The organism is Bradyrhizobium sp. LLZ17, assembly GCF_041200145.1.
Classification (GTDB): domain Bacteria; phylum Pseudomonadota; class Alphaproteobacteria; order Rhizobiales; family Xanthobacteraceae; genus Bradyrhizobium.
In genome coordinates, this window is sequence record NZ_CP165734.1 from 1584381 (window position 1) to 1807605 (window position 223225).

Consider the following 223225-nt stretch of genomic DNA (forward strand, 5'->3'; position numbering starts at 1 on the left):
GGCGCGGGAAGACAGCAAATGGGTGATCCACACCATCGAGGTGGAAAATCAGGTGAATGCCCTGCTTCTGCAGGTTCGCCGCGCCGAGAGCAGCGCGCGCGGCTATCTTCTGACCCTCGGCCCCGAATTCCTCAGCGATCATGATGCGGCGGTGGCGGCCATCCCGCAGGCGCTCGACAAGCTCACCCGACAGATCGGCGACAACCCGGCACAACGTGCGAGCATCGCCAAGCTCCGCGAAGCTGTCGAAGCCCGGCTTGAGCAATTTTCGCGCGAAATGGATCTGGTCAAGCGGGGCGAACCGGACAGTGCCGCCGCGCTGCTCCGCCAGGCCGCCGCGTCCAATTCGACCAATGCCATCCAGGAGGTGGCAACATCGATGATTGCGGAGGAAGAGCGGCTGTTCTCGCTCCGCTCGGCGAATGCCGATCGCAGCCAGACGCTGGCGGCCTCGCTGACCGGGATCGGCTCCGGCCTCGTGGTCGTGCTCGCCCTGCTCTCGATCTGGCTGGTGCGGCGCTCGGCGGGCGCGCGCGACCAGGCCGAAACGCGCCTGCGCGATGCCAACGTGAACCTGGAGGCGACCGTCGACGAGCGCACGGCAGACCTGCGCGAAGCCAACGACGAGATCCAGCGCTTTGCCTATATCGTCAGCCATGACCTGCGCTCGCCGCTGGTCAACATCATGGGCTTCACCAGCGAGCTCGAGGAATTGGGCAAGGACATCTTCGGCCGCATCGGCAGCCTCACCCGCGTTCCGGCCGATGGGCCGCCGTTAGCACCCGATACTCCCGGCGGGATCGCACTCGAAGCTCAGGACGTCCAGCTTTCGCAGGATTTTTCCGAGGCGCTCGGCTTCATCAAATCGTCGATCGCCAAGATGGACCGCCTGATCTCGGCGATCCTCAATCTGACCCGCGAGGGCCGGCGCGAATTCCAGCCCGTCAAGATCGACACGCGTGAGCTGATCGAGACCGTCGTGTCGACGCTGGCGCATCAGGCGGCCGAAGCGCACGCCGAAATTCATGTCGAACCGCTGCCCAACATCGTCAGCGACCGCCTTGCGCTGGAGCAGATTTTTTCCAATCTGATCGACAACGCGATCAAATATCTCAAGAGCGGAGTTCCCGGCGAAATCAGAATCCGCGGGCGGACCAAGCTCGGTTACGCTATCTTCGAGATCAGCGACAACGGTCGGGGCATCGATCCGAAGGACCATCAACGGATATTCGAGCTGTTCCGCCGCGCGGGAACCCAAGACAGGCCGGGCCAGGGCATAGGCCTCGCCCACGTGCGTGCACTTGTGCGTCGTCTTGGGGGCACCATGTCGGTATCGTCGGAACTGAACACAGGCAGTACATTCACGATCACGCTGCCTATCGCCTGGAACACCGGCAATCGGAACAGAGATCGATGACCCAGCCTGTCACCATCATCATGATCGAGGACGACGAGGGACACGCGCGGCTGATCGAGCGCAACATCCGCCGCTCCGGGGTCAACAACGAGATCGTGTCGTTCCCCAATGGCACCGACGCGATGAAGCACCTGTTCGGTGCCGACCGCAGCGGGCTTGTCCAGAAAGGCAAGGCGCTTCTGATCCTGCTCGACCTCAACCTGCCCGACATGAGCGGGATCGATATCCTGAAGCAGATCAAGGAGAACAACTATCTCAAGGCCTCGCCGGTGGTGGTGCTTACCACGACCGATGATTCCCAGGAGATCAAGCGTTGCTACGAGCTCGGCTGCAACGTCTACATCACCAAGCCCGTCAATTACGAGAATTTCGCCAACGCCATCCGGCAACTCGGCCTGTTCTTCTCAGTCATTCAGGTCCCCCCGCCGCCTCATGAATCAGCGAATGCCAACACTCCTCTATATCGACGACGACGACGCGCTGGCGCGCCTGGTCGATCGCGGCCTGACGCGGCGCGGCTACAAGGTCGTCCATGCCGCAAGCGGCGAGCAAGGCCTGGAGCGCATTCGCCGTGCGGAGAGCGAGGGCCGCATCGACGTCGTCGCGCTTGACCAGTACATGCCGGGCCTCGACGGGCTCGAGACGCTCGAGCAGATCATGGCGATTCCTGATGCACCGCCGGTGGTGTTCGTCACCGCTTCGCAGGATTCCAGCATCGCCGTCACCGCCCTCAAGGCGGGCGCGGCCGACTATCTGGTCAAGGATGTCAGGGGCGACTTCATCCCGCTGCTGCATGTCGCAGCCGAAGGCGCGCTGCGCCAGGCCGAGGTGCAGCGGGCGCGCGAGGAAGCCGAGGCCGAGGTCCATGCTTCGCGCGACCGCTACGCGGCGCTCGCCGCCGAGCGCGAGCTGTTGCTGCGCGAGGTCAACCACCGCGTCGGCAATTCGCTCCAGATCATCGCCTCGCTCCTGCACTTGCAGGCGAACTCCGCCGCGCAGGACGAGGTCAAGGCGGCGCTGACCAATGCGATGGGCCGTGTCGCTGCCGTTGCCCAGGTGCACCGCCGGCTCTACACCTCGCAGGATCTCAAGAGCGTGGTGCTGAACCAGTATCTGGACTCGCTGCTCGAGGATCTGCGCCGCTCGGCCGAAGGCAACCGGATGTCGCGCCTGACGTTGAAAGCCGAGCCGATCGAGATTGATCCGGACCGTGCGGTCGCCGTCGGCATCATCGTCAACGAGCTGGTGATGAACGCGGTGAAATATGCTTATCCGGACGGCGCCGGCCCCATTCATGTCGAGTTGACCTCGCGGGGCGATGATCTCCTGCTCTCGATCACCGACGACGGCGTCGGCGACAAGGCGAAGGCCGATCCGCGCTCCACGGGCATGGGCCAGCGCATCGTCGCAGCCATGGCCTCCAAGCTGGACGCCACGGTGGAGCGCGATCCCACGCATGCCGGAACCCGCATCATCCTGAGATTCCGTCGCGTGCCCGCTGCGCCCGGCGCTGTGAACAGCGCGGCAGCAAGTTGATCCAGCTCGGGGGATCGTCCCCATCGCACGCGCACCGCGATCCTGCTAATATCGGGCCATGACTTCGCGCGACTCCGCCTCGTCTGAAATCACGCCGGCCGTGCTGCTGCGCGCCTATGCCTGCGGCATCTTTCCGATGGCCGAGAGCGCCGATGATCCGACCCTGTTCTGGGTCGAGCCGGAACTGCGCGGCGTGATTCCGCTCGACGGTTTTCGCGTTACGTCACGGCTGGCCCGCACGGTGCGCTCCGATGCGTTTCGCGTCACCGTCAACACCGCGTTCAAGGCGACGATCGCCGGCTGCGCCGCGCCGCAGGCCGGACGCGAGGACACCTGGATCAACAAGCGCATCCGCGACCTCTATGGCGGGCTGCACGAGCTCGGCCACTGCCACAGCGTCGAAGCCTGGCAGGGCGACGATCTCGTCGGCGGCCTCTACGGCGTGAGCCTGGGGCGCGCCTTCTTCGGCGAGAGCATGTTCCACACCGCGCGCGATGCGTCCAAGGTCGCGCTGGTGCATCTGGTGGCGCGGCTGATCCATGGCGGCTTCGAGCTGCTCGACACGCAATATGTCACCGAGCATCTGAAGAGCTTTGGTGCGGCGGAGATTTCGCGGCGGCGCTACACCGGCCTGCTCGACAAGGCGCTCGCCGGCGAGCCCGGCGATTTCCTCAAGCTGCCTGTAGATCAGCCGATCCCGGGTGCACGCGCGCTCGAGATCATCGCCTCGCGGCAATAGAGCCTGATCTGAAAGAACCTACCGGCCGAAACCCGGGAAACCAAACAGGCCCGGCCGCTGCTCCGGCGGCGGAGGTGGCGGCGGGGCCGCCTGCGGCTGCTGCGGTGGCGGCAGAGGCTGCGGCGGACGCTGCTGCACGGCCTGCCTGGGCGCGGCCTTCTTCTGCGCCGGCGGCGGCGGCGGTGGGGTCGCAGGCTTGGACGCCGGATCCGGTGCCGCGGTCGCAATGGTCTGCTGCGGCTCTTTGCAGTCGGTCAGCCAGATGTCGTAGATCGGGTGCTCGACGCCGTGCAGGCCGGGGCTCGCGGCATACATCCAGCCCGAGAAGATCCGCTTCACTTCGCCCTGCAAGGTGATCTCGTCGACCTCGACAAAGGCGTCGGTGTTGGTGGCTTCAGTCGCCGGGCGCGTGTAGCAGGCGTCGGTTTTGACGCGCAGCGCGCCGAACTGCACGGTCTCGCCGATATCCTCATCGAAATTGATGATGCGTCCGGTGATCTTGTCGAGGCCGGAGAAGGTCGCCTTCTTGTTCACGATCTTCTGCGCCGGCGGCTCGGTGACGACCTCATCGCCCGGCTGGAGGCTGGCCGGCGCCTGCGGCACGGCGCCCTGCTGGGTCCCGCCCTTTTGCTGGGGCTGGCGCTGGCCGGGCGCTCCGGGAGTTGTGCCCGGCGCACCTTGCGGATTGGGCGGTGCGACCGCCACGGCCGGCGGCTGGTTCGGCGGGGCAACGCTTGAGCCCGGCGGCGGCGCCAGCGGCTGGGTCTCGACCGGACCGGGCATCACATTGCCTTGCCGGCTCGGCGGCGGCATCGGGCGCGACGGCAGCACGCGGCCCTGCGGCGGCAGCTCCGGCACCTCTTCATCGTCGTCGGGAGTGGGCTGCGGCAAGGGCTGTCCGCCGCGCGGGATGCTGCCTGGCGGCCGCAGTGGCGGCGGATCGGAGAAAATCGTGCCGATCTGCGCCTGCGCCGGCGTCGCCACCGTCAAAGCGGTGGCGGCCAGAAGCGCCGCAAGACCTGTCAGGCTAATGGTTCGGAACATTATCTCGCGCGGCTTCAACAGCGAATCGGGCTTGTCGGACATTCTACAGGGGATACCGCCGCTCGCAGGCCATCCGGTTAACACGGCGAATACGGCGGGGAAAGGGCGGCATCCCTGCCCTGCCCGCCGCCGGCTGGCCAGGCCGGCGCCCGGATGGGATAATCCGAGCGCTCCTCCCGGGGCCGAGGCGGGTGTCGCCGTCCGGAAACGACGTCACCATCACTGGAACCGCAGGACCTTACCATGCCCGTCGTGCTCGATGCCGATGCCGCCGCCGTCTACAAGGCGTTCCAAGAGGCCGGCCGGCCCGCCTACGAGACGCTGACGGCAGCCGAGGCGCGGGCCTATTACGCTCAGGCCCGCTTTGCGACCAATCCCGAGCCGCCCGAGCTTGCGCGCGTCGCGCCGCTGTCGATCCCGGCGCCGCATGGCGTGATCCCGGCGCGCCTCTACGTGCCGAGGGAGGCGCGCCAGCAGGACGGGTTGGCGCCGGCGCTGGTGTTCTTCCATGGCGGCGGCTGGGTGATCGGCGATCTCGAGTCCCACGATGTCGTCTGCCGGCAGCTGGCCGACGCCGGCGCGCTGATCGTGATCGCGATCGATTATCGCCTCGCGCCCGAGCACAAATTTCCCGCCGCTGTCGAGGATGCGATCACCGCGACCAAATGGATCGCCGCGCATGCGCGCGAGCTTGGCATTGACGCCGCGCGCCTCTCGATCGGCGGCGACAGCGCCGGCGGAAACTTGGCGGCGGTCACGGCGCTGGCCGCGCGCGACGGCGCCGGTCCCGCGATCGCAGGCCAGCTGCTGATCTATCCGGCCACCGATTTCGCCATGACGCACGGCTCGCACAGCGAGCCCGAAACCAGCGTGCTGCTGACGCACTCTGTGATCCGCTGGTTTCGCGACCACTATCTCAATGGTAGCGCCGACATCCACGACTGGCGCGCCTCGCCGGCGCGCGCCACGATGCTGGCCGGCCTGCCGCCGGCTTATGTGCTGACCGCCGGCGCCGATCCCCTGCGCGACGAAGGCGACGAATATGCCGCGCGCCTGAAGCAGGCGGGCGTGAGCGTCACCACCCGGCACGTCCCCGGCCAATTCCACGGCTTCTTCACCATGGGCAAGCTGCTGCAACAGGCCAATGTTGCCGTCAGCGAGATCGGCGCGTGGCTGAAGGGGTTGGGCTGACGACGCAAACCCGATGGCCGCCGTTGTTCGAACCATCTTCGCCCTTCCCCTGCGCGCCCTGAGCTGGCTCGGGAGCCAGGGCACCCGCGCGGTGGCGACAATCGTGTTCATCGCGGTCGCGGTGCCGCCGCTCGGCGCGCTGCTGCGCCCCTATCTCACCGCGGCGATCCTCGCCCTGCTCTGCATCTCCTTCATGCGGGTCGATCTGACGGCGCTCTACAGCCATCTGCGTCGGCCGGCGCTGGTGGCGACCGCCACAGCCTGGACCACGATCGGCGTGCCGCTGATCGTCGGGCTGATCGCGCATGCGACCGGGCTCGACAGCCATGCGCCCGGCCTGTTCCTCGCCATGATGCTGCAGGGCATGGCCTCGCCGATGATGGCAGCACCCGCGCTCGCAGCCCTGATGGGCCTCGATGCCACGCTGGTGCTGGTCGCGCTGGTGACGGCGACCGCCGTGGTGCCCTTCACGGCATCGCTGTTCGCCGGCCTGTTCCTCGGCGGCGTGCTCAGCATCTCGCCGCTCGCGCTCGGCGCAAAGCTGCTCGGCATCCTCGCGATATCGCTGTTCGCCGCGACGATGATCCGCTGGATCTTCGGTGCTGAGGCGATCCAGCGCCACAAGCAGCCGATCGACGGCTTCAACATCGTCATCCTCTTCATCTTCGCATCCGCGATCATGGGCGATGTGGCGCATGACTTTGTCGGCGACCCCCTGTTCACGATCGGCATCGCGGCGCTCGCCTTTGCGGTCTATTTCACGCTGCTCGCCGTCACCACGCTGCTGTTCCGCCGCATCGGCTACGAGCGCGCGCTGGCGCTTGGCCTGATGGTGTCACAGCGCAATCTCGGCCTGATGCTGGCGGCAACCGCCGGCGCGCTGCCGCCCACGACCTGGCTCTATTTCGCGCTGACGCAGTTTCCGATTCACCTTGCGCCCTACCTGCTGACGCCAATCGCGCGGCGGCTGACGGCGCGCATCGATACGGCCAAAGCGGCGGCCCCAGGCAGCGCAAATTGAGATCCGGGGGGTCGACCGCGCTGGACGTCGTCCGCACGGCCCGCAGGCGTCATGGATGGCGCGCTCTCTTTTTCTTGCACTCTGCCAATATCCAGTCGCGGAACGCTTTCATCGCTGGCGACAGCTTTTTTGATTTCAGGGATGAGAGCCAATACGATCCGAGGTAGACTTGACTGTCATAGGGACAGACCAGTCGCTGGCGCGAGAGATCGTCCGAAAACAAGACGATCGGCAACAGCGCTACCCCGGCGCCTTGAGCTGCCGCGTGCGCCAAGGAGACGGATGAATCGAAGGTCGGGCCGGTCATTCGAGGTTGCCTGCATTCCACCACATCGAACCATTGCGCCCACTCGCCCACCCGATACGACCGCAACAGCACCTCCTTATGTAGGTCGACCGGGTTCCTGAGTCGCTTTGCCACATTTGGCGCACACATCGGCGTGAAATGGGCATCGACCAGCCGCTCGGCGTTCGTCCCGTGCCAGGCGCCGTCGCCAAATCGAATGGCGTAGTCCAGTCCTTCGCCGCCAAGGTCGACACGATTATTATTCGCAAAGATCCTGATATCGATGTGCGGATGGCTCGAGGTAAAGCTCTTGAGGCGCGGAAGGAGCCAGCCGGACGCGAAGGTTCCGACCACGCCAACCGTCAGCATTTCGCGCATTCGACCGTTTTCGAACCGGTCCAGGACCTGGTTGATCCGGCTGAATGCGTCCGAGATCGCCGGCAGCAGCGCCTCGCCTTCTTCCGTAAGAGCCAGCCCGCGAGTCAAGCGCCTGAAAAGCTTTACGCGCAGACTCTCTTCCAGAATCCGGACCTGCTGGCTCACGGCAGCCTGAGACACCCGAAGTTCGAGACCGGCCTTGGTGAGGCTGAGATGCCGCGCGGCGGCTTCGAAGGAGCGCAGCGCGTTCAGGGGCAGACTGGAAATGTTGGCAGGGCGGCGGGCCACGTCTGATCCAAGTTTTGCTTATGGATGGCCTCACGAACCATCGTTTGTCAATTGCCGGAGCGCCAAGCAAAACCTTCCGCCATTCACGGGAGTTTTCCATGCTTACACGACGTCAGTTCGGCTCATCATCAATCGCGGTTGCGGGAAGTCTCTTCCTGTCGAATGTCTCGGGTGCTGCGCCAAGCGCAGCGGCATTGCTCGTCGAGGCGATCAAGCAGCTGGAACTCAAGAGCGGAGGCCGGCTCGGCGTCTCCGTGCTCGACACGAAGACGGGAGTTCCGATCCATCACAAGGGAGACGAACGCTTTCCGATGTGCAGCACATTCAAGGTCCTGGCCGCGGCGGCAATACTCAAAGACGCGGGCAGCAAGCTGGAACGCCTTGAACGGCGCGTTCGTATTGAGCAGACCGACATCGTCGAGAACTCGCCCGTGACTCGCGAGCATGTCGGCGGAGAAGGAATGTCGCTCGCTGAACTTTGCGATGCGGCCATCACCAGGAGTGACAACACAGCCGGAAACGCGCTCCTGAAAAATATCGGCGGACCCGCCGGGTTGACCGGCTTTGCGCGGGGCCTCGGCGACAAGGTGACGAGATTGGATCGGACTGAAACCGAACTGAACGAGGCTGCGCCGGGCGATCCGCGCGACACCACAACGCCGAATGCGATGGCCGCAAACTTCAAACGCTTGCTGCTCGGTAATGCCCTCGTCCCGGAGGGGCGCGATCAGCTCGTCAAATGGCTCATGGCAAACAAGACGGGGGACAGTCGCCTACGCGCGGGTCTGCCGCAAGGCTGGGGTGTGGGCGACAAGACTGGAGCAGGCGAGCATGGCACCACCAATGACGTCGCCATCGTATGGCCGCCCGAGCGTTCGCCGCTCATTGTCGCGGTCTACCTCACCGGCGCGGCGCTCGACCCGAATGGACGAAATGATGTGATCGCATCCGTCGGTCGAGAGGTCGGCAAGGCCTTTGGCTGACAACCGTGTGGCTCGCCCTACCCCAGCGCCGCGCGTCGCAGCACCTGCGGCGTCGATTTGCTCGCGTCATCCCGATGTCCGGTCCGGCCTCGACTGCCGACGTGCCGGACACGATGGCGATCTTCGCCTTCGCGGCCAGAAGCAGTCGCAGAGGATCCATGATAGATAGCCCCTCACGAGAGCGGTATCCGGCCCCGCCGCGGTTCGCTAAACCAAGAGCGTGGAGGAATGCCGAGCGATGGGAATAACGATGGATAGATTGCCTGGTGGCGGCTTTGCTCGGCTTGTACCCGAGTTTGACGTATTCGACCTGGAACGCAGCAAGAGTTTTTGGTGCGACATACTTGGCTTCCAGATTGCCTATCAAAGGCCTGAGAATCTCTTCATATACATCGAACTGCAGGGGGCACAGGTCATGCTGAATCAGAGAAATGGCAACTGGGAAACCGGGCCTCTGGAGCGGCCGTTGGGGCGCGGGATTAATTTTCAAATCTCCGTCGACTCTGTTGCTCCTCTTCTGGATGCACTGAAGCAGTACAAATGGGCTCTCTTCAGAGAGTGTCACGACGCATGGTATCGGATCGCCGGAGAGGAGCACGGCAACAGGCAATTCTTGGTCCAAGACCCCGATGGTTACCTCCTGCGGTTCGCTGAGGATTTGGGGAAGAGGTAACCACGCTTTCGAAAGAGAGCCGCGTCAAGTGGCCCGTCCGCTTGGGGTCATTCGCGTCGATTTGCCCGCGTCTTCCCGATGTCCGGTCTGGCCTCGACTGCCGACGTGCCGGACACGATGGCGATCGTCGCCTTCGGGCCAACAGCCGAGCTGCCGGGGGCGACGGGACATCATCCTTGCATGTATCGAACTGGGTTCTCTGGATCGGACGTGAAGATGCGCTCAATCTCCGCCACGAGCGATGATACCGCATCCTGTTTCAACTGATCAAATCTCTCGAAGCTGAAGTTGTTTGCGCCGACGCGCAGCTCCCCAAGCTGACCTGCGTAGCTGGGGACGATCGGCGCCCCCTGCCTGGTGACCGAGACATATACGCTAATGCAATTTTTCTGAAGAGCGACACCAATCACGGGCCATTCGGTGCTCTTCCCGGACTTGATCGCATAACGGAATTTCCCATAGCCGATCATCTTCATGCGCATACCCGCTTCCCCCGCGGGCGTCCCTGCATGGAAAAAGCGTTTGAGCGCTGGAGCGGCCCGGGCGATCAGCTTGTCCAGCTTAAGAAGATCAGGCTTCCGCACCGGATCAAATTCGAGATAGGCCTGCAATGTGCCAGCCGTCACTTGGAACACGTGCTTCCTCCTCCATCGCCGTAAGTATCTTCCAGGCGAAGCCTATCACCCGCGTCCAGCCGGCCGCTTGATCGAAATTGATCATCGCCGTTTGTTGACCAATCCGACCCGGATGCATCTTGGCTGATCGCTTCTGGCGTGTCAGTCCCTCTCATACGCAACGAGGCGCTCGGTCAGCCCTTCCGGATTCGACAACGCGACGAGATGGCCACCGGGAATTTCCTCCACCTCCTTTCCGAACCTTTCGCGGGCGACACGCCGTTGAAACTTGATCGGAAAAAAGCGGTCGTCTCTTCCCGCAAGAACATGAATGGGGATGTCGGGCCAGCGCGCGAAGCGGCAGGGCTCGCCGAAAACGGTCTCGGCTTCCTCGCGTGGTTCCGGGCCAGTGCGCAACACGTCCTGCGGCACGTCGTGCAGGAAGTAAGTTCCCACACCAAATTCCGTCGCATAGCCACGGGACGCTGCAGCTTGTTCCCGCGCTTCGACCGCTCCCGTTGCGCTCCACCATGCACCAGCCGTCTCGCCCGGCTTTGGGATCATCGCGTTGACGAACACAAGCATCCGCACGGGCGCACGCGCGCAAACGAGGGGTGCCGTGAAGCCCGCCAGGGACTGAGCGACGAGGATAATTTCGCTTCGTTCCGCGATCGCACGGATGACGATGTCCGCATACGCCGCGAGACCGGCGTGCCTGTCATCGCCCGGTAGATCGATGGCGATGGCCTGGTGACCCGCCGCGCGAATAAGCGGGACCGTGCGATGCCAATACCAGGCCACGCCGCCGGCCCCGGGGACAAGGACGAATGTTGCCATATGAGTTTTCCTCCGCTTCTGAGTTTTCCTCCGTTGCTGCCGGATTATTTACTGAAACGATCTTGGCTTGCTTGATCAGGATTGATCTTGAACGATCCAAAAGCGCCCTTTTTTGGCACTTGCTTGAGCGGTTCCGCTCTACCCTGACGATCGGACGAACTCGGGTCGGCGCCACTTCGTGGAAGGGCCAGAAGCTACCGGGGACTTACGGTACGCGCTTCGGTAGCTCCCGTTGCGCAACCACCCGCACGGGCGGGAAGAGGACGCAATCGACCACATCGAACGTTACTTCGATGCGCCGATCGAACGACTGCGCAAAGGCGATGGCGTCCTTGGTCTTTGGCTCGGCGATACCTGTGCCGAGCGTGCAATGTGGCACCCATGCGCCGGGCCGATAATGCGGCCGGCAATAGGCCGGGTCGATGGCGGCACTGATTGAAGCGTGCCACCTTCCAAGGGTCTCGTTCGCCTCGGGCTCAGCCCACAGCACAAGTGGCGGGCCCGCAAACCACCTGATTCGTTTGAAGGCGATAGGCATTTGCACCCCATTTGAACTCGCGGACTGCATCGCTCCCCACGCCGTCTTGGCTTCAATGTCGGGCGAGTCATAGATCGCGAATGTCAGATGTGGTCGGTACCCCAAGCTGCGCATCGACGGCTCATCTTCAAACTCGGCAACCTGGTCCCACAGCTGTTCGATCTGGTGAGCGGAAACGTGATCGGCTCGAAGATTGATTGCGAGTGCCATGATTGCGAGTCCCGCCTAGCCCGCCCGCGAGGCGCGTCGCAGCGCCTGCGGCGGCTGGCCGAAGGCGCGGATGAAGGCGCGCCGCATCCGCTCGGGGTCGCGGAAGCCGGTCGCCTCCGCAACGAGCTCGATCGCTTCGCGCGAGGACTGTACGCGTTCGCGCGCGACCTCGATCCGCAAGCGCTCGATCGCTTTCGACGGCGTCGTGCCGGTCTCGGCGGCAAACGCGCGGGCAAAATGTCGCGCGCTCATGCCGGCACGATCGGCGAGGTCCTCCACCGTCAGCGGCGCGTCGAGATTTTCGCGGGCCCAGGACAACAGCGCGCCGAACCGGCCGTTCGGCGTCTTCAACTCCAGCAGCGAGGAGAATTGCGACTGACCGCCACTGCGGCGATGGTAGAGCACGAGCTGACGCGCGGTCTGCTGCGCGATCTCTTCGCCATGGTCCTCGGTGACCATCGCCAGCGCGAGGTCGATGCCGGCGGTAATGCCGGCCGACGTCCACATTGCCGTCGCGGGTGAAAATCTGGTCCGGCTCGAACTTCACCTTGGGATAGCGCGCGACGAAATCGCGGGTGCGGCCCCAATGCGTGGTGGCGCGGCGGCCGTCGAGCAGGCCGGCTTCGGCCAGCACATAGGCACCCGAGCAGACGCTGGCGATCCGCACGCCGCGCTTCGCCAGCCGCTGCACGAAGGCAAGCGTGGCTTCACAGCGCGCGGCCTCCGTCACGCCCGCGCCGCCCGCCACGACCAGCGTCGTGATCGCATTCGCGGACTTGAAATCGCGCGCCATCATCTCGACGCCGGACGAGCTGCGCACGGCTCCGGCCTCCAGCGCCAGCACTCGTAGGGCAAGCGGCTTGCCGCTGGCCCGCGCCGCAATCTCGAATACCGAGATCGGGCCGGCCGCATCGAGCAACTGGAAATCCGGAAAGATCAGGATGCCGATCATGTTCTATGTCCGAAAGTGAGGGAATTATGCCATTTCGGACGAAAGAGCATCATGCCAGTTTGCTGGCGTCAAGCACTTCATTGGAGGTTCTCATGTCGGCACCGCTCCAGATCGGACTTCTGGTGTTTCCACGCGTCACCCAGCTCGATTTCACCGGGCCGTTGCAGGTGTTCTCGTCCCTGCCCGGCGCCACCGTGCACCTGATCTGGAAGACGCTGGATCCGGTGCCGAGCGATTCCGTGCTGATGCTGACACCGACGATGACGTTCGCCGACTGTCCGCAACTGGATGTGATCTGCGTTCCCGGCGGCTTCGGCACAGATGCACTGCTCAACGACGAGGAGACTCTCGACTTCGTGCGCAAGCAGGCCTCCGGCGCCAAATTTGTCACGTCTGTCTGCACGGGGTCACTGGTGTTGGGCGCGGCCGGGCTCTTGAAGGGCTATAATGCCGCCACCCATTGGAGTGCGATGGAGTTGCTGGCACTGTTCGGCGCGACGCCGACGAAGACACGCGTGTGCATCGATCGAAACCGCGTGACCGGCGGCGGTGTCACCGCAGGGATCGATTTCGCCTTGAAGCTGGTGTCGCTGCTGGTGGATCGCACCACCGCCGAGGCCATTCAGCTCCGCCTCGAATACAATCCCGCGCCGCCATTCAATGCCGGCTCGCCCGATACCGCTCCGGCCGAGGTGCTGGCGCTGATGAAGGAGCGGATCGCGCCATCGCAGGCGCGCCGCCTCGATGCCGCCAGGCGCGCAGCCGAGCGGGTTAACTAGTCCTCGCGGACGCAAAGGCCTGCCGGGGCACGAAACCGAAGTGTGGCGAAAGCTACGTCAAATCGTCGTTGCGAGCGAAGCGACGCAATCCAGAGTCTTTCCGGGGAGGGATTCTGGATTGCTTCGCTGCGCTCGCAATGACGGAATGTGGAGCTGCGGCATTCGCTCGTCTTATGTTCCGGAAGTGATGCAGCAGCCCCAACAGAGCAGCCGCGCCAAAGAAAAAGGCCGCTCGGTTTCCCGAGCGGCCTTTCCTGTCTTACGACGGCGCACATTCTCATCGGGCGATTTCAGACTTCCAGACCGGGGGCCTATCTCCCGATCGAGTCCTGGTCGGCGGCCGCTGCATTTCGGGACAGTCGCGAACTGTTGCCCGAACCGAACGCGATGGTCTCCCATCTCCGTAAGATGGGTTCATTGAGCCGTATCGCTCGCCTCGGTGCAACACCCGCGCACGCACCGTCCCCGCTGTTCCCGTTGTCCACAGCGGCGTGAGACGGATGCGGGTGCATCCAATCCAACGATGGAAGAGCGCGAACGATGGAAGATCGCGACGTTAGCCGGGGGTCCAGGGCTGGTAATCGCCGGTCGCCTTCGGCCGCTTGCCGCTCGCCAGCGTCGAGCCGGAGGGGCGGTAGGCCTGCGCCGTGCCGGTGAGATTCGGCAGGTGCGGCTTCTCCCACTCGCGCGGCTGGTAGTCGAGCTCGGTCGGCGGCACGTCGACCATGTGATGCATCCAGCCGTGCCAGGACGGCGGAATCCGGCTCGCTTCCGCATAGCCGTTATAGATCACCCAGCGCCGCTCGAAACCGAGCGCGGGATCGATCGCCCCGCCGCGGGTGCGATAATAGCGGTTGCCCTGCTCGTCCTGGCCGACCAGCTCTCCGTACCGGCGGGTCCAGAGTTGCGTGCCAAAGGTCTGGCCGTTCCACCAGGTGAAGAGCTTGAGGAAGAATTGTTTCATGCGGCTAGGGCCCTGCTTCGTAGGGGTCCTGATGCCATCCGGACGGCCAAATGTCCAGTTCGGCCGGCGCGCCCGTGCCCCAGCGAAATCGGACGACGCCGGCGCGCAGCCTGCCGCAAATCGGGCGCGATCCGTTCATGCCGGGTACAGAGACGGCGTGGAAAGCTGCGCGGCGCATGTAAACCAGCGTGATCCCAGGAACAACTGCGGTTTCAGGCGGTTTGCTCCCGGGAAAAGGAGTTTGAACATGACCAGTCTGAAAGTTTTAAGCGCAGCGGCAGCGCTCGCGTTGGTTCTTCCAATGGCGACCCCGAGCTTCGCACAGAGCCGAGCCAGCGTCGTCGGCGGCGGCGCTCACATTGGTGGCGGCGGCGGTGGAGCTCACTTCAGCGGCGGCGGCTTTAGCGGCGGGGCCCGAATGGGCGGCGGCGGCTTCAGCGGTGGCGGCGCAGCGTTCCGCGGTGGCGGCAGCAATTTCGCCGCCAGCGCAGCGATGCGTCCGAGCGGCGGGGCGACCTTCAACGGCGCCGGCAGCCGTAGCTTCGCGACCGCGGGCAACACGTGGCACGGTGGTGGCGGCAACTGGCACGGTGGCGGTGGCAACTGGCACGGCGGTGGCTGGCATCATCGCGGCGGATTCTGGCCTGGCTTCGCGGCGGGTGCTGCGATCGGCGGGCTCGGCTCCTACGCCTATTACGGCGGCGGGTATTACGACGATCCCTACTATTATGGCGACGACTACTATGGCGATGGTGCGACCGTGGCCGTCGTGCCGGACACCGGCGGCGATTCAGCGGCCTATTGCGCGCAGCGCTACCGGTCCTACGATCCGGCATCGGGCACCTATCTCGGCTTTGACGGCCTGCGCCATCCCTGCCCGTAAGCCGGTGTGAACGACGCGATCCATGGGCGGCGCCGGTGACCCTCGGCGCCGCCCATTCGTTTTGCCGTGTTCCGGCAATTCAGCGGTCCGACTATGCATTGCACCGTGCATATCCACGGGGGTCCAATCCAAAATTGACCCGGTGCACGATTCGCCTATATCACCGAAGGCGTGGGGACTTCGATCTGCTGGGACATGTGATGCCGCGTATCCTCGTGGTAGACGACGATCCGATGGTTGGTGCGACGATCGAGGTCCTCCTCCAACGTCAAGGCTTCGACGTCACGCTGACCGATGGCGGCGAAACCGGGCTTGCTGCGCTCGAAGCGCAGACGTTTGACCTGATGCTGGTCGACATCTTCATGCCGCATATGCGCGGCTTCGAATCCATCCGCATCTTCCACGAGCGGGCGCCGGCGATCCCGCTGATCGCCATGTCCGGCTACGCCTTCGCCTCATCCGCCTCGCCCTCCCCGGATTTCCTCCGCATGGCGCTGGAACTCGGCGCGACGCGCTGCCTGCGCAAGCCGTTCACGCCGGAGACACTGTTGACGACGATCCGGGAATGCATCGCCGGTCCCGGCGAGAACGCGCAGCCGAAGGATACGAAAGAAGCCCCTTGATCCCCTCGCAGCGCGTCATTCTCGGTGCTGGACTTGCCATCCTCCTGATCATCACCGCCGCCTCGATCGGCCTCGACCTCAAGTCGCGGTCGGATTCGGCCTGGGTCAACCACACCGTCGAGGTGCTCAACAAGATCTCAGACGTGCGCCTTCTCGCTCGCCATGCCGAGAGCGCGGCGCGGGGCTACGAGATCTATCACAGCGCCGCCTTCAGCGACGATTTCCAGGCCGCTCGAACCAAGATCGCGCCCGCGCTCGCCGATCTCAAGCGGGCCGTTCGCGACAACCACGATCAGGTCGCGCTCATGGAGGCCACCGAACCCCTGGTGCTGCGCCGGATCGAGGTTGCGGCCGAAGCGATGCGGCTGGTCGCCGAGAACGACCAAGCCGGCATTGCCGCGCTCAACGGCAAGGCCGAAGGCCGCGGCCTCATGCAGGCGCTCATGGCCAATCTCGATCGCCTGACCGCGGGGCAGGAAAAGCTGCTCGCCGCGCGCGCGTCGGACTCCCGCCGCACCGGCATCGTGCTGCTCGGCATCGACGTCGTCGGCGCGCTGGTGATCCTGCTGCTGGTCGCCATGCTGTTGCGCGAGAGCCAGCGCACCACCGGAGAGCTCAAGAGCTCGCTGCACGAAACGCAAGCCGCCAAAGAAGCGCTCGCGGCCGCCGTCGCCGAGCGCACCGAACATCTGGTCACCGCGCATGACGAGCTGCGCCTGTCGGTCACCGTGCTCCAGAGCACGTTCCGCAGCATGGCGGAGGCGGTGCTGGTGATCGACAAAGATGGCAACGTGCTGTTGTCCAATCCGGCCGCCGAACGCATGCTGCTGCACCGTGCCGGCATGAACCTGCGCAATCTGCGGGCGCTGTCCGACGTCTTTCACGGCGACGGCGTCACGCCGCTCAAGCCCGACGAGCTGCCGTCCGCGCGCGTGCTGCGCGGCGGCGCGTTCGAGCAGATGGAGATGATTGTCCGCCCGCACAGCGGCGATGACGCGCGCCACCTCATGATCAGCGGCCGGCCGATGCTCGATGCGCAGGGCGCAATCTCCGGCGCGGTGCTGGTCTATCACGACGCGACCGTTTCGCGCGAGACCGAGCGGCAACTGCACCAATCGCAAAAGCTCGACGCCATCGGCAAGCTGACCGGCGGCGTCGCCCACGACTTCAACAACATGCTGACGGTGATCTCCGGCAACACGGAGACGCTGGTGGCGAGCCTGCAACAGCAGCCCGAGCTACAGCGCATCGCGCGGCTGATCGACGATGCGGCCGAGCGCTGTGCCGAGCTGATCCAGCATCTGCTCTCCTTTGCCCGCAGGCAGCCGCTGCAGCCCCGCAATGTCGAGATCAACGCCGCGATCGCCGATATCGCAAAGCTGCTGCGCCCCACCCTCGGCGAGCAGATCCAGATCGAGACGGTTTTGGAACAGGGGCCGATGACGGCGCATATCGATCCGTCGCGGCTGACCAACGCCGTGGTCAACATGGCGATCAACGCCCGCGACGCGATGCCGAACGGCGGCAAGCTGCTGCTCGAGACCCACCGGGTCGTGCTCGACGAGGCCTACGCGCACGCCAACCCTGACGTGCGGCCCGGTCCCTATGTGATGCTCGCCGTCAGCGACACCGGCACCGGCATGCCGCCCGGCATCCAGGAGAAGGCGTTCGAACCGTTCTTCACCACCAAGGAGGTCGGCAAGGGAAGTGGCCTCGGCCTCTCCATGGTCTACGGCTTCGTCAAGCAGTCCGGCGGTCACATCAAGATCTACAGCGAGCAGGATCACGGCACCACGATCAAGCTCTATCTACCTCCGGGCGAGGGCACGGTCGAGCCAACGAGCCCCGCCGCACCGCAAGCCATTGGCGGGGCCGAGACCATCTTCATCGTCGAGGACGACGCGCTGGTGCGCAACTTCGTCATCGCGCAGCTCCAGAGCCTCGGCTACAAGACGGTCGCCGCCGCCGACAGCCGCGCCGCGCTGCAATTGATCGAGGCCGGCCAGGCCTTCGATCTCCTGTTCACCGACGTCGTGATTCCCGGCGGCATGAGCGGGCGCGAGCTCGCCGAGCAGGTGGCGAAAATCCGGCCCGGCGTGAAGGTGCTCTACACCTCCGGCTACACCGACAACGCCATCGTCCATCACGGCAAGCTCGACGACGGCGTGATGCTGCTGACGAAACCCTACCGCCGCAACCAGCTCGCCGAGATGATCAGGAAGGCGCTGGGCGGTGGGGCGGCAAGCTAACGCGTCGCCAGCACCACGCCCGCCAGCGTGAAGATCAGCGCGGCGATCTGGCCCGGGCCGAGCGGCTCGCCCAGCGCCAGAGCCGAGGCGACCACGCCGATCACCGGCACCGCCATGGTGCCGATCGCGGCCACTGACGCAGGCAGGCGCGACAGCGCGGCGAACCAGCTGACATAGGCGATGCAGAACTGCACGACGGTCGAATAGACCAGCAGCCCCCAGCCGAGCGGGGTCACCAGCTCCAGATGCGAGGTCTCGATCGCGAGGCCGACGATCGCCACCGGCAGACAGCCGAGCCCGATCTGCCAGGCCGCCGCGGTGATCGGCGGCAGCCGGATCGGGTATTTCTTCAGCAGCACCGTGCCGAGCGCAAAGCCGGCCGCGCCGACCAGCGCCATGATGATGCCGGGCAGTTTCGCTTCGCTCGCGGCAAAGCCGTTGCCGCCCATGATCGAGGCCAGCCCCGCGAACGCCATCACCAGCGCGATCGTGCGCAGCAGCGTCGGCCGCTCGCCGAGCACCGGCCAGGCGATCAGCGAGGCCCAGACCGGCATGGTGTAGGCGATCAGCGCCGCCTCGCTTGCCGGCAGCCAGAGCAGCGCGAGCCCCATCAGCACCATCCAGCCGGTGACGTTGAGGACGGCCGCGATCAGGAGTCGCGTGCAGATCGCAGCCGGGACCTTCAGGCGGTCGCCGCGGACCAAAGCGAGCGCCGCCAGCAGCGCCGCCCCGAGCACGCCGGTCACACCGCGCAGGGTCAGCGGCGGCAGCTCGGCCAGCAGGAGCTTGGTCACGGGCCAGTTGAAGCCCCAGCCGATCGAGGTGATGGCGAGGAACATCAGGCCGGCCGGGGCGATGCGCGGTCGCAGACCCGGCCTGGTCAGAATCAAGCATGTGGGTAGTCCGGCAAATTTCGCGGCCAGCTTGACGCGGATTCGCGCGGCTTTCCACCACCGCCACGGGCATGCCTGCCCTCACCTTCCGTACCACTACGTGAGTCCCGTTTGCGCAACCCCGGAGGCCAAAAAAATACCTGCCCTGTGAACAGCGGGATGAAGCATGTGCAGCATCGCAGAATGCAAATTTTTTCGGTTGGGAATCCCTGAGGACTCACTGATACTTGTCTCCACAACAGGCGCGGGCTTGCCCCTGTTTTCCCCCGATCTCCACCATATTTAGTATTTGATTCAGGAACTCGCACTAGTTCTTGACGGGCGCAACGGAGAGTCCTAGCTTTCGAACCGTTCGGCGCGAGTGTGTTTGTGTCCCGCCGGCACTCCCCAAAGGGTCCGCAAAACAGCACTCCGCCAAGCCAGACGAAGGCAGCGGGATGAGGGCTTGTCTGCCCTCGAAGGCGGATTTTTCGGGCGCCAGAACGGGCCGGAAACAGGCCCGGATGGCAATGGTTGACGTGGTGGCGTTGAACGCATGTCGCGCACATCCCCCTGGGGGCGGAGGCGCGTGGACGTGCCGGCGGATGTGACCCATCGCGCCGGGAGAAACTGGGCCGGATCCACCGGCTTGAACTGCGAAGCCTCGCAAGGCCGGCACGGCCGTTCGAGGACTCGCGAACTGAAATATCGACCCGGTCGCCCAGCGGAGGCGGTCCGGCTAAAAACAAGGACGGGGCAGACCATGCGGATTGAGCGGCGCCACACCACCCAGGGACAGTCACCTTACGCCGGGATCGAGTTCCGGCAGACCACGTCGGAGATCCGGAATCCCGACGGATCGGTCGTGTTCAAGCTCGACAATGTCGAGGTGCCGACCGAATGGTCGCAGGTCGCCTCCGACGTGCTCGCCCAGAAGTATTTCCGTAAAGCCGGCGTCGCCGCGCGCCTGAAGAAGGTCGAGGAGGAATCCGTCCCCTCCTTCCTGTGGCGCTCCGTGCCCGATACCGAGGCGCTCAGCGAGCTGCCTGAGAAAGAGCGCTATGTCAGCGAGCTCAGCGCAAAACAGGTGTTCGACCGCCTCGCCGGCTGCTGGACCTATTGGGGCTGGAAGGGCGGCTATTTCACCTCCGACGAGGACGCCCAGACCTTCTACGACGAGCTCCGCTACATGCTGACCAAGCAGATGGTCGCGCCGAACTCGCCGCAATGGTTCAACACCGGCCTGCACTGGGCCTATGGCATCGACGGTCCCGGCCAGGGCCATTATTACGTCGACCCCTTCACCGGCAAGCTGACCAAGTCGAAGTCGGCCTACGAGCATCCGCAGCCGCATGCCTGCTTCATCCAGGGCGTCAGTGACGACCTCGTCAACGAGGGCGGCATCATGGACCTCTGGGTCCGCGAGGCGCGCCTGTTCAAATACGGCTCCGGCACCGGCTCCAACTTCTCGCGCCTGCGCGGCGAAGGCGAACGCCTCTCCGGCGGCGGCCGCTCAAGCGGCCTGATGAGCTTCCTCAAGATCGGCGACCGCGCCGCCGGCGCCATCAAGTCGGGCGGCACCACCCGCCGCGCCGCCAAGATGGTCGTGGTCGACGCCGACCATCCCGATATCGAGACCTATATCGACTGGAAGGTGAAGGAGGAGCAGAAGGTCGCTGCCCTCGTCACCGGATCCAAGATCAACCAGAAGCACCTCAAGGCGGTGCTGAAGGCCTGCGTCAACTGCGAAGGTTCGGGCGACGACTGCTTCGACCCCGAGAAGAACCCGGCGCTGCGCCGCGAGATCAAGCTCGCGCGCCGCAGCCTCGTGCCGGACAATTACATCAAGCGAGTCATCCAGTTCGCCAAGCAGGGCTACAAGGACATCCAGTTCGACATCTACGACACCGACTGGGATTCGGAAGCCTATCTCACGGTCTCCGGCCAGAACTCCAACAACTCGGTCTCGCTGAAGGACGATTTCCTCCGTGCGGTCGAGACCGACGGCGACTGGAATCTCGTGGGCCGCACCACGAAGAAGATCACCAAGACGCTGAAGGCGCGCGACCTCTGGGAAAAAATCGGCTACGCCGCCTGGGCCTCGGCCGACCCGGGCCTGCACTTCAACACCACCATGAACGACTGGCACACCTGCAAGGCGTCCGGCGACATCCGTGCCTCCAATCCGTGCTCGGAATACATGTTCCTGGACGACACGGCGTGCAACCTCGCTTCCGCGAACCTGCTGACCTTCTACGACATCCCCTCCAAGCGTTTCGACGTCGAGGGTTACGAGCATCTCTGCCGCTTGTGGACGCTGGTGCTCGAGATCTCCGTGATGATGGCGCAGTTCCCATCGAAGGCAATCGCCGAGCTCTCCTACGAGTTCCGCACGCTCGGGCTCGGCTACGCCAATATCGGCGGCCTGCTGATGACCATGGGCCTGTCCTATGACAGCAAGGAAGGCCGTGCGCTCTGCGGCGCGCTGACCGCGATCATGACCGGCATCACCTACAAGACCTCGGCGGAGATCGCGTCCGAGCTCGGCACCTTCCCCGGCTACAAGAAGAACGCCGCGCACATGCTGCGCGTCATCCGCAACCATCGCCGCGCCGCCCATGGCCAGTCCAACGGCTACGAGGCGCTCTCGGTCAATCCCGTGCCGATGGACCTGGTCTCCTGCCCGCAAGCCGACCTGGTCGCGCATGCGCAGGCGGCCTGGGACGCGGCGCTCGAGCTCGGCGAGAAGCACGGCTATCGCAACGCCCAGACCACGGTGATCGCGCCCACGGGCACGATCGGCCTCGTGATGGATTGCGACACCACCGGCATCGAGCCGGACTTCGCGCTGGTGAAGTTCAAGAAGCTCGCCGGCGGCGGCTACTTCAAGATCATCAACCGCGCGGTCCCCGCGGCGCTGCGCGCGCTCGGCTATCGCGAGAGCGAGATCGCGGAGATCGAGGCCTACGCCGTCGGCCACGGCTCGCTCTCCAACGCGCCGGGCATCAACGTCTCGACGCTGAAGGCCAAGGGCTTCACTGATGAAGCCATCGCCAAGGTCGAGAAGGCGCTGCCGACCGCGTTCGACATCAAGTTCGCCTTCAACAAATGGACCTTTGGCGAGGACTTCATCCGCGACCAGCTCGGCATCGGTGCCGAAGCGATCGCGGCCCCCGGCTTCGACCTGCTCCAGGCCGTCGGTTTCACCAAGCGCGAGATCGAGGCGGCCAACGTCCACATCTGCGGCGCGATGACGGTGGAAGGTGCCCCGCACCTCAAGGCCGAGCACTATCCGGTGTTCGACTGCGCCAACCCTTGCGGCAAAGTCGGCAAGCGCTATCTCTCCGTCGAGAGCCACATCCGCATGATGTCGGCGGCGCAGCCCTTCATCTCGGGTGCGATCTCCAAGACCATCAACATGCCGAATGACGCCACGGTGGAGGACTGCAAGTCCGCCTACATGCTGTCGTGGAAGCTCGCGCTGAAGGCCAACGCGCTCTACCGCGACGGCTCGAAACTGTCGCAGCCGCTCAACTCTCAGCTCATCGCCGACGATGAGGACGAGGACGATGCGGTCGATCATCTCTACGACAAGCCGATGGCCGCGCGCACCGCGCAGGTCTCGGAAAAGATCGTCGAGAAGCTGGTCGAGCGCATCATCGTGATGCGCGAGCGCGAGAAGATGCCGGATCGCCGCAAGGGTTACACCCAGAAGGCCGTGGTCGGCGGGCATAAGGTGTACTTGCGCACCGGCGAGTATGACGACGGCCGCATCGGCGAGATCTTCATCGACATGCACAAGGAGGGCGCGGCGCTGCGCTCCTTCATCAACAACTTCGCCATCGCGGTGTCGCTGGGCCTCCAGTACGGCGTGCCGCTCGACGAATATGTCGACGCCTTCACCTTCACCCGCTTCGAGCCGGCGGGCCCCGTGCAGGGCAACGACTCGATCAAGTACGCGACCTCGATCCTCGACTACGTCTTCCGCGAGCTAGCGGTGAGCTACCTCAGCCGCTTCGACCTCGCCCATGTCGATCCCAGCGAGACCGGCTTCGACGCGCTCGGCAAGGGCGTCGAGGAAGGCAAGGAGCCCGGCGATCACAGCCACGGCGCCTCCAAGCTGGTGTCGCGCGGCCTCACCCGCTCCCGCACCGACAATTTGGTCGTCATGCGCGGCGGCTCGACCGCAGTCGCCCAAGGCAACGACAGCGCACCCTCCGGCGGCAGCAAGGTCACCTCGCTGTCCTCCCACGGTGGCGGTCGCGCCGGCGACGTCCTGGAAGGCGCGGTCGCGCTGAAGCAGGAAGTCAGCCACGACCTCTCGCCCACCGAGAAGCTGGAGGCCCTGCAGTGGAGCAAAGCCGGCAGCGCCGCCACCGCAGCGCCCAGCAAAGCCGAGCGCCGCGCGGAAGCGAAGGCGAAGGGCTACGAAGGCGAGATGTGCAGCGAGTGCGGCAACTTCACGCTGGTGCGGAATGGGACCTGCATGAAGTGCGATACTTGCGGAAGCACGACGGGGTGTAGCTGATCCCATTGGCGCAAGCCCCCGGAGGCAAAGATGCCAGTTGCATTGCGCCAGGGTGGCTTGCGCTACTACTTCTTCTCCAACGAAGGCCAGCCACCTGAGCCGCCGCACGTGCACGTCAAAGGCGGCGGCCGGGACGCCAAGATTTGGCTTGAGCCCGCCATATCAATAGCCGACAGTTATGGCTTCAATCCGCGGGAACTTTCGAATATCCTGCGCGTGGTAGAAGACAACCGCGATCTTCTTCTGAAGGCTTGGCATGACCATTTCGGCAACTAGCGTTCGCTTCGACGAACACACGATGTGGGTCGAATTGTCCGATGGAAGGACACTCGGGATCCCGCTCGCGTGGTTTCCGCGCCTGCTGCATGCAACGCCAGACGAACGCAACCAGGTCGAGCTCAGCCGCGTCGGCTTGCACTGGGAAGCGCTTGACGAAGACATTTCCATTGCTGGCCTGCTCGCCGGACGTGGAGACGTCACGCGAACAGCCGAACACGCGGCGTGACCCTGTCAGGCAACGGTAGCCGTAAGCGACTATCCATGAATGGCGGCCGAAACGCCGCCCTTTGTTGCGCTTGAATCCTGGTCTAGCTCGTAGGGATGGGTTTCGCTGCGCTCTACCCATCCTACGCGCTGATTAAGTGCACACCCAATCAGCCGAATTGCCTTTGCGGTCGAGCCCTTCCCCCCTAAACTCCAGACACCCCGGCATGGGTTCCGACGGGCCCCGGTAGAAGCGGAGTCAAGTTATGCCCAAACCGGAAAGCTTCCCGATCGAGAAGATTTTCGTTCCCACGAAAATGAAGAAGGCGCTCAAGCCCGAGGTCGTCGGGGAGATCGCGGAAAGCATTCTGGACATCGGACAACAGGCCCCTATTTCCGTTCGGATCGACGGAGACCGCCTCGTTCTGGTCGAGGGACTGCATCGGCTCGAAGCCTGCAAGGCGCTCGGCGAGACGACCATTCTCGGTGTCCTGGTCCCGGCCGAGCTTGCTCAACACAAACCGCAGCTGTCCGAACGGCCCGAAGTCGAGGCTGAGCGCATCAAGATGGCGCGATTGAAACAGTTGCGCCTCGAGAAGGAGGCCGCAGAGGCATCGACGGCCGCCTTGAAGAGCATCAACGCAACAGAATCGCCGCGAACCCCGTCGACGAAAGGCGTTCGCGACAATCCGAAGGCATCACCGGGACGGACTGCGAAATCGGCGCCGAAAACATTGTCGGACTGGATCACGCAGCAAAAGGGCACCGGCGGCCGCTATTGATGGCGGGCTCCAGAATTGCGGTGAGAGTGCACTAAACGCACCCTCGTCTTCTTGCGCCCCTACTCTCGCGCCCGACGAACCGCCTCCTCCAGTTTGATCCTCTGCTTGTCCCAGCGCGTGTCCTCCGCGCCGGCGCGTTCGTCCAGCGCGGCACCAGTCCCCACGGGCCCCCACAGCGCCGACTCAGCGAACCTGAACGCGCTCGTGCGCAGCGCAGCACGGTTCGGTCCCGTTTGCGTTGAGCGCTCGTGTTCCGAGCTCGAAAGCTGCTTCGAGTGAGCCCGCTCGGCTGACCAGCCCTCATGCCGCCCTCGGCAACTTCGGCAACCATTGCCTGTTTTTCCCGTTATCCGCCCAGGCAAGCGAAATGAAAGGAGTGGTACGATGAAGAAAATGGCAATGGTGGCGGCCATGGTCGGCGCTCTGGGCGTCAGCTCGGTTGCGACAACATCGCCCGCCGAAGCTCATTGGCGAGGTGGGTGGGGGCCGGCCTCGCCGGCGGCCTGCTCGCCGGTGCGGTGATCGGCGGGCTCGCCTCCTCGGCGTATGCCTGGGGGCCGGGCTATGGCTACTACGACGGTCCAGGGTACTACGGCGCCGGATACTATGGCGGCCCATACGCTTACGACTATGGATACGATGCGCCCTATCGCTGGGGTGGCGGCTACGCGACGACGACCTATTACACGGCGCCGGTTTCCTATGGCTATCGGTACCGTCGCGTCGTGAGGCCCGCGTATGCTTACTATGGGGGAGCCTATCCGGTCGTGCGTCACCGCTGGCATCGTCACTGGTGAGACGAAAGCAAATATTGAGCTCAGGCCGCGCTGCGGAACGCGCGGCCATCTCGCTTCGGCCATCTCGCTTGGACGAGGCGCAAATGGTTGAGGTCACTCCCGTCCCGGCAGAGAAGTCGCGCCGCTTGAACGCCAGTCGTCGGCCGGGACGCTCCTCGGAGTCCTAGTGTTCGCCTTCGCCACCGCGAGGCATTTCAAAGGTCTCTGGAGCAGTTCGGATCGCTAGAACCGCGCGCAATTCCGCCTTGTCGCCAGACGCAAGCGGACGCTCCGAAACAGCGGTTCCAGTTCGGTCCAACTTCGGGCCACCCTCGTCAGCGTCCATTAAGCACAATCCAAAAACTAGCTCATACGCGAAACTGCAACCTTTTGGTGTGATTCCGTTAAAGGGTGCCACGCTACCCATGCAATTGCAGATTGTTTGCATGGAATGCTGGAATGCCCGTCCCGGATCTCGCAAATGGGGTCTTCGATTTTGTCGCTTCGAACAAGGCCTCGCGCCGGGACAGAGACCTCGCGCCGGTTGGGTCAGGACGCAACGAGCGTGCGCTCTGGTTCATCATTGCCGCAGGCACGGCCGGTTTGCTGTTGGCGTGTCGCCTGTTCAACTTCAAAATCGCGCTCACAAGCGGTCTGCTGACGATCGTCACGAACGCCGTTTTGCTCGGTGTCGCACGCCTGAGCAAAAAGCAGGGCTGGATGAAAATCTCCGGCTGGCTCACGGCGAGTGTGCTGATGAGCTTCGTGACGATTGTTCTGACGGCTCTGAGCTACGTGCTTGCGAGCACCAACCTGCCCCTGTGCGATGCCACGCTGATCTCGCTCGACCGGGCGATCGGCGTGGACTGGCCAAGCCTCGTCAGATCGATCATGCACCAGCAAACATTGATGTTCGTGCTCAATGTTGCCTATGCAAGCCTGCACTATCAATGCCCGCTGCTGGTGCCGGTGCTGTTCTTCATGGGCCAGCAAGAAAAAAGGCATGCAGTTCGCTCTCGCCTGGTCGATTGCGCTGGCCGCGACGGTCCTCATCTCACCGTTCACGCCTGCTTTGGGCGGCTATCTTCACTATCAACTCGAGCCTAGGGATTTTCCCGAGGTCCGCGTGGTCGCAGCCTGGTTGTTCGCCGCGCCCTTCCATGCCGTTCGCGACGGCAGCTTGAATGTGATCGACCTCGCGACGCTCGACGGCATCATCACCTTTCCGAGCTTCCACGCCGCTGCGGCGGTTCTGATGGGGTGGCGCTGGCTTGCCGTACCATTGCTGCGTTGGCCCATGCTCGCGCTCAACGCCCTGATGCTGATATCGTCGGTCCCCGTCGGTGGCCACTACATTGTCGATGTGATCGCGGGCAGCCTGCTGGCGATCCTTTCGATCGCCGCTGTATTGTGGTGATGGTGCACTTGTCTGGCATATCGATTGGCCTAATGAGTTGGATTAAACCGTCACCGGATCTGGCTTTGCCTATCCCCGCGACTTGCAATACATAGGACCAACCATGACCTCAGTGCTCCGCATCGCCGCTTTCTCGGACGGCAACAAAGACGGCAATCCCGCCGGCGTCTGGATCGGCGAGGTCTTGCCGGATGCATCGCGGATGCAGGCGATCGCTGCGGATGTCGGGTTCGCCGAAACGGCCTTTGCCGCGCCGGAGGGCGAGGCGTGGCGCGTCCGCTACTTTTCGCCGTCGATGGAAGTGCCGTTCTGCGGGCATGCGACCATCGCATTGGGAGCGGCGCTGGCGCACCGCTACGGCGATCGAGGCTTCGAGCTGCATTTGAACGACGCCGCCATTTCCGTTTCGGGCCGCCGCGACGGCAACACCATTGCGGCGGCGCTGCAATCGCCGCCGACGCGCAGCGCGCCGGTCGATCCGTCGCTGCGTGACGCCCTGCTCGACCTGTTCGGCTACACCATCGCCGATCTCGACCCCAGAATCCCACCCGCCAGGATTCACGCCGGTGCCGATCATGTCGTGCTCGCGCTGACCTCGCGCCAGGCGCTCGCACGCATGAATTACGATTTCGAACGCGGCCGCGCCCTGATGACAAAAGCAGGTCTGGTCACCGTCGCGCTGGTGAGCACGGAAACGCCGCAGCTGTTCCACGTCCGCAATGCCTTTGCCGCCGGCGGTCTCGTCGAAGATCCCGCGACGGGTGCCGCCGCCGCCGCGTTCGCCGGATATCTGCGCGACCTCGGCTGGCCGCACGGCGGCGCCATCGATATCGTCCAGGGCGAAGACATGGGGTTCAAGTCGCTGATCCGCGCAGAGATCGGCGAGCCCGCCGGCAGCTCGATCCGCGTCTCGGGAACGGCACGCTTCATGGACGAAGCGTGACGTCGATTGGGAGATTGACGCGGACGCTCTAGGCATCGGAGGTGCCGTAGCCCGGATGGAGCGCAGCGAAATCCGGGGCCAGTGCGCCTCGCGGCAACATCCCGGATTGCGCTTCGCTCCATCCGGGCTACAGGTCCGTAGGATGGGTAGAGCGGAGCGAAGCCCATCGTGCTTTGCCTACGCGGAAACATGATGGGTTTCGCAAAGGCTCAACCCATCCTACGAGCTGTGCCCGTCAGTACTTTGGCGTTGTGCTCGTGCCCGTGGTTTGAGACTTTGTGCTCGTGCCGGTGGTTTGGCCAGGCGCGAAGTTGGACGCGCCGGCGCTGGTCTTTTTCGAAGCCGTCGCGTGGTGCGTCGCATGGTGCTTCTTGTGTCCAGGAGCGTAGCTGGAAGCGCCCGGCTCGCCCGTTTTAGAGCCCATTTGCTGCATCTCGTGGCCCGGCGTCTTGCCCGATACGCCCTGAGCAAACACGGCTGGTGCTGTTGCCATCAGAATAGCAGCAGAGAGCGCGATGATCTTCGATTTCATGTCGTCCTCCTCCCGATAAAGCCCCCTTAGAGCAACGAAATGAGCCCAGCCCCCGTTCCCTGAATGAATGTCCATAATGGACTGGCCGACGGATGGGGCGAAGCAGGATGCAAGCAGAAGTAAACCCCAAATCGCCTGACCTCCTCTTCGATCACCTGACGCCGATACACAAGAGCCATGCCCAGGAATAGCGAGAGTCTGCTTGCTCGCCTTCGCAGCGTCCGGCGGGGCGCCTGGCGGCTGCGAAAGAAATTCGCGCGAGCACCGCGGATGGTTCGGATCGCCGGCAGCGTGGCGATCTTGTTTGCGGCCCTCGCGCTTCTCAACATCGTCTATCAAATGATCCGCAAGCCGACCGAGTTGTTCGTCCTTGTCGGCAACGCCCTCGACAAGGATCCATCGGAGAACTGGCGGCAATACGGGCCGCTGTTCCGCAAGCGAGAGGCAGGATCTGGGCGCCTTCATCCATCTGTGCGGCGCCGGTCCCGCCACAGCCTACGCGCGCCGCCGCTTTCGCATGATGCGCGGTGAGCGCTGCGGCGATCACCTCGTTGCAAGCTATTTCGCCAAGGTCAAAAGCGATGAAGCGGCAGTTTCGGCGCCTTGCCGCGGATGACAGCAGTAGACGAGGGGTTTCGAAATCGTAGGATGGGTGGAGCGACTTGTCCGCCGTAGCTCGACGGAAGCGATATCCATCGATGCTGCGCGCGACGATCGCAAGAGCTCAACCCATCCTACGAGTTACGATCTACGTCCGCCTCACCGTATCTCGCTCATCGACACCTTGGCGGCGATCCCGCTCAGCTCGGGCTCTTTCGACGCAAACTCCTCTTCGGACGATGAGCCTATCGAGACTTCGACCATCCTGCGCTTGACCTGTTCGCACGTCTTGCGGACGTCTTCGGTGAACAGCGCGCATTCTTCGATGCGCTTGAAAATCTTCCGTCCCTCTTCACGATACCCCGCCGCCGTTTCTCGCATGAAGGCAATCGCATCATGGACCTGGACTGTCAGCGCCTCGCATTTTTGCGCGGCGTCGATCAACTCGGTGCCCATCGCCTCGATCTCTTTTGCGGCGGACTCATAGTCGCGAACGACCGCCTCTGCACTGAGTGCACCGACGCGCGTCACGCCCGCGGTGTGCTCGACATAATCAGGCAGAGCAATGGAAGTAATGGAGCTTCCCGACCGTACCGATGCAATATCAGCCTCGAGTTGGACCAAGTTCACTCCTTCCCGCCTGCGCAATTGTTCAACACTTGCCATGATTGATCCTCCCAATACGCACCCAGAACCCCAAACAGCATTGGGTTTATTACGGGGATAAGCTCGGTTCTACACTGATGTATCCTTGACAGCCCCAGCTTTGCCATTTTTTCCCGGTCTGCGATGACGCACGCAGCGATGGCCTTGCCGCCGTTCAACCTCTCCTGGTGGTGATTGGCGAAAATGGCAGGTTTCGCAAGAAACTCGACGAGCGCCTACCTGGGACGCCACTTTCAGATGCCGGCTGCGAGCGCTGCGGCGATCGTCTCGGCGCAAGGTATCTCGCCAGGGTCAACGCGATGAAGCGGCAGTTTCAGCGGCTTGCGCTGGACGACGGCGATGAGAGAGGGATGGGTTTGAGTTGAATCGATGCGAGCCCCGGAACTCGGATCACCTCTCCCGGCAGGAAAGGTGATCCGCGCCGGCCCATTGTGCTCAGGCCGCTGCGCCAAGATCGGCCCCAAGACGGGCTAGTAGCAGGGCGGGTAAGGCTCGTAGCCGCAACGGCGAGAGCCGTAGGCTCCGTAAGCGCCGTAGGCAGCAGCACCAACCGCGGCAGCTCCAACCCCCACCGCAACCCCGCGGCGCACGGCAGCACCACGATAGACGCCACCACGATAGACGCCGCCGTGATGAACACCCGCGCGACCAACCCCAACGCCTCTTCGATACGCGAAGGCGTCAGTCGAAACAGTCGCGATGCAGGCGATGGCAATGATGGCGGATGCGGTCAGTGAAACGATGGTTCGGCGCGGCATGTCCACTCTCCTTGCTGGATTGGAACGGTGCGTCAGCGTAATTCGCCGATGAGCGGGTTTGTTGATTTAGAACAATGCAGGCGCCTGCGATCTGGCCGCCGGGTTCATGGCGGGACAGTGAGACTGCCCCGCTTGCCCGCATGGACATCAGCGGAAGTCCCGTAGGATGGGTGGAGCGAAGCGATACCCATCACGTCCTTCTCAACACAGTGATGGGTTTCGCAAGGGCTCAACCCATCCTACGCGCTCCGCTCTGCCGATCATGCGCGCCTGATCAAGTCCGCGTTCGCCGCTGACCTCACCACCAATACGGCCAGCGCCACGCCTCATAGCGGACCCACGACGGCTCCAGCGGCGGGCCGTACGGATCGACCCGGTCGTCTTCGGGGCGATAACGATAGCGTGGAACGATGTTGTAATCCCACGGCGTGGGCCTGAGCACGGGCGCCGTGACGATGAGTCTCTCCTGCGGTTCACGAACCACGTACGCCCTGCGCGTCCGGGCTTCAGCGCCTGAGATCCCGAGCTGACACAGCACCACGGCCGTTCCGAGAGCACAGGCGATTGTTGTTTTCTGCATGCGTTGATCTCCTTCCCACCAAGAGTGCAAAAGGACGTCACGCAAGGCAAGCCCAAATTCGCACTCGGCTTGCTTGAATGACAGTCGGCGCCGGCAACTCTCTCCCCCGTCATTGCGAGGAGCCCGCGACAAAATGCGAAGCAATTTTGCGCGGATGCGACGAGGCAATCCAGACTGTCTCCGCGGAGGCATTCTGGATTGCTTCGCTTCGCTCGCAATGACGGGGACTGTGACGGCGCATCGCGCATTGCTTTGGCGCTTGTGCGCCGAAGTGATTGGGGCGCAAACACCGCAGCCGCTCCCAGCGCGAGCCCTACTCCCGCGCCCGGCGCACCGCCTCGGCGAGCTTGGCTCTCTGCTTGTCCCACCGGCTCTGCTCGGCCTCGGCGCGTTGATCGAGCGCGGCGCGCGCGGCTTCGATCTCCTCCGCCCGGGCCTCGTGCTCCCGCATCGCCTTGTCCAGCGCGGCTTGCGCAGTGGCGACGGCTTTCTCCCGATGCGCGCGCTCCCTGGCACGAGCGGTCTCTTGCTTGCGGCGCTCGGCTTCACGGCGCCGCTCTTCCTTCTCGAACGCCGCGGCGGCTTTGCGGGCTTGCTCGCGGTCGATCTCGCGGGGTTGCTCACGCGCGCTCTTGGCCGCGCGCTTGCCCGGTTTGGACCTGGACTTGGCCCTGGACTTGCGTTTGGGCTTCGCATCGTCGTCGGCGAGATCGGTCGGCAGCGCGGCGTGCTCGGTGAACGGGCCGTCCGATCCGACCGGGCGCCGGAGCACGACGCCCGGGCTTGCCATGGTCGCGGCGACGATGTCGGGATCGTCGGTCTCTTTCGCCGCGCCCTGATGGAACAAATTGGAGCTGGCGCCCCAGGCCTCCAGCGCCGCCTTCATCGAGGGCGCGGCGACCGCTTGGTCGTAGAAGCCGAGCGAGGTCTGGTAGGTCTTGAGCTTTCGCGTCGGTTTTCGTGTCGGTTTTTTCGGCATGTCGCCCCGCGGCCTGGCGACGCACAAGCCCTCAGCCGCCACGATGCCATCATGCCCCTGTTTTGCCCGACGAGTCAAATTCTATTCGGGATAGCCGAAGTCGGCCCGACACATGCGCAGCGGCCCCGCTCGACACTTTTTCGGTATCCCAGAAGCCAGAAATCATTGGATGTTTCTACTGTGCATGGGGTTGTTTTCGATGTTTTGCATCTGATGGCAGCGTTTCCCGGGTACGCACGCACCACAAGCGACACACGCGCGCATTTCGCTTGCTTTAGCCGGATGCGAACCTAGGGTGCGCCTCGCCAGCATGGGGGATCAGGCTTTTGACCGACGACACCACGAAATGTCCGAACTGCAATTCGGAGCACGCCTACCAGGATCGCGATCTCTGGATCTGCCCGGAATGCGCCCATGAATGGAGCGCTGCCGACGGTGCGGCAGCGGCTGCGCCGCAAGAGACCGGCGTGCGCGATGCCCACGGCAATGCACTCGCCGACGGCGACAGCGTCATCGTGATGAAGGACCTCAAGGTCAAGGGCTCGTCGTCCGTCGTGAAGGGCGGCACCAAGGTCCGCAACATCCGCCTGCAGGACGCCACCGACGGCCACAACATCGCCTGCAAGATCGACGGCATCGGCGCGATGAACCTGAAGTCGGAGTTCGTGAAGAAGGCGTAGCGGCAACGCCGCGTGTTCCTCCTGCGGAACACACAATCCCTCTTAACCAGCCGGGAAAACTGTGCAATCTCCCAAGTGCCGGGAAGGCGTTTGCAGCGCGTATCTATTTTTCTCAACCCGGGGCTGGCTTTTGACAAGACGTCTTTGATTGCATCACCGCATTCAGACTTGCAGGGCCGCCCGCTGGGCGGCCTTTCCGTTTTCGGGTGAAGTGTGTGTTGCCGCTTGGGCGTGGATCAGCCGCCGAGCACGTTGCCCCAGCCGTCGAAGACGTAGCCTTTCCAGGTGACGGCTCCATCCGCGCAGGGCCGGCTGGCGCGGCGATAGTCGTCGGCCTGGTCGGTGGTCCAGGTGATGATCTTGTCGGTGATGCGATCGTGCAGAATGGCGGGTTCAGCGGGATCGAAGGCGTCCATCGGACGAAGCGAGCTATGCGTCATGCCCGACCAAACGCGCCGTGGGCGGCAAGGTTGCGCTGCGTGATGCATCCCAGCTGCTGGAACCCGGATGGAACCGCCGTTGCCCCCAGGCCACAGTCGCCTGAAAAGCCCTTTTTCGCCGATTTGCGTCATTGCACCGCCACATCGCCGCCCGAACAATTGAGACACCGCGTGCTTGGCTGTGCAACACTGGTTCGACCGAACCTTTCGGAGGCGGGGATCATGAATGATCGGCGGTCTCTTATCGTAGCGGTCTCGTGCCCCTCGGCCGTGATGGTCGGCTGGCTGGCACTGTCCCTCTCCGCCTATGCGCCGGCCCTGATCGAGAACAGCGGCGCCGATGCGGCCGCCGTCTCACGCGCGAAAAATCTCACTCGCCTCGAGCTCGCCGATATCCCGCGCGCTGCGACCATCGAAGACGGCATCGCGCTGACCGCCGACATCGCGGCTGCGGTGGCCACGGTGCCTGGCCCGGCAACTGCCGAAGTAGCAACGACCGAGGCACCCGCCCCCGTCATCAAGCTCGCCTCCGCTGATCCGACCGAGACGCTGCCGGCGGTCTCGCCCGCGCCGATAGCGCCGCCTGAGCCCCAAGTCTCGCCCGAACCTCAGGTCTCACTCGAGCCGGCTCCCGCCGCCAGCGAAGCTGCGCCCGCGGAGCCCACGACCAAGCTCGCATCTGCCGATCCCGGCGACGTCGTGCCGACGGAGATGCTCTCGCCTGCAGCGATCGCGAGCGGGCCCGTTGCCGAAAGCAGGGCGTCGCCCTCGGCCGACAGCGTGGCCGTGCTCGACGAATGCTTCGCCATGGATGCCTGCATCGATCGCTTTCTCTGGGCGCTCTACCAGCGCACGCCGAAGGAAGACTCGATCAAGGTCGAGGACCGCCGCGCCGTCACCATCAAGCGCAGAGGCAAGACGGTCACGGTGATGCGCAGCTTCACCAAGCTCGTCGACGAGGATTTTGGCTGGAAGGATCCGAAAGCGGCCGTGCATGCCAACATGCCGCTGATGGACTACGTCATCGGCGGCATGGACAAGGGCTTCAAGCAAAAGCTGTTTCGCACGCTGCTGGCCGCCGAAGCGGCGGGTCTCTCGCCCGGCATCACCAGCGCGTTCCGCGACGACTATCGCCAATCGATTGCGAGCGGCCTGAAAGCGGCGTCCGACCGCTCCTATCACGGCGGTAGCTCGCGCGGCGGCTACGGCCACGGGCTCGCGGCCGATATCGTCAGCACCAAGGGCGACAACCGCGCGCAGCGCTGGGTCTCGACGGAAGCGCTGTGGAAATGGGTCGACGCGAACGGGAAGGCGCTCGGCATCGGCAGGCCCTATCTCGGCCGCGACCCGCCGCATGTCGGCCCGATCGACGGCCAGGAGTACGTCTCGCGTCGTGGCGTCGCCAGCGACCGCAAGGAAGCCAGCACCGCGAAGTCGAAGAAGCTGCGGACCGCGAGTGCAAAGTCGCAGAAGGCACAATCGGCACGCGAGCAGAAGAGCCCGGCAAAACCGCAGAAGTCGGCGCAGACCGCCGCGAAGCGGGCGACTTGATCTAGGTTTACGTCTTCGACGCCGGCAGCGGCACCAGACGCATCTCCGCAGATCCCGCCTCCTGCGTCCGGGTGAGCACGGCAAAAACCGTCTCGACCGCAAGCCGCACCGCCGCCTCGATCGCCGTGCCCTTGGCGAGATGCGCCGCGATCAGGCCGGTCAGGAGATCGCCGGTGCCATAGGGACGGATCGGCAGGCGCGGCGTCGCAAAGCGCGACAATTGCCCGTCGGCGCACAAGATCGTCTCCACCTGCCCTGCCGGCGTATCAATGAGCGTGCAGCCGGTGGCGACCACGTCGACCCGGCGCTGGCCTGCAATCGCAGCGGCTGCCGCGCGCAAGCCATCTTTATCCGCGACCGTGACGCCGGAGAGCAACTCGAGTTCGAACTGGTTCGGCGTGATCAGGTTGGCGGCCGGCAGCAGCCGGCGCCGCAGCACGTCCAGAATTCCGTCGGCGACATAGATGCGGCCGTCGTCTCCGATCACGGGATCGCAGAGATAGACAAGCCTTGGATTCCGCCTCAGCGCCCGTTCGACGAAATCGGCAATGACGGCGGCGTTGTCGGGCGAGCCGAGGTAGCCGGTGACCAGCAATGCGGCTTCGTCGACGAGGCCGCGCTCCTCGACGCCCCTAAGGAGATCGGCGACCAGCTCGGCCTCCAGCACGCGTCCGCGCAAGGTCGGGTAGCGCGGATGGTTCGACAACAGCGTCGTCGGCACCGCCGCGACGTTGACGCCCTCCGCCTGCATGGCAGGAGCGGCCGCGCTGTTGCCGACATGGCCGTGGACCACCTGGCTTTGAATGGAGATGACGAGCATGCAAAGGTCCGTAGGATCAATCACCCTGCAAGGCAAGCGCGGCGGCGAGGCAGACCCATCGGCGCATGTAAGCCGCCTGAGACGGCAAACATCATCACCCGGAGCTGTCGCTAATGATCCTGCACCGATCGGGGCGGACGCGGTGATGATCGGGCGGATTTTGCGGCCGGCTTCGCCGCGGTACGCGCTGGCGGCGTGTCGACCGATTCCAGGTAAGCGGCGAGCGCCTTCGCCATGTCGGGGCTGGTGGCGTAATGGTCTTTCAGGAACCAGGACAGCGGGAGACTGAAACGCCCCTTGGCAAGGCCCCGGGGGCTGCGATGGCAGGTCGCGCAACCGTCCGCGAAGAGCTTTTCGACCGATTTGCCGGCGTCGAGGTTTTGCGCGGAAGCGACCGTCGCCGTCAGCGCGGCGGCCACAACAACCATCAGAGGCGCGATGACTTCGCGCCCCGGCCAAAATAACGATCTCAATGTCGTCCCCTGGCCCCGTCCTGCGGTCACGCCGCGAGCAACTGATCGAACTCGGGCGGCGCGTAAGCCTTGCCGTCCTGATCGGTGATGACGACCCGCCAGCCCTCGCTCGCCCAAACCTTCGCCTTCGCCACGATGAGCAAGCGGCTCTCGCGGGCAAAACTGTACTTCTCATTGTCGCGTTCTGCGATCATTTTATAGGCCAATGCGCGTCCCCTTACGTTGCCCCGCACCCGCTCTCGTCGTGGCAGCGGGCTTTGGCGGCAATTCGCCGGGAGCGTGGCAATTTGGTGCCGTCCACGACAGCATTGCGCCATCATCCGGGCACGGTCCGCCGCAAGGATTGGACTGGGCGACGCGTGCGTTCCTAGTGAACGCGGATGACATGTGGACGGCCGAGGTTCATCAGCCCCTGTATCGCCGACAGGCGATCGTCGAGGGCAGCGATAGTGAGCAGCAGATTGTTGCGCCGCTCGTCGAGCAAACCCGTCTCGGCACCCGACAGCTTTGGATTCGCCCTCTCCTTGTGGATGCCGTCGAGCGATTTGCGCAAGCCGGCAATCAGGCCGCCCAGCTGCTTGGCCTCTCTTGTCATCGAACGCTTCGCGACATTCTGGCGACGCGTGTCCGTCTGGCTCTGTCTCATCGTCATCCTCCCGTGCCCCCGCTGCCCCGAGTGGATGCTTACAGCTTTGGGTAGAGATATTACGATCGATGAAATCTGCGTCCGAAGAACTGGTTCAAACTTTAGGCGAGTTGCGCGCTCCAAACGAAGTTGCGGCCCGCAAAAAAAGAGCCCGGCGCGGAGGCCGGGCTCTCTAGACTAGTGCTTCTGATGGCCGCCGGGGCCACCGGCCGGCGCGCCGCCGCCATGCGGGCCGGCACCCATATGCGGTGCACCGCCGCCCACCGGCCTGGCGGGAGGAGCTGCGCGCGGCGCTGCCATTTGGGCATGCGCATTCATCGGCGAACCATGGCTGACATTGGGCTGGGCCATGTGCTGCATCGCCGGCCGGGCAGCCGACATACGAGGCGCTTCATGTCCGTGCGCCATCGGTTGCACCCGGGCCACGGCGCGGTTGGCAGCATGGTCGTGCATCATGCGCGCCTGCGCATCGCGCACCCCGCGATTTTGAACCGTAGTCTGCTGGTGAGCAAACCGCTCGCTCCGTCCGGCACCGGAACGGTCATTCGCGACCGCGGCGTTACCCTTTACGACAGCGGCATCATGCCCTGCCCTCACGGCATCGCGCCCGGTGATCGCGGCGCCGCCCCTGGCGTTCTCACCGTTGCGGCCGAGCGCGATCGCGGCATCACGCGTCGCCGCGCGCCCGATCCGGACGGCGTGCGGATCGATCGTCATCCGCGTCGCGAAGCGCTCATGCGAAGTCCAGTAGTTATTCCAGTACGCGTGCCGCCGATACCAGGGCCGCCCCGCGTAGTAGCTCGACCAGTACGAGCTCAGCACGAAGGGAACGACAGGCACGTCGATCCGGTCGGCATAGTCGGGCAGATAGACGTAGTGATTGCGGTAGAGATATTCGAGATATTGCGACGACACCCAGCCGCGATCGTCGGAGAAGCTCACGTCGCACCAGGCATCGCCACGCAGGCAGCCATGGATGTTGACGCGGGCGCCCTCCGGGATGCGATCGACCATCGGAAAGCCCGCGCCCGGCCCGGCGCGCAAGCCGGTCGAGACGGTCACGATGCCCGGAGCGGCCAATGCGGCCGTTGGGGCTAGCAGCAATGCGGCAACCAAAATGGTTCTGAGTCTCATGGCGTGTTCCTCCTTCTGAAAGTCGGAACGCCCGAGCGGAGACAGCGTTCCGCACAGTGCCGTCGCATTCGTCAAAAGATCGAGACGCACGGCGTTGGCGGCTGTCTCGGGTTCGATATTCATCCGGCGTTCATCGCCGAGGCGAATGGGTCGTGGTCAGCTCGCCCGCAGCATGAACGCGTCGAAGTACGACGCAAGCTCCGCAAACCCATCGAGCGGCAGCACCTGCGCGACATACTGGTCCGGCCGCACCACGACCATACAGCCCGCCTTCCGATCAATGCCGCGCATGGCGAAGATGTCGGCGCCGCTCTTCAGGTCGGGACAGTACATCTTCTCATAGTCGACCAGGCCGTAGCGCCCCTTGCGCGGCAGAAGCTGCGCGGGCATCGCCTCCACGGCGAGCTCGTGATGGTGCTGCTGGAACACCGCCCGCAGGTCGATCACGCTGTCGATGTCGGCGCCATCAGGCGTATAGCGGCGCACCGGCGATTCCCCCGCCTCGCAGAGGAAGTTGCACAACGCGCGAATGGCCGAGCCCGCTGCTGCGGGATCTTCGGCGCGACCAAATGCGTAGATGCGGAAGCGACCGTCGGCACTCGCGGCGTGGCCGAGATGAACGGGCTTTGCGTCGGCGAGCCGGATCACGGGCGCGGAGTGAAAGCGCTTGCCGATGACAAGGCCTTCCGCGAGATGCTGATGCGACGTGCCGCCAGTGAGAATCGAGAAACGATAGTGCGTCGCCGTACCCGCGGTGTAGCGGCCGTGCCTCACAAAATAATCCTGCGTCTTGGCCGCACCGGCACCGCCGGCCTTGGCGGCGGAGGCCAGCATGCCCGCCCATTCGCGATCGAAGTCGATCAGTTCTTTCGCGACGGCCTGGCGTTCGGCCGAATAGGTATGAAGCAACCCGGGCGCACACTGCGTGCGAATGACAGAGGCAAGCTTCCAGCCGAGATTGAAGGCGTCCTGCATCGAGACATTCATACCCTGCCCGGCCTTCGGGCTGTGGGTATGGCAGGCATCGCCCGCGATGAAGATGCGCGGCAGCTGCGTCGCAATTTCGGCCTGCGGCACGTCGTCGAACTTGTCGGTGAGGCGCTGGCCGATCTCGTAGACCGACCACCAGGCGATCTCCTTCACCTCGAGCTTGTGCGGATTGAGGATCCGTCGCGCCTTTGCGATCACGTCGTCGGCGGTGATATTGCGGTTGGCGACGCGCTCCCCGACCTCGAGCTTGGCGAGTTCGACATAGAGGCGAACCATGTAGCCGCCCTCGCGCGGGATGATCAGAAGGCTGCCGTCTTGCGCCGACTGGATCAGGGCCTTGAAGCGGATGTCCGGAAAATCGGTCACGGCGAGCACGTCCATCACGCCCCAGGCATGGTTGGCGGAATCGCCGTGCAGCTCGCGGCCGATCGATTTGCGGACCACGCTGCGCGCACCATCGCAGCCGACCACGTAGCGCGCCTTGATGGTCTCGAATTTGCGCTCGTTCGCCGCATCGACGCGTTCGAGGCGCGCGGTCACCGCATGATCGGCGGGACCAGCCGTCCGATCGACCTGAAGGTCGAGCAAGCGCCGCCCATAATAGGGCTCGAGCTTGGCCGGCGACTTGCGCATGACGTCGAGAAACCCGTCATGGATACGCGCCTGGTTGAGGATGACGTGCGGGAATTCCGACAGCCCGTCCTCGACGTCCTGCACCCGGCCGCTGCGCACGATCGTCTCCGGCGCCCGTTCGTCCGGCTTCCAGAACGTCGTCTCGTTGACCCAATAGGCCTCCTTCAGGACACGCTCGCTGAAGCCGTAAGCGTGAAACATTTCCATGGTGCGGCAGGCGATGCCGTCAGCCTGGCCGATAGTTAGCCTCCCCGGCTTCTGCTCGACGATGCAGGTCTTGATGTCGGAGAATTGCGCAAGCTGAGCCGCTAGCGTCAGGCCGGCGGGGCCGCAGCCGACGATGAGGACATCGACCTCCCGAGGCAGCGGACCGACCGCACCTGAACACTGAACGCGCTCGGCAGGATCCGCGATTTCGGGGTCGCCGGGCTGGAATCCATTCAGATGGAATTGCATGCGCACCTCTCCTGCGGTGTTCAATTTGGATATTGCTCAGTATGCTGACTATCAGTATACTTGTCAAACTGTCCTTCCTGCTGCCGAGGAGATTCCGGTGAAAGACAACAACGACATGCCCGGGCACCTGGCGCGCCGGTTCCAGCAGATCGCGGTGGCAGTGTTTCTGGCCGAAGTCAGCGACGCCGGCTTCGACCTCACGCCGGTGCAGTACGCGGCGCTCGCCACCATCAAGTCCAACCCGGGGCTCGACCAGGTGACACTCGCCGGATTGATCGCCTATGACCGCACCACCATCACCGGCGTGATCGATCGGCTGGTGCAGAAGGGGCTCGCCGAGCGCCGCGCCTCCAGCCGGGACCGCCGCGCCCGCGAACTTGAGCTTACCGACGAAGGCAAGCGCGTCCTTCGCAGAATCACGCCGGCGGTGGAATCCGCGCAACGCGTCATGCTGCGCGGGCTCAGCGCGAAGGAAGGCGAGGAATTGATGCGGCTGTTGCGCAAGGCAATTGCCGCAGGCAACGAGCTCAGCCGAGCCCCGCTCCGCGAGGCACAGGCGTAGCCGGTCTCCGCGCAGTGCCAGCCCTGTCCGTAACTATCGCAGTGCGGTGAAACCTGGAACTAACCTTCGGCTGCTACCGTCGGCTACGCTAGGCGCTTAACGCGCGATTAACTTTGCCGTTTGGGGAGTTTCGGATGTTCAGGTTCGCTCTTGTTGCCGCAGCGGTCGCGCTCTCGACCGTTCCTGCGCTTGCTAACGGACATGGCGGCGATGCCCCTCCGCCACCGAAGCCCGATGCCACGAACTCCCCGGCGAAGGTGGTCCTGACCAAGCAAGGCCCCACGCTCGTCGACCCCAAGGGCATGACGCTGTATTATTACGAGCGCGACACCACCGGCAAGACGTCGAACTGCAACGGCAAGTGCGTCGAGAGCTGGCTGCCGCTACCCGCGCCGGCCGACGCCAAGGCCATCGGCGACTTCACCGTCATCAGCCGCAACGACGGCAGCAAAATGTGGGCCTACCGCTTTCGCCCGCTTTATACCTCACCGGCCGACAAGGCGCCGGGCGAAGCCAACGGCAACGCCACGACACTGCAATGGCGGATCGCACGGCCTGAGAATTAGGGCGACACCGGCGCCGGCGCGCTCGAGCGCGCCAAGCTGGACGGCACGGGCCTGAACGTCGGGACTTCTGCACTCGCCTGAAGCGGCCGGACCTCCATCACCACAAGCACGGGCCCGGTCATGAACCAGATCGCTGCCACGGCCGCAATCACTATTGCCGCGCCCATCGCCGCAAACACTTTCATAGTTCCGTCCTTGGCGATCAGTTGCTGAGAATGACGCCGTGCTGGTGTCGCGACGGATGATCGGCGCTGACCAGCGCGTTCGGATCGCTTGCAACCACGAGTTCAGGTAGCGGCAACGGTTCAAGCCCTGCGAAGCGGCGATAGAGCGCGCCCATCAGGGCCCCGCAAAATGCCGCCGGCACCAGGAGAGCAGAGAGGAGCGGCACAGCCAGCGCGAGCAGCAGCGCGCAGGCGAACGCCGCAACGCCTCCGATGGCCGCATATTCCCACGCGCGGCGGCGGCTCATGGCCCGCGCGACGTGGTGCACACAGAGCATGAAAATGCTCGAAGGAATGACCGAGATCACCATCATGATCATGAACGTCTGCGCCGGAATCACCGCGGCAAAGATGTGGGCGGTGCTCTTGTCCGCGAAGCCATGCATCAACAGCGGCAGCAACGTGTACGGCAGAAGTGTCGCGAGCACAGTCGGCATCAACGCGGCAATCGCAATCCCTGCTACCGACGTGCGGACCTGGACCGGTCCGTCGAATACAATTGCAGGCGGCGCTGCCGGTGCGTTGGCGTGGGGCGTCGTACCGGCTGCGCGCGCAACCGGCACGAGCCCGGCGAACTGGCCATAGAGGAAACCGCCGATCATTCCCGCGATCGTCGGCAACAGACCGATCGTTAGCACCGTACCGTCGCCAGGCGCCCCCAGCTGGATGTGGTTGCGCATCGCAATGCCATAGCTCGCCGCGGCCATGACGCCGCCCATCAGCCCATAGGCGAACCGGCTGGACATCTTGCACTGCCGCAGCACGGTATGGCCGGCGAACAGAAAGGCCGCATTCATCGCCATGCGTCCCGCATAGAACATCACGATCTGATCTGGGGCCGGCACACCTGCGGGATCGGTCACCTGCCCGCCCGCGATTGCGAAGACCAGCAGCACGGCCTCGACGATGGCCAGCGGAATCAGCGCAGCGAACAGCGCGCGCGGCGAATTCTTGACGAGATACATGCGAGCAACCCCTTGCTCGCTGCACGCTAGACGCGAAGCGTTACGGCCGGCGCAAGACAATGGATAAAATTGTCGACAAGCGACGCGCCGGGCGCTTGCGGCCTGGAGCGCTTCAACCGTGCCAGCTCGTCCCGGTCTCAACCTGCGCGCTTTGCCCGGGCGGCAGCACCACGACCGTCGCGTTGAGCTTCACCCGATCGAACAGATCGATCACGTCCTCGTTGCGCATCCGGATGCAGCCCGACGAGATCGCCTGCCCGATATATTCCGGCTGGTTGGTACCGTGGATGCGATAGAGCGTGTCCTTGTTGCCGGCATAGAGATAGATGCCGCGCGCGCCCAGCGGGTTGGCGGGGCCGCCGGGGACACGCGCCGGATAGGGTCCGAGCCGCGCCTGTATCTCTGGTGTCGGAATCCAGTCGGGCCATTCCGCCATACGCCCGACCCGGGCCACACCGGAAAAGGCCATCGCTTCTTCGCCCACCGCGACGCCGTAGCGGATCGCCTTGCCCTCCGGCAGCACGTAGTAGAGATAGCGCGCATCGGTATCGACCAGGATCGTGCCTGGCTGTTCCTTGCGCGGATAATCGACGACGTGGCGGAGATATTGCTCGGGCACGGTCGCCTGGGCGTAGGGCACATGCGCCAGCAATTGCCGGTCGCGCGGCGTCATGCTCGCGTCGCTCGATGGTGAAAGCGTTGCCTGCATGCATCCGCCGAGCGGAAGCAAGGCAATTGCGAAAACAGCGATTGAGAGTCTTGGCACCGCCGGCCCCCGATAGCGGATAGCAGCGCCCCCAGCCTTGCCAGTTGGTGCCCAAATCGTGCTGAAAACAAGGCAGAGCGGAACAACTGGGCGTGTTCGCAAAACCTGGTTCCATCACCATAAACGGCGGAAGACCGTCGCAGTCTCTCCACCGCCTCGCCTTGCTTTGGTCAAACCCGGCTGGACTCGTGCGTTCAGGGCTTGGGATGGGCTCAGACAATAGATCGGCTCGCGCCAATGCGGACGACCAACGCTTCAAAGGAGTTGCGATGCTCGCGACGCTGAACAGCAGGCAAATCGTCGATGAGATCGTGAAGGACACGATGAAGGACAACGATCCGCACGACGCCGTGCAGATTTCGCCGGACGTGGTGCTGGCCTCGCGCGCCAGCAGCGAGGCGCCAAATCTCGCGCCGGAAATCGCAGACCCCGCGAAACCGACGATCGATGTGGCTCCCGGGGTGCCGAGAATGGCGGCGCCGTCCGTCGACACAGCGATCCGCGTGGCCGCCAATGACGTGCCCGGCCGAGAAAAGCCATCAGCCGTCGGCAAGTGGTTTCGGGCCGCGTTCATCACCATGCTGTTTGCCGGGGGCAGCGCTGCGGCCACCGTCGCGTGGGAGAGACACGGCGATACCGCACGGCAAATGCTCGCCGAATGGACACCGTCCTTGTTGTCGCTGGTGCCTTCGACATCTCAGGCAACGCCGGCGACGACCGAACCGGCCGCTGCGCCAGTTGCGCAGGCCGCAGCGGAGCAGACCGACGATCAGTCCCAGGTTCAGCCCGCGACGCAAGCAGTTCAAGCCCCCGCCCCTGACGCGACCGGATCGCTGCAGTCGATGACGCGCGATGTCGCCGCGATGTCGCAGCAGATCGAGCAACTCAAGGCCAACATCGCGGAGTTGAAGGCCGCGCAAGAGCAGATGGCGCGCGAGATGGTGAAGCCGGCTGCGCCGAAGCCGGTTGCTGAGACCAGGCCGATCGATCCGCGCGCTCGGATGTCCGCGCTACCGCCGCGACCGGTTGCGCCTGTTCGCAAGCCGAAGCCGATCACCACGCCGGCATACACCCAGACATATGCGCCCACATCGATTGCGCCGCCACCGCTGCCGTCGCAGGCTGTCGCCGTGCCGCCGCCAGCAGCCGCCACGCAAGCCGTTGCCGATGACGACGGACCTGTCGTGCGTCCGCCGATGCCGGTGCACTAACGATCGTCGCAACAGCGCGATCACAATGGTGGCGCAACGCTGTCCGAGTCGGTGTGATGGGTTGAGTCCGTGCGACTACGGAGATGCGTGCCGTGAGCAAAGAGAAAAGGCCGTCGGGATCTATGCCGCCGGCCTTCTCTTGCAACTGCCGGTTCCGGAGTCCGGTTCTGTTGCGATTCCATGCCTCATGATCGCGCTGACGTATTTAATAAAATCTTAACGCCCGCACGTGCTGCACATGATTTCTGCGCCATAAGCACAGAGTTTGCGCGACCGCTTCATTCAGGAATAATCGACTCAGTGGTATCATCCGACATGTGTTGAGACTTGCACTCGCAACTTGCGTTGAAGACTTGGGTCATCACACCGGGGAATTCGGATGCCTTACTACTATTTCGATCTTGTGGTTGGTGAAGAGTTCAAGAACCAGGGCGGCATTATCCTCGAGGACATCGAGGTCGCCTCCGATCGCGCTCAGCAATTGGCGAACGAGCTGTCGCAGGTGAAGCCGGAGCTTCATGACAAGGGTTGCGCGGTGCGCGTCACCGATCGCGATCACAACGAGCTCTATCGCACGCCGCTCGATCCCGTGCCGGCCTGGCAACGATCAGGCTAGGCCGTCGATCGTTCCCATTGCGGAGCAGCGCGCCGGGCGCTAGCCTTCCCAAAAATTCGGGGAGGTCCAAGGAATGCGCTACGGTTTCCTGATTGCCGGACTGATGCTGATTGCCGCACCAGCCCGGGCCGACGACCATCCGCGCTCGACCTATGTGACCTTGGTCTTGCAGGCCTTCGCTGCCAAGGTCGAATGTCCGAACACGGACGTGGCCTATCAGGATCTGTTGCAAAAGGCGCAGCAGATGCAGCTGCCCGAGGGCACCACCGAGAAAGTGCGCAAGGCGATCGCCTTCATGCATACCGGCGGCAAGATGGGCGAGAAGCAGGACGACGACCTGATGGCCGAGGTCGCGGTGGCGACGCAGGCGACCGATCTCGATCAGCGCCGTCTCGGCATGAGCAATTGGTGCGAAAAGCAGAAGACCAGCCTCGCCGGTCTGATCCGCAGCAAGGGCGGCTAGTCCGTCTCCGCGGCGTTAAGCAGGTCGCAAACAGGCTACGACGGAACCCGCGGGACGGCCAGAATCGTCACATTCCTCGCCAGCATGCGGACGTTTTTCAAACCGGAGAACCCCATGCGGATCACTCACCTCGTTTTCGCTGGCGCGCTTGCGGCCAGCACCATGCAAGCTGCACCGGCGCTCGCCAAAAACTCCGACGCCCAGAGGGGCGAGGACAGGTCGGCCGCGTCATCCTGTAGCGCCTATCAGCAGGCCCCGGACGGCTCCTGGGAGCAGCTCCCCTGCAAGGAGACCGGCGAGCGCGAGCAGCCGCAAACGCAGCATCGGACCCCGACACGGGGAACCGATCACGAGGAGCGCTGAGCCTGCCCGTTCCGGCGATCAGCTCTGATGCGGGCCGCGCATGATCTTCATGGCGTCGGCAATGTGACGCCATTCCTTTGCCTCATCCGCCTCGCCGCGGCCCTCGCAGGCCTGCGCCTGTTCGGCCGCCTTCGCGATCGCGGCGAAACCATGCTGTTCCAGCATCTGCCGCGCGAGGGTATGGACCTGGACCTCGGACATCATGGGCGCTCTCCCGTTTGACGAGCCCGCGAGGCTGGCGTCCCGCGGGCTTCTCGACAACGATCGAGCCGCCCGTCCCGTTCCGGTTGCGCGCGCATACGGCAAGGCAGCCCGCCGATGCCCCGGCGGACTGCCTTTTCACCCACCCCAAAGTGGGGTCTTCGGTCGATCCCCTACCCGACCGCCGCGCGTTTGCGCTCGAAATCGTTGGGCACTTCGATATCGACCTCCAGGGTCGACACCTCGTCGCCGCGATCGAGCCGGACGATGACCTTGGTCGGGTCGAGCGTGACGTGCCTGGACACGACGGCGAGAATTTCCTCGCGCAGCACGCCGAGCAGATCGGGCTGGCCGCGCAGTCCGCGTTCATGGGCAAGCAGGATCTGCAACCGTTCGCGTGCGACCGGTGCGGAGGCCTTGTTGCCACGGAGAAGCCGGAGCAGACCCATGCTCATGCAGCCCTCCGTCGCAGCAGTCGATCCATGAACCCCTTGCGCTCGGCCGGCACCTGCATCGGCACGGTATCGCCGCACAGCCGCCGCGCCGCATCGATATAGGCCCGTGCGGGTGCGCCTTCGGCGTTCGACAGCGTCACCGGTGTGCCGACATTGGAGGCGCGCAGCACGTCCTGGCTTTCCGGGATAATGCCGAGCAAGGGCGTCGCGAGGATCTCGAGGATATCGTCGATGGACAGCATCTCGCCGCGCGCCGCGCGGGACGGATCGTAGCGGGTGATGAGGATGTGCTTCTCGACACGCTCGCCCTTTTCGGCTCGCACGGTCTTGGAATCGAGCATGCCGATGATGCGGTCGGAATCGCGCACCGACGAGACTTCCGGATTGGTCACGATCACCGCCTCATCCGCAAAGCGCATCGCCATGGAGGCGCCGCGCTCGATGCCGGCCGGGCTGTCGCAGATCACCCAGTCGAAGCGGCTGCGCAAATCCTCGATGACCTTGCCGACGCCCTCTTCGGTCAGCGCATCCTTGTCGCGGGTTTGCGAGGCCGGCAGCAGCCAGAGGTTCTCCAGGCGCTTGTCCTTGATCAGCGCCTGCGGCAGCTTGGCGACGCCCTGCACCACGTTGATGAGGTCGAACACGACGCGGCGCTCGGCACCCATCACGAGGTCAAGATTGCGCAGGCCGACGTCGAAGTCGACGACCACGACCTTGTCGCCGCGTTGCGCGAGCGCGGCTCCCAGCGCGGCGGTCGTCGTCGTCTTGCCGACCCCGCCCTTGCCTGATGTGACGACCAGAACCTTGGCCATTTGAAATTATCCTCCTTGACTGTCAGTTCAGCGCTGTAATTCGCATGGTGCTGCCCTGGAGCCAGGCTTGGGCAGGCCGGCCACGCAGGGCATCGTCGATATCGTCGGCAGTCTGGTAAAACCCATCGATTGCAAGCAGTTCGGCCTCGATCTTCTGACAATAGATCCGCGCGCTGGCATGACCGTTGACGCCCGCCATGGCCCGGCCGCGCAGCGCGCCGTAGACGTGGATGGAGCCGCCGGCGACGATTTCGGCACCGGAGCCGACCGAGCCGAGGATGGTAACGTCGCCTTCCGGGAAAATGATGGTCTGGCCCGAGCGCACCGGACTTTCGAGCAGCAGCGAAGTCGGCGGCTTGGTCTCGACCTTCTTCGGAGCGCTCGGCTCGATCACGCAGCTACGCCCGCCGGTGAGCAGCGGCGGCATCGACGGCGTCAGCCGTGCCTCCTCCACGCCCTCGATGCCGAGCACGCGGATGTTGCGGTCCTGAAGGCTTGCGAGCAGGTGATTGATGCCGGATTGGCTGAGATCGACCGAAGCGAGGTCGACCACCACCGGACGGCCGGCGAAGAAGCCCGGCGAGCGCACGATCGTGGCGTCGATCTCCTGCAGCCAGTCCAGGATCGGGACCGTCGGCACGAACACGAAGGCCACATAGGAGCGCCCGCGCAGGCGCACCATTTGGCGTTGAATTTTTGCTACAGCCTCCATAATGGCCGACTCGTTCCCCGTTATTGAATGGTTAACGATGCGGCCGACATGGTTAATGGGCGGTTAACTTCCCCGTGGGGTTACGTGGGATGGCGGCCATGCGGCTTGTGCGCGGAAGCCCGGTGGCCGCTCAGGCCTCGTCGAGGAAAATCGATAGCGCCCGCTGCAATTCCTTGTAGGCGCGCGGTCCAATCCTGGCCGCGAGGGATTTCTCGCTCTCCGCGATCGCCGGCCGCAAGCGCCCCAGGAGCGCGACTCCGGAATTCGTTAGGTGCAACACGTAGTAACGGCGGTTGATGGCGGAGGCAGACCGCTGCACCAGGCCGCGCCGCTCCAGATGGTCCACCAGCCGCCCGAGCCCCGCCCGTTCGATCGACAGGGATTGCGCGATGGCAAGCTGGTTGACGCCTGGATTGGCCTCGATCACCGACAGAACCGAGAACTGCGCCGGACTGATGTCGAACGCGGCGAGCCGCCGGCTGACGTCCTTGAAAACCCAAAGCTGGGCCCGGCGGATGCGATAGCCGAGCGAACGAGACAGGTCGGCCGAAGCAAGCAATTTTGCCCGGGCGGGCTTTGCGGCCGGTGCGGAGCGCGGCGTCGATCGCGACGGCTTGGCAACGGGCGCTCCGGGCGGCGGTACCTTGGCGGCTCCTTTGACTGATCGCCTCCTGACGCCTGACTTTCCTGGCTCCATCGACGACCGTCTTTCGCGGGTTGGCGCAGCAGCGCGCAACCCGCTTGTTTGAGATTCGATCGCCGAGCCTATCGCAGCGAACCCAGAATCGAGAAGCGAAGCAGTGTCGCGCCTTCCACCACAGCTTCCACGAAAGGTTGCACCGCGGACTCGCGCGTTGCGCCATGTTGACACAGCAACATCGCTCGCATATTCATCGTGAAAAGCCCGCTGTTCACGTGCGGACCAAGGGGATGACGCCCGTGCTTCCATCAGAGATGGACGCCGCTCTGCGCACTATGACGCGCTCGCGGCGGGATGGTTTTGCGCGCAGCCGATTGTGCGTTGCGCATCGCAATCGCGAGATCATTTCCCTCGGCAACAACTTCGCAAATGACTCTGATGACGCGACGCCTCGCGGGGCGGGCGTCGCGTCGGGGCGCTTTCGTTCAACCGTCAACGATGAAACCGGGAGGGACTGAGATGAAACGACTGCTTCTTGCATCGACCATCGTCGCGGGCTGGGCGTCTATCGGCGCGCAGGCCACCGCGCACGGACTGCCGCCGAGCGGCGTGGCTCCGCGCTCATCCTGCACCGGCCTCACAGGGCTGACATTGCCGAATACACAGATTCTGAGCGCGACGCAGAAGTCGGGCTATTGCAACGTGATCGGCATCATCAACAAGCGGGTCTCGACGCAGGATCCCGATCATTTCACCTACGGCATCGGATTCGCGCTGAACCTGCCCACCACCTGGCATGGCCGCTTCGAGATGATGGGCGGCGGCGGCACCGATGGCAGCCTGCAAAGCGATCCGCAGGGCGCGGCCGGCGTCGAGCTCGGCCAAGGCTGGGCGGTCGCCGTCGATGACGGCGGTCATGAGGACACCGCGCCCAACCCGCTCGGTGCATATCAGGACGATGACGCAAATGCCGGAGGGTCCGCGCATTTCGCGATCGACGCCCGCGCGCGCAGTGACTACGGTTACGACGGCATCGAGAAGACCGCGACGATCTCGAAAAAGATCATCGCCTATTATTATGGTCTCGAGACCGTCTATTCCTACATCATGGGATGTTCGAACGGCGGTCGCGATGCCATGGTCGCGTCGCAGCGATCGCCATGGCTGTTCGATGGCGTGATCTCGCAAAACCCTGGCTTCAACCTGCCGCAGGCGGCGCTCGCAGAAGCCTGGAACGAGCAGGTGCTCGGCCCGCTCGCCACCAGCAAGGATCTCAGCGGCCAGCCGTTCATTCCCGACACCTTTCCGCAACAGGACCTGCAGGTTGCCTCGGCGGCGATCCTGAGCGCCTGCGATGCACTCGATGGCCTCGTCGACGGGATCGTCGACAATTATCACGCCTGCACGGCCAGGAAAGTCTACCCGGCACTCGCCAGCTACACCTGCGGCACCGGCTCGCACGGTAGCACGGCGCATGGCGGCAGCTGCCTGACCAGCGCGCAGGTCGATGCGTTGAAGAAGATCTATGCGGGACCGGTCAACTCGAAAGGCCAGCGGCTCTATTCGAACTGGTTCTGGGATGCCGGAATCTGGACGCCGCCCACCGCACAGGGCGCGGGCTGGGGAGCCTGGAACGTGGTCACCGCGCTGGTGCCGAAGGTCAACACCGCAATCAACCTGACGCTTGGTGCGGGAGCGATCCCGATGATCTTCCAGACGCCCCCCGTGGTCACGCCGGTCGCCGGACCGAACGGCCAGGAAGCCTTCGTGTTCCACTTCAACTTCGACACCGACGCGCCGAAGATCTTCACGAAAACCCAGGCCTATCCGGAAAGTTCGATGGACTTCATGGCTGCGGTCGCGACCGACCTCCGTCCGTTCAGGGCGCACGGCGGCAAGCTGATCATCTCCTCCTCGGTCAATGACGGCATCTTCTCCGGCGCCGCGATTGCCCGCTGGTACCGCAAGATGAATCAGCGCATGGACAACCATGCGACTGACTTTGCGCGGCTGTTCATGGTTCCGAACATGGCCCATTGCGGCGGCGGCGCGGCCACCACGAGCTTCGCGGGCAATGAACTCAAGGCGATCACCGATTGGGTCGAAAGCGGCATTGCACCGGAGCGCATCGTCGCGGCTAACACCAATACCGCTTCGCCCTACCCGACCGGCGGCGTCTTCGATCCGCGAATCGCGCAGAACTTCCCGACCGGAGGCACGCGGCCGTTATGCGTGTATCCCAAGATACCCGCCTACAAGGGCAGCGGCTTGACCAGCGATGCGGCGAACTTCACGTGCGTTGACCCCGGCTTCAGGCCGGGCGGTGACCACGACTTCAATGATGAGGACGACGGGCGCGGAGACGACAGGCACTGAACGAGGCGTCGCGAACGACGCTGACAGGATGCTGCGCGCGGTTCTGCCGCGCGCAGCGCCGTCGAAGCGGTACGCGACTGCATCCACCTCGTCATTGCGAGCGCAGCGAAGCAATCCAGGCTGCCTCCGCGGAGAGATTCTGGATTGCTTCGCTGTGCTCGCTATGACTGGTCACACCGCACGAATTCGGCTGTACTTTCACGGACACAGGACAGGCGTGTCCCCTCGCCTCACGCTGCCTCCTTGTACAGTCCAGCGATGAAGTCGCCGAAGCCAGGCGCGAGCTCCAGCACATAGCCCCATTTGTCCGACATCGCCTCGGCAAGCGTCCAGGGCTTGTCGTATTCGGCGAGCTCGTGGTCGATGAACCAGATCTTGCCGAAATGCGCCTTGTCGATCGTCATGCAGATCGGGTTTCCGCCATGATCGCTCATGATCCACAAGAGCTCATCGACGGTCGGCCATTGCGGGGTCTGACGCGTTTGGATCAGCGAGCAGTCGCCGGCTTGCAATCCGAGCACCTCATTGACCGCACCGGCCCAATGCCCTTGGGGCCAGTTGAACTCGGCCGAGCCATTGAAATAGCCGCCGGCGCAGGCCAGCAGGAATTGGCGATATTCATCCGGCAAGCGGCAACCGATGGATTTTTCAAACTCCTCGAGCATTGCAAGCGTCGGTTGCTCGGTGCCGGCGCGATCGACGCCTGCAATGAATTCCGCGATATCCATGCGATCCCAATTCCCTCGGCGCGCCAATGCGCCATGCCTTTGTCGCAGCCGCCGCGAGGCGGGTTCGAGCAAGAACGGGATAGGCAACGCACGCCGCCGCTCAGAGCAGCTTCGCGCTCACGAACAACGCGCGCACAGCGTTGGTCGCCTGCACCACGAGCATCGCGTCGCCGGCCGCACCTTCGAGCGCGTGGACAGCGTCCTCATGCAGCGAGCGGAATTCCATCCACTCGACCGATTTGAAGTTGGTGAGGAATTGATAGGCCTGGCCGACGCTCGCAATCGCCAGCGTGTCACCGTTCAGCTTGATCTTGAACGTGGTGCGCAGCGGGGTCTGGGAGCTTGACGGATCAGTCATGGGCTGCTTCTGGACGACAACGGCTTAAGGAAGCGGAAACGGCAGCCCCGCCCGTGGCAGGCGAATATCAGGAGTCGGTGCTGGCGCGCTGCGAGGCGGTCGCCGATCCACGCAGGCTCGGCACGACGACCAGGCGGTTGAACTCGCCGTTGTCGTAGGCCTTGAGAAAACGATCATAGTCCTTGATCGAGACGCAGCCGTTGGAATCGCCGCGCGGTCCGAGCATATAGGTGTGGGTGAGAAGGCCGACACGGCCGAGCGCGCTGGTGCCGTCCGCGGGGGTCATGCGCAGCGCCCGAACACCGTGGAACAGCTTTTCGCGCGGCTTGAGATCGTAGGTCGCGGGCGGGGTCGCACCGACCATGCGCTGGTCGACATGCTCGGGGTCGTCCATCAGCGCGCCCATGCCGGAATGGGCTTCGATCGTGACGCCGTTCGGCAAATAGAGCGCCTTGGCCGAGATGTCATAGACCGCCGTGCGCGAATCGTAGCCGAGAGCGGCGAGATCGGGCGCCTTGCCGAACAGTCCGCTATCGGGAGTCAGCGAGGCCAGCTTGATCTTGTCGGTGAATTTTTCGAGGAAGTTGCGGTTGTCGATCCTGGGATTGGTGTCGGCATAGGCCTGGCTGGAGGCGATCTGGGAAGCGAGATCCGCCTGGATCGGCCGCGAGCGCGGCGTCGGCACGGCATCGGCCCGTTGCGAGGGCCTCCTCTCGTCGACCACGGACTTGTCGTCGTCAGTCAGGGTCGACCGCCAATCGTCGCCCTGGAGCTTTTGCGCCAGCATCGCCTTGGCATCCCGCAGCTTGAGCTGAACCGCATTCAGGGCGGAGCGCTCCAGCATGCGAAGGCCGCTGTCACGAGCGGGCTGGGCGCCCGACAGCGAGGCGAAACGGTCGTCAAATGAAGGGGCACTGGCTGGCGGCAGTGCGGCCGAGACCAGCGGGGTTGAATCGTTCACGTCGGCGAGCCAGGCGGCAGCGCCCATCGACAGCGCAATCGCGGCGAGAGACAGCAAAATTGTCTCGGCCCGCCCAACACGGCGGCGCGACAACAGCCTCTCGGCTCCTGCGGTGTCGGAAACCATCAGATCCCCAAAATCGACCCCTGGGGGAGCCCACCCCCACCCAGAGACTCTATACCAGCTACCACATTGGGAGCCAAAAGTTAGGCATAATCGCGGCGGGCGAGGTACCCCAGAGGTAGCTAATGACCGATCCTTTCGACCTAAATCGGTTCGTTCTGGCCCAAAACCCGGTCTATCGCCTCGTCCAGGGCGAGCTGTCGCGGGGCCGGAAGCAAAGCCATTGGATGTGGTTCATCTTCCCGCAGCTCGCCGGTCTCGGCTTCAGCGCCATGTCCCGGCGCTACGCCATCGCCTCGCGGGCGGAGGCCAGCGCCTACCTCGCCCACCCCGTCCTCGGTCGCCGCCTCCTCGAATGTACGGGCCTGGTCCTCGCGGTCGAAGGCCGGACCATCGATGCGATCCTGGGTGCACCGGACGACGCAAAATTCCGCTCGTCGATGACGCTGTTCGGCGCCGTTTCAGACAATCCCATTTTCGGCGAGGCGATCGCCCGATATTTCGCGGGCGAGCGCGACGGCGCGACCCTGGAGATCCTCGCCGCCCTCGATCGACAGGAGACGTGAGCGCCACTGCCGCTGCATTCAACGTAAACCCGGGATTAACACCGGCTGCCTATCGTCCGGGCAGAACTAATTTTCTGCCAGTGCCAGTTGCCGGACCAATCATGAAAATCGGTACGCTTCTCACCACCGCTATCGTCTCGCTCTCGACCGTCGGCGGCGGCCTCGCGGTCTACGTCGCGGTGACGAAATACCAGACGATGGGCAGGATTGGGGAAGCACAGGGCCGGTTGGCGATCGTCCGGGCCGTGAGCGACATCCCGCGCTATCTCAACCCCGAGCGCGGCTTCGCCACCAACATCCTGTACGGACCTGCGACCGTCGATCCCGCACAGCTCGCCGAGCATGACAAGCTGCGCAAGCAGACCGACGGCGCACGCGACAAGATGAATGCGCTGCGCAAGGACATGCCCGGCCCGTTCGATGACGGCAACACCATCGGCAGCAACATCGACAGCATCGACTCGAAGTTCACAGCGATACGCGCGGCCGTCGACAAGGCGATCGCGGGACCGGCGGATGCGCGCAAGGAGGCGGCCAGGAAGATCGTCGCCGACAACGCCGTGCTCAACAGCGCTGTAACCGGGCTGCTCAACGAGCAGGTCCGCCGCATGGCGATCCTGAATGGCGACGCCTACCGGCAGGCCAGCTACGCCAATATCGCCATGACACTGCGCGACATCGGCGGCCTCAACGCCAGCCTGCACAAGAACCTGGTCGGCTCGAAGAAGGTGGCGAGTGAGAGCGAGAAGGCCGACATCGCCCGCTCGCAAGGCCGCAACGACCAGATCGTGATGTCGCTCCAGGAGCTGCGCGGCAATCCGGCGACACCCGCCAATGTCGCCGCCGCGCTCGAGACGCTGGAGTCCGCCTATGTCGAGGGGTTCGGCCGTGAACTGAAGCTCGTCAAGGACGGCGCGGCCAGCGGCAAATACGAGCACGACCTCGATATTTATTACCCGGCGTCGCAGCGCGGCCTCGGCGCCATCATCGGCGTGCGCGACGCCTTCTACGACAATGCGGAGCAAATCCTGGCCGGCGCCTCGTCGGCCGCGCGCACGAGCTTCACGGTCGCACTCGCAGGCCTCATCGCCGTGCTGATCGCGAGCGTGGGTCTTGTGGTGACCGTGCGCCGCCGCGTCTGTGCGCCGATTGTCGGCCTGACGTCGCGGATGTCGCGGCTCGCCGAGGGCGAGGTTACCGAAGCTATCCCTGGCGCCGAGCGCTCCGACGAGATCGGGGCGATGGCCGCGGCCGTGCAGGTGTTCAAGGACAATATGATCCGGGCTGACCGGCTCGCAGCCGAGAAGCAGGCCGAGAACGATGGCAAGATGCGGCGTGCGCAGGCGCTCGACGAGCTCACCCGCGCGTTCGAGGCCAAGGTCACCGAGCTCGTCGGCGGCCTGTCACAGGCGTCCTCGACGATGGAGAGCACGGCGCAGTCGATGACCTCGACGGCGGCCCAGACCAATAACCAGGCTGCGGTGGTGGCGGCCGCTTCCGAGCAGACCTCGACCAACGTCCAGACGGTCGCGAGCGCGACCGAAGAGCTGACCTCCTCGATCGCCGAGATCGGCCGCCAGGTCGCACAAAGCACCGAGATCGCAGCCCGCGCGGTCGAGAATGCCCGCCGCACCGGGGACACTGCGCGTGCACTCGCGGAAGGCGCGCAGAAGATCGGCGACGTCGTGACGCTGATCCAGAGCATCGCCGAGCAGACCAATCTCCTGGCCTTGAACGCGACCATCGAGGCCGCGCGCGCCGGCGACGCCGGCCGCGGCTTTGCAGTCGTCGCCGCCGAAGTGAAGTCGCTGGCTGGCCAGACCGCCAAGGCCACCACCGAAATCTCCGAGCAGATTTCCGCGATCCAGAGCGCCAGCGACGAGACCGTGACCGCCATCCGCAACGTCGCCAACGTCATCGCCGAGATCGACCAGATCGGCACCGCGATTGCGGCTGCCATCGAGCAACAGGGCTCGGCGACGAAGGAGATTTCCCGCAGCGTGCAGGAAGCTGCGCGCGGCACCCAGGAGGTCAACACCAACATATCAGGCGTGCAGCGCGCTGCCGACGACACCGGCGGCGCCGCCTCGGACGTGCTGGGCGCCGCCGAACAGCTTTCGGTGCAGTCGCGCGACCTCGCTGGACAGTTCGACCGCTTCCTCAGCGAAGTCAGGGCGGCGTAGCGCGGCTCAGTAAGGCGGCGACTTGCGCGTCCGCTGCGACTTGGCCGCCTCGATCCACCAGAGCAGGTCATCGGCAAAGCGCGGGAACGACCGTTCCAGCGCCTTGCCGCCCTCGCCGATCGGCTCACCCGCCTCCGACAATGTCTGCGCGATCGGGCCGACGCCGATCGTGCTCGACACCACCACCATGCCCATCTCCGACAGCGTGCCGTGCCAAGCGGTCGAGGCGCGCGCGCCGGACAGGCGGCCGGCGGAATAGCTCACGATCGCGGCCGGGCGCCAGAACCATTCCTCCAGGAAATGGTCGGTGAGATTCTTCAATCCAGGCTGAATGCCCCAATTGTATTCGCCGGTGACGAACACAAATCCGTCAGCGCTGCGGATCTGCCCGGCCAGCTTCTCGAGCGCCTCGGGTGCCGTGCCCTTCGGATGTTCCTTGTACATGCGGTCCAGCATCGGCAGGCCGATCGCCTTGGCGTCGATGAACTCGACCTCCTCGCCGCGGGCGCGCAGGCGATCGATGACGAAATTGGCCAGCCGAATGCCCACGCGGTCGGAACGGTAGGAACCGTAGAGGACAAGGATGCGGTTGCTCATGGCTGCGAGGCTAGCACGGAGACCGCTCCGAATCCATTTGCGACACTATCGCCTGCGTCCACGCTCCAGCGTAGCGGAGGGCGTCTCGCCGAACTGGTCGCGATAGCTTCGAGAGAAATCGCTCAGATGCCAGAAGCCGAAGGCCAGCGCGACCGCCTTCACGCTCTCGGCGCCGGCCAGGAGCCGCTGGCGGACCAGCCACAACCGCCGCAGGCGCAAGTAACGGTGCAGGCTCATGCCGCGATAGCGGCGGACGACATCATGCAAGCTGCGGACGGAAAGGCCGAGCTTGCGCGCCAACTCCTCGCTGTAGATGGGCTGGGCGAGGTCATCGGCCAACAGCGCCCGGATGTCCCGAAAGATCTTGAACTGCCGCTCGTCGTTCGGCCGCAGCGTCCAGCGCGCGGGAGCGAGGTTGGCGAACGCCGCGTCGACCGCGCCGAACAGAGACTCCGTCATCGCTGCCGCTTTCAGCGGCACTTCGGCGGGATCGATCGGCTCGGATCCGGCGGCCACCACCTCCCAGACGACCTTCCGCAGCGCGTACAGCGCCAACGGACTGGTCTCCAATATCTTGAAGCTCAAGCGCGTCTCGGGCCAGCCGCGATTTTTCACCTCGGGCCGGAACACGATGGAGGCGACCTGCCGCTGCACCTCCTCAATGGTGTTATAGGCCGCCCCGCTGCTGCCGATGACGATGACCGCACGGTCGCGCTGCGCACCGTTGAAGCGGATCGGGACTTCAAGGTCATCCATCGCAAAACCGACCGCCGTGCAATCCGCGACGAGCTGCGCGTCCACCACGCGCGGAAACGCCCGCGTCACGTTCACGTCGCAAGCGGGCAAGCGCAGAATGATCTGCTCTGCAGAAATCCTTCGCACAAACGGCGTGAACTCAATGTTCAGGCCACGGATCGAACTGCGAAACTCATCGACGTCTGAAAAGCGAAATATCTTTGGCGCCAACGCAGGCGCATCATCAATGCTGGTCATGACAAATGAAAAGCAGCGTCGTGAGACGACGCGATCTGATTTCCCCCTTTCCGGTTGTCCCATGAGACCGGAAGAATCATCCTAACGTCTCTCGATCAGATGGCGAGAGTCGATCAAAGAACAACCCTCGGGGTAGCCTCTGCCAAATTTCGATACCGTTTCAGTGAAGTAGGCGGTGCGCAAATACCTGAAGGACCAAAATGTCAAGTTCAAATTAACAACTTTGAGGCGCAATGGAGCACGTTGAATAGTTGAAGTTATTTCGAATTCAGGCTCCGGCCATGCTGGCACATTCGCCTGCCGATATTCTTGTCGAGTTAGAGGAGGTGGTCGCAGCCGGGCCGCCCGAGCGCTGTGTCCGCATCCTGTCGGGCATCGTTCGTCTGCTCGCCGCGACCAGCGACCGCCAGCAGGAACTGCTCGTCAACGTCGTCGACGGCATCCTCCTTCGCCTCACGCGAGGTGTGGGTGCCAGCGCGTTGATTCACCTGAGCAATGCGCTTGCCGAACTCAGTCCGGCGCCGCGGGCTACCTTGCGACAGCTGGCTTCCCACGAAGATCCGGATGTGGCGTATCCGATTTTGCTCAAATCGCAAGCACTCTCAATGGACGACCTCGAGGCGGTTGCTGCGTCCTGCAGCGAACGCCATCAGCTTGCGATCGCGGGCCGAGACCGGATCGAAGCGGCTGTGGTTGAGGCGTTGGTGAAACGCGGCGGCCGGGCCGTCTGCCTTGCGCTGATCGCGAACCCCGGCGCCAGGTTCTCGAATACCGCTTATGCGCTGCTCGTCGTCAGCTGCGCCGCGGATGACGCGATCACGAAGGCAGTGGCGCTCCGGCCAGGCACGCCCGACGTTGTCGTGCGCAAGCTGCTCTCCGCTTCCCCGGCCAAGGCTCCAGCCAGATCCGATGCCTTCGCAGCGCCGCCTGCGCCGAGCCCGGAGCCCGCTCCCGCTCCACTGAAGCGGCCTTGCTCGGCCGACTATGCGAGCGCAAGGCCGGAGATCGTCGCGCTCAATCGCCTCGGCAAGCTCAACGACTCCTCGGTGAACCGCTTCGCGATCCGCGGCGAGACCGCCAATCTGTTCACCGCCTTGTCGGTGCTCTCGGGGGCGCCGATCGAGATCGTCGAGCATGTCATGACCGATGACGATTGCGAAGGCCTGGTGATGGCGTGCCGGGCTTCGCGCCTGAACTGGCAGACCACGCTGGCGATCCTGAGCAACCGCAGCGGTGCACGTCTTTCCTTCACACAGCGCGAACGCGCGCAGCACATCTTCGAGAGTGTTCTTCTGTCGACCAGCCAGTGGACGGTGCGCTGGGGAGAAATAGCTGCAGGCGCCAGCACAAGCGATCAGGCACAGCGCCGCAGGAAAACGGGGTCCAACCGATGAAGCTCGACGGTCGAAAGGCGTTTCGCGTACGGATGGATCACAAGCAGTCGGTCAATTTGATGGGGTCCGACGGCACGTGGCGGCGCAAGTGCGTCCTGCTCGACGTTTCGCAGAGCGGCGCCAAGATCGAGGTCGAAGGCACGCTCGACGTGCTGCAAGCCAAGGAATTCTTCTTGCTGCTGTCGTCGACAGGGCTGGCGTACCGCCGCTGCGAACTGGTCTGGATCGATGGAACCACCGCCGGCGTCCACTTCATCACCGCGGACGGCAAGAGGCGACCGGTGAGCGCACCGGCGGCCGCCGCGCAGACCTCCGTTCAAAGCAAATAGGCTCTCCGAATTCAGCAAGCCCTCCAACCGGTATAGGTACCCGTGCAGAACGCGCGAACCAGAGCCAGCCCCGTCAATGCCGATAGCGGTCCCCGAACCACGGTATCGGCACGACCATTCGTGCATGTGCTCGCCGATTCCTCCGACAAATTGGCGGGGATCTGCTCGGCCCTCGAACGGAAATTTACCGTTGCGGGCGAACGGCTCGATGCGGAGGCGAAGCTGTCGCAAGTGCCCTACGCCATCGTGATACGTGCGGAGTTGCGTGATTTCGACAACATCGCGGCGATCAAGAAGAGAAGCGGCAAGCTGGCGAAGGTCACGAAGCGCATCTTCCTCGTCGAGCACTCCTCTCATATCAGTATCTCGCAGGCCTATGCGCTCGGTGCAACGCTCGTCCTTGCCGGCCCGATCGACAAGGCCAAGCTGCTCGCGGCGCTGGCTGATCCTGCCGAGGCGACATCCGGTTCGGCAACCGGCGCGACGCAGCCGGACGATGCCGTCGAGACAGCCGCAACCGCCGTCGCGTCGATGTTCACCGCGGTGACACTCGGCGAGCCCCTCGACGTCGATGGCACCAAGGATGCCGGTCGCAAGATCGCAGAGCGCATCACCGAGCACGGCCTCTCCGAATGGCTCACGACCGTCCGGCGCCACCACGAGGGAACCTACCAGCACTGTCTGCTCGTGACCGGCGTGGCGATCGACTTCGGACTAAGCCTCGGCGTCGGCAGGACGGATCTCGAGCGCCTCTACTCGGCCGCGATGTTCCACGACATCGGCAAGGCGCAGATCCCGCTTGCGATCCTGGACAAGCCCGGCCGCCTCAGTGCCGACGAGCGCGCCATGATCGAGACGCATCCGGCCGCCGGCTATGACTTTCTGAAGGACCACGACAAGATCACGCCCGAGATTCTCGACGCAGTCAGGCATCACCACGAATATCTCGACGGCAGCGGGTACCCGGACGCGCTGTCCGGGGAGAGCATTAAAGACGTCGTGCGCATTCTCACGATCTCGGACATCTTCGCCGCGCTGATCGAGCACCGCCCCTACAAGCCGACGATGCCACGTACGGAGGCCTACAATATTCTCTGCGGGATGACCGGGAAGCTGGAGAAGGCGCTCGTCACGTCCTTCAAAGACATCGCACTCACCCGCTAAGCACCTGGCGCGGCATACCCGCGAGTCCTGGACTCAATGCGTGGCGCGGAATTTGATGCGGCGCGGGATGGAGCGGGAGGCGAGCCCCTCCGCGAGCAGCTTCATGTCCTCGCGTCTGCCGCTGCGGATCAACCTGCTGAACTCTTCAGGTGAGAACGGAAGACTTGGATCATCATCGATCGGACGCCGCATTCGCGGGCCGAACAACCGTCGAACCAGGCTAGCCAGCCGCCGCATGTCAATTCCCTCGCGCCAGCAACAAACCTTTCTGTCCGCATATTGTTCCTCCCGCGCGATGAAGATTGCAAGAGCCTGCAGGGAGCTCGCACCAAAAATTTGGTGCGGGAATCATCTCCTCCCCGCAGCGTCAGTCAGCAAAGCCGACGTACCGGACGAACTCCTCGTTGCCCTCCCGATCCGAGCGAACCGCGTTCGCCGCGAAGCTATCGTCGGGATAGCCCAGCGCGACGCAGGTCATGATGACCTCGTCCTCGGGGATTCTGGCAACCTCGCGCACGATGTCGGATCGCATGATGCCCTGCCCGTTGATCACGGAGCCGAGGCCACGGTCCCACGCCGCGAGCACGATGCCGTAGCAGAGCGCGCCGAGATCGAAATGACAGACCGCGCCGGGGTCGAGCACGCGGTCATAGCTGAGCACCAGCGACACCGGCGCGTCGAACTGGCGGAAGCCGCGCAGCACCCAATCCTGCCGCATCGGCTTGTCGTCGCGCGCGATCCCCATCGCACCGAACAGTTTCTTGGCGACGTCGACCTGGCGCGTGCGGTGAACGCCCTGATACTCGCCGTGGCTGATGATGTCGCGCTTGACCTTGGCACCCGCGACCATCTCCTGCATATTGCGGTGGCGCACCTGTTCCAGCGGTTGGCCGGTGAGCACATGGACGTGCCAGGGCTGCGTGTTCATCGACGACGGCGCGCGCTTGGCACTTTCGATGATCGCCTCGATCACCGCGCGCGGCACCGGCTCGTTCTTGAAACCGCGCACGCTGCGGCGCGACTGGACCAGCGTTTCGAATTCCACCTTTTGATCTCCCTGGCGCATAGCCGTCCGGCGGTTGCCGATGCGGCGCGCGAAATCTATGCTAACCCGCAAGCAAGACCAAGAGGACCGCACAAGGGGACCGCAAATGGCCGCGCCGCTCGATCCCGTCATCGCCCAGATCATTCCGCTGCTACCGCTGCGCGATCCGACGACGATGACGCCACAGAGCGCCCGCGATTCCTTGCGCGCACTGGCTGCGGCGCGCGCGGCCGTGGCGCCGCCTCCGGTCGATGTCGTGCAGGACATCAAGGTGAAGGGCGGCGCCGGCGCGCGCGATGCGCGCGTTTATCGGATCGGCACCGGTCCCGCGCCGACGGTGGTGTTCTTCCACGGCGGCGGCTGGGTGGCGGGCGATCTCGATACCCACGACCGGCAGGCGCGATGGCTTGCCATCGAGACCGGCGCGGTCGTCATCTCCGTCGACTACCGCCGGCCGCCTGAGACCCGCTTTCCCGGCGCATTCGAGGACGCCTTCGCGGCTGCCAGCGACGTCTTCAACCGCGTCGCGGAATTTGGCGACGACGTCAAGCGCCTCGGCGTTGCCGGCGACAGCGCCGGCGGCAATCTCGCGGCAGCAACCGCGATCGCCTGCCGCGATGCCGGCCTGAGGCTCGCCGCACAATTATTGGTCTATCCCGTGATCGACGTCGTGGGCCGCTACGTCGATCCGCAGGAGAACCTGCGCTATCCGTCACGCGCGGAGAATGCGGAAGGGTATTTCCTGTCGCGCGCCGTGATGGCGTGGTTTGCGGGTCATTATCTCGCCGAACTCGGCCACGCCGCGGACTGGCGGGTCTCGCCATTGCGTGCCGCCTCGCTCTCCGGAGTGGCGCCCGCGGTCGTGACCACCGCCTGGTTCGATCCGCTGCGCGACGAAGGCGCAGCCTATGCGCGGGCGCTGCAGGCGGCCGGCGTGTCGGTGAAGCATCATGAAGGCGCCGGCCTGATCCACGGCTATTTCGGCCTCGGCGACGCGTCCGAAGTTGCCCGGGTCGAGGCGCAACGCGCACGCGCCGATTTCAAGGCGTTGCTCGCGCGCGGGATATGATCGCGTTGCGGCCCGCTGGAATCGAATTGGCACGTCATCTCATGCGTATCCTCATCAGCTTGATCGCAATATTGCTGTCGATCGCGGCGGCCCCGGCCACGCCGCAGACCATCTACTTGCGAAGCGCTGACGGTCGCACGGAGATCGTCGGCTATCTTTTCCAGCCCACCACACCTCGCCCCTGGCCCGCCATTGTCATGCTGCACGGCCGCGGCGGGCCCTACTCCAGCAACGACAATGCCGATTGCACGTATGTCGGCGCCAACATCGCCTCGCCCTGCGACGCCACCACCTTGTCCAAGCGCCATATGATGTGGGGGGAATACTGGTCGGCGCATGGCTATCTGGCCCTGCTGCCGGACAGTTTCGGCCCGCGCGGCAAGGCGCACGGCTTCGGCCGCTTCACCCATGACGATCCCGATCGCGCCGACGTCAACGAGACAGATGTGCGCCCGCTCGATGCCGAAGGCGCCCTTGCCTATCTGCGCGGCCGCGGCGACATCATGCCCGATCAGATTTTTCTTCAGGGCTGGTCCAATGGCGGCAGCACCGCGCTAAACGTGATGATCCGGCAAGGCAGCCAGGTAACGGGCTATCGCGGCACACTCGCGTTCTATCCGGGCTGCGGACAGGCCGCGCTGCTCGCGCCAACCATCTTCACCGCAGCCCCAATTGCCATGTTTCTCGGCGCCGATGACGAGGAGGTGTCGCCGTTGATCTGTCAGCACGTCGCCGACCGGTCGCGGCAGGCCGGCAGCCGCATCGAAATCACCGTCTACCCCGGCGCGACCCATGATTTCGACGAGCCATCGCCGCAGCGGCAGTCCGCGCCTGGCAATCAGGCCGCCATGGACGACGCGCTCGTCAAGGCCATCGCAATCCTCGACCGCTGGAAAAATTGAAACGAAGGCTGGTGCGCGCCGTTCCTGCTTGATTGCGCCACGATTCCGGGTTCCAATTCGCCGGCCATCTTTCGGCTTAGGGAGACACCCATGATGAAACGGATTTTCCTCGCGGCAATCCTTGCCGGCTTTGCAGCAGGCTCGGCCCTCGCGGACGACACTTGCGAGAGCAAGGCGGTCGGCAAGGACGGCAAGGCGCTCGCCGGCGCCGCCAAGACTTCGTTCATGAAGAAATGCAAGCTAGACGCCTGCACGCCTAAGGCGGTCAGCGCGGACGGCAAGCCGCTCGCCGGTGCCGCCAAGAACAGCTTCATGAAGAAGTGCGAAATGGGCGCATAGCGGCGCGCTTCGGCATCGCGACTTCCATGTCGCGAGCAATCAGCAAACGAACTTCGTGATGGCCGGGCTCGTCCCGGCCATCGACGTTCTACGCAGTCGGAGCCAAGATCGTGGATGCAGGGACAAGCCCGGGCAAAGAGCGTTCCCGCACCCGCCGAGCGCGTAAACCAAAATCATCGCCACCCTAGACAGAACGCCTTGGCTGGCGGATCATACACTGCTGAGCGAACAGGGGCGCATCGACGAGGCTTTCCAGGAAAGGTATGCGAGATGTGGCAGTTTCGAGTGCGTGATCAGATCATAGCGACCATGAGCCTGCTGTTCGCGCTGCTCATCAGTTTTGACGTCGCGAACGCAAGAGGTCCCGGTCTGCCCAACGTCATGGTTCTGGCAACCGGTGGCACGATCGCCGGCACCGGCGCGAGCAGCACCACCGTGGTCGGCTACACCGCAGCCACGGTCGGCATCGAGACCCTGCTGAACGCCGTCCCCGAACTGAAAACGGTGGCCAACGTCAAGGGCGAGCAGGTCTTCCAGATCGCCAGCGAGAACATGAACAATGACTACTGGCTCAAGCTCGCAAAGCGCGTCAACACGCTGCTCGCGCAGGACGACGTCGATGGGATCGTGATCACGCACGGGACCGACACGATCGAGGAAACCAGCTATTTCCTGGACCTCGTCGTCAAGAGCAAGAAGCCTGTCGTGATTGTCGGCGCGATGCGGCCCTCGACAGCGATCAGCGCGGATGGGCCGATCAACCTCTTCAACGCGGTGATCCTGGCCGGCAGTGAAGAGGCCGTCGGCAAGGGCGTGCTCGTCGCCCTCAACGATCAGATCAACGCCGCGCGCGAGGTCACCAAGAACAACACCTCGACGGCTGACACCTTCCGCACGCCGGAACTCGGCTTCCTCGGCTACATGCAGGGCAACAAGCCGTATTTCTATCGTCAATCGACGCGACGGCACACAGCGGACTCCGAATTCGACGTTTCCAACCTCGATGTCTTGCCGCAAGTCGACATCGTCTACGGCTATGCCAACATGAACCGCGTCGCGGTCGACGCGTTTGTCGCCGCCGGAGCCAAGGGGATCGTGCATGCCGGCGTCGGTGACGGCAGCCTGGCTCGGCCCGCGGTCGAGCCGGCTCTCGACGAGGCCCGCAAGAAGGGTGTGGTGATCGTTCGCAGCAGCCGGGTCGGAAACGGCATCGTCGCACGCAACGGCGAGGCCAAGGACGACGAACACGACTTCGTCGTCTCGGATACGCTCAATCCGCAAAAGGCGCGCATTTTGCTGATGTTGGCACTGACCAAGACGACCGACACCAAGGAGATCCAACGGATGTTCTACACGTATTAGAGCATCCGAAGCGCAACTTTCACCGCGACACGCCGACTGTTTCGCATCCGTGAAGGTCGCAGGAGAATCTCGCTCGTTCAAGCGAGCGAGTTCGTTGCCAACGTCGCGAACTGCTTGCAGCCCGGATGGAGCGGAGCGCAATCCGGGGCCGGACCAACCGCGTTGCACCACTGCCCGCGTGGCTCGAATCCCGGATTACGCTTACGCTCCATCCGGGCTACCGGCCCCAACTAGCTTCGCAACCCCGGCGCTTCCTGCCCCGTGCGCGCGACGTATTCCGTGTAGCCGCCGCCGAACTGGTGGATGCCGTCCGGGGTCAGCTCCAGCACGCGGTTCGAGAGCGTCGCCAGAAAATGCCGGTCATGCGAGACGAACAGCATGGTGCCTTCGAAATCCGACAGCGCGTTGATCAGCATCTCCTTGGTGGCGAGGTCGAGATGGTTGGTCGGCTCGTCCAGCACCAGGAAGTTCGGCGGATCGAACAGCATTTTCGCCATCACGAGCCGCGCCTTCTCGCCGCCCGAGAGCACGCGGCAGCGCTTCTCGACGTCGTCGCCGGAGAAGCCGAAGCAGCCGGCGAGCGCGCGCAAGCTACCCTGCCCCGCGGTCGGAAACGCGTATTCGAGCGATTCGAACACCGTCTGCTCGCCATCGAGCAGATCCATCGCGTGCTGGGCGAAATAGCCCATCTTGACGCTGCCGCCGACCGCCACGGTGCCCTCGTCCGGCTCGCTCGCGCCCGCGACGAGCTTGAGCAGCGTCGATTTGCCGGCGCCGTTGACACCCATCACGCACCAGCGCTCGCGACGCCGGATCATGAAATCCAGCCCGTCATAGATCCGCTTGCTGCCATAGCCCTTGAACACCTTCTTCAGGGCGACGACGTCCTCGCCGGAGCGAGGCGCCGGCGGAAAGTCGAAGGCAACAGTCTGGCGGCGGCGCGGCGGCTCGACCCGTTCGATCTTGTCGAGCTTCTTGACCCGGCTCTGCACTTGGGCTGCATGCGAGGCCCGCGCCTTGAAGCGCTCGATGAACTTGATCTCCTTGGCGAGCATCGCCTGCTGGCGCTCGAACTGCGCCTGCTGCTGCTTCTCGTTGAGCGCGCGCTGCTGCTCGTAGAACTCATAATTGCCGGTATAGGTGGTGAGCGAGCCGGAATCGATTTCGACCACCTTGGAGATCACACGGTTGATGAACTCGCGGTCGTGCGACGTCATCAACAGCGTGCCTTCGTAGTCGTGCAAAAACTTCTCCAGCCAGATCAGGCTTTCCAGATCGAGATGGTTGCTCGGCTCGTCGAGCAGCATGACGTCGGGACGCATCAAGAGAATCCGCGCGAGCGCCACGCGCATCTTCCAGCCGCCGGAGAGCTTGCCGACGTCGCCGTCCATCATCTCCTGACTGAAGCCGAGGCCAGAGAGCGCCTCGCGCGCCCGGCCGTCCAGCGCATAGCCGTCGAGCTCCTCGAAGGCGTGCTGCACCTCGCCGTAGCGCGCGATGATCTCGTCCATCTGATCGGCCTTGTCGGGATCGGCCATGGCGGTCTCGAGCTCACGCAACTCGGCCGCCACCGCACTCACCGGCCCTGCCCCGTCCATGACCTCAGCCACGGCGCTGCGGCCGGCCATCTCGCCGACGTCCTGGTTGAAATAACCGATGGTGATGCCGCGATCGGTCGAGACCTGCCCTTCGTCGGGCAACTCCTCACCGGCGATCATCCGAAACAGGGTGGTTTTTCCGGCGCCGTTCGGCCCGACGAGGCCGATCTTCTCGCCCTTGTTGAGGGCGGCGGAGGCTTCGATGAACAGGATCTGGTGGCCGGCTTGCTTGCTGACGTTGTCGAGGCGGATCATGAGGTCTTCTGGGGGAATTTTTGCGTTGCAGCGTAATAGGCCATGCGGGTTGCCAAGGGAAGCCCGGCCGGACCCGGATCAGCCCGGACTTTCGCTAAATTCCTGTAATTCGCCCAAAAGCTTACGGCTTATAGACCTCGACCGTCTGCATCATGCCCATCTCCTCATGGTTCATCATGTGGCAGTGGAGCATGTAGACGCCGGTGAAATCGATGAAGCGCGAGCGGAACACGACCTGGCCGCCCTTGCGCTCCACGATCACGGAATCTCGCCATTCCGGCGTGGCGAGCGCCTTGCCATTGACCGAGACCACCTGGAACGGATTGGTATGAATGTGGAAGACGTGGTCGTCATGCTCATGGGTGTTGACGATGGTCCATTCCTCGACCGCGCCGAGCTTGACCCGCTGGTCGATCCGTCCGGGATCGAACTTCTTGCCGTCGACGAAGAACTCGAATTCCTCCCAATGGCCGGCGGCATCGGCTTCCGGCGCGGTCGCCGACAGCACCACCTTGCGGCGGTTGGTGATCTCGGACTCCTTGATGCTGGCGAGCGGCGCCGGCGGCAGGGCGCCCGGCAGCTTCATGTCCATCGCCGCGCCCGACACCACGACCCGTGCCAGCGGCCCCACCGGCGAAGGGTGCCCCTGGTCGTAAGGGGCCGCGTTAAAGGCGTAGGTGCCCGGCGCGCCTGCCTTCACCACGATATCGGCCCGCTGGCCCGGCGCGATCAGGATCTGCTTGAGCGGTTGCACAGCGCCGAGCTGGATGCCGTCATAGGCGATCGCATGCAGATCGTGCTTCTCGAGATCGAGCAGCATGTCGTCTTGATAGGCGGCGTTGAGGATACGCCAGCGCTGCACCTCGCCGGGACGCATCTCGATCACGGGCCGGCGCTGGCCGTTGATGGCGAGAAAACGCGTCGCGGTCTCCGGAAACAGCGTCTCGAAATTCTCGACCATGCCGCTGGAGTCGTAGACCACCTGGGTCAGCACCATCAGGCGTTCGCGGGCTGTGGCGATTTCGGGCACGTTGGCGAAATCGCCCTCGATGACGACGGCGCCGACCATGCCGGAGGACATCTGGATATCCGCGCTGCCGTGGTGGTGCGGGTGATACCAATAGGTGCCGCTGGTGTGATCCGCCGGAAGGGCGACTTCGATGTTGTAGCTGCGGCCGGGCGCCATCGAGCGCATGACGTTGTCGGAAATCCCGCTCGGGCTGGCGTGCGCGCCGTGAAAATGAACATTGGTGTTGTTGAACTGGTGCGGATGGCTGATGTCCGCCGGCAATCCATCGCGATTGGGCGGCAGGTCGTTGATCAGCTTGATCCGCAGGGTATCGCCGGGCTTCATCCGCAAGGTCGGTCCGGGACTGCCGCCTTCATAGGACCTGACATAGAGCCTGACGCCGCCGATCTGGCGATAGGCATAGCCGACGCGCAAGGTGGTGCTCAGCACGCCGTCGACAGACCGCCGCACCTCGGGCTCGACCAACAGTTGATCCATGGCGGGCACCGGCGCTTCAGCGACCATCCCCATTGTCGGCGACATGTCCGCGGCGTGGGACATGCCCGCATGGTCGTGCACGGCTTGCTGGGCGTTCGCGGCACCTGCGAACAGCGACAACGCGCCGGCCTTGAGACCGCAATCGAGCAATTGGCGGCGCGACAGTGTCGTCGTGCCCGTCACGCTGGTGACCGAAGACGCACCGTTCGGATCATACTGCATTTGAATGTCGCCCCCTGTTGCCGGACCGTCTTCCGTTCGATTCGATTTTAAAGCAAGCTCTAAACCGGAATTCGAGATGCAAGCACACTACATTCACCGGTTGTAAAGGTTCTCACGCCTTCTATCGTCGCATGATGGATCGTCGCGGATTCGCGCTGGCGCTCGCCCGTGTGCTCTGGACATCGAATGCTGCCAGCATCCCGATGTCCTCGAAACTCTGTACAAGGATATGATCATGGGGCCTTCGCGACGCGAGTTCGTGAAGTGGTTGTCGGCGGGAGGCATCTCGGTCAGCCTGTCTCATCTGGCTTCGGCAGCCGGCGTGCCCTTCGCAGAGCACGAGACGCTGCCTGGACGCGGCAAGTTCAACCCCGCGGCGAAAGGCGCCGGCCGTGTCGACGGCGTCGCCAAGGTCACCGGCGCGAAGCTTTACGCTTCCGACTTCCGCGCCAATGATCTGGCGGGCTGGCCACAGGCCACCTCGCACGCGATCCTGGTCCGCGCCAATGACGCCACGCATGTCTACACCGGACTGGACCTCGCGCGCCTCAAGGGCGCGCTGAAGCCGTCCGTCGTCGTGACCGCGGATGATCTCGGCCGCATCGGCACAGAGGTCCCGGAGTTCTATGCCGGCGACCTGTTCTGCCCGCCCGGCAAGACGCCGCTCTATCTCGGACAGCCGGTTGCGCTGCTGATCTTCGAGACCTTCGATGCCTTCGACCAGGCGCGCCTCGCGCTACGCGACGGCACGTTCGTCCAATTCGGCGAGGAGACCGGGCCTGTCGTCATCCCGGATTACGGGGCGTTCCGCTTCACCCGCGTGGCAGGTCCCTCGCCTGACAAGCCGGACGTCTATTCGCCGATCCAGGCCGGCTGGGTCTCGCCCAAGAAGGTGCAGAGCGCGGCGCTGCCGGTGTGGTCGCCTCTCGCGAAGGACATGCCGGCGGATTACGCCAAGGCGGCGAAATATGGCGAGCAGATCCGCGCCGAGCTTGCAGCGGATGACGCTTCCATGCTGGTGCTCGACCACGAGTTCGAGACGCAATCGGTCGACCCGATGTTCCTCGAGCCGGAATGCGGCCTCGCCTGGTACAACGGCAAGGGCGGCACTCTCGAACTGCTGCTCGGCGTGCAGTCGCCCTACGAGGCGGCGGAGTCGATCGCGCATCTCTTCGCCAAGGCTCGGGCACCCTACAAGCCGGCGCACATCAACGCGCAGTTCGCCCATGTCGGCGGCGGCTTTGGCGGCCGCGATCACACACCTTTCATTCTTTATGTTGCGCTCGCCGCGGTGTGCTTTCCGGGCAAGCCCGTGCGGCTGGCGCACGACCGCTACCAGCAGTTTCAGGGCGGCATCAAGCGCCACGCGATCAAGATGCGCTCGCGTATCGGCATCGATCGCGCGACCGGCAAGATCAAGGCGTTCGCCGCCGATCACGTGCTCGACGGCGGCGGTACCGCCCATTTCTCGGCCAGCGTCGCCGTGGTCGCAGCCACCGGCGCGATCGGCATCTACGACATTCCCAAGGTCGACGTCACGACCGTCGCGGTGCACTCGCGCGGGGTGAGCGCGGGCTCGATGCGCGGCTACGGCATCCTGCAGGCCATGACGGCGCTGGAGGTCCTGATCGACGAGGCGGCGTCCGAGCTCAAGCGCGATCCGATCGAATTCCGGCGGCGTAACGCTCTGCCGCAGAACGGCCGGACCATGACCGGCAATCCCTACATCGTCTCGGTGCGCACGCCCGAAATCCTCGACAAGCTCGAGCAGCATCCGATCTGGCAGCAGCGGGCGCAGTTCAAGCAAACGTCGTCGGATCGGCTGGTCGGCACCGGCGTTGCCTGCGTCACGAAAGACTATGGCTCCGGCGCGGACGGCTCGCTCGGGCGTGTGGAGCTTGGCCCCGACGGCAGGATTGTGATCTATTGCGATCACGTCGAGATGGGCAACGGCATCGGCACGGCGCTGGCCAACCGCGTCGCGACCCATCTCGGCGCCATCGCCGACGACGTCTCGGTCGCCCGCGTCGACAGCTACGACGTGCTCGGGCTGGTCACATCAGGCGATCCCGCCACCATCGACCAGAAGACCCAGGATGCCGCGGAGAAAAATCCGCGCTGGGTGCCCGCGATCAGCTCGCCGACAAGCTCCTCGATCGGCGCGCATGTCGGCACCCATTCCGCCGGGGAAGCCGCCCACGTCATCTTCCGCTTCGGCCTGTGGCCTGCGGCGCTGGAACTGTGGCGCATCGCAAAGACTGATCCACGCGCCCGGCAATGGGCCGCCGCAAGCTGGCAGAACGGGCAGCTCACCATGCCCGGTCTCGAACCGCTGGCGCTGCCGGTCCTGGCCGCGAAAGCTCATGCGCGCGGCTTCGTCACCGGTGCGGTTGCGCACAGCTTCTCCCGCTGGGCATGGTCGCGGGCCCGCTTTCCGCTGTTCGGCGAGCAATACCGCGCCGACATCGACGCGCTGGCGATCCGCAGGGGCAACGGCAAGTTCGAACGGATCAACCGCGCCAGCGTCAAGTTTCCGCCGACCGACAACAACCGGATCGGCACCGCCTACACCTCGATGTGCGGCACGGTGGTCCGCGTCGAGATCGAGCGCGCGACCGGCGCCTTGCGCATCGCCAAGGCCTACAGCGTGTTCGAATGCGGCACCGCGCTCGTGCCTGATGTGGTGATGGGCCAGGCCCAGGGCGGCTTCGCCATGGGCGTCGGCTACGCCCTTCTGGAAACGCTGCCGCCGTTGGAGGGCGGCCCGGGCGGCGGCGACTGGAATCTCGGACGCTATCTGGTCGCACGTGGCTCGGATCTGCCTCTGCGCGATCTCGAGATCGAGATGCTGAAGCCGCAGACAGCGGACGAGGCGCCCAAGGGCATGGCCGAGGTCGTGATGATCCCGATCGTGCCGGCGCTAATCAACGCCATCCATGACGCTACCGGCCATCGCTTCCGCGCGCTGCCGGTCACCGCAAGCCTATTGAAGGGAGTGCTCGCGTGACGACCCTCAGCCTCACCATCAACGGCCGCAAGCACGGTCCGATGGACGTCCGCGACGATCTCTCGATGAACGATTTTCTGCGCGAGATGCTGGGCATGACCGGCACCAAGTTCGGCTGCGGCGCCGCGCAATGCCTGAGCTGCGCCATCATCGTCGATGCGCCCGACGGCACCAGCGCCACCACCCCGACCTGCATCGCGCCCGCCGTGAATTTTGACGGCAAGTCGATCCGCACCGTCGAGGGACACGCTGGGAACGGCGAGCTCTCAGTGCTGCAAAAGGCCTTCATCGACCATTTCGCCTTCCAATGCGGTTACTGCACCGCCGGCTTCCTCAACGAGGGCCAGGTTTTGCTGGAACGTCTGTCGCGCACACCGGTGCCGCGCGAGACGCTGGAGCAGACCATCGCGGATGCGCTCGACGGGCATCTCTGCCGCTGCACCGGGTATGTCAGATATCACGAGGCGGTGCGCGACGTGATCCTCGCCGATTCAAGCCGCTACCTTGTTGCCAACAAGTGAGCGGGCCCCGGGGGACACGCGCCATGATCTCCGACGCGCGATTGAAGACGATAGCCGTGATCGCGGCGCTCGCCGGCAGCCTGTGTGCAGCCTACGCGGCCTCGGAGACAGCGAACCACGCGCTGGCGTCGCCCGAGAGTTTCGCTAGCATCAACGACACCGAGAAGCGCTCCGCCGCGATCTTCACCGAGCTCGGAAGAGTGCTGACGCATCCGCGCTGCACCAATTGCCATCCCGCCGGCGACAGGCCGCATCAGGGCGACAGCGCCCGCCTTCATCAGCCGCCGGTCACGCGCGGTGCCGACGGCCACGGCCTCGAGGCGATGCGCTGCAACGCCTGCCACCAGAACGCCAATTTCGAGCCGGGTCGCATGCCCGGCCATCCCGCCTGGCACCTTGCGCCACGCGAAATGGCCTGGGAGGGCAAAACCATCGGCGAGATCTGCGAACAGATCAAAGTCCCCGCGCGCAATGGCGGGCGCAAGGTCGAAGACCTGATCGACCATATCGGCAAGGACACCCTCGTCGGCTGGGCCTGGAAGCCCGGCTTCGGCCGCTCCCCGTGCCAGGCACGCAGGAGCAGGCCGGCGCGCTGGTCGAAGCCTGGGTGAAGACCGGGGCTGCGTGTCCGGCGCCGTGAGTGCGTGCTGATAGATTCGATTTGGAGACGACCCGCACGCAAGCCGCGTCGCCGACTACACAAAGAAATCATGCGTCGGATGGTGCACCACGCCTGTTGTGTGATCAACGGCGCCCTGCTCGGCGTGTGAAGGACCAATCAGGTCTGCATCCTGGATCTGCGCCGGTTCATGATGGCCGGCATTGTGCAGACCATATCCAATCGTATTGTGTCCGTGGCTATCCCCGGAATGATCTGAAGCTTTGGCCTCTGCCATATCATTCTTGAAGTGAAAGGAATCTCCGGGCCCGGGCGCATGTACCGGAGCGGAGGCATCGGTCGAGTGGCCGTTGCCGCCAGCATGCTCGCTCGGCCCCCCCTGCACATTCTTGGAAGCATTTGAATGCCCCTCGTGGACGTCACGCTGCGATTGGCCGGAATTGGCGTGGCTTCCAGACACATCATCCTTGACATGCTTCTCGGCAGCTGAGGAACCGCCCTTTGAAGCATGCAGATCACGCTGCGATTGCGCGTGATCTGAATCGTGTCCCGGCGGGCCGTGCTCGGCATGCGGCTTGCCAGCTGCCTCGTCTTCTTCCGAAACGGGCAAACCACGCGGCGATTGGTCACGATCGGCGCCGTGGACTGCGGTCAGCTGTATTGTATCGTGTTCGGCATTCGTCGACGCGTCCTTGGCGGCGGTTTGATCAAAGCCGCCATGATCGACGAGAGCATCGACGGCGCCAGATCCGACGTGAGAGTTGCCGTTGCCGCTGACGCGACCCTGACTCGCGGCTGCATCGATGATCTGAAAATCCTCGCTTCTACCGATGGTATCGCTTCGGGCAGCCTCGAAAACGAATGAGTCTTGGTGTATTTCGGGATTGAGCCAGGCCAAATTGTCAAGGCCGCCGAGATCTGCTTCGGCGCTGGCGGCATGATTGAGACCCATCAGCTCGCTGGTGCCGTTTGTGGCAACGGACGCAGAGAAATCGCTCAGGCTATCGCAAAAGTTGAATGCCTGCGCGGGGCTGTTAAGGAACTCGTACAGCAAGACGCCGACGGTCGTCATCAGGAACGTCCCACTGGTCAAGCCCGGCCTTGGAGGGTTGAGGGTCGGCAACGAGATCGTGCTGACGGCACTATCGGCACGGGATTCGATGGGCCTGCCGGCCTGCATCGGCATGTCGCCTATAGAATTCTCAATGCGGCCGGCTTTGCCCAGGGCTTTGGCCGTTTTGACAAGTGCGGCGGTCGTCTTTTGGCGGTCGATCTTGATGGTTACGACTGCTCCGGTGCCATCCGCGGCCATGACCGTGACACTCACGGTATTCGCATGACCAAATGCGGTCGCGCTTGCGTCCTGAACGTCGTCCAGCGCTGCCCAAATCAGAGCTGCAAGCGCGCCGATCCCGCCGAAAAGGCGCGACAGGGCGAACGCTGCGAGCTCGGTCCGGCTTTTGATCTCGAGCTGCGCAGATATGTGATCGAGCCGTACCTTGATGGTGCCTGGGGCGACCTTAAGTTGGCGCGCAATCTCCTTGTTCGACATGCCGCAGGCGACCAGACGCATGATCTTGCGCTCATGGTCCGTCAGCGCTGCCAATCCAGTTTTGCCAAACGCGCCATTGCCGGCCTTGCTCGCAGCCGCCCGGCCCGCGGGCGGCACCACCAGTCTCAGAGACTGCATCAAGGTCTCGGGCTCCTCGCGCATCGGAATCGCGCTACAGGCACCCGCTTCAATTGCGGCAGCGAGATCGCCATGCGCAACCGACGCAGTGTAGAAGACCAGTCGTGTGGGAAGCTTTTCGGCAGTGACGGCGGCGAGCATTTCAGAAGCCGTCACGTCGGAGAATCCGTCCTCTACAAGCACGACATCTGGCGTCAGCCGACGAACTGCTTCGAGGCAACCGGCTCCATCAACGCACGACGCAACGATCTCGAAGTCATGCTCCGCCGCAAATAGCGACGCAAAACCCTGCAGAACGATAGGACGGCGATCTGCTATCACGAGTCGGATACGAAGCATCTGCGTTACCTCGCCCCGGCGTTTCGTCCTAACTTGCCGGAGTGCGATCCAGCTTCAACGCCGTCATTTTCAAAGCAGCGCGGCAACGCACAACACCCGCCTTGGTTCCGATAAATTATTCGGCGATCGCAGCGCGGTCCGAGCTCCCGGCATTGCCGCAAAATCCTGGATACTAGCGCAGCAAAACGCGTTTAGTCGATCACCTCATCGGCCACGGCCAGGAGGCGGTCCGGCGCCGCGATGCCGAGAGTTTTGGCCGTCTTGAGATTGAGGACCAGCACAAACTTGCTGGACCGTTGGCTTTCCCGGCGGCCATCACCAGAGGCAAGACGCGCCCCATGTTGGTGTAGAGCAGCGGCTCGCCGGAAACGTAGAGGGCACCAACGCCGTCGCGGATGCTTGCCGTGGGCTCGACGTCATCGAGCCCACGAAGTTCATGGCGAACAATCTCAAAGCCGAGTTTGACCGGCAACGCTTTGCAATGCGTTGGCGGGCCTCGCTACGGCGAGATCAGTGGATTCTCGACGAGATCGCCGACGCAGAAATTGGCCATGTGCGCGACGGCCTCGGTGCTATGATAGTCACCGAATTCGGCAGTGGCTTCCTTGCCAGCGTACATTCGTGCGATTCCAGCGCCGCCAGGGTGATGGGGAGCCCACTCGGTGATATCGTAAACTTTTCCTGAGACGATGATCCAGCAGTCGTTTTGCGTGTCGTGCAGGGCGACCTCGTCGCGCGTGACGCGGCGCGTACCCTTGGCGGGATTAGCGGGCATCCAGAGCTTGGAGGTGGTCCCACCGTACTTGACCTTGGCGGCTCGGCGGAAGTCCCATGGTCCCAATCTCTTGGAAGGCAACTCGGTGCCGATCCTGCGGGCGTCGTAGGCGTAGATCCAGGAATCGTCCTCGCCGCCGCGCTTGTCGTGGGCAAAGGCGGGGCTCACGCGCTCGTCCAGTTTCTCGAGTAGCGCCTTCTGCTCAGCGGTGTCCTTCGCCCTCAGGTGATCGAAAGCGAATTTGGATCCCAATTGGAAGCGGGTGGCGCGGTAGTGCCGCACGCGTTCGTAATGCAACAAGGCTGTAGGCACATCGCGCTTGTGAAGCGTAAAGGCGCTGGCAAGGGCAGCGGCGTCCTCGAAGGATTGAGCAGCTCCCTGACCAAAGGTGGGAAGCATCGGGTGCGCCGCGTCCCCGAGCAGGCAGATGCGGCCCTGCACCCAGGTTTCGAGCGCATCGCGATCGTAGAGGCCCCACTTCGTAGGACGAACGATCGCCCCCGCCAGAGCGACGAGGTCGTCTCTGCTGGGGTGCCGCGTGAACGCCTCGCCAACCTCGCGAACGATCTCTTCCTGACTGACGGGAAACCAGTCGCCCTCCTCCTGCTCGAACGCGGCGGAGTCAGGCTCATAATGCGCGATCCACACGTTCAACAACTCACCGCCGCGCACCCAGTACGTCGTTGCCCCGCTCCTGTCGGCGCGATGGCGGTCCATGCTGAAGCAGTTGACGGGATTGTGGTCCAGCAGGCTACCGTCAGCCTTGCGGAGCGATGCAACCACTGTCCGCGGAATGAGTCCACGAAAGCACGTCACCTCGGTCCAGCGCTTGGGACGGGGATTCGGCCACGCCAGCTGCAAAGTGGCAGAGTTGATCCCGTCGGCACCCACGAGAACCTCTCCCGTGGCGGTTCGGCCATTCGAAAAGGTCGCTGTCACCTCGCCGGTGGTCTGACGCAACTCTGTCAGCCTGCAGTCCATGTGCACCGTGATCGGGCACGGCGCCCCGCTGTCGGGATCGAATTCGAACACCCGCTTATACAGGCACATCAACAGATCCAGCCTGTGCATGTGGTGAAACCCGGCGCCATCGCCTGCGGCGGTGAGATGATCGAACGGCCTCTGTGTCACGCTCCCATCCGCGTTGAACTGCCGGGTCGATTCCAGAATTGCCGCCCGGCCACCGTCGATCACCCCATGGCGGCCCTTGGGATCCCCGCCATCGAGATCGACGCCCAGCCAACGACATATCCGCGCCCCGTTGGGCGGGATATTCAACCCGGCACCTGCGGTGCTAGGCACCTTGGTTTGCTCGCAGACCTCGACCGATGCGAAGACGCCGGATTGTCGCAGCGCTAACGCCGTCATCAACCCGCCCATTCCCGCACCGACGATGATTGCCCGCATCGGTCTTCCTTCCGAAGTAAGCGAACGCCTCTCAACTCACGGCCGGAGTAAGTGGATGTCGCCTGATCAGATGGCTCGATCCTAGCCCCGGGCGGATCGGCAATAAAGGAGCTCGTCGCATAGCCTATCGAATTCGCAGCAGCGCATCTGCCGGGAACAAGTTTCAGGTCGCCGAAATCAAGCGACCAGGACGTCCGCGCTGGTCAAGACTTCGCGGCAGGCTCAGGCGCTTGTCGCCTACGGCTATTTTGTGCAACCTTGGCGGGTCACGGGAGAAGTTCGATGTTGGCCAGGATTATGACGGCCGCTGTTGCCGTGCTTTGTCTCTTCGTGCCCTGCGCCAGCGGCGCCCAGACGGAGTCCACGCCTCCCGCTGCACCCGTCGAACGAGTTATGGCGCACGCTGTCGATCAGCTATTTGCTAAATGGGCTCGGCCAGACTCGCCCGGCGCTTCCATCGCCGTCATTCAGAACGGCAACGTTATCTATAGCCAAGGCTATGGCGCAGCCAATCTGGAGTATGGCGAGCCAAACACGCCGGAAACCGTGTTCCACCTTGCGTCGGTCTCAAAGCAGTTCACCGCCTGCGCGATCTACCTGCTCGCTCAGGACGGAAAACTGACTCTGGATGATGACGTTCGCAAGTATGTTCCGAAGTTGCACGATTTTGGCAAGTTGATCACGATCCGCCAGCTGCTCCATCACACGAGCGGTGTCCGAGACCAGTGGAATCTGTTGGCACTGGCAGGGTGGCGGCTCGACGACGAGATCACGGACGATGACGTCGTGCGCCTGCTGTTTCAACAGACGGAGTTGAACTTCGCGCCTGGCGATCAATTCCTCTACAGCAACAGCGGCTACACGCTCCTCGCCATGGTCGTGCAGCAAGCGTCGGGCAAAACGTTGGCCGAGTTTGCCCAGGAGCGCATCTTCACCCTCTCGGCATGTCTCATACACATTTTCAGGATCAGTACGGCACGGTCGTCAAAGACCGCGCCTATTCCTACGAGCGGCGGCCGGACGGCAAATACCAGTATGTGGCTCTAACCTATTCGACGGTCGGACCATCAAGCCTCTTTTCAACGGTCGGCGACCTCGCGCGCTGGGACGAGAATTTCTACACCGGCAAGGTCGGCGGCCTGACACTGCTCGCCGAGATGCAGCAGAAGGGCAAGCTCAACAACGGCAAGGATATCGACTACGCCTCAGGGCTGTTCATTGGAAAGTATCGCGGACTCAGGACGGTTGCTCACGCTGGCGGCGACGCCGCATATCGGACGAATATTCTCAGGTTTCCAGAGCAACATTTCTCAGTCGTGGTCCTCGCAAACGCGGGGGATTTGAATCCAACAGCGCTCTCATTCAGGATCGCCGACCTCTATCTCAAGGATCTGCTAAAACCAGCGTCTGACAAGCCAGCCTTTGACGAAAAGCCGGAAGTCGCGGTCGACCCGAGGATCCTCGACGCCTATGTTGGCGACTATGAGCTTAGACCTGGCTTCATCATTTCCTTCAGCAGGGACAATGACCACCTCGTCACGCGCGCGACCGGCCAGCCATCGTTTCCAATGTACGCAGTCTCGAACACCGCTTTCCGCCTGAGAGCAGTTCTCGCGGAAGTCGTATTCGAGGAAGTGCAGCAAGGCGGAACGGTCGAGAACGCAATTCTCCACCAGAACGGCGCAACTGTTCCGCTGAAGCGGATAGCCATTGCCAAGCCCGCGGCGGACCGGCTTAAAGCGTACGAGGGCTACTATTACAGCACAGAACTCGGCGTCATCTATGAAGTGTTCGCGCGTGAGAACGGGCTGAAACTTCACTATCCCCGGGGCGAACTCGACCTGCAGCCCGTAGGTACTGACGCTTTCGCGACAGGCTTTCCGGTCGGAAGTCTGAAGTTCGCGTGTGCTGACGACGGCAAGTGTAATGCGCTGTCCGTCGATATCGGCCGGGTCAAAGAGCTGCGGTTCACTAGGATCTCGCTCGATCCGATCCGTCCGAAGCCATCCAAATGATCAGGGGCGCTGCTCGGAACACGGGCAGGACGCCGCGCTTACCCGCGTGGCCGCGATGTGCGGACAATCACCGAGCCGGTGGGTAGGTCGCGAACGGGCCAACCGCGGAAACCCAGTCACGTTCGCTTTGGGCCACGAAATCTATGTTTCAGGTCAGACAAGGTGACGGCCCCGTTTGAACCGAGAAAACTATCGGCTTCGACAACCTGTTCTGTTGTCCACGGCGCGGTCATTTCAAGACAGTCGGCAACTGCCATCCTGAGACCCGCCTCAGCCTTCTTGGGAGACTTCATGTCCATTTGGCGCAGTATAGTTAGCGGATGAATGTCGGGTGATACAGGCTTGCCATCGGCCATATAGCGGTCGAAGAAAAGACCGAGGAAGTCTGTAAGCTCCTCGAAGCCGATTCTGGTCGGACCGCTCGTCATCGAAATAGGCTAGCTTGGGCTATAAACGCCTGCAGTGGTTCAGAACGCGAAGAACTCAACCGGAGCAAATCTCGTCCGCCATGTCTTGATGAGTGGATCTCGTGTGGGGATGCCGCCAGTTCGCCAATGGGAGGTCCGTTGCCAAGTCCGCGACAGCATTGCATCTCGATCAGTGCGCGTGAGCTTTGCGAGGAGCCAGCCGGTTGAAAATCCAATAGGCCGGAAAGCAGAGCGCCAGCATGAAGGCGCCGAGGTCGAACGCTGCTCCCGCCGTTCCTACCCGCGAAGAAAACGCTCCGGCGATCACCGGTGCGGCGACAGCAAACGCGTAGAACAGCGTGAAATGGATTCCAATTCCGACAGCGCGCACCGGCGGAGTAAGGACGCGCGCGGGCAGGCTCATGATGGGGCCGGCAGACAGACCGCCAACGAGACCCAATGCGACAAACACGGGGATCACCGCATCGGTCCGAGTTGCTATGACGAGTGCGACCGCGAACAGCGCAAAGCCAACGAGCATGATCTCGATGTGCTTGCCTGTTCTGTCGGCCAAAACACCGCCAAAAGGGACCGACAGGCTCACGATCCACAATACCAGGCTGGTCGCAGATCCCGCCGCAGGAAGACTCCAGCCGCGTTCGACCAGCAAGATGGTGCCGAAGCCGAAAACCATGCCCAGCGCGGCATTGAACAAGCCCCAGATGGCTCCGGCGACAATCATCGCGCGCGTCGCGGCCTGAGATGGCCAGGCGGCAGGCGTGCGCACAGCGGTATCGTCCCGCAGTGGCGGTTGGTACAACGCGGCGAGCAGGAGAAAACCGAGCGCACAGAATGCAGCCGTCACCAACAAGGCAGTGGTGATGCCGCTTGCGGCCGCGATCGTTGGCAACAGAAACAAGCACAAGGCAATACCCGCCGGCCAGGAATTGACAAAGATCGCCATGGCCGTGGCGATCTCCCTGCCCGCGAACCAATCCGTCACCATTTTCGACATCAGCGCATTGAGCACGACGCCGCCAATGCCGGCAACAACGCGCCCCGCAATTTGCAAACCCCAGCTGGGAGCGAACGCCATCAGCAAGCCGCCGGCCGTCATCAACGCCAGGCCGGCCAGCACGACTCGCTTGTCTCCGAAGCGGCGTCCGATTTCCCCTCCCGGCAATGCGAACGCGATTCCGGGAGCCAGATACAGGCTGATGAGGACTCCGATGTCGCCGAACCCGACGCCGTAGGTCTTGATCATAGCCGGTGACAACGAGGCGACCGATTGAAACTGGAAAGCCATGCTCAGCCGGACAACAAAAAGTACTGCAAGTATCTTCCAACGCTGCGCCACGATGCAAAGACTCCAACGGTCAATTCTTCGAGCCTACGCAGCTTTCTCCTGTGGCTCCAACAACTCAGCCACCATGTCATCATGCTCCTGTTTTGCCCGACGGAGCAACAATTTCGTCTAATCCGTAAGCAGAAATTTTGACCGCTCAGCCATTTCAACGTCTTAGCTACTGTGCATGGGGTTGTTTTCGCGCTTTCGTTTGCCGGTCCCGGACCGCGTTCATCAGGCGCTAATGACGCTTGAAATACTGCACCTCGCGCTCGTGCTTCTCGGCCGCAGTACGGCTCTTGAAGGTGCCGAGGTTGCGGCGCTTGCCGGTCTTCGGGTTCACTTTGCGTGAGTAGAGGCGGTATTCGCCGGATGCCAATTTTCGGATCATGGCTGCGTTCCTGTCGTGCTCTCGGAATCAACCCTCTTCACGCGAGGTCTGTTCCATCACGGCTTGGCGGCCGGCTAGAAGCACAGCGTCGTGACGAGCTTGCCTTGCTTGTCCTTGATTGCGTAAGGGCAACGAAGCCGCTCCAGCGCCTTCTTCGCATCCTCGTCACCGAGCGCGGCGGCCCGCTCGTAATAGGCTTTTGCTGCGTCCTTGTCCTTCGGACCACCGCGGCCTTCCTGCGCGAAGGCGCCCATCCGCTCCAGCGCGCCGGGATGGTTTTGCGTTGCCGCCTTCTCGAACATCGCGCGTGCCGCAGCGTCGTCCTTCTCGCCGCCGTTGCCGCTCGCGAGCATCAGGCCGAGTTGGTACTGCGCTTCCGCATTGGTGTCGGCGGCCCTGCCCAGCAGCGCGCGCGCCTGCGCGGGATCGGCGGGCGCGGTACCGCCCGCGCTGCCGAGCGCGGCGAGGTTGGAGACGCCGCGGGGATTGCCCGCCTGCGCTGCCTTCTCGAACAGTTTTCGCGCCTGCGCCTCGTCCTTGGCAACGCCGGCGCCGGTGCCGTAGAGCACGCCGAGTTCGACCATGGCTGCGCTCGAGCCCTTCTCGGCCGCCTTGCGCCAGGCGGCGATCGCCTCCGCTGTCTGCCGGTTGGCTGCGTAGGCACGACCGAGCGCGAACATCGCGCGCCGCGATGACGGCGCGGCCTGCTTGCAGAACTTGATGGCGGTCCCGAGGTCGGAGGCTGCCACTTCCGGCACGCCCTTCACATCGGCCGGCTTGTCGGGATCGCTGGGATCGGCGGCGACGCGGTCGCACAGGACGAGATCGGCCGATTGCGCATGCGCCGACAACGGCGCGGCAAGCGTGAAGAGGATGGCACAGAGATAAATCCGCATGGACGACAAGTTGCCGCGAGGTCCCGGCGAATTCAAGGCTCGAGTCCGGACTCGCGGAGGGGGCGTTCTCCATGTGCAATTCCCGAAACGATCAGGCGCGGTGCATCAGCTTGAGCGCCGCGGTCAGGCGCAGGCTGCGCTTGCCCGCAAGCGCGGTTGCCTCCAGCACCGCCTGCTCCGAATCATAGCTGCCGGAGAAGCCGATGCCGACCTCGTGGCCGCCGAAGATCGGATCGTCCTTGGCGGGCGTATGTTCCTGGTTGAGGATCTGGCCCTTCCAGCGGCCGGCCGCGGCGGCGTAGCTGCCAAGATAGTAGAAGGACGCATCGCCACCGAGAATGCGCCCCCGGTTCAGCAGCATCACGCCGGTGAGACCGCCATCGACGCCATCGAGCATGCGCAGGTGAATCGAGTAGAGGCCATCAGCGATGCCGGCCTCGCCGACGGTACCCGCAATCGGCACCTCGTCCTCCGTGATCGGCGCCATGACCGACTGGAACGGCACGCCCGGCAGCTCCTTCAGCTCGCCCTTGAACCGGTAGAGATCGCCGTCGGCCCGGCCCTTTGCGATCAGCGTCGCATCATCGGTGCCGGCCATGGCGCGGTAGTTCGGATCGGGATTGTGGCGGACGGTCTTGATGACGATGTCGACGCCGTCGCCGGTCTTCTCGTAACGGCCAATATGGGCGAAGGCCGAATTGCCGCCGAGCATCTTGCCGCTGCCGGCATGCATCACGCTCCGGCCGACCGCGTCGCCGAGCTGGAATGTCACCTTGTAGAAGCCTTCAAACACCAGCCGTCCCCGGCCTTGCGCGCATCGCGGCATAGTCTATCCCGCTTTCAACCGCGATGGACAAATTTTGCACGGCCACAGCCGGCGGGCCACAGCAATCGCCGTCGTCAAAATGCAAAATCCGCCGGAGCTTTTCTGCTCCGGCGGATTGAAAGCCAACCCGGGCCAGCCCCCAGCCCGGGTCGGGAGGATCTTAGGCGGCCGCCTTCTTGTCGGCCGGCACCGATGCGATCGTCTTCAGGATCTGCGAAGCGATCTGGTATGGGTCGCCCTGCGAGTTCGGGCGGCGGTCTTCCAGATAGCCCTTGTAGCCGTTGTTGACGAAGGAGTGCGGAACGCGGATCGAAGCACCGCGGTCGGCCACGCCGTAGCTGAACTTGTTCCAGGGCGCAGTCTCGTGCTTGCCGGTCAGGCGCTTGTCGTTGTCCGGGCCGTAGACCGCGATGTGGTCCATCAGGTTCTTGTCGAAGGCGGCCATCAGCGCCTCGAAATACTCCTTGCCGCCGACCGTGCGCATGTACTCGGTCGAGAAGTTCGCGTGCATGCCGGAGCCGTTCCAATCGGTGTCGCCGAGCGGCTTGCAGTGGAATTCGATGTCGACGCCGTACTTTTCGGTCAGGCGCAGCATCAGGTAACGGGCCATCCACATTTCGTCAGCGGCCTTCTTGGAGCCCTTGCCGAAGATCTGGAATTCCCACTGGCCCTTCGCGACTTCCGCGTTGATGCCTTCGTGGTTGATGCCGGCCGCGAGGCGAGATCGAGATGCTCTTCCACCATCTTGCGGGCGATGTCGCCGACGTTCGAATAGCCGACGCCGGTGTAGTACGGGCCCTGCGGCGCCGGATAGCCGGAGGCCGGGAAGCCGAGCGGACGGCCGTCCTTGTAGAAGAAATATTCCTGCTCGAAGCCGAACCACGCGCCCTCGTCGTCGAGGATGGTGGCACGCTTGTTGGTCGAGTGCGGAGTCTTGCCGTCGGGCATCATGACTTCGCACATCACCAGCACGCCATTGGTGCGGGCACCGTCCGGGAACACCGCGACCGGCTTCAGCACGCAATCGGAGCTGTGGCCTTCGGCCTGCTGGGTGGAGGAGCCGTCGAAGCCCCAGAGCGGAAGCTGCTCAAGCGTCGGGAACGAGGCGAATTCCTTGATCTGTGTTTTGCCGCGCAAGTTCGGAGTCGGCGTGTATCCGTCGAGCCAGATGTACTCGAGCTTATACTTGGTCATTGAGCCTCTCTGTAGATGATGCGAAAGGTGGGGACGGCTGGTCCCCGCACGTTTGTACCCGGCCACCATCGGCCAACCCGTCTCAAGCATTTAACGTGCCAAAAAGCCGCAGCGCGGGAGGTTTTCCCCCGCTGCCTGACCCCCGTGAATTCCAGCCGGATGGCCGGAACGGCGTGCGTCATAGCGGCGCACCTTTCCGTGAAGCTGCACTGCAAAAATCCCGAGAAAAACGCACGGTTCCGGTGCAGCCGCCCCCTGCCCGAGGTTGCCGATTAAACGCGCATCAACGTCAAGCAATATTCGCGAACTCTTTGGGCGCCGCTCGCAACCTTCGCAATGGCCCACACGTTGGTCATCCGACCACTGCCTCAAGGCAGGCAGAATGGTCGCTGCCTACAAAATAGGCCCAAACTGATTTCCTTTTCAGCACTTTGCATTTTGGAATGCACGGCCGATATCGGGAGTCCAGTAACCACAAGCCAACGAGTCGGGCGCACCATGGAGGTCAACCGCTTCGATCTCAGGAGATACCGCAATGATGAATAATGGACTGAGTCACGGATCTGCAAAGATCTACCAATTCCCCCTCGGGGGCCGCGCGGCTCTCGACGGACGACGCTACGGTGCGTCCCACCTTCCCGCCGACCACGCCTCTTTCCCCGTGAACGAGACGATCTGCAGCGAAAGCTGGTACCACCAGGAAGCCGTCGATGAAGCCAAGCCGAAATGGGATCGCTGATGCCTGCGTTCGGTTCAGTACCGCCGCGCTCTCGCAAGCGGCCGGCGGCAGTTTGAAAAAGGGTCGAAACAACGATGTTTCGGCCCTTTTTGATTCCGGACCTGGTTACGGCATCAGATCACCGCACAGGCCGTGACCGGCCGCTTGAGATGCTTCACCGTGATGAGGCCGGCCTTGCCGATTTTGAGCGTGATCCCTTCCCCCGAATAGCGTGCGCCTGAGACCGTCAGCCGCTTGGCCAGCGTGACGGGTTCGCCGTCGATCTGGAGGAAGGCGCGCTTGTCGTCGTCATAAAATCCAACGATGAACTGCGTACCATCGGCACAGCGGTAGGTTTGAAACGTCTGCGCGTCCGCCTGCCGTGTGCAGCAAATTCCGCCCGCCAGCATGGTCATAGCCAAAATGACGGCCTTGTGTCGGTCCATGATCGCCCCCCTGTAATAGCCGCCGCCAATCTAGCAAAAGCTGATCTCATGTCAGACTCCCCTGTCCGCCACCTCCACCTGCAAGGCGCCAGCAATTTTCGCGATCTCGGCGGCTATCCGACCGCCGACGGCCGCACCACGCGCTGGCGGCACATCTTCCGCTCCAACCATCTCGGCCAGCTCACGGCTGCCGATATCGAGATCGTCCGCGCGCTCGGGGTCCGGAGCGCGTTCGATTTCCGGGGCGTCGAAGAGCGTACGGCCGGCGTCTGCGTGGTCGACGAGATCACCGTGCATTCGCTGCCGATCGAGCCGACGGTGGTGGCTTCATTACGCGCCGAACTCGCCAGAGGCACGCTGACCGCTCCGGTCGCGCTGGAGATCATGCGCGAGTCCTATCGCAACTATGTCCGCCACAACACGCATTCTTTTCGCAACCTGTTCGGCCATCTCCTCGAAGACCGTGCGCCGCTCGTCATCCATTGCACCGCCGGCAAGGACCGCACCGGCTTTGCCAGCGCACTGATCCTGCATGCGCTCGGCGTTCCCGATGACGTCATTGCCGAGGACTACCTGCTGACCAACACGTATTACAAGCGCGACGCGTCGAGCGCCGCGGATCTGCCCGCCGACGTTCTCAACGCGATCGGTTCCGTCGAGGCCTCTTATCTGGCGGCCGCTTTCGAGGCCGTCGCCGGCGAATATGGCGATCTCGAAACCTACTTGCGCGAGGGGCTCAAGCTCGGCACAGCAGAGCAGACCGCGCTCAAGGCGCACTATCTGCAATCGTAGAGCGGCCCCACCCGGAGAAACGATGATGCAAGGCAAGGTTCTGATCGTAACCGGTGCGCTGGGCGCACTTGGAAAGGTGGTCGCGGACATCGCGCAGTCGCGTGGCGCGCGGATCGCCGGCATCGATCACGCGCCAACTCAAACACCCGCGACCGCCGAGCGTATCGAGATCGGCAGCGTCGATCTATCGGACGCGGCGCAGGCGAAGGCGGCGGTCGAGGCGGCGGCAAAGCACTTCGGTCAGCTCGATGCCCTGATCAACATCGCCGGCGGCTTTGCCTTCGAGCCCGTCGGTGACGGCGACATCACGACGTGGCAGCGCATGTATGCGTTGAACGTGCTGACGGCGCTCAATACCGCGCGCGCGGCGCTGCCACATCTCGCTGCCGCGAAGGTAGGCCGCATCGTCAACATCGGCGCCATGGGCGCGCTCCAGGCGGGCGCAGGCATGGGGCCGTATGCGGCGTCGAAGGCAGGCGTGCACCGCCTCACCGAAGCGCTGGCCAATGAATGGAAAGGCAAGGTCACCGTGAACGCGGTGCTGCCTTCGACCATCGACACCCAGGCCAACCGCACCAGCATGCCGAAAGCGGACTTCTCCAAGTGGGTGACGCCGCAGGAGCTTGCCGAGGTGATCCTGTTCCTAGCGAGCGATGCCGCGAGCGGCGTCACCGGCGCGCTGATCCCGGTAAGCGGACGGGTGTAGGTTTGGTGGCCAGGCATCTTTTCCCGGCCCCCCTGCGCTGCTATATTTGAACAATGACAACCGAAGATATCGAACGAGCGATCGAACGACTTGCGCCTGACGAATTGGCACGGTTTCGTGCATGGTTCGAGCAGTTCGACGCAGAGCGCTTTGATCAGGCTCTGGAGCAAAGCGCTCAAGCGGGCAAGCTCGATGCCTTCGCCGAGGAGGCGCTGAGCGCCTATCGCGCCGGCCAGACCCGCGAGTTGTAAAACACACGGCGTCGCCCAGATTCTGGAAGGCTTATGAGGCTTTGCCCGTCAATGTTCGACGGCCCGCCGATGCCAATTTCAACCTGTTGAAGAGCGATCACAGCCATCCCTCGCTTCAGTTCAAACGGGTCGGACGATACTGGTCCGCCAGAGTCGGATTGCGCTATCGCGCTCTCGCTGTCGAGGCCGACGGAGTCTACGTCTGGTTCTGGACCGGCTCGCATGCCGACTATGACCGTCTTGTGCAATGAAAGAAGTCAATCCGGCACCAATAGCCGCAGATTGCCTCTGAAGCGGATACTCTGCTTGCCCGCAAGTGCGATGCCCTCGCCGTAGGCGGTCTCGTCTGTGTAGGTGCCGCTGAAGCCGATGGTCACGATCTTGCGGCCCCACACCGGACGCTCGTCGAACGAGGGCGAGTGCTCCTCGTTGGTCAGCTCGCCCTTCCATTTGCCGTCGGCAGAGCTGTAGGTGCCATACGCGTAAAAAAAGGAATCCCCACCCCGCATGGTGCCGTCACGGAGCACCATGACGCCCTGATTGCCGCCCTGGACAGCATCCAGCATCTCGATCCGGATGTGGTAGAGTCCGTTCCTGATTGTCATTTCGCAAGCGCCCGCCTGTTCCCGCCCGCAAGATAACCGCACCGCGTGTTCCCATCAAATGGCCCCTCGGCCCGAGTCCGATCCGGGCTAGACTGCCGGCACTGATTCTCCGATCGGACCTGCTGTGGAAACCGCGCTCTATCTCCCCGTCAAACGCTTCCTCGAAGAGCTCGGCTTCACCGTGAAGGGCGAGATCGGCGGCTGCGATCTCGTTGGCCTGAGCGCCGGCGATCCGCCTGTGGTCGTGATTGGCGAGCTCAAGCTCGCGTTCAATCTCGAACTGATTTTGCAAGCGGTCGACCGCGCGCCCGCCGGCGACGAGGTCTGGATCGCCGCAAAAATGTCGGTGCGCGGCAAGGGGCGCGAGAGCGATGCGCGCTATCGCAATCTCTGCCGACGCCTGGGCTTCGGCATGCTCGGCGTCACCGACGGTGGCCTTGTCGAGGTCTTGGTGAAGCCGCCGACGGCGGCACCGCGCCGCGAGCCGAAGACGCGCTCGCGCCTGGTCGCCGAACATCAGCGCCGCCAGGGCGATCCCGTGCTGGGCGGCAGCACGCGGACACCGATCATGACGGCCTACCGCCAGCAGGCGCTGGCCTGCGCCTCGGCGCTCGCCGAAGGGCCGAGACCGGTGCGCGTGTTGCGCGAGCGCTGCCCCGATGCAGGCAAGATTCTGCTGCACAATGTCTACGGCTGGTTCGAGCGCGCCGAGCGCGGCATCTATCGACTATCGGAAGCCGGCCACGCCGCGCTCAAGCGCTGGCCGCAGGCGCCGGTCCGCTCCACCGCACGCGAGGCAGCGATGCCCTAGCGAGGGGCAAGCTGGCGGAGTCTGAGCGCATAGCTGAGATGCCACACCAAATTCATATTGCAATGCAACATAGACCGCACTAGGTATCCCGGGATCGAAACGAGGCACCTATGAACGCAGACTGGAATACCAAGTACGGCACGCGGCGCGTCCGCCACGATCCGCCCACCCTGGACGAGGCGATCTTCGCCGCCGTCGGCATCACCGACGATCAGGAGCAGCAGGCCGAGATCGCCGCGGCCTTGATGGGAATGCCGCTCGATGTCGTTCAGGCTGAGGTCAAGAAACAGGTCCGCACCAACAGCCGCATCAGCTCTACCCGCGTGATCGCCGGCGAACAGGGCGCGCAGCGCTCGGTGGTGGTCGAACGCCGCGTCGTCCGCCGCTTCGGCAATGACAAGCGCACCGGCACCTGACGCGTTATTTCGTTAATGTTGCTATCAAAGCGGACGGGCGTTGCCGGTCCGCTTTTTGATTCTACGCGGCGCGGTTGGGGTACATGCTCGAGATGAGCTTCCACCAGGTAGAATTGAAGCTGAGTAAGGCGCGGCCCGCCGTGAATGGCGCTGCCGCGAGATCGGCGAGCTCGGCTTCGGGCGTCTTGCCAAGGTCGATCGTGCCGGTGGATTCGCCATGGCGGAATTGCAGATGCGCACCAAACTTTTTGGCAAGCGCGCGCATGGCGTGATTCTCTGCGCCCGTCGTGATCCGCAGGCGCTTGAAACCTTTCCAGCGCGCTTCGGCGATCAGGCGGCTGAACAGCACGGTGCCCACGTTCTGACGGCGCGCGGAGGCTTCGACGCTGAAGGCGACTTCGGGCAGCGAATCGTCCTCCGGCGGATGCAGCTCGGCCGCGCCGCGGACCACGCCATCGACGATATAGGCGACGATCACGGTGCCGTCGTCGGCGCAGCGGGCGGCGTAACGCTCGATGAAGCTGTCGTCGAGAAAACCGTTGAAGCGGTCATGCCGGCTTTCGGCATCGAGCCTGAGCAGGTGATCGCGCAGAAGCGGCAATTCTTCCTGCTGGCTCAAGGTCCGCACGTAGCCCGGAACGGGCATTGTGCGGGTGCTGGCTTCAGGTGCCAAAGTTAGTTCGAGTGACAAGTCAAAACTCCTCTTGGTATCCTCGAGGAGGCGTTCGAATCCCCTAGCGCTCCAATATTGTGCGTCGCAACAAATCTTTCAAGACGGGAACCTGCTCAAGTTAGTGGCATTGGCGCGACCAATTCGTTAACGAAATCAAAGCCCCGTATTCATACGAGGACAAGCTGGGTCTGGGTGACCACGGCCACCAGCTTGCCATCCTCAGTTTCGAGCCGCGTGGTCCAGACTTGGGTCCGCCTCCCCCGGTGAACCGGGGTCGCGGTCGCGATGATCGTCGCTCCCTCCTTGGCCCCACCAATGAAATTGGTCTTGCTCTCCAGCGTGGTCGTGCCCTTGGCGTCCTCAGGCAGGTTGATCACGGTCGCGGCCGCCCCGACGGAATCGGCCAGGGCCATCACTGCGCCGCCGTGAATCGTGTGATGAAGGGTGCAGAGATCGGGCCTGACCGTCATCCGCGCCACTACGCGATCCTTCTCGGCTTCGACGAACTCGACGCCCTTGAGCTCGGCGAACGGCATCTTCATCGCCTTAAGTTTCTCGAGCGCCGTCATCGGATCTCCTCCCAAATGATTTTGTCTCAACGTGAATGGCTTCGATCAGCAAAGCAATGACGCTGGAGGTAATGGCCTTGCCGTGCTGCACGAGGCCGATCGCGCCCAGCTCAGGCTACGTCACCGCGTTGACCACCTGATATTCCGGCCGGCGCCACATCTCACCGGCAATCACCTCTTCGATGATCTCCGCCGCCCGTACAATCTCGCCTTCGCCGATGTACAATGGCGTGATGCCAAATCGCATGATGTCGGGCGCGCGAAAATCGCCAATCACGCCACGGGCGATCAGGGCCTGCATGGCGGCGTAACCACCGCCGAAGACGAAGGAGACTTGCGAGCCGCGTTGCGCGTGCGCGCGCGGCGTCACCAGCTTCAGGGCCGGGCAGCGGCGCTCGACCTCGGTAATCAGGAGATCACCCAATGCGAGCGAACGCGCGCGTACGTCCGCGATATCAATTTGATCCCAGATATCGAGCGAGGCCTCCAGCGCCGCCATCGCCAGCACCGGCGGCGTACCGACGCGCATGCGCTCGACACCGCCGGCCGCGGCATAGGCCAGATCGAACGCAAACGGCTTCGCGTGCCCCATCCAGCCGGACAGCGCGGCGCGCGCGGAGCCAGCGTGGTGTGGCGCGACATACAGAAACGCCGGCGCGCCGGGACCGGCATTGAGATATTTGTAGGTGCAACCGGCGGCGAAATCGGCACCGCAGGCTGCAAGATCGACCGGCAGCGCGCCGGCCGAATGGGCGAGGTCCCAGACGGTGACGATGCCGAGCGCATGAGCTTTTGCCGTCAGCTTCGCCATATCGTGGCGGCGGCCGGTGCGGTAATCGACCTCGGTGAGGTAGAGCACCGCGATCTCCTCCGACAGCGCGGCCTCGACCTCTTCTGGCGCCACCAGGCGCAATTGATGCCCGCGTCCGAGTGTCCCGATCAGGCCTTCGGCCATGTAGAGATCGGTCGGGAAATTGCCTGTGTCCGACAAGATGATCTTGCGTTCCGCCTTCATGTCGAGCGCAGCAGCGAGCGCCTGATAAACCTTCAGCGACAGCGTATCGCCGATCATCACCGAGCCGGCTTCCGCGCCGATCAGCCGTGCAATGCGGTCGCCGATTTGGCGCGGCTGCACGTACCAGCCCGCACTATTCCAGGCGCGGATCAGTTCATCGCCCCACTCCGCGGTGATGACGCGACTGACGCGCTCGGCAACCCCCAGCGGCAGCGCACCGAGCGAATTGCCGTCGAGATAGATCACGCCGTCCGGCAGATGAAACAGCGCCTTGGTGTCCTCGTAGACGCGAAGCTTGGTCATTGGACATCTCTATTGGACATCTCTAGAGAATGGTGCGAACGCGCCAGAGTTCGGGGAACAGTTCGATCTCCAGCATGCGCTTGAGATAACTGACGCCGCCAGTGCCGCCAGTGCCGCGCTTGAAGCCGATGACCCGCTCGACCGTGGTCACGTGATTGAAGCGCCAGCGCCGGAAGTAATCCTCGAAATCGACCAGCTTCTCCGCGACCTCGTACAGCATCCAATGCGTCTCGGGTGCCTCGTAGACCTGGTGCCAGGCCTGGAGCACGCCCTCGTTGAAGCTGTGGGTCTCGCGGATGTCGCGTGCCAGCACCGCGGCCGGCATCTTGAGGCCGTTGCGATCCGCAAGCCGCAGCACCTCGTCATAGAGGCTCGGCGTCGCAAGCTCGGCTTCGAGCAGTTGCATCACCTCTGCATCATGCGCATGCGGCTTCAGCATCGCGTGATTACGATTGCCGAGCAGATATTCGATCAGGCGGTACTGGAGCGACTGGAAGCCCGAGGACTGGCCGAGCTTTGAACGGAAGCGCGTGTATTCGCTTGGCGTCATCGTGCGCAGCACGTCCCATGCGCCGTTAAGCTGCTCGAAGATGCGCGACACCCGCGCCAGCATCTTCATGGCGGGGGCGACCTCGTCCCGGGAGATCGCGCGGCGCGCAGCCGTCAGCTCGTGGATCGCGAGCCGCATCCACAGCTCCGTGGTCTGATGCTGGATGATGAACAGCATCTCGTCGTGAGCTTCGGACAGCGGATGCTGCGCGCCGAGAATCGCATCCAGCGCGAGATAATCGCCATAGGACATGCGCCGGGCGAACTCGGTCTCGGCACCTTCTCTGCTGGGATCGTAACCGCTGGACGTCATGGCAAGCCCTTTCGATCATCCCTCTCGTCAGTCGAGGCCGATCAGGCGCGCGGTGATCGACGACGAGGGATCCTTCAACCCATCGATCACGGTGAAATGGTTGAGCCCGGGATCGACGACGAGCCGCGTCGGCACGTCAAAACCTGTCCAGATATTGGCCATCAGATCGGACTGCCGGATGAACTCCGGCCGCTCGCAACCGCCGACCCAGGCGGTGACCGGGGAATGGCCACGCGGCTGATGCAGCGCGGCGCTCTCGAGCGTGGCTTCCTCCACGGTCATGCGCAGCGTCTCGTTCATCCTGGTCTTGAGCAGCGGCCGCAAGTCGTGCAGCCCGCTGATCGAGAGCGTGCCGGCAATGCGGTTGTAGACGGCAGGGTCGAGCCCGCTGTCGTCGCACAGCATGCGCGTGACGAGATGACCGCCGGCGGAATGGCCCGCAAGCCGGATGGGGCCGGCGGCAACCGAAGCCGCCTTGGCGATTGCGGCGGTGACCTCGGCGGTGATTTCGGAGATGCGGGCGGCCGGGGTCAGCGTGTAGCTCGGCAGCGCCACGGTCCAGCCATGATGCCGCGCGCCCTCGGCAAGGTCGGTCCAGTCCGACTTGTCGAAGCGCATCCAGTACCCACCATGGATGAAGACGATAAGGCCCTTGCTGTCGCCGTCGGGCAGGATGAGGTCGAGGCGCTGGCGTTCACGGGAGCCGTAGGCGATGTCGGGACGAAAGCCCTTCAACCCGGCGCGGTAATCGGCCGCCCGCTCCGCCCACAGCGCCGGCAGCTTCTCGGAGCCCGGGATATGGGCCGAATTGGCGTAAGCATCGTCCCAATCGCGCATCGTTACTTCCCCGGCGGACTCAAGGCCTTGCGATCAGGCGCCAGTCTGCCACCGGCTGAGCCAGCATCCTAGTCTTTATTTTAAGCTTAAAGTATCTTGGTGAGCCGGTGGATTGGGCAGCCCGTCATTGCGAGCGTAGCGAAGCAATCCAGACTGCCTCCGCGGGCGGCGGTCTGGATTGCTTCGTCGCGAGGGCTCCTCGGAATGACGGCAGAAGGCCCCTACGCCTGCTCCACCCCGCACCACTCCGCGATGAACAGCGCCATGGCCTTGGTCGTCTTCTTCAGCGACTCCAGCTCGACATATTCGTTGAAGCCGTGCATCTCGCCGCCGCTCGCGCCAAAGCAGAGGCTGGGGATGCCGTAATTGAGGCCGTAGAAGCGGGTGTCGGTGAGTGCAGTGAACACCAGGTCTTCGACCGCGCCGCCATAGACCTTGTTGAAAGCCTTGCCAAATGCAGCTTCGGGCGCCGCCGCGTCGGTCAGTTCATAACCTTCCGACAGGAAGCCCGACCATTCGATCTCCGGCGGATTGTTGGCGAGGAAGCGGTGATTGCGTGAGGCGGCGGCGACGCAAGCCAGAATTTCCTTCTGGTGATCGGCCACCGACCAGCCCGGCAGGATCGCGATACGACAGTCGACATCGCACCACGCCGGCACGCTGGACGCCCAGTCGCCGCCCTTGATGATGCCGGGATTGAAGTTGATGGGATGGTTCAGCGCCTTGAAATAACGATCGGCCTTCGCGCGCTCGTTCCACTCGATCTCGAGCTTTTGCAGGGCATGGACGAGATGATACGCCGCCATGATCGCATTCGACCCCGAGCCGGCAAAGGCGACATGGGTCGGATGCCCCTTCACACGCAGGCGAAACCAGATTACGCCGACCTGCGAGCGGACCATCTTGCCGCCGGTCGGCTCCGGGATAAAGCAGGCGTCTGCCCGGTAGCCGCGCTGAAGCGTCGAGAGCGCACCGACCCCGGTGCTCTCCTCCTCGATCACGGATTGGAAGTGAATTCGCGCCGTCGGCTTGGAAACCTGCGGCCTCGATCGCATCGAGCGCTGGAGCGCGCCGATCGTGCCGGATTTCATGTCACAGGCGCCGCGTCCGAACATCTTGCTGTCCTTGATGACCGGCGAGAAGGGCGGCGTCTCCCACAATTCCAGCGGCCCGGCCGGAACCACGTCGCAGTGCCCCTGGAGGATCAGCGACTTGCCGCCATTGCTCCGCGGACGGTAGGTCCCGACCACCGAACGTGCTTTGGAGAAGTCGTGCTCGATCGGTCCGAACCCGCGCAAATCCTTGAGATCGTCGACATGGATGTGCCAGTCGTCGACCTCATAGCCGCGCTCGCGCAGGAGATCGCCGATCATGTCCTGGCACGGTCCCTCGGCCCCGCGGGTCGAAGGGATCGCGACGAAATCACGTGTGGTCGCAAGCTGGGCTTCGAAGCCGGCATCGACGGCGTCGAGAATCCGCTGCTGCGTATCGGGGTTCATCAGGCTACTCCGGGCATCCAGTTGATCGAAGGAGCGCCCAAACTAGCCGATTTCAACCGTTCGGGTACTCCACAAAATAGGCCTCCCGCAATGCATCTTCGAGCAGTCGGCCTTCCGAATAGCTATTCAACGTCGCCGGTCGCGTGACACCGTCGAGCAGGCGCGGGCACGGTTCGGGCGCGCCGAGCACACTGCGCACGGGAATGCGCTCGGCATAGATCGGCAAGGCGTAATCTTCGTCGTCGTCCGCAACACCCTTGGCGCGGATTTTTGCCGAGGCCTCCTCGATCTCCATCGCGATAAAGGAGGTCGCCTTGATCTCCTGGCTGTTGCTCTGGCGCAGGCTCGCGGTGCGACCTGGGAAGAAGCGGTCGACCATCGCGATTACCGCGCGCGCTTTCTCCTCGGGGTCGGTGACGAGATAGGCGGTGCCGAACGCCATCGCCGCGCGGTAATCCGCGGAGTGGTTGAAGCCGCAGCGCGCCAGCACGAGGCTGTCGAGATGGGCGACGGTCAGGCAGACCCGCTCGCCTTTGGTCTGGTTGCGCAGCATGCGGCTGGCGCTGCTCCCATGCCAATACAGCCTTGTTCCCTCGCGCCAGAAGAACGTCGGTGTGCAGTAGGGCTGTCCGTCGATCGCATAGGAGACGTGGCAGAGCATTGCGGAATCCAGGATGCGATGAACGGTATCGTGATCGTAGAAGCCGCGATCGTGAAGGCGTTTGACCTGGTTGCGCGCGGAGGTCGGATAGGAATTTGAGGTCTCAGCTTGGCTCACGGCCGCTCCTGTCGGAATTGGTAGAACGCCAGGCCAGTTGTAGCGGCGGATTTGGTCTGCGATAGTGCCAATTCCATGCAAAAAAGTCCGACCAATTTTGGCCTCTCGCCGGCGAAGGCCGAGCTGCCCCTGGACCTCACCGGGCCTCACATCACCGCCGCGGCCTCCGCGGCGCACCGGCTCTACCAGGCCCTGTGCGAGATGATCGTTGGAGGTCTCGTCAAGCCCGGCGAGCCGCTGCCGCCGTCGCGAACGCTGGCAAGACAAACGGGCTTCCGGCGAAACGCCGTGGTCACGGCCTATGAGCGCCTGATCGCCGACGGCTTGGCCGAGGCGACGGTCGGCTCCGGCACCTTCGTCGCGGCGCGCATCCCGGCCCGCGCAGCCCCACCGAAAAGATCGAAGGCGATGATCGAAGCACCGCAACAGGGCGCGCTCTCGCTCGGCTGCACCCATATCGACCAGCGCGCGGTGCAGCGCTTTCGCGCCTTCGTCGGCCGGCGCATGCGCGCCTTTGGTACCGAGCATCTCCACTACGGCGATCCGCGCGGCAGCCGCGAGCTGCGTGCGGCGATCGCCGATCATTTGTTGTCGGCGCGGGGGCTACGCTGTGACCCCGACCAGATCATGCTGACCTCCGGCACGCTGCATACGCTCCGCATCGTGCTCGGCACCATTCTGGAGGCGAACGACCAGGTCTGGTGTGAGGACCCCGGCTATCCAATCGCGCGCAGGACCATCGCACAGTGCGGCTACCGCGCAGTCTCCGTTCCTGTCGACGCGCACGGGCTGCACATCGCGAAGGGACGCACGATGGCTCCCTCTGCGCGCGCGGCCTACGTGACGCCGTCGCACCAATTTCCACTGGGTGTGCAAATGTCGATGCCGCGGCGGCTCGAACTGCTGGACTGGGCGAAGCGGGCCGGAGCCTTCGTGTTCGAGGACGATTACGACAGCGAGTTCCGTTATGACGGTGCGCCGCTGATGTCGCTCGCCGGTATCGACCAGCTCCAGCGCGTGATCTACATGGGTACGTTCGCCAAAACGCTGTTTCCGGGCTTGCGCATCGGCTATTGCGCCCTCCCCGAGCGCATCATCGCGGATGTCGCCGCGGCTCGCGCGGCACTCGACCGCTTTCCCGGAACGCTGATGGAAGGCGCGGTGGCCGATATGCTGAATTCCGGCGTATTCGCGGCAAACCTGAAGCGCGTGCGAAAACTCTATCGTGAGGCGCGCGACGCGCTGGCCGAGACGCTCGAAGCCGCATCAGACGGGGCACTGTCGGTACCGGTGCCCTCGCAAGGCCTGCACCTGGTCGCGCGATTCGATCCGTCAGTTGCTCCTGCGATTGCGGCGGAGGCGAAACAGGCGGCGGGCACGGAAGGCTGGCTGCTCGCCGATACCTACGCGCGAGCGCGGCCCTTGCCGGGCTTCGTGCTTGGATTTTCCGGGCATGCGGTTCCGCAACTCGTCGCCTGCGCCGCGCGACTTGCGCGGGAATCGCGCGCTGCCCTGCGCGGCAAAGGCAGATCGACCCGGCGGGCGTGACGAAGGTTCACTATCAGAATCGCGCGCTGCCTCCTACATTGCGGCATCGATGCCGGGATCTCACACCATGCTGCTGCGCGTTGCGACTAGCCTCCCGCTCCTCATCGCCCTGGCGCTTGCGACCGCGGCGCGCGCGGGCACGGTCGGACGCGAACAGGATATCGTCGATCTCAAGCTCGGCCAGCGCGTGCAGGTGGATGACGGAACCTGCCCGGCCGGACAGGTCAAGGAAGTGCGCGGCGCGAAGATGACTAACCAAGGCGTCTCGCGGACCACCTCCTGCGTGGCGCGGTTCGGTCCCAAGTCGAAATGACGAGCTGAAGCGTTACTTGGCCGGGTCGAACATGCACTGCAAGGTCGGCTTGGCGATCTTGGTGAAGGTAGGCCCAATCTCGTTCTGCTTGGATGACGGTATCCAATCCGTCTCGATTGTCGGCACGCCCGTCTCGCTGATGCCGCGCAACAGCGCTTCGCGCAGGTCGCGATCCTCGACGACGGCGGCGGCATGATCATGCAGGCAACCGCAGACCTCTTCCGGGTGCTCCCAGCGCCCGAGCATGCGCGGCGCGCATTGCCTGACGAATTCGGTACGCGGATCAGGTAGTCTGGAGGGGGAGCGCACCTGCGCCTGGACGGAACTGATCGTCAGAAAGGACATGAGCGCTGCGGCGCAGAGACGAACAAGCATGATGGCCTTTACCGGCTGATTTTCTTATTGAGGGATCAGAAGCGCGCGGCGACAACAATTGGTTGCGGCGCCGTGGTCGTCACCGGCGAGCCGCTATACTGGAATGTGCCGACGCCCGGCAGACTACCGTCGGGAGTGCCTGCAAAGGAGGAGCCGACGAGCACGAAGCCAAAAGCAAGGATCAGGCTGAGTGCGCGCATGGACTTATCTCCAGGTTCCGTTTGCCGGCAGTGCGCCGTGGTCGTTGTGACGCTGATAACCATGCGCGGTTTCTTCCGTGATGCGCCAAAAACCGAAAATGGTTTCATCCTTGCCGGAATTGTTTCGTCGCATCGAAGGCAACGAAACATTCGGCGGAAAACCGCAATGATTTCAGGTCGGTCGCAGCGCAGATCAAAGTAGCTTGCAAGCTCCCTTCGCGCCAAAAGCGTACCGCGCGCATGCCATTATCATGTGGGCGCCTCAAGCACTTCACATGCATTTTACGTTTCTCTGCTGAAGAGAGACCCAAACGAGGGCTGGGCTGTCGAACCGGGGGCGTGTCCGTCGACACCCAAGTCATCGAAACCGAGAAGCACCGGATCAGCACCGGGCACATTCATTTGAGGGATGGCCAACATGACGGTGGGACATCGCGCAACGGCGCGCGACGCGGCCCAATGGACAGACCGCGCCGATCAACAGCCGGTTCGCAACCGTGCCGACTCGCCTGGCGAGATGGCGCTGCAATCCGGCCGCGGCTACGAGGCTGCGCCGCAGGCGTTCGTTCGGCTGACCGGCTCACATCTGGCGAAACCGCGAATCAGCCGCGCGGTCCCCGGTGAGTGATCGCAAGCGCGTCACTGAGTGAAAAAATCGCCGCACTTCTGGACGTTCGCATCAGCCGGTCCCCACGGCATGATCGGCACCGTCGAGGTCGAGTTCTTCGGCGAGCCCTCGATCAGCTTGTCTGAATAGACCATGTAAACCAGCACGTTGCGTTTGGCATCGCAGCCGCGCACGATTTGCATCTTCTTGAAGAACAGCGAGCGGCGTTCACGGAACATATCGTCGCCCTGCTCCATCTTGTCCTTGAACTTGATGGGCCCGATTTGGCGGCAAGCCAGCGAGATGTCCGAGACCTCCTCAGCGAGGCCCAGCCAGCCCTTGAAGCCGCCCTTTTCCGGCACGGTGAAATGACAGGCCACGCCCTCGACCTCGGGGTCGTCGAGGCCATAAGTCGCGAGCTTGTCGTTTGGGCTCATCCATTTGAACACGGTAGAGCGGCGGAAGATCAGATCCGGCTCATCGGCGGCGGATGCCGACGCCGCTGGCACGGCCAGCAGCAGAAGGAATAAAGCGAAACCTTTCAAGCGGATGCTGGAAAGAGCGGGGAAACGAGATGACATGCAGTTCTCCGGTCACAAGTTCCCGCAATGTAGGCATCCGACCGCCCTTCAGGAAGGCGACCGGCAGCCCATCCCGACCGCCGTTTACCGGTCCGTGAGGCTTTTTTGCTACGGTTCGGACAAAAGTAGCTGATGGCAGAACTGCCGTGCTGGTGAACGCGTATTCCCTCTGTGAGACTAACGTCTGATTTGGATTATGGATTCGAGGATGAATAGCGTGAACGGGTCTGGTTTTTCGGCCAAGCCGGCGCGACTCTGGCAGGTCGCCATTTTGACGGCGGCGGGTGCGTTCGGCACGAGCAGCCAGGCAGACGCAGCATTTTATTATTGGCCGGATTATTCCAATGGGGCCTACGGCCTGCAGGAGCGGCGTCCCGAAGCGCCGCGGCAGAAGCCGCAGAAGCGCGGCACGGCAGCCGGCAAGAAGGACGCCGTCGTCGAAAAGGAAGCCGGCGCGAAGCCGCAGGGGCCGCTGGTCATCGTCGTCTCCATCGAGCGGCAGAAAGTGACCGTCTACGACTCCAAGGGCGCGTTCGCGGAGTCTCCGGTGTCGAGCGGCATGAAGGGCCACTCCACCCCGATGGGCGTCTTCAGCATCATCCAGAAGCACAAATTCCACCATTCCAACATCTACAGCGGCGCGCCGATGCCGTACATGCAGCGGATCACCTGGTCCGGCGTCGCCATGCATGCCGGCGTGCTGCCGGGCTATCCGGCCTCGCACGGCTGCATCCGCATGCCGATGGCATTCGCCGTGAAGATGTGGAACTGGACCAAGATGGGCGCGCGCGTGATCGTCACGCCCGGCCAGATCGCACCGCAAAGCTTCTCCCATCCGATGCTCGCTTCGCTGCGCGTGCCGCCGCAACCGGCAGCAAGCCTCGAACCTCCGACGAGCGTTGGCGACAAGGCGGACAAGGGCGCTCCCGACCCCAGTGGCGCGGAAGCCAAGCCGGTCGAGACGAAAACCGCCAGCGCTGACCGCGTGCTCGAGCTGCGCTCCTCGATCGGCCATACCGTGATGTCGGATGTGACCACGGGCAATGCGCCGGTCCCCGAGGAAGCCGCAGCAGCGAAGGCTGACATCAACTCCGCCGAGGCCACGAGCACCGGAACAAAACCTTCTGAAGGTGCAGAAACCACCGCGACCACGGACGAGAAGCCCGCCTCCGAGCTCGAGGCTGCCAAATCGGAGCCGACCGATACGCCGAGGGCTGAAGATCCGAAGACGGAAACGGCAAAGTCCGAACCAGCGAAATCTGAACCAGCCAAGGCTGAGGCGGCCAAGGCTGAAGCGGCGCCTACCGAGAAAAAGCCCGACGCGGCCGTGACTGCAGCGACACCCGCGCAAGCCGCTTCACCGGAAGCAACGAAAGACCAGGCCCGAATCGCCGATCCCGCGCCCGCCGCAAAGCCGGATCTGCCGAAGCGCGCCGGACAGATTGCGGTGTTCATCAGCCGCAAGGATTCCAAGCTCTATGTGCGGCAGAATTTTTCGCCGCTGTTCGAGGTGCCCATCACGATCGCCGCGAGCGACCGGCCGTTGGGCACCCATATCTTCACCGCCGAGGTCGACAAGGCCGACCCCAATGCGCTGCATTGGTCGGTGGTGTCGCTGCCCGTTGCGGTCCGCTCCGCCGCGCGCGAGAATGATGGTCTCGTGACGCGCCGCCAGCGCGGCGCCACCGTGATCCCCATCGCAGCCAAGCCCGTCGTCACCCCGGACAGCCCGGCAGAGGCGCTGGACCGCCTCTCGATCCCTGCCGACACAATGGCGAAGATCAGCGAGATGCTGACCACCGGCGGTTCGGTCATCGTCTCCGACCAGGGCATCAACCAGGGCGAGACCGGCGAAGGCACGGACTTCATCGTCCGCCTGTACTGAGCACTTCGCCGCGTCAGATAACGCGGTGTTGAGCAGGCCGATCGCAGTGGCGGAGTAAGGTGCATCCCGGATCATGTCGGGGGGACGTCGTCATGCCAAACCGTAGGACAGTGCTCACCACGGCGCTGCTCGCAGCTGCCACGTCGGCCACGCGCGCGCTGGCCGATGGCGGAATGAGCCGGGTGTCGGCATACGCGTTCTCCTTCCCTGCTCTCTCCGGCGATGACATCCGCCTTGCAGCCTCCACCGGCAAGCCATTGCTGGTCGTGAACACTGCTTCACTCTGCGGCTACACCCCGCAATATGCCGGACTGCAAGAGCTCTGGAACGAGTTTCACCAGCGCGGGCTCAGTGTCATCGGCGTGCCGTCGAATGATTTCGGCGGCCAGGAGCCCGGCGGCACCAGCGAGATCTCGGAGACCGCACACCACCAATACGGCGTTACCTTCCCAATCGCCGCCAAGGCCATCGTGGTGGGGCCGAAGGCGCACCCGTTCTACAAATGGGCCGCCGAGGCGCGGCCAAGGGATGTTCCCAAGTGGAACTTCCACAAATACCTGATCGGCCGGGACGGCTATATCGCCGAGGTGTTTCCGTCTGCCGTTGAACCTGCCGACACTCGCATCAAGACGGCGATTGCCAAGGCGCTGGCCGACAGCTGATGCGGCGCTTGCAAAGCAGGCTTGAGCGTACAGGCTTGGGCACAATCGTCACGAAGCGCCAAACAGGCGTTGCAATGGCGATGGACCACCATCTAGGCTAGGATATCTGGGGCAGGAGTGGTTCTGCCGGAGGCGAAAAAGCCGCGGCCGAACAACGGGATCAATCTCGAGGACAACACGATGCGTGTGGCGGCAGGACTGATTTTAGCGAGTGCGATGTCTTTGGCGATGACAGGCGCAGCATGGTCGCAGACGCCAGCCGCGAAACCCGCGGCGGCGACGCAAGCAGTACCAGCTGCAGCGCCCGCTGCCGCCGCGCCGGCGGCAGCCCCCGCACCGCAGGCCGCAATCGCCAATCCGCCTCCGCCGCAACAGCCTCCGCAGCCGGCGCGCGCCGCCTGCAACAATCCGAATGCGCTCGGCGTCGCCCGCACCGTCGAGATCGACACAACCGGCGGCCCTGGCTTCGGCTTCGAGCACTTCAAGGAGCTCGACTTCCTGCGCGACCACGAGGTGGTGCTGACCTTCGACGACGGCCCCTGGCCGCGCAACACGCCCGCGGTGCTGAAGGCCCTCGCAGACCAGTGCACCACCGGCATCTTCTTTCCGATCGGTCTGCACTCGACTTACGAGCCAGAGATCCTGAAGCAGGTCTACGCGGCGGGCCACACGGTCGGCGCGCATACCTGGTCGCATGCCAATCTCAACAACAAGAAGCTCACCGAGCAGCAGAGGAAGGACGAGATCGAGAAGGGCTTCTCGGCGGTGAAATGGGCGCTGGGCGGCATCTCGCCCTCGCCGTTCTTCCGCTTCCCGGCGCTCCAGCATCCGCCGGAAATGGTCACCTATCTCGGCAACCGCAACATCGCGATCTTCTCCTGCGACCTCGACTCGTTCGACTTCAAGGCCTCCAAGCCCGAGAAGGTGATCGACACCGTGATGAAGAAGCTCGACAAGCTGGGCAAGGGCATCATCCTGATGCACGACTTCCAGAAGCACACTGCGGAAGCGCTGCCTGAGCTTCTGAACCGCCTCAAGGCCGGTGGCTTCAAGGTGGTAGCGATGCGCGCCAAAGCGCCCGTCTCGACGTTGCCCGAATACGACCAGGAGCTGCTCAAGGACGTCAAGCTGCCGACGGTCAGCACACGGCCGGTCAATTCCGTTGTGACCACTGTTACCGAATAGTCGGCAATTGTCTTTCCGCTTCGAAGCTTACGTTATCGTCTCCGCGGACGGCATGCTCGCCGACGCGGATCATGTGATGCCCCAGAGCCTGAAGTTCGCGGGCGACAAGCGCTTCTTCGAGCAGTCGCTCGACCGTGCCGCGCTGATCGTGCACGGCCGCAACTCGTATGAACAGCAGCCGAACTCGCCGAAGCGCAAGCGGCTGATCCTGACCCGCAAAATCGCCGCCCTTACCGTTGATCCGGAAATGCCGAACGCGACACTTTGGAATCCGGCTGACGCGAGCTTCGAGGAAGCCTGTGCCTTTGCCGACGTGTCGGCCGGCACCGTCGCGATCATCGGCGGCCCCCTGGTCTTCGATCTGTTCATGGACCGCTACGACACGTTCTGGCTGTCGGAAGCCCCCCATGTCCGCCTGCCCGGCGGCGAAGGCTGTTTCGTCGACGTGCCGGCGCGGACACCTCAGGAGGTGCTGACTTCTCACGGGATGAAAGCGGGTGCGCCCTACGTGCTCGACGCGGCACATGACGTGACCGTCACGCCGTGGCGTCGGGTTGGTTAGCAGAGCCCTTGGGGCTCTCGTTTCTACAAAAAACTCGAAAACAACCCCATGCAAAGTAGCCAAGTCCTTCTCGGCACAGCGATTTCGGGTTTTTCGAATGCGACTTGACCCGTCGGGCAAAACAGGCGCAAGATAGCATCATGGCAGCGCATGGGGTGGGCCGAGCTCTGTGGCCGAGAGCGAGGCTCACCAGCCATAGCGCACGACGCCCGCTCTACACGTCTCCGTACGCCGCTTCGACCGGGCGCGTGGCGCGGCCGTAGCCCATGATCATGAACAGCGCGCCGATAATCGAGAGATTCTTCAGCGCATCGATCACCATCGCCGCATTGTCAGGTGCCGCCTGATTCCAGAAATCGGAGAACAGGACGGTCGAGACCGCGATGTAGATCACCATCAGCATCGCGAAGAACCGCGCGCCGAAATTCAGCGCGATCATCAGCCCTGCGATGATCTCGAGCACGCCGACCGAGATCGCCAGCAGCTGCGGCGTGGTCATGGCGGTCACCGCCTCGATCTGTTTGGCGTAAGGCGCGATCTGCTCGGGCACCACGACCTTGGTGGCGATGAAATCGGCGGTCGCCTGGATCGCGAACAGCTTGGTGGCGCCCGTATAGATGAACAGCACGGCGAACAGGATCCGCCCGAAAGTCACGAACGCTGGCATGATCGGCCTCTTGGCTCAGGCTTTTTGAATCGGCGTCTTGACGAAACTATCGACCGATTATGATGAGTCGTGCGCCGGTTTACAAACAGGGAAATGGCGAAGTGCAGGCAATTCAAAGTTGGTAGAGCACAACTTCCCCTCTCCCCTTGTCGGAGAGGGTGGCTCGCCGCCTCGCGGCGAGACGGGTGAGGGGTTTCTATCGGCACGGAGAACCCTCTCACGATCTCGATTCTGCGGAGAGAACCCCTCATCCGGCGCTTCGCGCCACCTTCTCTCACAAGGGGAGAAGGGAATGCACTTCCAGCGTGGCCACAGCCAATTCTCAGGTAAACAACGTCGGCTGCTGCCGCGCCGCACGCTCCTGGGCTTCCACCACGGCGACTGCGGTCATGTTGAGGATGCCGCGGGCGGTCACGGACGGGGTGAGGATGTGCGCGGGGCGCGCCGGGCCGATCAGGATCGGGCCGACGGGAAGTGCGTCCGCCAGCGACTTGATCATCTGGTAGGCCACGTTGGCGGTGTCCAGCGTCGGCATGATCATGATGTTGGCCTCGCCCTCCAGCTTGGAGTGCGGCAGCACCATTTTCCGCGCCGCGGCGGAGAGCGCGGTGTCGCCCTGCATCTCGCCGTCAGCCTCGATCTCCGGATGCTTCTCCTTCAGGAGCTGGGTCGCCCGCCGCATCTTGCGCGAGGAATCGGTGTCGTAGCTGCCGAAATCCGAATGCGAAACAAAGGCGACCTTCGGCTTGATGTTGAAGCGCTGGACGTGGATTGCCGCAAGCGAAGCGATCTCGGCAAGTTCTTCCGCGCTTGGATTGGGGCGAACTTGCGTATCCGCAATGAAGAAGGCGCCCTTGCTGGTGATCAGCAGCGCCAACGCCGCATAGTCGCTGACGCCAGCCGAGAAGCCGACGATCTCGCGGACATGACGTAGATGGCTCATGTAACGGCCCTCGACGCCGCAGAGCATGGCGTCCGCCTCCCCGCGCACGACCGCGAGCGCCGCGATCACCGTGTTGTTGGTGCGCACCACCGTGCGTGCCGCATCCGGCGTGACACCGCGGCGGCCGGCGACCTCGACATAGGATTGCACATAGGAGCGATAGCGCGGATCGTCCTCGGGATTGACGAGGTCAAAATCCTTGCCGGCCCTGATCAACAAACCGAAGCGCTTGATGCGCGCCTCCACCACCGACGGGCGGCCGACCAGGATGGGACGCGCCAGATTCTCCTCGAGCACGACTTGCGTGGCGCGCAACACGCGCTCGTCCTCGCCTTCGGCATAGATCACGCGCACCGGCTGGGTCTTGGCCTTCGCGAACATCGGCTTCATCACAAGGCCGGAGCGGAAGGCGAAGCGCTCCAACAGCGCGGTGTATTCGTCGAAGTTGGTGATGGGGCGGGTCGCAACGCCCGATTCCATCGCTGCCTTGGCGACGGCGGGGGAGATGCGCAGGATCAGCCGCGGATCGAACGGGCTGGGGATCAGCGAGCCCGGGCCAAAGCCCTGGGTCTCTCCGGTGTCGAAACCTTGCGCCACCGCATCCGACGGTGCCTCGCGCGCGAGCTGCGCGATGGCTTCGACCGCGGCGTGCTTCATCTCCTCGTTGATCGCGGTGGCGCCGACGTCGAGCGCGCCGCGGAAGATGAAGGGAAAGCAGAGGACGTTGTTGACCTGATTCGGATAGTCGGAGCGTCCGGTGCAGATCATCGCGTCGGGGCGGGCTTTCCGCGCCTCCTCCGGCATGATCTCCGGCGTCGGGTTCGCGAGCGCCATGATCAGGGGCTTGTCGCCCATCGCCTTGGCCATCTCCGGCTTGAGCACGCCCGGTGCCGAAAGCCCGATGAAGATATCGGCGCCGCCGATGACGTCGGCGAGCGTGCGCTTGTCGGTCTTCTGCGCATAGACCGCCTTCCAACGGTCCATCGTGGTGTTGCGGCCCTCGTGCACGAGGCCGTCGATGTCGCAGACCCAGATGTTCTTGCGCTGCGCGCCCATCGAGACCAGGAGATTGAGCGTCGCGAGCGCCGCGGCCCCTGCGCCCGACGCCACGATCTTGACCTCCGACAGCTTCTTGCCGTTCAGCCGCAGTCCGTTGGTGATGGCGGCGGCGACGATGATGGCGGTGCCGTGCTGGTCGTCATGAAAGACCGGGATCTTCATGCGTTCCTTCAGCTGCGTCTCGATCTCGAAGCATTCCGGTCCGCGGATGTCTTCGAGATTGATGCCGCCGAAGGTCGGCTCAAGTGCGGCCACCGTCTCAACCACGCGCTCGATGGTATCGGCGGCGATCTCGATGTCGAACACGTCGATGCCTGCGAATTTCTTGAACAGGACCGCCTTGCCCTCCATCACGGGCTTCGAGGCCAGCGGACCGATATTGCCGAGGCCGAGCACCGCGGTGCCGTTCGAGACCACGGCGACCAGATTGGAGCGGATCGTCAGGGTCGCCGCTTCCGCCGGGTTCTTGGCGATCTCCATACAGGCGGCGGCAACGCCCGGCGAATAGGCCAGCGCGAGGTCGCGCTGGTTGGCCAGCGGCTTGCTTGCCTGGATCTCGAGCTTTCCGGGACGCGGCAGCCGATGATAGGCCAGCGCCGCTTGGTGGAGATCATCAGAATAGGACGACATGCGGTGTCTCGCCTCGCGTTACCGGCCTCAAACTACGTTTCCTGACCGGCCTGTCGCGGGGCTCGCGGTATTCCGGGTCATGGAAACGGGATGAAGCACGCCCGGCGCCCCGGTGGCAACATCCGATTGCGTCCCCATCAACAGACCGCGCGGTCAAACGTTTGAAATCCATAGCTATCGCTGGACCGCACACGGCTCTGCGAATATGGCAGGTTGCACGGTGCACAACAGGCAACGAGGCATCGACCGGGCTGTAAGAGTACCCGCCAGGCGAATGCCAGAGGGGCTCACGGACCATCGTCATGCTCCGTCATTGCGAGCGAAGCGAAGCAATCCAGAGTCCCTCCGCGCAAAGATTCTGGATTGCTTCGCTTCGCTCGCAATGACGATGTGGAGGAGCTGGCGCAATATCAGCCGGATTGACCGCGGAGAGTCCCCCTCACCCGCCTCGCATCTTCGATGCGATGCGGCCTCTCCCCGCAGCGGGGAGAGGCGAAGAGCGCGGCAGCAGCCTCAGCCCTTCTGCGGCAGGTTCACCCGCACGTGCAGCTCGCGGAGCTGCTTTGTCGTGGCTTCCGACGGCGCGCCCATCAGCAAGTCCATGGCCTGCTGGTTCATCGGGAACAGCGAGATCTCGCGCAGATTGTTGGTGCCGCAGAGAAGCATCACGATGCGGTCGACGCCCGCGGCCATGCCGCCATGCGGCGGCGCGCCGTACTGGAAGGCGCGGTACATGCCGCCGAAGCGCTCGACCACTTCCTGCTCGCCATAGCCCGCGATCTCGAACGCCTTCACCATCGCTTCCGGCACGTGGTTGCGGATGCCGCCGGAGGCGATCTCGTAGCCGTTGCAGGTGATGTCGTACTGGAACGCCTTGATGGTCAGCGGGTCCTGGCCCTTCAATGCATCGAGGCCGCCCTGCGGCATCGAGAACGGGTTGTGCGAGAAGTCGACCTTCTTGTCCTCCTCGTTGTACTCGTACATCGGGAAGTCGACGATCCAGGCGAGCTCGAAGCGCTCCTTGTCGGTGAGGTTCAATTCCTCGCCGACCTTGTTGCGGGCGAGCCCCGAGAATTTCCAGAACTTGTCGGGATCGCCGGCGACGAAGAAGGCGGCATCGCCTTCCTTCACGCCGATCTGCGCGCGGATCGCGGCGGTGCGCTCAGGCCCTATGTTGTTGGCGAGCGGACCGGCGCCCTCGCCGCCCTCGCGCCACATGATGTAGCCGAGGCCCGGCTGGCCTTCGCCTTGCGCCCAGGAGTTCATGCGGTCGCAGAAGGCGCGGCTGCCGCCGCCCGGCGCCGGGATCGCCCAGACCTGGTTCTTGGGGTCTTCGAGCATGCGCGCGAACACCTTGAAGCCGGAGCCGCGGAAATGCTCGGAGACGTCCTGCATCTCGATCGGGTTGCGCAGGTCCGGCTTGTCGCTGCCGTATTTGCGCAGCGCTTCGGCGAACGGAATGCGGCGCCAGCCCTTCGTCACCGGCTTGCCCTTGGCAAACTCCTCGAACACGCCGGTGATGACCGGCTCCATCGCCGCGAAGACGTCCTCTTGCGTGACAAAGCTCATCTCGACGTCGAGCTGATAGAACTCGCCCGGCAGGCGGTCGGCGCGCGGGTCCTCGTCGCGGAAACAGGGCGCGATCTGGAAGTAGCGGTCGAAGCCCGACATCATCAAGAGCTGCTTGTACTGCTGCGGCGCCTGCGGCAGCGCGTAGAATTTTCCCGGATGGATGCGCGATGGCACCAGGAAGTCGCGCGCGCCTTCCGGCGAGGACGCGGTCAGGATCGGGGTGTTGAACTCGAAGAAGCCCTGCCCCTCCATCCGCCGGCGCATCGACTTGATGATTTCGACGCGCGTCATGATGTTCTGGTGCAGCTTCTCGCGGCGCAGGTCGAGGAAGCGGTACTTCAGGCGGATGTCCTCGGGATATTCCTGATCGCCGAATACCGGCAGCGGCAGGTCGCCGGCAGGGCCGAGCACCTCGATCTCGCTGACGTACACTTCCACCTTGCCGGTCGGCAGATCGTCATTGTCGGTGCCCTCGGGGCGGCGCCGTGCCTTGCCGTCCATCCGCACCACGTATTCCGAGCGCAGCTTCTCGGCCTGCGCAAATGCCGGCGAGTCCGGATCGACCACACACTGGGTCAGGCCGTAATGGTCGCGCAGGTCGATGAACAGCACGCCGCCATGGTCGCGAACGCGATGGACCCAGCCCGAGAGGCGAACCGTCTCGCCGATGTTGCTCTCGCGGAGCGCGCCGCATGTATGTGACCGGTAGCGATGCATGGTCGTCCCAAAATCAATGTCGGAGGGGTCGAATCGGACGGCCTGAAACGACCGGTCCGAACTTGCGGCAGGGTTTACCCGACGAGGCCGGGGGCGGCAACCAAGGGGACGGCCTGTTTTTGGGCCCGAAGTCCCCATTTTCGGTTCTTCCCGACCGACACCTTTGCCGATGAGCGTTCCAAGCCTATCTTGAGCCCATGACAATCCATTTCCCGTTCCAGAACTCCTACGCGGCGCTTCCGGCGAACTTTTTCGCCCGGGTCGCGCCGACCCCGGTGGCGGCGCCCCGACTGATCAAGCTGAACCGCCCGTTGGCGGTCCAGCTTGGATTGGATCCGGACCTTCTGGAGACCCCGGAAGGTGCGGAAATCCTGGCCGGGAAACGCATCCCGGAGGGCGCCGACCCCATCGCCATGGCCTATGCCGGCCACCAGTTCGGGCAGTTTGTTCCCCAGCTAGGCGATGGCCGGGCGATCCTGCTCGGCGAGGTCATTGACCGGGACGGCGTCCGCCGCGACATCCAGCTCAAGGGAAGCGGGCCCACCCCGTTCTCCCGCCGCGGCGACGGCCGCGCCGCGCTCGGACCCGTCCTGCGGGAATACATCGTCAGCGAAGCGATGTACGCGCTGGGCATTCCGACCACGCGCTCGCTCGCAGCCGTCATCACCGGCGAGCACGTCATCCGCGAGACCGCGCTGCCTGGTGCGGTGCTGACGCGTGTGGCGTCGAGCCACATCCGCGTCGGCACGTTCCAGTTTTTCGCCGCGCGCCGTGACACCGACGCGATCCGCCGGCTCACCGAACACGTCATCGCCCGTCACTATCCGGAGCTACTCGGTGTCGACCGGCCCTATCACGCGCTGCTCGCCGGCGTCGTCGCGCGCCAGGCCGATCTCGTCGCGCGCTGGCTGCTGGTCGGCTTCATCCATGGCGTGATGAACACCGACAACAGCTCGATCTCCGGCGAGACCATCGATTACGGCCCCTGCGCCTTCATGGACGCCTACAATCCCGCGCAGGTGTTCTCCTCGATCGACGAAACCGGCCGCTACGCCTATGCCAACCAGCCCCGCATCGCGCTGTGGAATCTGACGCGATTGGCCGAATGCCTGCTGCCGCTGTTCGGAGAAGAGCAGGAGAAGGCGATCGAGCAGGCGCAGGAGATTCTGGGCGCATTCCCCGACACGTTCAGCAAGGCCTATCAGGCAGGCTTGCGCAGGAAAGTCGGCCTCTTCACCGAGCGCGACGGCGACGAGGCGCTGATCCAGGACCTGCTCGATGCGATGGCGAAAAACCAGGCGGACTTCACCCTCACCTTCCGCAAGCTTGGCGATGCCGCAGGCGTTCCGGCAAACGACGATGCGCGCGCCCAGTTCATGGACCCTGCAGCCTTCGACGAATGGGCCAAGCGCTGGCGCGAGCGCACAGCGTTGGAGCCGCAGACCGCGGCCGAGCGGAAAGCCGCGATGCACGCCGTCAATCCGATGTTCATCCCGCGCAACCACCGCGTCGAAGCGGTCATACAGGCGGCTGTGAACAACGACGATTATGCGCCATTCGAGGAGCTGGTGAAGGCGTTGGCCAAACCGTACGAGGAACAGCGCGAGTACGCCGCCTACGCCGATCCGCCGTTGCCGGATCAGCGGGTGTTGCAGACGTTCTGCGGGACGTGAGGCTGTTTCGGGATTTGCAGAACGACCCGGAGCGGCCTGTTAACTCCCCGTCCACCATCCGGCCCGGCCCGCCGCTAGGTAACCATGAGAATTAACAGACCCTCAACGCGACCCCGACAAGTCTATCGGACTTTCGGGGGATTTTGTCGTGGATCTGCTGGTTTTCGAGTTCCTGGGACTGGCGCTGGTCGCCATGTGCGTGGTCGTGGTGGCGCTGCCTTGCGCGCGAAAACCGTCGCGGCGGGTCCGCTACGAGTAGGATTTCGCTGACGGACCCGATTCCGGTCCAAATGCAAGGCTCGAATTCGCTACGAGCCCCTTGACATCACAGCGCTTTCGGCAGAACGGCTGATATAAATGTCATGGGCCGTTCATGGATTTGATTACCACCACCGCTGACCTCGCGGCTGCCTGCAGCCGGTTGGCCAAGCACCCCGTCATTACCGTCGATACCGAGTTTCTGCGCGAAACCACCTACTACCCGCTGCTGTGCGTGGTGCAGATGGCAAGCGCCGAGGAAGCGATGGTCATCGACACCCTGGCCGAGGGGATCGACCTCAAGCCGTTCTTCGAGCTGATGGCGAATGAGCGCGTGCTGAAGGTATTCCACGCCGCCCGGCAGGACATCGAGATCATCTGGCACCAGGCCAACATCATCCCGCATCCGGTGTTCGACACCCAGGTCGCGGCCATGGTGCTCGGCTATGGCGACAGCATCGCCTATGACCAGCTGGTCGAAAAGGTCACCGGCCACCGCCCCGATAAAACCCACCGCTTCACCGACTGGTCGCGCCGGCCGCTGACCAAGGAGCAGATGCACTACGCGGTGTCCGACGTGACGCATCTGCGCGACGTCTTCGCCGCGCTCGATGCCGACCTGAAGAAGCGCCATCGCAGCGAATGGGTCTCCATCGAGATGGAGGTTTTGACCTCGCCCAAGACCTACGACTTCCATCCCGAGCGCGCGTGGGAGCGCTTGAAGACACGCGTGCGCAAGCCCAAGGACCTCGCCGTCCTGATGGAAGTCGCGGCCTGGCGCGAGCAGGAGGCGCAGAGCCGTGACGTGCCGCGCGGCCGCGTGCTGCGCGACGAGGCCGTCAGCGATATCGCGACCCACGCCCCGAACACCATCGAAAAACTCGCGCATCTGCGCTCGGTACCGAAGGGTTTTGAGAAATCCAAATGGGGCGCGGATATCGTCGCCGCGGTCGAGCGCGGGCTGGCGCGGGATCACGCCACGCTGCCGAAGCTGGAGAAGCCGCGCAACAATTCCAACGGCGCGGCCACCGTCGAGCTTCTGAAGGTCCTGTTGCGCATGACCGCGGAGCGCCATGCGGTCGCGAGCAAGGTGATCGCAACCGTCGACGATCTCGAGGAGATCGCGGCCGACGACGAAGCCGACGTGCCCGCCTTGCGCGGCTGGCGCCGTGAGCTGTTCGGCGAGGCCGCGCTGAAACTCAAGCGCGGCGAGCTGGCGCTGGCGATCGAGAAAGGTCGCGTGGTCGGGGTGAAGCGGCCGGAATAGGCCGCGAGCGCTTTTTGTGGCTGGCGCAATGCCAACCACATCGTCATTGCGAGCGCAGCGAAGCAATCCAGAGTCTTTCCGCAGAGACAGTCTCGATTGCTTCGTCGCAAGGGCTCCTCGCAATGACGAGGAGAGCCTTACGCCGGCGTCAGCTTCGCGACTTCCGGCTTCATGTCATCCAGCACACCCGAGATCGCCGCGACCAGCTCGTCGATCTGCGTCTTGGTGACGATCAGCGGCGGGCAGATGGCGATAGCGTCGAGCATGTTGCGCGAGATCACGCCGCGCTCCTGGAGCATCCGGCTGGCCATGCCGCCGACCGCACCCGGCGTTGCCGCTGCCGTCTTGCGCCCCTTGTCGAGCACGAGCTCGAGCGCTGCGATCATGCCGACGCCGCGGACTTCACCCACCAACGGATGGCTGGAGAGCTCCCGCAGCTTTCCCTGCATATAACCACCGAGCTCGGCGGCGTGCGCGACGAGGCCGCGCTCCTCGATGATCTTGAGATTTTCCAGCGCGATCGCCGAGCCGACGGGATGGCCGCCCGCAGTAAAGCCGTGGCCGAGCACGCCGATCTTGTTGCTCTCGTCCGCGATCGGCTCGAACATGCGGTCGTTCAGGATGATCGCCGACAGCGGGAAATAGCTCGAGGTGATCTGCTTGGAGACGACGATCGCATCCGGCTTGATGCCATAGGTCTCGCAGCCGAACATCTTGCCCGTGCGGCCGAAGCCGCAGATCACTTCGTCGGCGATCAGCAGGATGTCGTACTTGTTCAAGACCTTCTGGATCTTGTCCCAATAGGTGGCCGGCGGCACGATGACGCCGCCCGCCCCCATCACCGGCTCGCCGAAGAAGGCCGCGATCGTGTCCGGTCCTTCCTTCTGGATCAGCGCGTCGAGCTCCTCGGCGCGTCGCGTCGCGAACGCTTCCCCGCTCTCGCCTGGCCCACCGTCCTTGTAGAAATGCGGCGAGCCCGTATGCAGGATGTTCGGCAGCGGCAGGTCGAACGAGCGGTGGTTGTTGGGCAGGCCGGTAAGACTTGCGGATGCGATGGTGACGCCGTGATAGGCGCGCATCCGGCTGATCACCTTCTTGCGCTGCGGCTGGCCCAGCGCGTTGGAGCGGTATGCGATCAGCTTCAGAACGGTGTCGTTGGCCTCCGACCCGGAGTTGGTGAAGAACACCTTGCTCATCGGCACCGGCGCGAGCGCGACCAGCTTCTCGGCGAGATCAATCGAGGGCCCGTGCGATTTGGCGGAGAACGTATGATAGAATGGCAGGGCCTGCATCTGCCGGTGTGCGGCCTCGACCAGCCGCTTCTCGTTGAAGCCGAGCCCGACGCTCCACAGGCCCGCCATTGCCTCGAAATAGCGCTTGCCCGACGCATCAAAGACGTAAGGCCCCTCGCCGCGCTCGATCACCAGGGGACCGGCCTGCTGATGGGTGCGCGCGTTGGTGTACGGATGGAGCTGGTAGGCCACATCCCGGGCTTCTTGCGAATTGGGCAGCATGGACATCGCGGAATCCTCACGTCTTCACGTCGCCAGCGCAGCCGGCTTCCTCCCTTGGCTATTGCGACAGGATAGAACTTGCAACGTCAATTCGTCGGCGACAAACGCCCAGCAGCGTTGCACAAAGCCGCATACGCGGGGGCGGCCTCAGGCCGCGCCGTCGTCATCCTCGGCGCGGGCAGCCTCAGCGGCCTCCCTCACCTCGACCAGGGCCATCGCAAGCAAATACACGGTGGCGGGCAGGCCGATGCGGCGCGCCCTCTCAGCGGCACGCGATAGCTCGCTTGCCAGTTCGTTGAGTTCGTCTCCCCGCGACAATGTCCCACCTATCCATCCGCCGATCGCGTCCCATCGACCGCGACGGCGCCGCTGATTCTGATCAGATCGGCGCTGGATTGGATCGTAGCAAAATGCCCGATGACATTCATCATGGATTGCTTGTAGGCGGCGGCCTCCCCGTTCCCGGCTGCCGGCACGCGACAGCGTCGCCAACCACCTCGTATCGATGGCTGCGGTGAAACCCTTCGACGGCGGTGGCCAGAATGGTTTCGTCCAGGGAAAATCCGGTCAGAACGCAGCGCAGATTGTGGATACTGGACATGTAGTCCACGAACCGCGGCGAGCTGTAGGCCGAAGGCAACGGATGCTCGAACGTCAACTCTCCCGGCCGCGGCTTCGCCTCGGCGATCCAATCGGTCAGCCTGGATGACGGATTGAACCAGGCGGCCTGAGCGATGCGCTTGAGATGCATCACCGGCCAGAGCTTGTCGCGCCACAGCGTCAGCAACTGCTGGCAGCGCGCGGCGGTGACGTCGCCGTCGAGGATGACATGGCGACGCCCTTGGGTCAGGTATTCGACCTGGAGATCTGCACAGACCAGGATCGGCAGATCGTCATGCATGGAGACCGGCATTGTCTTCCGCGTAGCTGCACCCGTTTCAGCGGTCCGCGGGCGCGAAGCCCCGCAGCGGCGATGTCACTGCCCGGCCCGCTGATGCTTCGAGCACGCCCGGCCGGTCCCAATCGCCCTCGGGACGGATGATCACGTAGGGATCGCTGTCCAGCGTGATGGCATCGGGCCCCGGTTCGATCTCCAGAAGCATTTCCGTGTAGGAGAAATCCGAGAAGGTGATCTTGCGGTTGTGGCCGAGCGGCTTGGCGCCGAAATGGGCCCAGAAATCGACCAACCGGTCCTGGGCCTGACCGTAGATCTTGCGGAACCCCTTGCGCTTCACATAATCGACGCTCGCCTGCACCAGCTTGAACGAGATGCGCGAGCGCCGATATTGATGGCGCACCGCCAGCCGCTCGACCTTGGCGAAATCGCCGAAGAAGCGCACCCGCAGGCAGCCGGCGGGCTCATTGCCGACGAAGCCGATGAAATGCGCGGCCACCATGTCGTTGCCGTCGAACTCCTCGTCGAACGGACAGTCCTGCTCGGCAAGATAGACCGCGGAGCGAATGGCGGTGACCAGCATGAGGTCGCTGGGATCGCGCGCGAGCTTGATCGTGATGGCGCGGGAGTCGGGTTTGGCGAGAGGGATCCTAGTGCCGTGCATCTGTAAAACTCCTTGCTTGAATGATCCCGCCCGGCATGCGCATCGGCTGCCGATTCCAGGGCCGCTCGTAACACCAGAGGTCGGACTGAAAACTTGGAACGGGCTCGAAACCGGTCGCCTTCATGATCTCGCGCCCGGCCACGCTGGCCGGCTGCGCATAGCAGTCCGCGTTGCGAAATCTGATCTGGCGCAGGTGAGCGGCGGCTTTGCCCAGACCGGCGATCCCCCGTCCCGTCGCCGCGATCGCCCAGATGTAGATGGCGGAAACCCGCTCGTCGGGCGAGGCGAGATGGCAGGTCTCGGGCGCGGTCAGGCAGATGTCGTCGAGCAGCAGCGCATCGTGTCCGCGATCGCTCAGAAAAAGAAAGGCCATGCCGCCGAGCAGATCGCCCCTCCGGCTGAAGGTCAGGAGACTTTGGCGATCGAACGCGAAGTACGTCGCGAGTTCTCCCGCCCCGATGCGCACGCCGGGCACGAGCCGGTGCGCCATATCGGAAAGCGCAGCAATTTCGGAAAATTGCGCACAACGGACGTCCACCTCGGGGCTCAGCGGCAACGCGTCGAAATCGTGCCTCGCGGCAAACGAGCCCCTTTCCATCGCCATATCGCCCCTCTATCGTTCGAGGCTTCGTGCCCCGCTATGACGATCAGCTTAGCGACTGGGGATTTTGCGTATGCAGCAAGTATTGCACCGGGGTGCTGCATTGATGCAGCACAGTGAAGAAGCCCTGGACGCGTCCTGGGACGATTTGAAGCTGTTCTTGGCGTGCGCAAAATACAAAAGCTTCCGCAACGCTGCCGAAGAGCTCGGGCAGACCAGCACGACCCTGATGCGCCGGATTGACCGGCTCGAAGAGAGCATCGGCTGCAAGCTGTTTCTGCGCGACCAGAGCGGGCTCACCCTCAGCGACGAAGGCACCGCCATGATTGCCGACGTCGGGCATATGGAACGTCACGCCTTCAACGTCTTCCGGCGCGCCTCACGTACCTCGAACGATGCATCCGGCACCGTGCGGATCGCGGTGACGGAAGGCCCCGGCAATTTCTGGATCCTGCCGCGGCTGATCGATTTCCAGAAAACCTACCGCAAGATCGCGGTCGATCTGCGCTGCGCCATGGAGCAGGCCGACGTCGCGCGGCTGGAGTCGGACATCGCGATCCAGCTCGAACCACCGACCAATCCAGATCTGATCGTGGCCAAGCTCGGCCGGCTGCACATCTATCCCTTCGTCTCCAGGGACTACGAGAAGCTCTACGGCGTGCCCGCCACTCTCGCCGACCTCAAGAACCACCGCATCGTCAAGCAGAATGCGCCGCAGGTCGACGACAGCGCCTACGCCCGCGTCCTCGGATTGAAGTCGCTGGAAGGCATCGTCGGGATCAAGACCAACTCTTCCGTCGGTGTGCTCTATGCGGTGGAGCGCGGCGCCGGCATCGGTTTCCTGCCGACGGTGTCGATCGCGCTCGGCGCACCGCTCGTTGCCGTCGATCTCAGCGTCAGCCATCACGCCGATCTCTGGCTGACCTATCACAGCGAGTTCCGCACCTCCGAGCGCCACAAGATCGTCGTCGACTGGCTGAAGAAGATTTTCGATCCCAAGATCTACCCATGCTTCCGCGACGAATTCATTCATCCGAACGCCTTGGTTCCGATGATGACGGCCGCGCGCGAGGGTTTTGGATTGACGGGCTATGTTGCGGCGATGCCGATTTAGGCGGCAGCCTCACCATTTGTATTCGAAACCGACCGTGCCCTGGTGCGACGTGAGCTCGTTGCGGAATTTGCCGTCGTAATTGACGTAGAGCCGCGCGGTGTTGGTCAGGCTGAGCGAGGCGGAGGCGCCGGCATCCATACCGTAACGGCTTTCGCCGATGCCGGGCACGACGATGTTCTGGGTCCCGAGACTGACCTGGACCGAGCCGAGGTTCTGATCGAAATTGTCGACGAACTTGCCGTAGGCGGACAGATCGAGGATCTTCCGGTCGAAGATGAAGTAGCGCCCGATCTCAGCGCCGATCATGACGCGCGCGCGTGAAATCGCGGTCGAACCGACGTTGAGCGGATCAAGCCCCCCGCCTCCTGGAACGCCGCGCCGGTGGCGCGGACATATTCGAGCGCGCCCTTGGGCACGACCCGCATCTGATCCTTGGTCCAGTAATAGCTGATCTCGGTCAGCGCGCCATCGACCGCGGCGCGATAGCCCGCAGTGGCAAGGCCAAAGCCGGTGTCGCGGCTGGAATGGACCTTGCCGAAACCGTGCACCACCGCGAAGGCCCAGGTCCACGGCCCTTTATCAAGCGAGCCGTTGAATCCGATCTGGGTCATGTCCAGCGTCGCCGATTGCAACGCGAGCGGCACGTCAATGTCGGTATGACTCTGATCCACGGAGAAACCGAGATTGACGCCAGGCGCAACCCGCGCGCCGAAGCCGGCGACGCCGCCAAATGTCTTGCGCTTGTCGCCGACGAAATCGCCCTGCGCATCGGTCCGGACCGCGACGCCGTAGCCCTCGAACCAGGTGCGGAAGCGCGGATCCTCCGTGCCCTCGGACGCCCCGCCGCCGCCGGGATTGCTGCGGAACGCCCGATTGAAACCGCCGGACGCCTGGTTTCCCAGCCGCTCCAGGAAGCCTGAACCGAGATTGAGCGTGCTGTTTCCGGCCGACTGGTCGTAATTGATCGACGTCGGGATCGGGATCGGGATCGGGCTCGGAGACGGCGTGGGGGTCGGTGTCGGAGAAGGTGTCGGAGTAGGCGTCGGCGTCGGTGTCGGGCTCTGCGCCAAAGCGGGCGTCGCCGCCGAGATCATGACGACGAGCACAAAGGTCGTGGCGATCGCCATCACAATGCGGCGAAGGCGATCCAGCCCAATCGTCTGCAATGTCCCGGAGGGCTGCAATGGGCAGCTCATAATGACCAATCCTGAAGCGAATGACTGCGCGCAAAAATGCAACACGAACGGCACGCACCTGCGGTGATTTGTGCTGAACTGCCACGGAGGGTCAACCGGTTGGCGGGCTGTGGCCGAGGCGATTACCCTCGATTGTGGTTCCGCGGCCACAGCTCGCAAATTGCAGAAGGCCGTCCCCGAACCGGTCTTGAAATTCGCGCGCGGCTTGCTAACGCGCGATTTTCATGTTGCAATATCGGACACAATCGGAATTGGCGCTCGGCTGTGCGTTTCGCGACCTTGAGACTCAAGACTCGAACAGACTACCGGAAGCCCGTTTGTGGCGTGGCACGCGAAAAGCGGCCGCGTCTTTTTTGTATCTAGCGGAGGAGACTACGATGCCACAAAAGGGCACCGTCAAATGGTTCAACCCGACCAAGGGCTATGGGTTCATCAAGCCGAACGGCAGTGACAAGGACGTGTTCGTCCACATCTCCGCCGTCGAGCGTGCCGGACTTTCCACCCTCAACGAAAACCAGGTGGTTGAATACGACCTCGTGGAAAACCGCGGCAAAGCATCCGCGGAAAACCTCAAGGTCTCCTGATTTCTCTCGAGCCTGACAAGCGAGAGACCATGACGTTGCCCCCGGCTCCGCCGGGGGATTTTGTTTGCGACAACAATGCAAGGCCTGCGCGACGGCGGTTCAGCTCGCCACGATGGGCGAAACCAGAAAATTTTCGGACGGCCCGCTTCCCGCCGTCTTGCAGACGTCGCCTTCGATCCGGACCTTGCCGCTGGCGAGCAGCCGCAGCGCCTCCGGATAGATGCGGTGCTCGACTTCGAGGATGCGCTCCGAGAGCGTGTCCGCCGTGTCGTTATCGCTGACCGGCACCGCCCCCTGGATTACGATCGGACCCGCATCGGTCTCGGGGATCACGAAGTGCACCGTCGCGCCAGACAGTTTCACGCCGGCGCGCAAGGCCTGCCCGTGCGGGTCCAGGCCGGGGAACGAGGGCAGCAGCGAGGGATGGATGTTGAGCATCCGCCCGTACCAGGCTTTTGTGAATTCGGCGGTGAACAGACGCATGAAGCCGCCGAGGCAAATCAGCTCGATGCCGTGCTGGTCGAGCGCCGCTTGGAGCACCCTCTCGAATCCTGCGCGGTCCTTTCCAAACGGCTTGCTCTCGATCACCAGCGTCTTCACGCCGGCCGCCTTGGCGCGCTCGAGCCCGAGCGCATCTGGCTTGTTCGAGATCACCAGCGAAATCTCCGCCGGAAAATCCGCGGCAGCGGCGCCCTTGATCAGCGCGGCCATGTTGGAGCCGCGGCCGGAGATCAGGATGACGACGCGGCGCTTCATCATAGTGCCAAATCGAGGTGACCGTTATAGACGACGCGGTGCTCGCCGTCGGCCGGGATCACGGTCCCGAGCTGCGCCACGGTCTCGCCTGCGTCGGTGAAGATCTCGATAACCTTGTCGATCTTGTCCGGCTCGACGATTGCGATCATGCCGATGCCGCAGTTGAAGGTGCGGAGCATTTCGAGCTCGGCCATTCCGGCTTGCGCGGCCAGCCATTTGAAGACCGGCAGCACCGGCAGGCGCGCGAGATTGATGCCGACGCCCAAATGGCTCGGCAGCACGCGCGGAATATTGTCGGTAAAACCGCCGCCGGTGATGTGCGCGAGGCCCTTCACCGCGCCCGTCTCGCGGATCGCGCGCAGGCAGGATTTGACGTAGAGCCGGGTCGGCGCCAGCAGCGCGCCGCCGAGCGTCATGACCGGCGCGAATGGCGCTTGCGCGGCAAAGCCGAGGCCGGACTGCTCGACGATCTTGCGCACCAGGGAGAAACCGTTGGAATGCACGCCGGACGAGGCCAGGCCGATCACGGCATCGCCGGGGGCGATATCCTTGCGCGGCAGCAGCGTGCCCCGCTCGGCGGCGCCGACGGCAAAGCCGCCGAGGTCATAATCACCATCCTTGTAGAGCCCAGGCATCTCGGCGGTCTCGCCGCCGATCAGCGCACAACCGGATTCACGGCAGCCTTCGGCAACCCCCGCGACGATCGCAGCCGTCGCCTCCGGATCGAGCTTGCCGCAGGCAAAATAGTCGAGGAAGAACAGCGGTTCCGCGCCCTGGACCACCAGGTCATTGACGCTCATGGCGACGAGGTCGATGCCGATCCCGCCATGCAGGCTGGTCTCGATCGCGATCTTGACCTTGGTGCCGACGCCGTCGGTCGCGGCGACCAGGATGGGATCCTTGAAACCGGCCGCCTTGAGGTCGAACAGGCCGCCGAAGCCGCCGATCTCGGCATCGGCGCCGGCGCGGGCGGTGGCGCGCACCATCGGCTTGATCAGGTCGACGAGACGGTTGCCCGCGTCGATATCGACGCCTGAATCAGCGTATGTGAGGCCGTTTTTGCGGTCGGTCATGCCCGATTTCCAGTGGGTTTGCGGCTGGTTACGTCGAATTCCGGGGACACGCAATGGCTCGCAAGGCGCCTCGCCCTATACTATGTAGATATCAACCGGTTCAGCCTTCAGACGGGCCGGATTCGAGGTCAGGCCGGGTGCCGGGAAGCGCCGCGTGAGTATACCGAACATCATTACCCTGGGCCGCATCCTGCTGGTCCCGATCATCGTCTGGGCCATCGTGTCGAGCCAAATGGAGGTCGCGTTCGCCGTCTTCCTGATCGCGGGCATCAGCGATGCCGTGGACGGCTTCCTGGCCAAGCGCTTCAACATGACGAGTGAGCTCGGCGCCCTGCTCGACCCACTTGCCGACAAGGCGCTGCTGGTCTCGATCTACATGGCCCTCGGGATCTGGGGCGCGATCCCGCGCTGGATCGTGATCCTGGTGGTGTCGCGCGACATCATGATCGTGGCGGCCGTGATCGTCTCCTGGCTGTTCGACAAGCCGGTCGAGATGAAGCCCTCGAAGGTGTCCAAACTCAACACTGTGGCCCAGGTGGGGTTCGCGGCGCTGGTGTTGGCCGCGCTTGCCTTCGGCTTCAATGCGCAGCCCTATGATATAATCCTGATGGGCCTCGTCACGGTGTTCACGCTCTCCTCCGTGTCGCTCTATCTGGTCGAGTGGCTGCGGCACATGAGCACGATCGAGGCCAACTGAACCGGGACAAGGCCCCGCAAAAGGCCAACTCGCGCTCGATACGTCTACAGTTTCAACCGAGGCCGGCGGTCCGGCATGGAGCAAAGCAAGCGTGGCAGGCCGCGTTCATCCCCGACAATTGGCGTTTTCGCTTCCGCATGCGGAGAGCCTGAGCCGGGACAACTTCCTCGAGGGGCCCGCCAATGCAGCGGGCCTCGCCTTGATCGATGGCTGGCCGGAATGGCCGAACCGCATCATGTGGCTTGCCGGCCCCGAAGGGAGCGGCAAAAGCCATCTCGCCGCGATCTGGGCCGAGGACGCCGGCGCCCGTTCCACCACAGCCAATGCGCTGACCGCCACCTCCGTCCCGGGCGCGCTCGCCACCGGCGCGCTGGTGGTCGAGGATCTCAAGGCCAAGGAATTTGACGAGCGCGCACTCTTCCACTTGATGAACCTCGCACGCGAGGACGGCGCCTACGTGCTCTTCACCGGTCGCGAGGTGCCGACGGCGCTGGATATCGAGCTCCGCGACCTGCGCTCTCGGCTTCGCACGATCCCTGTGGTTTCGCTCCTGCCACCGGACGACCAGTTGTTCCGCGGCCTGATCGTCAAATTCTGCGCCGACCGCCAGCTCACGGTGGACGAGAGCATCGTCAGCTACCTCGCCACCCGTCTGGAGCGGTCCTCGGCGGCCGCCCGACAGGCGGTGGAACTGCTCGACAGCGAGGCCCTCAGGCTGGGCCGACCGGTAACGCGGGCACTGGCCGCTGAACTGCTGCGCGACGCCTGATACAGACGACCGGCGCCCACGCCGCTTGACGCGGCGGGGCGGCGGAACATCAATGTCATCGAAACGTCATCGCACTCACACATGCTCTCCCCGGTTTTGCGCACAAGTCGCAAGTTAAGGCGAGACAGGATGGACCGACTTCTGATGGACTCTGCGCAAGCTGCTGAAATCAAAGATAAAGCCTCAGAAGCCGAGGGCCTGCCGGCGATCGCCTCGAGCCCCGAGCGGTTCATCAATCGCGAGCTGTCCTGGCTGCATTTCAACCGGCGCGTCCTGGAGGAATCGGTCAATCCCAGCCACCCCGTTCTGGAGCGGGTGCGATTCCTGTCGATTTCGGCGAATAACCTCGACGAGTTCTTCATGGTCCGCGTTGCCGGCATCAAGGCTCAGGTCCGTGAGGGCATCGCCGAGCGCAGCCCCGACGGCCTGACGCCGTCCGAGCAGCTCGCTTTGATCAACCGCACCGTCTCCCATCTTGCCTCCGACCAGCAGGCCATCTGGGCCAACCTGCGCGGCACCCTCGCCGATGTCGGCATCGTGCTGGTCGACGGCAAGGACGTCACCAAGGCGCAGCGCGCCTGGATCGAGGATTACTTCCTCGCCAATGTCTTTCCGCTGCTGACGCCGCTGGCGATCGACCCGGCCCATCCCTTCCCGTTCATTCCGAGCCTCGGCTTCACCATCGCGCTCCAGCTGACGCGTGCTGCCGACGGCAAGCAGATGAACGCGCTGATCCGCATGCCCGGCAAGATCGACCGCTTCATCCGACTGCCATCCGACGGCACGATGCGGCTGATTACGCTGGAACAGGCCACCGCGTTGTTCATCAACCGCCTGTTCCCCGGCTACAATCTCCACGGCCAGGGCGCTTTCCGCATCCTCCGCGACTCCGAGCTCGAAATCGAGGAAGAGGCCGAGGATCTCGTCCGCCTGTTCGAGACCGCGCTGAAGCGCCGCCGCCGCGGCTCGGTGATCCGCCTCGAGATCGACGCCAAGATGCCGGAGCAGCTGCGCAACTTCGTGCAGCATGCGCTCTCGGCCGCCGACGACGAGGTGTTCCTGGTCGACGGCGTGCTCGCCATGAACGAGCTCTCGCAGCTGACGCGGCTCGACCGGCCCGATCTGGAGTTCACACCCTACGTGCCGCGTCATCCCGAGCGCGTGCGCGAGCATGGCGGCGACATCTTTGCCGCCATCCGGCAGAAGGACCTCGTCGTCCACCATCCCTATGAATCCTTCGACGTGGTGGTGCAGTTCCTGCAGCAGGCCACCCGCGATCCTGATGTCGTCGCGATCAAGCAAACGCTATACCGCACCTCCAACAACTCGCCGATCGTGCGCGCACTCGCGGAGGCGGCCGAAGCCGGCAAATCTGTCACCGCGCTGATCGAATTGAAGGCGCGCTTCGACGAAGAGGCCAATATCCGCTGGGCGCGCGACCTCGAACGCGCCGGCGTGCAGGTCGTCTACGGCTTCCTCGAACTGAAGACCCACGCGAAGCTCTCGATGGTGGTGCGCCGCGAGGGCGGCAGCCTCACCACTTACGTCCACACCGGCACCGGCAATTATCATCCGGTCACCGCGCGCATCTACACCGACCTCTCCTATTTCACCTCGGAACCGACCATCGGCCGCGATGCCGCGCGCGTGTTCAACTTCATCACCGGCTACGCCGCGCCGAGCGATCTTGAGAAGATGGCGGTGTCGCCGCTGACCTTGCGCAAGCGCATCATCCAGCACATCCAGGGCGAGACCGAGCACGCCCGTCACGGCAAGCCGGGCGCGGTCTGGATGAAGATGAATGCGCTGGTCGACCCCGACATCATCGACGCGCTCTACGAGGCGTCACAGGCCGGCGTCCAGGTCGAGCTGGTGGTGCGCGGCATCTGCTGCCTGCGGCCCGGCATTCCCGGCCTGTCGGAGAACATCCGTGTCAAGTCGATCATCGGACGCTTCCTGGAACATGGCCGAATCTACTGCTTCGGCATGGGCCAGGGGCTGCCGAGCGCAAAAGCGGCTGTGTATATCTCGTCCGCGGACATGATGCCGCGCAACCTCGACCGCCGCGTCGAGGTGCTGTGTCCGTTGCAGAATCCCACGGTGCATCAGCAGGTTCTTGAGCAGATCATGGTCGCGAACCTGAAGGACAATGAGCAGAGCTGGCAATTGTTGCCCGACGGGTCCTCAACGCGTATGAAGACCGCGAAGGGCGAGGAGCCTTTCAACGTCCACAACTACTTCATGACAAATCCGAGTCTGTCTGGCCGTGGAAAGTCGCTCAAGGAATCGTCTCCGCGTCGTCTCACGCGCCGTAATGAACGTCATCAATCCTGATCGGGGATCGCCGACGTGAAACGACCGCGCAAGCGCGGCTCGAGCGTCGCGGTCATCGACATCGGCTCCAACTCGGTCCGTCTCGTCGTCTACGAGGGGCTGACACGCAGCCTCATTCCGATCTTCAACGAGAAGACGCTGTGCGGCCTCGGCCGCGAGGTGCAGAGCACCGGCCTGCTTGCGCCCGATGCGGTCGCCAAGGCGCTGACCTCGCTCAAGCGCTTTCGCGCGCTGTGCCGGGTGATGCAGGTCGGCCGCGTGTTTGCGATTGCGACCGCGGCGTGCCGCGACGCCTCCAACGGCCCCGACTTCATCGCCAGAGCCGAGCGCATCTGCGCCGTCAAAATCGAGATATTGTCCGGCCCGCGCGAGGCGCGGCTGTCGGCGCTGGGCGTGATCTCGGGGATTCATCATCCCGATGGCATCGTCGGCGATCTCGGCGGCGGCTCGCTCGAATTGATCGACGTGCGCAAAAACAGCGTGCGCAGCGGCGTCACGTTGCCGCTCGGCGGTCTCGCACTCCAGGACCTTGCGCATAAATCGCTCAAGCGCGCCGACCGCATCGTGCGCGAGGAGCTCGATGAGGTGGCGCAGCTCAAGGCGGGCAGCGGCCGCAGCTTTTATGCGGTCGGCGGCACCTGGCGTGCGCTTGCGCGCATCCACATCATCCAGAGCGGCTATCCGCTCCAGGTAATGCACGGCTATTCCATTTCTGCGGCCGAAGCTCTCGACTTCTCGCGTCGTCTGCGTCGTCTTGCGGCTGCCGACATGCTGGCCGACATCGAGACCGTCGCGGATGCGAGGCGCCCTCTCCTGACCTATGCCGCGCTGGTGCTCGAGCACATCATCCGCGTGGCGAAGCCCAAGACAATCGTATTCTCGACCTTCGGTGTGCGCGAGGGGCTGCTGCACGAGAAGCTGTCGGACACCGAACGCAACAAGGACGGGCTGATCTGCGCGGCAGAGGAGCTCAACCAGTTGCTCTCGCGCTCGGCCCGCCACGCCCGCGAGCTCATCTCCTGGACCGACCGCCTCGCGCGCGTGGTGAAGCTGCGGGAGACCGAGGAGGAGCGCCGCTTGCGCCACGCCGCCTGCCTGCTCTCCGACATCGGCTGGCGCGTGCATCCCGACCACCGCGGCGAGCAGACGCTGAGCCTCGTCGTCAACGGCAATTTCGGCGCGATCACCCACATCGAGCGCGCCTTCGTCGGACTGTCGGTGTTCTATCGCTATGCGGGCCTGAGCGAGGAAAACCAGCCGCCGCTGACGATGCAGGAGCTGCTGACACCGGCGCAGCTCGAACGCGCCCGTTTGCTGGGTGCGGCGTTCCGCGTCGCGCATCTGATCTCGGCGGCGCGCCCGGGGGTGCTGCCCGCGACCCATTTCCGCAGCCAGGGCCGCAACTTGATGCTGGTGTTCGAGCACCGCCTCGGTGATCTCGTCGCCGACCGCGTCGGCAGCCGGTTCAAGCAGCTTGCGCGGCTCATCGGCCGCGCGGGCTCGATCGTGCGACGCTAGTTACTCGGCCGAGACTTTTGCGTGGCGCTCGGAGGCCTCGAGCGCGGCCAGGCTCAGGCTGCGCCGGCGCCAGATCGATCCGACGACCAGCACGAGGATGACGCCGAGCGCTGCGCAAAGATATTCGCCGCCTCCGACGCCATGGGCGAATTGCGGCGGGAGATGCAGGCTGGCGAGAATCCTGTCCAGCCACTCGCCGAGCGGGCCGTCGAACAGCGCGTGCAGCTTCGGCGCGATGCCGGGATCGGTCGCGATCACTTCGCCGGCGATCCAGCCGAGCAGCGCCGCACCCGCCCAGACCAGGACCGGCAGCTTCGACAGCAGAGCCATGATCAGCGCCGCGCCCGCGACAATGAGAGGAACGCTGATGGCAAGGCCGAGGACCAACAACGGCACGCTGCCATTGGCGGCGGCGGCAACCGCGATGACGTTGTCGAGACTCATGACGATGTCGGCGATCACGACGATCTGCACGGCTTGCCAGAGATGCGAAGCGGACTCGACGCCCTCCTCGTCCTCGTTCTCCGGCACGAGCAGCTTTGCCGCGATCACGATCAGTGCGAGACCGCCGACCAGCTTGAGGTACGGCAACCCCATCAGGCTCACGACGATGCCGGTGAAGATGATCCGGAGCAGCACCGCGGCCCCGGCGCCGAGCACCATGCCCCATAGCCGGTGCCGCGGCTTCAGGCCGCGGCAGGCCAACGCGATCACCAGCGCGTTGTCGCCGGAGAGCAGGATGTTGATCCAGATGATCTTGCCGACCGCAATCCAGAAGGTCGGCTCGGCCATCTCATTGCGGAACTGGGTGACGAATGCCCCGATCGTGGCCGGATCGAAGATCTGCCAGAACCAGTTCAAAATGCGTCCTTTCGCCCCGAAAACCTAGTCTGTGGGCTGACGGATCAGCCGACGATCTCGTTCCCGGAGAAGAACTGGGCGATCTCGATCGCGGCGGTCTCAGGTGCGTCCGAGCCGTGCGCGGAGTTCTCTCCGATCGACTTCGCATAGAGTTTGCGGATGGTGCCGTCGGCCGCCTTGGACGGATCGGTCGCGCCCATCACGTCGCGATACTTGGCGACGGCACCCTCGCCTTCCAGCACCTGGACCACGACCGGACCCGAGGTCATGAATTCGACGAGCTCGCCGAAGAACGGCCGCGCCTTGTGGACGGCATAGAAGGTCTCGGCCTGTTCCTTGGTCATGCGGATGCGCTTCTGCGCGACGATGCGCAGGCCCGCCTTCTCGATCACGGCATTCACCGCGCCGGTCAGGTTACGCGCGGTCGCGTCGGGCTTGATGATCGAGAAAGTGCGTTCGATGGCCATGATCTTGTCCTTGCAGGAGAAAGCGGTGGTTCGGAGTTGCGGGGCTTATATCGGCGCCGTCGCGCTACGGCAAGCGACCGTCAAAGCGGGCACACGGGCACTTCGACGCGGCGCCACGGGCTCCAATTCCAAGATGGATTACAACGATTTCACCCGGATGAACCCAATCTGAAGGCCCCATCAGGGTTTGGTTCAGCCGCGCCGCGATAATGTCTGGTCCATCGAAACCAAAGCCTCCTCCCGAGGCCGACCGTTTCGGCGGCCTTTCCATCGACGCGACAGGCCCGCGCCGGCAGTTTTGAGGAGATCACCATGTTGAGGAAACTTTCGCTTGCTGCGGTTGCCGCGGTCGCGCTGGGTGCCGCGCTGGCACCGACCTCCGCCTCCGCTCATTGGCATGGCGGCTGGGGCTGGCACGGCGGTGGTGGCTGGCATCACGGCTACGGCTGGGGTGGTCCGCGCTTCTATGCCCCCGTCTCTTATGGCTATGGCGGATGCTATGTGCGCCGGCTGGTCCCGACCCCTGGGGACCCCGCTGGCGGCTGATCAACCGCTGCTACTGAGCCCGACAGCACCTTCCTGAGGTACCGCCCCCCAACGGTACCCTCCAAGCGAGGCCCCGGCGTCCCCCGCCGGGGCCTCGTGTATTCGGGAGATGCGGCGAATTCATACAATTTTTACTAGAATGACTGGCTTTCCCGACGCGCGGCGAAACCAATTGCGGGCCAATGACTTGGTACCGTGTCGTTACATTGCAAGCATGGAACCTCACAATGACTGGGCTTTTCGCCAATGACAGCGAACAGATCGACCGGCGCACCAGCCGCTCGATTTGCGATGCCGTGGGCGAACGGCTTCAGCAGAGCCTTCGGCCCGAGCCGCGGCTCCCGACCCATCTCGAACAGCTCCTGAACGAGTTGCAGAAGCGCGATCGCGAGAGCGGTTCGCGCAACTGACCGGCGCAAAAACGGGTTGCGTTCGCGGCGCCTTGCGGTGACAAGGCCGCATGCTCTCCATCACCGACCTCTCCATCCGCCTCGCCGGACGCCTACTCATCGATCAGAGCTCCGTGCAGATCACGCCCGGCTCGCGCGTCGGCATGGTCGGGCGCAACGGCACCGGCAAGTCGACGCTGTTCAAGGTGATCCGCGGTGAGCTCGCGGCCGAACACGGCACGGTGACACTGCCGCCACGCTGGCGGGTCGGCAGCCTCGCGCAGGAAGCGCCGAACGGCCCCGAAAGCCTGATCTCGGTCGTGCTCAAGGCGGACCTCGAACGCGACGCCCTGCTCTCCGAGGCCGAAAGCGCCACCGACCCGCACCGGATTGCGGAAATCCAGACTCGGCTCGTTGACATCGAGGCGCATTCGGCGCCGAGCCGTGCCGCGGCAATTCTCAGCGGCCTCGGCTTTTCCGCGGCCGACCAGGCACGTCCCTGCGCCGAATTCTCGGGCGGCTGGCGCATGCGTGTCGCGTTGGCCGCGACGCTGTTCGCAGCGCCCGACCTGTTGCTGCTCGATGAGCCCACCAACTATCTCGACCTCGAAGGCACGCTGTGGCTGGAGGATCACCTCGCGCACTATCCGCGCACGGTGATCGTGATCAGCCACGACCGCGACCTGCTCGACAGCTCCGTCGACCAGATCCTGCATCTCGAGCGCGGCAAGCTCACCCTTTACAAAGGCACCTACTCCTCGTTCGAAGAGCAGCGCGCCGCGCGCGAGCTGCTCGACGCCAAGCAGGTCAAGCGCCAGCAGGCCGAGCGCGCGCGCCTGCAGGCCTTCGTCGACCGCTTCAAGGCCAAGGCGTCGAAGGCGCGCCAGGCGCAATCTCGTGTCAAGATGCTGGAGCGGCTGAAGCCGATCAATGCGCTGGTGACCGAGGACGTGCGCGAGATCAGCTTCCCGGCGCCCGAGAAGCTGCTGTCGCCGCCGATCATCGCCGTGGACAACGTTTCGGTCGGCTACGATCCGGCGACGCCGGTGCTCAACCGCGTGACGCTGCGGATCGACAATGACGACCGGATCGCGCTTCTCGGCGCCAACGGCAACGGCAAGTCGACCTTGGTGAAGCTGCTTGCCGGCCGGCTTGCGCCGTTCTCGGGCAAGGTGACGCGCGCGGACAAGCTGTCGATCGCCTATTTCGCGCAGCATCAGCTCGACGAGCTGAACGAGGACGCCTCGACCTATGATCACGTCCGCAAGCTGATGGGCGATGCGCCCGAAGCCAAGGTACGGGCCCGCGCAGGCGCGATCGGCTTTTCCGGCAAGGCGGCTGACACCAAGGTTGCGAAACTGTCCGGTGGCGAGAAGGCACGGCTGCTGCTCGGGCTTGCGACCTTCTTCGGCCCCAACATGATCATCCTGGACGAGCCGACCAACCATCTCGACATCGACAGCCGCGCAGCACTTGCCGAGGCGATCAACGAGTTTCCGGGCGCGATCATCATGGTCTCACACGACCGCTATCTGATCGAGGCCTGCGCCGATCAGCTCTGGATCGTCGCCGACCGTACCGTGACCAATTACGACGGCGACCTCGACGAGTATCGCCGCTTCGTGCTGTCCTCGCGCAACGGCGAGCCCGCCCCGCGCGAGCGCAGCGCCACAGTCGACAAGCCGCAGCGTCCGAGATCGGACAATCGCGGCCCGCTGAAGAAGCGCATCGCGGACGCCGAATCCGAGATCGCCCGCGTCAGCGAGATCATCGCCAAGATCGACACTGCGCTCGCACTGCCCGATATTTTTACGCGCGATCCCAAGCAGGCGGCGCAACTCTCAAAGGCGCGCGCGAATGCGGCGGATGCACTGGCGCGCGCCGAAGAGCGATGGCTCGAGGCGAGCACACAGTTTGACGAGGCGGCGGGATAGGCTCGGGCGGGCAAGCGGGCGGAACCAAATTGCCCGTGCGATTCCCGCGCGCTTGGTCTTAAACTCGGCCTCGGAATTTGCCGCGGAAAACGCATTTCGAGGGAGATTCATTTCGAGGGAGATTCCAGGTGTCGTCACCCGAACCGAAAGCCGGCTTGACGCGCGGCTCTACGTCGCCGCTTTCTTCTTCGCTTTCGGCTTGGCCGGCTTCGGAACAACCGGCGCCTCCGGCGTGCCTTCGATCGAGGACAGACGCCCTGCCGTGAACGTGTAGATGCCCGCGCGCGGACCCGTGTTCCAGGTGACCACCGCAACGCGCCGGCCGGCGGCGTCGTTGGAGAGGTTGACGCTCGAGGGCGCACCGATGCCGCTGACCACGTCGCATTCGGTGTGGCCGAGCGCGACCGTGCCGCCCATGGCTGCCGGCGCTGTCGTCGACGCATTGGCATCCGCGGGCCCCGGGGGCGGCGCCATACCGGGACAGGCGCCGTCGGCGCTGACGAGATCCTCAGCCCCGACCGGCTTGTCGGGGGTCAGCGGCGGCGACTCGATCGAGATGTTCCTGATGAACAGGCGGCTCGGCTTGTTGAACCATTCGGCGTCCTTCGACAGCAGATCGGTCCCGCCGGAGCAGCCCGCGATCAGGGGCGCGACAGCGGCCAACGCAACGATGAGCGACTTTGGAAGCTTGTGGTGTCGCACGATAAGCTAAATTCCCCGCCTGAAGGACCAGTCCTAAGCGATTGTCCCAACATCACTTTGCGGCACGAAGGTGGCCGAAACCAGTGTCCGGCCGAAAGTACAAATTATCATTAATTGCAGCGAGCGCTAATTCCGCCGCTGCCACCGCCCCCGCTCGTCGGCCTGCCAATAGGTGACCTCAAATCCGCGCGTCTTGCAATCCGTCCAGGTGCTGCGGGCGAAGGCGAGCGCGTCCGGATCGTCGCCGTCGAACAGCAGCACCATGCGCTCATATCCCTGGCAATCCTGAGGCAGTCCGGCGTTGTCGATCAGGAAGCGAACATTGGCACCGTTCGGATTGTTTTCCTCGATCGCCAGCACGATTGGCTGGTCGACGGCGTCGTTCACGCGCCATGTCGCGTGCGGCAGGAAGGAATCGTCGCGATAAGTCCACAGATGTGCGTCCAGCGCATCGGCGCGTTCCGGCGAGGTCGATTGCACCACGACGCGCCAGCCGCGCTCCAGCGATTTCTCCAAAAGCGACGGCAAGACGTTCTCAACCGTCATGTTTTGCAGATGGTAGAATAGAACTTCGGTCATCTCAGGTCATTTGCGCTCGTAATGATCCGCGACCAATCGATTAAGCAGGCGGACCCCATAGCCGGATCCCCAGCTCTGGTTGATGTCGGTCTTCGGCGCACCCATGGCGGTGCCGGCGATGTCGAGATGGGCCCAGGGCGTGCCGTCGACGAAGCGCTGGAGGAACTGCGCCGCGGTGATCGAGCCGCCATGGCGGCCGCCGGTGTTCTTCATGTCCGCGAACTGGGAATCGATCAGCTTGTCGTATTCGGGGCCGAGCGGCATGCGCCACACCTTCTCGCCGCTTTCGGCACCGGCCTTGAGAAGCCGCTCGGCAAGCTCGTCATTGTTGGAGAACATGCCGGCGTGCTCGGTGCCGAGCGCGACCATGATCGCGCCGGTCAGCGTCGCCAAATCGACCATGAATTTCGGCTTCGTCTTCTTGGCCACGTACCAGAGCACGTCGGCCAGCACGAGCCGGCCTTCCGCGTCGGTGTTGATGATCTCGATGGTCTGGCCCGACATCGAAGTGACGATGTCGCCCGGCCGCTGCGCGTTGCCGTCGGGCATGTTCTCGACAATGCCGATGGCGCCGACCACGTTGACCTTGGCTTTGCGCGCCGCGAGCGCATGCATCAGGCCGACGACGCAGGCCGCGCCGCCCATGTCGCCCTTCATGTCCTCCATGCTGCCGGCCGGCTTGATCGAAATGCCGCCGGTGTCGAAACAGACGCCCTTGCCGACGAAGGCGACCGGCGCCTCGCCCTTCCTGCCGCCATCCCAGCGCATGATCACGGTGCGACTCGGGCGCGCCGAGCCCTGGCCGACGCCGAGCAGCGCGCCCATGCCGAGCTTCTGCATCGCCTTGACATCAAGCACCTCGATCTTGACGCCGAGCTTGCGGAGCTGGCTGGCGCGCCGAGCGAACTCCTCGGGGTAGAGCACGTTCGGCGGCTCGTTGACGAGGTCGCGCGCGATGATAACCCCATCGACGACCGCGCCGGCTGCGGCAAAGGCCTTCTTGGCCGAAGCCGCATCGCCGACCGCGAGCGAGATGTCGGCGCGCAAGACCCCCTCCTCGCCGTCCTTCTTCCTGGTCTTGTAGCGGTCGAACTTGTAGGTGCGCAGCCGCAGGCCCGCGGCGACCGCAACCGCCTGCTCGCTCGTCATGGCGCCGTCAGGCAGTTCCGCCATGATCGTCATGGCCGCGGAACCCGCCTTGAGCTTGCTCGCCGCCATGCCGCCGAATTTGAGGAAATCGTTCGCCTTCAGGGCTGACGCCTTCCCGGTGCCGATCACGATCAGGCGGTCTGCCTTCAGACCCTCGGGGGCGAGGATGTCCAGGGCCGCGCCGTTTTTCCTTTGAATGAGGCGGCGGTGGCGGCCCGCTTCACGAGATCGCCAGCGCCGCCCAGCGCCTTGGCCGTCGCCGGCCCAAGCTTCAGACCCTCGTCACAGAACACGACCAGAATGCCACGGGCGGCGGAAGCCAACGGGACGAAGCCGACCTTGATGGCATCGGACATGGGTAACTCCTCAAGAACATGGGGCTTTTGCCGATCGGCGATCCCGACCAAGGCTCGGATCTGAACGGCGATTCACTGGACTTTCCACACTATGGGCCACAGGCAGGGCCGATGCCAAGCACCGCCCGTGGCAGCTACGCCACAACAGGGGAAATATTAACCATATATTGACGGCGCCATTGCTCAGCCATTTTGTTGACGGATCAAAGGGATGGTACTGAGAAACTGAACGAGCGGACGAGATGGCTGCAACGACCCTGGGGCTCCCTTGCGGGATGGGTCGGACAGCCGGAAATTCCGGGGACGGCATCGGGGCTTGGTGGGGATTCGTGCGGTAGCGCATGGGGTCAATCGATAGGTATATCTTCCGCACGACGCTGGCGTCGTTTGCGCTCGTCCTGGTCAGCCTCACCGGCGTGATCTGGATTACGCAGGCGTTGCGCGGCATCGACCTGATGACGAGCCAGGGTCAGACCATCCTGACCTTCCTCGGCATCACCAGCCTCGTCATCCCGGCGCTGGTCCTGATCATCTCGCCGATCGCGCTGATGATCGCGATCTCGCACACGCTGAACAAGCTCGCGACCGATTCCGAGATCATCGTGATGAATGCCGCCGGCTTCTCGCCGTTCCGGCTGTTCTATCCGTTCTTCTACGCCACCTGCGTGGTGGCGCTGCTGGTCGCTTTCATCTCGGCCTATCTCGCCCCCGACGGCATGCGGCGGATCAAGCAATGGGACGCCGAGATCACCGCCGATGTGCTCACCAACATCCTGCAGCCCGGCCGCTTCGCCCAGCTCGACAAGAACCTCACGATCCGGATCCGCGAGCGCCAGCCCGGCGGCATCCTTGCCGGCATCTTCATCGACGACCGCCGCGATCCGAACGAGCGTGTCTCGATCGTCGCCGAGCACGGCGAGGTCGTGAAGAACGACAAGGGATCATTCCTGGTTCTCAAAGACGGCAATCTCCAGCGGTTCGAGGTGGGCAAGCGCGACCCGGCGCTGGTGGCGTTCGGCCGCTACGGCTTCGACATGTCGAAGTTCTCCAACCAGGGTCACGACGTCACTCTCGGCATCCGCGAACGCTATCTCTGGGAGCTGTTCTCGCCGTCCGAGGACGACCCGGTCTACAAGGCCGTCCCCGGCCAGTTCTGGTCTGAGCTGCATGACCGCCTGATGGCGCCGCTCTATCCGTTTGCGTTTGCGGCGCTGACCTTCGCCTTCCTCGGCGCGCCGCGCACCACGCGCCAGAGCCGCAACTTCTCGATCGGCGGCTCGGTGCTCGCGGTGTTCGGCCTGCGCATGGCCGGATTCGCCTGCTCGGTGATGGCCGTGAAGTCGCCGCTCGCAGCAGTCGTTCAATATGCGATGCTGGCGACCGCGATCGGCGCCGGCATGTGGTTGATCGTCGGGGGCATCGTGGTCGAGCCGCCCGCCGGCATCATGGAGGCGATCAACAGATCGAACGCGCGCATCGCGCGGCTGTTCGACGGCCGGCCGCCGCATGAGCATGCTTACCAACACGCTCGGACGCTATTTCGCGGGTCGCTTCGTGGTCGCCGCGCTCGGCGTCTTCGTGAGCATCTTCCTGCTGCTGGTGCTGGTCGACTATATCGAGATGGTGCGCAAGACTTCGGGCCTTGCCTCCGCCTCCGCGGTGATGGTGGCGGAGACCTCGCTGTTCCGGGTGCCGCAGCTGCTGGAGAAGCTGACGCCGTTCTGCATGCTGATCGGCGCCATGACGTGCTATCTCGCCCTCTCGCGCCGGCTCGAGCTCGTGGTTGCGCGCGCCGCCGGCATTTCGGCCTGGCAGTTCATCTCGCCCGCGCTCGGCAGCGCGCTCATCATCGGCGTGATCGCCACCGTGGTCTACAATCCGATCTCGGCCAACCTCCGCGAGCTCTCCAAGCGCATGGAAGCGGAGCTGTTCGGCTCGGCGCCCGGCGGCGGCATCCAGGACGCGTCGGGCTTCTGGCTCAATCAGGTCACCGATGACGGCCAGACCATCATCAATGCTGCGCGCAGCGAACAGCAAGGCGTGCGGCTCACGGGACTGACCCTGTTCCGGTTTGACACAGAGCAGCACTTCAAGGAGCGGGTCGAGGCGCGCGAGGCGACGCTCGAGTCCGGCCGCTGGCTGTTCAAGGGCGTCCGCCGTTTCACGCTGGACTCGCCGCCGATCGACCAGGCCAGCCTGGAGATTCCAACGACGCTGACCGAGGCACAGGTCCGCAACAGCTTTTCCACACCCGAAACTGTGTCCTTTTGGCAACTACCGAGCTACATCCGCTCCTCCGAGAGCTCGGGCTTCGCGACAGCCGGATATCGACTCCAGTATCAGAAGCTTCTGGCACAGCCGTTTTTGCTCGCCGCAATGGTGATGCTCGCGGCCTCGGTGTCGTTGCGCTTCTTCCGGATGGGCGGCGTACAGAAGATGGTTTTGAGTGGCGTGGGCGCAGGCTTTCTGCTCTACGTTTTGTCGAAAGTGACTGAAGACTTGAGCAAGGCTGAGTTGATGCATCCGATCGCTGCGGCGTGGTTGCCCGTGGTGGTGGGCGGCCTCACCGGCTTTTTGGCCTTGCTGTATCAGGAGGACGGCTAGTGACCACCGTCCGCCGAGGACTCGTGCCTGGCTTGGCGTTGCGCACCCTCGTGCGCGCGAACGGGTTTGGCTTGTCCGCGCGTTTTGGTTTGTCTGCGCGTAAGGCCCTGCTTGCGCTCGCCGCTGTCGCATCGCTTGCCGGCATGATTGATCTTGCCGCGGTGACGCCGGCCGCCGCCCAGAGCTTCACCTATAATCCGCGGCCGCCACGTCCAACCCCTCCGAAGGCGCCCAACGACAACCAGATGCTCGTGCAGGCGACCGAGGTCGATTACGACTACAACAATTCGCGTGTCTCCGCGGTCGGCAACGTGCAGCTGTTCTACAACGGCACCAGCGTCGAGGCCGACAGGGTCATCTACGATCAGAAGACCAAGCGGCTCCATGCCGAAGGCAACATCCGCATGACGGATGCCGACGGCAAGATCACCTATGCCGAGATCATGGATCTCTCCGACGACTACCGCGACGGTTTCGTCGATTCGCTGCGGGTGGACACCGCCGACCAGACCCGCATGGCTGCGACCCGCGCCGATCGCTCCAGCGGCAACTACACGGTGTTCGAGAACGGCGTCTACACGGCTTGCGCACCGTGTCGGGACGATCCGAAGAAGCCTCCGCTCTGGCAGGTCAAGGGTGCCCGCATCATCCACGACCAGCAGGAGAAGATGCTGTATTTCGAAACGGCGCAGCTCGAGTTCTACGGCGTGCCGCTCGCCTACATGCCGTATTTCTCGACGCCCGATCCGACCGTGAAGCGCAAGTCCGGCTTCCTGATGCCCGGTTACTTTCCCGGCACGACGAACACCGGTTTTGGCGCTGAGGTCCCGTATTATTGGGCTATCGCGCCCGACATGGACGCGACCTTCACCCCACGATTCATGTCGCGGCAGGGCGTGCTGCTGCAGGGCGAATTCCGGCAGCGTCTGATCGACGGCGCCTATCAGATACGCGCCTATGGCATCGACCAACTCGATCCCGGCGCCTTTGCCGGGCAGCCCGGCGACCGCCAGTTCCGCGGCGCCCTCGACACCAAGGGTCAGTTCGCGCTGAACGACAAGTGGGTCTGGGGCTGGGACGGCGTCCTGATGTCGGACTACTACTTCTTCTCCGACTACCGGCTCGCGGCGTATAAGGATCCGCTCGGATCGTTCCTCAACCTGCCTACCGAGGCGCTTTCGCAGCTTTATCTGACCGGCGTCGGCAATCGCAGCTTTTTCGACGCGCGCACGATGTACTTCCTGAGCTTCTCGGGCAACCAGCAGCAGGTCCCGGTCGTCTACCCCGTGATCGACTATTCGAACGTGCTTAACTATCCGGTGTTCGGCGGCGAGTTCTCGTACAAGACCAACTTCGTCAACCTGACCCGCAACGACGCGGTGTTTGACCCGATCACGACGACCTCCAACACCTCAGGCCTCTGCGCGATTGCATCGGCCGACCCCGGTGCGCGCAGCATGCCCAACGGATGTCTCCTGCGCGGCTTCCCCGGCACCTACACCCGCCTGACGGCGGAAGCGCAGTGGCGCAAGTCCTACACCGATCCGTTCGGCGAGATCTGGACGCCGTTCGCGATTCTCCGCGCCGACGCGATCAACTCCGACGTGTCCAACCAGCCGGGCGTGTCGAACTACCTGCCGGTCGGCGACACTCAGGCATTCCGCCTGATGCCGACCGTCGGCCTCGAATACCGCTATCCCTTCATCAACGTTCAGCCCTGGGGCTCGACCACCGTCGAGCCGATCGCGCAGATCATCATCCGGCCGAACGAGACCTATGCCGGCAAGCTTCCGAACGAGGATGCGCAGAGCATGGTGTTCGACACCTCGAACCTGTTCAGCGTCGACAAGTTCTCCGGTTACGACCGCGTCGAGGGCGGCGGCCGCGCCAATGTCGGCGTGCAGGCCACGACGCAGTTCGACCGGGGTGGCGCCGTCAAGACGCTGTTCGGGCAGTCCTACCAGCTGTTCGGCATGAACTCCTTCGCGGTTCAAGACACCATCAATACCGGCGTCGATTCCGGCCTCCAGAAGCCGCGGTCCGATTACGTGGCGAGCGTCGCCTACTCGCCGAACAGCACCTATACGTTCAGCGTCCGCTCGCGCATGGACGAGCAGACCTGGAATATCCAGCGCTTCGAGGCGGAAGGCCGCGCCAATTTCAATCGCTGGTCGATCAGCATGATGTACGGCAATTACGCGCCGCAGCCGGAGCTCGGCTATCTGACCCGCCGCGAGGGCATCCTGACCACCGGCTCGATCAAGGTCGCGACCAACTGGGTGGTGTCGGGCTCGGCGCGCTGGGACCTCGAGGCCAACAAGATCAACCAATATGTGCTCGGCGCCGGCTACGTCGACGATTGCTTCGTGCTGGCGGCGAACTATGTAACTTCGTATAGCTACTCCGCGGGCACGACGCCGCCCGTGCTGAGCCACGCGTTCATGTTCCAGATCGGCCTGCGCACGCTGGCGACCACGTCGACCACCAGCAGTTCCGCGGGCGGCTTGCAGTGAACGGTTTGAAGTGACGGCGGCGTGTTCCCGATCTCCAGGTTCACCGCGGCTGACATACGAGCGACAACCATGACGACCCCCTTGCCTGTCTTCCGCTTCCTCCTGCTCGTCCTTGGCGCGGCGCTGATCCTGGCCGGCGCGCTGGCACGGGCGCAGAACATCGTGGTGATGGTCAACGGCGATCCCATCACCGATTTCGATATCGAGCAGCGCTCGAAGCTCGACCAGCTGACGACGCAGAAGACCGAGCCGGCAGGACGTCATCAACGAGCTGATCGACGACAAGGTGAAGATCAAGGAAGGCAAGAAATACGGCGTCGATCCCGGCGTCTCCGACATCAACCAGTCCTACGAGGGCATGGCGCAGCGCATGCGCATCTCGCCGGATCAGCTCACCAAGTCGCTCGAGGTCAAGGGCGTCCGCCCCGAAACCCTGAAGAGCCGCATGAGGTCCGAGATGGTTTGGACCAGCCTCGTTCGCGGCCGCTTCAAGGAGAAGCTGCTGGTCGGCGAGAAGGACGTCGCCGACAAGGTGCGGGAAGGCGGCAACGACCAGCTCCAGATCGAGGGCACCGAATACAAGATGCAGCCGATCGTGCTGATCGTGCCGCGCGGATCGTCCCCGGCATTTCTGGAGACGCGGCAGAAGGAGGCGGAGGGCTATCGCACGCGGGTTACGAGCTGCGAGGAGGCCAATTCGCTGTTCCGCTCGACGCCGAATGCCACCATCCGCGAGACCGTCACCAAGACGACCGCCGACCTGCCCGAGTCGCTGCGCAAGGTGCTCGACGACACGCCGATCGGCCATCTGACCGCGCCCGAGGTGACCAAGCAGGGCATCGAGATGGTCGTGGTGTGCGCGCGCAAGCCGACCACGATCGACACGCCGAAAAAGCGCGAGATCCGCGAGAAGATGTACTCCGAGAAATACGAGAAGACCCAGAAGGCCTATCTCGAAGAGGTCCGCAAGGCGGCGATGATCGAATATCGCAACCGCTGATGGCCAGCGCTCCTGCAAAGCCCCTCGCCCTGACGCTGGGAGAGCCCGCCGGCATCGGCCCCGACATTACCATCGCTGCCTGGCTCCGGCGCCGCGAATTGAACCTGCCGGCTTTCTATCTGCTCGGGGACGAGGCGCTGATCGCGCGGCGTGCCAAGGCGCTGGTCAACTCGCTCGGTGCTGACGTCAGGATTGCTTCCGTGAGCGCAAGCGAAGCCGCGGCCGCCTTCACCGAGGCCCTGCCCGTGGTTGCGACCGGCGAGCGTGCGACGGCCGAGGCCCGCAAACCCGATGCATCGAGCGCACCGGCAGCCCTCGCCTCGATCCGCCAGGCGGTCGCCGACGTGCGCGAGGCGCGCGCCGCCGCCGTCGTCACCAACCCGATCGCCAAGAGCGTGCTCTACCGCGCCGGCTTCCGTCATCCCGGCCACACCGAATTCCTCGCCGAGCTCGCCCAGCAGGACGGCCGCGTGCCGCAGCCGGTGATGATGCTGTGGTCGCCGCGGCTCGCCGTCGTGCCGGTGACGATCCACGTTTCCTTGCGCGAGGCGCTGAGCCAGCTCACCAGCGAGCTGATCATCTCGACCGTGCGTATCGTCGCGACCGAGCTGACATCGCGCTTCGGCATCGCACGGCCGCGGATCGCGATCTCCGGCCTTAACCCACATGCCGGCGAAGACGGCTCGCTCGGCCATGAGGAGCAGACGGTGATCGCGCCGGCGCTCAAGGCGCTGCGCAACGACGGCATCGACGCGAAAGGCCCCTTGCCCGCCGACACCATGTTCCACGAGGCTGCCCGCGACACCTATGACTGCGCGGTCTGCATGTATCACGACCAGGCGCTGATCCCGATCAAGACGGTCGCCTTCGACAACGCGGTCAATGTCACGCTCGGCCTGCCCTTCATCCGCACCTCGCCGGATCACGGCACCGCGTTCGACATCGCCGGCACCGGCAAGGCCAATCCAGCGAGCCTGATCGCGGCATTGAGGCTTGCAAGCCGCATGGCGGCTGCAACAAGCTGATGAGCGCAATCGACGACCTCCCGCCGCTTCGCGAGGTCATTCGCCAGCACGCTCTGTCGGCCCGCAAATCGCTCGGTCAGAACTTCCTGCTCGACCTCAATCTCACCGCCCGCATCGCGCGCGCGGCCGCACCGCTCGACGATACCACCATCGTCGAGATCGGCCCGGGCCCCGGCGGGCTGACCCGCGCGCTGCTCGCGCTTGGCGCCAGACGCGTCATCGCGATCGAGCATGACGAGCGCGCGATCCCGGCGTTACAGGATATTTCCGCTCGCTATCCGGGCCGGCTCGAGATCGTGCACGGCGATGCCACGAACTTCGATCCTCGGCCTCTGCTCTCGGGCGAGAAAGCAAAAATCGTCGCCAACCTGCCCTACAACATCGCGACCCATCTCCTGATCGGCTGGCTGACCAGCGAGCCCTGGCCGCCCTGGTACGAGCTGATGGTCCTGATGTTTCAGCGCGAGGTGGGCGAGCGCATCGTGGCGCGCGAGGACGAGGAGGCCTATGGCCGTCTCGGCGTGCTCGCCAATTGGCGTTGCGAGACGAAGATCCTGTTCGACATTTCGCCGTCCGCCTTCGTGCCGCCGCCAAAGGTCACTTCCTCCGTCGTGCGCCTGGTGCCGCGCGCAAGCCCGCTTCCCTGCGATCGCAAGATGCTCGAACAGGTCGCCGCCGCCGCCTTCGGTCAACGCCGGAAGATGCTGCGCCAAAGCCTCAAATCGCTCGGCGTCGATCCCGCGCGGCTTGCCGCAGCCGCCGGCGTCGATGCGACGCGGCGCGCCGAGACCATTCCCATTGCAGGTTTTGTTGCCATGGCGCGTGAATTGGCCGATATACGAAACGAAAGTTAAGAGGCAAATTTCGGAGCAAGGAATATGGCGTTGATGCGTCGGCAGTCCCTGGTCAAGTTCGATGCGCCGCTGTGCGAGACCATCGTCGATACGCCCAAGCCGCAAGGACGCGAGGTGCTGGTCCGCATCGAGCGCTGCGGGCTCTGCCATTCCGACCTGCATATCCAGGACGGCTATGCCGATCTCGGCGGTGGCAAAAAACTCGACACCACGCGCGGCATGACGCTGCCGTTCACGCTCGGCCACGAGATCGCCGGCGTGGTCGACGAGGTCGGGCCCGACGTGTCGGCCGACCTTGTCGGCAGCAAGAAGGCTGTGTTTCCGTGGATTGGTTGCGGCCAGTGCCGCGATTGCGCCAATGGCGACGAGAATCTTTGTGCGAAGCAGCGCTTCCTCGGCGTCTCCATCGATGGCGGCTTTGCCAGCCACGTGCTGGTGCCGGACGCGAAATATCTGCTGGACTACGATCCCCTGCCCATCAACCAGGCCGCGACCCTGATGTGCTCGGGCGTCACGGCCTACGGCGCGCTCAAGCGCCTGGTCGACCGCCCGCGCCAGCGCAACCTCCTGCTGATCGGTCTCGGCGGCGTCGGCATGATGGGTCTGTCATTTGCGCAAGCCATGTTCAAGCAGCCGATCACGGTCGCGGATCTCAGCCCGGCCGCGCGCGACAGCGCGCTGACCAACGGCGCAGCGGCCGCCTACGATCCGTCCGAGCCCGATGTCATCAAGCGTATCCTCAAGGACACCGACGGCGGCTTTGACGAGATCGTCGATTCCGCCGGCAACGAGAAGTCGATGGCGTTTGCGGTCGCGGTCGCCGCACGCGGCGGCAAGATCGTGGTCTCCGGCCTGATGGGCGGTCAGTTCACGCTGCCGATGGTGCAATGGGTCTACAAGCGCATGACCATCGAGGGCTTCATGGTCGGCACACTCACGGAGGCCCACGAACTGATGGCGCTGGCGCGCGCAGGCAAGATCAAGCCGACGCCGATGCGCGAAGAGCCGATGGGAGACGTTCAGAGATGGATCGAGGAACTCCGTGCCGGCAAGGTGGTCGGCCGCATCGTGCTGAAGAACTGAGCCGCAACAGCGCGCCCGATATACCGCGGCTTCGTACCGAGCGCGCGGAACGGCCTGGGCCATACGGCGTTGGCAGCACATGTCGATCCGCTGCACCGTTGAAAGCGCATTCTTCATTGCCTGGAGCTGCCTCGAGATGACCGGGGAGCTCGGCTCTCCTGATGCGTCCGCAAACGTCATTCTCGATGCCATCGAAGCGCAGCTGAAAACCGGTGAGCGCCGCCCGCTGATGCTCGGCAACAAGGCGATCGACGCCTACCGAAGCTACGTGGCGCTCAACCAGCGGTCGGCTGAGCGCGAAGCGCGGCTTGCTTAGCGCCCGCAAGCCATGCCCTCGGACCGCCGGCCGGCGGCGTATGTGGGTAAAGGCCGGCAGTCCGGCGGGCAGATCGCACGGGGGCGCACTCGGCGGCCGTGAGGTTAATCCAATCCGCGCGCGCGTTATGTTCACTCCTGAACAGAGCGTTTCAGCTCGTTCGCATTCCCGTAGTTCTCCGGGCGTGAACAGAGTTCGAAGCGTGGCCAGCGTGCAACGCAGATCTCGCCGCAGTCCATCGCCAACTTGCCGTTCTCAGAAGCTCTTCTGTGGACCTTGCAAACGCTAGGTTCCTGCGCGGAAACGCGGGTTCTCTCCGGTGCGCGGTTTTTGGAACACCCGACCTCCGGCGCGTTTGTCTCCTACGACGCTACGAAGGGACATTGAGTTGATCAACCCAAGCAGATGGTACGATCCCATATCCGAGCGCTGGATCGAACCGCGAGAAATGCGCTCGGAACCGACACCGCCACAACCGAGCGCGAACCACGTTGTCGAGCTTCAGCGGACCGTAGAAATCAAGCGTATCTGGCGCGCGCTGGTGGACTGCTGCGCGCGTGAGTGACGTTCATCTTCGCGCAGCGGCGGCGGAGCATCCTCCCACCGGGCTGTCGCAGCTAAACGTAGTTGTCCATTCGCTCTCCTCTCCTTAGTCATTCCGGGATCCGTGCGCAGCACGCGGGCCCAGAATCCATTGGGCCGCACGCGTGCGGAGGAATGGATTCCGGGCTCGCGCTACGCGCGCCCCGGAATGACCAGGCGTGCTGAAAATGCCTGATTTTGCGACGGAACAACCGCCGCGCAGGCCCGATTTGGGCCACATCCTCTCCGGATTTGCGGCTCATTGCCACCCAAGTCTTTGATCAGACAGGGAAGGTAACGAGTAGCGTCATGCGTCACCGGGAGACCAGGATGGGCAACCGATCCGCGAAGTTCATATCCGCGCTTGCGGGCAGCATCATTGCCGGCGCGCCATTGGCCGCCGTGTCGCAGAACGCGCCGAGCGTGCCGAGCGCATCGAGCACCGCAAGCACGGCGAATCCGGCCGGCGATTGCCTCGCCGCGCCGAAGGGCACGGCGCCGCAGGGACAGCATTGGTTCTATCGCCTCGAACGCTCGACCAAGCGCCAGTGCTGGTATCTGCGCGCCGAAGGCGGCAAGGCCGCAACCACGACGCAGAGCGCAAGCAGCGCGCCGCAGCCGGATTCCGCGCCGACGCCATCGGTTCAGGATGCGCACGCCGAGTACATCGCGCCGCAGAGCACCGCCCCAACTGCGCAGCCCGCGCCTGCAGCAGCGCCGCAGGCCGCAACTACCGATGCCGACAGCAATGCGCAGCCTCCCGCCGTTACCTCGCGCTGGCCCGATACTCCGGCGACAGCCGCCGTGCCCGCGCCGCCGCCGGTTGCTCCAGTGGCATCGGATGCGCAGCCGAGCGCGAAACCTGCCATCTCCCCTGCTCCGGTGATGCTCGCCGCGGCCGAGGCGCCCGCGGACAAGCCGACCGGCTCGCTCCAGATGCTGCTGTTGGTCGTGGGCGGCGCGCTGGCTCTCGCAGGCCTCCTCGCCAGCATCATCTACCGTTTCGCAGGCGGGCGCGTCCGCGTTCACGCGGGCGATCGCCGTGTGAACTGGGACCATGCAGAGCCGCAGCACGACGACGACAGCCGCGCGCCGTGGCTCAATGCGGCACCGGCCCCGGCGGCCCGCGCAGAAGAACGGCCGCGACCGGTGGACTTCGATGCCGCGCGTCCCCAAGCTCCGCAACTCGCCGCATTCACCGACGCGATCGCCAGGGTCGCAGCCCAGGCCCCTTCCGTCCACGCCGAGACAGCACAAGCAGAACCTGACGAGACCGAGAGCGAGATATTCGACGAGGGGTTCGAGATCGAGGCCGCAGCGCCTGACTTGGCTGCCGACGACAGCCATGACGAAGCGCCAACCGCTCGCGATGAAAATGCACGTGATGAGGACGCCGTCGACATCGACATCATCACGGCGATGCTGGAACGGCTGGCGAAGGAAGGGCCGCGGCTGACGCAGCCTAGCCTTGAAGCTGACCTTGCAGAGATCGCACAAAACCGACGAGGCCAATCCGCCGCTCGCGCTTGAGCCGTTCGGCCTTCAGGATGGACTGCACCTCGGCGAAGGCCTCATCGACGTCGTGGTTGATGACGATGTAGTCGTATTCGGCCCAATGGCTCATCTCGTGGCTGGCGCGGCTCATGCGATTGCGGATCACCTCGTCGGAATCCTGCGCGCGCGAATGCAGCCGCTTCTCGAGATCGGCGGCCGAGGGCGGCAGGATGAATACGCGAACTACATCGACACTCGCTTTCTGGTGCAGCTGCTGTGTGCCCTGCCAGTCGATATCGAAAAGCACATCCTGCCCGGCCGATAGTGCCGCCTCCACCGGAGCACGCGGCGTCCCGTAGAGATTGTCAAACACGGTGGCCCATTCGAGCAGTTCCCCCTGCTCCACCATCGCCTCGAACCTTGGCTTGCCAACGAAGAAATAGTCGCGCCCCTCGACCTCTCCCGGCCGCTTCTGACGCGTGGTCGCCGACACTGACATCTTCAGGCCGGGCTCTCGCTCGAGCAACATCCGCGACAGCGTCGTTTTGCCCGCTCCCGATGGCGAGGACAGCACGAACATCAGCCCGCGCCGCTCGACTCCCTCAGTTCCGTGACCGCCCGTCGTCATCGATCACTCCAGATTCTGGACCTGCTCGCGAAACTGCTCGACCACGTTTTTCATGGCGAGCCCGGTATTGGTCAGCTCGATGTCGTTCGACTTCGAGCAGCAGGTGTTGACCTCGCGGTGAAACTCCTGCGCCAGGAAGTCGAGCTTGCGGCCGACCGGGCCGCCCTTGCCGATCAGCTCGCGCGCCTGCGCGACGTGCGAGGCGATACGGTCGAGCTCCTCGCGGATGTCGGCCCTCGTCGCGATCAGGATCGCCTCCTGCATCAGGCGGTCGGAATCGAAACGGTCGGAGGTGTCGAGCAGCGCAGCGATCTGCTCCGCGAGCCTGGCCTTGATCGCCTCGGGCTTGCGGCCCGGCGCGGCCTCGGCCTTTTTCGCCAGCACCTCGACTTCGTCAACCCGCAGGATCAGGATCTGCCCGAGCGAGCTCCCCTCGCGCTTGCGCATCTCGACCAGTTCGGCGAGCGCCTTGTCGAAGGCTTCGGCTGCGGCGGCACGCGCGGCCTTGTCCTCCTCCTCGTCGCCCTCGGGCTCGGCGACCTCGATCACACCCTTGATGGCAAGCAGGCCGTCAACGCTCGGCGCCACCGCGTCGACCTTGCCGGCGATCACGGCAGCGGCCTTCAGCACGGCGTTGAGCACGTCCTCATTGACCCGGACGGAGGCTGCGGCATTGGCGCGCTTGACCGTGAGATTGGCGTAGACGGTGCCGCGCGACAAAAGCTCGCCGGCGCGCTTCTTGGCGTAGGCCTCGAGCTCGTCGAACCCCTGCGGCAGGCGCACCCGCAGGTCGAAGCCCTTGGCGTTGACCGACTTCAATTCCCATTCGAACGTGTACGGCCCGCTCGCGCCGTGGCTTCGGGCAAAGCCGGTCATGGACGACAGCGCCATCGGGTCAGTTTCTCCGGACATATGAGATTCGCGAGGCCATCAAGGCATGCGAATCTTAAGACTATTTTGCAGGAAAGTGTAATCCGCAAAGTCCCGCAGGCAGGCCTGCGTTAGCGCTGGATCACCGGCGGCATGGGCTGGGCTGCGCCCTGCCGCGCCGGCGCCGTGCGGGCTGGCGGCTTCTTCTGCTGGGTCGGCTTCGGCGTGGTCGCGGTTGGCGCGGTATCGGCGGCTGCGGGCGCGGAGGCCGCTGGCGCCTGTGCCTCGTCGGCCGGCTCGACCGTGTCGTTCTGGATCTGCTTTTCCATGGCACGCAGCTTGGCGACGTTTTTCTGGTGCGCGTCGTAGGTCTCGGTGAAGGCATGCCCGCCGCTGCCGTCGGCAACGAAAAAGAGGTCGCGGGTGCGGGCCGGATTGGCGGCGGCCTCGAGCGAGGCGCGGCCGGGATTGGCGATGGGGCCCGGCGGCAGGCCCTCGATCACATAGGTGTTGTAGGGCGAGGGCTGCGTGATCTCGCTGCGCTTGATCGGCCGGCCCAGCGTGCCCTTGCCGCCGACGATGCCGTAGATGATCGTGGGATCGGACTGCAGCTTGATTTTCTGCTTCAAGCGATTGACGAACACCGCCGCAACGCGGCTGCGTTCGTCCGGCTTGCCGGTCTCCTTCTCGACGATCGAGGCCAGCGTCACCAATTGCTCGGGAGTCTTGACCGGAATGTCCTGATTGCGGCGTTCCCAGATCTCGGCCAGCACGCGCTTGTGCGCCTGCTGCATGCGCTGGATCACCTGGTCGCGCGGGGTCCCGCGCGGGAACTTGTAGGTCTCCGGCAACAGCGTGCCTTCGCGCGGCACCTCGTGGACGCTGCCCGTGAAGATGTCGTTGTCGGACAGCCGCGCCACGATCTGCTCGGAGGTCAGGCCTTCCGGTATCGTGACGGCATGCTGCACCACCTTGCCCTCGACGATCGTGGCGATGACGTCGCGCAACGACGCGTTCTTCTGGAACGAGTATTCACCGGGCTTGAGGTCCGAGCTCGCCTTCAGCGCAGCGACGCTTGCAATGAACACCCAAGGATTGACGTCGGTGACGCCTTCCCGGTTCAGGGTCTCGGCGATGTCGCGCTTGCCTGCGCGCTGCGGGATGTTGACGATCTTGTCTTCCTGCAGTGGCCCGGGCGCCTCCAGCACCTGCCGCCCGTAATAATAAACGCCGCCCGCACCGATCATCGCGATCAGCAGCAGGGTAATGATGGCGTTGCCGACGATCACGAAGGGGTTGCGCGCCCGCTCCGATCGCTTCGGCGGCGGCGGCACCTGCTCGGGCTCGAGCGCTGCCCGCGGGCTCCGGGGCGAAATGGGCGGCCTTTCACTCATCGAAGCAACCTGAATCCTGCCGGTTCAATTGCGGCCTGACAATCGCTTGTCCTGCCACGCGCCCACATGTATGACTATCGCCGAATACGGCAAAACGGTGGATTCGCTTCAAACGCAAGCTAACTGGCCAAGCGGCGGAAGATCACCGACGCATTGGTACCGCCAAAACCAAAAGAATTCGACAATGCGACATTGACCTCGCGCTTCTTCGCCAGATGCGGCACGAGATCGATCGCAGTATCGACCGACGGATCGTCCAGATTGATGGTCGGCGGCACGACATTATCGCGAATCGCCAGAAGCGCGAAGATCGCCTCGATCGCGCCGGCCGCGCCGAGCAGATGGCCGGTCGAGGATTTGGTCGAGGACATCGCGACCTTCGAGGCGGCATTGCCGAGGAGTCGCTCGACCGCGCCGAGCTCGATTTCATCGCCGAGCGGTGTCGAGGTGCCGTGCGCGTTGATGTAGTCGAGATCGGACGGCGTCAGGCCGGCGCGCTTCAACGCCGCCGCCATGCTGCGGAAGCCGCCGTCGCCGTCGGGCGACGGCGAGGTGATGTGATAGGCATCGCCGGAGAGGCCGTAGCCGATCACCTCGGCGTAGATCCTGGCGCCACGGCGCCTGGCGTGATCGAGCTCTTCCAGGACGAGGACGCCGGCGCCCTCGCCCATCACGAAGCCGTCGCGGCCCTTGTCGTAGGGACGTGAGGCCTTCTCGGGCGTCTCGTTGAACGCGGTCGACAGCGCACGGGCGGCGTTGAAGCCGGCGATACCGATGCGGCCGATCGGCGATTCAGCGCCGCCGGCGACCATGACGTCGGCGTCGCCGAGCGCAATCAGGCGCGCGGCATCCCCGACCGCATGTGCGCCGGTCGAGCAGGCCGTGACAACCGAATGATTCGGTCCCTTCAGCCCATGCTTGATCGAGACATAGCCGGAGGCGAGATTGATCAGGCGACCCGGAATGAAGAAGGGCGACACCCGGCGCGGCCCGCGTTCCTTCAACAGGACCGCGGTCTCAGCAATGCCGTTGAGGCCGCCGATGCCGGAACCGATCATGGTACCGGTCGCGCATTTGTCCTCTTCGGACTCGGGATGCCAGTTGGCATCGTCGAGCGCCTGGCCCGCAGCCGCCATGCCGAAGATGATGAAGTCGTCGACCTTGCGCTGGTCCTTCGGCTCCATCCAGATATCCGGATTGAAGCTGTCGTTCGAACCGTCGCCGCGCACCACGGTGCAAGCGATCTTGGTCTGAAGATCGGAGACGTCGAAGCTCTCGATCTTGCGCGCACCGCTTTCGCCGTTGAGGATGCGTTTCCAGGTCGGCTCGACGCCGCAGCCGAGCGGCGACACCATGCCAAGACCCGTGACGACAACCCGCCTCATATCCGAAAACTCCGCATCGAAATATTCACGGCCAATAACAAGAAACCGGCTGACCGCTTGGAAGCGGCCCGTCCGGTTTCAATGTTGTCCCCGCGAAAATGAAGAGCCTTAGCTCTTCGCGTTCTTCTCGAGAAACTTGGTGGCATCGCCGACGGTGAGAATCGTCTCCGCGGCATCGTCCGGAATCTCGCACCCGAATTCTTCTTCGAACGCCATCACCAGTTCGACGGTGTCCAGACTGTCGGCGCCGAGGTCATCGATGAAGCTCGCTGCGTCGACAACCTTCTCGGGTTCAACACCAAGGTGTTCGACCACGATCTTCTTAACCCGTTCGCCAATGTCACTCATTGCATAACCTCGTGTTGTTCCCTGTAGACCCGACCCCCCGGGACGATACGAGCCGTCGTGGTCGTTGACTGCCTTCGCTTACGAACTTTGATTTGGCCCCATCCTAACCGATGCGGGCCCGGCGAACGACGGCCAAGGCTCCGCATCGCCAATATACAGGGTTTCAAAAACCTGCAATGGCGTTCTTTGCCCATCCGTTGAACGGTCCGGTTACCATACTTCAACTGCCTTGACTACAAGCCTCAATTCGCTCCGGAAACGGCCGTTTGCCGCTTCCCGCGCCGCCCATGTGGGCGGTGCGGAACGAAGCGTCAGATCATGGCCATGCCGCCATTGACGTGGATCGTTTGCCCGGTGACGTAGGCAGCTTCATTCGAACTGAGGTAGACGGCGGCGGCCGCGATGTCCTCGGGCGTCCCCAGACGAGCCGCCGGAACCTTGGTCAGAATCGTTTCGCGCTGCTTGTCATTGAGCGCATCCGTCATCGGCGTCTTGATGAAGCCGGGCGCGATGCAGTTCGCAGTCACGCCGCGCTTGGCATATTCGGCGCCCACCGTCTTGATCATGCCGATCAGGCCGGCTTTGGACGCCGTGTAATTGCCCTGCCCGGGATTGCCGGTGACGCCGACCACCGAGGTGATGGCGACGATGCGGCCGAAGCGCTTGCGCATCATCAATTTGGTGGCGGCGCGCGCAAGCCGGAAGGTCGACGTCAGGTTGACGTTGATGACCTCGTCCCAATCTTCATCGCGAAGCTGGACGAAAAGATTGTCGCGCGTGATGCCGGCATTGGCGATGAGGATGTCGACCTGCCCCATGGCCTTTTCGGCGGCGGGCACCAGCGCCTCGACCTCGTCGGCCTTGGAGAGATTGCAAGGCAGCACAAGGGCGCGCTCGCCGAGCTTGCCGGCCAGCCCGTCCAGCACTTCTTTCCGCGTTCCCGAAATCGCAACCGTGGCTCCCTGCGCATGCAGGGCCTGCGCAATCGCGCCGCCGATGCCACCGGTCGCACCCGTGACGAGCGCCTTCCTGCCAGTCAGATCGAACATTGATAGCTCCTCCAAAGCACGATCCGGAAAAGTGTGCAGCGGTTTTCCGGAAAGATCGTGCGCAAACTTTCAAGCCTGCTTCGCAGCGGCCAATGCATCCTTGGCGGCGGCCATGTCGTTCGGCCCGCCGATTGCAACTCCGATGGCGCCGTCGGCGATGCGCTTGACCAGACCGGTCAGCACCTTGCCCGCACCGATCTCGAAGAAGCGGGTGACGCCCTGCCCTGCCATATAGGCCACCGACTCGCGCCAGCGCACGGTGCCAGTGACCTGCTCGACCAGGCGGCGGCGGATCTCGTCGGGATCGGTGATGGCGCTTGCCACCACGTTTGACACCAGCGGCGCGGCCGGCGCCTTGATGGTGACTTTGGACAGCGCCTCGGCCATCGCATCCGCAGCCGGCTGCATCAGCTTGCAATGGAAGGGCGCCGACACCGGCAGCAGCATGGCACGCTTGGCGCCCTTGCCCTTGGCGATCTCGATGGCACGATCGACCGCCGCCTTGTCGCCGGAGACGACCACCTGCCCCCCGCCATTGTCATTGGCGGCCTGGCAGAACCTGCCCCTGGGCCGCCTCGTGGGCGACCGCCATCGCGGCCTCATAGTCGAGGCCGAGCAGCGCGGCCATGGCACCTGCGCCGACCGGCACCGCTTTTTGCATTGCGAGACCGCGGGTGCGAAGCAGGCGCGCGGTATCAGAAATCGTCAGGCTCCCGGCTGCGGCAAGCGCCGAATATTCGCCAAGCGAGTGGCCGGCAACGAAGGCAGCATCCCGCCCCACAGAAAAACCCGCCTCAGATTCCAGCACGCGCAGGGTGGCGATAGAAACCGCCATCAGCGCCGGCTGGGCGTTCTCGGTGAGCTGAAGGGTTTCGGCCGGGCCATCCCAAATGATCGCTGTCAGCTTCTCCCCAAGCGCGGCATCGACCTCGTCGAACACAGCGCGCGCTACTGGGAAGGCGTCGGCCAGGGCCTTGCCCATGCCGACCGCCTGGGAACCCTGCCCCGGAAACGTGAATGCTGCCGTCATCGGCGCTCCCTGCCTGTCGCGCGTGATCCCTACGAGAACCGGCGGTCGCCTACGCACGGCCTGGGCGATGGTTCCGGATCATGCTTCAAAGGGGGCCGTAGACACTGTCCGGGGCCGCAATGTCAAGCCAAGATGGGAACCGGAACCGGCATTCGACGCGACGCCGACTGATCAAAACCCGCCGGCGTTCTGATCCGCGCCGATCTCGGCGCCGGCCCGCGCGCGGCGGGCGCTGCTTGCCAATTGCCCCGGCCGGTCGTCGCTGTTCGGCTTTGCGGTGGCGAGCCGCAGCACCGCAGCATAGTTCGGCTGCAATTCCATCGCCCCGGCATGCCGGCTTTCGCTGAGCAGGCGATGGACCTTCGGCAGATTGTAGCAGGGCACGTAGAACAAGAGATGATGCTCTAGGTGGTAGTTGACGTAATACGGCGCGATGAACAGGCGCTCGAGAAGATTGGCGTGCGTGGTGCGGGTGTTGCGCAGAGGATCGCTGCTATCGGGGACCACCGCGTGCTCGGCGATGTTGCGGATGCGGGTGATGACCATCATCCAGGTCACCAGCGGCAGCAGCCATAACAGCGGATACGCCCACCATATGCCGGCCGCCGCCAGCACGGCGAACATCACGGCATTGACGGCGCATTGCGGTCCAAGCTTCTCCAGGAAATGCGTCAGACGCCGCCGCCGCGGCCAGTCCTTGGGCCCGAGCGCGTTGAGCAGTTGCGCCTTGCGCTGCTGATAGCCGGTCTGCCCGGTGATATCGCGCAAGAACTTGCGGCGGTAACTCAGCTTGGTGATCGGAAACGGCGCCGACAGCACCAGATCAGGATCGTCCTCCTGCTGCGTGCGCGCGTGATGTTGCAAATGATAGCGCCGATAGGCGCGCGTCTCGGCAAAGATGGGATAGGCGCAGAACCACTGGCTCAGCGTCAGATTGGTGGTCTCGTCGGCAGAGAGGCAACCGTGCGCGCCGTCATGCATGAGGATCGCAAGCCCAAGCTGGCGCGAGCCGATGATCGCAACCGCCAGAATATAAGTGAGTGGATTGGGCCACCACGCGACCAGCGCTATCGCGCCGATGATCAAAGCCCAGGCGTGCGCAATCAAGGCCACCCCCTTCCATGTCACGCGCCGGCGCACGTCGACGAGTTGGTCCTCGGTCAGAAAATCGCGGGCACGCATGCGAAGCGCGGTCATGGCTCATTCTCCCCGTCCGAACCGGTTGAAGCGTCGTGATCCCCGACAAGGCGCAGGCGCGCGGCGTCGCCGGTGGATTTCGCCTGCTCGCCGAGCACGCGCAGCATCTCGGCACAGAGCTCATCCGGTGAGCGGCCCATGGCGTAGCCTTCGAGGATGACGCCGATGGCGACCGCCCAGAACCGCCGCGAGCTTTCGTCGGGCGCACGCAGCGAGCGCCAGCCGTGCTGCGCGACCTGGCTTGCATAGGCGCGCGCGCCTTCGCTGTGCAGGCGCTCGATGGTGCGCTCGACCAATGGCGCGAGATCCTGGCGGCGCCGGGTCAACGTCAGCGCTTCGGCGAAGAAGGCGATCGTATCGCTTGCCGTGACGGTCTCGGCCAACGCGTGCGTGTACTCCCGCGGCGAGCGCGCCTTCAGCGCCGCCTGCTCGGTCGCACGCGCCAGATACAGCAGCTCGCGGCAGGCGCATTCGACGAACAGCGCCTCCTTGGTGCGGAAGTAATAGGTGATCTGGCTCGGGAACGCGTTCGCGGCGGCCGCGATATCGGTGATCGATGCGCCCGACAGCCCCCGCTCTCGGAACAGCGGGCTTGCCGCGTCCAGCAGCACGGAACGCATCTTGCGGCCGGCCGAGCGTGTGGCACGCGCAACATGCTTGGGGTCGCCGGCCATCGCCTCAAACAGCTCCTGGATCGCCTTTTCCACCATTGATCCTCTCTCTTGCTATATTTGTATGTTATACAAACAAATAAAGCAAGGGACTACGCCGCTTGAGGCGCCTTCGGGGAGCGCCCCGGCCGAAATTCGGGCCCTGCGACCTTGCCAAGCCGACCAAAATCCGTATAAGGCGCGCATCCGCAGACCCCGGCCGGGAGCTGAACGGACGGTCGCAGCAAATCACTTGTGATTTTGATGTGGCAGGGCCAGTCGGCCCGTCGTCCCGTGTTTCCGCCTTCTGAGCTTAATCCCAGAGTCCTTTCCGAAGGCCTCTTAAGGGCTTGACGCCGGGCGATGCGCCAACATGAGGAAAGGACTTCCATGGCTCTCTATGAGCATGTTTTTCTCGCGCGCCAAGACGCGAGCACGCAGCAGGTCGAAGAGCTGACTGCGCAGATGACCGGCATCGTCGAGGGTCTCGGCGGCAAGGTCACCAAGACCGAGAATTGGGGCGTACGCTCCCTCACCTACCGCATGAGCAAGAACCGCAAGGCGCATTTCGTGCTGCTTAACATCGACGCGCCGTCCGCGGCGATCGCCGAGATCGAGCGCCAGGAGCGCATCAGCGAAGACGTGATCCGCTATCTCAGCGTTCGCGTCGAGGAGCTCGAGGAAGGTCCGTCCGCGATGATGCGCAAGGCCGATCGCGATCGCGAACGTGATGATCGCGGCGGCGGCTTCCGCGGCGAGCGTGAAGGCGGCTTCCGTGGCGACCGCGAGGGCGGCTTCCGCGGTGGCGATCGTGACGGTGGCTTCCGCGGCGATCGCGGTCCGCGCCGTCCGCGCGACGAAGCTGAAACCACCACGACGGATGCGGAGTAAGATCAATGGCTGAAGCTGGTGCACGCCGTCCGTTTTTCCGTCGCCGCAAGAGCTGCCCGTTCACGGGCGCGAATGCTCCGAAGATCGACTACAAGGACTCCAAGCTGCTGATGCGCTACGTCTCCGAGCGCGGCAAGATCGTGCCGAGCCGCATCACCGCGGTGTCCGCGAAGAAGCAGCGTGAGCTCGCCCGCGCCATCAAGCGCGCGCGGTTCCTGGGCCTGCTGCCCTACGTCATTCGCTAAGACGGCTAATACGATCGGCGGCGCCGCGCCGCCGATCGTCACTTTTTGAACTCATAAGGCTTCCGGCTCGTCCGGTCGCCGATGGTTGGGGCGAGATGCCTCTAACCGCTCGAAGGGAGCGGGACAGCTGATGATGACCTTCGGACTGATAGCCCTGATCGCCGGCGCCGCGTCGGCCCTGATGTTCGCCTCGATCGTATCGGGCGCGCTGATCTCGCTCGTCCTGTTCTATCTCGCACCGCTGCCTCTGATGGTGGCCTCGATCGGCTGGGGGCCGCTTTGCGCGACACTCGGCGGAATCGGCGCCGCGCTCGGCCTCGGCGCCCTGTTCGGCCTGCCCTACTGCCTCGCCTTCGCCGTCACCGTCGCGCTGCCGGCCTGGTGGCTCGGTCATCTCGTCCTGCTCGGTCGACAGGTCACCGCCTCTCCCGTTGCCGAGGCGCCGGCCGAACCCGAGATCGAATGGTATCCGGTCGGCCGCCTGCTGCTGTGGATCGCGGGCTTTGCCACCCTGACCACGATCGCCGCCCTGCTCACGCTCGGCACCGACGCCGAGACCATCACCGGCGCGCTGCGACGCGGCCTGATGCGCATCCTGCGCGCCGCCGACCCGCAGGTCTCGGGCGAGGTCGACCAGTTCGTCGACGCGCTCGTGACGATCGCGCCGGCCGCCGCCACCATCGTCGCCATGATGACCCTCACCCTCAACCTCTGGCTCGGCGCCAGGGTGACCGCGACGTCGGGCCGGTTGCGACGTCCCTGGCCGGATTTGATGACGGCCGAACTGCCGCCGATGACGCTCGCCGTGCTCTGCATCGCGCTCGCGTTCTGCTTTACCGGCGGGCTGCTCGCGATGTTCGCGCAGATCACGACGGCGGCGCTGATGATGGCCTACGCGCTGACCGGCTTCGCCGTGCTGCATACGCTGACGCTCGCGCTGAAGAGCCGCGCGTTCTGGCTCGGCTCCACCTATGCCGTTGTCGTCGTGTTCGGCTGGCCGGTGATCGCAATGGTGATCCTCGGCCTTGCGGACGCCGTGTTCGGCTTCCGCGAACGCTTTCTGCGCAACCGGCTGCCGCCGCCGCTGCCGACCTCTTAAGTCCAAACCCGAAACCTGCAACTCAGAGCACTTCAAAGGAGAACGAATATGGAAGTCATTTTGCTGGAACGCGTCAACAAGCTCGGCCACATGGGCGAAGTCGTGAAGGTTCGCGACGGCTATGCCCGCAATTTCCTGCTCAAGCGCGGCAAGGCGCTGCGCGCCACGGCCGACAACCGCGCCAAGTACGACGGCATGAAGGCCGAGCTCGAGGCTCGCAATCTCCAGAGCAAGGGCGAGGCGTCCAAGATCGCCGAGAAGGTTCAGGGCAAGAACATCATCGTGATCCGCCAGGCCTCGGAAGCCGGCCAGCTGTTCGGCTCGGTGACGGTGCGTGACGTGGTCACGGCCTTCGAAGCCGACGGCGTTGCGCTCGAGCGCCCGCAGGTCCAGCTCGACGCGCCGATCAAGACCATCGGCAAGCACACCATCACCGTCGCGATCCACCCCGAGGTCGAGGTCGACGTGACCGTGACGGTCGCGCGCAGCCAAGACGAGGCCGAGCGCATCAACCGCGGCGAGGACATCTCGACCCGCAACGAGGACCGCGATGCGGCCGCCGAAGCCATTGCGGCCGCCGGCGAGTTCTTCGATCCGGAAGCCCAGCAGGACGCCGAGCCGGCGCCGGCTGCGGAAGAGACCGAGAAGTAAGCCTCGCGTTCACGCAGGCAACGAAGCCCGGCTGCCTCAGGCAGCCGGGCTTTTATTTTGGCGGCGGCCTCGCTCAGCATCGCGATCGAAGCCAGCGCCGTCGCCGTATGCTTCTCGATGCCCTCGCTGACGCAGAACACGTCCGCCGCGAGGCCGCGACCCCGTGGATCAATCCAAAAAATGCTTAGCGTGAGATCGGCGGGGCCGGCGGACCGGACTGTTCGGCCGGCGCCGGGGCGGCTGCGGTCGCGGGCGGCGACGGCTCCTCCGACTTGGCCGCAGGCTCGGAGCTGCCGCTGGCAGCCGGCTCAGCCGGCTTGGGCGCGGCCACCTCAGCAGGCTTGGGAGCGGCGACCTCAGCGGGCTTGGCCATGGACGGCTCAGCAGGCTTCGCGGCAGCCGCCGGGGGTGCCGGTGTGACAGCCGGCACCGGATCGGGACGCAGCGCCGGCGCCTCGGTGCCGCTCGGCTCGACCTTGGCGCTTTCCGGCTTGGCCTCGGCTGGCTTCTCGGGTGCCTTGCTGCTGTCAGGCTTGGATTCGTCGCGACCAGAATCGATCTTGCCGCTGTCGCTCTTCGGCTCGGATTTGGGTTCAGCCTTCTTGTCGCCGGCGTCCTCGATCTCAGGCTTGGCGCGCTTGCTGAGCCGCTTGGCCTTGCGGCCCTCGGGCTGTTCTTCGTTGGCCTGGCCCTCGGGCTTGGCACTTTCCTTAGCACCTTCCTTGGCACCCTCTTCGCTCGGCCGCGCCGCGCGCTTCTGACGCCCCTCAGGCGCCGGGGTTGCGCCCTCTCCCTCCGGCTTGGCGGCCTCTTGCGAGCGCTGGCGGCGGCCCTGACGTTCGGGGGATTGCGCCGGGTTGGTGTTGGCGTCCTTCTCCTTGGCGCCATCCTTCTTCTCCTTGCCATCCTTGCCACCGTCCTTGGACTGGTAGCGGGCGTCGGTGGCACCATTGGAGACGAGATAGGAGGCCAGCACGCCGGCCATGTCGGGGCTGGTCGTGTAGTGCTGACGCAGGAAGCCTGGCAGCGAGCCCGGCGCGACCGTTTTCAACAGCCCTCTCGGGCTCTTGTGACAGGCATTGCAGGTCTGCGCGAATATTTGGGACGGGGCCTTGCCGGCCTCAAGGTTCGTCACCTGCGCCAGAACGGCATCGCTGCCGAAGCCGATCAAAAACAGCACCGTTGCGAGGCTGAGCGCGCGGCTCGACATTCCCATCATCTCCATAGAATTCCGAGAGGTGCAGCCCGCCTCCGGCGCGCGGCGGCCACCTTTTAGCGGATTATGACGCGAATGGAAGCAGGCTCATCGCGCAAGGATTTGACCCTGCAATTTTGGAATATCGGCTTTGAACACAACGCAATAGCAGGCCACGAATAGGCTGTTTAAATCTCCATGCAAACGCATAGGAACCCTGCCGGCTCCTGGGCGTAGGAAGTGAAAGCTGGGTTAGTCGCTTCTTTTCGGGTGCGCTCGAGAGGTAGGTGCGGATGGACGGCTTGTTGCGTAGATCCCTGTCTCAATTCATCCGCCGCGGGTCGATGACGGTGACCACGGCGGCCGGCACGAAATTCTGCGCCGGCGACGGCTCCGGCGAGCCGGTCGAAGTCCGTTTCGTCACTGCCGACGCGGAACGGAGAATCCTCATCAATCCCGAACTCGGGCTTGGCGAGGCTTACATGGATGGCGAGTTCGTCGTCGAGCGCGGCACCATAGCCGACGCCCTCGCAATCCTGCTCGACCAGCCTGACCTGTTGCCGCAATGGGCAAAACCGTGGTGGCACCTGCGCTATCTCACGCGGCACCTGAAGCAATTCAATCCGCGGACGCGCGCCCGCCGCAATGTCGCGCATCACTATGATCTCGACGGCAGGCTCTATTCGCTCTTTCTCGACGCCGACAAGCAATATAGCTGCGCCTATTTCGAGACCCCCGAGGCCACGCTCGACGACGCGCAACTCGCCAAGAAGCGGCACGTCACAGCGAAGCTGCGCCTCAGAGGCGGCGAGCGCGTGCTCGACATCGGATCGGGCTGGGGCGGGCTCGGCCTTTATCTGGCCGAGATCGCAGGTTGCGACGTCACCGGCGTCACGCTCTCGACGGAACAGTTGCAGGTCGCGAACGCGCGCGCCGCCGAGAAGGGTTTGGCGCGGTCGGCGCGATTCCTGCTCCAGGACTACCGTGACATCGACGGGCCGTTCGACCGTATCGTCTCTGTCGGCATGTTCGAGCATGTCGGGGTCAAGTTCTACGACACCTATTTCAAACGCTGCGCCGAGCTCCTGAGCGAGGACGGCGTCATGCTGCTGCACTCGATCGGCCGCTCGCAAGGCCCGGATCTGACCAATCCCTGGATCGCCAAATACATCTTTCCCGGCGGCTACATCCCGGCGCTCTCGGAGGTGCTGCCCTCGATCGAGCGCGCCGGGCTGCTGGTCTGCGACATCGAGATCCTGCGCTTGCACTACGCCGAGACATTGAAGGCATGGCGGGAGCGCTTCATGGCGCGGCGCGAGGAAGCGGTGCAACTCTACGACGAGCGTTTCGCCCTGATGTGGGAGTTCTATCTCGCGGCCAGCGAGATGACGTTCCGCAAGCAGCACATGATGAACTTCCAGGTTCAGCTCACCAGGCGCCAGGGCGTGGTTCCGATGACCCGCGACTATATCGCGCATGAAGAAGCCCGGCTGCGCACCCTCGAGGGCGGCGCCGAACCGAGACTGAAGCTTGCAGGTGAATAGGTTCTAATGGCGAGCAGTCGAAATCGGCGGCAGCGGGAAAGTGGCGGCTAACGCCAGCTGCACGCGCAATTCCGCGAGGATTTCGGGCGCGACCGGCTGACGCCGCAGCTCCGGCTGCGAGGCCTGCTCCATGGCGGCGATCAGCCCGCACAGCCAAAGCCGGCTGCCTGCCTCGCTTCGCCAAATCTGGGACTGCCGTTCTGGCCGCATCGCTGCCTCGTCTTCGGGGGCGTCGGAGATAATCCCCGGCCCGCCTGCCTGTTCCGGTCATACCCCCGAAAGAATCCGGGGAGATGTGATCTGCTTCACATAAGTCTGGTCGGCCCTGGCCTAGATCGTCGCTATGAGCAAGAAGACCCAAACCTCATTCGACGTGCAGGACGACCTCCGCACCGATTACGCCCTGATCGCCACCGGCGTCGGTGCGGCCCTGGTTGCGCTGGTCTACCTCCTGCTGGTCTGAACCCGCGCCGAAAGCGGCCAGCGCGCCAAATCGCGCGCTCTTTGATACGTCTGCACCTCAATCCATTAGGTTCATGATGTCCGGCTATTTCCGTGGTGCAGTCGTGACCGCTTCCGGACCCGGCGAGTTCCGCAAAAATCCGTCAAGCGCGGCGCGTGCCGCGACCGCCAATCATCCACCGCTTTAATGATCGGTTGATAGCGACGAGCTTTCGCTTCCGCTTCGGGCTGCGGCGGCGCTTTATCCCGGCCCCGCATCCGCCCAAGAAAATTGCTAAGCAATTCCGACCATGGCCCTGACTGATTCGAACGTTCTCAAACTTGCGCCCGACGCCGGAACTCCCGCGTATCGGAGTGCGCCGCATAATATCGAGGCCGAACAGAGCCTTCTCGGCGCGATCCTGGTCAACAACGACGCCTTCTATCGCGTCTCCGACTTCCTGGAGCCGAAGCATTATTTCGAGCCGCTGCACCAGACCATCTTCGAGACCGCCAGCAGCCTGATCCGGATGGGCAAGATCGCCACGCCCGTCACGCTGAAGACGTTTCTGCCTGCCGATACTGACGTCGGCGGCATGACCATCGGCCAATATCTGGCGCGGCTGGCGGCGGAAGCGACCACCATCATCAACGCCCAGGATTACGGCCGCACCATCTACGATCTGGCGTTGCGGCGTGATCTGATCGGCATCGGCGAGGACATGGTCAATGTGGCGTATGACGCCCCGGTCGATTTCGCGCCGCGAGCGCAGATCGAGGACGCCGAGCGCCGGCTCTACGAGCTCGCCGAGTCCGGCCGCTATGACGGCGGCTTCCAGAAATTCTCGCAGGCGCTGACGCTCGCGGTCGATCTCGCGGCAAAAGCGTTCCAGCGCGACGGAAAGCTGTCCGGCATTTCCACCGGTCTGCGCGACCTCGACACCAAGATGGGCGGCTTGCAGCAGTCGGACCTCATCATCGTGGCGGGACGTCCCGGCATGGGCAAGACCTCGCTTGCGACCAACATCGCCTACAACGTCGCCCAGGCCTACGTGCCCGAAGTCCAGGCGGACGGCACAACCAAGGCCGCCAATGGCGGCGTCATCGGCTTCTTCTCCTGCGAAATGTCGGCCGACCAGCTTGCCACGCGTATCGTGGCCGAGCGCACCGGCATTCCCTCCTCCAATATCCGCCGTGGCGGCATCTCGGAGGCCGATTTCGAGAAGATCCGCCAGGTCTCGATCGAGCTGCAATCGCTTCCCTTCTATGTCGACGAGACCGGCGGCCTCTCGATCGCGCAGCTGATGGCGCGGGCGCGCCGGCTGAAGCGGCAGAAGGGCCTCGATCTCATCGTCATCGACTACATCCAGCTGCTGTCCGGCTCGGGCAAGCGGAGCGAAAACCGGGTGCAGGAAATCACGGAGATCACGACCAGCCTGAAGGCGCTGGCGAAGGAGCTCAGCGTTCCCATCATCGCGCTGTCACAGCTCTCGCGTCAGGTCGAATCCCGCGAGGACAAGCGGCCGCAGCTCTCGGACCTGCGCGAATCCGGTTCGATCGAGCAGGACGCCGATGTCGTGCTGTTCGTTTACCGCGAAGAGTACTACCTGGCCATGAAGCAGCCGAACCCCGGCACGGAAGAGCATCACAAGTGGCAGCAGGAGATGGATCGCGCGCTGGGTAAGGCCGAAGTCATCATCGGCAAACAGCGTCATGGCCCAACCGGCACTGTTGCCCTGCAGTTCGATTCCATGGTCACCCGTTTCGGCGACCTCGCCGAGGGCAGCCATTTGCCGGACCGCGGCAGCGACTACTAGGGTTTCTGCCGAGTTCCGTGGGTTGAACCGCGCCGGTCTCTTGCGTAAAACGGCGCCATGACAATGGCGTCCGACCCGAAACTGATCCCGCAATCCGGCCTTCTCTCCGCGGAAGCCAATCAGGCTGCCGCGCTCGCCGCCTATGGCGGGGTGCTCACAGTCGATCTCGACGCCATCATCGCCAACTGGCGCAAGCTCGAGAAGACCGCCGTGCCGGCCGAATGTTCGGCGGTGATCAAGGCCGATGCCTATGGCTGCGGCGCCGGGCAAGTCGCCCATGCGCTGAACAAGGCCGGCTGCAAGACCTTCTTCGTCGCCACCATCGAGGAAGCGCGCACGGCGCGCGCGTCGGTGCCGGAGGCTACGATCTACGTGCTCGGCGGCTATTTCCAGAACACCGGCGAGCACTACGCCAAAATCAACTGCCGTCCCGTGATCGGCGATCTCAATGAACTCGCCGAATGGGACGTGTTCTGCCGCCGCACCGGCTGGTCCGGCGGCGCAGCGATCCACATCGACACCGGCATGAACCGGCTCGGACTGACGCTTGCGGAAGCGCAGGCCATCATCCCCCGCATCAATGCCGGCGATCACGGCATTACGCTGGTGATGAGCCATCTGGTCTCGGCCGAGCAGCTCAACAGTCCCGTGAACGCCAGACAGCTCGCCGCCTTCCGTGGCATCGCCAGTGAATTTTCCGGTGTGCCGGCGTCGCTGGCCAATTCGTCCGGCATCTTCCTGGGCGCGCCGTTCCAGTTCGACCTGGTGCGGCCGGGCGCCGCGCTCTACGGCGTCAACCCGACGCCGGAATCCGACAATCCGATGCAGCCGGTGGTCGACCTCAAGGCGCGCATCGTGCAGGTCCGCAATGTCGAGCGCGGCGAGAGCGTCGGCTATGGCGGCACCTGGACCGCGCGGCGGCCGACCAAGCTTGCCATCATCGCGGTCGGCTATGCCGACGGCTACTTCCGCGCCGCCAGCTCCAATGACGGCACCCGCGGTGCCGAGGTGATCGTCGCCGGAAAGCGTTGCCCGGTCGCGGGCCGCATATCCATGGACCTGATCGCGATCGACATCACCGATCTGCCGCCCAACGCGGCGCGACGCGGCCATCTGGTGACACTGCTCGGCGACGGCATCACCGTCGACGAGCTCGCGCATCATTTCGGCACCATCGGCTATGAGGTGCTGACCAGCCTCGGCCGCCGCTATGCCCGCATCTACAAGGGCGGCAACGCGGTCGAACCGCTGGCGCGGCCGGTCCAAGCCGCAGAGCAGCCGCCCTCCCCGCCGGCGGTCGAGCAACCGACGGGCCCGCCGCGGCTGCCGAACTGAGCTGTCGGGTACCTACTTCTTCTTCCTGTTGTCCAGCGCCGTCTTGCAGCTCGCGCTGAGCTGATCGCGCTTGCCGTTCAGGCAGGCGACGATGCCGCCGCCCGGCGCGATGCCGGCGCAGAATTTGTCATAGTCCGCCTTGCACGCACCGCGCGGATCGGACGATTGTGCCGACGCAACCCCGGAGAACGCGACGACGAGGATAGCGGCAAAGCTCAACTTGGACATTTTATCTCCGGTGGTCGAAACGTCAGAACCGAATCAGCTCTACATGAAGATTGCGACATTCAACATCAACAACATCAACCGCCGCCTGCCCAATCTGCTGGCATGGCTGCGCGCGGCAAAGCCCGATGTCGTTGCGCTTCAGGAGTTGAAGGCAAGTGATGGCGAATTTCCGGCGGCCGCGCTCGAAAAGGCCGGCTATGGCGCCGTCTGGCGCGGGCAGAAGACCTGGAACGGCGTCGCCATCCTCGCCCGCAACGCCGAGCCCCTGCTGACCCGCGACCGGTTGCCGGGAAGGCCCGATGATCACGAGGCGCGCTATCTCGAGGCCGCGGTGCGCGGTGTCATCGTCACCAGCATCTATCTGCCGAATGGCAATCCGCAGCCGGGGCCGAAATTCGACTACAAGCTCGACTGGTTTGCACGGCTGAAGCGCCATGCCAAAACGCTCGTCAAGCAGGATCTGCCCGTGGTGCTCGCCGGCGATTACAACGTGGCGCCGACGGCGATCGACATCTATCCGACGCGCTCATGGGACAAGGACGCCTTGATCCAGCCGAAGAGCCGCGCCGCGTTTGCCTCGCTGGTCGCGCAAGGCTGGTGTGACGCGATCCGCGAGCTGCATCCGGGGCAGCGCATCTACACCTTCTGGGACTACAAGCGAAACCGCTGGCCCCGCGATGCGGGCCTGCGGCTCGATCACCTCCTGCTCAGCCCCGCCCTCGTCCCGCGCCTCGCCAAAGCCGGCGTGGACAAACAAATCCGCGGCGAGGATGGCGCAAGCGATCACGCGCCGGCGTGGGTGGTGCTGCGGTGACGACGCTCACCACAAATTCTTGCCGTCGATCACATTCACCGGCACCGCATCCAGATCGAAATCGTCGAACAGCCGCGCATTGACGCCGATCTTGGGATTGTCGAAATCGGGCTTGCCTGTCGACCAATCCGGCGACTCCGAATAGGTGCCGCAGCCGCATTTCGCGCAGTAATGATGTTTGACCGTGCGGGTGCCCCATTGATACGTCGCGACGTTCTCCGGCGGCGACAGCAGCCGAAACTGCGCCGGCGTGTAGTAGGCCCATAGCGCGCCGCGCTTGGCGCAGAGCGAACAGGTACAACGCGTCACGCTGGAGGGCGCCTCGGTCACCTCGAATACCGTTTCACCGCAATGACAGCTTCCTTCGACCGGCATGACCCACTCTCTCCAGTTTTGTCAGGAGGTGGTCATAGCGAGCCTCTGCTGCCAACATGCTGTCAGCAGTGCTCCGTCCTGCGCTCTCAATCGATCACGGGCACAGGCCAGCCGGGCAGGCCAACAAGAAATGTGAAAAACAACCCCATGCACAGTAGACGAGTGTAGTCGGATCAATGGCTTGCGCAGGTTGGCGTATCCGAATTTGACTCGTCGGGCAAAACACCGGCACGATACGATCATCGAAGAATTGGCCCCTGCTCACTCCCTGCTCCCTTGGCCTTCCTGTTCGTCCTCGCCGTCGGCCTCGTCGCCGGCACCATCTCAGGCATCGTCGGCACGGGCTCGTCGATCATGCTGATGCCGGTGCTGGTCTACGCCTATGGGCCGAAGGAGGCCGTGCCGATCATGGCGGTCGCCTCCGTCATGGCGAATTTTTCCCGGATTCTGGCGTGGTGGCGCGAGGTCGACTGGCGGGCCTGCGCGGCCTATTCGATCACGGGTATTCCAGCCGCGGTCCTCGGCGCGCGCACGCTGCTGGCGCTGCCCTCGCACGCGGTCGATCTCGCCATCGGCATCTTTCTGATCGCGATGGTGCCGGTCCGGCACTGGCTCGCCCGGCATGACCTCAAGGCCAATCTCTGGCACCTCGCCATCGGCGGGGCGGTGATCGGCTATCTCACCGGGATCGTGGTCTCGACCGGTCCGCTCAGCGTTCCGCTATTCCTGTTCTACGGCCTGAGCAAGGGCGCCTTTCTCGCGACCGAGGCCGCCTCCTCGCTCGGCCTCTACGTCGCCAAATCCGTGACGTTCGAGCGCTTCGGCGCGCTGACGCAGGATGTCTTCATCAAGGGCCTGGTCGCCGGCTCGTCGCTGATGGCCGGCGCCTTCATCGCCAAAGGCTTCGTCCTGCACCTCAAGCCGGAGATGTTCCGTCTGGTGATGGACGCGATCATGATCGCAGCCGGGCTCTCGATGCTCTGGAACGCGACGCAGCCATAGCCGCGCTCAGACGGCGAATTCAGGCACGATCGAGGGGCTGTCGGAGACGAGGCGCACCGTTTCGGTGATTGTCTCGGTCTTCCCGGACATCGCCTGCCCCGCAAGCCATTGCAGCACGGCATCAATCGGCTGCGGCCTGTGATAGAGAAAGCCCTGGCCGAACTTGACGCCCATCTCGCGCATAGCCCGCGCCTGCTCAGCCCGTTCGATACCTTCGGCGATCAAGGTGAGCCCAAGCGTGTCCGCGAGCGATGCGATCACCCCAACGATCGCGTTGTCCTCGGCGCTTTGCGGTATCTCGCGAATGAAGGCCTTGTCGATCTTGACCTTGTCGATCGGAAAGCGGCGAAGATGGGCGAGCGAGCTGTAGCCGGTGCCGAAATCGTCGAGCGCGATGGTGGCACCGAGGCGCCGCAGCCGGTGCAGCGTCTCGGACGCGGTGGCGATGTTGTTGATCAGCGACCCCTCGGTGATCTCGAGTTCGAGCGACGAGGCCAGGACACCGAAATGCACGCAGGTCTCGCGCAGCGCGGCGGCGAGCGAATGGTCCGCAAGCTCGGACGGCGGCAGATTGATCGCGATCCGGATGTCTGCCTTGCCCGCGGCGGCTAACAGTTGCAGCGCGTTGCAGGCGTCGCTCAGCACGTAGCGCGTCAGCCGCGCGTTGTGGCCGCTGCGCTCGACAAGCGGCAGGAATTCGCCGGGACCGATCACGCCATGCTCGGGATGACGCCAGCGGATCAGCGCCTCCAGGCCGACGACATCCTGGGTGTCGAGATCGACCTGGCTCTGATACCAGACCTCGAACTGCCGCTCGGAAAAGCCGGTGGGAATGGCAAGCTCGAGATCCCTGCGGCGGCGGTAGTCGCGCTGCAGCGCTTCATCCAGCACGGCGACCGTGCCGGGCGCTCTGCTCTTGACATGGTAGAGCGCAATGTCGGCGAGCGCCGGCAAATGTGAAAGCTCGGGATCGTCGACGTGGCGCACGGCTACGCCGATGCTGGCGCGCGGGGCGATCTGCTTGTCGTGCAGCCGGATCGGCTCGGAGATGGCATCCAGCAATCGCTTTGCAAAGGCCTGTGCGGCGGCCTCGTCGCTGACCTCAGGTCGAATGACCACGAATTCATCGCCCCCGAGCCTTGCGACCCAATCCCCTGGTTCGACTGCGCCGCGAAGCCGTTCGGAAATGCAGACCAGGAACTTGTCGCCGGCATCATGCCCGAAAGTGTCGTTGATGCCCTTGAAGTCGTCGAGATCGATGAAGCAGAACGCGACCAGGGCGTCGGACGAACCGGCGTCCCGGTTCTCGAGGGCGAGGCGCTCGGTCAGGGAGCGTCGATTGGGCAGTCCGGTGAGCGGATCATGCGAGGCCATGTGCCCGAGCCGGTCGAGCGCCTCTGATGTCGTGTGCTGCATGGCGTTGAAGGCGCGCGCGAGCTGACCGAATTCGTTCGACGATCTGATGTCCGCAGGATAGGCGCGGCCGTCCTGCTTGCTGCGCTGGATCGCCGACATCATGACCGCCAGCGGCCTGCCGATGAAGATGTTGGCCGAGATCCGCATCGCGACCACGGTCGCAAGCGTTCCGAGCAGGCCCACGGCCAGGAGCAGCACGAGCCGGCCTCCCGTGCCCGCGTAAAGCGTGGCGTGGGAGTAGGCGATCGCGATGCGGCCGGCCTGAACCGCCATATTGCCGTTGCTGTAATTGATCGGACGCGAGACCTCCGCGACAGCCTGCCCCGCCGGTGCTGCCGCCATGCGGGCAATCGCAACGCCGGTGTCGTCATAGACCACCGCCGCGACGATCGTCTCGTCATGCATGATCTCGTTGAGCACGCTGGTGACCTGGTCGTAACGCAGTTTCCAGAGCGGCTCGGCGATCAGTTCGGCGCCGCTGTCGGCGACGCGGACAATGTGGGCGTCGAGCTGCCTGATCTGCGACCAGAAGCTGGAGACTTCCACACCCGCCGAGGCCAGCAACTGCACCAGCAGCAACACCGGGACGGTCGCGCAGATCATCGCGTGGACGACCGGGCGCGAACGCGCCGCCTGCCGATTGCGATCCGGCTCGGTCATACCGTCACCATCCGCGTCAATCACTGGCGCCATCCGGGACCGACAGCGAAGAAACGAGCGCATCAACCGAGAAATCATAGCGGCCGCATGCTCCGGCCTTCGCCCTGAAGCGAGCGAAGTCGATCCGGTCGAAGGCACGCCTCTCGATGAGGTCGGCGACCGAACCAAGATTGTCGCGCGTGATTGCGGACGTCTTGAGCTCGACGTGGGACGAACTGGCTGCGAAATCGCAGCCGTCGACATAGTCGCGCAAAAGAACGATGGACCAGCCGCCGAGCAGGAAGTGGCCTCCGTCGGTCAAAAGCAGACGGCCTGCCCTGATCTCGCGCAGCGCATCTTCCGACCAGTTGAGGCCGACAACCTGAATGTCCTGACCCGGCGCGAGGCCTGCGGCCGCGACGGCCTTGAGCGCTCCCAGCGCCATAGGATCGTTTCCGGCCCATATTCCTGCAGGACGAATCCCCTTGCGCGAGGCCCAGCCCAGATAATTCGCCGTCACCTGCTCCGCTTCGGATTGTGTCCAGTTTGCAAACAGCATCCGGTCCACCACTACGTCAGGGGCGGCCGCCACCGCGAGCTGAAGACCGGCATTGCGGGCGATCGAGGCCGGCGTGATCTCGTCGCCGCCAATGCCGAGAATGTGGATCTTGCCGTCCGGGCTCTGCCATTTTTCGGAGCGCGCGGCGCCGATCAGCGCATTGGCCATTCGTGCGCCCGCGGTCTGCAGATCGGTCGTGATATCGCCGAGCCAGGTCTTCAACTTTAGACGCGGCGGTCCGAGGCGAGCCGCATCCTCGCCTAGCAGGGTGTTCGATAGCAGCAGCGTCTTGACGCCGGCAGCCTCGGCCGCCTCGAGGATCGGGACGGCAGCCGATTCCTCGTTCGACAGGATGAGGACGTCGGGCTTGTCGCTGCGTGCGACCACGCCGAGCCCGAGCTCCTGCATGGTGCGGTAATTGCGCTCGCTGGTGAGCACCTCGACATGCACGCTGAGCTTGCGGCCGGCGGCCTGCATGGTCTGCGCGACCATGTCCCAGTAGACCTCGCCGGTCTTGCCTGGATTGACGAAGACGACGTTGAGGGGTTTTGCATCAGCCGCGAGGGCGCCGCCGGTCGGCGTGAGCAGGCCGCAGGCCATTCCCATGGCGAGCAATATCCGCAAAACTACCGTCATTCTTTTCGCGATCCCTTTGTCGGTTCCGAAACTGGACCCGGGTCCGCTAACATTTCGCAAAGTCCGGTGCGGCGCGGCGGCATAGAGCTAACAAAGGATGTATCGGCCGGTATGATGCTCTGGAATACGTCTCAAAGCCTGTGGGTCCACCGCGAGAGTCCCGTGCCGGAACGAACTCCTGAGACCGCGCGTTCCCCGAGGAAACCTCGAGGATGGACGTGCCACGCTATCATTTCGATCTGGTGGATTCGAGAACCGTGACCGACGAAGGCGGCTCGGAGCTGCCGGACGACATTCAGGCTTTGGACGTTGCCGAAGTCATTGCCAGGCGACTGCTTGCCGAGCGGCCCGAGCTCAAGGGCCGCAACTTCTCCATTCTGATCACGAACCAGGAGGGTGAGGAGATCGGAAAGGTGCCACTGGATGTGCTGCACTGAAGCGTTGCAGTAGAGTCTTTTACACTCGAATCTTGCAGCAGACCCTCGCAGTGGAGTTTCGGCCCGACATGTCGTTGAGGATCGGAGTGATCTCGGACACCCACGGTCTCCTGAGGCCGGAAGTCGAACATTACCTCGCCGGCGTGTCCCACATCATCCATGCCGGTGATATCGGCACGCCGGACATTCTGGAGCGGCTGCGCCGAATTGCGCCCGTCACGGCGATCAGGGGAAACCTCGATGTCGGCGATTGGGCGAGGCACTATCCTGAAACCGAAACGCTACGCCTTGGCGGCCGCGGCTTCTACCTCCTGCACGATCTCAAGACTCTGGAGATCGATCCGGCCGCGCATGACATTGATGCCGTCATTTCCGGCCACTCGCACCGGGTGCAGATCAAGACGATCAACGGAATACTCTTCCTGAACCCCGGAAGCGCCGGGCCGAGGCGCTTCCATTTGCCAATCACGTTGGCAACGCTCGATCTGGACGAGACCGGCGCTCTGCAGCCCATGATTCATCACCTCGACAGGTGAGAGCGATGGGAATAACCGGCGCAAGCTTGACCATCACCGAGAGGCGTCTCCCCGGGGCCGCCCTACGCACAATCGCTTCGAAAGCTGCCGCCCATCGTGAGCAGATGCCGCAAGCGAAGTCAGGCCATGTCCAGTTCTCCAGCCATCAGAGCATCGTGAAATCAGGATTTGACTGCTCGCCACGGCGAAGGTGCTCTCCATCTCCCGCTTGCGGACAGGACTGTCGCATCTGGTTGTTGGCCGGCCTGAGCGCGCCTCGTCCTTCGAGACGACCGCTCCGCGGTCTCCTCAGGATGAGGCTAAGCCGCATCGGCGCCCGTTGAAACTGCTACCGCGCACTCCGCCCTCATCCTGAGGAGCCCGCCAAAGCGGGCGTCTCGAAGGATCGCCCGCAGGGAGCAGTCTCTCAACGCGATCACCCTGCGCTTGCGGGAAGGTTGGATGGGGTGTCTCCGCAATCGAGAAGCCCTGTGTGGAGAGAACCCTCACGTCGCGCTTCGCGCCGACCTCTCCCGCAAGCGGGAGAGCTTGAGCGAGCCCACGGCCAATCGATTCAACCAAAGCCATTCCGCTCTAGTGAGTGTTGGATTTCTGCCATCGCTCCAGATCGATCGGCGGGCGCTTGGGATCGATCTGCTCCTTCTCCGGATTGCCGCGCCAAGGCTCGTCCGTCTGCCTGTGCGTCGGCAGATCGTTTTGTTGTCGCGGATCGTCGTGCGGTGTTTCTCGAGGATCGTTTTCAGGCGTCTTCGGCATGGCATTTTCCTCTCTTGAGTGAGGGCACGCGGCGGTTCATGCCTAGCGAACTTCGGCGATAATTCCGGCCACGCGGCGCGAATGTTGATCGACGATGACGAGATCCTTCCCGGCGATCAGATATTGGTCGCCCCAGAAGCCGTTCAGCACCTGCGTGACCTCGGGCGGCAGGTCGGCAACCTGAGTCTGGCGCGGCACGGAGGTGCCGATCATCATCTCGAAATTGGGACGATCCATGGTCGGGCCATGCGCCGATGACATAATCGAGCGAAGCTGCTGGCGTTGCTGATCGCTGAGATTCACCGCGCTCGCGGTCTGCTGGACATCGCGCGCACGACCGCCGGTCAGAATCTTCATTGCCGGCGGGATTGTCTTTGGCGGCTTTGCTGACCCCTTCCCGCTGCGTCGGAACTCCGGTGCCGACCGTCGTCGCCGGTGCCCCCTTGTCCGCTCCTGTCGAGGGGCGGCCGAGGTAATCCGTCGCACCAAACATCTGGGGAACGGCAAACCAGAGAATGAAACCTGCAAACACGACCGCGGCCAGCGCGTATCCCGCCATCATCACCTTGCGAGTGCCGCCTTTCTCGGTTTCGCGGGACAGATCCTTGACCATGAAGAAAAACCCTTGCTGGCAACTGTCTGGCCAACACGGGCGCAAATCGTTCGTTCCACCAATGGTGCGTGTCCCAAGGACATGCGTCAGCGCAGGGAACGACCGTCGCCGCACCTGATTGCTCTCTGTGTGAGGTCGCGACTCTGCATGCGGTCGCGGAAACTCGAAACAGGAGCAAGCCATGTCCAAAATGCCCCCCGTCCCGCCAGAGCAGCGCAGCGACAAGGGCCCGGGATCGGATCCGAAGATCGAGGCGGATGAAAAGGTCCCTGGTCGTGAGAACTTCGACACTCAGGGCCGTCACGGCAACATCAAGCAGAACACGACCAATCAAGGCTACCAGCAGGATCGATGAATGCCGCACAAGAACTCAGACACTGAACGCTTTGGCGGTCCGGGATCTTCCCGGCAGGACCGCAAGCATCCCGAAAAGGAGGACGCGACCACGAGGTTCCCGCGCCGGGAACGCCGACCAACGATCGAAAGTCACACGTCTCGGGAGGGGGCGGAGAGCGCGATCAGCATCACACGCACAATGATCGCGAGAGAAGCTGAGCCGGACGGTTTCAGGACGCCGGCCTCGCCGGCGTCCAATCGAGATCTTCGTCGCTGCGAGGTTCGGGGTCGGGTGGGCACGGCTCAATCTTGAGGTCGTCCTCAAGCACAGGCTTGTCGCGATCTTCGACCAACCCGGCTTCGTCGGCCTTTTGCAAGGCCTCCTCCTTTGTCACAAAGGTCCGGCTCAGTTTTTCGCGGTCTTTGAACAAGGCGTACGCCATGGCGGCCTCCTCACCCGCTATCCCACTTCGCTGAGATTGCTCAGGATCGCGAGGTGATGCTCAATGTCGGCCGCGAGTCCGAACCCGCCCAAAGCAAGCAAGAACAATCTTCTCAGCATGATGAAGCTCCAATCTGGAGTTCACATGACGCAGCTTTGTGTTGAACGTTCCAATTGCCGCCAGCAAGGGACTCCGATCACATGGTCGGCGCGATCCAGCGGACCCGCAGCTTAACGCAAGTTATTGGCACGCAGCGTGCGTCATGTTCATGGGAACGGCCGCATGCGAGATGGCTTGGTCCACATGGTCGAATTCAGGCTCCCGAAAAACTCCCGCGTCGAAACAGGCAAGATCTGGCCCAAGCCAGACAGCACGTCGTTGCGCGAATTCCAGGTCTATCGCTGGAATCCGGACGATGGCCGCAATCCGCGGCTGGATACCTACTTCGTCGACATGAGCGATTGCGGGCCCATGGTTCTCGATGGCCTGCTCTGGATCAAAAACAACATCGATTCCACCCTCACCTTCAGGCGGTCTTGCCGCGAAGGCGTGTGCGGCTCCTGTTCGATGAACATCGCCGGCCAGAACACGCTGGCCTGCACCAAGTCCATGATGGAGGACGTTCCGGAAGGCGAGCCGCTGCGCGTTCTGCCCTTGCCGCATCAGCCGGTGGTGAAGGACCTCGTACCGGACCTGACGAATTTCTACGCGCAGCTCGCCCTGATCGAGCCGTGGCTGCAGACCAGTTCACCCACGCCTCCGAAGGAATGGCGGCAGAGCCACGAGGACCGCGCGAAGCTCGACGGGCTCTATGAATGCATTCTGTGCGCGTGTTGCTCGACGTCGTGCCCGAGCTATTGGTGGAATTCCGAGCGCTTCCTCGGGCCGGCGGCGCTGATCCAGGCGGCCCGCTGGATCAACGACAGCCGCGACGAGGCCACGGGAGAGCGCCTCGACAAGCTCGAAGATCCCTTCAGGCTCTATCGCTGTCACACCATCCTCAATTGCGCGAAGGCTTGTCCGAAAGGCTTGAATCCCGGGGAAGCAATAGCCGGGCTGCGTCTCAAGATGGTCGAGCGGAAGTTCTGACCTGCTCGAGATCACGCCGCCGGAGGAATGATGGCTGCGGCGCGCGCTTGTCGGCGAAAACCGCGGCCCGCATGGTGCACAAGGCGGAGCTGCGGCGGCTGATCGCCCGCTTCGTCAAGCAGACCGAGAAGAGCGCGTCATCGCCCGCTGACCGAGCGGCATCCCGTTAGGAACCCTCACCTCATCGCGCCATTTAGGTTAGATGGACGAACAGACGACAAGGCTTGCGTACCGGGAGCGTCCGCCCCAGGACATCCTGGCCGCCGCGATATTGCAGCGCCGAGCCATCCTGTTCGTCGGCGCGGGAGTGTCGATGGCGGTCGGCCTGCCATCCTGGCAATCCCTGATCGACCATCTGCTGGATGATCTCGGTCTCGAACGCGACGTCATCGAGGGAATGCATGGCGGCTATCAGACGCTGGCGGAGTATTATCGGCTGAAGCGCGGCGGCATTGGCCCTCTGCGGAGCTGGCTGGACCGCAACTGGCGGGTCGATCCGGACAAGATCGCTGCCTCGAAGCTCCACAAGCTGATCGTCGAGCTGGATTTCCCGATCATTTATACGACGAACTACGACCGCAATCTCGAGACCGCATTCGACGTCCTGGAAAAGCCCTACGCCAAGATCAGCAACGCCAAGGAGATTGCGAGCGCCACCGTCGGTGTCACGCACATCATCAAATTTCATGGCGACTTCGACGATGACGCCTCGCTCGTCCTGACCGAGACGGATTTTCTCAACCGGCTCGCGTTCAATTCGCCGCTCGATGTCCGCTTTCGCGCCGACGCTCTCGGAAGCACGCTGCTGTTCATCGGCTACAGCATGTCGGATCCGAATATCCGCCTCCTGCTGCACCGTATCTGGCAGACATGGGAGCAATCGGGGCACCGTCAGGACCGGCCACGATCGTTCGCATTCGTGTCTCAGCCCAACCCGGTGCAGGAGGCGGTGTTGGCGAACTGGGGCATCACCACCGTCGGCGCGCCTGAGGGCATGACCGCCGACGAGGGCCTCACACGCTTTCTGCGCGACATCCGCAAGCGTCTCGACGCGAAGGCATAGAGCGAGTCCGCAGGGATAGCGGTAGCGCCGGCGCACGCTGCAGATCCCATCCTTGTCGGGAGCGAGTCCTGCGGCATGCTGCATGTCGAGGAAGCCCGCCTGCCACTTTGGGCCATCGCGACTTCCGACAGATCAAGGACTTCTCCGGCCCCGCCTCCTCGGCGCCTGGCCGGTAGCTCAGCAGCCAAATCAGGTCGTCGCGATCAGGGCCCTGCAGCTCGGCGCGCAGCCGGCGGGCTTCGAGGGCGTGACGAAACCGGTGGAAGGTCTGGGAATCGAATAATACGGCGCCGCCGGTTTCGAGATCCGTCGCGCAGATGGTGATGCGGAGATCACCGGCATTGAGGCGTTCGAAGTCGATCAGCTGTTGCAGGCGCTCTCGCGTCGGGCCGAGATCGTAGAGGCCGCCGAAGTGCGATGCTGGAACCGGCAGCCGAGGATGGAAGAAGCGGGCATGACCCACAAGGCGCGTGTTGATCGAGCTCAACCAGGCCAGCAAATGACGGTTGGTATCGGGCACCGGGGTTGGGCTCGTTGGCCCGTGCCAGTAGCGGCGCAAGTTCCCGATGCGATCGGCCGTGGCACTGCCCGCGATCAGCGCGGCGGTGATGGCCCCGGCCGATGAGCCGGTCACCCAGTCGAGCGGACCGCCGGCGGACGTAAAGGCCTCGAACGCACCGGCATGGTAGGCGCCAAGCCCGAGCCCGCCGGAGAAGACAATCGCCGTCAGAGGTTGCTCGTCGGCCATGCTCGCCCCGGATCCGGTGTTGCGCGAGTGACGACGGGGAATGGACCACCGCGGCGCGCACAGGCATCGCGGTCTTGAACGCCGGATGCGAAGCGACGTTCCCGGGCGCCGGGGGCCCGCAACGCGGATGTCCCCTCGCCCGCGCCATTCCGTGCTATCAGCAGCCCCCGACACCTCGACTCAACTGTCCCCCATGGCCAAGAACACGCTTTCCTTCGTCTGCCAGAACTGCGGCGCGGCCTATAACCGCTGGCAGGGCAAGTGCGAGTCCTGCGGCGAGTGGAACACGCTGGCCGAGGAGGACGCGACCGGCAGCGTGCCGGTCTCGATCCGCTCCAAGCGCAGGGGGCGGACGTTTGCGCTGGAGAGCCTGTCCGGAAAAACCCAGGACGCGCCTCGCCTGTCCTCGGGCATGACCGAGCTCGACCGCGTCACCGGTGGCGGCTTCGTCCGCGGCTCGGTGCTGCTGGTCGGCGGCGATCCCGGCATCGGCAAATCGACGCTGCTCACCCAGGCGACGAGCCTGATGGCGCGCGCCGGCCATCGCATCGTCTACATCTCCGGCGAAGAGGCGATCGCGCAGGTGCGGCTGCGCGCCGAGCGGCTTGGGCTGTCGGATGCGCCGGTGCAGCTCGCCGCCGAAACCTCGGTGGAGGACATCGTCTCGACCTTGTCGGAAGGCGCAGTGCCGCGGCTGATCGTGATCGACTCGATCCAGACCATGTGGACCGACACGGTGGAATCCGCTCCCGGCACGGTGACGCAGGTGCGCGCCTCGGCGCAGGCGCTGATTCGTTTTGCCAAGAAAACCGGTGCGGCCATCATCCTGGTCGGGCACGTCACCAAGGACGGCCAGATCGCCGGCCCGCGCGTGGTCGAGCACATGGTCGATGCCGTGCTGTCGTTCGAGGGCGAAGGCTCGCAGCAATTCCGCATCCTGCGCGCCGTCAAGAACCGCTTCGGCCCGACCGACGAGATCGGCGTGTTCGAGATGACCGGCCTCGGCCTGCGCGAGGTCACCAATCCGTCCGAGCTATTCCTGTCGGAGCGCGATCTCGGCACGCCCGGCACCGCCGTGTTCGCGGGTATCGAAGGCACAAGGCCGCTTCTGGTCGAATTGCAAGCGCTGGTGGCGCCGACCTCGCTCGGCACCCCGCGCCGGGCCGTGGTCGGCTGGGATCCGAGCCGGCTGTCGATGGTGCTCGCGGTGCTGGAGGCCCATTGCGGGGTCAAGCTGTCCGGCCACGACGTCTATCTGAACGTCGCGGGCGGCCTGCGCATCCACGAGCCGGCGGCCGACCTCGCCGCGGCGGCCGCACTGGTTTCGTCGCTGGTTAACGCACAGTTACCGACCGATGCGGTCTATTTCGGCGAGATTTCATTGTCCGGCGTGGTCCGCCCGGTGGCGCAGACGCCGGCCCGGCTCAAGGAAGCGGCAAAACTCGGCTTCCAGCGCGCCGTGCTGCCCGAATCGGCCCGGGGCGACGCTGGCGGCGACGCCGGACTCTCGCTCAATGCGATCAACAGCCTGACCACCCTGGTGGCCGAGATCGCCGCGCGCGGCTCCCGCCGGGGCGAGTCGAGCGCTCCGGCAGAGAAAAATGCCACACCGGCAAGATTCCGCCGCGGAGAGGGTTAGCTGGAGGTGACGTCCCGCGCCCCCGCCGCTATACAGCCGTCACAAAAGCAGCACGGGATTGCGTGGTTACGGCCTTGCCGGGAACGCTGTCTGGCCCTCACTTAGGGCGGCGGCCAAGCACCGATTCGCTGAGCACCTTCGACGTACGAGCGGACCAGACCAGCCGATGCCTGTAACACTCCTCGACCTGATCCTGCTCGGTGTGATGCTGATTTCGGGCCTGCTTGCGATGGTCCGCGGCTTCATGCGCGAAATCCTGTCGATCGCCGCCTGGGGCACGGCGGCCATCGTGACGCTGTACTCCTTCTCCAAGCTGCTGCCGACCGCAAAGACCTATTTCAACAACGATACGGTCGCGAGCGTGGTCGTGGTCGCCGGCGTGTTCGTCGGTACCCTGGTCGTGGTCTCCGTGATCACGGTCCGGATCTCGGACATGATCCTGGATTCGCGGATCGGCGCGCTGGACCGCACCCTGGGCTTCCTGTTCGGGCTGGCTCGGGGGCTTCTGATCGTGGTGGTGGCGTTCCTGTTCTTCACCTGGCTGGTGCCGGACAAGCAGCGCCCGGACTGGGTCACGGGGGCCAAATCCCGCGTGGTGCTCCAGGGAACCGGGGATTGGCTGATGTCCCTCTTGCCGGATGACCCCGAGAACACCATCTTGAAGAGATTCAAGAAAAACAAACCAGATGATGATCAAGCTGATACCGAGCAACAGCCCGCGGGCAGTGGCGACGGATACAGCAAACCGGCTCGTGATGGCCTGAAAAAGCTGATCGAGAAACCTGCGGCACGTTAGTCGACCCAGAGAGAGGCGCGGACGAGATGCGACACCCTGACCAGGACGCCCGGCTTGATCTCGATCCAAACGCCCAAGTGAGTCCGGCCGCGCTGGAGCTTCAGGACGACCTGGAGGGAGATACGCTGCGCGAGGAATGCGGCGTCTTCGGCATCTACGGACACCCCGACGCCGCCGCCATCACCGCCCTCGGACTTCACGCGCTTCAGCACCGCGGCCAGGAGGCCGCCGGTATCGTCTCCTACGACGGCAGCCGCTTTCACAGCGAACGCCGCCTCGGCCTCGTCGGCGACACCTTCTCGCGCCGCGAGGTGATCGACCGCCTGCCCGGCAACATGGCGGTGGGCCATGTCCGCTATTCCACCACCGGCGCCACCATCCTGCGCAACGTGCAGCCGCTGTTCGCCGAGCTCAATGCCGGCGGCCTCGCCGTCGCCCATAACGGCAACCTCACCAACGGCCTGACGCTGCGCCGCGAGCTCGTGAAGAGCGGCGCGATGATGCAGTCGACCACCGACACCGAAGTGATCCTGCATCTGGTTGCGCGCTCCCGGCGCAGCCGCTTCATCGAGCGCTATATCGACGCGTTGCGCGAGATCGAAGGCGCCTATGCGCTGGTCTCGCTGACCAACAAGAAGCTGGTCGGCGCGCGCGATCCCCGCGGCATCCGCCCGCTGGTGCTCGGCGACCTCGACGGCTGCCCGATCCTGACCTCCGAGACCTGCGCCCTCGACATCATCGGCGCACGTTTCGTGCGCGACATCGAACCCGGCGAAGTCATCGTGTTCGACGAGAACGGCCAGGACGTCCACAAGCCGTTCCCGCGGATCGCGCCGCGGCCCTGCATCTTCGAGTACATCTATTTCTCCCGTCCGGATTCCATCGTCCACGGCCGCTCCGTCTACGAGGTGCGCAAGGCCTTTGGCGCGCAGCTCGCGCGCGAGAGCCATGTGCCGGTCGACGTCGTCGTGCCGGTGCCGGATTCCGGCGTGCCCGCCGCGGTCGGCTACAGCCAACATTCCGGCGTGCCGTTCGAGCTCGGCATCATCCGCAATCACTATGTCGGCCGCACCTTCATCCAGCCGACGCAGGCGATCCGCGAATCCGGCGTCCGCATGAAGCATTCGGCCAACCGCGCCGCGATCGAAGGCAAGCGCATCATCCTGATCGACGATTCGCTGGTGCGCGGCACCACTTCGAAGAAGATCGTGCGCATGATGCGCGACGCTGGCGCCAAGGAAGTGCACTTCCGTCTCGCCTCGCCGCCGATCCTCTATCCCGATTATTACGGCATCGACCTGCCCGATCGTGGCGGCCTTCTGGCAGCGACCCATTCGCTGGAAGAGATGCGCGAGATCATCGGCGCGGACTCGCTCGCCTTCCTGTCGATCGACGGCATGTACCGCGCCATGGGCGAGCCCGGCCGCGACCCCGCCAATCCGAAATTCTCGGATCATTGCTTCACCGGCGCCTACCCGACCCACCTCACCGACCAGACCCAGTCCGAGCCGCAGCCGCGGCAGCTGTCCTTGCTGGCGGAGGCGAGCTGACGGCGCAGCCGTCATCCCGGGGCGGTCCAGCAGGACCGAACTATGCTGCGCAATTGCGCACCTGAGGATCTCGAGATTCGGGTCTGGCGCTTCGCACCATCCCGGAATGACAGTTGTGCGGGGGCTTGCCCCGGCGGTCCACGTCTGTAAAACCCCGCCATGACATCCCCTCTCGCCAATCGCATCGCTCTCGTCACCGGCGCCTCGCGCGGCATCGGCTTCGCCACGGCAAAGGCACTGGCGCAAGCCGGCGCGCATATCGTCGCGGTGGCGCGCACGCAAGGCGCGCTCGAGGAGCTCGACGACGAGATCCGGAAAGATGGCGGCAGCGCCACACTGGTGCCGCTCAACCTCACCGATTTCGACGGCATCGCGCGGCTCGGCGCCGGCCTGCACGAACGCTACGGCAAGCTCGACATCCTCGTCGGCAATGCCGGGGTGCTCGGCCCCTCCTCGCCGATCGGCCATATCGAGCTGAAGACCTTCAACGATGTCATGGCCGTCAACGTCTCCGCGAACTTCCAGCTGATCCGCTGCATAGAGCCGCTGCTGAAGCAGTCCGATGCCGGCCGCGCCGTGTTCGTCACCTCCGGCGCCGCCAACAAGGCGACTGCCTATGTGAGCCCCTACGCCGCCTCCAAGGCGGCGCTGGAAACGCTGGCGCGCGCCTGGGCACAGGAGACGGCCAACACCAGGCTGCGCGTCAACCTGTTCAATCCAGGTCCGGTCCGCACCCGCATGCGCGCCACCCTGATGCCGGGCGAAGATCCGGCGACGCTGGAGACGCCCGAGCAGGTCGCCGAATTCATCGTGCCGATGTGCGCGCCGGACTGGACCGAGACCGGCAGGTTCTACGACTACAAGACGCGCACGCTGATGAGCTTCCGCGCGCCGGCCTGATTGACTCGACGACTTCCCCGCCAAGGGTAACGTCTATACCGCCGAGGTCGACACCGGAAAGCGGATCCAGAAATTCAAGCTGACGGCGGACGCGCTCAAATAGCGTCTCAACGCATTTTGCCCAAAGGTTAACCCACGGATGACGCCGGGACGCAGCGTCATCCGGCTTTAGGCGCATTGCCGACCCCCGTGGGACACGCTAGAGCCATCAGCCGGAACAAGGCTCCGCAAGAGAGCCGTCCGCCTATTTGACAATGGAGGAAACCTTTCATGACGACGACGTTCGCGCGCCGCTATGCGGCCCTTTTGGCCTGCGCCGCTTTCGGTTTTGCCACATCCGCTTACGCCCAGGACAAGACCGTCAAGATCGGCGTACTCAACGACATGTCGAGCCTCTATGCCGATATCGGCGGCCCGAACTCCGTGGTCGCCATCAAGATGGCGGTCGAGGATTCCGGCCTGCTGAAGAAGGGCTGGAAGATCGACGTGCTGAGCGGCGATCACCAGAACAAGCCGGACGTCGGTGTCAACATCGCGCGGCAGTGGATCGACAACGAGAAGGTCGATGCGATCGCGGATACGCCGAACTCCGGCGTCGCACTGGCGGTCAGCAACCTCGTCAAGGAAAAGAATGCGGTGCTGCTGAATTCCGGCGCGGCGTCCGGCGATCTGACTGGCAAAGCCTGCACGCCGAACACCGTCTCCTACACCTATGACACCTACATGCTGGCCAACGGCACCGGCAAAGCGCTGACCAAGGCCGGCGGCGACACCTGGTTCTTTCTCACCTCCGACTATGCCTTCGGCCACGCGCTTGAACGCGACACCTCGGCCGTGGTCACCGCCAACGGCGGCAAGGTGCTCGGCAGCGTCAGGCATCCGATCAATACCGCGGACTTCTCGTCCTTCCTGCTCCAGGCGCAATCGTCAAAAGCCAAGGTTGTGGGCCTCGCCAACGCCGGCGGCGACACCACCAACGCGATCAAGCAGGCCTCCGAGTTCGGCATTGTGCAGGGCGGGCAAAAGCTCGCCGCGCTGCTGCTGTTCATCAACGACGTGCATTCGCTGGGCCTGAAGACCGCCCAGGGCCTGACCTTCACGGAGTCCTTCTACTGGGACATGAACGACCAGACCCGCGCCTGGTCGAAGCGCTTCGCGGCGCTGGCCAGCAAGAATGCGATGCCCTCGATGACGCAGGCCGGCAATTACGCGATGGTGATGCATTATCTCAAGGCGATGGAAGCGCTCGGTGGCAACCCGCATGACGGCGCCAAGGTCGTCGCCAAGATGAAGGAGTTGCCGACCGACGACCCGCTGTTCGGCAAGGGCCCGCTGCGCGAGGACGGCCGCCGCCTCATCCCGGCCTATCTGTTCGAAGTGAAGAAGCCGGAAGAATCGAAGGGACCGTGGGACTATTACAAGCTGGTCGCCACCATCCCGGCGGAAGACGCGGCCAAGCCGCTCAAGGACAGCGAGTGTCCGCTGGTGAAGAAGTAAGGGCATAGGTGCCGTAGGGTAGGCAAAGCGTAGCGTGCCCACCGCTTCTTCGGATCATGAAGATGGTGGGCACGGCGCAAGAGCGCCTTTGCCCACCCTACGAGATCGTCTTCGTGGCAGCCAACGTCCGCATCGCGATCGCGACACGCATCACCGTCAACAGCACCGCAAGCAAGAACGGCGCGCCGGGCTCACGACGGCCGCTTGCGTTTGTGCGCGAAGGGATTGGCCTTCTCGCGCAAGGTGATGCGCACCGGCGTACCCGGCAGCTCGAAGGCCTCACGCATCGAATTGGTCAGATAGCGCAAATAGGACTGCGGTACCGCATCCGCGCGCGAACAGAACAGCACGAAGCTCGGCGGCCGCGCTTTGGTCTGCGTGATGTAGTTCAGCTTGAGGCGGCGGCCGGACACGGCGGGCGGCGGATTGGCCTGGACTGCCTCCTCGAACCAGCGGTTCAAGGCCGAGGTCGAGACGCGCCTGTTCCAGAGCGCATAGGCGTCCTGGATGGCCTGCATCAGGCGATCGATGCCCTCGCCCACCAAGCCGGAGATGGCGACGATCGGCACGCCCTTGATCTGCGGCAGCAGATGGTCGGCATCGCGGCGCAAGCCGGAGATGGCGCCGCCGCCCTTGCTTTCCATCAGATCCCATTTGTTGACGGCGAGCACGACAGCGCGGCCCTCGCGCTCGATCAGGTCGGCGATGCGCAAATCCTGCTCCTCGAAGCGGTTCTGCGCATCCATCGTCATCACGACGACTTCGGCAAAGCGCACCGCGCGCAACGCGTCGGCGACCGAGAGCTTCTCCAGCTTCTCCTCGATGCGCGAGCGCCGGCGCAGGCCGGCGGTGTCGAACACGCGAAACTCGCGGCCCTTCCAATTGATCTCGACCGCAATGGAATCGCGTGTGGTGCCGGCTTCCGGGCTCGTCAGCAGCCGCTCCTCGCCGAGCAAATAGTTGATCAGCGTCGACTTGCCGGCATTGGGGCGGCCGACGATGGCAACCCGGATCGGACGCGTGGCCGCCTCTTCCTCCGTCAGCGGCTCGTCGTCCTCCGCCTCGTCCTCGTCGACAGGCTCCGGCATCAGCTTGCTCAGGGCGTCATAGAGCTCACCCATGCCCTCGCCATGCTCGGCCGAGACCTGGATGGGATCGCCGAGACCGAGTGCAAACGCCTCCATCGCGCCGGCGTCGCCGTGCTTGCCCTCGCTCTTGTTGGCGACCAGCAGCACCGGCTTGTTGGCACGGCGGGCGAAATCGGCAAAGGAGCGATCGGTCGGCGTGAGACCAATGCGGGCATCGATCACGAAGAACAAGGCGTCGGCCAGCGCGATCGCGGTCTCGGTCTGCTCCTGCATCCGCGCAGTCAGCGAGCCCTTGGCGCCTTCGTCGAGGCCCGCGGTGTCGATGATGGTGAATTCGAGATCGCCGAGCCTGGCCTCGCCCTCGCGGCGATCGCGGGTGACGCCAGGCAGGTCATCGACGAGCGCGAGCTTCTGTCCGACCAGGCGGTTGAACAGCGTCGACTTGCCGACATTGGGCCGGCCGATAATGGCGATCGTAAAGGACATTGGTCATTCGTGCGCCGCGGAGGTGGCGACTGTCAATTCAGTGAAAAATATCAGCGAGAGAAACTGCCGCTGGGCAACGGTGCGGGGAAAGCTGCCTGCGGCTGCTGTTGCTGGGTGGTCTGAGCCGATTGCGCCGGCTGCTGCGCGGGTTGGTCCGGCGGGGGCGCCGTGGTGCGCTTGCGGACGATCTTCCGCTTCGGTGGCGCTACGGCAGGCGCGGGCGCTGCCTCTGGCTGGGCCTCGCCGTCGACTTCACCGGCCGGCGCTTCGGCCGGAGCGGCCGCGACCGGCTGCCTGGTCTTCTTCGCCTTGGATTTCGACGATTTCGGCGGTTCAGCGGGCGGCGGCTCTGCGGGCAACGCTGCAACGGCAGGCGCGTTTGGATCCGCCTGCTGCTGAGCGCCCTTGTACATCTCTTTCGGCACGCCCTGCTCGAGCCCCGGCACGCCCTCGGGGAACACCGGCTTGCGCTCGCCCGGCAGCTTCTTCTTGGTGTCGAGGAAGTCCATAAGATCGCTCGGATCGAAGTTCGAGCAGCCGCCCAGGACGCCCGTGAAGGCGATCAGGACGGCGGCTGCGATCAAGCGGGACGTACGGCGCATATCGATATCTCGTCTCAGCTCACTTTGGCTTGGCTTACTTGGCCGTCAGCTCTTGGCGACGGGCGGCAGCAGGGCCTGGAGTGCCTCGGCGCGCGAGCGCAGGCCCGGCGGGGTTTCGCCGTCCTCGGCGATCGCATCGAGCCACTTGTGGGCCGCGGTCATGTCGTTGTTGCGCCAGGCCGACAACGCCAACATCTCGCGGGCGCTGTGGCGGAAGGTCGATTGCGGCGTGGCGGAGGCCTCCAACCGCTGCTGTATCTCAGCGTAACCGGCGCTATCGAGCAGCAAGGCAGCCGCGCGAACCTTTGCCAAATCCTGCCACTCGCTGCCGACGCTGCGGTCGGCGGCGATGTCGTCGTAGATCTTGGCCGCAGCCTTGGGATCGCGGGCCGATGCTTCGGCGGCAGCGCGCATCCGCGCCAAAGTGCGGTAGCCGGAGGGGGCCTTGGCGGCGAGATCGGTAAAGGCGGCCTCGGCCTCGGCGTGCTTGTCCTGCTCGGACAGCGCGACGGCCTTCTCGAAGACGGCGCCGGCCTCGGCGGCCTTCTTGGCCTCGAGGTACTGGTAGCCGCGCCAGCCGCCGACGGCGGCCACGATCAGCACCATCAAAGCGATGAAATAGATCGAATATCGGTCCCACAGCCGCTTAAACTGTTCGCGACGGACTTCCTCGTCGACTTCGTCAAATAATTCAGACACTTAAGATAATCCCATGCCCGGCCGGGAGCGCGCGCCAGATCGTGCGCGTCGAAAACCCGTCCCCACGTGCGGCGGCGATAGCCTATCGATATGGCGGAGGCAAGGCAAAGCAAGCCCGATCAAGGCGTTAACCCAACGCGCGGGACAGGCCGGAGGCCGCCCGCCCCGCTCAGGCCCCCACCACCAGCTCGCGCAGTTGCCGCTTCAGCACCTTGCCATTGGCATTGCGCGGCAGTGGCTCGGCGGTGACGGTCATTGTCTCCGGCACCTTGTAGTCAGACAACCGCTCGGCGCACCAGGCCCGCAAATCGTCGCTGCCGATCTGCGTGCGCGCCACCACCACGGCGTGGACGCGCTCGCCCAGCACCGGGCACGGTTTTGCGATGATCGCGCTCTCGACCACGGCGGGATGACCGGCCAGCACGGATTCGACCTCGGCCGAATAGATTTTCAGGCCACCGCGGTTGATCATGTCCTTCTGCCGGTCGAACACACGAACAAAGCCGTCGACATCGACCGAGCCGAGATCGCCGGAATGCCAGAAGCCGCCGGTGAAACTTTCGGCCGTGGCCTTGGGGTTGTTCCAATAGCCCTTGATGACGGAGGCGCTCTGGATCCAGAGCTCGCCGATCTCGCCGGGCGGCAGCTCGCACCCGACCGCACTCATCGCGATGATCTGCGCGCCGGGACACGGCAGGCCGACACTGTCGATATGGCTCGCCGTCAGCTCGCCCGGCATGATCGTGGACGGCGATGTCGTCTCGGTTGCGCCGTAGCAGTTCGCAAGCTTCAGGCCGGGAATTTTTGCCGTGAGCCTCTCGATGGCCGCGACCGGCATCGGCGCGCCACCGAAGCCGCCGATGCGCCAGCTCGACAGGTCATAATTCTCGAAATCCGGCTGCAGCAGGCAGAGATTGTACATCGCCGGCACCATCACGGTGTAGGTGACGCGCTCGCGCGCGGCGAGCTTGAGATATTCGGCGGCCTTGAACTCCGGCATGATGATCAGCGCGCCGCCGCAGCGGATCATGGTCGTGATGTTGGCGACAACGCCGGTGACGTGGCCGAGCGGCACCGCCGCGATCGAACGGTCCGCCGCGGTCAATTGCAGGCAGGACACGAACACCATCGAGGAATGGACGATGTTGCAATGGGCCAGCATCGCGCCCTTCGGCTTGCCGGTCGTGCCCGAGGTGTAGAGGATCATCGCGGTGTCTTCCTCGCCGACCTCGACGGGCGCGGAGGCCGGTGCGTTGTCTGCGACCACCGCGAAACGCGAGAGCTGCGGATCTTCGTCGACGGCGATGCGGTGGATCACGTCGGGAACATCGCGCGCATCGGGCAGCCGCTCGGCGAGCGCGGCCTCGTGAATCAGGATCCTGGCGCCGCAATCCGTGAGGACATAGGCGATCTCCGGCTTCTGCTGCCGCGTGCTCAGCAGGACTGTGACGAGGCCCTCATGCGCGGCCGCGAACAGCAGCAGCGGAAATTCAATGCGGTTGCCGAGCAGGATTGCAACGCGGTCACCGCGTTGCAATCCGAGCTTGCGCAGACCCGACGCAATCCGCGCGGCCTGATCCATCGCCTGCCGCCAGCTCAGCCGGATGTTGCCGCAGATCAGCGCCTCGCCATCGGCATTGCGCGCGCAGGCATCTGCGATCATCGCCCAGATGTTCGCGGGCCGGTCGGCGAAGGCCGGCACCACGCGATCGCCAAAGCGCGTCTCGAGCCGCATTGGCGGGATCAGAGATTGTGACCAGTCCATCGGAACGCCCTGAGCTTCTTGTTTTTATCATCTTCCGCGCATGGCGCGCGGCGGTCTCAGCTTAGCTCCCCATCACGGGAACACCAATCACCACGGGATGGAACGCAAACGCCAGCGCCAGATAGGCCACGACGCCGACTGCCACCGCAATCAAATCGTTGGTCACGCCGCCCACGGGAATCGGCGGAGCGCCGGCGTCGGTGCGGCGCTTCAGCGAAATGCGATCATACACCGCCCAGCCCAGGAACGAGCCGAACAGGATGATGGAGCCGAGATCGCCGTTCGCCAACAGATGCGCCACCGCCCACAGCTTGATGCCGGCCAGCATCGGATGCTTCAGCGTCGCATAGATGCGGCCGCGCAGATATGAGGCGACCACCAGGATGACGGCGGGCAGCATCAGCGCGATCGTGATGTGCTTCATGGCCTTCGGCGGATACCAGACGTCGATCCAGCCAGTCGCGCGATAATGCCCAAAGCCCCAGACGATCAGCGCCAGACCTGCCAGAGACACCAGCGCGTAGACGATCTTGTAGGTCCCCTCGCCCAGCCTTGCGATCGCCTGCGCGCGCGCGTCGCGTTTGGTGGTGAACACATGCGGTGCGAAAAACAGCACGAGCCCAAGGATCATAACCAGCAGACCCACGACGTCCTCCCCTCAACCAGTGCCCCCGCTTATGGCGTATCATTGATTGGCGCCGGCTCGCAACTGAAGCGCTACTTGCCGATCTCGCGATTGTCGACATACCGGATCGCGATCGGCCGCCCGGCGATGGCACCGCCAAGACCGCCGGTGAATTTCAGCGGCAGGCAGGCGTTCAGCGATGAATTGATCGCATTGAGATAGGTGGTTCTCGTCTCGGCGGGCACGCCCGCGGTCACAAAGGTCAGACGCGGTGCGCCGATCAGGCCGCCCGACCTGTTGAAGCTGAAACGCACGGCGATCTGCATGCCGCGCGCGCATTGTCCGATGGCGGCGACCAGCAGCTGCGCAGCTCGGCGAAGAGGTCGCCGATCGTATCGAGATCGTGAGTCGGCTTTTGGTATTTGACGCGATCGGCCTCCGCTGGCACGCTTTGGATCGTGAGCTGGAGGTTCTGGCCGTAGGGATAGTCGATCTCGGGAATACAGGGACCAGGCTCAAGCGGGCTGCAATAGGACGGCGTGCAGGGCCTGCCATCGAGGACGCTGCACGGCTCGTGCGAAAACGGAATTGGGTTGATTTGTCGCGGCCGCGCATCGGCGGCGATCGTCGAGATCGCCAGCAGGAGGAAAACAAGGATGCCGCGCCGCATGACCAGAACGTGGCATCGCCGGAGAAGCCGTCAAGCCCGCAAGCGTTCACATGGTCGCGCGTACACGCGGTGTCGTCGTCCGGCTCGACCGGACGACCCAGTATTCCAGAGCGATCATTGTTGAGCCGGGAAGCCGCGGCGTACTGGATGCCCCGGTCAAGCCGGGGCATGACCGCGGAGGGCGAGGAGCGGACGGAGCTACGCCCTACCCTTTCTTCTTGACGTCCTTGACGTTGGTGAACTCGATGCCCTCGGCGCGCTCCCGGGTGTAGCCGAGATAAAACTCGTTCCTGGCCAGATAAACGGGATCGCCATCGACGTCGTCGGCGATGCTCGAGGTGTTGGCAGCGAGGAACGTGTCGAGCTTCTTGCGGTCGTCCGAGGAGACCCACCGCGCAAGCTGGAACTCGCTCACCTCGAACTCGACCGGCAGCGCATATTCCGCATCGAGCCGCGCTTTCAGCACGTCGAGCTGGAGCGCCCCGACCACACCGACGAGTGCGGGCGCGCCATCGCGCGGGCGGAACACCTGCACGACGCCCTCTTCCGACATTTGTTGAAGCGCTTCCTTCAGCTTCTTCGCCTTCATCGCGTCGGTGAGCCGCACGCGGCGGACGATTTCCGGCGCGAAGCTCGGCACGCCGACGAAGTTGAAATCCTCGCCCTCGGTCAAGGTATCGCCGATGCGCAGCGTACCGTGGTTGGGAATGCCGACGACGTCGCCGGCAAAGGCTTCATCCGCGACCGAGCGGTCCTGCGCGAAGAAGAATTGCGGGCTCGACAGCGGCATGCTCTTGCCGGTGCGCACCAGCTTGGCCTTCATGCCGCGGCTGAGTTTTCCGGAGCACAGGCGCGCAAAGGCGATGCGGTCGCGGTGGTTCGGATCCATGTTGGCCTGGATCTTGAACACGAAGGCGCTCATGCGCGGATCGGTGGCCTCGACCCTGCGCTGGTCGCTGTCCTGCGCGCGCGGCTCGGGCGCGAACTTGCCGAGACCCTGCAGCAGGTCGCCGACACCGAAATTGCGCAGCGCGCTGCCGAAATACACCGGCGTCAGATGACCCTCGCGAAACGCCGCGAGCTCGAACGGCTTGGAGGCCGCCGTGACGAGCTCGAGCTCGTCCTTGACCGCGGAGACGTCGAGATTGGCATTGAGCTTGCCGAGCTCGGCGATCTCGATCTGCTGCGCCGCGCCGGTCTTGGCGCCGCCGCCTTCGAGCAGCCGCACGCCGCCATTGACGACGTCATAGGTGCCGAGGAAATCACGGCCGCGGCCGACCGGCCAGGTCATCGGCGTGGTGTCGAGCGCCAGGGTCTTCTCGATCTCGTCGAGCAGTTCGAAAACGTCGCGGCTGTCGCGGTCCATCTTGTTGATGAAGGTGATGATCGGGATGTCGCGAAGCCGGCAGACCTCGAACAGTTTTCGCGTGCGCGCCTCGATACCTTTTGCGGCGTCGATCACCATCACGGCGGAATCGACGGCCGTGAGCGTGCGGTAGGTGTCTTCCGAAAAGTCCTCGTGGCCCGGCGTGTCCAGCAGGTTGAACACGAGCCCTTCGAACTCGAAGGTCATCACCGAGGTCACGACCGAGATGCCGCGCTCGCGCTCGATCTTCATCCAGTCCGAACGGGTGTTGCGCCGCTCGCCCTTGGCCTTGACCTGACCGGCGAGATTGATGGCGCCGCCGAACAGCAGCAGCTTTTCGGTCAGCGTGGTCTTGCCGGCGTCCGGATGCGAGATGATCGCAAAGGTCCGCCGCCGCGCCACTTCAGCGGCAAGCGGGGAACGGGCCGGCGATTCGGCTGTGGTGGTGGCGATGTCGGACATAGCGGGAGCGTTTGACAGGGAAAATGGGCCTGATCAAGCCTGATGTGGTGATTGCGAGGCCCTTGGACCAGCCCCATATCGGGCTTGCCCATATCCGCCTCGGGGAAGCACGGCCTTTCCCCTTATCGGCACGCCAGTCGCGGGGACGCCCCTGCCTTGATCGGAGGGTCGTCATGGCCTGGAGCATCCTGTTCATCGCCGGTCTGCTGGAAGTCTCCTGGGCGATCGGGCTCAAATATACCGAGGGTTTCACCAGGCTCATTCCCTCCGTCCTGACGCTCGGGGCCATGACCGGCAGCATCCTGCTGCTCGGCCTTGCGCTGAAATCGCTGCCGATCGGAACCGCCTACGCGGTCTGGACCGGGATTGGCGCGGTCGGCACCGCGACGCTCGGCATCGTCCTGTTCGGCGAGCCGGCAACCGCATTTCGCCTCGCCAGCATCGGACTGATCGTCGCCGGGATTGTCGGGCTGAAACTCGTTACTTGAGGAAAATCTTGACGGCCCACCAGGTCAGCGCCGCGATGATCGCGGAGGCCGGCATCGTGATCACCCAGGCATAGACGATCGAGCTGGCGACGTTCCAGCGCACCGCCGAAAGGCGGCGCGCGGCACCGACGCCGACGATCGCACCGGTGATGGTGTGGGTGGTCGAGACGGGAACTCCGAGGAAGGTGGCTATGAACAGGGTCGCAGCGCCACCGGTCTCGGCGCAAAAGCCTTGCATCGGCGTCAACTTGGTGATGCGCAGGCCCATGGTGCGGACGATGCGCCAGCCGCCCATCAGCGTCCCCATCGCCATCGCCGCCTGGCACGACAACACCACCCAGAACGGCACGTAGAATTCGCCGCCGAGCTGGCCCTGCGAATAAAGCAGCACGGCGATGATGCCCATGGTCTTCTGCGCGTCATTGCCGCCATGGCCGAGCGAATAGAGCGATGCGGAGGCAAATTGCAGGATGCGAAAGGCCCGGTCCACGGCAAACGGTGTCGAGCGCACCGACGCCCAGGAGACGATCGCAACCAGCATCATCGCCAGCAGGAAGCCGACCACCGGAGACAGCACGATGGCGATGACCGTCTTGGACAAACCGCTCCAGACTGCCGCCGAGAGCCCGGCCTTGGCGACCCCTCCGCCGAACAGACCGCCGATCAAGGCGTGCGACGAGGACGATGGAATGCCGAGCGCCCAGGTGACGATGTTCCAGACGATGGCGCCGACCAGGGCGGCGAAGATCACCTGCGCATCGACGATTGCGGGATCGATGATGCCGGTGCCGATGGTCTGGGCGACGTGCAGGCCGAACACCATGAAGGCGACGAAATTGAAGAAGGCGGCCCAGAACACCGCAAATTGCGGCCGCAGCACGCGGGTCGAGACGATGGTCGCGATCGAATTGGCGGCGTCGTGCAGGCCGTTCAGGAAATCGAACAGCAGCGCGACAGCAATCAGTCCGAGCAGGACGGGAAGACCCAACGCAGCATCCACGGCGCGGCCCCTGCGCTAGACTTGTTCAATGACGATGCTGTTGATCTCGTTCGCCACGTCATCGAAGCGATCGGCGACCTTTTCGAGGTGGTCGTAGATCTCCGCCCCCACGATGAAGTACATCGCACTGCCGTCGCGATGCTTGAGGAACAGCTCCTTCAGGCCGATGTCGTGGAGATCGTCGACCCGGCCCTCCAGCTTGCCCAGTTCCTCCGTGATCGCCGTCAGCATGGCGACGTTCTGGCCGATCGCCTGCATCAGCGGCAGCGCGCGCCCGACCAGGTTGGCGCATTCGATCAAGAGCCCGCCGATCTCGCGCATCGGCGGTTCGAAGGTGCGGACCTCGAACAGCATCACGGCCTTGGCCGTCTGCTGCATCTGGTCGATGGCGTCGTCCATCGACGTGATCAGGTTCTTGATATCGCCACGGTCGAACGGCGTGATGAAGGTGCGGCGTACCGCGGTCAGCACCTCACGGGTGATATTGTCGGCGTCGTTCTCGAACTGGTTGACGCGCTGGCAATAGACCGGCGTCTCCTCGCCCCCGTTCAGCATGCCCTGGAGCGCGATGGAGCCCTGGATCACGGTCTGGGCGTGGCGGTCGAACAGGTCGAAGAACCGTTCTTCCTTGGGCAGGAAAGCGCGAAACCATCGCATCATGGGAATGGGCTACCGGTTGAAAATGGCGCGACCCGATCAGGCCGTCATTAAACCGTCATAGACCATTTTCGATCCGCGCGCGTGCCACCTCACGCCCGCGGAGCCGGATCATCCACCGCTTTCGATCGGCAGAGAAATCGACGTGATATCAATCCCTTAGAGTGAACGCCGGAAGTAATGCGCGATTTCCCCGACCACGCCGCGGCGGAAGGTGAGCACGCAGATCACGAAGATCGAGCCCTGGATCACCGTCACCCACTGGCCGAAGCCCGCCAGATATTGCTGCATGGCGATGATCGCGAACGCGCCGACCACGGGCCCGAAGATGGTGCCGAGACCGCCAACCAGCGTCATCAGCACGACTTCGCCCGACATCGACCAGTGCACGTCGGTGAGCGAAGCATTCTGCGCCACGAACACTTTGAGCGATCCGGCAAAACCGGCGAGCGTGCCCGAGAGGACGAAAGCCAGGAACTTGTACTGGTCGGTCCGGTAACCGAGCGAGATCGCGCGCGGCTCGTTCTCGCGGATCGCCTTCAAGACCTCCCCGAACGGCGAATTGATGATGCGGTAGATCAGCAGGAAGCCGCCGAGGAAGCCAACCAGCACCACGTAATAGAGCACGGTCGGCTTGGTCAGATCGAACACGCCGAACAAATGCCCCTGCGGAATGCCCTGGATGCCGTCCTCACCATGGGTGAACGGGGTCTGCAAATAGAGGAAATACAGAAGCTGCGACAGCGCCAGCGTGATCATCGAGAAATAGATGCCCTGCCGGCGGATCGAGATGTAGCCGGTCACGATCGACAGCACGAAGGCACCGGCGACACCGACGAGGATGCCGAGCTCCGGCGGCAGGCCCCACACCTTGAGCGCGTGCGCGGAGCAATAGCCGGCAGTGCCCAGGAACATCGCGTGGCCGAACGACAGCAAGCCGCCATAGCCGATCAGCAGGTTGAAGGCGCAGGCGAGCAGCGCGAAGCACAGCGCCTGCATCACGAAGAACGGATAGATGCCGCTGAATGGCACCGCGGCCAGCAGCAGCGCCATCGCCGCGAACACGATCATCTCGTCGCGCATCGCGCGCGGGGTCACCGGCAGCGTGTCGTCCGTCAAGGCTGTCATGTCAGGCCGCCCTTCCCGTCAATCCGGTTGGCTTCACCAAGAGCACCAGCACCATCAGCACGAACACGACGGTGTTGGAGGCCTCGGGATAAAAATACTTGGTCAGACCCTCGATCACGCCGAGCGCAAAGCCGGTGATGATCGATCCCATGATCGATCCCATGCCGCCGATCACAACGACCGCGAACACGACGATGATGAGGTCTGCGCCCATCAGCGGCCGCACCTGGTTGATCGGCGCCGAGAGCACGCCGGCGAGCGCGGCAAGACCGACGCCGAGGCCGTAAGTCAGCGTGATCATCCGCGGCACGTTGATGCCGAAGGCGCGCACCAGCGTCGGATTTTCGGTCGCGGCGCGCAGGTAGGCGCCGAGCCGCGTCTTCTCGATCAGGAACCAGGTTGCCACACAGACGACCAGGGAGAAAATGACGACCCAGGCGCGATAGATCGGCAGGAACATGAAGCCGAGATTGATGCCGCCCTTGAGCTGATCCGGAATGGCGTAAGGCAGGCCGGACGAACCGAAATAGTTCTGGAACACGCCCTGAACGATCAGCGCGATGCCGAAGGTCAGCAGCAGCCCGTAAAGGTGATCGAGCCCGGTCAGCCATTGCAGCATCGTCCGCTCCAGGATCATGCCAAAGATGCCGACCACGATCGGCGCGATCAACAGGGCCCACCAGTAATTCAGACCCGCGAGGTCCAGCAGGAAATAGGCGCAGAACGCACCCATCATGTAGAGCGCGCCGTGGGCGAAATTGATTATGTTGAGCATGCCGAAGATCACGGCGAGCCCGAGACTGAGCAGCGCGTAGAACGAGCCGTTGATCAGTCCCACCAGTAGCTGTGCATAGAGAGCCTGCATCGATCCCGCACCCAGTCCCTTCGGCGTTCCTCTGAAAGTCGCCCGCAGACCTGACGGCCTGCGGGCGGTCGTCTTATTTCTTCAAAAGCGCACATTTGCTTTCGGACAGCGGCGTGAAGGCCTGGTCGCCCGGCACCGTGCCGACCAGCTTGTAGAAGTCCCACGGTCCCTTGGACTCGGAGGGCTTCTTCACCTCGAACAAATAGGCACTGTGAATGGTGCGGCCGTTGGGCTGGATCTCGCCCTTGCCGAACAGATCGTCCTCGGTCGGCATCGACTTCATCTTGTCGACCACCTTGACGCCGTCATGCGGATTGCCGCCGAGTGCGTCCAGCGCCTTGAGATAGTGGCGCACGCCTGCATAGACGCCCGCCTGCACCATGGTCGGCGGCGCGTTGTTCTTCATCTTCGCGGAGAAGCGCTTGGAAAACGCCCGGGTCTGGTCGTTCATGTCCCAGTAGAAGGTCTCGGTGAAGTTGAGGCCCTGCGCGGTCTCGAGACCGATCGCCTTGACGTCGGTGAGGAACAGCAGCAGCGCCGCGAGCTTCTGGCCGCCCTTGACGATGCCGAATTCGGCCGCCTGCTTGATCGTGTTGGTGGTGTCGCCGCCGGCATTGGCAAGGCCGATGATCTTGGCCTTGGAGGCCTGCGCCTGCAGCAGGAAGGAGGAGAAGTCCGGCGTGTTAAGCGGATGCTTGACGCCACCGACCACCTTGCCGCCATTGGCGATGATGACCGCCGTGGTGTCACGCTCCAGCGCGGCGCCGAAGGCATAGTCCGCGGTCAGGAAGAACCAGGTGTCGCCGCCGGCCTTCACCAGCGCCTGACCCGTCGTGTGGGCCAGCATGTAGGTGTCATAGGTCCAGTGCACGGTATTGGGCGAGCACTGCGCGTTGGTGAGGTCCGAGGTCGCCGCACCCGAATTGATGTAGACGCCGTTCTTTTCCTTGACGACGTTGTTCACGGCGAGCGCGACGCCGGAGTTCGGCACGTCGACGATGGCGTCGACCTTGTCGACGTCGAACCATTGCCGAGCGATCGCGGTGCCGATGTCCGGCTTGTTCTGGTGATCGCCCGAGATGACGTCGATCTTCCAGCCCTTCGCGGCCAAGCCCGAGATCCTCGACAGCCATCTGGGCCGCAAGCGTGGAGCCCGGACCGCCGAGGTCGGCGTAGAGACCGGACTGATCGGACAGCGCGCCGATCTTGACGGTCTTGTCCTGCGCGAAGGCAGCGCCTGCCGCAGTCAACGTCAATGCCGTACCGAGCAGAAACGACGCAATCGACTTTGTCTTCATGCTACTTTCCTTCTGAATCTTCTTTAGCCGTTCGACTTTGTGCCGCACTAGACGCCGAGATAGGTGTGGAGCTTGTCCATGTTGGCGGCGAGCTCCGAATTGGCAAATCCGTCAATGATCTTGCCGTGCTCGACAACGTAATAACGGTCGGCGACAGTGGATGCGAACCGGAAATTCTGCTCGACCAGAAGAATGGTAAAGCCCTCCTTCTTGAGCCGCGCGATGGTGTGGCCGATCTGCTGGATGATGACGGGCGCCAGGCCTTCGGTCGGCTCGTCCAGCATCAGGAAGCTTGCGCCGGTGCGCAGGATGCGCGCGATCGCGAGCATCTGCTGCTCACCGCCGGACAGCTTGGTGCCCTGGCTGTTGAGACGCTCCTTCAGGTTCGGAAACAGATCGAAGATCTGTTCGAGCGGCAATCCGCCGGCGCGCACCACCGGCGGCAGCAGCAGGTTCTCCCGCACGTCGAGGCTGGAGAAGATTCCCCGCTCCTCCGGACAGAACGCGATGCCCATGCGCGCGATCTTGTCGGAGGTCGCACGGATGATGTCCTGGTTGTTGAATCTGATCGAGCCGGTGCGCTTGCCGATGATGCCCATGATCGACTTCAGCGTGGTCGTCTTGCCGGCGCCGTTGCGCCCCAGCAGCGTGACGACCTCGCCCGCATTCACGTCGAAATCGATCCCGTGCAGGATGTGGGACTCGCCGTACCAGGCTTCCAGGTTGCGCACGGCGAGGATGTTGCCGCCGATCGCAGCCTTCGCCGGAGCGTCGGCAATCGCAGTATCAGGCATGACCGGCTCCCAGATAGGCTTCCTTGACGCGCTCGTCCTTGGTGAGTTCGCTGTAATGGCCTTGCGCCAACACCTGCCCGCGCGTCAGCACGGTGATGATGTCTGAGAGATTGGCCACCACGCTCAAATTATGCTCGACCATCAGGATGGTGTATTTCGCCGAGATGCGCTTGATCAGCGCGGCGATCTTGTCGATGTCCTCATGGCCCATGCCGGCCATCGGCTCGTCCAGGAGCATCATCTCGGGATCGAGCGCGAGCGTGGTTGCGATCTCGAGCGCGCGCTTGCGCCCGTAGGGCATCTCGACCGCCGGGGTATTGGCGAACTCGCTGAGGCCCACATCGCTCAACAATTCACGCGCGCGGTCGTTGAACTGATTCAGCACCGACTTGGAGCGCCAGAAATCAAACGAGCTGCCATGCTGGCGCTGAAGCGCGACGCGGACATTCTCCAACGCCGTGAGATGCGGAAACACCGCCGAGATCTGGAACGAACGCACCAGCCCCAGGCGCGCCACGTCCGCGGGCGCCATCGCGGTGATGTCCTGTCCCTTGTACAGGATTTTTCCGGCAGACGGTTTGAGGAACTTGGTCAGAAGATTGAAGCACGTCGTCTTGCCGGCCCCGTTCGGCCCGATCAACGCGTGGATACTCCCACGGCGAACCTTGAGCGCAACGTCGCGGACGGCAAAGAAGCCCGCGAACTCCTTGGTCAAGCCTTCCGTTTCGAGAATGAACTCATCGGCCAAACAAATTTCCCCCTGCCCGCGCAACGCGCCTGGCTATCCTTGTTTCCTTCGGCTTTCCGGAGGCCTTGGAGCCTTCCCGGAACGCCGCCTCCGCGCGCGGAATATGCCGGAGGTGACGGGGGTTAGGCAAGGCGGAAAGCTGAGCAGGTCAGGCCTCCGGCCGGGAGACTTATGCTCCCTTAGTCGGAGGTGTTTTGATGTCGCGCCTGCCCGGCCTCCCGGTTCGCAAGGCACCGGTCATCAACCGTCGATAACGGTGTTTGCTCCCGCGCGCCAGCCTTCATCGAAAATTTCGCGCGCGCCGCATCGGTCGCGTTCTCCAGCCGGTCGCGGCGCCGTCACCGATCGAGCTGTACTAGCTCTTGCGCGCTTTGACGCCGACTTCCTTGTCGTAAATATCCGGCTTGAAGCCGACCAGGAGCTTGCCGCCGATTTCGAGCACAGGTCGCTTGATCATCGATGGTTGCGCTAGCATCAACGCCAGCGCCTTCTTCTCGGTCAGGCCTTCCTTGTCCGCATCGGGCAGCTTCTTGAAGGTGGTGCCGGCGCGATTGAGCAGCGTCTCCCAGCCGAGCTTCTCGCTCCATTGCTTGAGCTTGTCCTTCTCCACGCCCGCGGCCTTGTAGTCGTGGAACTGATAGGCGACGCCATGCGTGTCGAGCCAGGCGCGCGCCTTCTTCATGGTGTCGCAGTTCTTGATGCCGTAGATGATGTTGGGCAAGACGTCCTCGCGCATGCGTCGTGTGATGCTGTGGCCGCGGCGTTGTACGAAACTCCAGTTCACGCGACAATATTGCGAGCGAGATTTCCAACTCCCTGAACGGACACATCATGCACGTCACTCACGACCCCGCCGCGGCCTCCTCGCCGACCATCGACTTCAACAGCTTTCTTGCGGTCGATATCCGCGTCGGCACCATCGTCGATGCAAAGCCGTTTCCGGAGGCTCGCAAGCCGGCGTGGCGGCTGTGGATCGATTTCGGCCCGGCCATCGGTGTGCGCAAGAGCTCGGCGCAGATCACAGAAAATCACCCGATCGAGACGCTGGTGGGGCAACAGGTCGCCGCCGTCGTCAATTTCCCGCCGCGCCAGATCGGCCCGGTCGTCTCGGAGGTGCTGACGCTCGGTTTCCCCGATGCCGACGGCAAGGTCGTGCTGGTGCAGCCAGGCAAGCCCGTGCCGAACGGCGGACGCCTGTTCTAGCTCACGGCCGCTTCGGAATGTTCAGCCCGCGCTGCACGGCGGGACGTGCGAGGCCGCGTTCGAGCCAGGCCGCGACCGACTTGAACTGGCTGAATTCGACGAGATCGCCGGCGCCGTAGAAGCCGACGAGATTGCGCACCCAGCCGAGCATGGAAATGTCGGCGATGGTGTAGTCGTGGTCCATGAACCATTGGCGGCCGGAGAGATGCGTCTCCATCACACCGAGCAGGCGCTTCGATTCGCCCGCGTAACGCTCAAGCGGCCGCTTGTCCTCAAAATCCTTGCCGGCGAATTTGTGGAAGAAGCCGACCTGGCCGAACATCGGCCCGATCCCACCCATCTGGAAATGCAGCCACTGGATGGTCTGGTAGCGGCGCGCGGCATCCTGCGGCAAAAGCTTGCCGGTCTTTTCCGCAAGGTATTGCAGGATCGCCCCGGACTCGAACAGCGGCAGCGGCTTGCCGCCGGGACCGTTGGGATCGAGGATCGCCGGGATCTTGCCGTTCGGATTAAGCGAGAGAAATTCGGGCGTCTTCTGGTCGTCCTTGCCGAAATCGACGAGATGGACCTCGTAAGGAAGCCCGATCTCCTCCAGCATAATCGAAACCTTGACGCCGTTCGGCGTCGGCAGGGAATAGAGCTGAAGCAACTCCGGATGTTTGGCCGGCCAGCGCTTGGTGATGGGAAAGGCGGAGAGATCGGACATCGGGACCCCGGCTTGGTGCGTCAGATGTCGCCTAATCTAGGAGAGCGGACGAATGACGCAAGGCCGGGCAGCCGTCGCACGATCTCGCCACGCGGAGTCCGCGTTACAATGGCCGCAGCAGATGACTGGTGGAATAGATGACATCGCGTTGCGCGCGTTGCTCGGTGAAGAGCTGCCCGGTGACGAGCAGTGCTCCGGCGAAAACGAGCGCGAGCATCGCGGTCGCGAATTGACTGGCATCATTCATCGCGGGACTTCTCTATGCGGTTCGCACGGGAAACGCCGCCCGACCATCGCCGGTTCCTTCACACCTCAAATAAATTGCCACATATTCCCGAATTTCGACTCGTCGGCCGGAGCTCAATAGTGGATCTCCATCCGCAGTCCGCGCGGATCGATCTGGTCCTCGCCGAGCCGCTGCGTGCTGTCGCGCGCCGCGACCGCGCAGGCACAGGCGTCAATGAGATCGTCACGCCCGATGCCGGTGCCGTGGCGCTGCGTCAGCCATTCCGGCAGGCGCGTGAAGCCGCGCTGCTCCAGAAGCGCGATGCGCTGCTGGCGGCCTTGCGCTGACGTCTTCCTTGCGAGCCGGGCGCGCCCTGCCAGATTCCAGAAGATCAATTCGGGATGCGCTTCTCCGACGATCGCCTGCCGCGCCGGCGTCATGATCTCGTCGACTTCCCTGATCTTGTCCCTGATGTTCCAGAGTTGAGCCGACACGCCCCGGCCCTTGCCCTCGCTCTTCCAGTAATGCCTGTTGGCGGCGGCCATGTCGGCAAACGTCCAGAGATCGCGGCGCGCGCCGAGAAACACGGCGGTGCCGACCAGCTCGCGGCCGCGCAAGTCGCACGCGCGGTAGCCGTTCGCGCGCAATCCGATCGGCATGTCGATCATCCCGCGCGCATGCGGTATCGCGAGCAGACGCGTGAGGCCGGGCGAATAATCGAAGCCATGCCGACCATGATCATCGATCCAGGCTGCGACCCAGCCGAAGCGGAGGCCGTCGAGGCCGAGATAGGTTGGCACGGATCGCCGACCGGCCTCCCTATGCATCAGCCCCCAACCGCTTGATAGGCCAGCCGCTTGAACTCGAAGAAGAAGGGATCCAGTAACCCATGTAGCGCTGGGCCATCAGCACACCGGCTGTATTGGCCTGCGGGCAGATCCACCAATGCGTGCCGGCAAGGCCGCCCCATTGGAATTCGCCAGTCGAATTCGGGGGATCAAAGGGCGTCGGCGCGAAGGTGACGGCGCCGCCGAGACCAAAGCCCTTGCCGGGGATCGGCCCGAGAGTGGCGAAGCGAATGACCTCGCCTGCCGGCAGCTGGTTCGTCATCATCTGCCGCAGCGTGTCCGGCTTCAGGAGCGCGTCCGAACCGGGCAACAGCGCGCGCACCAGCGCCAGCATGTCCGGCAGGGTCGAAACCAGTCCGCCGCCACCTGACAGCCGCGGGAACGGCCGCCGATAGGCTTGCGGATAAGGCACATCGTCGGCGCGCGTCAGCCCGGGCTTCATCGGATCGAGCACGTCGGCGCCATTGTAGAGGGCGACCAGCCTGCCCTGCTCCGCCTCTGGCACTGAAAAGTCGGTATCGGTCATTCCGAGCGGATCGAAGATGCGCATCTTGAGGAAAGCATCCAGCGACTTGCCCGAGACGACCTCGACGACACGCCCGAGCACGTCTGTCGCAACCGAATATTCCCAGCTCGTGCCGGGGTGATAGGACAGCGGCAGGTCGGCGAGCTGGTCGATCATGTCGGTCAGCGGCGTCAGCGGATTGAGCACGCGTGCTTCGTTGTAGGCTTTGAAAAGGACCGTCCCTGGATCGAAGAAACCGTAGCTAAGGCCCGAGGTGTGGGTCAGCAGCTGCCGGATCGTGATCGGGCTTTTCGCCGGCTCGACATCGGCAAGGCTCACAGCGCCCTGCTTCAGCACCTTGCGACCACCGAGTTGGGGCAGGAATTTTTCAACGGCGTCATCGACCCGGATGCGGCCTTCCTCGACCAGCAGCATGATCGCGCAGGTGACGAATATCTTGGTGTTGGAAAATGCCCGAAAAATATGGTCGGATCGGAGCGCAACGTTGACCTCGCGATCGGCGAAGCCGACGCATTGCTGATCGACGACCTCATGGCCGCGCAACACCGCCCAGGACGCGCCCGGAATGATCTCCTGATCGACGTAGCGCTGCATTGCCGTCCGCACGGCGGAAAAATCGGTCGTCCTGGCGTCCATGTGTTTCCCCGAATTGTCGTTGAGATGGGGTATAGCGCAAAATCACCGGATATGAAGCCCGGTGATTGGCGCTCATCCCTCTTTCATTAGCGCGGTCACGTACAGGCGGCGCCGGATTTTCATCCCCTGCCGCTGATACAGCGCGATCGCGGAGGCGTTGCTCGAAAACACGTGCAGGATTGGAATTTCGCCGCGCGCCTCGATCTGGCGCGCCACGGCCGCGAGCAACGCCTGCGCGTAGCCGCGGCCGCGATATGCGGGATGCACACAGACCGCTGTCATCTCGGTGAAATTGCCGGGCTTCATCCGTTCGCCGGTCATCGCGACCAGCTCGCCGCCGGCGCGGATGCCGAGGAACGTGCCGAGTTCGTGCGTGCGAGCGGCAAACGGGCCGGGCTTGGTCAGCTCGGTCAACGCCATCATGGCGGGAACGTCGGCTGCGCCGAGCGTCACAATCGTAGCATCGCGAAGCGGACTATCGGCCGGCGAGCCAATCATCTGCTCGCCGCTCTCCGCGAGCACGACCTTGAAGCCCGCGGGAACGTTGACGGGCTCCGGCGTGAACAGCGCGGCGACCTGCGAGCCCGACAGGAGGTCGCCGAGCGCGGCGAAGCTTGCGGCGGACATGTCGACCATATCGGCGAACGGCGTCATCGCGACGGGATAGCGCAGCGCGCGTGGGCCGCCCTCCGCCAGGCTTTTCTGGCGCGTCGTCAGCGCACTCCAGATCGGGCGATCCAGCAGCCGCTCATCACGATCCGACATCGGTTCTAGTCCTTGTCGAAGCTGACGATGACGGCAGCGTTGGCGATCAGGATGGGGTCGTTGGCCTGCTCCGTGGCCGAGGAATCTCGAGCCCGCCCTTGACCGCGTTGACGGTCACGGTGCCGTAGGCAGCTCCTTGGCGACGGCTTCCTTGTCGACGGCCTCGGGGTTCGGCACTGCGATCGTGACATCGACGAACATATCGTTCGCGGTCTTGCCGATCATCCGGAAAAACCCGAGGCTCGAATGCCTGATCGCATCCGACACCGCACGCTTGGCCGCTTTGGTGGCGTCCCTGCCGTGAACGTCGACGCCCATGCCCATTTCGGTGATACAGCGAACGCGAGTCATGTCATATTCCCGTGGTTGATTGATTGTTCGAATGTCGGCGATCGCGGATCGCGACACAAGTGCGGCTCAGATCTCGGCAAGCGGTTCTCGCCGAGAGCTCCGTCATTGCGAGCGCAGCGAAGGATCTTTCCGCGGCGACAGACTGGATTGCTTCGCTGCGCTCGCACTGACGATGTGGAAATCGTTTCGCCTCATCAAATCACATTTTCGATTCCTCCCGCGCCCTGCGAGGGCTCAGGTTCGTTGAACACCTTGGCTGTTGGCGACGGCGCGTGCCGATAGCGTGACGACACCGAGCAGCATGGCAAGCATGGCGAAGGCGACCGGCAGGCTGACGATATTTGCGATCAGCCCGATGCCGGCAGGTCCGACAAGGACGCCGGCATAGCCTGCCGTGGTGATCGCAGCGACCGCGAGCCCTGCCGGCATCGCGGTCTGTGCGCCCGCGCGCCGAAACAGCACCGGCACGAGATTGGACGCACCCGCGCCGATCAGCAGAAAGCCGGCCATCGCGATGGCGGCGATCGGCGCGGCGAGCAGCACGACAAACCCCATGATTGCGAGCAGGCTGCCCCAGAGGAGCGTCCTGCGGTCGCCGATCCGCGCGGTGACCGCGTCACCACCGAGGCGGCCTGCGGTCATCGCAATCGAGAACAGCATGTAGCCGAGGCCGCCCTGCGCGTCCGGCACCAGGCCGCGGCCGACCACGAGCAGCGCACCCCAGTCCAGCATGGCGCCCTCCACCAGGAAGGTGGTCGCGGCGAGCGCGGCCAACAGCAACACGATGCCGTGCGGCAGGACGAACAGCGGCCCCTCCTGCACCTGCACCCTCGCCAGCAACCGCGGCCAGGCCAGCCCCATGGTGATCAGCATCAGCATCGCGCAAATCAGGCTGCCCGCGAAGGCGCCGATTTGCAGCGACAGCAGCGCGGTCATCACCGCGGATCCGGCAAAACCACCGACGCTGAATAGCGCGTGAAAGCCGGACATCAGGGGACGTGCCGCTGCGCGCTCGACCTCGACGGCATGGATATTCATGGCGACGTCGATCGAGCCGAGCGCGGCGCCAAACGCGAACAGCGCCAGGCCCAGTGTCCAGGGGGTGCTCGCAAGCGTGAGCGACGGGAGGATGAAGGCCAGGCCGATGCCGCCCACAAGAATGATCGGCTTGCTGCCGTAGCGCGCGCTCAGCGCACCCGTCAGCAGCATCGCCACGACCGAGCCAATGCCTAGGCAGAGCAAGAGCAGACCAAGCACACCGTCATCGACCCCCAGCCGTTGCATCGCGAATGGCACCAGCGGGGCCCAACAGGCGATGCCAAAGCCGGCGACGAGAAACGAAAGGCGGGTCGCCAGCCGGGTTGCCGGGCGATCGGCAGAGGACATCGGTGGAAACTCCGGAAATTGGCTGCAGGCGGAGGGTGGTGGTCAAGAGCAAGGTAACGCCCAGGCGCGGGCGGTGAGCCATAAGGGCACAAACACTTACCCGCTCGCGGCCTCTGCCGTGCAGTGACAGTTCGCTGCGGCGAATTCGGGGCGGGCGGTGTCGTCCCACGTCACGATTTGTCGCGAGATCGCGGTCGACCGCACCATCACTGCCAACCGAGATGCGCCTCGAGGGTGCCGTTCGCCAACATCAAGGTGCCGCAGGCCGCGCCGTCTCCATGATTCGATTTCGTTCCGCGATCTGCGAACGTGTCACGCAATGGCCCCGCAGTTTTTCGAGGCTATCGTGGCGCGTCAACCTGCCGCGCGGCGCAAAGTCGTAGCCAAGGTGGAGAGTATGCCGGCCAGCCGGTCTGCGATCTCCGGAGACGGAAGCGGAACTCTGAGGCTTTGGGTGCCGCTGGTCGGGTCGCGTTCGATCCAGGGATGATTTGGCGAGCGGGAGTCCATCACGGCGCCGAAAAACTGCGCGCCCATCTGAACCAGCGCCTGCCAGGGATCGGAAGCTGCATCGTGAGCTGCCGACGCGTGTTCTGCGGCGGCTTGCGACACCGAAGCCTCGCTTGCGGGAACGCTCGCGGCCTCGACACCGCCGGTGCGGTCGGCCGGCCCAGCCTCCTCCGCGCTCGTGACCACCTCGCCGCTTCCCATGCTCCCGGTGACACTCTCGACACCCTTCATGAAGCGGGTCAGCCGCGACCCGCCCAGCGAGATCTCGTTGCTGCCGCCGTCGAGAATGCCTTCCGCCAGAGATCGCTTGAAGGCGAGGACCGACAGCATGCCTTCCTCGATGGTCCCCTTGGCGACGAAATTGACGATCTGGACCGGACGTCTCTGGCCGAGGCGATGGATGCGTGCGATGCGCTGCTCGAGAACGGCGGGATTCCACGGCAGGTCCATATTCACCAGCGTCGAGGCGTGCTGGAGATTGAGACCCGTGCTGCCCGCATCCGTCGACAGGAACACACGACAGTTCGGGTCATCCCGGAAGCGCTGGACCAGCTCCGGCCGCTTCTCTGACGGTATGCCGCCGTGGAAACTGACATAACCGATCCCGCGCGCTTCGAGGCGGCGGATCACGATGTCATGAGTGCGCGTCCACTGTGAAAACACAACCGCTTTGGCGTCCGGTGCGGCAAACAATTGATCCAGCAGTGCTGCAAGTTCGTCGGTCTTGACGCCGTGGTCGCTTTCCTGATCCAGCAGGTAGGTGCTGTTGCAGGACATCCGCATGTTCTGAAGTGCGCAGGCCAGCCGGCGCTGGTCCTTGTCTGAGAGAAATTTGGTCTTGCGCCAACGTTGCACGATCTTGGCCACGTCGTCGGCGTTCTCTCGATGCAGGTCCATCTGTGGGCCGGTCATCGGCACCAGCATGGTCTGATCGGTGCGGTCCGGCAATTGCCGTAACACTTCCGACTTGCGCCGACGGATCATGATCGGAGCGAGAGTGTCGCCGATCCTACCCAGATCTCGATAGCCCGTGACACGGCCGGTCTCATCCTCGACCTGATGTTCGTTCAGCAGCTTCCAGGTCGGTCCCAAGCGATGCTGATCGACGAACTGGACGATTGAGATCAGTTCTTCGAGCTTGTTCTCCAGGGGGGTTCCCGTAAGCACGATCGCATAGGGGCTGTCGATGCGCTTCAGCGCCCGCGCCGCGATCGTATTCCAGTTCTTGACCCGTTGGGCTTCATCGACGATGACCAGTTCCGGCGACCATGCGCCAATCAGGTCCAGATCCGGCTGGAGCTTCTCGTAGTTTGTGATCTTGCAGAAATCGTCCAGCAAATAGTCGTTCTGTCGTTGCGCGCGGCCACCGCCGATGACGCGGGCCCCGCGCTTGTCCTTTCGCCCGGAGAACCGGGCGATCTCGCTTTGCCACTGGTACTTGAGCGAGGTCGGGCAGATCACCAACACTCGCGACACGCCGAAGTGACGGGCCAGGATTTCGGTCGCCGCAATCGCCTGGATGGTCTTGCCCAACCCCATGTCGTCGCCGATCAGCGCCCGGCCGGCGCGAACCGCAAACAATGTCCCCTCAGCCTGATACGGATAGAGGTCCGCCTTCAGCAGTCGATGCAGCTTGGGATCTGCTGCCCCACGCGGAAACAATCGGGTGAGCTTCGCGGCGCGGCGCTCTGCATCCCGTTGTCCCGCGACGAAATCGAGCACATCGTCATAGGCGCGCAGCTCATGCCCGCTCTTCGACACCGCGCCGATGAAATCGTCGAGCTCGCTCAGACGATTTTCGGCCAGAATGCCGTCGCGCGCCGGATCGAACAGGCGAACGGCGGCCTTCTTCACGTCGGCCGGGCAATCGGTTCCGGCACGGAAATGAATGCTGCGTCGCCCCTGGTTGCGCAGATAGAGTTCCGAGAACGGCGGCTGGTATCCTCTTGCGAACGCCGTCTTGGCGCCGCGCTTCTTTTCCAGCTGGGCAAGCGTAAACTCGAGGTGCTTGCAGGTGCCGAGCTCGTTGGTGGCATAGTCCGGGCAAGAGCAGAAATTGCCGCCCGGGCCGCGGCCGCGCACCACTACGCGATAGCTCGATTTCGAAGCCGGGTTGGTGACCCTGAACTCCGAGAAGAACGGTTCGACGCCCAGATTCTCCAACAGGAAGGATTGCTCGCGACCGAATTGGCGGCGCAGCGCACGTTGCCACTCGATCGGCGATAGATCTGGCGGCGCGGCCATACGCGACAGCTTGGCCGGTTTGCGTGCTGCGGCGCGTCCTGTTGAAGATGTCATTTCGGGCTTCCGTCCTGCGCAGATCATGAGTGGTGCACCAGATAGTAGCGCCGGCGCAACCGCGGCAGAACCGGTTTCGGTTCGAAATCCACCGGCCAATTGACAGAGACAAATACCTGACTAAAGTCAGGCATCATGCTCGACCCCGTCTCCCGCGTCCGCCGCTTCAACCGTGCCGTCACCACCGCCGTGGGCGCGCTCGACAATTCGTTCCTCGGGCGCGGGCGGCCGCTGGGGGCAGCGCGCGTGCTCAACGCGATTGGGCATGGACGTTCGGACGTGGCCGAGATTCGCGACTATCTTGGGCTCGATTCGGGCTAATGAGCCGGCTGTTGCGCGGCCTCGAGGACGAAGGGCTGATCGAGACCGCGGCGCAGGAGGACGATGCGCGCCGGCGCGTCGTCCATCTGACGCGCGCGGGCCGGCGCGAGTTCAATGCTTACGAGGCGCTGTCGAACACGCAAGCCGACGGCTTCCTCGGCCGCCATTCGCAACGCGAGGCGCTGTTGGCGGCGATGGACCTGGTCGCCTCGGCACTGACACAGGACCGGATCGCGCTGGACGAGACGGACCCGCGCAGCGACGCCGCGCGCTATTGCCTCGGCGAGTATTATGCCGAGCTCGGCCGCCGCTTCAAGCAGGGGTTCGACGTCTCACTGTCGCGCGATCCCGACGCCAAGGACATGCGCCGGCCGCGCGGAACATTCGTGGTCGCGATGTCGGACACGCTGCCGATCGGCTGCGTCGGGCTGAAAGGAACCGATCACGGCTACGCCGAGATCAAGCGGCTGTGGGTCGCAACTGCCGCCCGCGGATTGCGGCTCGGCCGGCGCCTGATGGAGACCGCCGAGAATGCGGCGCGCGAGCTCGGCATCGGGCTGCTGCGGCTCGACACCAACAGCGCGCTGGCGGAAGCCGGCCAGCTCTACCGCCGGAGCGGCTGGCGCGAGATCCCGCGCTTCAACGACGACCCCTACCCGGACCTGTTCTTCGAAAAACGTCTCTGAGCGACGGCGTCGATTGCCCTGCTGCCGCGTTATGGCCGAAGCCGCAGGAGCATCGCCGTGACCCGATCAGACCTCGCCGATATCTATCGCAACTACATCGCCTGCCTGAACCGGCAGGACTGGGCGATGCTCGGACAATTCGTTCATGACGATGTCGCCCATAACGCGCGACAACTCGGACTGTCCGGCTATCGCGCGATGCTGGAGCGGGATTTTCGCGAAGTTCCGGACCTGCTTTTCAACATCGAGCTGCTGGTCTGCGATCCGCCCCACCTCGCCTCCCGTTTGAAATTCGATTGCACGCCGGTTGGAGAATTCCTGGGGCTCGACATCAACGGCAGGCGCGTGTCCTTCTGCGAAAACGTGTTCTACGAGTTCCGCGACGGAAAGATCTGGCAGGTGTGGGCCGTGATCGACAAGATCGCGATCGAGGCGCAGCTCTAGCGCGGCGCCTCGACCACACTCGCTCACGCCGGGACCGGCGCCGCCTGCTCTCGTGGCTTCGCGAACGGGCGGAAATTCATCGCCATCAGGAAGGCGCCGAGGCCCATCGCCCAGGAGCCGATATAGAGCCAGGCGTAGCTCGAGAACGCGTCGTAGATCAGGCCGCCGGCGAGCGGACCAGTCGCCATGCCGAGGCTGCCGGCCATCGCCGTGCCGCCGATCACCGTGCCCATGATCCGAAGCGGAAAGTTTTCCCGCACCAGCACGGCGTAGAGCGGCATCGTCCCGGCGTAGATGAAGCCGAATACGGCGGCGACCGTGTAGAAGGTCGCGAGCTGATGCGCGAAGACATAAGCCAGGGCGCCGAAAGCCTGCAACAGCAGCCCTGAGACCAGCACGCGCTTGGCGCCAAAGCGGTCGCCCATCAGGCCGAAGGCGATGCGACCGCCCAGGCCCGCAAGACCCTCGACGCTGTAGATCGTCACCGCCGCGATCAGCGGGATGCCGCAGCTCACGGCATAGCTGACGGTGTGGATGATCGGGCCGGAATGGGTGGCGCAGCAGAAGAAATTGGTCGCAAGCAGGATGATGAATTGCGGCGAGCGCAGCGCCTCGCCGACGGACAGCTCGCCCTGCGCAGCGCCCGCCGCCGACGGCGCGACTGGAGCGCGTGCCAGCGCCGGCGGACGGCGCACCAAGAGCGACACCGGAATCATGATGGCGCCGACCACCAAGGCCACGATCTGCATCGCGGTGCGCCAGTCATGGTTGGAGACGAGCCAGGCCGCGAGCGGCGCCATCGTCATCGGCGCCACGCCCATGCCGGCCGACACCAGCGACACAGCTAAGCTGCGATGGGTATCGAACCACCCGGTCACGGTCGCCATCATCGGCGCGAAGATCGCGGCGCAGGAGGCTCCGACCAGCAGCCCGAACACGAACTGGAACGCGATCAGTGACGTCGCATGGCTCGCCGCGAACAGGCTGAGCGCCAGCACCGTCGATCCCGTCAGCACCACGGGCAGCGGCCCGAACCGGTCGGTCGCGGTGCCCCAGGCCATGCTGGTGCAGGCCATCGCCAGAAAGCCGATCGTCATCGCGCTGGAGATGCCGGTCACCGACCAGCCCGTCTCTTTGGCGATCGGCTGCAGGAACACTGGCAGCGAAAACATGCCGCCGATCGCGACGCAGCCAAGCAAGCCGCCGGCGGCGACGATCACCCAGCGATAAGAGGAAGGTTTCATTTTGGTCTCCCGTCAGGTCTGTCTGGGTGGAAGACGAATGGGAACTTCGGCGGCCGACATCGGCAACCGACGATACCGCAAGATTTTTTTGGCCCGCAGAACAAAAAACGTAAAAAACAACCCCATGCACAGTAGCCGGCACGTGCGGGATCAATGACTTACGACCCCTGTCATGGATGACGTGAAGCCGCGATTTGACTCGTCGGGCAAAACACCGGCACAACGTCATCATCCCCCCAAACGCGATCGCTGAAGGCGCCTGCCACTTAGGCACGGCTACGCGTCGAACAACGCGTTCACATCCCCCTCAGTGAGAACCGACGCGATCCCGCCATCACGATCGAACAGGCCGTCGGCAAGCGCGCGCTTTCTGGCTTTGAGCTCGTCCATCTTTTCCTCGATCGTCCCGGCGGCCACCAGCCTGTAAACGAACACGGCCTTGTCTTGTCCGATCCGATAGGCCCGATCGATCGCCTGTTCCTCGACAGCGGGATTCCACCACGGATCGAAAATGACGACGGTATCGGCGGCGGTGAGATTGAGGCCGACGCCGCCCGCCTTCAGGCTGACCAGGAAGATCTCGGCAGCGCCATCCTGAAAGGTTTCGATTGCCGTCTTTCGGTCCCTGGTTTGACCGGTGAGAATGCTGTAGCGCAGCCCTGCCGTGTCGAGGCGCTGCCGGATCAGATCGAGCATGGAGGTGAATTGGGAGAAGATGATGATCTTGCGCCCTTCGCTGAGCAGCTCCCCCACCATGTCGATCAGGCGATCGAGCTTGGCCGACGGCCGTTCGACGCCGTCGTTCAGTTTCAGCAAGGCCGGATCGCAACAGGCCTGCCGCATCCGGAGCAGAGCTTCGAGCACCACGATGTGGCTCTTGGCAAGTCCGCGTTTTGCGATGGCCTCGCGCACCTTGCGCGACATCGTGAGCCGTATCGAATCGTAGAGATCGCGCTGCGGTCCTTCCAGCGCAATGGTCTCCACGATTTCGCTCTTGGCGGGCAAGTCCGTAGCCACCTCGGTCTTGGTACGGCGCAGCAAAAACGGCTTGACCCGCTGCGCCAACGCCGCGGTCCGTGCCTTGTCAGCACGCTTTTCGATCGGCGCGCGCCACTGGCGCGCAAAGGCCGCCTTGTCGCCGAGAAACCCGGGGTTGACGAAGCTCATGATCGACCAGAGCTCGCCGAGATGATTTTCCATCGGCGTGCCCGTGAGACAGAAGCGATGCTGCGCCTTGGTCTCGCGCAGAAATCGCGTGGTGGCGGCATCGGGATTCTTGACCGTCTGCGCCTCGTCCAGCACGGCCATGTGCCACTCCCGCGCCGGCAGGATTTCGCGATCCCGCGCGATCAGCGGATAGGTGGTCAGGACAAGATCGTGCTCCGCGATGGTGGGAAATTTGTGCTTGCGATCTGCACCGTGCAGGACGAGGACCTTCAGCTCCGGCGCGAACTTCTGCGCTTCGGCGACCCAGTTCGTCATCAGGCTGGTCGGCGCGACGACCAGAACCGGATTGGCCAAGTGACCTCGCGCTTTCTCCAGCGCGATCAAGGCCAGTATCTGGACGGTCTTGCCCAGCCCCATGTCGTCGGCGAGGATCCCGCCCAAGCCGCTCTCGCGGAGCAGGTCGAGCCATGCCACACCCTGCGCCTGATAGGGCCGAAGCGTGGCGCGAAAGGTCGGCGGCAGTTCCGGCGTCGTCAAGCCTCGCGCCTGGAGCAGGCCCGCGAGGTGGCGAAGATTGTCAGCTCCCCGGAAGGCGAAGCGCTCGTTCTCGACGCCGAGCAGCGGAACGACGTCGGCGCGCGACAGTCTGATCTTTCGGGAGGCGTCCTCGAAAGCGCCGCTCATACGGAGGCCATGCAGCGCCAGCACGAGCGGCAGGAAGCGATCCGCAGCCAGCGCGACATGCCGGCCGTCGGCCAGAGGCAGAAGGAAACGCTCGCCCCTGTCCGCGAGTGCCGTCAACGATTCGGGGCTGAAGCCGGGCGCCGAAACCAGCGCGGCCAACAGCGGCGCAAGATCGCGCCGCTCGCCTTCGATCTCGATGCCGAGTGACAGTTCGAACCAGTCGATGCCACTGGACTCGAACTCAGCGTCAAAATCGCCCGACGACTCCGCCAGCCGGAACGGAAAATCGTCGTCGACCAGGATCTCGAATCCCTCAGACCGCAGTTGCTCGGCGTGCAGAGCGAGAAAATCGAACCAGCCGTGCTGGTCGCGCAGCGTAAAGTCCATGGCATGGCGGTAATCGAGCATCGGAAGCAGCGACCTTGCCTCGATGAGCCCCGCGTCGGCGAGGCGCTTACGCGCTTGCCTCTCCTTCGGCTGACGACGGACGATCGCATAAACCTGCCCGCCCTGGAACAGCTCCAGTCGGCTCGCTCGCTGGCTCGGATCGATGCCGAACCCACCGTAGCGGAAGCCGAGGCTGGCCACGCCGGCCGGGCCTGACTGTTCGTTCTTGTTGCGATAGTAATAGTAGCTTGCACCGACATGACCCAGCTTCAGCCGCAGCACGGGACGCGGATCTTCGTCGATGAGCACTGCAGCCGCCGGTGGCACCGGCAGCAGACCGTGGTGAAGCTCAGGCAGCCTCTGGCTGAGGCGGCGCGACACTTCTTCGAGTTGTGCGCGGGGAATGGAGGGCGCAGCCAGGAACTGGCAGGCGAGCCGAGGCGGCAGGCCGAGTTGGACGGGCCCGATCACATTGCGGGCTTCGTCGACATAGACCGGCGGTTCGGCGTTCAACGCGACCGCTCCCGATACGACGAGGGTCGGTGCAACACCCTTGCCGCGCCCTGGCTGCCATTCGATCCGGCCCTCGCGCGCGTCGCCCCAGCTCAACGGCGCTCCCTTGTGGTCAAGCCAGAATGCGCGGCCGGTCGCGACAATCCGGCGCAGAAACTCCTCCGAATACGGCCCCTGAGTGTAGTGGTTGCGTAAACGGCCGGATATCTCCGTCACAATATCGACGTCGACGTCGCGGAAATATTTTGGCGCCCGGTCCGGCTTGAATTCGTAAGGACTGGGACTGCTATAGTTGGCGGCATACGCTCCACCCTTGCGCAGCTGGACCGATCGCAGGGACACCGCGAGATAGGGCATCGGGCCGTCCGACGCCTGCAGGCAATACAGCAATCGCGGGCCCTCGTCCGCGGCATCATCGCTGCTCCGTACCGCGCGGCCCACATTGTCGATCCAGCTGTTGACCTCGACGCCGAGGACCGGCGGAGCCGAGGTCGCTTGCGCCAGAGCGGGCTTGGCTACCTGCGGGGTTGGCACAGGAGCCAGTTTCGACGGCTCGTTGCCGCTCAGCGCTTCAAGCAGGGTCGCCGCGACATGCTTGCAGTTGAGGGCCATCGGACAACTGCAATCGCCATCCATGTCGACGAGCCTGCCACGGTCGAACGTTAACGCGATGTCGACGCGATAATTCCTGGACTCGCTGCCTCGCACCTGGGAACTGACGTGTGTCAGGTCGTCGCTGACGTCCACCGCCGAGACCCGGCCCTGCGCCTGATAGGCGTGCGCCTTCTCCATCGCCGAGCGGCTGAAATAAGTATAGATTTCTTTGCGCTTGAGAACGTCCGAGAGCACTTGCAGCGATTCCGCGACCCAGCTTTCCAGCTAGTATAACCGTTTCGGCTGGAGCGTTGTAGTCGCGGAATCCGCTTCGCCCGCGGAGAGCCCGTCGGCGCCGGCCGGAATCACCCGTCAAGTCATTGCCGTAGAGCGCTGAGAGGATGGATGCATCGATCGGAGGCGAGTGGTAGGAGCCTGCATGACCATCCGCCCCATCGTCCGCTATCCCGACCGCCGGCTCGCGATCCCGGCACGCCCCGTGACCGAATTCAACGACGCGCTACGCGAACTTGCTGCGGATCTGCTCGAGACCATGCGGTCCGCGCCCGGCATCGGCATCACCGCGCCGCATATCGGCGTGCCCTTGCGCGTCGTCGTGCTCGAGCTCGACGCCAGAGGCGGCGCGCAGACCTACGTCAATCCCGCGGTTGAATGGGCCTCGCCCGAGGTGATCATGCATCGCGAGGGCAGCGTCTCGATGCCCGGCGTCAACGACGAGGTCCAGCGCCACGCGCGCGTGCGGATCAACTATCGGGATCTCGACGGCAACATGAACACGGAGGAGTCGGACGGCTTGCGCGCGGTGTGCCACCAACACGAGATCGACCAGCTCGACGGGATGTTCTGGATCCAGCGGCTGTCCCGGCTGAAGCGGGATCGGCTGCTGAAGAAGTTCGAGAAAATGTCGCGGAACTCGTAGTTGTGGTCCCGATCTTGAATTCCGCGGTCCAAAGCACGACGATAGCAGGATGCTGCTCGTGCGCGCCTTTGCGGGACTCGTCTTCCTTTTCGCGACCATCTCCGTCGTGCTATTCGGCTCGGCGGGGACACTGCACGTCGGCCGCGCCTGGATGACCTTGGCAGTGTTTTTGGATGCGCCGCGGCGATCACCGTCTGGCTGTGGCTTCACGACAAGGCGCTGCTGGAACGGCGCGTGAAGGCCGGACCGGGGTCTGAGCCCGATCCGATCCAGAATGTCGTCCAGGCGCTGGCAGGACTCGTATTCATTGCGACCTTTGCCATACCGGGGCTCGACACGCGCTTCGGCTGGTCACACGTGAGCCTCGCCCTTTCGGTGGCTGGTGCGGGGATAATCGCCATCGGGTTCCTGATTGTTTTCCTCACCTTCCGGGAGAACACGTTCACTGCCGGAACCATCGAGATCGCGGAGGGCCAGCAGGTGATCGTCACTGGTCCCTATGCGATCGTACGCCACCCGATGTACTCGGGTGCGCTGGTCATGGCTGCGGGGATACCTCTGGCGCGTGGCTCGTGGTTTGGGCTCCTCCCGGCCGCACTGCTGGTCCCGGTTCTCGTCTGGCGACTGATGCGCGAGGAGGCGTTGCTGCTGGCCCATCTAGCCGGCTACAACGATTATTGCGACCGCGTGGGCTACCGATTGGTGCCGATGTTCTGGTAGGTGTCGACGGCGGCGACTATCGCGCTCTATGGCGGGTCGCCGTCCCCGCAGCCCAGTTCGATTCACTCTGCCCCCCTGACGCAGGGCAATTGCATATGGCGTGCACGATGCGGCGGTACCGGCAGTGGGCTCCCTCTCCCGCTTGCGGGTTGTGAAATCCATATGCGATAGCCCTGTCCCCTGACGGACGGCACCTTATCCCCTAACGAACGACTCGGCTGTCCAAAACGGATCGATGGACAAGCCTGCGAGAGCGGTTATCCGCTTGGCTCGATAAGCGGCCTCGTACGGGCGGTGCATATATGCACAACCGATGTCGAGGATTCCGCAGTACCGCTTCGTGGTGCACTCCCCAATTAATTCCACGATGAGGCGGTAGCATGCGTCTTGCTTCGCGGTCGGGCGGCCTCCTTACCAAGATCAATCGAGAAAATAGAGGTCGAAATGCACGAGGCAATCAGGTGGCCGCAGGACATGACTCCCAGCCGGTCGCCGATTCATTTCACAAACGAGCTAGAGGTCGCAGCATCTCCCGAAACGATCTGGTCGCTGCTCGTGGATACCGCCGCCTGGCCGAGCTTCTACCCGGGTGTCGAACATGTCGAATTGCTGGGCGGGCATCAGCAGTTGCGCCTGGGCACACGTTTCGAAACCAATCTGGCCGGCCAGGACGTCTACGCCTCCGTGCAGGAATTCGAACCGATGACGCGCATCGCCTGGGGCGGCGGCCCCAAGGCGTCGCCAGAGTCCAGAGCCTATCACGCCTGGATCATCACGCCCACGCCAAATGGGACTCACCTCTGGACCGAAGAAACGATGCAGGGACCACTGTGGATCGAGCTGGCGAAGCAGGCTCCCGACATCTTTTGGCGCACGCATCAGAAGCTTCTGGAAGATCTCGCGAAGGTCGCCACACAGGGCGGCAACTCTCCCACGCGATAAACGGCCGGGATAATCAGCATCAACGCAGAAAGGCGGTCAGCTCGTGCAGGCGCGGGACAAGAGCTGGGCGTCATTGATCTCCCGGGATCTGTTCAAAAGGACAAATGAACCATGTACGACCATGTCAACTGGCCGAAGCAGTATGACCCCAGAACGTCGGCCATCTATGCGCTGAACGACATGGACATCAAGGCGCCGCCTGAAGTGGTCTGGAAGCTGCTCGTCGATGCCGAGAATTGGTCGAGCTACTTTCCCGCCGAAGATCAGGTCCATATCCTGACCGGTGAGCCGGAACTGGCGCTCGCAACCAGATACAGCCGGGTGACGGTTGGATTCCCGATGAGTCTGGTCGTGACGGAGTGCGAGCCGTTCCGCAGGCTCGCGTGGGCAACGACAGTCGATGGCGACGAGACCGGCTCGAGCGCGTACCACGGTTGGGTCATCACACCGACGGCCAATGGCTGCCATGTGCTGACCGAAGAGACGCAGCAAGGCCCGTGGTTCCTCGAAGAACTCGGACGCAAATATCCCGGTGCGCTCTATCGCTATCACCAGGAATGGGTCGAAAGCCTCGCCCGCGCATCGGAGGCAGAGGTCGCGAAGACGTCAGCTTGATGCTGTCTGTCCGAGTCGCTTTCGACCGAAGGTGACAATGCGCGTGTCTAGTCCAGATCAGCGCATGATCGCCGCACCTCTTCAATCGGAGATAAATGAGATGAATATCGACTTCAACGGCCGCAAGGCGATCATTACCGGATCCACCGCTGGTATCGGCCGCGCCACGGCGGAGGGACTAGCCCTTGCCGGCGCATCGGTCGTCATCAACGGCCGTGGCGATGCACGGGTCAACGATGCGGTACGGCAGATGCGGCAGGCCTTTCCCGGAAGCGACATCTCGGGAGTTGCCGCCGATCTTGCAACAGCGGAGGGTGCCGAAGCCCTGATCGCACGAGCGCCGGACGCCGATATCCTCGTCAACAATTTGGGTACGGCTCACATCCGGGACTACAATGGCATCGAGGACTTCGCGAAGATCCCCGACGAGGACTGGCTTGGCCTCTTCCAATTGAACGTCATGAGTGGCGTGCGCGTGACCCGTCATTACCTGCCGCGGATGGTGGCGAAAGGCTGGGGCCGCGTCGTGTTCGTGAGTAGCGAGTCCGCAGTCAACATCCCCAAGGAAATGCTCGACTACGGCATGACCAAAACAGCTCAGCTCGCGGTCTCGCGCGGGCTTGCCGAGGCGGTGGCGGGCACGGGCGTCACGGTCAACGCCGTCCTGCCGGGACCTACCCGCTCCGAGATCCTGGGCAACTTCATGGCCAAGCAGGCCGAAGCAAACGGAACCACGCAGCCGAGCAGGGCTTCCTGAAGGCGATGCGTCCCACCACCCTCATCCAACGCTTCGCGACCACCGATGAGGTGGCCAACATGATCGTCTACGCTTGCTCGGAGCAGGCTTCGGCGACAACCGGCGCGGCTCTGCGGGTGGATGGCGGCGTCGTTCGTTTCGTCGCGTAGCAGGGCGACCAAATTGTTCCGTTCGCCCGCTCGGGTCCGCACCTCAGGCAATTTATTACACCATCGCGGCCGCGCCCTTACGCGGTTTTCAGTTCCAGTGCAGCGACTGTCAACGCGACACCGGAAGCGGTCACAGCTCCGTCTCCGTGTTCGCGCGCAACGCGGTCTCGGTGACCGGCGAGCTGCGCGAAATCGCGCGTACTTCCGACAGCGGCGCCGTCAAGCGCAAGGGGTTTTGTCCAAATTGCGGCTCGCCGATCTACAACCAGCCGGAGGAAAAGCCGGACTACATCGGCATCTATGTCGGCACGCTGGACGATGCCAGCACATTCAAGCCATCCGTCGTGCTGTTCTGCTCGCGCGGATACGACCGGGATCGTCTCGATCCTGAGATCCCCAAACTTCCGGAATGGCATCCGGTATCGAAATAGATGGAGTCGCGACCAAAATCGGTCGGGAGAACAAGACGGCTGAAACCCGGATTGAGCTTGCAGGATTGGGGGCGCAGCGATGCCCATCCTCGATCGGTTGAACCGAAGGTGCTGCGACGACGACTACAGAAGCGCACGGTCCCTGTGCTCAAAACGCTCATCGGTGTTCCGATGATCGGACGGTGCAGTCTGCTGTTCTTCGACTTCAGGGGGTGAGCGTGGAGACGTACCGCACCGGTGGAATGACCGCGATAGCTGTGCTCAACGTCATCTTGGGCGGCATCGGAATCCTCAACGGGTTATTCCTGCTTCTCGGCGCCCTCTACCTCATGGCCGAGTTATTGCGATTGGGCGCTTTCTACATCCCGATAGCCCGCCTGGCGTTCTGTCTCCTGATTTTGGCAACGGGAGTCGTCGGGCTCGTCGCAGGAACCGGAATATTCAGACTGCGCTCGTGGGCGCGCGCATTGAGCCTTGTCTACGCTGGACTGCTGTTCCTTTCGTCTGCGCTTTCCTACCTTACCGTCCCTGTTATCGCGACCATCGGTAGCTACGACATGGGTTCGATCAGTACAGACGGCTTGGTACGGCTGATCATATTCGGCGCAATATACGTTGGATTCCCCATTCCCTATTCTGTTCTTTTGTGCGTCGTTTTCTACAAGCCTGCATGGAAGGCCGCCTTCGCAAGAGGCGGGACGGCATAGTGCAGCGCGTAGGAGGGTGGAGCGCTGCGAAACCCATCAGCTCCTTTGTGGAAGAGCGATCACGGGTTTCGCTTCGCGCGACCCATCCTACACCTGGAGGGCGCGCTATTTCAGCGGCAGAAAAACCTGCGCGACCGCCTCGTGCTCCGGCACCTCCGGGAACAGGCTCAGCCGCTGGCAATAGATCGGGAAGTCGCGGGCCTCCTCGCCGCTGGCCGGAAGCCAGTCGCGGTAAAGATACAGCGCGGCGGGCTCCAGATTGTCGGTGTTGCCGATGACGCGCAGCACCGCACAACGTCCGCCGGGGATCTCGCCGGCCTTGATCTGTTCGCCGTTTGCCTCGATCGGCTGTTCGGTCGCGACGCAAAGGTCCGTGCAGTAATCGGCAGGCGACGCGGGACGCCGCTCGGATCGCCAGACAGTGAAGGTGGGACTCGTGCTGGGGTGCAGACCCGCTTTCTTGCGCCACGCGATGAAGCGCTGGATGGTGGCGCCGAGCGTCGCGGGGCTCCCCCGATGCTCCATGATCGCCACCCGTGTGGGAGGCACGTCGCGTATCGTCACGTCGTCAGTGGTAAAAGTCTTCATGAGTTTGCTCCTGGCGCGGTCGAGAGGCCCGAAGGCCGCAAGCCACGGCTCCCAGTCGGGAGAATTCCGGAACGACGACGGCGATTGCCCGAACCGTTGCCGAAAGGCGCGGGCGAAGGCGTCGGGTGCGTCGTAGCCGGCATCCATCGCGATCTCCGTGACGCTTTGGCCGTCCGTGTAGGCCAGCCAATGCGACGCGCGCTTCAGACGGGCAAGCTGGACATAGCGATGCACGGACAACCCGAAGGCCGCGGTGAACTGCCGGTGGAAATGAAATTTCGAGAAGGCCGCAACGCCGCTCACCGTGTCGAGGTCCAGATCGCTTTCGAGGTGCCGGTCGAGATAGTCCAGCACCCGCCGCATCCGGGCCTGATAGTTTTCAAGCGCCGCCTTCATCGTCCCTCCTCCGTGGCGGCTCCAGTTAGTCGCTGACGGCTGCGAATTGCTCGACCGATCTTGCGGTTTTGCATGGATCGGGCTGAAATATCCAGCGACCGCGTTCAGGCAAGTCCGGGGCAACGAGGCCCATTGACGTTCTTTCATTTGAGGCATATGTTCGCCTCACGTGAGGTGAAGTCCATATGGGTAGTCAAGCTACTATTCTCGCCGACCTGTTCGGCATCAAGTCGAGGACACCGGAGACAACACTCACACTGGCCACTTCGGTGGAAAAGGGCCTTCCGGTGTCCGCGCTGGACAAGCTCGCCGGGCGCATCTCGCCGCTGGACGTGCGCGGCTTCGCCCATCGCATTGTGCCGAAGCCGACGCTGGAGCGCCGCCGCAAGCATAAACAGCATCTGACGACCGACGAGAGCGATCGCTTGGCGCGTGTTGCCAAGGTCTTCGCCTTTGGCCTCGAAGTCTTCCGCGACGAAGCGAAAGTGCGCGACTTCCTCAACCGCCCGCATCCGATACTGGACAACAAGGTGCCGCTGGACCTTGCGCTCGCGACCGGTCCCGGCGCCGATGCTGTGCTGAATCTGCTGGGACGCGCGGCTTACAGCGGCGGCGTCTGAACGTGCAAAAAAGCGATCGCGTTCTCAGATGCTATCGCATCGGCGATCCCGACGGCGCGTTTCCGATCTATGACGCAGAGGGAGCGCGGCTCTATCCGGGGCGCTGGAACACGCCCTGGAGTCCGGTGATCTACACTTCCGAGCACTATTCCACCGCGATGCTGGAGAAACTGGTTCACGCCAATCTGGTGATGCCCGCCAACCAGCACTTCATCGAGATCACCATTCCGAACGGTGTCTCCTACGAGGTCTTTCAGACCGCCGCCCATCCCGGCTGGGATTCGCGCAACGAGACGATCTGCAAGAATTTCGCGCAGGTCTGGTACGACGAAAAGCGCTCGGCGATGCTGATCGTGCCGTCGATCCCGGCGCGGCTGGAGCGCAACTTTCTGATCAACCCGACGCATCCCGACGCCAAGAGCCTTAGTCATACGATGCCGGAACCGGTTTGGTGGGATGAGCGGCTTTATAGTCGGGGGACGTGAGGCTGCGACGCCGCCCGCTATCTGCTAGTCCGGCGCGGCTGCATCGGATATTAGTCATGCGAGGAATTGCCGACCGATTTGCGCCCATGGATTCGCCTATTGCTTGAAGCAATTGTCGCGATGCCATTTCAGGAAATGAGGATGCGGACGATCTGATAGCCGCCGCGGCTCTAGCGCGTGGCCGGTCTTGTTGACAATCGATCTTACGCTCTCGGGATCGTTTGTCTGGCGTGAGATCAATATCTCCAGATCATCCGCCAGACTGATGAGACCGCGATCGAACATCCAATGCGCGGTGCCTGAAAGAGCAATCCCGTTGCTAACGATATCCGGCCCGTTCGCTTCGACCGGCCGGATGTGAGCGGCGGCCACCTCGGCGCGCCCCATTCCATTGATGAGCTTCAGCCCGGTGATCGCGCAACGCTCGTCATAGGCGCGAAGCACGATGCGGCGGAAAATCCGGTCGCGTAAAATTCTCGATACGGTCAGGCTGACGCGATCACGCTGTTGGTCGAACCTGAACAGCGCCTGCTCCTCGTTAAGATCGAGCGATCGGACATCGTCGTCACGCCGCGGCAGGAGCGGTACATTCTCGGCGAAACCGAGCTCGCAGATTCTATCGAAATCTTCGTGCGAAACTGGACGGACAGCGGACTGAGCCCGTCCCGAAATTCGTCCCTGCTCGTTCAAAATACCCCGCTCGACCGGCCCGTTCGAGCCATTGAACGCGACCGGATTGGCGAAATCGAGATAGCTGCCTGGCTCGATCACCGCGAGGTACATCCCGGCAGGACCGGGATCCGGTATCACTTGCTGAACCCTTGCAATCGCAAAGCAGCCTCGCGTGTCAGCTACCTTGCTCGGCTCATAATAGATGACCCAATCGCCGACGCAGGCCTCGACACGATGCAGGTACTGACTGGGAAACTGATAACGTTCAGCCGGGCTGTCATCGTAGATCGAGTCAGATCGATGGATGAACACCCCGAATGCCATTGCTCGATTTAACTCGTCGGAAGCGATACCCGTCAATCTCGTTCTGCGGTTGCGATGGGTTTCGCTGCGCTCTACCCATCCTACTTAGACCCGTCTACGCGAGCTATCCGGCGTCGACGTCGGCAAGCCCTCGCATGAGGTTCGGCGTGGACCAATTCGCGAACTCGGTCCCAGCACTTGGAGCTGAATGCACCCTCACGGGGAGCCCGCCGTATCGCGGGCCCCTCTCGTACGTTCCGACGCGATCCGGCTGCTACGGGCCGGCAGGCGCCAGCGCCTTTTGCACCATCGCGGTGTCAACATATTGCGTCATGCTGGCGATCCTGCCGTTCTCCACCAGATAGAGATGCGCGAAATTGGCGCGCATGGATTTGCCGGTCGCCTTATAGGTTCCGGAGTAGACGCCGAAGGCGGCGACGCGGTCGCCGTCTTCGAGATAGGTGTGAACATCGGCGCGGTAGCCGGTCCATTCGGTGGCAAGACGCCGGAACATGCCGGCGATGATCGCGTCGGGTCCGACATAGGTGCCCGCGTACGGAAACCCTTCCGCTTCGGTCCAGACGGCATCGGGAGCGAGAGCGGCCAGGAGATTGCGGCCGTTCTCTTCCGACGATGATCCCTCATAGGTGGCGCGGATCAGGTCGAGATCTGCACCCACCTCAGCCCCACTTCATTTCGCCGGTGGCGACCTTGGCGCCGATGTCAAGCGCAACGCCCATGCCGAGGCCGGGGAAACGCGCTTCCATCGCCGTCTTGAGCGCCGCGGAATCCTTGCCCCTGGCCAGTTCCTCGTCGAACGCCTTGAGGTAGGCGATCGTGTGCTCGACACCGGACAGATCGGTCTTTGCATCCACCGACAGATGGCCGGGCACGACGATTGCCGGCTTGCGCGCCGCGATCTTTTCGAGATTGGCGATCCAGGCGGCGCGCTGCTCTTTGGTCGGCGTGTCGGCGGTCCAGACATGGACGCCGGAGAAGATCAGCACGCCGCCGAACACCGCGTTCAGCGACGGCACGAACAGATAACGCCGGTTGACCAGCCCGTCTGCGCTGACGACTTCGATGGTCTCGCCGTCCACGCTGAGCGTCTTGCCGTCGAATGCTTCGGGGATGACGACATCGGCGAGCACCTGCGGGCCGTTCTCCTTGAGCTGCGGACCCCAGACGGCAAGCTTCTTTTCGACGCTGGCGTTAACGGCCGCCACTGTTGCGGGCGCCGCGATCACGCGGGCCTCGGGAAAAACCGCCTTGATGGCGCGGAGGCTGAAATAATAATCCGGGTCCGACTGGGTGATGTAGATGGTGGTGAGCTTCTTGCCGGTTGCCTTGATGGCGTCTGCGACGGCCTTTCCGTCGGGAAGCGTAAAGCCGCCATCGATCAACACGGCTTCGCTCGGCCCGGACACCAGAACGGGAGCCCGGAAGAAGCCGTTCTGTCCGGCCGGAAAATGCTTCCAGGCGAGCCCGCCGGCCGCATGGCCGAGGCCTGCGGGTGCGAAGACTGCGGCGGCGCCCGCGGCGAGAGTGGCTTTCATGATGGTTCTCCTTGTCGGCATGTTGGTCTCCTGGTGTGGTCTGCGGTCGCGAAATTGAAGCTGGATGGTCCGGTCTGTGTTGATCGCTGCGCTCAGGCCGCCTTCAGTCCGTCGACGAGGACGTCCAGGCTGCCGAACAGCGCGTTTGCCTGCATAAGGCGGCGATCATCGCCGGTCCCTACGATCAGGGCCGGGACGCCATTGGCGCCGAACCGGCGCATCTCGGCACGCGCAGCCTCGATACGCGCGCGATACGCGGCGATCAGCGCGGTGTCGGGCGCCGCCAGGCGCGCGGCAACCTCCGACAAGTTCATCGCGCGCAGCACCTCCGACAGAACGCCGATATCCGTGCTGTCGCGGCCTTCGACATAGCGGACGACCTGAAAGGCCTTCAGAGCCTCGAGCTCCCGATCAGGAGCCGTGAGCGCAACGCCCGTGAGCGCCAGCGTTGCCGGGCCGGAATCGAACAGGCGCGTGCGGTCGCCCAGCACATCGCGGCGATAGGCTTCGCTGAAGGGCTGGCCGCTCGAGCGCGAAATCCGCTGGTCGTTGCTCCAGGCGTAGGCCGCAAAGCCGTCGTCCATCGGCCGGGCGCCATCGCCGGCGAACAGGCCGGTCGGCGCGAGCGCGACAGCGAAATCCGCTCGGGCCGCAAGCTGTTCGAGCAGCGTGGAGGCGCCGTAGCACCAGCCGCAGAGCGGATCGAAGAGGTAGGTAATGTGAATGGGCGCGGACATGTCGATCTCCTTGCCCGCACTTGTGGCACGCGCCAATTGATAGAAAAATAGCAACAAAGCAGACAGAATGTATGTCATAGACTTACAGTCTATCTGACGGACAAAGCCAATGAACCTGAACCGCCTGGCCTATTTCGCAGCCGTCGTGGACACCGGATCCTTCACCCGGGCAGCCGAGCGGCTCGGCATCACCAAAGCCGTGGTGAGCCAGCAAGTGGCGCAGCTGGAGCGCGATCTCGGCACCAGCCTTCTCGTGCGCACGACGCGCCGGGTCCATCCAACCGAAGCCGGCCGGATGTTTCATGCGCGCTGCGTCATGATCTTGCGCGAAGCCGAGGATGCCTTCGACGAACTCGCCCAGGCCGCCGCCGCGCCGACCGGCACGTTGCGGATCACGGCACCCAACGACTACGGCACGGCCGTCGTCGTCGCCGTCGTCACGGCCTACGCGGCCCGCTATCCCAGCTGCCGGGTGGAGTTGACGCTCGAAGATCAGACGGTCGACCTCGCCTCAGGCCAGATCGACATGGCGATCCGCGTCGGATGGCTGGTTGATTCCAGCCTGCAGGCGCGCAAGATCGGCGCGTTTCAGCAATTCCTGGTCGGCGCTCCCGCATTCACGGATCGGATCGCAGCCGCGCGCGATCCCGACGATCTGGTGGCGCTGCCGTTCATCGCCAACATGGCGCTGCGCGAGCCGCTGCTGTGGCAGTTCTCGCGCGGCGATCTCGATCGACGCGCCGTGCGCCTGCAGGCGAACATTGCGATCGACACGACGCCGGGGGCGCTCGCGGCCGTACTCGCCGGCGGCGGCCTTTCGGTGCTGCCGGATTTCCTGGTGGCCGACGATCTGGCGGCGGGCCGCCTCATTCACATTCTGCCGCAATGGCAACTGCCATCCGGCGGCATCCACACGGTCTACCCAGCGGCCCGTTTCCGTCCGCCGAAGGTGACGGCGTTTGTAGAGATGCTGGTTGCGGCTCAGCGACAGGCGAGTCCGATTGGGGCGGATTAGCCGAAGGGCCAATGAGACGCCGTGATAGAGTAATTCCTTCCGGATTACGGCAAGCCTCTCCGGCGACCTGCCCGGCCTCAGTCGCGCGATCTGGACAGCCCCGCGAGAAGCGGCGCGTAGGCGGCGAGCCTGCGGGATACGAACTCGGTGAAGAGCCGCACGCGCTTGGTCTTGCGTGTCTCGCCCTGGGTGAGAAGCCAGACCGTTCCGTACATGTGCAGCTCGGTGCCCGGCACCCTCGCCAATAGCGGGTCGGCATCGCCGACGAAGCACGGCAGTGTCGTGATCCCGAGCCCTTGCCGTACGGCAGCGATCTGCCCGGCGGCGTCCGTGGTCCTGAATGGAACGCCCGTGGTACGAACCTCCCCCTCGCCGGCCCAATCCGGAATTCCATGCATGCTGATGACGATCCACCGCATGGGATCGGGCGCGCCCGCACGCCAAGCGGCCAGTCGATCCCGGGACATGTAGACGGCGCCGAACAGCTCCGGTCCTTTCGTGCCGTGAAGATTGAGCGGCAGGGTTTTGCGGTCGTAGACGACGCGGATCGCGACGTCGGCCTCCCGGTTGGTCAAGTTTGCCAGCTCACCCGCCGACAGGATTTCCATCTCGATGTCCGGATGCAGGCGCGCAAATTCGGCGAAGTCCGGCATGAGCAGATGTGTCGCAAGCGGCGGCGCCAGCGTCACCCGCAGACGCCCGCGCACGCTCTGGTCGCGCCCGAAGACGCGCGTCTCGAGCTGGTGCGACGACGCTTCCATCTGGTCCGCGAATTCGAGAACCTCCTCGCCGGCAGCCGTCAGGCGGTAGCCCGACGGCAGCTTCTCGAACATGTGGACCCCGAGGCGTTCCTCGAGCTGGGCGACGCGTCGCAGCACGGTTGCGTGGTTGACGCCGAGGCGCTCGGCCGCAGCCCGCACCGAGCCTCCGCGCGCGACGGCAAGGAAGTAACGAACGTCATCCCAGTCGATCATGGTGCAATCCCGCACCGCGCGGTGCGCCTTCCAAAGCCGGTCTCTACGCCTCCTACCGCAGTACGGGCAGTCATCATAGCCGGTTCCGACCAGCGCGCCCCGGTTCCGAACGGCGGACACCGGTCGGGGCGGCTGGCGTCGGTCGTCCGGCCGGATCGATTTCGCACCACCGATGTGCGCGCCTCCGCACTCAACGTCTGACTCGAGCGGACCTATGTCGGGGTCCTCGGGGGCAGATGCTGTCCCGACACGACGACAGGAGAAATTATGGGAAAGCTTGAAGGTAAAGTTGCAGTCATCACCGGTGGATCGAGCGGCATGGCGCTGGCGAGCGCCAAGCGGTTCGTCGAAGAAGGCGCCTATGTTTTCATCACGGGCCGAAAG

General features: G+C 64.0%; 216 protein-coding genes and 19 pseudogenes (2 of these 235 only partly in view). 112 read left to right on the forward strand and 123 right to left on the reverse strand.

Annotated elements, in window-relative coordinates; genetic code table 11:
• From AB8Z38_RS07915 to aat, 4 genes and pseudogenes are all read left to right on the forward strand, one after another.
• Nucleotides 1-1417: the 3' portion of a CHASE3 domain-containing protein gene (locus tag AB8Z38_RS07915; protein WP_369724024.1), read on the forward strand. The gene continues 110 nt to the left of window position 1, outside the view; 1417 of the gene's 1527 nt are visible here — the last part of the coding sequence; its start codon lies off the left edge, out of view; the stop codon is at nt 1415-1417.
• Nucleotides 1414-1842, forward strand: a pseudogene (locus tag AB8Z38_RS07920) (response regulator); the annotation flags it as partial. The gene AB8Z38_RS07915 and the pseudogene AB8Z38_RS07920, both read left to right, overlap by 4 nt.
• Before the next feature lie 7 nt (nt 1843-1849).
• On the forward strand, nt 1850-2953 hold the full coding sequence (locus AB8Z38_RS07925; RefSeq protein WP_369724027.1) for a sensor histidine kinase: 1104 nt from the start codon (nt 1850-1852) through the stop codon (nt 2951-2953).
• A gap of 58 nt (nt 2954-3011) precedes the next feature.
• Nucleotides 3012-3692: a leucyl/phenylalanyl-tRNA--protein transferase gene (gene aat / locus AB8Z38_RS07930; protein WP_369724030.1), complete on the forward strand. Its 681-nt coding sequence runs from the start codon at nt 3012-3014 to the stop codon at nt 3690-3692.
• 18 nt (nt 3693-3710) lie between these two features.
• On the opposite strand, the gene AB8Z38_RS07935 is transcribed toward aat, so the two are convergent.
• Nucleotides 3711-4778 carry a DUF2155 domain-containing protein gene (locus tag AB8Z38_RS07935; RefSeq protein WP_369724032.1) on the reverse strand — a complete coding sequence of 356 codons (1068 nt, stop codon included), beginning with the start codon at nt 4776-4778 and terminating at the stop codon, nt 3711-3713.
• Between the two features lie 201 nt (nt 4779-4979).
• On the opposite strand from AB8Z38_RS07935, the gene AB8Z38_RS07940 reads away from it, so the two are divergent.
• Nucleotides 4980-5927, forward strand: a complete 948-nt coding sequence (locus AB8Z38_RS07940; RefSeq protein ID WP_369724034.1) for an alpha/beta hydrolase — start codon at nt 4980-4982, stop codon at nt 5925-5927.
• Between the two features lie 13 nt (nt 5928-5940).
• A complete protein-coding gene (locus AB8Z38_RS07945) occupies nt 5941-6948 on the forward strand; it encodes a Na+-dependent transporter (RefSeq protein ID WP_369724035.1) in 1008 nt (335 codons plus the stop codon).
• Nucleotides 6949-6997: 49 nt separating this feature from the next.
• On the opposite strand, the gene AB8Z38_RS07950 is transcribed toward AB8Z38_RS07945, so the two are convergent.
• Entirely contained in the window at nt 6998-7900 is a 903-nt protein-coding gene (locus AB8Z38_RS07950) for a LysR substrate-binding domain-containing protein (RefSeq protein WP_369724037.1), read from the reverse strand.
• Nucleotides 7901-7998: 98 nt separating this feature from the next.
• Between AB8Z38_RS07950 and bla the strand changes: the two genes are divergently transcribed.
• Both bla and AB8Z38_RS07960 read left to right on the forward strand, forming a co-directional pair.
• Entirely contained in the window at nt 7999-8883 is an 885-nt protein-coding gene (bla, locus tag AB8Z38_RS07955; RefSeq protein WP_369726766.1) for a class A beta-lactamase, read from the forward strand.
• Nucleotides 8884-9121: 238 nt separating this feature from the next.
• Nucleotides 9122-9556: a bleomycin resistance protein gene (locus AB8Z38_RS07960; RefSeq protein ID WP_369724039.1), complete on the forward strand. Its 435-nt coding sequence runs from the start codon at nt 9122-9124 to the stop codon at nt 9554-9556.
• 170 nt (nt 9557-9726) lie between these two features.
• Here the strand turns inward: AB8Z38_RS07960 and AB8Z38_RS07965 are convergent, their stop codons facing one another.
• The 4 genes and pseudogenes from AB8Z38_RS07965 to AB8Z38_RS07980 all read right to left on the reverse strand — a co-directional run bounded on the left by AB8Z38_RS07965 (nt 9727) and on the right by AB8Z38_RS07980 (nt 12707).
• A complete protein-coding gene (locus AB8Z38_RS07965) occupies nt 9727-10191 on the reverse strand; it encodes a hypothetical protein (protein ID WP_369724041.1) in 465 nt (154 codons plus the stop codon).
• A 141-nt stretch (nt 10192-10332) separates the two neighbouring features.
• Complete coding sequence (locus tag AB8Z38_RS07970) at nt 10333-11007, reverse strand: alpha/beta fold hydrolase (protein WP_369724043.1); 675 nt, start codon at nt 11005-11007, stop codon at nt 10333-10335.
• A gap of 205 nt (nt 11008-11212) precedes the next feature.
• Nucleotides 11213-11755: a 2'-5' RNA ligase family protein gene (locus AB8Z38_RS07975; protein ID WP_369724045.1), complete on the reverse strand. Its 543-nt coding sequence runs from the start codon at nt 11753-11755 to the stop codon at nt 11213-11215.
• A 15-nt stretch (nt 11756-11770) separates the two neighbouring features.
• Nucleotides 11771-12707 (reverse strand): annotated as a pseudogene (locus AB8Z38_RS07980) (GlxA family transcriptional regulator).
• Nucleotides 12708-12799: 92 nt separating this feature from the next.
• Between AB8Z38_RS07980 and AB8Z38_RS07985 the strand changes: the two are divergent.
• Entirely contained in the window at nt 12800-13486 is a 687-nt protein-coding gene (locus tag AB8Z38_RS07985) for a DJ-1/PfpI family protein (protein ID WP_369724047.1), read from the forward strand.
• Between the two features lie 556 nt (nt 13487-14042).
• On the opposite strand, the gene AB8Z38_RS07990 is transcribed toward AB8Z38_RS07985, so the two are convergent.
• Complete coding sequence (locus tag AB8Z38_RS07990) at nt 14043-14450, reverse strand: NADH:ubiquinone oxidoreductase subunit NDUFA12 (protein ID WP_369724049.1); 408 nt, start codon at nt 14448-14450, stop codon at nt 14043-14045.
• Nucleotides 14451-14697: 247 nt separating this feature from the next.
• Here AB8Z38_RS07990 and AB8Z38_RS07995 point away from each other — a divergent pair, with 247 nt between their 5' ends.
• The 3 genes from AB8Z38_RS07995 to AB8Z38_RS08005 all read left to right on the forward strand — a co-directional run bounded on the left by AB8Z38_RS07995 (nt 14698) and on the right by AB8Z38_RS08005 (nt 18205).
• A complete protein-coding gene (locus AB8Z38_RS07995; protein WP_369724051.1) occupies nt 14698-15333 on the forward strand; it encodes a BA14K family protein in 636 nt (211 codons plus the stop codon).
• Nucleotides 15334-15533: 200 nt separating this feature from the next.
• Nucleotides 15534-15956 carry a response regulator gene (locus AB8Z38_RS08000; protein ID WP_369724053.1) on the forward strand — a complete coding sequence of 141 codons (423 nt, stop codon included), beginning with the start codon at nt 15534-15536 and terminating at the stop codon, nt 15954-15956.
• Nucleotides 15953-18205: a CHASE3 domain-containing protein gene (locus AB8Z38_RS08005; protein ID WP_369724055.1), complete on the forward strand. Its 2253-nt coding sequence runs from the start codon at nt 15953-15955 to the stop codon at nt 18203-18205. The genes AB8Z38_RS08000 and AB8Z38_RS08005 overlap by 4 nt, the downstream gene beginning before the upstream one ends.
• Here the strand turns inward: AB8Z38_RS08005 and AB8Z38_RS08010 are convergent.
• The gene (locus AB8Z38_RS08010) at nt 18202-19044 is read right to left on the reverse strand and encodes a DMT family transporter (protein ID WP_369726767.1); all 843 of its coding nucleotides are present in this window, start codon (nt 19042-19044) and stop codon (nt 18202-18204) included. The genes AB8Z38_RS08005 and AB8Z38_RS08010 overlap by 4 nt on opposite strands.
• Before the next feature lie 796 nt (nt 19045-19840).
• On the opposite strand from AB8Z38_RS08010, the gene AB8Z38_RS08015 reads away from it, so the two are divergent.
• The 8 genes from AB8Z38_RS08015 (at nt 19841) to AB8Z38_RS08050 (ending at nt 28006) form a co-directional block, all read left to right on the forward strand.
• Complete coding sequence (locus tag AB8Z38_RS08015) at nt 19841-23605, forward strand: vitamin B12-dependent ribonucleotide reductase (RefSeq protein ID WP_369724057.1); 3765 nt, start codon at nt 19841-19843, stop codon at nt 23603-23605.
• Between the two features lie 30 nt (nt 23606-23635).
• Nucleotides 23636-23881, forward strand: a complete 246-nt coding sequence (locus tag AB8Z38_RS08020; protein ID WP_237858097.1) for a DUF4160 domain-containing protein — start codon at nt 23636-23638, stop codon at nt 23879-23881.
• Nucleotides 23862-24110: a DUF2442 domain-containing protein gene (locus AB8Z38_RS08025; protein ID WP_369724060.1), complete on the forward strand. Its 249-nt coding sequence runs from the start codon at nt 23862-23864 to the stop codon at nt 24108-24110. Before AB8Z38_RS08020 ends, AB8Z38_RS08025 begins: the two co-directional genes overlap by 20 nt.
• A 244-nt stretch (nt 24111-24354) precedes the next feature.
• Nucleotides 24355-24870: a ParB N-terminal domain-containing protein gene (locus tag AB8Z38_RS08030; RefSeq protein ID WP_369724062.1), complete on the forward strand. Its 516-nt coding sequence runs from the start codon at nt 24355-24357 to the stop codon at nt 24868-24870.
• 479 nt (nt 24871-25349) lie between these two features.
• Nucleotides 25350-25667: a hypothetical protein gene (locus AB8Z38_RS08035; RefSeq protein WP_369724064.1), complete on the forward strand. Its 318-nt coding sequence runs from the start codon at nt 25350-25352 to the stop codon at nt 25665-25667.
• A gap of 438 nt (nt 25668-26105) precedes the next feature.
• The gene (locus tag AB8Z38_RS08040) at nt 26106-26753 is read left to right on the forward strand and encodes a phosphatase PAP2 family protein (RefSeq protein WP_369724066.1); all 648 of its coding nucleotides are present in this window, start codon (nt 26106-26108) and stop codon (nt 26751-26753) included.
• Nucleotides 26650-27063 carry a phosphatase PAP2 family protein gene (locus AB8Z38_RS08045; protein ID WP_369724067.1) on the forward strand — a complete coding sequence of 138 codons (414 nt, stop codon included), beginning with the start codon at nt 26650-26652 and terminating at the stop codon, nt 27061-27063. The genes AB8Z38_RS08040 and AB8Z38_RS08045 overlap by 104 nt, the downstream gene beginning before the upstream one ends.
• A 103-nt stretch (nt 27064-27166) precedes the next feature.
• Complete coding sequence (locus AB8Z38_RS08050; RefSeq protein ID WP_369724069.1) at nt 27167-28006, forward strand: PhzF family phenazine biosynthesis protein; 840 nt, start codon at nt 27167-27169, stop codon at nt 28004-28006.
• Nucleotides 28007-28241: 235 nt separating this feature from the next.
• Here the strand turns inward: AB8Z38_RS08050 and AB8Z38_RS08055 are convergent, their stop codons facing one another.
• Nucleotides 28242-28538 carry a hypothetical protein gene (locus AB8Z38_RS08055; protein ID WP_369724071.1) on the reverse strand — a complete coding sequence of 99 codons (297 nt, stop codon included), beginning with the start codon at nt 28536-28538 and terminating at the stop codon, nt 28242-28244.
• A gap of 270 nt (nt 28539-28808) precedes the next feature.
• Between AB8Z38_RS08055 and AB8Z38_RS08060 the strand changes: the two genes are divergently transcribed.
• Nucleotides 28809-29069, forward strand: a complete 261-nt coding sequence (locus AB8Z38_RS08060; RefSeq protein ID WP_369724074.1) for a hypothetical protein — start codon at nt 28809-28811, stop codon at nt 29067-29069.
• Nucleotides 29070-29297: 228 nt separating this feature from the next.
• Here AB8Z38_RS08060 and AB8Z38_RS08065 read toward each other — a convergent pair whose 3' ends face one another.
• The 4 genes from AB8Z38_RS08065 to AB8Z38_RS08080 all read right to left on the reverse strand — a co-directional run bounded on the left by AB8Z38_RS08065 (nt 29298) and on the right by AB8Z38_RS08080 (nt 32121).
• The gene (locus AB8Z38_RS08065) at nt 29298-29804 is read right to left on the reverse strand and encodes a hypothetical protein (RefSeq protein WP_369724075.1); all 507 of its coding nucleotides are present in this window, start codon (nt 29802-29804) and stop codon (nt 29298-29300) included.
• Nucleotides 29805-30274: 470 nt separating this feature from the next.
• Nucleotides 30275-30562: a hypothetical protein gene (locus AB8Z38_RS08070; RefSeq protein WP_369724077.1), complete on the reverse strand. Its 288-nt coding sequence runs from the start codon at nt 30560-30562 to the stop codon at nt 30275-30277.
• Between the two features lie 298 nt (nt 30563-30860).
• Nucleotides 30861-31142, reverse strand: a complete 282-nt coding sequence (locus AB8Z38_RS08075; protein ID WP_369724079.1) for a hypothetical protein — start codon at nt 31140-31142, stop codon at nt 30861-30863.
• 313 nt (nt 31143-31455) lie between these two features.
• Nucleotides 31456-32121 (reverse strand): cell envelope biogenesis protein TolA, encoded by a 666-nt coding sequence (locus AB8Z38_RS08080; protein WP_369724081.1) that lies wholly within the window; start codon nt 32119-32121, stop codon nt 31456-31458.
• Between the two features lie 326 nt (nt 32122-32447).
• Between AB8Z38_RS08080 and AB8Z38_RS08085 the strand changes: the two genes are divergently transcribed.
• A complete protein-coding gene (locus tag AB8Z38_RS08085) occupies nt 32448-32801 on the forward strand; it encodes a zinc ribbon domain-containing protein YjdM (RefSeq protein ID WP_369724083.1) in 354 nt (117 codons plus the stop codon).
• Between the two features lie 236 nt (nt 32802-33037).
• Here AB8Z38_RS08085 and AB8Z38_RS08090 read toward each other — a convergent pair whose 3' ends face one another.
• A complete protein-coding gene (locus AB8Z38_RS08090) occupies nt 33038-33241 on the reverse strand; it encodes a hypothetical protein (RefSeq protein ID WP_369724085.1) in 204 nt (67 codons plus the stop codon).
• A 222-nt stretch (nt 33242-33463) separates the two neighbouring features.
• Here AB8Z38_RS08090 and AB8Z38_RS08095 point away from each other — a divergent pair, with 222 nt between their 5' ends.
• Nucleotides 33464-34792, forward strand: coding sequence for a hypothetical protein (locus tag AB8Z38_RS08095; RefSeq protein WP_369724087.1), 1329 nt, complete (start codon nt 33464-33466; stop codon nt 34790-34792).
• Between the two features lie 7 nt (nt 34793-34799).
• Here the strand turns inward: AB8Z38_RS08095 and pdxY are convergent, their stop codons facing one another.
• The 6 genes from pdxY to AB8Z38_RS08125 all read right to left on the reverse strand — a co-directional run bounded on the left by pdxY (nt 34800) and on the right by AB8Z38_RS08125 (nt 39944).
• Nucleotides 34800-35612: a pyridoxal kinase gene (gene pdxY / locus AB8Z38_RS08100; protein WP_369724089.1), complete on the reverse strand. Its 813-nt coding sequence runs from the start codon at nt 35610-35612 to the stop codon at nt 34800-34802.
• A gap of 110 nt (nt 35613-35722) precedes the next feature.
• Entirely contained in the window at nt 35723-36040 is a 318-nt protein-coding gene (locus tag AB8Z38_RS08105) for a hypothetical protein (protein ID WP_369726769.1), read from the reverse strand.
• Between the two features lie 71 nt (nt 36041-36111).
• Nucleotides 36112-36318, reverse strand: a complete 207-nt coding sequence (locus AB8Z38_RS08110) for a hypothetical protein (RefSeq protein WP_369726770.1) — start codon at nt 36316-36318, stop codon at nt 36112-36114.
• Between the two features lie 134 nt (nt 36319-36452).
• On the reverse strand, nt 36453-36731 hold the full coding sequence (locus tag AB8Z38_RS08115) for a hypothetical protein (RefSeq protein WP_369724091.1): 279 nt from the start codon (nt 36729-36731) through the stop codon (nt 36453-36455).
• A 177-nt stretch (nt 36732-36908) separates the two neighbouring features.
• Nucleotides 36909-37865, reverse strand: a complete 957-nt coding sequence (locus tag AB8Z38_RS08120; protein WP_369724093.1) for an SH3 domain-containing protein — start codon at nt 37863-37865, stop codon at nt 36909-36911.
• 156 nt (nt 37866-38021) lie between these two features.
• A complete protein-coding gene (locus AB8Z38_RS08125) occupies nt 38022-39944 on the reverse strand; it encodes an FAD-binding monooxygenase (RefSeq protein ID WP_369724094.1) in 1923 nt (640 codons plus the stop codon).
• Nucleotides 39945-40041: 97 nt separating this feature from the next.
• Between AB8Z38_RS08125 and AB8Z38_RS08130 the strand changes: the two genes are divergently transcribed.
• Nucleotides 40042-40506 (forward strand): MarR family winged helix-turn-helix transcriptional regulator, encoded by a 465-nt coding sequence (locus AB8Z38_RS08130; RefSeq protein ID WP_369724097.1) that lies wholly within the window; start codon nt 40042-40044, stop codon nt 40504-40506.
• Between the two features lie 134 nt (nt 40507-40640).
• Nucleotides 40641-41072, forward strand: coding sequence for a hypothetical protein (locus AB8Z38_RS08135; protein WP_369724099.1), 432 nt, complete (start codon nt 40641-40643; stop codon nt 41070-41072).
• Here AB8Z38_RS08135 and AB8Z38_RS08140 read toward each other — a convergent pair.
• The 3 genes from AB8Z38_RS08140 to AB8Z38_RS08150 all read right to left on the reverse strand — a co-directional run bounded on the left by AB8Z38_RS08140 (nt 41069) and on the right by AB8Z38_RS08150 (nt 42970).
• Nucleotides 41069-41257, reverse strand: a complete 189-nt coding sequence (locus tag AB8Z38_RS08140; RefSeq protein ID WP_369724101.1) for a hypothetical protein — start codon at nt 41255-41257, stop codon at nt 41069-41071. The two genes, AB8Z38_RS08135 and AB8Z38_RS08140, sit on opposite strands and share 4 nt — an antisense overlap.
• Nucleotides 41258-41274: 17 nt before the next feature.
• Nucleotides 41275-42261, reverse strand: a complete 987-nt coding sequence (locus AB8Z38_RS08145) for a hypothetical protein (protein WP_369724103.1) — start codon at nt 42259-42261, stop codon at nt 41275-41277.
• A gap of 112 nt (nt 42262-42373) precedes the next feature.
• Entirely contained in the window at nt 42374-42970 is a 597-nt protein-coding gene (locus tag AB8Z38_RS08150) for a L,D-transpeptidase (protein WP_369724105.1), read from the reverse strand.
• A 326-nt stretch (nt 42971-43296) separates the two neighbouring features.
• Here AB8Z38_RS08150 and AB8Z38_RS08155 point away from each other — a divergent pair, with 326 nt between their 5' ends.
• From AB8Z38_RS08155 to AB8Z38_RS08170, 4 genes are all read left to right on the forward strand, one after another.
• Nucleotides 43297-44238, forward strand: coding sequence for a hypothetical protein (locus AB8Z38_RS08155; protein ID WP_369724107.1), 942 nt, complete (start codon nt 43297-43299; stop codon nt 44236-44238).
• Between the two features lie 379 nt (nt 44239-44617).
• Nucleotides 44618-44854 carry a hypothetical protein gene (locus AB8Z38_RS08160; protein WP_369724109.1) on the forward strand — a complete coding sequence of 79 codons (237 nt, stop codon included), beginning with the start codon at nt 44618-44620 and terminating at the stop codon, nt 44852-44854.
• 73 nt (nt 44855-44927) lie between these two features.
• On the forward strand, nt 44928-45317 hold the full coding sequence (locus tag AB8Z38_RS08165) for a hypothetical protein (RefSeq protein ID WP_369724111.1): 390 nt from the start codon (nt 44928-44930) through the stop codon (nt 45315-45317).
• Nucleotides 45318-45431: 114 nt separating this feature from the next.
• On the forward strand, nt 45432-45680 hold the full coding sequence (locus tag AB8Z38_RS08170; RefSeq protein ID WP_369724113.1) for a hypothetical protein: 249 nt from the start codon (nt 45432-45434) through the stop codon (nt 45678-45680).
• A gap of 18 nt (nt 45681-45698) precedes the next feature.
• On the opposite strand, the gene AB8Z38_RS08175 is transcribed toward AB8Z38_RS08170, so the two are convergent.
• The 5 genes from AB8Z38_RS08175 to AB8Z38_RS08195 form a co-directional block, all read right to left on the reverse strand.
• Nucleotides 45699-45884: a hypothetical protein gene (locus tag AB8Z38_RS08175; RefSeq protein WP_369724114.1), complete on the reverse strand. Its 186-nt coding sequence runs from the start codon at nt 45882-45884 to the stop codon at nt 45699-45701.
• Between the two features lie 170 nt (nt 45885-46054).
• Nucleotides 46055-46336, reverse strand: a complete 282-nt coding sequence (gene minE / locus AB8Z38_RS08180) for a cell division topological specificity factor MinE (RefSeq protein ID WP_211385525.1) — start codon at nt 46334-46336, stop codon at nt 46055-46057.
• On the reverse strand, nt 46333-47148 hold the full coding sequence (gene minD, locus AB8Z38_RS08185) for a septum site-determining protein MinD (protein WP_369724116.1): 816 nt from the start codon (nt 47146-47148) through the stop codon (nt 46333-46335). The genes minE and minD overlap by 4 nt, the downstream gene beginning before the upstream one ends.
• A gap of 22 nt (nt 47149-47170) precedes the next feature.
• On the reverse strand, nt 47171-47860 hold the full coding sequence (minC, locus tag AB8Z38_RS08190) for a septum site-determining protein MinC (RefSeq protein WP_369724117.1): 690 nt from the start codon (nt 47858-47860) through the stop codon (nt 47171-47173).
• Nucleotides 47861-47990: 130 nt separating this feature from the next.
• On the reverse strand, nt 47991-48419 hold the full coding sequence (locus tag AB8Z38_RS08195) for a MarR family winged helix-turn-helix transcriptional regulator (RefSeq protein ID WP_369724120.1): 429 nt from the start codon (nt 48417-48419) through the stop codon (nt 47991-47993).
• Nucleotides 48420-48721: 302 nt separating this feature from the next.
• Here AB8Z38_RS08195 and AB8Z38_RS08200 point away from each other — a divergent pair, with 302 nt between their 5' ends.
• Both AB8Z38_RS08200 and AB8Z38_RS08205 read left to right on the forward strand, forming a co-directional pair.
• On the forward strand, nt 48722-49018 hold the full coding sequence (locus tag AB8Z38_RS08200; protein WP_369724121.1) for a hypothetical protein: 297 nt from the start codon (nt 48722-48724) through the stop codon (nt 49016-49018).
• Between the two features lies 1 nt (nt 49019).
• A complete protein-coding gene (locus AB8Z38_RS08205) occupies nt 49020-50876 on the forward strand; it encodes a tannase/feruloyl esterase family alpha/beta hydrolase (protein ID WP_369724123.1) in 1857 nt (618 codons plus the stop codon).
• Nucleotides 50877-51106: 230 nt separating this feature from the next.
• Here AB8Z38_RS08205 and AB8Z38_RS08210 read toward each other — a convergent pair whose 3' ends face one another.
• The 3 genes from AB8Z38_RS08210 to AB8Z38_RS08220 all read right to left on the reverse strand — a co-directional run bounded on the left by AB8Z38_RS08210 (nt 51107) and on the right by AB8Z38_RS08220 (nt 52980).
• Complete coding sequence (locus AB8Z38_RS08210) at nt 51107-51604, reverse strand: SMI1/KNR4 family protein (RefSeq protein WP_369724125.1); 498 nt, start codon at nt 51602-51604, stop codon at nt 51107-51109.
• A gap of 100 nt (nt 51605-51704) precedes the next feature.
• Nucleotides 51705-51962 carry a hypothetical protein gene (locus AB8Z38_RS08215; protein ID WP_369724127.1) on the reverse strand — a complete coding sequence of 86 codons (258 nt, stop codon included), beginning with the start codon at nt 51960-51962 and terminating at the stop codon, nt 51705-51707.
• A gap of 67 nt (nt 51963-52029) precedes the next feature.
• Nucleotides 52030-52980: a DUF2778 domain-containing protein gene (locus AB8Z38_RS08220; RefSeq protein WP_369726771.1), complete on the reverse strand. Its 951-nt coding sequence runs from the start codon at nt 52978-52980 to the stop codon at nt 52030-52032.
• Nucleotides 52981-53171: 191 nt separating this feature from the next.
• Between AB8Z38_RS08220 and AB8Z38_RS08225 the strand changes: the two genes are divergently transcribed.
• Both AB8Z38_RS08225 and AB8Z38_RS08230 read left to right on the forward strand, forming a co-directional pair.
• The gene (locus AB8Z38_RS08225) at nt 53172-53612 is read left to right on the forward strand and encodes a DUF1810 domain-containing protein (RefSeq protein WP_369724129.1); all 441 of its coding nucleotides are present in this window, start codon (nt 53172-53174) and stop codon (nt 53610-53612) included.
• A gap of 101 nt (nt 53613-53713) precedes the next feature.
• The gene (locus tag AB8Z38_RS08230) at nt 53714-55795 is read left to right on the forward strand and encodes a methyl-accepting chemotaxis protein (protein ID WP_369724132.1); all 2082 of its coding nucleotides are present in this window, start codon (nt 53714-53716) and stop codon (nt 55793-55795) included.
• 6 nt (nt 55796-55801) lie between these two features.
• Here the strand turns inward: AB8Z38_RS08230 and AB8Z38_RS08235 are convergent, their stop codons facing one another.
• Nucleotides 55802-56392, reverse strand: coding sequence for an NADPH-dependent FMN reductase (locus tag AB8Z38_RS08235; protein ID WP_369724133.1), 591 nt, complete (start codon nt 56390-56392; stop codon nt 55802-55804).
• A gap of 45 nt (nt 56393-56437) precedes the next feature.
• Nucleotides 56438-57385 carry a helix-turn-helix domain-containing protein gene (locus AB8Z38_RS08240; protein WP_369724134.1) on the reverse strand — a complete coding sequence of 316 codons (948 nt, stop codon included), beginning with the start codon at nt 57383-57385 and terminating at the stop codon, nt 56438-56440.
• Nucleotides 57386-57666: 281 nt separating this feature from the next.
• Between AB8Z38_RS08240 and AB8Z38_RS08245 the strand changes: the two genes are divergently transcribed.
• Genes AB8Z38_RS08245 through AB8Z38_RS08255 form a run of 3 tightly spaced genes read left to right on the forward strand, consistent with a single transcriptional unit; the run spans nt 57667 to nt 60272 of the window.
• Entirely contained in the window at nt 57667-58779 is a 1113-nt protein-coding gene (locus tag AB8Z38_RS08245) for a DUF2336 domain-containing protein (RefSeq protein WP_369724135.1), read from the forward strand.
• Nucleotides 58776-59108, forward strand: a complete 333-nt coding sequence (locus tag AB8Z38_RS08250; protein ID WP_369724137.1) for a PilZ domain-containing protein — start codon at nt 58776-58778, stop codon at nt 59106-59108. The genes AB8Z38_RS08245 and AB8Z38_RS08250 overlap by 4 nt, the downstream gene beginning before the upstream one ends.
• A 42-nt stretch (nt 59109-59150) precedes the next feature.
• On the forward strand, nt 59151-60272 hold the full coding sequence (locus AB8Z38_RS08255; RefSeq protein WP_369724139.1) for an HD-GYP domain-containing protein: 1122 nt from the start codon (nt 59151-59153) through the stop codon (nt 60270-60272).
• Between the two features lie 367 nt (nt 60273-60639).
• On the opposite strand, the gene AB8Z38_RS08260 is transcribed toward AB8Z38_RS08255, so the two are convergent.
• Nucleotides 60640-61317 carry a nitroreductase gene (locus tag AB8Z38_RS08260; protein WP_369724140.1) on the reverse strand — a complete coding sequence of 226 codons (678 nt, stop codon included), beginning with the start codon at nt 61315-61317 and terminating at the stop codon, nt 60640-60642.
• 106 nt (nt 61318-61423) lie between these two features.
• On the opposite strand from AB8Z38_RS08260, the gene AB8Z38_RS08265 reads away from it, so the two are divergent.
• The 4 genes from AB8Z38_RS08265 to AB8Z38_RS08280 all read left to right on the forward strand — a co-directional run bounded on the left by AB8Z38_RS08265 (nt 61424) and on the right by AB8Z38_RS08280 (nt 64989).
• On the forward strand, nt 61424-62386 hold the full coding sequence (locus tag AB8Z38_RS08265) for an alpha/beta hydrolase (protein WP_369724142.1): 963 nt from the start codon (nt 61424-61426) through the stop codon (nt 62384-62386).
• 71 nt (nt 62387-62457) lie between these two features.
• The gene (locus tag AB8Z38_RS08270) at nt 62458-63288 is read left to right on the forward strand and encodes a dienelactone hydrolase family protein (protein WP_369724145.1); all 831 of its coding nucleotides are present in this window, start codon (nt 62458-62460) and stop codon (nt 63286-63288) included.
• Between the two features lie 90 nt (nt 63289-63378).
• The gene (locus AB8Z38_RS08275; protein WP_369724147.1) at nt 63379-63627 is read left to right on the forward strand and encodes a hypothetical protein; all 249 of its coding nucleotides are present in this window, start codon (nt 63379-63381) and stop codon (nt 63625-63627) included.
• 285 nt (nt 63628-63912) lie between these two features.
• Complete coding sequence (locus AB8Z38_RS08280) at nt 63913-64989, forward strand: type II asparaginase (RefSeq protein WP_369724149.1); 1077 nt, start codon at nt 63913-63915, stop codon at nt 64987-64989.
• Between the two features lie 230 nt (nt 64990-65219).
• On the opposite strand, the gene AB8Z38_RS08285 is transcribed toward AB8Z38_RS08280, so the two are convergent.
• Together AB8Z38_RS08285 and AB8Z38_RS08290 are read right to left on the reverse strand one after the other, a co-directional pair.
• Entirely contained in the window at nt 65220-66842 is a 1623-nt protein-coding gene (locus tag AB8Z38_RS08285; protein WP_369724151.1) for an ABC-F family ATP-binding cassette domain-containing protein, read from the reverse strand.
• Nucleotides 66843-66963: 121 nt separating this feature from the next.
• Complete coding sequence (locus AB8Z38_RS08290) at nt 66964-68571, reverse strand: multicopper oxidase family protein (protein WP_369724153.1); 1608 nt, start codon at nt 68569-68571, stop codon at nt 66964-66966.
• Between the two features lie 235 nt (nt 68572-68806).
• Between AB8Z38_RS08290 and AB8Z38_RS08295 the strand changes: the two genes are divergently transcribed.
• From AB8Z38_RS08295 to AB8Z38_RS08305, 3 genes and pseudogenes are all read left to right on the forward strand, one after another.
• Complete coding sequence (locus tag AB8Z38_RS08295) at nt 68807-71578, forward strand: xanthine dehydrogenase family protein molybdopterin-binding subunit (RefSeq protein WP_369724155.1); 2772 nt, start codon at nt 68807-68809, stop codon at nt 71576-71578.
• Nucleotides 71575-72099, forward strand: coding sequence for a (2Fe-2S)-binding protein (locus AB8Z38_RS08300; protein ID WP_369724157.1), 525 nt, complete (start codon nt 71575-71577; stop codon nt 72097-72099). The genes AB8Z38_RS08295 and AB8Z38_RS08300 overlap by 4 nt, the downstream gene beginning before the upstream one ends.
• Before the next feature lie 23 nt (nt 72100-72122).
• A pseudogene (locus AB8Z38_RS08305) lies at nt 72123-72739 on the forward strand (Isoquinoline 1-oxidoreductase subunit).
• A gap of 55 nt (nt 72740-72794) precedes the next feature.
• On the opposite strand, the gene AB8Z38_RS08310 reads toward AB8Z38_RS08305, so the two are convergent.
• Both AB8Z38_RS08310 and AB8Z38_RS08315 read right to left on the reverse strand, forming a co-directional pair.
• Entirely contained in the window at nt 72795-74747 is a 1953-nt protein-coding gene (locus tag AB8Z38_RS08310) for a LuxR C-terminal-related transcriptional regulator (RefSeq protein ID WP_369724160.1), read from the reverse strand.
• Between the two features lie 499 nt (nt 74748-75246).
• Entirely contained in the window at nt 75247-76929 is a 1683-nt protein-coding gene (locus tag AB8Z38_RS08315; protein WP_369724162.1) for a cytochrome b5 domain-containing protein, read from the reverse strand.
• A 393-nt stretch (nt 76930-77322) separates the two neighbouring features.
• On the opposite strand from AB8Z38_RS08315, the pseudogene AB8Z38_RS08320 reads away from it, so the two are divergent.
• Nucleotides 77323-78944 (forward strand): annotated as a pseudogene (locus tag AB8Z38_RS08320) (serine hydrolase).
• 116 nt (nt 78945-79060) lie between these two features.
• Here the strand turns inward: AB8Z38_RS08320 and AB8Z38_RS08325 are convergent.
• From AB8Z38_RS08325 to AB8Z38_RS08350, 6 genes and pseudogenes are all read right to left on the reverse strand, one after another.
• Complete coding sequence (locus tag AB8Z38_RS08325; protein WP_369724164.1) at nt 79061-79372, reverse strand: hypothetical protein; 312 nt, start codon at nt 79370-79372, stop codon at nt 79061-79063.
• A 169-nt stretch (nt 79373-79541) separates the two neighbouring features.
• Entirely contained in the window at nt 79542-80708 is a 1167-nt protein-coding gene (locus AB8Z38_RS08330; protein ID WP_369724166.1) for a CynX/NimT family MFS transporter, read from the reverse strand.
• A 229-nt stretch (nt 80709-80937) separates the two neighbouring features.
• A complete protein-coding gene (locus tag AB8Z38_RS08335) occupies nt 80938-81087 on the reverse strand; it encodes a hypothetical protein (RefSeq protein WP_369724168.1) in 150 nt (49 codons plus the stop codon).
• Nucleotides 81088-81161: 74 nt separating this feature from the next.
• Nucleotides 81162-81983 carry a tetratricopeptide repeat protein gene (locus AB8Z38_RS08340; protein WP_369724170.1) on the reverse strand — a complete coding sequence of 274 codons (822 nt, stop codon included), beginning with the start codon at nt 81981-81983 and terminating at the stop codon, nt 81162-81164.
• A 91-nt stretch (nt 81984-82074) separates the two neighbouring features.
• The gene (locus AB8Z38_RS08345) at nt 82075-82776 is read right to left on the reverse strand and encodes a GrlR family regulatory protein (protein WP_369726772.1); all 702 of its coding nucleotides are present in this window, start codon (nt 82774-82776) and stop codon (nt 82075-82077) included.
• Nucleotides 82777-82969: 193 nt separating this feature from the next.
• Nucleotides 82970-84003 (reverse strand): annotated as a pseudogene (locus AB8Z38_RS08350) (glutamine synthetase beta-grasp domain-containing protein).
• 535 nt (nt 84004-84538) lie between these two features.
• On the opposite strand from AB8Z38_RS08350, the gene AB8Z38_RS08355 reads away from it, so the two are divergent.
• Complete coding sequence (locus AB8Z38_RS08355) at nt 84539-84742, forward strand: DUF2735 domain-containing protein (protein ID WP_369724172.1); 204 nt, start codon at nt 84539-84541, stop codon at nt 84740-84742.
• 113 nt (nt 84743-84855) lie between these two features.
• On the opposite strand, the gene AB8Z38_RS08360 is transcribed toward AB8Z38_RS08355, so the two are convergent.
• Nucleotides 84856-85167, reverse strand: a complete 312-nt coding sequence (locus tag AB8Z38_RS08360; RefSeq protein WP_369724174.1) for an MliC family protein — start codon at nt 85165-85167, stop codon at nt 84856-84858.
• 48 nt (nt 85168-85215) lie between these two features.
• On the opposite strand from AB8Z38_RS08360, the gene AB8Z38_RS08365 reads away from it, so the two are divergent.
• From AB8Z38_RS08365 to AB8Z38_RS08375, 3 genes are read left to right on the forward strand one after another with little or no spacing between them, the layout of a single operon-like run.
• On the forward strand, nt 85216-85959 hold the full coding sequence (locus AB8Z38_RS08365) for a tyrosine-protein phosphatase (RefSeq protein WP_369724176.1): 744 nt from the start codon (nt 85216-85218) through the stop codon (nt 85957-85959).
• A 25-nt stretch (nt 85960-85984) separates the two neighbouring features.
• Nucleotides 85985-86665, forward strand: coding sequence for an SDR family oxidoreductase (locus tag AB8Z38_RS08370; protein ID WP_369724177.1), 681 nt, complete (start codon nt 85985-85987; stop codon nt 86663-86665).
• Nucleotides 86666-86718: 53 nt separating this feature from the next.
• Nucleotides 86719-86916, forward strand: a complete 198-nt coding sequence (locus tag AB8Z38_RS08375) for a hypothetical protein (RefSeq protein WP_369724180.1) — start codon at nt 86719-86721, stop codon at nt 86914-86916.
• A 257-nt stretch (nt 86917-87173) separates the two neighbouring features.
• Here AB8Z38_RS08375 and AB8Z38_RS08380 read toward each other — a convergent pair whose 3' ends face one another.
• The gene (locus AB8Z38_RS08380; RefSeq protein ID WP_369724182.1) at nt 87174-87521 is read right to left on the reverse strand and encodes a GrlR family regulatory protein; all 348 of its coding nucleotides are present in this window, start codon (nt 87519-87521) and stop codon (nt 87174-87176) included.
• A 124-nt stretch (nt 87522-87645) separates the two neighbouring features.
• On the opposite strand from AB8Z38_RS08380, the gene AB8Z38_RS08385 reads away from it, so the two are divergent.
• Both AB8Z38_RS08385 and AB8Z38_RS08390 read left to right on the forward strand, forming a co-directional pair.
• Nucleotides 87646-88332 carry a DUF2161 domain-containing phosphodiesterase gene (locus tag AB8Z38_RS08385; protein ID WP_369724184.1) on the forward strand — a complete coding sequence of 229 codons (687 nt, stop codon included), beginning with the start codon at nt 87646-87648 and terminating at the stop codon, nt 88330-88332.
• Between the two features lie 110 nt (nt 88333-88442).
• A complete protein-coding gene (locus AB8Z38_RS08390; RefSeq protein WP_369724186.1) occupies nt 88443-88748 on the forward strand; it encodes a hypothetical protein in 306 nt (101 codons plus the stop codon).
• Between the two features lie 61 nt (nt 88749-88809).
• On the opposite strand, the gene AB8Z38_RS08395 is transcribed toward AB8Z38_RS08390, so the two are convergent.
• The 7 genes from AB8Z38_RS08395 to AB8Z38_RS08425 all read right to left on the reverse strand — a co-directional run bounded on the left by AB8Z38_RS08395 (nt 88810) and on the right by AB8Z38_RS08425 (nt 95284).
• Nucleotides 88810-89394: an N-acetyltransferase family protein gene (locus tag AB8Z38_RS08395; protein ID WP_369726773.1), complete on the reverse strand. Its 585-nt coding sequence runs from the start codon at nt 89392-89394 to the stop codon at nt 88810-88812.
• Nucleotides 89395-89588: 194 nt separating this feature from the next.
• Entirely contained in the window at nt 89589-89990 is a 402-nt protein-coding gene (locus AB8Z38_RS08400) for a PaaI family thioesterase (RefSeq protein ID WP_369724188.1), read from the reverse strand.
• A 115-nt stretch (nt 89991-90105) separates the two neighbouring features.
• Nucleotides 90106-91308, reverse strand: coding sequence for a kynureninase (gene kynU, locus AB8Z38_RS08405; protein ID WP_369724190.1), 1203 nt, complete (start codon nt 91306-91308; stop codon nt 90106-90108).
• 22 nt (nt 91309-91330) lie between these two features.
• Complete coding sequence (kynA, locus tag AB8Z38_RS08410) at nt 91331-92170, reverse strand: tryptophan 2,3-dioxygenase (protein ID WP_369724191.1); 840 nt, start codon at nt 92168-92170, stop codon at nt 91331-91333.
• A gap of 27 nt (nt 92171-92197) precedes the next feature.
• Nucleotides 92198-93007 (reverse strand): alpha/beta hydrolase, encoded by an 810-nt coding sequence (locus AB8Z38_RS08415; protein WP_369724192.1) that lies wholly within the window; start codon nt 93005-93007, stop codon nt 92198-92200.
• Between the two features lie 221 nt (nt 93008-93228).
• On the reverse strand, nt 93229-94506 hold the full coding sequence (locus AB8Z38_RS08420) for an ArgE/DapE family deacylase (protein ID WP_369724194.1): 1278 nt from the start codon (nt 94504-94506) through the stop codon (nt 93229-93231).
• A 52-nt stretch (nt 94507-94558) separates the two neighbouring features.
• A complete protein-coding gene (locus AB8Z38_RS08425) occupies nt 94559-95284 on the reverse strand; it encodes a pyridoxamine 5'-phosphate oxidase family protein (protein ID WP_369724196.1) in 726 nt (241 codons plus the stop codon).
• A 75-nt stretch (nt 95285-95359) separates the two neighbouring features.
• Between AB8Z38_RS08425 and AB8Z38_RS08430 the strand changes: the two genes are divergently transcribed.
• Nucleotides 95360-96832, forward strand: coding sequence for a PLP-dependent aminotransferase family protein (locus AB8Z38_RS08430; RefSeq protein WP_369724198.1), 1473 nt, complete (start codon nt 95360-95362; stop codon nt 96830-96832).
• Between the two features lie 67 nt (nt 96833-96899).
• The gene (locus AB8Z38_RS08435) at nt 96900-97145 is read left to right on the forward strand and encodes a DUF6719 family protein (protein ID WP_369724200.1); all 246 of its coding nucleotides are present in this window, start codon (nt 96900-96902) and stop codon (nt 97143-97145) included.
• A gap of 12 nt (nt 97146-97157) precedes the next feature.
• Here the strand turns inward: AB8Z38_RS08435 and AB8Z38_RS08440 are convergent, their stop codons facing one another.
• On the reverse strand, nt 97158-97520 hold the full coding sequence (locus AB8Z38_RS08440) for a hypothetical protein (RefSeq protein ID WP_369724201.1): 363 nt from the start codon (nt 97518-97520) through the stop codon (nt 97158-97160).
• 35 nt (nt 97521-97555) lie between these two features.
• The gene (locus tag AB8Z38_RS08445) at nt 97556-97720 is read right to left on the reverse strand and encodes a hypothetical protein (RefSeq protein WP_369724203.1); all 165 of its coding nucleotides are present in this window, start codon (nt 97718-97720) and stop codon (nt 97556-97558) included.
• 418 nt (nt 97721-98138) lie between these two features.
• Here AB8Z38_RS08445 and AB8Z38_RS08450 point away from each other — a divergent pair, with 418 nt between their 5' ends.
• The gene (locus AB8Z38_RS08450) at nt 98139-98348 is read left to right on the forward strand and encodes a hypothetical protein (RefSeq protein ID WP_369724204.1); all 210 of its coding nucleotides are present in this window, start codon (nt 98139-98141) and stop codon (nt 98346-98348) included.
• Nucleotides 98349-98359: 11 nt separating this feature from the next.
• Here AB8Z38_RS08450 and AB8Z38_RS08455 read toward each other — a convergent pair whose 3' ends face one another.
• Nucleotides 98360-98908 (reverse strand): CreA family protein, encoded by a 549-nt coding sequence (locus AB8Z38_RS08455; RefSeq protein ID WP_369724206.1) that lies wholly within the window; start codon nt 98906-98908, stop codon nt 98360-98362.
• Nucleotides 98909-99116: 208 nt separating this feature from the next.
• Between AB8Z38_RS08455 and AB8Z38_RS08460 the strand changes: the two genes are divergently transcribed.
• The 4 genes from AB8Z38_RS08460 (at nt 99117) to AB8Z38_RS08475 (ending at nt 103202) form a co-directional block, all read left to right on the forward strand.
• Complete coding sequence (locus AB8Z38_RS08460) at nt 99117-100793, forward strand: L,D-transpeptidase family protein (protein WP_369724208.1); 1677 nt, start codon at nt 99117-99119, stop codon at nt 100791-100793.
• A 92-nt stretch (nt 100794-100885) separates the two neighbouring features.
• Complete coding sequence (locus AB8Z38_RS08465; RefSeq protein ID WP_369724209.1) at nt 100886-101455, forward strand: glutathione peroxidase; 570 nt, start codon at nt 100886-100888, stop codon at nt 101453-101455.
• A gap of 180 nt (nt 101456-101635) precedes the next feature.
• On the forward strand, nt 101636-102640 hold the full coding sequence (locus tag AB8Z38_RS08470) for a polysaccharide deacetylase family protein (protein ID WP_369726774.1): 1005 nt from the start codon (nt 101636-101638) through the stop codon (nt 102638-102640).
• Nucleotides 102641-102647: 7 nt separating this feature from the next.
• Complete coding sequence (locus tag AB8Z38_RS08475) at nt 102648-103202, forward strand: dihydrofolate reductase (RefSeq protein WP_369724211.1); 555 nt, start codon at nt 102648-102650, stop codon at nt 103200-103202.
• 214 nt (nt 103203-103416) lie between these two features.
• Here the strand turns inward: AB8Z38_RS08475 and AB8Z38_RS08480 are convergent, their stop codons facing one another.
• The 3 genes from AB8Z38_RS08480 to aspS form a co-directional block, all read right to left on the reverse strand.
• Nucleotides 103417-103869: a DoxX family protein gene (locus tag AB8Z38_RS08480; RefSeq protein WP_369724213.1), complete on the reverse strand. Its 453-nt coding sequence runs from the start codon at nt 103867-103869 to the stop codon at nt 103417-103419.
• 322 nt (nt 103870-104191) lie between these two features.
• Nucleotides 104192-106501, reverse strand: a complete 2310-nt coding sequence (locus AB8Z38_RS08485; RefSeq protein ID WP_369724215.1) for an NADP-dependent malic enzyme — start codon at nt 106499-106501, stop codon at nt 104192-104194.
• Nucleotides 106502-107014: 513 nt separating this feature from the next.
• Complete coding sequence (gene aspS, locus AB8Z38_RS08490; RefSeq protein WP_369724216.1) at nt 107015-108790, reverse strand: aspartate--tRNA ligase; 1776 nt, start codon at nt 108788-108790, stop codon at nt 107015-107017.
• Nucleotides 108791-108987: 197 nt separating this feature from the next.
• On the opposite strand from aspS, the gene AB8Z38_RS08495 reads away from it, so the two are divergent.
• Together AB8Z38_RS08495 and rnd are read left to right on the forward strand one after the other, a co-directional pair.
• Nucleotides 108988-110463 carry a YdiU family protein gene (locus AB8Z38_RS08495; protein WP_369724218.1) on the forward strand — a complete coding sequence of 492 codons (1476 nt, stop codon included), beginning with the start codon at nt 108988-108990 and terminating at the stop codon, nt 110461-110463.
• 373 nt (nt 110464-110836) lie between these two features.
• On the forward strand, nt 110837-111988 hold the full coding sequence (rnd, locus tag AB8Z38_RS08500; protein WP_369724220.1) for a ribonuclease D: 1152 nt from the start codon (nt 110837-110839) through the stop codon (nt 111986-111988).
• Between the two features lie 137 nt (nt 111989-112125).
• On the opposite strand, the gene AB8Z38_RS08505 is transcribed toward rnd, so the two are convergent.
• From AB8Z38_RS08505 to AB8Z38_RS08525, 5 genes and pseudogenes are all read right to left on the reverse strand, one after another.
• A complete protein-coding gene (locus tag AB8Z38_RS08505; RefSeq protein ID WP_369724221.1) occupies nt 112126-113508 on the reverse strand; it encodes an aspartate aminotransferase family protein in 1383 nt (460 codons plus the stop codon).
• A gap of 141 nt (nt 113509-113649) precedes the next feature.
• Complete coding sequence (locus tag AB8Z38_RS08510) at nt 113650-113820, reverse strand: hypothetical protein (protein WP_369724223.1); 171 nt, start codon at nt 113818-113820, stop codon at nt 113650-113652.
• 8 nt (nt 113821-113828) lie between these two features.
• Nucleotides 113829-114415, reverse strand: a pseudogene (locus AB8Z38_RS08515) (isochorismatase family protein).
• Nucleotides 114416-114440: 25 nt separating this feature from the next.
• Entirely contained in the window at nt 114441-115061 is a 621-nt protein-coding gene (locus tag AB8Z38_RS08520) for a GNAT family N-acetyltransferase (RefSeq protein WP_369724225.1), read from the reverse strand.
• Complete coding sequence (locus AB8Z38_RS08525) at nt 115048-115665, reverse strand: hypothetical protein (protein WP_369724227.1); 618 nt, start codon at nt 115663-115665, stop codon at nt 115048-115050. Before AB8Z38_RS08525 ends, AB8Z38_RS08520 begins: the two co-directional genes overlap by 14 nt.
• A 70-nt stretch (nt 115666-115735) precedes the next feature.
• On the opposite strand from AB8Z38_RS08525, the gene AB8Z38_RS08530 reads away from it, so the two are divergent.
• A complete protein-coding gene (locus tag AB8Z38_RS08530) occupies nt 115736-116776 on the forward strand; it encodes a LysR family transcriptional regulator (protein ID WP_369724229.1) in 1041 nt (346 codons plus the stop codon).
• Between the two features lie 9 nt (nt 116777-116785).
• Here AB8Z38_RS08530 and AB8Z38_RS08535 read toward each other — a convergent pair.
• Nucleotides 116786-117972: pseudogene (locus AB8Z38_RS08535) on the reverse strand (autotransporter outer membrane beta-barrel domain-containing protein).
• Nucleotides 117973-118349: 377 nt separating this feature from the next.
• On the opposite strand from AB8Z38_RS08535, the gene AB8Z38_RS08540 reads away from it, so the two are divergent.
• Nucleotides 118350-118556, forward strand: coding sequence for a cold-shock protein (locus AB8Z38_RS08540; protein ID WP_007591938.1), 207 nt, complete (start codon nt 118350-118352; stop codon nt 118554-118556).
• Between the two features lie 99 nt (nt 118557-118655).
• Here AB8Z38_RS08540 and purN read toward each other — a convergent pair whose 3' ends face one another.
• Together purN and purM are read right to left on the reverse strand one after the other, a co-directional pair.
• Complete coding sequence (gene purN, locus AB8Z38_RS08545; protein ID WP_369726775.1) at nt 118656-119312, reverse strand: phosphoribosylglycinamide formyltransferase; 657 nt, start codon at nt 119310-119312, stop codon at nt 118656-118658.
• Complete coding sequence (gene purM / locus AB8Z38_RS08550; protein WP_369724233.1) at nt 119312-120385, reverse strand: phosphoribosylformylglycinamidine cyclo-ligase; 1074 nt, start codon at nt 120383-120385, stop codon at nt 119312-119314. Before purM ends, purN begins: the two co-directional genes overlap by 1 nt.
• A 154-nt stretch (nt 120386-120539) precedes the next feature.
• Between purM and AB8Z38_RS08555 the strand changes: the two genes are divergently transcribed.
• The 4 genes from AB8Z38_RS08555 to ppx all read left to right on the forward strand — a co-directional run bounded on the left by AB8Z38_RS08555 (nt 120540) and on the right by ppx (nt 125703).
• The gene (locus tag AB8Z38_RS08555) at nt 120540-121082 is read left to right on the forward strand and encodes a CDP-alcohol phosphatidyltransferase family protein (protein WP_369724234.1); all 543 of its coding nucleotides are present in this window, start codon (nt 120540-120542) and stop codon (nt 121080-121082) included.
• Between the two features lie 91 nt (nt 121083-121173).
• Nucleotides 121174-121851: a DnaA ATPase domain-containing protein gene (locus AB8Z38_RS08560; RefSeq protein WP_369724235.1), complete on the forward strand. Its 678-nt coding sequence runs from the start codon at nt 121174-121176 to the stop codon at nt 121849-121851.
• Between the two features lie 144 nt (nt 121852-121995).
• A complete protein-coding gene (locus AB8Z38_RS08565) occupies nt 121996-124185 on the forward strand; it encodes an RNA degradosome polyphosphate kinase (protein WP_369726776.1) in 2190 nt (729 codons plus the stop codon).
• Nucleotides 124186-124200: 15 nt separating this feature from the next.
• Nucleotides 124201-125703, forward strand: coding sequence for an exopolyphosphatase (ppx, locus tag AB8Z38_RS08570; RefSeq protein WP_369724236.1), 1503 nt, complete (start codon nt 124201-124203; stop codon nt 125701-125703).
• Here ppx and AB8Z38_RS08575 read toward each other — a convergent pair whose 3' ends face one another.
• Both AB8Z38_RS08575 and ndk read right to left on the reverse strand, forming a co-directional pair.
• Nucleotides 125704-126564 (reverse strand): TerC family protein, encoded by an 861-nt coding sequence (locus tag AB8Z38_RS08575; protein WP_369724238.1) that lies wholly within the window; start codon nt 126562-126564, stop codon nt 125704-125706.
• 44 nt (nt 126565-126608) lie between these two features.
• On the reverse strand, nt 126609-127031 hold the full coding sequence (gene ndk, locus AB8Z38_RS08580) for a nucleoside-diphosphate kinase (RefSeq protein ID WP_018456271.1): 423 nt from the start codon (nt 127029-127031) through the stop codon (nt 126609-126611).
• A gap of 312 nt (nt 127032-127343) precedes the next feature.
• Here ndk and AB8Z38_RS08585 point away from each other — a divergent pair.
• From AB8Z38_RS08585 to AB8Z38_RS08595, 3 genes and pseudogenes are all read left to right on the forward strand, one after another.
• Nucleotides 127344-127594, forward strand: a pseudogene (locus AB8Z38_RS08585) (sulfur globule protein precursor).
• 210 nt (nt 127595-127804) lie between these two features.
• Nucleotides 127805-127987 carry a hypothetical protein gene (locus AB8Z38_RS08590; RefSeq protein ID WP_369724241.1) on the forward strand — a complete coding sequence of 61 codons (183 nt, stop codon included), beginning with the start codon at nt 127805-127807 and terminating at the stop codon, nt 127985-127987.
• A 50-nt stretch (nt 127988-128037) separates the two neighbouring features.
• Nucleotides 128038-129900, forward strand: a complete 1863-nt coding sequence (locus tag AB8Z38_RS08595; RefSeq protein ID WP_369724243.1) for an ABC-F family ATP-binding cassette domain-containing protein — start codon at nt 128038-128040, stop codon at nt 129898-129900.
• A gap of 168 nt (nt 129901-130068) precedes the next feature.
• Here AB8Z38_RS08595 and AB8Z38_RS08600 read toward each other — a convergent pair whose 3' ends face one another.
• The 3 genes and pseudogenes from AB8Z38_RS08600 to AB8Z38_RS08610 form a co-directional block, all read right to left on the reverse strand.
• The gene (locus AB8Z38_RS08600) at nt 130069-130563 is read right to left on the reverse strand and encodes a hypothetical protein (RefSeq protein ID WP_369726778.1); all 495 of its coding nucleotides are present in this window, start codon (nt 130561-130563) and stop codon (nt 130069-130071) included.
• A gap of 165 nt (nt 130564-130728) precedes the next feature.
• Entirely contained in the window at nt 130729-131181 is a 453-nt protein-coding gene (locus AB8Z38_RS08605; protein WP_369724244.1) for a DNA polymerase III subunit chi, read from the reverse strand.
• Nucleotides 131182-131187: 6 nt separating this feature from the next.
• A pseudogene (locus tag AB8Z38_RS08610) lies at nt 131188-132686 on the reverse strand (leucyl aminopeptidase).
• 341 nt (nt 132687-133027) lie between these two features.
• Between AB8Z38_RS08610 and lptF the strand changes: the two are divergent.
• The 9 genes and pseudogenes from lptF to AB8Z38_RS08655 form a co-directional block, all read left to right on the forward strand.
• Nucleotides 133028-134188, forward strand: a pseudogene (lptF, locus tag AB8Z38_RS08615) (LPS export ABC transporter permease LptF); the annotation flags it as partial.
• A 4-nt stretch (nt 134189-134192) separates the two neighbouring features.
• Nucleotides 134193-135290, forward strand: coding sequence for an LPS export ABC transporter permease LptG (gene lptG, locus AB8Z38_RS08620; protein ID WP_369724245.1), 1098 nt, complete (start codon nt 134193-134195; stop codon nt 135288-135290).
• On the forward strand, nt 135290-137803 hold the full coding sequence (locus AB8Z38_RS08625) for an LPS-assembly protein LptD (protein ID WP_369724247.1): 2514 nt from the start codon (nt 135290-135292) through the stop codon (nt 137801-137803). Before lptG ends, AB8Z38_RS08625 begins: the two co-directional genes overlap by 1 nt.
• A gap of 69 nt (nt 137804-137872) precedes the next feature.
• Nucleotides 137873-138803, forward strand: a pseudogene (locus AB8Z38_RS08630) (peptidylprolyl isomerase).
• Complete coding sequence (pdxA, locus tag AB8Z38_RS08635; RefSeq protein WP_369724249.1) at nt 138803-139828, forward strand: 4-hydroxythreonine-4-phosphate dehydrogenase PdxA; 1026 nt, start codon at nt 138803-138805, stop codon at nt 139826-139828. The pseudogene AB8Z38_RS08630 and the gene pdxA overlap by 1 nt, the downstream one beginning before the upstream one ends.
• Nucleotides 139828-140682: a 16S rRNA (adenine(1518)-N(6)/adenine(1519)-N(6))-dimethyltransferase RsmA gene (gene rsmA / locus AB8Z38_RS08640; protein WP_369724251.1), complete on the forward strand. Its 855-nt coding sequence runs from the start codon at nt 139828-139830 to the stop codon at nt 140680-140682. Before pdxA ends, rsmA begins: the two co-directional genes overlap by 1 nt.
• Nucleotides 140683-140706: 24 nt before the next feature.
• Nucleotides 140707-141765 carry an alcohol dehydrogenase gene (locus AB8Z38_RS08645; protein ID WP_369724253.1) on the forward strand — a complete coding sequence of 353 codons (1059 nt, stop codon included), beginning with the start codon at nt 140707-140709 and terminating at the stop codon, nt 141763-141765.
• 136 nt (nt 141766-141901) lie between these two features.
• Nucleotides 141902-142081: a hypothetical protein gene (locus AB8Z38_RS08650; RefSeq protein ID WP_369724255.1), complete on the forward strand. Its 180-nt coding sequence runs from the start codon at nt 141902-141904 to the stop codon at nt 142079-142081.
• Nucleotides 142082-142993: 912 nt separating this feature from the next.
• Nucleotides 142994-144193 carry a hypothetical protein gene (locus AB8Z38_RS08655; RefSeq protein WP_369724257.1) on the forward strand — a complete coding sequence of 400 codons (1200 nt, stop codon included), beginning with the start codon at nt 142994-142996 and terminating at the stop codon, nt 144191-144193.
• On the opposite strand, the gene gmk is transcribed toward AB8Z38_RS08655, so the two are convergent.
• The 9 genes and pseudogenes from gmk to AB8Z38_RS08700 form a co-directional block, all read right to left on the reverse strand.
• Nucleotides 144126-144785, reverse strand: coding sequence for a guanylate kinase (gene gmk / locus AB8Z38_RS08660; RefSeq protein WP_369724259.1), 660 nt, complete (start codon nt 144783-144785; stop codon nt 144126-144128). The genes AB8Z38_RS08655 and gmk overlap by 68 nt on opposite strands.
• Nucleotides 144786-144788: 3 nt before the next feature.
• Nucleotides 144789-145676 carry a YicC/YloC family endoribonuclease gene (locus AB8Z38_RS08665; RefSeq protein WP_369726779.1) on the reverse strand — a complete coding sequence of 296 codons (888 nt, stop codon included), beginning with the start codon at nt 145674-145676 and terminating at the stop codon, nt 144789-144791.
• A gap of 110 nt (nt 145677-145786) precedes the next feature.
• Nucleotides 145787-147049 carry an endolytic transglycosylase MltG gene (mltG, locus tag AB8Z38_RS08670; protein ID WP_369724261.1) on the reverse strand — a complete coding sequence of 421 codons (1263 nt, stop codon included), beginning with the start codon at nt 147047-147049 and terminating at the stop codon, nt 145787-145789.
• Nucleotides 147050-147168: 119 nt separating this feature from the next.
• Nucleotides 147169-148434 carry a beta-ketoacyl-ACP synthase II gene (gene fabF / locus AB8Z38_RS08675; protein ID WP_369724263.1) on the reverse strand — a complete coding sequence of 422 codons (1266 nt, stop codon included), beginning with the start codon at nt 148432-148434 and terminating at the stop codon, nt 147169-147171.
• A gap of 108 nt (nt 148435-148542) precedes the next feature.
• Nucleotides 148543-148782, reverse strand: a complete 240-nt coding sequence (locus AB8Z38_RS08680; RefSeq protein ID WP_008130699.1) for an acyl carrier protein — start codon at nt 148780-148782, stop codon at nt 148543-148545.
• Nucleotides 148783-149093: 311 nt separating this feature from the next.
• Complete coding sequence (gene fabG, locus AB8Z38_RS08685; RefSeq protein WP_369724266.1) at nt 149094-149831, reverse strand: 3-oxoacyl-[acyl-carrier-protein] reductase; 738 nt, start codon at nt 149829-149831, stop codon at nt 149094-149096.
• Nucleotides 149832-149900: 69 nt separating this feature from the next.
• Nucleotides 149901-150861: pseudogene (fabD, locus tag AB8Z38_RS08690) on the reverse strand (ACP S-malonyltransferase).
• 171 nt (nt 150862-151032) lie between these two features.
• Entirely contained in the window at nt 151033-152058 is a 1026-nt protein-coding gene (locus AB8Z38_RS08695; protein ID WP_369724268.1) for a fatty acid desaturase family protein, read from the reverse strand.
• Nucleotides 152055-152768 carry a TetR/AcrR family transcriptional regulator C-terminal domain-containing protein gene (locus AB8Z38_RS08700; RefSeq protein ID WP_369724270.1) on the reverse strand — a complete coding sequence of 238 codons (714 nt, stop codon included), beginning with the start codon at nt 152766-152768 and terminating at the stop codon, nt 152055-152057. The genes AB8Z38_RS08695 and AB8Z38_RS08700 overlap by 4 nt, the downstream gene beginning before the upstream one ends.
• A gap of 330 nt (nt 152769-153098) precedes the next feature.
• Here AB8Z38_RS08700 and rpsF point away from each other — a divergent pair, with 330 nt between their 5' ends.
• The 4 genes from rpsF (at nt 153099) to rplI (ending at nt 155594) form a co-directional block, all read left to right on the forward strand.
• A complete protein-coding gene (rpsF, locus tag AB8Z38_RS08705; RefSeq protein ID WP_369724273.1) occupies nt 153099-153599 on the forward strand; it encodes a 30S ribosomal protein S6 in 501 nt (166 codons plus the stop codon).
• A 5-nt stretch (nt 153600-153604) separates the two neighbouring features.
• A complete protein-coding gene (rpsR, locus tag AB8Z38_RS08710) occupies nt 153605-153844 on the forward strand; it encodes a 30S ribosomal protein S18 (RefSeq protein ID WP_007592020.1) in 240 nt (79 codons plus the stop codon).
• Nucleotides 153845-153974: 130 nt separating this feature from the next.
• Complete coding sequence (locus AB8Z38_RS08715) at nt 153975-154943, forward strand: DUF2232 domain-containing protein (protein ID WP_369724276.1); 969 nt, start codon at nt 153975-153977, stop codon at nt 154941-154943.
• A gap of 48 nt (nt 154944-154991) precedes the next feature.
• Entirely contained in the window at nt 154992-155594 is a 603-nt protein-coding gene (gene rplI, locus AB8Z38_RS08720) for a 50S ribosomal protein L9 (protein ID WP_369724278.1), read from the forward strand.
• A 47-nt stretch (nt 155595-155641) separates the two neighbouring features.
• On the opposite strand, the pseudogene AB8Z38_RS08725 reads toward rplI, so the two are convergent.
• Nucleotides 155642-155746, reverse strand: a pseudogene (locus AB8Z38_RS08725) (PaaI family thioesterase); the annotation flags it as partial.
• A gap of 32 nt (nt 155747-155778) precedes the next feature.
• Complete coding sequence (locus AB8Z38_RS08730) at nt 155779-156804, reverse strand: hypothetical protein (RefSeq protein ID WP_369724280.1); 1026 nt, start codon at nt 156802-156804, stop codon at nt 155779-155781.
• Between the two features lie 278 nt (nt 156805-157082).
• On the opposite strand from AB8Z38_RS08730, the gene AB8Z38_RS08735 reads away from it, so the two are divergent.
• Nucleotides 157083-158333, forward strand: coding sequence for a class I SAM-dependent methyltransferase (locus AB8Z38_RS08735; RefSeq protein WP_369724282.1), 1251 nt, complete (start codon nt 157083-157085; stop codon nt 158331-158333).
• A gap of 3 nt (nt 158334-158336) precedes the next feature.
• Here AB8Z38_RS08735 and AB8Z38_RS08740 read toward each other — a convergent pair whose 3' ends face one another.
• Entirely contained in the window at nt 158337-158543 is a 207-nt protein-coding gene (locus tag AB8Z38_RS08740; protein ID WP_369724284.1) for a transcriptional regulator, read from the reverse strand.
• A 542-nt stretch (nt 158544-159085) separates the two neighbouring features.
• Between AB8Z38_RS08740 and AB8Z38_RS08745 the strand changes: the two genes are divergently transcribed.
• Both AB8Z38_RS08745 and alr read left to right on the forward strand, forming a co-directional pair.
• Entirely contained in the window at nt 159086-160591 is a 1506-nt protein-coding gene (locus tag AB8Z38_RS08745; RefSeq protein ID WP_369724286.1) for a replicative DNA helicase, read from the forward strand.
• 63 nt (nt 160592-160654) lie between these two features.
• Nucleotides 160655-161926, forward strand: a complete 1272-nt coding sequence (gene alr, locus AB8Z38_RS08750; protein WP_369726780.1) for an alanine racemase — start codon at nt 160655-160657, stop codon at nt 161924-161926.
• A gap of 12 nt (nt 161927-161938) precedes the next feature.
• Here alr and AB8Z38_RS08755 read toward each other — a convergent pair whose 3' ends face one another.
• On the reverse strand, nt 161939-162154 hold the full coding sequence (locus tag AB8Z38_RS08755; protein ID WP_369724288.1) for a cysteine rich repeat-containing protein: 216 nt from the start codon (nt 162152-162154) through the stop codon (nt 161939-161941).
• Nucleotides 162155-162197: 43 nt separating this feature from the next.
• On the opposite strand from AB8Z38_RS08755, the gene AB8Z38_RS08760 reads away from it, so the two are divergent.
• On the forward strand, nt 162198-162968 hold the full coding sequence (locus AB8Z38_RS08760; protein WP_369724290.1) for an exodeoxyribonuclease III: 771 nt from the start codon (nt 162198-162200) through the stop codon (nt 162966-162968).
• A gap of 6 nt (nt 162969-162974) precedes the next feature.
• Here AB8Z38_RS08760 and AB8Z38_RS08765 read toward each other — a convergent pair whose 3' ends face one another.
• On the reverse strand, nt 162975-163343 hold the full coding sequence (locus AB8Z38_RS08765) for a GFA family protein (protein ID WP_369724292.1): 369 nt from the start codon (nt 163341-163343) through the stop codon (nt 162975-162977).
• Between the two features lie 276 nt (nt 163344-163619).
• Between AB8Z38_RS08765 and AB8Z38_RS08770 the strand changes: the two genes are divergently transcribed.
• Nucleotides 163620-164345, forward strand: coding sequence for a sulfite exporter TauE/SafE family protein (locus AB8Z38_RS08770; RefSeq protein ID WP_369724294.1), 726 nt, complete (start codon nt 163620-163622; stop codon nt 164343-164345).
• A 6-nt stretch (nt 164346-164351) separates the two neighbouring features.
• On the opposite strand, the gene AB8Z38_RS08775 is transcribed toward AB8Z38_RS08770, so the two are convergent.
• Both AB8Z38_RS08775 and AB8Z38_RS08780 read right to left on the reverse strand, forming a co-directional pair.
• Entirely contained in the window at nt 164352-166421 is a 2070-nt protein-coding gene (locus tag AB8Z38_RS08775) for a putative bifunctional diguanylate cyclase/phosphodiesterase (protein WP_369726781.1), read from the reverse strand.
• A 16-nt stretch (nt 166422-166437) separates the two neighbouring features.
• A complete protein-coding gene (locus AB8Z38_RS08780; protein WP_369724296.1) occupies nt 166438-167595 on the reverse strand; it encodes an ABC transporter substrate-binding protein in 1158 nt (385 codons plus the stop codon).
• Nucleotides 167596-167807: 212 nt separating this feature from the next.
• Here AB8Z38_RS08780 and AB8Z38_RS08785 point away from each other — a divergent pair, with 212 nt between their 5' ends.
• Nucleotides 167808-168032, forward strand: coding sequence for a hypothetical protein (locus tag AB8Z38_RS08785; RefSeq protein ID WP_369724297.1), 225 nt, complete (start codon nt 167808-167810; stop codon nt 168030-168032).
• Nucleotides 168033-168100: 68 nt separating this feature from the next.
• Nucleotides 168101-168568 carry a metallophosphoesterase family protein gene (locus AB8Z38_RS08790; protein ID WP_369724299.1) on the forward strand — a complete coding sequence of 156 codons (468 nt, stop codon included), beginning with the start codon at nt 168101-168103 and terminating at the stop codon, nt 168566-168568.
• Nucleotides 168569-169141: 573 nt separating this feature from the next.
• Here AB8Z38_RS08790 and AB8Z38_RS08795 read toward each other — a convergent pair.
• Nucleotides 169142-169324 carry a hypothetical protein gene (locus AB8Z38_RS08795; protein WP_369724301.1) on the reverse strand — a complete coding sequence of 61 codons (183 nt, stop codon included), beginning with the start codon at nt 169322-169324 and terminating at the stop codon, nt 169142-169144.
• A gap of 42 nt (nt 169325-169366) precedes the next feature.
• Complete coding sequence (locus AB8Z38_RS08800; protein WP_369724303.1) at nt 169367-169681, reverse strand: DUF1236 domain-containing protein; 315 nt, start codon at nt 169679-169681, stop codon at nt 169367-169369.
• Between the two features lie 437 nt (nt 169682-170118).
• Between AB8Z38_RS08800 and AB8Z38_RS08805 the strand changes: the two genes are divergently transcribed.
• A complete protein-coding gene (locus AB8Z38_RS08805; protein WP_369724305.1) occupies nt 170119-170292 on the forward strand; it encodes a hypothetical protein in 174 nt (57 codons plus the stop codon).
• 211 nt (nt 170293-170503) lie between these two features.
• On the opposite strand, the gene AB8Z38_RS08810 is transcribed toward AB8Z38_RS08805, so the two are convergent.
• Nucleotides 170504-170716: a hypothetical protein gene (locus AB8Z38_RS08810; RefSeq protein ID WP_369724307.1), complete on the reverse strand. Its 213-nt coding sequence runs from the start codon at nt 170714-170716 to the stop codon at nt 170504-170506.
• Nucleotides 170717-171019: 303 nt separating this feature from the next.
• Here AB8Z38_RS08810 and AB8Z38_RS08815 point away from each other — a divergent pair, with 303 nt between their 5' ends.
• Both AB8Z38_RS08815 and AB8Z38_RS08820 read left to right on the forward strand, forming a co-directional pair.
• Nucleotides 171020-171805 (forward strand): succinate dehydrogenase iron-sulfur subunit, encoded by a 786-nt coding sequence (locus tag AB8Z38_RS08815; protein ID WP_369726782.1) that lies wholly within the window; start codon nt 171020-171022, stop codon nt 171803-171805.
• Between the two features lie 202 nt (nt 171806-172007).
• Nucleotides 172008-172868, forward strand: coding sequence for an SIR2 family protein (locus tag AB8Z38_RS08820; RefSeq protein ID WP_369724308.1), 861 nt, complete (start codon nt 172008-172010; stop codon nt 172866-172868).
• Here the strand turns inward: AB8Z38_RS08820 and AB8Z38_RS08825 are convergent.
• Nucleotides 172819-173616: a patatin-like phospholipase family protein gene (locus tag AB8Z38_RS08825; RefSeq protein ID WP_369724310.1), complete on the reverse strand. Its 798-nt coding sequence runs from the start codon at nt 173614-173616 to the stop codon at nt 172819-172821. The two genes, AB8Z38_RS08820 and AB8Z38_RS08825, sit on opposite strands and share 50 nt — an antisense overlap.
• A 193-nt stretch (nt 173617-173809) precedes the next feature.
• On the opposite strand from AB8Z38_RS08825, the gene radA reads away from it, so the two are divergent.
• The 5 genes from radA (at nt 173810) to AB8Z38_RS08850 (ending at nt 179998) form a co-directional block, all read left to right on the forward strand.
• On the forward strand, nt 173810-175255 hold the full coding sequence (radA, locus tag AB8Z38_RS08830; protein ID WP_369724312.1) for a DNA repair protein RadA: 1446 nt from the start codon (nt 173810-173812) through the stop codon (nt 175253-175255).
• Between the two features lie 166 nt (nt 175256-175421).
• A complete protein-coding gene (locus AB8Z38_RS08835; protein WP_369726783.1) occupies nt 175422-176051 on the forward strand; it encodes a CvpA family protein in 630 nt (209 codons plus the stop codon).
• A 26-nt stretch (nt 176052-176077) separates the two neighbouring features.
• A complete protein-coding gene (gene purF, locus AB8Z38_RS08840; protein ID WP_369724314.1) occupies nt 176078-177601 on the forward strand; it encodes an amidophosphoribosyltransferase in 1524 nt (507 codons plus the stop codon).
• A 159-nt stretch (nt 177602-177760) separates the two neighbouring features.
• On the forward strand, nt 177761-178501 hold the full coding sequence (locus AB8Z38_RS08845) for an SDR family NAD(P)-dependent oxidoreductase (protein ID WP_369724316.1): 741 nt from the start codon (nt 177761-177763) through the stop codon (nt 178499-178501).
• Nucleotides 178502-178771: 270 nt separating this feature from the next.
• Nucleotides 178772-179998: an ABC transporter substrate-binding protein gene (locus AB8Z38_RS08850; RefSeq protein WP_369724318.1), complete on the forward strand. Its 1227-nt coding sequence runs from the start codon at nt 178772-178774 to the stop codon at nt 179996-179998.
• 191 nt (nt 179999-180189) lie between these two features.
• On the opposite strand, the gene der is transcribed toward AB8Z38_RS08850, so the two are convergent.
• From der to AB8Z38_RS08885, 7 genes and pseudogenes are all read right to left on the reverse strand, one after another.
• Nucleotides 180190-181572 (reverse strand): ribosome biogenesis GTPase Der, encoded by a 1383-nt coding sequence (gene der / locus AB8Z38_RS08855; RefSeq protein ID WP_369724320.1) that lies wholly within the window; start codon nt 181570-181572, stop codon nt 180190-180192.
• A 50-nt stretch (nt 181573-181622) separates the two neighbouring features.
• A complete protein-coding gene (locus tag AB8Z38_RS08860; RefSeq protein ID WP_369724322.1) occupies nt 181623-182174 on the reverse strand; it encodes a hypothetical protein in 552 nt (183 codons plus the stop codon).
• A 45-nt stretch (nt 182175-182219) separates the two neighbouring features.
• Nucleotides 182220-182873, reverse strand: a complete 654-nt coding sequence (locus tag AB8Z38_RS08865; RefSeq protein WP_369724324.1) for a tetratricopeptide repeat protein — start codon at nt 182871-182873, stop codon at nt 182220-182222.
• A gap of 169 nt (nt 182874-183042) precedes the next feature.
• Nucleotides 183043-184638, reverse strand: coding sequence for a class I adenylate-forming enzyme family protein (locus AB8Z38_RS08870; protein ID WP_369724326.1), 1596 nt, complete (start codon nt 184636-184638; stop codon nt 183043-183045).
• Between the two features lie 61 nt (nt 184639-184699).
• Nucleotides 184700-185284 carry an NnrU family protein gene (locus tag AB8Z38_RS08875; protein ID WP_369724328.1) on the reverse strand — a complete coding sequence of 195 codons (585 nt, stop codon included), beginning with the start codon at nt 185282-185284 and terminating at the stop codon, nt 184700-184702.
• Nucleotides 185285-185355: 71 nt separating this feature from the next.
• Nucleotides 185356-185933 (reverse strand): annotated as a pseudogene (locus AB8Z38_RS08880) (hypothetical protein).
• A 205-nt stretch (nt 185934-186138) separates the two neighbouring features.
• Complete coding sequence (locus AB8Z38_RS08885; RefSeq protein WP_369724330.1) at nt 186139-187761, reverse strand: peptide chain release factor 3; 1623 nt, start codon at nt 187759-187761, stop codon at nt 186139-186141.
• 173 nt (nt 187762-187934) lie between these two features.
• Here AB8Z38_RS08885 and sugE point away from each other — a divergent pair, with 173 nt between their 5' ends.
• Nucleotides 187935-188249 carry a quaternary ammonium compound efflux SMR transporter SugE gene (gene sugE / locus AB8Z38_RS08890; protein ID WP_369724331.1) on the forward strand — a complete coding sequence of 105 codons (315 nt, stop codon included), beginning with the start codon at nt 187935-187937 and terminating at the stop codon, nt 188247-188249.
• Here sugE and AB8Z38_RS08895 read toward each other — a convergent pair.
• The 8 genes and pseudogenes from AB8Z38_RS08895 to AB8Z38_RS08930 all read right to left on the reverse strand — a co-directional run bounded on the left by AB8Z38_RS08895 (nt 188242) and on the right by AB8Z38_RS08930 (nt 195460).
• Complete coding sequence (locus AB8Z38_RS08895) at nt 188242-189249, reverse strand: anion permease (protein ID WP_369724333.1); 1008 nt, start codon at nt 189247-189249, stop codon at nt 188242-188244. The two genes, sugE and AB8Z38_RS08895, sit on opposite strands and share 8 nt — an antisense overlap.
• Nucleotides 189250-189264: 15 nt before the next feature.
• On the reverse strand, nt 189265-189909 hold the full coding sequence (locus AB8Z38_RS08900) for a DUF47 domain-containing protein (protein WP_369724334.1): 645 nt from the start codon (nt 189907-189909) through the stop codon (nt 189265-189267).
• 156 nt (nt 189910-190065) lie between these two features.
• Nucleotides 190066-191034, reverse strand: a complete 969-nt coding sequence (locus tag AB8Z38_RS08905; protein WP_369724336.1) for a branched-chain amino acid ABC transporter permease — start codon at nt 191032-191034, stop codon at nt 190066-190068.
• A gap of 1 nt (nt 191035) precedes the next feature.
• A complete protein-coding gene (locus tag AB8Z38_RS08910; protein ID WP_369724338.1) occupies nt 191036-191899 on the reverse strand; it encodes a branched-chain amino acid ABC transporter permease in 864 nt (287 codons plus the stop codon).
• Nucleotides 191900-191972: 73 nt separating this feature from the next.
• A pseudogene (locus AB8Z38_RS08915) lies at nt 191973-193197 on the reverse strand (ABC transporter substrate-binding protein).
• Between the two features lie 47 nt (nt 193198-193244).
• Nucleotides 193245-193991 carry an ABC transporter ATP-binding protein gene (locus tag AB8Z38_RS08920; RefSeq protein WP_369724339.1) on the reverse strand — a complete coding sequence of 249 codons (747 nt, stop codon included), beginning with the start codon at nt 193989-193991 and terminating at the stop codon, nt 193245-193247.
• Nucleotides 193984-194739 carry an ABC transporter ATP-binding protein gene (locus tag AB8Z38_RS08925; RefSeq protein ID WP_369724341.1) on the reverse strand — a complete coding sequence of 252 codons (756 nt, stop codon included), beginning with the start codon at nt 194737-194739 and terminating at the stop codon, nt 193984-193986. Before AB8Z38_RS08925 ends, AB8Z38_RS08920 begins: the two co-directional genes overlap by 8 nt.
• A 355-nt stretch (nt 194740-195094) precedes the next feature.
• Nucleotides 195095-195460 (reverse strand): ArsC family reductase, encoded by a 366-nt coding sequence (locus AB8Z38_RS08930; protein WP_369726784.1) that lies wholly within the window; start codon nt 195458-195460, stop codon nt 195095-195097.
• Nucleotides 195461-195570: 110 nt separating this feature from the next.
• Here AB8Z38_RS08930 and AB8Z38_RS08935 point away from each other — a divergent pair, with 110 nt between their 5' ends.
• A complete protein-coding gene (locus AB8Z38_RS08935; RefSeq protein ID WP_369724343.1) occupies nt 195571-195942 on the forward strand; it encodes a tRNA-binding protein in 372 nt (123 codons plus the stop codon).
• A gap of 1 nt (nt 195943) precedes the next feature.
• Here AB8Z38_RS08935 and AB8Z38_RS08940 read toward each other — a convergent pair whose 3' ends face one another.
• From AB8Z38_RS08940 to AB8Z38_RS08975, 8 genes and pseudogenes are all read right to left on the reverse strand, one after another.
• The gene (locus tag AB8Z38_RS08940) at nt 195944-196648 is read right to left on the reverse strand and encodes a glutathione S-transferase family protein (RefSeq protein WP_369724344.1); all 705 of its coding nucleotides are present in this window, start codon (nt 196646-196648) and stop codon (nt 195944-195946) included.
• A 103-nt stretch (nt 196649-196751) separates the two neighbouring features.
• Nucleotides 196752-196895, reverse strand: coding sequence for a hypothetical protein (locus AB8Z38_RS08945; protein WP_369724346.1), 144 nt, complete (start codon nt 196893-196895; stop codon nt 196752-196754).
• 113 nt (nt 196896-197008) lie between these two features.
• Nucleotides 197009-197674, reverse strand: a complete 666-nt coding sequence (locus AB8Z38_RS08950) for a DUF429 domain-containing protein (protein ID WP_369724347.1) — start codon at nt 197672-197674, stop codon at nt 197009-197011.
• Nucleotides 197675-197700: 26 nt separating this feature from the next.
• Nucleotides 197701-198884: pseudogene (locus tag AB8Z38_RS08955) on the reverse strand (serine hydrolase domain-containing protein).
• 72 nt (nt 198885-198956) lie between these two features.
• Nucleotides 198957-199649, reverse strand: a complete 693-nt coding sequence (locus tag AB8Z38_RS08960; RefSeq protein WP_369724349.1) for a GNAT family N-acetyltransferase — start codon at nt 199647-199649, stop codon at nt 198957-198959.
• A 5-nt stretch (nt 199650-199654) separates the two neighbouring features.
• A pseudogene (locus tag AB8Z38_RS08965) lies at nt 199655-200000 on the reverse strand (Lin0512 family protein).
• A 234-nt stretch (nt 200001-200234) separates the two neighbouring features.
• Nucleotides 200235-201386, reverse strand: a complete 1152-nt coding sequence (locus tag AB8Z38_RS08970) for an MFS transporter (RefSeq protein ID WP_369724350.1) — start codon at nt 201384-201386, stop codon at nt 200235-200237.
• Between the two features lie 354 nt (nt 201387-201740).
• A complete protein-coding gene (locus tag AB8Z38_RS08975; RefSeq protein ID WP_369724352.1) occupies nt 201741-204194 on the reverse strand; it encodes a DEAD/DEAH box helicase in 2454 nt (817 codons plus the stop codon).
• Nucleotides 204195-204329: 135 nt separating this feature from the next.
• Between AB8Z38_RS08975 and AB8Z38_RS08980 the strand changes: the two are divergent.
• Both AB8Z38_RS08980 and AB8Z38_RS08985 read left to right on the forward strand, forming a co-directional pair.
• A pseudogene (locus AB8Z38_RS08980) lies at nt 204330-205201 on the forward strand (GNAT family N-acetyltransferase).
• 57 nt (nt 205202-205258) lie between these two features.
• The gene (locus tag AB8Z38_RS08985; RefSeq protein WP_369724354.1) at nt 205259-205645 is read left to right on the forward strand and encodes an ester cyclase; all 387 of its coding nucleotides are present in this window, start codon (nt 205259-205261) and stop codon (nt 205643-205645) included.
• Between the two features lie 23 nt (nt 205646-205668).
• Here AB8Z38_RS08985 and AB8Z38_RS08990 read toward each other — a convergent pair whose 3' ends face one another.
• Nucleotides 205669-206889 (reverse strand): MFS transporter, encoded by a 1221-nt coding sequence (locus tag AB8Z38_RS08990; RefSeq protein ID WP_369724356.1) that lies wholly within the window; start codon nt 206887-206889, stop codon nt 205669-205671.
• A 276-nt stretch (nt 206890-207165) separates the two neighbouring features.
• A complete protein-coding gene (locus tag AB8Z38_RS08995; protein WP_369724358.1) occupies nt 207166-210489 on the reverse strand; it encodes an SNF2-related protein in 3324 nt (1107 codons plus the stop codon).
• Between the two features lie 184 nt (nt 210490-210673).
• On the opposite strand from AB8Z38_RS08995, the gene AB8Z38_RS09000 reads away from it, so the two are divergent.
• The 8 genes and pseudogenes from AB8Z38_RS09000 (at nt 210674) to AB8Z38_RS09035 (ending at nt 215495) form a co-directional block, all read left to right on the forward strand.
• On the forward strand, nt 210674-211174 hold the full coding sequence (locus AB8Z38_RS09000) for a peptide deformylase (protein ID WP_369724360.1): 501 nt from the start codon (nt 210674-210676) through the stop codon (nt 211172-211174).
• 49 nt (nt 211175-211223) lie between these two features.
• Nucleotides 211224-211412 (forward strand): hypothetical protein, encoded by a 189-nt coding sequence (locus tag AB8Z38_RS09005; protein WP_369724362.1) that lies wholly within the window; start codon nt 211224-211226, stop codon nt 211410-211412.
• Complete coding sequence (locus AB8Z38_RS09010; RefSeq protein WP_369724364.1) at nt 211409-211894, forward strand: isoprenylcysteine carboxylmethyltransferase family protein; 486 nt, start codon at nt 211409-211411, stop codon at nt 211892-211894. Before AB8Z38_RS09005 ends, AB8Z38_RS09010 begins: the two co-directional genes overlap by 4 nt.
• Before the next feature lie 444 nt (nt 211895-212338).
• Nucleotides 212339-212836, forward strand: a complete 498-nt coding sequence (locus tag AB8Z38_RS09015) for an SRPBCC domain-containing protein (RefSeq protein WP_369724366.1) — start codon at nt 212339-212341, stop codon at nt 212834-212836.
• A gap of 111 nt (nt 212837-212947) precedes the next feature.
• Nucleotides 212948-213451, forward strand: coding sequence for an SRPBCC domain-containing protein (locus AB8Z38_RS09020; protein ID WP_369724367.1), 504 nt, complete (start codon nt 212948-212950; stop codon nt 213449-213451).
• A gap of 100 nt (nt 213452-213551) precedes the next feature.
• Nucleotides 213552-214357 (forward strand): annotated as a pseudogene (locus AB8Z38_RS09025) (SDR family NAD(P)-dependent oxidoreductase).
• Nucleotides 214282-214788 (forward strand): GFA family protein, encoded by a 507-nt coding sequence (locus tag AB8Z38_RS09030; RefSeq protein WP_369724369.1) that lies wholly within the window; start codon nt 214282-214284, stop codon nt 214786-214788. The pseudogene AB8Z38_RS09025 and the gene AB8Z38_RS09030 overlap by 76 nt, the downstream one beginning before the upstream one ends.
• Before the next feature lie 218 nt (nt 214789-215006).
• Entirely contained in the window at nt 215007-215495 is a 489-nt protein-coding gene (locus tag AB8Z38_RS09035; protein ID WP_369724371.1) for a hypothetical protein, read from the forward strand.
• A gap of 105 nt (nt 215496-215600) precedes the next feature.
• Here AB8Z38_RS09035 and AB8Z38_RS09040 read toward each other — a convergent pair whose 3' ends face one another.
• Nucleotides 215601-216479 (reverse strand): GyrI-like domain-containing protein, encoded by an 879-nt coding sequence (locus tag AB8Z38_RS09040; RefSeq protein ID WP_369724373.1) that lies wholly within the window; start codon nt 216477-216479, stop codon nt 215601-215603.
• 185 nt (nt 216480-216664) lie between these two features.
• Here AB8Z38_RS09040 and AB8Z38_RS09045 point away from each other — a divergent pair, with 185 nt between their 5' ends.
• Both AB8Z38_RS09045 and AB8Z38_RS09050 read left to right on the forward strand, forming a co-directional pair.
• A complete protein-coding gene (locus AB8Z38_RS09045) occupies nt 216665-217099 on the forward strand; it encodes an antitoxin Xre/MbcA/ParS toxin-binding domain-containing protein (protein WP_369724375.1) in 435 nt (144 codons plus the stop codon).
• Entirely contained in the window at nt 217096-217584 is a 489-nt protein-coding gene (locus AB8Z38_RS09050; protein WP_369726786.1) for an RES family NAD+ phosphorylase, read from the forward strand. Before AB8Z38_RS09045 ends, AB8Z38_RS09050 begins: the two co-directional genes overlap by 4 nt.
• Before the next feature lie 96 nt (nt 217585-217680).
• Here the strand turns inward: AB8Z38_RS09050 and AB8Z38_RS09055 are convergent, their stop codons facing one another.
• The 4 genes from AB8Z38_RS09055 to AB8Z38_RS09070 form a co-directional block, all read right to left on the reverse strand.
• Nucleotides 217681-218580 carry an HNH endonuclease gene (locus AB8Z38_RS09055; RefSeq protein WP_369726787.1) on the reverse strand — a complete coding sequence of 300 codons (900 nt, stop codon included), beginning with the start codon at nt 218578-218580 and terminating at the stop codon, nt 217681-217683.
• Between the two features lie 253 nt (nt 218581-218833).
• Entirely contained in the window at nt 218834-219238 is a 405-nt protein-coding gene (locus tag AB8Z38_RS09060) for a nuclear transport factor 2 family protein (protein ID WP_369724377.1), read from the reverse strand.
• 1 nt (nt 219239) lies between these two features.
• Complete coding sequence (locus tag AB8Z38_RS09065; RefSeq protein WP_369724379.1) at nt 219240-220136, reverse strand: MBL fold metallo-hydrolase; 897 nt, start codon at nt 220134-220136, stop codon at nt 219240-219242.
• Between the two features lie 71 nt (nt 220137-220207).
• Nucleotides 220208-220852, reverse strand: coding sequence for a DsbA family protein (locus AB8Z38_RS09070; protein ID WP_369724381.1), 645 nt, complete (start codon nt 220850-220852; stop codon nt 220208-220210).
• Between the two features lie 109 nt (nt 220853-220961).
• Here AB8Z38_RS09070 and AB8Z38_RS09075 point away from each other — a divergent pair, with 109 nt between their 5' ends.
• Entirely contained in the window at nt 220962-221867 is a 906-nt protein-coding gene (locus AB8Z38_RS09075; protein ID WP_369724383.1) for a LysR family transcriptional regulator, read from the forward strand.
• A 77-nt stretch (nt 221868-221944) separates the two neighbouring features.
• Here AB8Z38_RS09075 and AB8Z38_RS09080 read toward each other — a convergent pair whose 3' ends face one another.
• Complete coding sequence (locus AB8Z38_RS09080) at nt 221945-222841, reverse strand: LysR family transcriptional regulator (RefSeq protein ID WP_369724384.1); 897 nt, start codon at nt 222839-222841, stop codon at nt 221945-221947.
• A 267-nt stretch (nt 222842-223108) separates the two neighbouring features.
• Here AB8Z38_RS09080 and AB8Z38_RS09085 point away from each other — a divergent pair, with 267 nt between their 5' ends.
• Nucleotides 223109-223225 carry the start of an SDR family NAD(P)-dependent oxidoreductase gene (locus AB8Z38_RS09085; RefSeq protein ID WP_369724386.1) on the forward strand. It continues 618 nt past the right edge of the window, so the window shows 117 of its 735 coding nt (coding positions 1-117); its start codon is at nt 223109-223111; the stop codon falls past the right edge of the window.

What these genes read in the sequence shown, in the direction of transcription:
- lptG (WP_369724245.1), top strand. Translation starts at nt 134,193, where the DNA reads ATGAGCATGCTTACCAACACGCTCGGACGCTATTTCGCGGGTCGCTTC.
- AB8Z38_RS08990 (WP_369724356.1), bottom strand. Translation starts at nt 206,889, where the DNA reads ATGAAACCTTCCTCTTATCGCTGGGTGATCGTCGCCGCCGGCGGCTTG.
- AB8Z38_RS08245 (WP_369724135.1), top strand. Translation starts at nt 57,667, where the DNA reads ATGCTGGCACATTCGCCTGCCGATATTCTTGTCGAGTTAGAGGAGGTG.
- AB8Z38_RS09080 (WP_369724384.1), bottom strand. Translation starts at nt 222,841, where the DNA reads ATGATCGACTGGGATGACGTTCGTTACTTCCTTGCCGTCGCGCGCGGA.
- mltG (WP_369724261.1), bottom strand. Translation starts at nt 147,049, where the DNA reads ATGAGTGAAAGGCCGCCCATTTCGCCCCGGAGCCCGCGGGCAGCGCTC.
- fabF (WP_369724263.1), bottom strand. Translation starts at nt 148,434, where the DNA reads ATGAGGCGGGTTGTCGTCACGGGTCTTGGCATGGTGTCGCCGCTCGGC.
- aspS (WP_369724216.1), bottom strand. Translation starts at nt 108,790, where the DNA reads ATGCATCGCTACCGGTCACATACATGCGGCGCGCTCCGCGAGAGCAAC.
- sugE (WP_369724331.1), top strand. Translation starts at nt 187,935, where the DNA reads ATGGCCTGGAGCATCCTGTTCATCGCCGGTCTGCTGGAAGTCTCCTGG.
- bla (WP_369726766.1), top strand. Translation starts at nt 7,999, where the DNA reads ATGCTTACACGACGTCAGTTCGGCTCATCATCAATCGCGGTTGCGGGA.
- AB8Z38_RS08505 (WP_369724221.1), bottom strand. Translation starts at nt 113,508, where the DNA reads ATGTCCATGCTGCCCAATTCGCAAGAAGCCCGGGATGTGGCCTACCAG.
- AB8Z38_RS08000 (WP_369724053.1), top strand. Translation starts at nt 15,534, where the DNA reads ATGCCGCGTATCCTCGTGGTAGACGACGATCCGATGGTTGGTGCGACG.
- alr (WP_369726780.1), top strand. Translation starts at nt 160,655, where the DNA reads ATGGCGTCCGACCCGAAACTGATCCCGCAATCCGGCCTTCTCTCCGCG.
- AB8Z38_RS08065 (WP_369724075.1), bottom strand. Translation starts at nt 29,804, where the DNA reads ATGGCAAGTGTTGAACAATTGCGCAGGCGGGAAGGAGTGAACTTGGTC.
- AB8Z38_RS08025 (WP_369724060.1), top strand. Translation starts at nt 23,862, where the DNA reads ATGACCATTTCGGCAACTAGCGTTCGCTTCGACGAACACACGATGTGG.
- AB8Z38_RS08365 (WP_369724176.1), top strand. Translation starts at nt 85,216, where the DNA reads ATGTCAGACTCCCCTGTCCGCCACCTCCACCTGCAAGGCGCCAGCAAT.
- AB8Z38_RS08455 (WP_369724206.1), bottom strand. Translation starts at nt 98,908, where the DNA reads ATGTCATCTCGTTTCCCCGCTCTTTCCAGCATCCGCTTGAAAGGTTTC.
- AB8Z38_RS08735 (WP_369724282.1), top strand. Translation starts at nt 157,083, where the DNA reads ATGGACGGCTTGTTGCGTAGATCCCTGTCTCAATTCATCCGCCGCGGG.
- AB8Z38_RS08055 (WP_369724071.1), bottom strand. Translation starts at nt 28,538, where the DNA reads ATGAAATCGAAGATCATCGCGCTCTCTGCTGCTATTCTGATGGCAACA.
- rpsF (WP_369724273.1), top strand. Translation starts at nt 153,099, where the DNA reads ATGGCTCTCTATGAGCATGTTTTTCTCGCGCGCCAAGACGCGAGCACG.
- AB8Z38_RS08375 (WP_369724180.1), top strand. Translation starts at nt 86,719, where the DNA reads ATGACAACCGAAGATATCGAACGAGCGATCGAACGACTTGCGCCTGAC.
- AB8Z38_RS08160 (WP_369724109.1), top strand. Translation starts at nt 44,618, where the DNA reads ATGCCTTACTACTATTTCGATCTTGTGGTTGGTGAAGAGTTCAAGAAC.
- der (WP_369724320.1), bottom strand. Translation starts at nt 181,572, where the DNA reads ATGTCCTTTACGATCGCCATTATCGGCCGGCCCAATGTCGGCAAGTCG.
- rplI (WP_369724278.1), top strand. Translation starts at nt 154,992, where the DNA reads ATGGAAGTCATTTTGCTGGAACGCGTCAACAAGCTCGGCCACATGGGC.
- AB8Z38_RS08740 (WP_369724284.1), bottom strand. Translation starts at nt 158,543, where the DNA reads ATGCGGCCAGAACGGCAGTCCCAGATTTGGCGAAGCGAGGCAGGCAGC.
- AB8Z38_RS08295 (WP_369724155.1), top strand. Translation starts at nt 68,807, where the DNA reads ATGGGGCCTTCGCGACGCGAGTTCGTGAAGTGGTTGTCGGCGGGAGGC.
- AB8Z38_RS08445 (WP_369724203.1), bottom strand. Translation starts at nt 97,720, where the DNA reads ATGCGCGCACTCAGCCTGATCCTTGCTTTTGGCTTCGTGCTCGTCGGC.
- fabG (WP_369724266.1), bottom strand. Translation starts at nt 149,831, where the DNA reads ATGTTCGATCTGACTGGCAGGAAGGCGCTCGTCACGGGTGCGACCGGT.
- AB8Z38_RS08800 (WP_369724303.1), bottom strand. Translation starts at nt 169,681, where the DNA reads ATGAAGATTCTGACCGGCGGTCGTGCGCGCGATGTCCAGCAGACCGCG.
- AB8Z38_RS09075 (WP_369724383.1), top strand. Translation starts at nt 220,962, where the DNA reads ATGAACCTGAACCGCCTGGCCTATTTCGCAGCCGTCGTGGACACCGGA.
- kynU (WP_369724190.1), bottom strand. Translation starts at nt 91,308, where the DNA reads ATGACCAAGCTTCGCGTCTACGAGGACACCAAGGCGCTGTTTCATCTG.
- ndk (WP_018456271.1), bottom strand. Translation starts at nt 127,031, where the DNA reads ATGGCCATCGAACGCACTTTCTCGATCATCAAGCCCGACGCGACCGCG.
- AB8Z38_RS08485 (WP_369724215.1), bottom strand. Translation starts at nt 106,501, where the DNA reads ATGTCGTCCTATTCTGATGATCTCCACCAAGCGGCGCTGGCCTATCAT.
- AB8Z38_RS08170 (WP_369724113.1), top strand. Translation starts at nt 45,432, where the DNA reads ATGCGGATCACTCACCTCGTTTTCGCTGGCGCGCTTGCGGCCAGCACC.
- AB8Z38_RS08010 (WP_369726767.1), bottom strand. Translation starts at nt 19,044, where the DNA reads ATGTTCCTCGCCATCACCTCGATCGGCTGGGGCTTCAACTGGCCCGTG.
- rnd (WP_369724220.1), top strand. Translation starts at nt 110,837, where the DNA reads ATGGATTTGATTACCACCACCGCTGACCTCGCGGCTGCCTGCAGCCGG.
- AB8Z38_RS08595 (WP_369724243.1), top strand. Translation starts at nt 128,038, where the DNA reads ATGCTCTCCATCACCGACCTCTCCATCCGCCTCGCCGGACGCCTACTC.
- rsmA (WP_369724251.1), top strand. Translation starts at nt 139,828, where the DNA reads ATGAGCGCAATCGACGACCTCCCGCCGCTTCGCGAGGTCATTCGCCAG.
- AB8Z38_RS09055 (WP_369726787.1), bottom strand. Translation starts at nt 218,580, where the DNA reads ATGGCATTCGGGGTGTTCATCCATCGATCTGACTCGATCTACGATGAC.
- minC (WP_369724117.1), bottom strand. Translation starts at nt 47,860, where the DNA reads ATGGAGGCTGTAGCAAAAATTCAACGCCAAATGGTGCGCCTGCGCGGG.
- kynA (WP_369724191.1), bottom strand. Translation starts at nt 92,170, where the DNA reads ATGACGTCCAGCGGTTACGATCCCAGCAGAGAAGGTGCCGAGACCGAG.
- AB8Z38_RS09000 (WP_369724360.1), top strand. Translation starts at nt 210,674, where the DNA reads ATGACCATCCGCCCCATCGTCCGCTATCCCGACCGCCGGCTCGCGATC.
- AB8Z38_RS08940 (WP_369724344.1), bottom strand. Translation starts at nt 196,648, where the DNA reads ATGTCCGATCTCTCCGCCTTTCCCATCACCAAGCGCTGGCCGGCCAAA.
- AB8Z38_RS08070 (WP_369724077.1), bottom strand. Translation starts at nt 30,562, where the DNA reads ATGCCGCGCCGAACCATCGTTTCACTGACCGCATCCGCCATCATTGCC.
- AB8Z38_RS08230 (WP_369724132.1), top strand. Translation starts at nt 53,714, where the DNA reads ATGAAAATCGGTACGCTTCTCACCACCGCTATCGTCTCGCTCTCGACC.
- AB8Z38_RS08910 (WP_369724338.1), bottom strand. Translation starts at nt 191,899, where the DNA reads ATGCAGGCTCTCTATGCACAGCTACTGGTGGGACTGATCAACGGCTCG.
- AB8Z38_RS08075 (WP_369724079.1), bottom strand. Translation starts at nt 31,142, where the DNA reads ATGCAGAAAACAACAATCGCCTGTGCTCTCGGAACGGCCGTGGTGCTG.
- purM (WP_369724233.1), bottom strand. Translation starts at nt 120,385, where the DNA reads ATGACCGACCGCAAAAACGGCCTCACATACGCTGATTCAGGCGTCGAT.
- AB8Z38_RS08935 (WP_369724343.1), top strand. Translation starts at nt 195,571, where the DNA reads ATGCACGTCACTCACGACCCCGCCGCGGCCTCCTCGCCGACCATCGAC.
- AB8Z38_RS08060 (WP_369724074.1), top strand. Translation starts at nt 28,809, where the DNA reads ATGGTTCGGATCGCCGGCAGCGTGGCGATCTTGTTTGCGGCCCTCGCG.
- AB8Z38_RS08495 (WP_369724218.1), top strand. Translation starts at nt 108,988, where the DNA reads ATGACAATCCATTTCCCGTTCCAGAACTCCTACGCGGCGCTTCCGGCG.
- AB8Z38_RS08805 (WP_369724305.1), top strand. Translation starts at nt 170,119, where the DNA reads ATGTCCAAAATGCCCCCCGTCCCGCCAGAGCAGCGCAGCGACAAGGGC.
- AB8Z38_RS08700 (WP_369724270.1), bottom strand. Translation starts at nt 152,768, where the DNA reads ATGGTGGAAAAGGCGATCCAGGAGCTGTTTGAGGCGATGGCCGGCGAC.
- AB8Z38_RS08845 (WP_369724316.1), top strand. Translation starts at nt 177,761, where the DNA reads ATGACATCCCCTCTCGCCAATCGCATCGCTCTCGTCACCGGCGCCTCG.
- AB8Z38_RS08225 (WP_369724129.1), top strand. Translation starts at nt 53,172, where the DNA reads ATGACCGATCCTTTCGACCTAAATCGGTTCGTTCTGGCCCAAAACCCG.
- AB8Z38_RS08090 (WP_369724085.1), bottom strand. Translation starts at nt 33,241, where the DNA reads ATGACGCATAGCTCGCTTCGTCCGATGGACGCCTTCGATCCCGCTGAA.
- AB8Z38_RS08335 (WP_369724168.1), bottom strand. Translation starts at nt 81,087, where the DNA reads ATGATCCGAAAATTGGCATCCGGCGAATACCGCCTCTACTCACGCAAA.
- AB8Z38_RS08905 (WP_369724336.1), bottom strand. Translation starts at nt 191,034, where the DNA reads ATGACAGCCTTGACGGACGACACGCTGCCGGTGACCCCGCGCGCGATG.
- AB8Z38_RS08390 (WP_369724186.1), top strand. Translation starts at nt 88,443, where the DNA reads ATGAACGCAGACTGGAATACCAAGTACGGCACGCGGCGCGTCCGCCAC.
- AB8Z38_RS08820 (WP_369724308.1), top strand. Translation starts at nt 172,008, where the DNA reads ATGGACGAACAGACGACAAGGCTTGCGTACCGGGAGCGTCCGCCCCAG.
- AB8Z38_RS08530 (WP_369724229.1), top strand. Translation starts at nt 115,736, where the DNA reads ATGCAGCAAGTATTGCACCGGGGTGCTGCATTGATGCAGCACAGTGAA.
- AB8Z38_RS08095 (WP_369724087.1), top strand. Translation starts at nt 33,464, where the DNA reads ATGAATGATCGGCGGTCTCTTATCGTAGCGGTCTCGTGCCCCTCGGCC.
- AB8Z38_RS08870 (WP_369724326.1), bottom strand. Translation starts at nt 184,638, where the DNA reads ATGGACTGGTCACAATCTCTGATCCCGCCAATGCGGCTCGAGACGCGC.
- AB8Z38_RS08825 (WP_369724310.1), bottom strand. Translation starts at nt 173,616, where the DNA reads ATGGCCGACGAGCAACCTCTGACGGCGATTGTCTTCTCCGGCGGGCTC.
- AB8Z38_RS08265 (WP_369724142.1), top strand. Translation starts at nt 61,424, where the DNA reads ATGGCCGCGCCGCTCGATCCCGTCATCGCCCAGATCATTCCGCTGCTA.
- AB8Z38_RS09065 (WP_369724379.1), bottom strand. Translation starts at nt 220,136, where the DNA reads ATGCCGACAAGGAGAACCATCATGAAAGCCACTCTCGCCGCGGGCGCC.
- AB8Z38_RS08835 (WP_369726783.1), top strand. Translation starts at nt 175,422, where the DNA reads ATGCCTGTAACACTCCTCGACCTGATCCTGCTCGGTGTGATGCTGATT.
- AB8Z38_RS08525 (WP_369724227.1), bottom strand. Translation starts at nt 115,665, where the DNA reads ATGGCGATGGAAAGGGGCTCGTTTGCCGCGAGGCACGATTTCGACGCG.
- AB8Z38_RS08145 (WP_369724103.1), bottom strand. Translation starts at nt 42,261, where the DNA reads ATGTATCTCGTCAAGAATTCGCCGCGCGCGCTGTTCGCTGCGCTGATT.
- AB8Z38_RS08120 (WP_369724093.1), bottom strand. Translation starts at nt 37,865, where the DNA reads ATGAGACTCAGAACCATTTTGGTTGCCGCATTGCTGCTAGCCCCAACG.
- AB8Z38_RS07975 (WP_369724045.1), bottom strand. Translation starts at nt 11,755, where the DNA reads ATGGCACTCGCAATCAATCTTCGAGCCGATCACGTTTCCGCTCACCAG.
- AB8Z38_RS08135 (WP_369724099.1), top strand. Translation starts at nt 40,641, where the DNA reads ATGTTCAGGTTCGCTCTTGTTGCCGCAGCGGTCGCGCTCTCGACCGTT.
- AB8Z38_RS08395 (WP_369726773.1), bottom strand. Translation starts at nt 89,394, where the DNA reads ATGCCCGTTCCGGGCTACGTGCGGACCTTGAGCCAGCAGGAAGAATTG.
- AB8Z38_RS08430 (WP_369724198.1), top strand. Translation starts at nt 95,360, where the DNA reads ATGCAAAAAAGTCCGACCAATTTTGGCCTCTCGCCGGCGAAGGCCGAG.
- pdxY (WP_369724089.1), bottom strand. Translation starts at nt 35,612, where the DNA reads ATGCTCGTCATCTCCATTCAAAGCCAGGTGGTCCACGGCCATGTCGGC.
- AB8Z38_RS08795 (WP_369724301.1), bottom strand. Translation starts at nt 169,324, where the DNA reads ATGCCGAAGACGCCTGAAAACGATCCTCGAGAAACACCGCACGACGAT.
- AB8Z38_RS08480 (WP_369724213.1), bottom strand. Translation starts at nt 103,869, where the DNA reads ATGCCAGCGTTCGTGACTTTCGGGCGGATCCTGTTCGCCGTGCTGTTC.
- AB8Z38_RS08520 (WP_369724225.1), bottom strand. Translation starts at nt 115,061, where the DNA reads ATGCACGGCACTAGGATCCCTCTCGCCAAACCCGACTCCCGCGCCATC.
- AB8Z38_RS08200 (WP_369724121.1), top strand. Translation starts at nt 48,722, where the DNA reads ATGTTGACACAGCAACATCGCTCGCATATTCATCGTGAAAAGCCCGCT.
- AB8Z38_RS08460 (WP_369724208.1), top strand. Translation starts at nt 99,117, where the DNA reads ATGAATAGCGTGAACGGGTCTGGTTTTTCGGCCAAGCCGGCGCGACTC.
- AB8Z38_RS07945 (WP_369724035.1), top strand. Translation starts at nt 5,941, where the DNA reads ATGGCCGCCGTTGTTCGAACCATCTTCGCCCTTCCCCTGCGCGCCCTG.
- AB8Z38_RS08605 (WP_369724244.1), bottom strand. Translation starts at nt 131,181, where the DNA reads ATGACCGAAGTTCTATTCTACCATCTGCAAAACATGACGGTTGAGAAC.
- AB8Z38_RS08275 (WP_369724147.1), top strand. Translation starts at nt 63,379, where the DNA reads ATGATGAAACGGATTTTCCTCGCGGCAATCCTTGCCGGCTTTGCAGCA.
- AB8Z38_RS08465 (WP_369724209.1), top strand. Translation starts at nt 100,886, where the DNA reads ATGCCAAACCGTAGGACAGTGCTCACCACGGCGCTGCTCGCAGCTGCC.
- AB8Z38_RS08415 (WP_369724192.1), bottom strand. Translation starts at nt 93,007, where the DNA reads ATGCGCGATTGGGACGATGCTTACGCCAATTCGGCCCATATCCCGGGC.
- AB8Z38_RS08745 (WP_369724286.1), top strand. Translation starts at nt 159,086, where the DNA reads ATGGCCCTGACTGATTCGAACGTTCTCAAACTTGCGCCCGACGCCGGA.
- AB8Z38_RS08355 (WP_369724172.1), top strand. Translation starts at nt 84,539, where the DNA reads ATGATGAATAATGGACTGAGTCACGGATCTGCAAAGATCTACCAATTC.
- AB8Z38_RS08310 (WP_369724160.1), bottom strand. Translation starts at nt 74,747, where the DNA reads ATGCTTCGTATCCGACTCGTGATAGCAGATCGCCGTCCTATCGTTCTG.
- AB8Z38_RS08975 (WP_369724352.1), bottom strand. Translation starts at nt 204,194, where the DNA reads ATGACATCTTCAACAGGACGCGCCGCAGCACGCAAACCGGCCAAGCTG.
- AB8Z38_RS08650 (WP_369724255.1), top strand. Translation starts at nt 141,902, where the DNA reads ATGACCGGGGAGCTCGGCTCTCCTGATGCGTCCGCAAACGTCATTCTC.
- rpsR (WP_007592020.1), top strand. Translation starts at nt 153,605, where the DNA reads ATGGCTGAAGCTGGTGCACGCCGTCCGTTTTTCCGTCGCCGCAAGAGC.
- AB8Z38_RS08850 (WP_369724318.1), top strand. Translation starts at nt 178,772, where the DNA reads ATGACGACGACGTTCGCGCGCCGCTATGCGGCCCTTTTGGCCTGCGCC.
- AB8Z38_RS08420 (WP_369724194.1), bottom strand. Translation starts at nt 94,506, where the DNA reads ATGAACCCCGATACGCAGCAGCGGATTCTCGACGCCGTCGATGCCGGC.
- AB8Z38_RS08645 (WP_369724253.1), top strand. Translation starts at nt 140,707, where the DNA reads ATGGCGTTGATGCGTCGGCAGTCCCTGGTCAAGTTCGATGCGCCGCTG.
- AB8Z38_RS09070 (WP_369724381.1), bottom strand. Translation starts at nt 220,852, where the DNA reads ATGTCCGCGCCCATTCACATTACCTACCTCTTCGATCCGCTCTGCGGC.
- AB8Z38_RS08920 (WP_369724339.1), bottom strand. Translation starts at nt 193,991, where the DNA reads ATGCCTGATACTGCGATTGCCGACGCTCCGGCGAAGGCTGCGATCGGC.
- AB8Z38_RS08900 (WP_369724334.1), bottom strand. Translation starts at nt 189,909, where the DNA reads ATGATGCGATGGTTTCGCGCTTTCCTGCCCAAGGAAGAACGGTTCTTC.
- AB8Z38_RS08810 (WP_369724307.1), bottom strand. Translation starts at nt 170,716, where the DNA reads ATGGCGTACGCCTTGTTCAAAGACCGCGAAAAACTGAGCCGGACCTTT.
- AB8Z38_RS08165 (WP_369724111.1), top strand. Translation starts at nt 44,928, where the DNA reads ATGCGCTACGGTTTCCTGATTGCCGGACTGATGCTGATTGCCGCACCA.
- AB8Z38_RS09040 (WP_369724373.1), bottom strand. Translation starts at nt 216,479, where the DNA reads ATGAAGGCGGCGCTTGAAAACTATCAGGCCCGGATGCGGCGGGTGCTG.
- AB8Z38_RS08785 (WP_369724297.1), top strand. Translation starts at nt 167,808, where the DNA reads ATGGACGTGCCACGCTATCATTTCGATCTGGTGGATTCGAGAACCGTG.
- AB8Z38_RS08045 (WP_369724067.1), top strand. Translation starts at nt 26,650, where the DNA reads ATGCAGTTCGCTCTCGCCTGGTCGATTGCGCTGGCCGCGACGGTCCTC.
- AB8Z38_RS08205 (WP_369724123.1), top strand. Translation starts at nt 49,020, where the DNA reads ATGAAACGACTGCTTCTTGCATCGACCATCGTCGCGGGCTGGGCGTCT.
- AB8Z38_RS08235 (WP_369724133.1), bottom strand. Translation starts at nt 56,392, where the DNA reads ATGAGCAACCGCATCCTTGTCCTCTACGGTTCCTACCGTTCCGACCGC.
- AB8Z38_RS07985 (WP_369724047.1), top strand. Translation starts at nt 12,800, where the DNA reads ATGTCGGCACCGCTCCAGATCGGACTTCTGGTGTTTCCACGCGTCACC.
- AB8Z38_RS08780 (WP_369724296.1), bottom strand. Translation starts at nt 167,595, where the DNA reads ATGACGGTAGTTTTGCGGATATTGCTCGCCATGGGAATGGCCTGCGGC.
- AB8Z38_RS08440 (WP_369724201.1), bottom strand. Translation starts at nt 97,520, where the DNA reads ATGCTTGTTCGTCTCTGCGCCGCAGCGCTCATGTCCTTTCTGACGATC.
- AB8Z38_RS08315 (WP_369724162.1), bottom strand. Translation starts at nt 76,929, where the DNA reads ATGCGGGCAATCATCGTCGGTGCGGGAATGGGCGGGTTGATGACGGCG.
- AB8Z38_RS07960 (WP_369724039.1), top strand. Translation starts at nt 9,122, where the DNA reads ATGGGAATAACGATGGATAGATTGCCTGGTGGCGGCTTTGCTCGGCTT.
- AB8Z38_RS09015 (WP_369724366.1), top strand. Translation starts at nt 212,339, where the DNA reads ATGCACGAGGCAATCAGGTGGCCGCAGGACATGACTCCCAGCCGGTCG.
- AB8Z38_RS09005 (WP_369724362.1), top strand. Translation starts at nt 211,224, where the DNA reads ATGCTGCTCGTGCGCGCCTTTGCGGGACTCGTCTTCCTTTTCGCGACC.
- AB8Z38_RS08775 (WP_369726781.1), bottom strand. Translation starts at nt 166,421, where the DNA reads ATGACCGAGCCGGATCGCAATCGGCAGGCGGCGCGTTCGCGCCCGGTC.
- AB8Z38_RS08380 (WP_369724182.1), bottom strand. Translation starts at nt 87,521, where the DNA reads ATGACAATCAGGAACGGACTCTACCACATCCGGATCGAGATGCTGGAT.
- gmk (WP_369724259.1), bottom strand. Translation starts at nt 144,785, where the DNA reads ATGACGACGGGCGGTCACGGAACTGAGGGAGTCGAGCGGCGCGGGCTG.
- AB8Z38_RS08030 (WP_369724062.1), top strand. Translation starts at nt 24,355, where the DNA reads ATGCCCAAACCGGAAAGCTTCCCGATCGAGAAGATTTTCGTTCCCACG.
- pdxA (WP_369724249.1), top strand. Translation starts at nt 138,803, where the DNA reads ATGGCCAGCGCTCCTGCAAAGCCCCTCGCCCTGACGCTGGGAGAGCCC.
- AB8Z38_RS08080 (WP_369724081.1), bottom strand. Translation starts at nt 32,121, where the DNA reads ATGCCGAAAAAACCGACACGAAAACCGACGCGAAAGCTCAAGACCTAC.
- AB8Z38_RS08760 (WP_369724290.1), top strand. Translation starts at nt 162,198, where the DNA reads ATGAAGATTGCGACATTCAACATCAACAACATCAACCGCCGCCTGCCC.
- AB8Z38_RS07990 (WP_369724049.1), bottom strand. Translation starts at nt 14,450, where the DNA reads ATGAAACAATTCTTCCTCAAGCTCTTCACCTGGTGGAACGGCCAGACC.
- AB8Z38_RS08790 (WP_369724299.1), top strand. Translation starts at nt 168,101, where the DNA reads ATGTCGTTGAGGATCGGAGTGATCTCGGACACCCACGGTCTCCTGAGG.
- AB8Z38_RS07925 (WP_369724027.1), top strand. Translation starts at nt 1,850, where the DNA reads ATGAATCAGCGAATGCCAACACTCCTCTATATCGACGACGACGACGCG.
- AB8Z38_RS09020 (WP_369724367.1), top strand. Translation starts at nt 212,948, where the DNA reads ATGTACGACCATGTCAACTGGCCGAAGCAGTATGACCCCAGAACGTCG.
- minD (WP_369724116.1), bottom strand. Translation starts at nt 47,148, where the DNA reads ATGGCCAAGGTTCTGGTCGTCACATCAGGCAAGGGCGGGGTCGGCAAG.
- AB8Z38_RS09045 (WP_369724375.1), top strand. Translation starts at nt 216,665, where the DNA reads ATGGGTAGTCAAGCTACTATTCTCGCCGACCTGTTCGGCATCAAGTCG.
- purF (WP_369724314.1), top strand. Translation starts at nt 176,078, where the DNA reads ATGCGACACCCTGACCAGGACGCCCGGCTTGATCTCGATCCAAACGCC.
- AB8Z38_RS08715 (WP_369724276.1), top strand. Translation starts at nt 153,975, where the DNA reads ATGATGACCTTCGGACTGATAGCCCTGATCGCCGGCGCCGCGTCGGCC.
- AB8Z38_RS08050 (WP_369724069.1), top strand. Translation starts at nt 27,167, where the DNA reads ATGACCTCAGTGCTCCGCATCGCCGCTTTCTCGGACGGCAACAAAGAC.
- AB8Z38_RS08140 (WP_369724101.1), bottom strand. Translation starts at nt 41,257, where the DNA reads ATGAAAGTGTTTGCGGCGATGGGCGCGGCAATAGTGATTGCGGCCGTG.
- AB8Z38_RS08020 (WP_237858097.1), top strand. Translation starts at nt 23,636, where the DNA reads ATGCCAGTTGCATTGCGCCAGGGTGGCTTGCGCTACTACTTCTTCTCC.
- AB8Z38_RS08885 (WP_369724330.1), bottom strand. Translation starts at nt 187,761, where the DNA reads ATGTCCGACATCGCCACCACCACAGCCGAATCGCCGGCCCGTTCCCCG.
- AB8Z38_RS08150 (WP_369724105.1), bottom strand. Translation starts at nt 42,970, where the DNA reads ATGCAGGCAACGCTTTCACCATCGAGCGACGCGAGCATGACGCCGCGC.
- AB8Z38_RS08730 (WP_369724280.1), bottom strand. Translation starts at nt 156,804, where the DNA reads ATGTCGAGCCGCGCGCTCAGCCTCGCAACGGTGCTGTTTTTGATCGGC.
- minE (WP_211385525.1), bottom strand. Translation starts at nt 46,336, where the DNA reads ATGAGCATGGGTCTGCTCCGGCTTCTCCGTGGCAACAAGGCCTCCGCA.
- AB8Z38_RS08360 (WP_369724174.1), bottom strand. Translation starts at nt 85,167, where the DNA reads ATGGACCGACACAAGGCCGTCATTTTGGCTATGACCATGCTGGCGGGC.
- AB8Z38_RS08665 (WP_369726779.1), bottom strand. Translation starts at nt 145,676, where the DNA reads ATGGCGCTGTCGTCCATGACCGGCTTTGCCCGAAGCCACGGCGCGAGC.
- AB8Z38_RS08125 (WP_369724094.1), bottom strand. Translation starts at nt 39,944, where the DNA reads ATGCAATTCCATCTGAATGGATTCCAGCCCGGCGACCCCGAAATCGCG.
- AB8Z38_RS08695 (WP_369724268.1), bottom strand. Translation starts at nt 152,058, where the DNA reads ATGACCGCGCTTCGCATGCGTGCCCGCGATTTTCTGACCGAGGACCAA.
- AB8Z38_RS08540 (WP_007591938.1), top strand. Translation starts at nt 118,350, where the DNA reads ATGCCACAAAAGGGCACCGTCAAATGGTTCAACCCGACCAAGGGCTAT.
- AB8Z38_RS08175 (WP_369724114.1), bottom strand. Translation starts at nt 45,884, where the DNA reads ATGATGTCCGAGGTCCAGGTCCATACCCTCGCGCGGCAGATGCTGGAA.
- AB8Z38_RS08215 (WP_369724127.1), bottom strand. Translation starts at nt 51,962, where the DNA reads ATGACTGATCCGTCAAGCTCCCAGACCCCGCTGCGCACCACGTTCAAG.
- AB8Z38_RS08470 (WP_369726774.1), top strand. Translation starts at nt 101,636, where the DNA reads ATGCGTGTGGCGGCAGGACTGATTTTAGCGAGTGCGATGTCTTTGGCG.
- AB8Z38_RS08285 (WP_369724151.1), bottom strand. Translation starts at nt 66,842, where the DNA reads ATGATCCGCCTCGACAACGTCAGCAAGCAAGCCGGCCACCAGATCCTG.
- AB8Z38_RS08155 (WP_369724107.1), top strand. Translation starts at nt 43,297, where the DNA reads ATGCTCGCGACGCTGAACAGCAGGCAAATCGTCGATGAGATCGTGAAG.
- AB8Z38_RS07935 (WP_369724032.1), bottom strand. Translation starts at nt 4,778, where the DNA reads ATGTCCGACAAGCCCGATTCGCTGTTGAAGCCGCGCGAGATAATGTTC.
- AB8Z38_RS08765 (WP_369724292.1), bottom strand. Translation starts at nt 163,343, where the DNA reads ATGCCGGTCGAAGGAAGCTGTCATTGCGGTGAAACGGTATTCGAGGTG.
- AB8Z38_RS08860 (WP_369724322.1), bottom strand. Translation starts at nt 182,174, where the DNA reads ATGCGCCGTACGTCCCGCTTGATCGCAGCCGCCGTCCTGATCGCCTTC.
- AB8Z38_RS08250 (WP_369724137.1), top strand. Translation starts at nt 58,776, where the DNA reads ATGAAGCTCGACGGTCGAAAGGCGTTTCGCGTACGGATGGATCACAAG.
- AB8Z38_RS08240 (WP_369724134.1), bottom strand. Translation starts at nt 57,385, where the DNA reads ATGACCAGCATTGATGATGCGCCTGCGTTGGCGCCAAAGATATTTCGC.
- AB8Z38_RS08340 (WP_369724170.1), bottom strand. Translation starts at nt 81,983, where the DNA reads ATGCGGATTTATCTCTGTGCCATCCTCTTCACGCTTGCCGCGCCGTTG.
- AB8Z38_RS08970 (WP_369724350.1), bottom strand. Translation starts at nt 201,386, where the DNA reads ATGTCCTCTGCCGATCGCCCGGCAACCCGGCTGGCGACCCGCCTTTCG.
- AB8Z38_RS08115 (WP_369724091.1), bottom strand. Translation starts at nt 36,731, where the DNA reads ATGAGACAGAGCCAGACGGACACGCGTCGCCAGAATGTCGCGAAGCGT.
- AB8Z38_RS08815 (WP_369726782.1), top strand. Translation starts at nt 171,020, where the DNA reads ATGGTCGAATTCAGGCTCCCGAAAAACTCCCGCGTCGAAACAGGCAAG.
- AB8Z38_RS08435 (WP_369724200.1), top strand. Translation starts at nt 96,900, where the DNA reads ATGCTGCTGCGCGTTGCGACTAGCCTCCCGCTCCTCATCGCCCTGGCG.
- AB8Z38_RS08450 (WP_369724204.1), top strand. Translation starts at nt 98,139, where the DNA reads ATGACGGTGGGACATCGCGCAACGGCGCGCGACGCGGCCCAATGGACA.
- AB8Z38_RS08370 (WP_369724177.1), top strand. Translation starts at nt 85,985, where the DNA reads ATGCAAGGCAAGGTTCTGATCGTAACCGGTGCGCTGGGCGCACTTGGA.
- AB8Z38_RS08105 (WP_369726769.1), bottom strand. Translation starts at nt 36,040, where the DNA reads ATGGTTGTTGTGGCCGCCGCGCTGACGGCGACGGTCGCTTCCGCGCAA.
- aat (WP_369724030.1), top strand. Translation starts at nt 3,012, where the DNA reads ATGACTTCGCGCGACTCCGCCTCGTCTGAAATCACGCCGGCCGTGCTG.
- radA (WP_369724312.1), top strand. Translation starts at nt 173,810, where the DNA reads ATGGCCAAGAACACGCTTTCCTTCGTCTGCCAGAACTGCGGCGCGGCC.
- AB8Z38_RS08945 (WP_369724346.1), bottom strand. Translation starts at nt 196,895, where the DNA reads ATGAATGATGCCAGTCAATTCGCGACCGCGATGCTCGCGCTCGTTTTC.
- AB8Z38_RS08015 (WP_369724057.1), top strand. Translation starts at nt 19,841, where the DNA reads ATGCGGATTGAGCGGCGCCACACCACCCAGGGACAGTCACCTTACGCC.
- AB8Z38_RS08590 (WP_369724241.1), top strand. Translation starts at nt 127,805, where the DNA reads ATGACTGGGCTTTTCGCCAATGACAGCGAACAGATCGACCGGCGCACC.
- AB8Z38_RS08755 (WP_369724288.1), bottom strand. Translation starts at nt 162,154, where the DNA reads ATGTCCAAGTTGAGCTTTGCCGCTATCCTCGTCGTCGCGTTCTCCGGG.
- AB8Z38_RS08400 (WP_369724188.1), bottom strand. Translation starts at nt 89,990, where the DNA reads ATGACGGCGCTCGAGAAACTTAAGGCGATGAAGATGCCGTTCGCCGAG.
- AB8Z38_RS08655 (WP_369724257.1), top strand. Translation starts at nt 142,994, where the DNA reads ATGGGCAACCGATCCGCGAAGTTCATATCCGCGCTTGCGGGCAGCATC.
- AB8Z38_RS08680 (WP_008130699.1), bottom strand. Translation starts at nt 148,782, where the DNA reads ATGAGTGACATTGGCGAACGGGTTAAGAAGATCGTGGTCGAACACCTT.
- AB8Z38_RS08210 (WP_369724125.1), bottom strand. Translation starts at nt 51,604, where the DNA reads ATGGATATCGCGGAATTCATTGCAGGCGTCGATCGCGCCGGCACCGAG.
- AB8Z38_RS08960 (WP_369724349.1), bottom strand. Translation starts at nt 199,649, where the DNA reads ATGTCGGATCGTGATGAGCGGCTGCTGGATCGCCCGATCTGGAGTGCG.
- AB8Z38_RS08040 (WP_369724066.1), top strand. Translation starts at nt 26,106, where the DNA reads ATGCCCGTCCCGGATCTCGCAAATGGGGTCTTCGATTTTGTCGCTTCG.
- AB8Z38_RS07995 (WP_369724051.1), top strand. Translation starts at nt 14,698, where the DNA reads ATGACCAGTCTGAAAGTTTTAAGCGCAGCGGCAGCGCTCGCGTTGGTT.
- AB8Z38_RS08290 (WP_369724153.1), bottom strand. Translation starts at nt 68,571, where the DNA reads ATGCAGTATGATCCGAACGGTGCGTCTTCGGTCACCAGCGTGACGGGC.
- AB8Z38_RS08565 (WP_369726776.1), top strand. Translation starts at nt 121,996, where the DNA reads ATGGACTCTGCGCAAGCTGCTGAAATCAAAGATAAAGCCTCAGAAGCC.
- AB8Z38_RS07970 (WP_369724043.1), bottom strand. Translation starts at nt 11,007, where the DNA reads ATGGCAACATTCGTCCTTGTCCCCGGGGCCGGCGGCGTGGCCTGGTAT.
- AB8Z38_RS08325 (WP_369724164.1), bottom strand. Translation starts at nt 79,372, where the DNA reads ATGACGAGCGGTCCGACCAGAATCGGCTTCGAGGAGCTTACAGACTTC.
- purN (WP_369726775.1), bottom strand. Translation starts at nt 119,312, where the DNA reads ATGAAGCGCCGCGTCGTCATCCTGATCTCCGGCCGCGGCTCCAACATG.
- AB8Z38_RS07940 (WP_369724034.1), top strand. Translation starts at nt 4,980, where the DNA reads ATGCCCGTCGTGCTCGATGCCGATGCCGCCGCCGTCTACAAGGCGTTC.